Origin of the sequence: Hymenobacter humi, assembly GCF_042665855.1 — a bacterium.
In the GTDB taxonomy this organism is placed as follows: Bacteria; Bacteroidota; Bacteroidia; order Cytophagales; family Hymenobacteraceae; genus Hymenobacter; species Hymenobacter humi.
Genome location: NZ_JBHTEK010000001.1, coordinates 399,041 through 620,070, shown reverse-complemented (window position 1 = coordinate 620,070; position 221,030 = coordinate 399,041). Strand labels below are relative to the sequence as shown.

Sequence of the window (221,030 nt, the reverse complement as noted above, 5' to 3'; positions counted from 1 at the left end):
CCGGTTGATAGTCAGGCCCGGCGTCTTGGTCAACTCTTCCAGTCCTTTGAACTTGATGCGCGTGCCCAGACCGGTGCCTTCCTGCACATAGCTGGTTTCGCCAGACGCATTGCGGGCAATGGCTTGTTTGGTATCAGCTAGCGCGCTCAGTGGCGTGCCTGCCAGGTCGTTGGTGATTTGGGTGTAGTAGCGTGGGTCACGGGCCGGGGGCAGGCCTTGGCTACCGCTAAACACGGGCCCAAAGAACAAGGAGTACGTACGACGCAGGGTGTCGGCGGCGTGGAAGTACACTATCATGCGCTGGGCGTTGGACCGGGCAAAGCTCACAATGCTGCTGTTGTGGCCGGCACTGGGCGCAACCACTAGCCCTTTCAAGGCCGCATCCAACTGGGTCTGACCAAAATTGGGCAGGGAGAGTTTGTCAAATAAGTCGGTAGCAAACGGCAACGGAATGGCCGTAATTGCCGGCCGTCCGGCCGCAGCCGGGAAAGCCCGGCGCTGCAGCAGCAAGCGCACGGTTTGGTCCGGTACGATGGTCGTGGAGGCCGGCGTCGTTCCGCTGGCGGCCGTGGTTACCTTCCGGGTACGGTCGAGGCGGCTCGTCAGGTTTTGGCCCAGCAGGTCGCCGGTTGCCGTCGTGGTTCCGCTGTCGTAGGCCTGCCGTTCGTCGAGTGGGGCAGCCAGCTTGTAAACGTCGAATTTCACCGGCGTGGTGGAACTGCCATACACTTTGTCGAACCCCATGACGAGCACAACCGAGTCCAGAACGGGCCGGGTCAGTTTAGAGGGCAGGGAGTCGAGGGCGCCCCGGTGGGCACATCGTTGCCATTCACGACGTTGAAATACGCGCGTGCTTCGGTGGAGCCCGCCACGTTGTCAACGAGGCGGCCTACTAAAAAACGGTCGGTTTTAAGGGTTTGGACCGGCGCAAGCCGCACCACGTCCACGTCGACGTCCAAGTCTTTGTACTCGGTGCTGATGGCCGCGGTGTCGGGCAGGTCTACGTTTAAGTCGGTGCCTTCATCGCAGCCGGCCAGGGCCAGGGCGGCCAGGGCCACTAAGGGAGCACAGCGGCTAGTTAGCCAATTCATTGTAGAGCGCTAGGTATGAAGAGTGCAGGTTTTCGTCGGTGGCTACCTGGCTGAGCCGGTTGTGGAGGGCGTATTCGGTGAACATGCCGTTCATGTTGTCGCTGAAGTCCTCATCGGAGCGCACCACGGTGTCCGCATATTCCATGCCCATCTTGATGAAGCCACTGAAGTCCGCCGTTTTCAGCGAGGCCAGCATGGAATCGTCAATGTCCAGCATTTTGGCTTTCTCGAGGATGTTGCCCTCAAATTTGTCGGCAAACTCGTTGTTGTAAATCGAAAACACCGACTTGGCGTCCTTGAACACCGGGTCTTTTTTGTAGGTGGTTTTCAGGTACAGCGGAATCAGGCCCGTCATCCAGTCGCTACAATGCACAATGTTGGGCGACCAGCCGAGCTTTTTCACCGTCTCGAGCACACCTTTGCAGAAGAAAATGGCGCGCTCGTCGTTGTCGGCGTAGAACTTGTCGTTTTTGTCGACCAGGGCCGACTTGCGATGGAAATAATCTTCGTTATCGATAAAATAAACTTGCAGCTTGGCCGTCGGAATAGAAGCCACCTTGATAACCAAAGGCTTCTCGTCGTCTCCCACGGCGATGTTGATGCCCGAAAGGCGCACTACTTCATGCAGCCGATTCTTGCGCTCGTTGATAATGCCAAAACGAGGCACGAAAATGCGAATCTCGCACCCCATCTCCTGCATGCTGGCGGGCAGCCGACGCAGCATTTCAGCCACTTTCGTGGTCTGCAGAAACGGGTCAATTTCGGTGGCCGCGTAAAGGATTCGTAGCTTCGACATAAGGGATTATTGAAGAGAATGGGACAAGGCCATGCTATGGGTGCACAAAATTAAACAATTTTGAGCGGAAAATCAATAAAACCTACTTCGGAGGCCCTGCCAATTGCCTCCTTCCTCTATGCAGATACTTACTACCGCCGCCGGGTTGCAAGCCTACACCGAGCAGGCTCGTCAAACCGGCAAACGGGTGGGCCTGGTTCCCACGATGGGGGCCTTGCACGACGGCCACCTCCAACTCGTGCAAGCCGCCGCTACTGATTGTGACGAAGTGATTGTCAGTCTTTTTGTCAATCCCACGCAGTTCAACAATGCCGAAGATTTCCGGCTCTATCCCCGCGTGCCCGAGGCTGATGCGGCCCTGCTGGCCCTGCGGGCTGCACGGTTTTGTTTGCGCCTACGGTCGAGGAAATGTACCCCCGGCCGACGGTGCTGCGCTTCGATTTCGGAGACCTGGAACGGGTGATGGAAGGGGCGCACCGGCCCGGTCATTTCAACGGCGTGGCCACCGTGGTGAGCAAGCTTTTTCACATGGCGCGCCCGCACCGGGCTTACTTCGGCCAGAAAGACTGGCAGCAAGTGGCCGTGATTCGCCACTCGTGGCCGATTTATCGTTCGACGTGGAAATCGTGACCTGCCCGACCATCCGCGAAGCCGACGGGCTGGCCATGTCGTCGCGCAACCGCCGACTGGACTCTGTCGCTCGCGCAGCGGCGCCGGTCCTGTACCGGGTGCTGGCCGCTGCCGCGGCTCAGGTGCGCCAGGAGTGCTGCCGGCGCACGTACAGGGGGCGCAACGGCTGCATTAGCTCAAGAACCGCTCGTTGCCCTCGAATACATTGAAGTGTCCGACGCACAGACATTGCAGCCGCTAGCGGAGTATGTGGACGGTCGGGACGTAGTGCTGTGCCTGGCCGCGCACCTGGGCGGCGTCCGGCTGATTGATAATGTAGTGGTGGAGCGCTGACCCGGTACCGGGGCCGCTTTACCTTTGCTTAATTATCACTATCCACTCATAGCTAGTTGAAGCAACTCCTCACCATTCTCAAATATGGGCTGTTATTGGCTCTGTCGGGGGCACTAATGGTGTACGCCGTGCGCGGACAGGACCTGTCGCGCATTGGCTACTACATTCGCTCGGCCAACTATTTCTGGCTCGGCGTTACGATGACGCTGTCGATATTGGGCTACTTAAGCCGGGCCTACCGCTGGCAGATGCAGCTCACCGCTTCGCGCCATAAGGTGCCGTTCTGGAACGTGTACCACGCCATGATGGTGGGTTACCTGGCCAACATCGTGCTGCCGCGCATGGGCGAAGTCATCCGCTGCTCGGTGCTGCGGCGCACGAGTGGGGTGCCGGTAGAAGTGTCCTTGGGGACGGTGATAACCGAGCGGGTGATTGACGTGCTGGTGCTGGCCCTGCTGCTTGGTTCGGTGCTGTTGCTGGAATTCAACAAGTTCTGGGCCTTTATCCAAAGCCTGTTTGTGGACAAGTACGACTCGCTGGAGGCCAACCGTGGGGTGCTGCTAGCAGTGGTGGGCATTGCCGGGCTGCTGGTGCTGCTGTTCGGCTATTTGCTGTTTCGCAACCTTGACAAGCTGCGTAACAACGCTTTGTTTATGAAGATAGTGGCCTTTGCAAAAGGCTTGTTGGCGGGTGTGTTTAGCGTAATGAAGCTGGAGAACAAAGGCCTGTTTCTGCTGCACACCGTATTCACCTGGCTGGTGTATTACCTGATGGATTATCTGGCCTTTAAGTGTTTCCCGGAAACGTACACTCTGGACATGAAAGCCGGCCTGGCAGTCCTCACCTTCGGGGCTTTCGGGATGGCCGCGCCGGTTTCCGGGGGCATCGGCGTGTTTCACGTGATGGTGCAGAGCACGCTGCTGGTGTATGGCATTAGCAAAGAAGCCGGCATTGCCTACGCGCTGGTGGTGCACGGCGCCCAGACCATTCTGGTGGTGTTTATGGGCGGCATTAGTTTTATCGCCAGCGCCATTCAGTCCAGCAAAGTGCCCCGGCCGCTGGCAGTTGAGCCGGTGGCTTCTAATTCATAATTCCTGGGCCTCTATGTGGACGAAAGATAAGATTCTAACCCGGGAGCAGGTGCCCGCCACGCTTGCCAACTGGCGGGCTCAGGGCCGCAAGGTGGTGTTCACTAACGGTTGCTTCGACTTGCTACACCTGGGCCACGTGGACTACCTAGAGCACGCCCGGCACCTGGGCGATGCCTTGGTTGTGGGCCTCAATACCGATGCATCGGTGGGCGCCCTCAAGCCCGGCCGGCCCATTCAGGACGAGGTAGCCCGCGCCCGCATTCTGGCCTCGCTGGAGTTTGTCGATGCGGTGGTGCTCTTTGGCGAACCCACGCCGCTGGCGCTAATTGAGCCTGGTGCAGCCCGATGTGCTGGTGAAGGGCGACGACTACACCATTGACGGAATTGTGGGGCATGAATTGGTGTTGAATCGGGGTGGGCAAGTGCTCACGGTGCCCCTGGTGCCGGGCTACAGCACCTCGCGTATTGTCGAGCGTATAATGGGCTCGTAGCAAGAGTTACTGCGCCTTGGTTACCAGTTGCCTATTCATAATAACTTCCTGCTGAAATGTAGAACCCTGGCCTTAAGTACCGAGCCCTGTTTCATTTCACTTTTTTACCCAAACTCATTTCCATGTACCTGATTCTCATTGTACTCATGATGGTTAGCTGGGGCATCCAGTGGCGCCTTCGCAGCAAGTTCAAGCAGTACGCGCAAGTGGGCCTGCACGCCAACCTCACGGGTGCCCAAGTGGCTGAGCTGATGCTGGCCGACCACGGCATCACCGACGTGCGTATCATCAGCACCGAAGGCCGCCTTACCGACCACTATAACCCCACCGATAAAACCGTGAACCTGAGCGAAAGCGTGTACGCCGAGCGTAGCGCCGCTGCCGCGGCCATCGCCTCGCACGAATGCGGCCACGCCGTGCAGCACGCCACGGCCTATTCCATGCTGCAGTTCCGCTCGGCTATGGTGCCGGCCCTGAGTGCGGTATCTACCTGGATGCCGTGGATTCTGCTCGCGGGCGTGTTCATGATTAACCGCAGCCTGATTCCGCTGGGCGTGGGCATCGCCTTGTTTTCGCTCACCACGCTGTTTGCCTTCGTTACGCTGCCGGTGGAGTTCGACGCTTCGCGCCGGGCCCTGGCCTGGATGGACAAGCGCGGCGTTGTGACTACCCAGGAGCACGCCATGGCCAAAGATGCCCTGTGGTGGGCCGCCATGACCTACGTGGTAGCGGCCATTAGCTCGCTGGCTACGTTGCTGTACTACGTGAGCATCTTTATGAGTGGCAACCGCCGCAACTAAGCTCAGCCAGAAATTGAGCTAAGCCATGAAAAAAGCCGCCCATTTCGGAGCGGCTTTTTTTATGGTGCATGGCGTTTATCGAGTTAGCTCAACTTCTTGTAGCGCACGCGCTTGGGCTCTACATCGCCGAGGCGCTTGCGCTTGGCCTCCTCGTAGTCGGTAAAGTTGCCCTCGAACCACACTACCTCGGAGTCGCCTTCGAAGGCCAGGATGTGCGTGGCCAGGCGGTCGAGGAACCACCGGTCGTGGCTGATGATGACGGCGCAGCCGGCAAAGTTTTCCAGGGCATCTTCCAGGGCCCGGATGGCATTCACGTCCAGGTCGTTGGTGGGTTCGTCGAGCAGGAGCAGGTTAGCGCCCTGCTTCAGGGTCATGGCCAGGTGCACGCGGTTTTTTCGCCGCCCGAGAGCATGCCGACTTTCTTCTCCTGGTCGCCGCCGCCGAAGTTGAACTTGCTTACGTAAGCGCGGGAGTTCACCGGCCGGCCGGCCAGCAGCATGGTTTCGGTGCCGCCCGTGATGGTATCGAATACCGACTTGCTGGGGTCGAGCGTGTCGTGCTGCTGGTCGATGTACGCCGTCTGCACCGTGGGGCCGACTTCGAACGTGCCCGCGTCGGGCTCCAGGCCTGGTGGGTGATGAGGCGGAACAGCGTGGTTTTACCGGCGCCGTTGGGCCCGATGATGCCCACGATGCCGCCTTGGGGCAGCGAGAAGCTCAGGTTCTCAAACAGCAGCTTGTCGCCGAACGACTTGGTCAGCCCTTCGGCCTCGATAACCTGGGCACCCAGGCGCGGGCCGTCGGGGATGAAGAGTTCCAGCTTCTGCTCCTTGTCCTTGGCTTCCTCGCTGGCCAGCTTGTCGTAGTTGGCCAGGCGGGCCTTGCCTTTCGATTGCCGCGCTTTGGGCGACATCCGCACCCAGTCCAGCTCGCGCTGCAGGGTTTTCATGCGCTTGCTTTCGGTGTTCTCTTCCTGGGCCATGCGGGTAGTCTTCTGCTCCAGCCAGCTGCTGTAGTTGCCCTTCCACGGAATTCCTGAGCCGCGGTCGAGCTCCAGAATCCAGCCGGCCACGTTGTCGAGGAAGTACCGGTCGTGGGTCACGGCGATGACGGTGCCCTTGTATTGCTGCAGGTGCTGCTCGAGCCAGAGCACGCTTTCGGCGTCGAGGTGGTTGGTGGGCTCGTCGAGCAGCAGCACGTCGGGCTCCTGCAGCAGCAGGCGGCACAAAGCCACGCGGCGCTTCTCACCGCCCGAGAGGTTGCCAATAATGGCTTCCTGCGCCGGGGTGCGCAGGGCATCCATGGCCCGCTCGAGCTTCGAGTCCAGGTTCCAGGCATCGAGCTGGTCCAGCCGCTCCTGCACCTTGCCCTGGCGGTCGAGCAGCTTGTCGAAGTCGGCGTCTTCGGCCCCGAAGGCTTCGTTGATTTCGTCGAACTCCTTGAGCATGGCCACCGTCTCGGCCACGCCTTCTTCTACCACTTCGCGCACCGTTTTGGTGGGGTCGAGCCTGGGGCTCCTGCTCGAGGTAGCCCACCGAGTAGCCGGGCGAAAACACCACTTCGCCCTGAAACTGCTTGTCGACGCCGGCAATGATTTTCAGCAGGCTCGACTTGCCTGAGCCGTTGAGGCCGAGCACACCGATTTTGGCGCCGTAGAAAAAAGATAGATAAATATTCTTGAGAACTTGCTTCTGGGGCGGGTAAATCTTACTCACGCCGGCCATGCTGAAAATGATGGTCTGGTCGCTCATGGGCTTGGGGAAATGAAGGAGTGAACAAAGCGGCCGAAACCGCGAAAGGGGCCAATTCAAAGGCAATGAAGGGCCGTTGAGCTGCAAAGAACGGGAGGGACGCTCTTGTAAACGATGTCTTTTCTTATGATTGGGCCAGCTCGGTGGCCGTCAATTGCCGCGTTGCGGCTCAACCCCCGAGCTCCACCGCCGCAAAACACATCAATTCATCACGTTTTTACCGTAAACTTGTAGTCCCTTCCCACTTCACGTTTCAACATCTCCCGTATTCAACACTCCTACCCACGAGCTCAATTTTTAGTATGGAACCTACCGACCCCCTGCTGGCCGAAGCCAAGCGCTACGGCTACGTGGAAGCCGGCGGTGTTTGGCTGCGCCCGGTGCTGGGCCAGCCCGCCCGCCAGATAGGCTTGGTCAAAGAATCAGACGAGGCGGCCCTGCTCTACTTTGCGCAGCGCTTCGAAGCCCTGCGGGCCAAAGTCGACGCGCTGCTGGCCAAGATGGAAGCGAGCGAAAACAAAGGCTCGTTTTTGATGAAGGCGCTGCATCTCAAGGAACAGTTGCTGACCTACGACGGCCTCGGCGATTTCGTGGCCCTGCACCGCCGCCTCACCGATGCCGAGGAGTCCATTGCCGTCACGGTCGCCCACAACCGCGAGAAAAACCTAGCCACCAAAATCGGCTTCATTCACGAAGCCGAAGCCCTGCGCGACAGCGTGGAGTGGATATCGGCCAGCGAAAAGGTGAAGGACCTGCGCCAGGGCTGGCTCAAGACCGGCCCCGTGAACAAGGAAAGGGCCGACGAGCTGGAATCCCGTTTCCAGACGGCCATTCAGGCGTTTTTCGACCGCCGCAAGGCCTTTCAGTCCGATAAAAAGGCAATGACCAACCGGGTGCAAACCCGCTACCGTGACCTGATTCAGCAAGCCGAAAACCTCAAAAACTCCGACCAGTTCGAAACCACCTCGCGCCACTCAAGCAGCTGCAGCAGGCCTGGCGCGAAGTGAACGGCACCTTGCCCAAGAAGCAGGCCTCGGAACTGTGGACCCGTTTCCGGGCGGCCAACAACCATTTCTTCGAGCGGCTCAAGGTGCACATTGCCACCCAGCAGGCCACCGCCGGCAGCCCCGGCACGCCGGCCTCGCCCGAGGATTTGCTGGCCCGCAAGCGCGCCCTGGCCGAGCGCGCCGAGGCCCTGATGAGCGTGCCCCCGCAGGAAGCCATTCATCAGGCCAAGGCCCTGCAGGCGGAGTGGAAGCAGGTAGGCACCGTGCGCGGAGAGGAGTCGGACCGCATCTGGCAGCGCTTCATGGTGGCCTGCGACAAGATTTTTGAGTTGAGCGCCCTCGAGTACCACTTGCGCAAGCGCGTGGGCGGTGAGGCAGCGACCTCGCCCGCCGAGCGCGCCCGCTTCCGGGCCAGCACCCTGCGCGAGCTGCTCAAGGACGACCAGCAGGAGCTCGAAGTCCTGCGCGACAACCTCGACAAGCTCAGCCCCAGCGCCGCCAACGACGCCTTCCGGCAGATGCTGCAAACCAAAATCCGCTCGTTCGAGCGTAAGATTCGGACGAAAAACGACTTAATTGCTTTATTTAGCCAGCAGGCCCAGGCCGCCAGCTAACCTTGTCGGCCCTTTTTCGTTGTCGATTTCAACGCAATTAGCGGCTTGCATTTTCGCAGGAAACTGTTACCTTCGCCAACCTTTTTTTATCCTCCTCACTATGTATTGGACACTCGAACTGGCTTCCTACCTGGAAGATGCTCCCTGGCCTGCCACCAAAGACGAACTGATTGACTTTTCTATCCGCTCGGGTGCGCCGATGGAAGTGGTTGAGAACCTGCAAGCCCTGGAGGACGACGGCCAACCCTACGAAAACATCGAGGAAGTATGGCCCGACTACCCGACCAAGGAGGACTTCATGTTCAACGAGGACGAGTACTAGCGTGAATGAAGAATTAAGAATGAAGAATGAAGAATCGGGGACATCCCCAAATTCCTCCTTCCTCCTTCCTCATTCTTCATTAAATATAGAAAATCTGGTTGCGGGCTACCCCGGAAGGGTGCTGGTCCGCAACCTTTTTTGTGCCTGCCCGAGCCGGCTTTTGTGGCCGTGGTGGGCCACAACGGCAGCGGCAAAACCACGCTGTTTCGGGTACTCACGGGCCAGCTGCCCTACGAGGGCAGCGCGCGGCTGCTGGGGCAGGAAGTGCGCGACCTGCGGCGGGCCGCGGCCGCGGGCCTGTTGGGCTATTTGCCTCAGCGCGGCAGCATCGGGTTTTCCATCGCCGTGCGGGAGCTGGTAGTAATGGGCCGCTACCGTCACCACGGCCTGCTCAGCGCCTATGCCCCCGCCGACTATGCCCTAGCCGATGCCGCGCTGGAGCGCGTGGGCGTGGCCCACTTAGCCCAGCGCGACTTCACGGAGCTCTCTGGCGGCGAGCAGCAGATGGTGTGGCTGGCTCAACTCAGCCTGCAGGATGCCCAGGTGTACCTGCTCGACGAGCCCACCCAGCAGGCTCGACGTGTACTACCGCCGCCAGGTATTCGAGCTCGTGCACGGCTGGGTCACCGAGCAGGGCAAAACCGTGCTCTGCAGCACCCACGACTTGGATAACCTGCCCGAGCTAACGGGATCTCTGCTCAACTTGTCAGAGCCGGAGCCGCAGTTGCGCGTCATTTCTGCGGCCACCGTGCAGGCCGCCCGCAAATGGCTGGAGCAAGCGCCGCAGGTACGAGTTGCTGAATGAGGAATTGGGGCCGAGAAGGGCGGACAACTCCCCTCCTTTTTTAGGGAGGGGATGCTCAACTGCCAAGTTGAGTGGTTGCCCTCGTTGAATGACACCCGAACGATTCCAGCCCAAGTTGTTCTGCCATCGTTCAAAGACTTCAACCACCCCCGTTCGAGCCCTTGGCTCGAACATCCCCTCCTTAACTAAGGAGGGGAGTTGTCGTTCGCCCATTTCTCATTCAGCGCAGCGTCAAGAAGCGTCGCGCTTGCCCGGCCGGCCGCGCAGCACCTGCGCAATAGAGCGCATAAAGGGACCGGGCGTCACGGAATTCATCACCCGCAAGTTATCAGCCCAGGAGGTGGTTTCGTCCAGAAAGCGGAAGATGCGCTCCACAGGGTTGCGCTCGAAAAGCTGCCGGAAGATGTCCCTGGTGGTTTCCCCCGCCGCTGCATTATATCCAGCAACAGCGTGTCAAACAGGCGGAACTGCCACTTGTCGCCGGTCGGGTCGGCGGGCGGGCGGCCGGTGCTCGCTAGCGCTTCCACCAGCCTCGCAGACTGCTGCTGAATGCGCTTGAACGCATAGCCCGTGCTGGGCTTGGCGCGCCCGCCGCGGGTGCCCAGGTTGATGATGTGCTTGCCTGCCTGGGCGGGCAGCGGGTGGTCCGTCATCGGAATAGCCCCAACTTCCTCGGCCACAATGCGGTAGTTGTTTATGCCCAATGCGGTGGCTAAATATTCGCGGATAGCGGCTTCGTACTCGGCTTTAGCCAATGGTACTTCCGAGAACAATGTGTACTCCACCAGTGCTTTGCGAGCAGAGAAAGGCAGCACGTACATGAACCGCGCCTCGTGGTGCTGCTCGCCGCGGAAGTCCATGAATTCCACCACTTCCGGATTAAAGGCATTGGCCTCGGTTTCTACTTCCCAGCCCACGAAGTGCTGCAGCAGGTAGCGATGCTTCTGCGGCTGCTTCAGCTGCGCTAGGTTCGGGGGCGGCTGTCGAAGGCATATTGGGCCGTGAAAGCGCCCGCGCTGCTCTGCACGCGTACGCCGGAAGCCGTATCCTCCAGGATTTCCACAGCCCCGCGCACGAACGTCACCTGCGGGTTGTCGGCCAGGGCCCGGCGAATGAATTGGTAGTAGTCGAGCCCGCGAATCATGCGGTAGCGGTAGTTGCCCAAGTCAATCACCTTTTCGAAACCCGGGCTTCGGAAGGCGATGTGGCGCCATTCGTGGGCCGCAATACCATCAAATACCATCGGCGTGTCCGACCAGTAGGACCAGGTACGGTCGTTCTGGTCTTTAGCTTCGGGCTCGATAATCAGCACCCGCTTGCCCGCCAGGCGGGGCTCCTGCGCAATATGATAGGCCAGACTCAGGCCCGCCGCCCCGCCGCCCGCTAGGAGGTAGTCGTACTCGGGCAGGGCATTCGAAGGTGGCATGGCGGCAATAACAGGGAGCAAAAATGGCACATCCGCGCGCAAAAAAGCCGGGCCCTAGGGCCCGGCTTTTTCTGTTGCTCGTAAACCAGCGGTTGCCTTAGAAGTTCGGCGACAGCAGGTACTTGTGGTAGAAATCGTCGATGATTTTAACCGCCTCGCTGGCGTCGTCCACGATTTGCACCAGGTTCATGTCTTCGGCCGAGATGTTTTTCTCCTCAAGCAGCATCACGTCGTTCACCCACTTAAACAGGCCGTTCCAGTAGGCCGAGCCCACCAGCACGATAGGGAAGCGGCTGATTTTCTTGGTTTGAATCAGCGTCATGGCCTCAAACAGCTCGTCGAGGGTGCCAAAGCCGCCGGGCATGCCCACGAAAGCCTGGGCATACTTTACAAACATCACCTTCCGCACGAAGAAGTAATCGAAGTCGATGCACTTGTCCTGGTCGATGTAGATGTTGTGGGTTTGCTCGAAGGGCAGCTCAATGTTGAGGCCCACCGACTTGCCGCCTTCCGAGCGGGCGCCTTTGTTGCCGGCCTCCATGATGCCGGGGCCGCCGCCCGTGATAACACCGTAGCCGTGGCGCACCAGCTTGGCCGCGATTTCCTCGGCCATCTGGTAGTACGGGTTGTCGGGCTTGGTGCGGGCCGAACCGAAGATGCTGACGCAGGGGCCGATTTTGGACATCTTTTCGAAGCCCTCCACGAACTCAGCCATTACCTTGAAAATCTGCCAGCTGTCGGCGATTTTGATTTCGTTCCAGTCCTTGTCGACGAAGGCTTTGCGCAGGCGCTGCTCGTCTTCGATGGCCAGGGCGGGCTCGCCGTTGGCCTGCTGGCGCATCTCGGTAATGGTGGTCAGCTTATCGTCGTTGACGTTGGGCTGCTTAATGGTCTTGCCGCTGCCGGCGTTCAGCAAGTCGTCGGAGACCTTGGTCTTGCTGGTTTTTGCTTTCTTGAGAGTAGACATAAATTCAGTGGGAATTCCCTCCAAAACAAAATCGCCCCGCGAAAGGGGCGATGAAAAGTAGGGCGTCAAAGATAACCAATTGTTACCAAATAAAAATGCGGGCAGGTAAAAGCATTTTGACCTGGTAAGCCAAGGCACTTATCGCCTCCTGTTGAGCTAATTGACCTGTCACGACTCCCCAGGCAGAGGAAGCAGAACAGTCAATTTAAAGAGTCAGCTCAACAGGAGGCGCTTTTCTTAATAGAAGGATGGTTATACCAGCTGCCGCAGCGCCATCTCAAACGAGCGCTGGGCAATGCCGGTGGGCTGACTGTTTTCCTGGTGCGTGCGCTCCAGGGCGGCGCCGATGATGCGCGACGTGTCGGCAAAAATGGCCTGGTCGGTGATTTCAGCGCCCGTCTCCATGAGGTAGGCAAACACGCGGGCCATGCCGCAGTTGGCAATAAAGTCTGGAATGACGGCCGTATGCTGGTCGGCAAACTCGCCGGTGGGCCCGAAGAAAATTTCCGGGTCGGCAAACGGCACGTTGGCCCCGCACTGATGACCTTGAGGCCGCCGGCCAGCAGCTGCTCAATTTGCTCGCGGGCCACGAGGCGCGACGACGCGGCTGGAATAAAAATATCGGCCCCGATGGACCAAATCTGCTCGTTAACCTCCGCGAACGAAAGCAGGTTGTCGCCAGTCAGGGAGTTACCCTGGCGGGCCAGCAGCAGCGCCCGGATTTCTTCCAGGCCGAAGCCCTCGGGGTTGAGCAGTCCCCCGACCCGGTCGATGATGCCCACGATGCGCACGCCCTGGCCCGCCAGGTAGTAGGCCGCGGCGGCGCCGACGTTGCCCCAGCCCTGAATGATGGCGCGCTGCCCGCGCACGTCGGTGCCGGGCCAGAGCCGGTAGTAGTGCCGCACCGCTTCGGCCACGCCGTAGCCGGTGATGAGGTCGGCCACGGTGTATTTACGAGCGAGGTTGGGCGAAAAAGTAGCGTCTTCCACCACTTTTACCACGCCCTGCCGGAGCTGGCCCAGTTTCTGGATTTTTTGAGGTTCGGTGGCGTGGTAGTGCCCAGTCACCACGCCTTCCTGCGGGTGCCAGAGGCCATATTCTTCAGTTATAGGGATAACTTCATGTATCTCATCTACGTTAAGGTCTCCACCGGTGCCGTAGTAGTTCTTTAGCAGAGGAAATACCGCGCGGTACCACCGCTCCAACACCCCGCGCTTGCGCGGGTCCTGCGGGTCGAAGTTGATGCCGGACTTCGCCCCACCAATCGCAGGCCCCGACACTGTAAACTTGACCTCCATCGTTTTCGCCAAGCTTTCGACCTCGCGTTTATCCAAGCCCTTCCGCATGCGCGTGCCGCCTCCCGCGGCGCCCCCTCGCAACGAATTGATGACGACCCAACCCTCGGCATCGGTTTCAGAATCTTTCCACTCAAAAACGATTTCGGGTCGTTTGTTTTCGAATTTGGTCAGCAAGTCAAGCATCAGGCAGCAGGAATAGAACGCCTGCCAATAAAAGCAGGACAGTAAAGATAGCAAGTAACCGCCGAGCACCCGGGCCCGCCAATTGCATTACGGCTAGAACTGCGGGTTGTAAATACTTAAGTATTACGGGGATAATCGGGTTGCTTCCCGCTATTTTACAACATGCTTAGGAACTACCTAAGTAGCACCAATGTATTGCAGTTATTATACGCTTCCATTCTCTACCCTTAACATCACGACTCTTACTTTCTCTCTTACAGTTATCAATCATGAAACCATTGCATTCGCGTGTAGAAGCGCAACAGTTGGACCGTGCCGCGGCTATGCTCAAGGTTCTCTCTCATCCCAAACGGCTTGCTATTGTTGATTTGCTGGGTAAAACCAAAGGCAAAGACAGCCAGATGTCCGTTACTGACATTTACCAAGCTCTTGACCTTCCTCAGGCCATTGCTTCGCAGCACCTCATCACCCTCAAAGACCGGGGCGTATTGAAATCGAGCAAAGTCGGCACCAAAATTTACTACTCGTTGGCAGTTCCCCAGTTGCTCAAGGTGATTGACACCCTGGAAGACTACTCCGGCCGGCTGTAAGTTGACACGATAAGCGGGCCGCAAGGCCCGCTACCCTACCGAAGAAGGCTGTTTCAGTAGAGACAGCCTTTTTTATGCCCCTTGCGGCCTGCTGAATATGGCGTGCAGGGCCAGCACCTGGGGCAGCAGCGGGTGCACGTTGTCGTTGGTGAGCACGTAATCGGCGCGCTCTATCTTCTCCTCCTCGCTCAGTTGCTTGCCCATAATGGCCAGGACGTCGGCAAGGGAGCGGTGCGAGTCGCGCTGCAGTACTCTGGCCTGGCGCACCGCTAGTGGCGCAAACACGGTAACGATGCGGTCGAGCCTGCTTGTAAGACCCCGCCTCGAACAGCAGGGCCGCTTCCTTGAGCACGTACGGGTGGCCCGCCTGTTCCTGGGCCGTGGCCCACTGCTCAAAGTCGGTGCCCACGTGCGGGTGCACCAGTGCGTTGAGCTGGGAGAGCAGCGCAGGGTTGTTGAACACCGTGCCGGCCAGCAAGGGGCGGTTGAGCCGGCCCGCCGCGTCGTAAGTCTCGGGCCCGAAGGCAGCGCTGAGCTGTTGGCGTAGCTGGGCATCGTTTTCCATCAGCCACCGGGCCCGCGAGTCGGCATCGTAAACGGGCACCCCAAGCGCGTGAAACAAGCGGCTGGCAATGCTCTTTCCGGAGCCGATGCCACCGGTGATGCCGATGCGTAACATGCGTTTAACGGTTGCGGGAAGAAGGGCGGGGCCGCCCCGGAAGGGCCTTGCTGGGGCGGGGGTGAGCTGCATGCGCACGGTGCTTACCGAAGGGCGTACCCTCGACGGTGTTTTTAGCCCAACTTCTACCTCGTCGTCCTCGATGCTGGCCAGAGCTTGAGTCAACGCAACCGGGTAGGGGTCGGGCAGGGCATTAATGAGGCTGGCGGGCCCGCGGAAGGTGACGGTGGCCGGCGTGAAGCGCGCTGTGTAGTACCGGGCCGAGTCGCGGGGCAGCGCGAGCGCGAGCAGGCGGGTGGCGTAGCGGTCAAACGTAAGCCGGAGGGTATCGCCGGCCCACTCGTTTACCTGCATGCCGTGCAGTGCGTTTTGCAGGCCGCGGCGCCAGGCATTGGCCGGCAGGTACCGGGTGCCCGGGAGGGGCACCGGGCGCAAGTCGGCAGGCTGGGTGCCCCAGCCCAGGTTGGCCCGCAGCAACTGCCAGCCCGGCCCCGTTACGGTAACCGGCAGCGCCTCCGGCAGCGTGCGCAGCGGGACGTAGTGCGCCGAGTCGTAGTGCCAGGCAATGGGCAGGTTGAGCCGGGTAGTATAGGTCTTGTTCAGGGCATTCATCTGCCAGAACAGACCGGCCGCGAGCAGGCACGCCGTCACGGCCCGGTAGAAGCTGGGCTCCTGGCCGGCAAACGGGCGCACGAACCAGCGAAGCAGCCGCCCAGCTCGGTTCAGTGGCCCGTCCATGGCTTAGGTAGTAGCCACGCCGTCGGTGCCCGAGCCAGACTTGCTGCCTACTTCGCGGGCAATGGCCGAGCGGTCGAAGCGCAGCTTGGTGCCGCGGTCCACTTCCACCACCACCGTGTCTTCGGTCAGGTCCACCACCAGGCCGTGCAGGCCGCCGATGGTGACAATGCGCGAGCCTTTGGCCAGCGACTGCCGGAAAGACTTGGCATCGGCTGCCCGCTTTTGCTGGGGCCGAATCATGAAGAAGTACACCACCAAGCCAATGGCTATCGGGAAGAGGAGTTGCGTGTAGTCCATTCCTCCGGCAGCTTGCAGCAGTAACGTTAAAAACATGACGTGTGGGGTTATTGGCTTAAAGAGCAGGAGCGCCGGCGGCAGGGGCAGGGGCCCCGGCCGTGAGCACGTTGCCTTTGATGAGAATGGTGGTGATGTTGGGCTGGGTGTTGGCCCGCACCGCTACCTGCTTGCTGATGATGCCCTGCTTGCCGCGGCTGTCAAACTGCACTTCCATGGTGCCTTGGCCACCGGGCGCCACGGGCGCTTTGGTCCAGCTCGGAGTGGTGCAGCCGCAGGAAGCCGTGGCGTCCTCAATCAGCAGCGGCGACTTGCCGGTGTTGGTGAAAGTGAAGGTATGGCGCACCGTGCTATTGGGCTTGATGTCGCCGAAGTCGAACTCGGCTTCGGTGAACTTCATCACCGGGGCATTGGGGTTGGGCGCTTCGTTTTCGCTCACCACGTTGGGGTTGTCAATCGTGGGGTTGGCCGCCGCATCGGAGGCCGCGTTGGCCGCGGCGTTCATGCCTTCGACGCCTACTTCAGGGGTTTTGTCGCGGCTGCAGGCGGTGAACAGGAGGGAAGCCGCCAGGAGAATTTGATATTTCATACAAGGAAAAACGCGCCAGGGCACGTTTAATTAAAAAAGCAATAAGAACCGGACACCTTAGCCAACAAGTAGTTGGGATGGAGAGTGCCCGTAGCAGAACCATTTCAGGCGCCTGCCACGGGCATTCAACAGGAGTGCTAGAGCTTGGCCATGATGTTTTGGGCGAACTGGCTGGTGCTGGCTTTGCCGCCGAGGTCGCCGGTGCATTCTTCCTGGTTGAGCAAGGTGCTTTCCAGCGCCTTCTCAATCTGGTCAGCCTTGGCGTGCTCGCCCAGGTAGTGCAGCATCATCAGGGCCGAGCGGAGCAGGGCGGTGGGATTGGCTTTGCCCTGGCCGGCAATGTCGGGAGCCGAGCCGTGCACGGCCTCAAACACCGCCATGTGGTCGCCGATGTTGGCGCCGGCCACTACGCCCAGGCCGCCCACGAGGCCGGCGCACAGGTCGGAGAGAATGTCGCCAAACAGGTTGGTGGTCACCACCACGTCAAACTGCTCGGGCTTATTCACGAGCTGCATGCACATGTTGTCGATGATTTTATCCTCGAACACAATCTGCGGAAACTCGGTGGCGGCTTCCTTGCAGGCGTTGAGCATCAGCGTGCCCGCCATTTTCAGGATGTTGGCTTTGTGGGCCAGCGTCACTTTTTTGCGGCCGTGCTTGGCGGCGTAGGCGAAGGCGGCGCGGCAGATTTTGCGCGAGCCTTCCACCGTGATGCGGTTGAAGGAATCGGCAATGCCCAGGCGCTCGTCGTACACCTCCAGACCCGAATACAACCCTTCGGTGTTTTCGCGGAACAGTACTAGGTCGATGCCTTCGTAGCGGGTCTTGATGCCCGCCGTGGTTTTGCTGGGCCGCACGTTCTGGTAGAGGTCGTACTTCTGGCGCAGCGTCACGTTGATGCTGCGGAAGCCCTTGCCTACCGGCGTGGTAATCGGGCCTTTCAAGGCCACCTTATTCTTTTCCAGAGACTTGAGCAAGGCGGTCGGAATCAACTCGCCTGATTGGTCGAACGTGGTCTGGCCGGCGTTCTGCTCTTCCCACTGCACGGGCACCTGCGCCGCCGCAAAAATGTCGGTGACAGCTTTGGTGATTTCGGGGCCAATGCCGTCGCCAGGAATAAGGGTTACTAAGTGCATTTGATTGGTACTGAATGAATGGGCAAATGAGCGAATGAGCGAACGGACCCGTGAGCACCGCGAAAACGGAGGACTCAGGTGCCCATTCGCCCATTTACTTATTCACGCATTGCAAAGCTAAATAGCCTTGCGGGAATTGATTTGGTTGATGAGTTGGTCCACATCGCCCAGCAGCCTGCTCGGCTTTGGATTTGGCGTCGGAAATCACACGCTGGCCTTCGCTTTTGGCCGACGAAGGGCCGGCGGCGGCCTCGCGGCTAGTCACTAGGCTGTCGGTGAGGTCGGCCAGCACCGAGCGGTACTTCTCCCTGGTAGCTGAGCCAGGAGCGGGTTTCGGTGCCGGGTTCGGGGGCATAGAGCAAGCCAAGGGCCGCGCCGGTGAGGGCGCCGCCCGCGAAGCACAGGATGCCGGTAGTGGTTTTGCTGGCCATGGTCGTCGGGATAAAAGAGAGAAAGGTGGGAAAAGATTCGTACGTGTAGGTACGGAGAAACGCGGCAGTAGGTACAAAGGTGGCCCACGCGGCCCAATGTGTACCCACGCTCCGCGGGGCTATCCGCCGGAGCGCCGGCCGTGGGCTACTGGTTGTCGAGCAGCCCGCGCCCAGATTTGCGAATGTCGCCACTGGCTGCCAAATCCGTCGCCAGCTTATCCAGAATACCGTTCACAAACTGCTTACTCTTCGGCGTGCTGTAAAGTTTGCTAATCTCAATGTATTCATTGATAGTAACCTTTACCGGGATGCCGCGGAACAGCTGCATTTCGGTAAGGGCCATTTTCAGGATGATTTTATCAAGCAGCGCCACCCGTTCTACGTCCCAGTTTTGCACCGAGCCCGCGATGAGCTTCTCCATCTTGTCGTCTTCCACCAAGGTCTGCTTGTAGAGCGTCTCGGCAAATTCGCGGTCGTCGGCCCAGTTGGCCGAGAGATTCATCAACTCCTGCTTCTCGTCGGCGGCAAAGGACAGCATCTTGAGGGTCTTGAGCACCAGGTTGCGCACGATGGGCCGGTTTTCTTCCCAGTTCAGGTCATCGGCTTCCAGCTGGCGCGGCAAGGCCTCGCCCTTGAAAACGTAATCCTTGTAGATAAGCCGCAGGATTTCCATGTCGGCGTCATAATCCGTCTCGGGAATGCCGGTAGGCTGGCCGGCCAGGTACTCGCGGAGCGGGCCGTCGGCCTTCATTTCCTGCCAGGCGGCGCGCAGGGCTTCCGTCTCTTCGGCGCCGTCCCAGGCCAGCTTGCGCCGGATTGTCAGGTCCTGGAGCTGCTCGTTGGCCATAAGCTTGGCGATGGCCGCGCTCTGGTGCAGGCGGTTGGCGTCGAGTGCGTTCTCGCTTGGGCCCAGGCGGCGGCGCTCTTCGCGGCTTTGCTCCTCCTCGATGACGCCCAGCAGGGCCGCCGGCAGGTTGAGCAAGTGCAGGTACTGGTCGTGAATGCTTTCGGCGCCGGCCAGCAACTGCCCGCCGAAGAACGTGCCGTCCTTCTTCACCTGGGCCTGGAAAAAGCCGATGGCATCGGCCAGGGCCGCATCCACCGCTTTGTCGTCGGTCTTTTCGGGCTGGATTCCCGTTTTGTACCACTCGCGCAGTTGGGCTTCGCCCAGCTTGCGCTGGCCTTCCAGCATGCGCCGGTCGGGGGCCTCTTTGGCCGTCAGGTCGGGCTCAAAAGCAGCCGCGATGCGGTCCTGTGCCAGCAGCAAATCGGCTCCCACCGCCTGGTGGTAGGAGTAGAGCGACTGCATGACTTTGATACGAAGGAGGCGGCGATTTAACATAAAGGAGTTTCTGGTTGCTTGTTTCTGGTTGCTGGCTGCTCGTTTCTGGTAACTGGGCCAGTAACAACCAGCAACCAGAAACGAGCAACCAGAAACCTAATAGGTTGACTTCACCTTGCCCACACTGGCGATGCGCTCCTTGGCCTGTTTGATAGCGGCGGCCTGGGGGTGCGTGCCTTCTTCTTCGGCTTTCGCCAAAACCTGGAGGGTGAAATCGTAAATTTTTTCGGTTTGGGTGAGGGCGCCCTGACGGCTGGTGCCCACTACTTCGGAGTACACATTGATGAGGCCGCCGGCGTTGATGAGGAAGTCGGGGGCGTACACGATGCCGCGGCGCACCAGTTCGGGGCCGTGCTGGTTTTCGTTCTTGAGTGGTTGTTGGCGCAGCCCGCCACTACACGGCACTTCAGGCGGGGAATGGTCTCATCATTCAGCGTGGCACCCAGGGCGCACGGCGAATAGATGTCCATTTCCTTGTCGTAGATGTCCTCCAGGCCCACGGCGGTGGCGCCAAAGCGGGCGGCAGCTTCCATGGCCCGGTCCTCGTAGTAGTCGGTCACGATGAGCTTGGCGCCCTCTTTCTGCAGGTGCTCGAGCAGGTAGGTGCCCACGTGGCCCACGCCCTGCACGCCGATGCGCTTGCCGGCCAGGCTCTCCGAGCCAAAAGCTTTCTTGGCGGCGGCTTTCATGCCCATGTAGGTGCCGTAGGCCGTCACCGGCGAGGGGTCGCCGGAGCCGCCCATGCTCTCGGGCAGGCCGGCCACGTGCTTGGTTTCCATGCGGATGTACTCCATGTCCTTGGTGGTCATGTTCACGTCCTCGGCCGTGATGTACTTGCCGTTCAGGTTCTTCACAAAGCGGCCGAACTTGCGCAGCAGGGCTTCGGTCTTCAGTGTCTTGGCATCGCCAATGATGACGGCCTTGCCGCCGCCCAGGTTCAGGCCGGAGATGGCCGCCTTGTAGGTCATGCCGCGCGAGAGGCGCAGCACGTCGTTCAGGGCTTCCATGTCGCTGGCGTAGTGCCACATGCGGGTGCCGCCCAGGGCCGGCCCGAGCACGGTGTTGTGAATGCCGATAATGGCTTTGAGGCCCGTCTCGTGGTCGTGGCAAAACACGACTTGCTCGTGCTGGTGCTCGGCAATCTGGCCGAAAATAACCTCGGGGGCTACGGTTTGGGCTTCAATCATGGGGATGAGTTGAAAGTGGTGGGAATTTAGGGTTGGGAAGAGTGTGGCGTAACTTTGTTGGGTCTTATACGGAGAAGTCCGAACGCGATGCGTCGCAGCGCGAAGCAAGAGATTCTACGATTCCTTTCCGGCCGCAAAAGTACCCCTATTTTCCCATACCGGCCCCTTTCCCACCCAGCCTGTGCGCGCTCTCAACGCCGTTAACCCCTTCATCTTCCGCTACAAATGGCATTTCCTGGCGGGTGTGCTATTCGTGGCGCTTAGCACCTTGCTGGCCATTTTTCCGGCTCAACTCGTGCGCTACGCTTTCGATTTGGTCAACGAAGGCATCGACCTCTACCACCTCTACGCCGGCACCCAGGCCCAGAGCAGCGTGTACCAGTTGTTCGGCCGCAACGTGCTGTTCTACGGCGTGCTCATCATCGTGCTGGCCTTGCTGCGCGGCATCTTTCTGTTCTTCATGCGCCAGACGCTCATCGTGATGTCGCGGCACATCGAAAATGACCAGAAGAACCAGATTTACCAGCACTACCAGTCACTGCCGCTCAGCTTCTACCGCCGCCACAGCACCGGCGATTTGATGTCGCGCATTTCGGAAGACGTAAGCCGCGTGCGCATGTACCTGGGGCCGGCCATCATGTATTTTCTGCACTGGTGCTGCTGTTTCTGCTCATCGTGCCGCTCATGCTCATGGTAAACGTGAAGCTGACGCTCTACACGCTGCTGCCGTTGCCCATTCTGTCGGTCAGTATCTTCTACGTCAACAACTTGATTGAGCGGAAGTCCGACGAAATTCAAAAGGCGCTTTCGGGCATGACAACCTTTGTGCAGGAAGCCTTCTCGGGCATCCGGGTGCTCAAGTCCTTTGTGCGCGAGGCCGATTCGCACGAGCAATTCTCGAAGGCCAGCAACGAGTACAAGGAAAAGTCGCTGAGTTTGAACTTCGTCAACTCCCTGTTCTTCCCGCTCATCCTGTTCCTGATTGGCCTGAGCACGCTCATCACGGTGTGGGTGGGTGGGCAGGAAGTCATCCGGGGCACCATCACCACGGGTACCATCGCCGAGTTTCTTATTTACGTGAACCTGCTGACCTGGCCCGTGACGGCCCTGGGCTGGACGTCATCGTTGGTACAGCGGGCCGAGGCCTCCCAGGCGCGCATCAACGAGTTTCTGGACCAGAAAACCGACATTATTTCGCGCCAGAACGTGCAAAAGGAACTGGTGGGCGACATCGTGTTTGAGCATGTGTCCTTTACCTATCCCGATACTGGCATTCAGGCGCTGCGCGACGTGAGCTTCCGGGTGCGGCCGGGCCAGACCCTGGCGGTCATCGGCAACACGGGCTCGGGCAAAAGCACTATTGCCGCCTTGCTCTGCCGCCTGTACGATGTCACAGACGGCGCCATCAAGGTAGATGGCACCGACGTGCGCGACTATTCCCTGCGCGCCCTGCGCGGCCAGATTGGCTACGTGCCGCAGGACGTCTTCCTCTTCTCCGATTCCATCCGCAACAACATCAACTTCGGCCTCGACCAACCCGACGAAGCCCGGATGCTGCAAGCCGCCAAAGACGCCGACGTGTACCAGAACATCCTGGCTTTCCCCGAGGGCTTCGACACCAAAGTGGGCGAGCGGGGCATTACGCTTTCGGGCGGCCAGAAGCAGCGCGTGAGCATGGCCCGGGCCCTAGTGAAAGAACCCAAAATCCTGATTTTGGACGACTCGCTCTCGGCCGTGGACACCAAGACCGAGAATGCCATCTTGGGCAGTCTGCAGCGCATCATGGCCCAGCGCACCAGCCTCATCATCTCGCACCGCGTGAGCTCCGTGAAGCTGGCCGACGAAATCCTGGTGCTCGACGACGGCGTGATTGTGCAGCACGGCACCCACGAAGCCCTGATGGCTGATGCCACCGGATTGTACCGCGCGCTGTACGAGCGCCAACTCCAGACGGAAGAGGCATAGTCCCAAACGCAGAAAACCGGCCAGCGCCCTTCTCGATGCGAGGGGGTGCTGGCCGGTTTTCTTATGGATGCCTGCGGCTTATTGGCCTATCTTAACCCGGCGCATGCCGCTCTTTTCGTAAGCGGTGCAGTTCACGATGTAAGAGCCGGAAGGCAGCTGGCTCACGTTGAGCACGGCGGCGGTTTGGCCGTTCATCATGGTGTGGGTGAGTACGGGTCGGCCGCCTACGTCAGTCACTTCTACCCGGGTAGGGCCGGGGTTATCAGTTTTCACGGTGAGGCGGCCCGCGGCGGACTCGGCCTTCACTTTGATGGCGTGGGGGTTGGCAGCGGGCGTTTCGGGGGCAGGAGCAATGCGGGATGCACTGGCAGCCGTAGCCGGGGCCGCTGCTGTCTTAGGCGGAGCAGCCACTACGCCGCTGGGCAGAATGGCCTCCTGAGCAGACTCAGGAACGGAGGCGGTAGGGGTGGCAGCAGGCGCCGGCGTTCCTTGGGCACGAGCGGCAGCGGGCAGCAGCGCGCCGGCGAGTAGAAGAAGTAATAGCTGTTTCATAAATCTGTATACGAATGGACGAGCTTAAAAATTGTTAGCGTAAAGCTAATAAATTCTGGCGCTCGCTACTGCCTACGGTTCTGCAAGTCGCGTGCCAGGGAAAGGCGCCCTCGGGCATTTGCAAAACTTTATTTGCGCTTCGGTTGCACCAAATTCAAAAAAGCCCTTACCTTTGTCACTCCAATACCAATCGGGGTGTAGCGTAGCCTGGTATCGCGCCAGCATGGGGTGCTGGAGGTCGTAGGTTCGAATCCTGCCACTCCGACGGAAGAGCAGCCGCTCTCAAAAGCCTCCGAACTTCCGGGTTCGGAGGCTTTTTTCGGCCGCAATATTGGAAATAGAAACAGGCCGCCCCATCGGCCTGCTTTCGGGGTGTAGCGCAGCCCGGTAGCGCGCGTCGTTCGGGACGACGAGGCCGTAGGTTCGAATCCTGCCACCCCGACATCAACATTTGCACGCAGAAAAGCCCGCTGAACCTTCGTTCAGCGGGCTTTTTCGTTTTAGCTCAATAAGTTTAATCGGGGAAGGCAGTCAGCCCAACAACGGCTAAGCCGCCCCGTGGGCTAGCTCGCGGTGCTGCGATACCGGCCCCGGGCGGCCCGGGGCTTGCTGTTGCCCTTTCGGCTCAACAGGGCCACGGTGCCGCCCACGACCAGCGCCGCCGTAGCCAGCTTTAGCACCAGGGTTTTCGGGCTGTGCTTCCACTCGGCCTTGTAGCCTTTTTCGGCAAAGATGTTGGGCACGGTGCCGTGGGCCAGGTCGTCGATTATGCCTTCTACGACGTTAATCTTGTCGGCCATTATCAGCGGCAGCCAGTGCAGGTACTCATTTTCGCTGTACTTGAACGCGAACCGGCGAATCATGCCGCTCAGGCCGGAAGGAGGCACCGAGTTGCCAACCACTGCCGTGTAATCGGGGCGCTCGATGGAGTGTAGTACTTCCCGGTCTAAGACCTGTTGGGTGGGGCGTACCCAGGAGCGGCCGTCGTGCTCCTCGCCGGTCCGGTGCCGGTTGGGGTAGGTGGGTTCGTTTTTGGGGTCGGCATCGATGCCCCAGCCGGGGATGTGGGCAAAATCTTGGGCGGTCTTTTTCATGAGGCGCGACTTAGCTGTTAGCAGTTGGGGGGATGAGCACGGGCTTGATGCAATTGTCAAGCTTAGCCGAAAAATGCGGTAGCCATCGGCTACTTCCTCTAACGGAATGCGGTGCGTTATCAGCTCGCTGGGCTTAAGAATGCCGTTCATGACATGGTCGATGAGGCGGGGCAGGTGGCGCTTCACCGAGGCCTGGTTGGCCCGAATGGTGAGGCCCTTGTTGAGCACGTTGCCAATGGGCACGAGGTTATCGGTGGGGCCATACACGCCCACAATGGAAACCACGCCGCCTTTGCGCACCGAGTTGATGGCCCAATGCACCGCCGTGGCCGAGCCGGCCTGCAGCAGCAGCTTGCGCCCGGTAATGGTTTGCATGGCGTTGCCGGCAGCCTCGGCGCCCACGGCGTCGATGCAGGCGTCGGCGCCAATCCAGTCGGTTTGTTTTTTAATAAACATAACCGGGTCGTCCATGTCGCTTTCGAAGTTGTAGGCTTCGCACTTGGCAAAATTCTTGGCAAATTCCAGGCGGTAGTCTTCTTTGTCGAGGATGATGACGCGGCCCGCGCCAAACAGCCAGCAGCAGCGCGCGGCCATGATGCCCACCGGGCCCGCTCCGAACACCACCACCGTGTCGCCGGGCTGAATGCCCGCCATTTCGGCGGCCTGGTAGCCGGTTGGCGTTACGTCGGTGAGCATCACGGCGTCGTCGAGGCTCATGCCTTCCGGAATCAGTGTTGGGCCCACGTTGGCGTAGGGCACGCGCACGTATTCGGCCTGGCCGCCGTTGTGACCACCGGCCGTGTGCGAGTAGCCATAAATGGCGCCCACCGCCGTGGCTTCGGAGTTGGATTCGTGGCAGTTGCCGAACATGCCCTGTTTGCAGAAGATGCAGCGGCCGCAGGCAATGTTGAACGGCACCAGCACCCGGTCGCCCACTTTTACATTGGTCACTTCCGAACCGGTTTCCACGATTTCGCCGACAAATTCGTGTCCGAACGTCATCCCGACGCGCGTATCCGGCACGTTGCCATTATATAAGTGCAGGTCAGACCCACAAATACAGGTGCGCAGGACCCGGACAATCGCATCCTCGGGATGCTTGATTTCGGGCATGGGCTTTTGAACCGCGCGGACCCTTTTCGGGCCTCTGAAATCCATTGCTAGCATAGAATTATTCTTTAAGATGAGCGAGGGATGACTGTTGTGCGCCGGCGCTTTTGCGGGACTAATAGCCGTTGCTTTTATTCCCGAGCGTTTGCCGTATCACCTCTAGCTGTACTTGACTCATCCTTTTAGGTTGGCAATAAGAAGTTTTTGAAGAAGCATTTAAGTAGTTACCCATTTTATTTACTTAGCTACCTCAGTATAATTACTTATAAACTGTTGGGATGGTAGGGCAATAAAAAACGCTCAGCGGTTGGGCTGAGCGTCTGTTGAGCTAAATTCCGGACCTTGCCCTGGCGCGGCGAAGGTTATTTCACGCCCACCCACACCTCTGAGGCATCGTTGGCGCCAAAGCGTTCCAGGTAAAATCGCCGCGCTGCGTGAGTTTCTGCTTTTTCACGGCCTCAAGGGCGGCGGGGTACAGCTTGTTGGGCGCCAGCAGGTAGCTGACGCCGGTGAGGCGGGCGGCCACCACACGCTGGCCGGCCGGCACTTGGCGGTAGCGAAAGCCCGCGGGCAGCGGTTGCGTAGTGTCGGCCACGGCCACGCCGATGAAGGCCGTGATGGTATCGTGCGCTGTTTCGGGGTCGTTGAGGTAAAGGTTGGCCAGGTCGCCGCGGAGCTGGGTCTGGGCTTCTTTGGCCCGACGGAATAACTGCCCAAACTCGTCGCCCCGCACGGAACCGCGGTAGGGCTGGCCGGCCAGATACAGCGGAGCCGCGGTGGTTTCGAGGGCTACGGTAGGCTCGCGGGCACCACCCAGGTACACGTAGACGCCCGCCGCAAGCAGGGTGAGCGCAATGATGGCAAGAAACAGGTAACGAGTCATTCTGGAGCTTCGCTTAGTGATGAATGAAGGGGTAGGAAGGAGTTAGGACGAGGGCAATTCCTCATTCCTCACTCCCAACTCTTCATTAAGCGGAGCGTCCGCAACGATGTACTGCATGCGGTAGAGCTGGGCATAGTAGCCGCCTTCGATGCGCAGCAGCTCCTCGTGGGTGCCGGTTTCTTTGATTTCGCCTTTGTCGAGGACAATGATTTTGTCGGCTTTCTGGATGGTGCTCAGGCGGTGGGCAATGACGAGTGAAGTACGGCCCTGCATGAGCTTTTCGATGGCGGCCTGAATGAGCTCCTCGGTTTCGGAGTCAACAGAGGAAGTGGCCTCGTCGAGCACAATCACGCGGGGCTGGTACACCATAGCCCGCACGAAGCTGATGAGCTGGCGTTGGCCGACCGAGAGCGTGGCGCCGCGCTCCATCACCGGGTAGTTGAGGGCCCCGGGCAGGCGCTCGATGAAGCGGCGGGCGCCTACGAGGTCGGCTGCTTCCCAGATTTGGGCGTCGCTGATGGTTTTATTGCCCAGCGTGATGTTGTCGCGAATTGAGCCGGCGAAGAGGAACACATCCTGCAGCACCACCCCGATTTGGCGGCGCAGTAGGCTCAGGTCGTAGTCGCGCAGGTCGCGGCCATCGATGCAGATGCTGCCTTCCTGAATGTCGTAGAAGCGGCTCAGCAGGTTGATGATGCTGGTCTTGCCGGCACCGGTGGCGCCCACAAACGCAATGGTTTGGCCGGGCTGCACGTGGAAGCTAATGTCTTTGAGGACCCACTCGGGCTCGTTGTAGGCGAACTTGACGTGCTTGAACTCTACGTTGCCGCGCAGCTCGGTGGGCGCGTAGGTGCCGGAGGTGGCCACCAGGTCTTTGTTGTCAAGGAGCTTGAGCAGGCGCTCGGTACTCACCAGGCCCAACTGAAGGGTGTTGAACCGGTCGGCAATCTGGCGGATGGGGCGGAAAAACAGCGCGTTGTACATGATAAACGCGATGAGGGCGCCCTTGGAGATGGTGCCTTCAATCTGGCCCTGGGCCGCGTACCATACCAGCAGGCCCACCCCGATGGCGCCCAAAACCTCGGCCACTGGAAAGTAGATGCTATAGTAAAGCACCGAGCGGATGTTGGCGTCGGTGTGCTCCTTGTTGATGGCTTCGAACTTGCGAAACTCCCGCTCTTCGTTGTTGAAAATCTGCACCACGTTCATGCCCGTGAGGTGCTCCTGCACGAAGGAGTTGAGCTTGGCCACGGCGTTGCGCACGTCCTGAAACGAGCCCTTGATTTTCTCCTTGAACACGTAAGTCGAGAAAAGCAGCGGCGGAATCACCGACAGGCTTATCAGGGTGAGCCGCCAGTCGATGTAGAACATGAAGCCCATGATGAAGAGCAGCTGCAGGATGTCGCCGGCCATGGCCGCGAGCCCTTCGCTGAAGACGTCGGACAGCGTCTCCACATCGGAAATATTCCGGGTGGTGAGTACGCCGATGGGCGTGCGGTCGAAGAAGCTCAGCTTGAGGTTGAGCAGGTGGCGGTAGAGGTCGGTGCGGATGTCGCGCACGATGTACTGACCCAGCCAGCCACCGTAATACGTTTGCAAATAGCTCACGCCCGCGTGGGCCACCAGCAGCACCAGCAGCAGCAGAAACATGGCGTTGAGACTCTTCATGTCGCCCTGCTCGATGCTCACGTCCACCATCCGCTGGATGAGGAAGGGCCGCAGCGTGCCCAGCACGGCCGTGGCTACCGTCAGGAAAATCAGCCCAATAAATACGCGCCGGTAGGGCCGGACGTAGGCCAGCAGGCGGCGCAGCACCGTCCAATCGAATACCTGGCCGGTTTTGGTAGCAGAAGTGGTTGGGTCCATAAGTCAGGCAAAGGTCGGGAGTAAACCGCACCGAGACGAAAAAGTCTGCACGAACCCTTAGAACGTTCTGCTAAGCACCGCCGATGCAAAGCCTTCTGGGAAACCTATGCCTCCTTAGCTCTCTGCGTCTGGTACCACGCCCGGCCCATATTCCACCTTGCTCAGAAACAGGCCGCGCGCCGGCGCAGCCCCACCGGCATCTACCCGCCGCTGCGACCAGAGCAGCTCCTGAAACTGGCGCGGCGTCATCTTGCCGCGGCCCACTTCCAGCAGCGTGCCCACCACCAGCCGCACCATGCCGCGCACAAAGCGGTTGGCCCGAATGCGGAATACCAGCCCGCCCGGCGCCGGGTGCCAGCCGGCCTCGTAGAGGTAGCACACGTAGTGGTCGACCCCGCCTTTCACTTTGGAAAACGAGGTGAAGTCGAACTGCCCCACGAGGTAGCCGGCCGCTTCGTTCATGGCCACTACATCGGGCGTGCGGTCCAGGTGCAGGGCGTGGTCACGCCGAAATGGGTCGGGGTGGGGCGTGAGCACGAAGTACTCGTAGCTGCGCTCCTCGGCCGAGAACCGGGCGTGCGCATCGTCGGCTACGGGGTGCAGGCGCAGGGGGCAATGTCGGTGGGCAGGGCGCGGCGCAGGCGGTAGAGCAGCAGCTCTAGCGTCATGCCGTCGGGCAGGTCGGCATCGAAGTGCGCTACCTGGTGGCTGGCGTGCACGCCCGTATCGGTGCGGCCGCTCCCCAGGCTGTGGATGGGCTGCCGGAGCACCTGCGAGAGGCAGCGGTCTACCTCGGCTTGTACGGTGAGGGTGTTGGGCTGCACCTGCCAGCCGTGGTAGCGGGTGCCGTCGTAGGCGAAGTGAAGGAAGTAGCGCATGGGTTTAATAAAAAATGAGGAATGAAGAATGAGGAATGAGAAAGAGCCGGAAGGCCAATTCTTCATTCCTCATTCTTCATTCCTCATTAAGCGCGGCGCTACAGCTTCTCGTAAATGACCGCGGCGCCCTGGCCCACGCCCACGCACATGGTGGCCAGGCCGTAGCGCACGCCCTCGCGGCGCTGCATCTCGTGCAGCAGCGTGGCCGTGATGCGGGCGCCGGAGCTGCCCAGCGGGTGGCCAATGGCAATGGAACCACCATTGACGTTGATTTTGGCAGGGTCCATCTGTAGCTCCCGGATGCAGGCAATGCTCTGAGCGGCAAAGGCTTCGTTCAGCTCAATCAGGTCCATGTCGGCCAGGGTGAGACCGGCGCGCTCCAGCACCTTGCGGGTAGCCGGAATGGGGCCCAGGCCCATCACCGAGGGTCGACGCCGGCCACGGCCGAGGCCACCACCCGCGCAATGGGCTTCAGGTTGTAGCGGCTCAGGGCCTCTTCGCTCACCAGCAGCACGGCAGCCGCGCCGTCGTTGATGCCGGCGGAGTTGCCCGCCGTCACGGTGCCGCCATCGGGCTGGAAGGCAGGCTTTAAGGAAGCCAGCTTTTCCAGGGACGAGAAGCGGGGCTGCTCGTCGGCGTCGAACAGGGCCGTGTCGCCTTTGGGCTGCGGAATGAACACGGGCACGATTTCCTTGCGGAAACGGCCTTTTTCGAGGGCCCGGGCGTATTTGCGCTGGCTTTCAAAAGCAAAGGCATCCTGCTCTTCGCGGGCGACGCCAAATTGCTTGGCCACGTTCTCGGCGGTCTGGCCCATTGAGAAGGGGTGGTGCAGCTTGCTCAGGCGGGGGTTGATGAAGCGCCAGCCCAGGGTGGTGTCGTGGGCCGTCAGCTCCCGGCCAAAGGCCGATTCCGACTTGGCCATCACAAACGGCGCGCGGGTCATGCTTTCGGTGCCGCCGGCCAGGTACACGTCGCCCTCGCCGGCCTTGATGGCCCGGGCGGCGTCCATGATGCTTTGCAGGCCCGAGGCGCACAGGCGGTTTACCGTGCTGCCGGGCACCGTGATGGGCAGGCCCGCCAGCAGCGCCGCCATGCGGGCCACGTTGCGGTTGTCTTCGCCGGCCTGGTTGGCGGCGCCCATGATGACGTCTTCAATGGCGTTTTTATCAACGGAGGGATTGCGGCGCATGAGCTCGCGGAGTACATGCGCGGCCAAATCATCGGGGCGGACGCTGCTGAGCGCGCCGCCAAATTTTCCAATCGGGGTACGCACCGCGTCCACGACATAAGCAGTTGGCATTCGAAGTATCAATAGCGGCGCAAGCGCCGGATGGGACTAAATTTGTGGCCCCGGCACAAGCGCGGGGCATTTTTAACTAACAGCAAAGATGATACAAAGAATCCAAAGCGTGTTTTTACTGTTGCTGGCTTTGGCCATGCTCAGCGTGTTAGCCTTGCCGCTCTGGCACAAAGTTGACGGCCTCACCAGCCAGGAACTGACCCTCTCCGCGTTCGGCTTCGCGGCCAAAGGCTTGACGCTGCCGGCCTCCACCGGCCCGGTTTGGGTGATTGGGCTGCTGGCGGGCGCCTCGGCGGCCGTGGCCTTCTATGAGATATTTCAGTTCCGCAGCCGCGGCAAGCGCCTGCTGCTGGGCTCCATCAACCTGCTGCTCATCACCGCCACGTTGGGCGCGGCCTTTTACTTCTCCAACCAAGGCGAGCAGCTGCTCAACCTGAAGCTGGAAGGCCAGTTTCTGGCCGGTTTCTACCTGCCCACCCTGGCCTTGCTGCTCAACCTGCTGGCCAACCGCTTCATCCGCCGCGACGAGCAGCTGGTGCGCAGCGCCGACCGCCTCCGCTAAATTGAGCTAATCTAAAGCAAGAAAGGCCGCTGTAATTGCTACAGCGGCCTTTCTTGCTTTAGATTATCATCCACTACTCAGCGATGCGGATTCGCGCCGATGGCTTGCTGCACTTCGCGCGCACTGGCGTCGAAGTCAAACGCGCCGTATACGCGGTAGAAGTTCTGTGGGTCGGCTACGCGGGAATGGGCGAATTTGGCCAGCTCAACCCGCGACGCCTCGAAGTCCAGAGTACGCAGCAGGCGCTTCAGGTCGTCAGCGAGGATGCTGTTCTGGCTCAACGCCTCCTTGGCCATAGCCAGCTTGCTGGCTTCGAAAGGCCGTTGCTGCACGGCCTGCAGCAGGGCATCCACGTCTTGCGGGGCCATCACGCGGTAGTTGTTACCGGTTGAGCCGGGGTAGTAGTAGCCGCCGTTGGAGTCGCTGAGGTTGCGGTCGTAGCCGTCGTTCTGGTTGGCGCCCGGGTACGGGTAACCGGTGCTGCCATTGCCCTGGCCATAGGGCACGGGACTGTTGTAAGTGCCGCCGTAGCCATTGCTCCGGCCCCGGCCGTAGAGGGCCACGGCATTTACCTGCCGCAAATCGAGCGGGCGCCCGGGTCGGGCTATCAGGACGAAGGAAGTTTCGAGGCCGGGCTCCAGCCACACCCGGCTACGGAACCGCACGGCCCGGCCGTACGCCGTGGGCACCGTGAAATCGGCCCAGTGGGCACCGGGCGCCAGCTGGTCGACGTGCACCTGCTGGGCCATGCCCCGCGTGAGGGGGCGCCCATCGAGCACCAGCCCAAACGGCACGCCGCGCTCCGACGAGAAGTTAACATTAGCCGGTGGCGGATAGGCCAAAGCGGGGGCCACGGCAGCAAACAAGCCAGCCAGGGCGAGGAGTAGGGCTTTTTTCATGATGCAGAAAGTGAAGGGACCCCGGTGAATCCGTGGGTATATCACTATTTTCAAAACTTATGCCACAATTGGAGGCTTCGAGTAGCTAGATCTATTCACGCCCTTCTACGAGGGGGATGGGCACAAAAAGCCCCGGCAACTGGTGTTGCCGAGGCTTTCGGGGAAGGAGATTGAGCTGGATTACTTGGCTACCCGCGTCACCTTGAATTCGGTGCGGCGGTTGCGCTGATATTCCTCCTCCGATTTGGGTTTGGCGATAATGGGGCGGGTTTCGCCATAGCCCTTGGCCGTGATGCGGGACTTGTCGATGCCTTTGCTCACGATGTAGTCGACGGCGGCCTGGGCGCGCTGCTGCGAGAGCTTCTGGTTGTAGGCGTCCTTGCCGCGCTGGTCGGTGTGCGAGCTCAGCTCAATCGAGATTTTGGGGTTGTCGGCCAAGGTCTGCACCAGCGTGTCAAGGCGGATGGCCGCATCCGGGCGGATGTTGAACTTGTTGTAGTCATAGAGAATGTCTTTGACCTCGATGGCTTTGGCCAGAATGATTTTGTTCAAGGTCAGCGTCACCGGCAGGCGGATGTCGTTGGTCAGGTTGGGCAGCTGGTCCTGGCTGGGCTTACGGCCCACGGTGCTTACGGTGCCGCGGGCTGCGAAATCACCGGGGCGCTCGGCCACCAGCGTGTAGCTGCTCACCGAATCCAACTTGACGCTAAACTTGCCGTCGGGGCCGCTGGTCACGGTCTGGCGCTGGCCTTTGGGCCCCGCAATGCTGACCTGAGCCCCGGCAATGGGCAGGGTGGTTTTGGCTTTGTCGTCGCGCTCGAGCACGGTGCCATCGACGTAGAAGGTTACCAGCTTGGGCGCCTTCTTCTTGAACGTGTACAGGTCGTCGGAGCCTTGCCGCCGGCCCGGTTGGAGCTGAACAGGCCCATGTCGGGGCCCATCGGAACGGGGGCAAAGTCGTCGGCCACGCTGTTCACATCGGCCCCCAGGTTCACGGCCTGGCCGCCTTTCACCATAAAGATGTCGAGCTTGCCCACGCCGGGCCGGCCGTCGGAGGCGAAGTACAGGGTGCCGTCGGGCGCCACGCCGGGGAAGTTGTCGTTGCCGGCCGTGTTGATGGTTTCGCCCAGGTTTTCGGCCGGCGAGAAGCGGCCGTTCGGGCCCAGGGTGGCCTTGTACAGGTCGTTGCCCCCTTGCCCGCCCTTGCGACTCGAGGCGAAGTACAGCGTGGTGCCATCGGGCGCAAAAGCCGGCGAAAAGTCGTCGGCGGTGCGGTCGTTGATGTTGGCCAAGATGGGCTCGCTCCAGGCGCCGCCCTTGAGGTAGGAAATCCAGAGGTCGACGCTCAGGTAGCCTTTCTTGCTGCCGTCGTTCGAGCGGGCAAACACCATGGTTTTGCCGTCGGGGGTGTAGGTGGCGCTGGCCTCGTGCTTGTTTTCGGAGTTGAAGGGGCCTTCCAGCTTGCGGGCGGTGCCGCCGGTCATGGTCGCCGCGTTGTCAAACTTGATGGCGTAGAGGTCGTTGAAGTTCTCGCCGTTGCCGAGGTACTTCTTGCCTTCGCGGCCGGAGGTAAACACCAGGTCGCCGGTGCCGGCCACCATCGTGCCGCCAAAGTCAGACGCAGGTGAGTTCAGGGCGTCCACCGGCATCACGTCGTATTTGTTCTTGATGGCCGCTACCTCCTTGCTGGCCAGCGCATTTTTGGCCTCGGTTTCGGCGCGGCCGCCCAAGTTGCGGTTGCCGCCGCTGGTGGCGTAGCTGGTGAACTGGGCCGCGGCCTCGTCGTATTTGCCGTTGGCCCGCAGGGCCTCGGCGTAGCGGAAGCCAGCGTCGGGGTTCTTCACCTTGCCGTCCAGCGCCTCCTTGTAGAAAGGTTCGGCCAGTTCCACACGGTTGGAAAGGCGGTAGGACTCGCCAATCCGGAAGTTGGCCAAGGCCGCGTTTTTGCCCTTCGCGGCCTCGGCCTTGTACAGCGGGATGGCTAGCTCGTACTGGCCGCGGGCAAATTGCTTGTCGCCCTTACTCGCGCCGCCCGAAGTGGCACAGCCGCTTAGCAGCGCGGCAGAGCCAGCGGCAGCGCAAACGAACAATAGGTTCCTCATGGATGAAGCGGTACTAGGGAAAGCAGCCCGGGAGAGTATTTCCACTGGCTTTTGAGTTAGCAATAATACTATGTTTAGGTAGGACTTACGCGGGCTGCTGGTTTTTTCCCTCCGGCGCGAAGTAGCGCGCCAGCCAGGTGTCGCCCGCGGGGCGGGGCCATTTAGTATCCAGTTCAGCCTTAGTGGCTAAGGTGTTATCGAAGTAAAAGGTGTTGGGCCCGACGGTGCCGGCGGCCACGGCGTCCTTCAGCTCGCTGCGCTTGAGCAGGTGCACTGTGCCGTCCTGAAAAAAGCCAGCAGCGACTTGTCCAGCAATTCCACGTTGAGCTGTTTTTCCAGCTGCGCCACAAACCGCACCGACGCATCGATGGAACAGCCGCTCGCCCCGGCCAGGTTTTCATCCAGCCCAATCACCAGAAACTGCTGGTGCAGGAACTCGGCGGAGGCGTGCAGGGTACTGCCGTGGCTGGTCCAGTCTTCGGCGAAGCGGGCCAGGCGCGGCATCACGCCCACGATTTCCAGGCCCGTGAGCCTGGCGGCTGGCCTGGTAAATCCATACCCGGGCCTGGGCGGGCAGATGGTCAAAAGCAACGTACATAAATCACTGATTTTTCGGATTTGAGCGGATTTCACGGATTTTGTGGACGGCAAAACTGTGGAAGCGCTAAGAAAAGGCAAGTACCAAACGCTGTTTAGCTCATTATTGGAAACGCTCTTGCCGTCCAATAATTACGCCGAACGAAATATCGTCCACAAAATCCGCGAAATCCGCTCAAATCCGAAAAATCAGTGATTTTAGGCGTTGATGCCCTCGGCGGAAGCTACCAACTCGGCTAAGTCGAACACCTGCACGCGGCTTTCCTGTTCCTTGTTTTTCACGCCGTCACTCATCATGGTCATGCAGAACGGGCAGCTCACGGCAATGATGCTGCCTTGCAGGTCGTGCGGGCCGGGGGCGTTGGTTTCGGTTTCCACGCCGCCCAGGTTGGCCAGGGCTTCGGCGGCGCCGCTCAGCGTGGCCAGGGCTTCCTCGGTGCGCTCGATGTTGATGTCTTTTTTGCCGGGCTCGGGCTCTTTCCACATCTGAGCGCCGCCGGCGCCGCAGCACAGGCCGTTGGCGCGGCTGCGCTTCATCTCCACCAGGTCGGCGTCGAGGGCGGCCAGCACGTCGCGCGGGGCTTCGTAGATGTTGTTGGCGCGGCCCAGGTAGCAGGAGTCGTGGAAGGTGATGCGGCGGCCCTTGAAGCTCTCGCCCCCGGTCACGCCCACTTTGCCCTCGTTGATGAGCTGCTGCAGGTAGGTGCTGTGGTGAATTACCTCATAATCACCGCCCAGCGCCGGGTACTCGTTCTTGATGGTGTTGAAGCAGTGCGGACAGGCCGTCACGATTTTCTTGATGCCGTAGCCGTTCATCGTCGTGATGTTCGTCATGGCCTGCATCTGAAACAGAAACTCGTTGCCGGCGCGCTTGGCGGGGTCGCCGGTGCAGCTTTCTTCCAGGCCCAGCACGGCGTATTTGGTGCCCACGTGCTCCAAAATGCGCACGAAGGCGCGGGTCACGCGCTTGTACCGGTCATCAAAAGCGCCGGCGCAGCCCACCCAAAACAGGATTTCGGGCGACTCGTTGCGGGCCGCCAAATCGGCCATGACGGGAACGTTAATCTGGCGCTTTTCGCCAGCGGCGGGAGTGGTTGGGGACATGGGAGCTTAAGAATATAGGAAGGCGCTCACGCAGAGTAGAACGTCATGCAGAGCGCAGCGAAGCATCTCTACCGCGTAACTAATCCAATCAGCTCAACGAAGCGGTAAAGATGCTTCGCTGCGCTCTGCATGACGCGCTTATGATTATGGCGTTATGCTTTTAAAGACTATACGACTGTCGCGGCTGCCGGCTTCTCGGCCGCAAACAGGTCATCGGCCCAGTTAAACCGGTCCGACGGCGAGAAGGCCCATGGAGCGCCGTTGTTCTCGATATTGGAGAACATGACGTTGAGCGAGTTGGGCGCGGCCGACTCTTCCAGCACCAGGAAGCGGCGCATCTCGATGATGCTTTCCAGCGGGTTGATGTTTACGGGGCAGCTTTCCACGCAGGCGTTGCAGGTGGTGCAGGCCCAGAGCTCCTCGGGCGTCACTTTGCCGCGCAGCAGGGTGGCGTTGGCCAGGTCCGTGATGGGCTCGTGTTTGGCTTCGGCGCCGTACACGTTGGGCCGGAAAATGAGGGGCGAGTTGTACTTCTCCTCCATCCGGTCGCGCGTGTCCATGATGATTTTGCGCGGCGAGAGCAGCTTGCCCGTGAGGTTGGCGGGGCACACCGAGGTGCAGCGGCCGCACTCGGTGCAGGAGTAGGCGTTGAGCAGGCTGGTCCAGGGCAGGTCTTCCACATCTTTGGCGCCGAAGGAAGTAGGCGCCAGGGCCGAGCCATCGGGCGCGGTAGGGGCGGGCGGCACCACGTAGCTCGGGTCCATCATGGCCTTCACCTCGTGGGTGATGCTCTCCACGTTCGAGAACTGGCCCTGGGGCACCAGCCGCGAAAACCACACGTTCGGGAACGTGATAATGATGTGAAAGTGCTTGGAGCTGGGCAGGTAGTTCAGGAACAATAGGATGCCGACAATGTGGGCCCACCAGCCCACCCGCTCCAGCAGGTGCAGGGCGCTTTCGTTAGCCGGAAACAAGTCCGTGAGCAGGCTGCTGATGGGGAAGGTGCCGGGCAGGTCTTCGCCGCGCAGCCTGGTGCAGCTTGAGGTCGGCGGTGTTCATCGTGAACAGGGCAGCCATCAAAATCACCTCCACATAGAGAATGATATTGGCGTCGAGCTTGGGCCAGGCGCGTAGCTCCACGCCGGTGAGGCGGCGCACGGGCTGGGTGCGGTTGCGGCGCCACCAGAAGGCGATGACGGCCAGAATCACGAGCGCGCCCAGGATTTCATTGGTAGCCATCAGCACGTCGTACAGCGGCCCGAGGAAACTCAGCGACCGATGGAAACCGAAGTAGCTGCCGAAAAGGCCGTCAACCACAATCTCGATTACCTCGATGTTAATCACCAGAAAGCCCACGTACACAATGAGGTGGAGGAGGGCCGGGGTGAGGCGCTTGAACATCTTTTGCTGACCGAAGGCCACCAGCAGAGTCTTCTTGAAGCGTTCAGCTGCATTGCCGCTCATGTCGCGGTCGCGGCCCACTAAGATGTTGGCGCGAATTTTCCGGACTTGCCACGCGAAGAAGCCAAACGCAGCTACCAGGAGCAGCAGAAAAAGGATTGATTGCAACATGCGGGTAAAGGTAAGGAAGTGGGAACGTTTGCGGCTGCAATATACTCGGCATGCCGAACACTTTTCCGGGAAAACCCCGGGCCTCAATACTTTTTTTACAGTAATTCTTGCGTCATTGTTTTGGTTTCGTACCTTTGCGGTCCCCAAAGCGCAGTTCTGCCGCGGGGAAACGGCAACATAGCTCAGTTGGTAGAGCACAGCACTGAAAATGCTGGTGTCGTTGGTTCGATTCCAACTGTTGCCACAGAAAACCCCGTTTGCAAGCTGCAGACGGGGTTTTTGCTTTTAGCTCAATTTGCTTGGAAGCATATTGAGCTGATTCCGCTGGCTGCTGCATTTGTACGGGTAGTTACTGTTCGGATTAAGCCAGGAGCCCGGAACGTTAGCCCCACAAACCTTTGACGGTCACATCTGGCAAAAGTGGATGCAACACGCTGGCGGGCCGCATAAATGCTCGCAACACCGGCATGACACGTCTGGGCTCTAGCTTAATCAGTACGGATAGCAGTAAACGCTTCTGCTTAAAACTCCACGATAAACCCGATGGTGGGCACTATCAGCGCGTCTTCATCGAGCAGGAGGATGGGCACAGCGTTGCGGCCGTCGGGGCGCAGGGGCTGGCCGTCGGTGGTGGTGTAGCCGGTGTTGTCGGGGGTGCGCTCGAAGGTGTAGGTGGGCGGCGAGGCCGGCTTGGTAAGCAGGGCGTTTTGCACGTCGATGTAGAAGTCGAAGCTCAGGCGGCGCAGGCTGATTTTCTTATCGAGGCGCAGGTCGAGCCTGCTGGAAACCGCCGAGGCGGCGCGTGTTGAGCTGGCTGTAGTCGAGGATGCCCGTGCCCACGGCCTGATAGCTGGCGCGGCTGGCCTCCTCGTCGTAGGGCGTGTAGGGCGAGCCGCCGCCCACCCGGTACTTGGCGCCCAGCTCCCAGCCGCGGCCCGCCTGGTAGCCCAGCAGGGCCGAGCCCAGAAAGCGTGTATCCCAGGCCGAAGGCTTGTACACACCGTCCTGCCCGTTGAACTCCGACCGGAAGCCTGTGAGCGAGACGATGGCAAACAGCTTGCCGCTGAGCTTCTGCTGGAAGAAAGCTTCGACCCCGTAGGTGCGGCCCCGGCCGGTGCTGGTCACGGCCTCGTTGCCGATGGCGTTAAAGTCGCCGCCCAGGTTGGCCAGGCTGATGCCGTCGCGCACCGACACTGGGTAGTAGGCGTACTTCTTGTAAAAGCCCTCCAGCGTGAAGCGCGTGGCGGCGCCCGGCAGCCACTCCAACCCGCCTACCACGTGGTCGGAGCGGATGTAGCGGCTGGCGGAGTTCACCCGAATTCCGGCTTCGTCGCGGTAGCCCAGAATGGTGCTGGGCGGAATTTTGAAGTAGCGGCCCAGCGAGGCGTTCAGGTTCAGGGTGGGCAGCAGGGCGTAGGATACCGAGGCCCGCGGCGAGAGCGTGCGGTCGAGCCGGTAGCCCTCGCGTAGGGCCGTGGTGCCATCGGCCCGCATGCCCGCCGATACGGTGAGGCGGCTGTCGGCGCCGTAAGTGCGCGTGGCCTGGGCAAACGCGCCGTAGCGCAGAAAGTCCAGGTCCGTTTTGAAGCGGACCGTGACGCCGGGGCTGATGAGCGTGCCGCGGGCGTCGCGCACTTCCGACCGGATGCGGTTAATCAGGTTGTTGTCGTAGTGCTGCAGCTGGCCCACCACGCCGTAGCTGTACTGCCAGCGGCCCACGCGCTTGTTTACGTCGGCGCGCAGCTTGTTTTCGGTTTCGTGGGTGCGGGCGCCCAGCTTGCGGCGGCTCTCGTCGCCGAGGTAGCCGTACTCAAACGCGTCGGCGGTGCTGCTCTGCTGGGTGCGGCTCAGGGCCACGTTCACGAAGCCGTTGTCGACGAGGTGGCGCAGGTTTAGCCCAACCGTGTAGTTCCACTGGTCGATGGTGGGGTTGGAGCGCAGCACGTATTCTTTGGAGGGCGAGCTCTTCTTCGGCGGCACAATTTCGAAGTGGTCGATGGCGCCCAGGCCCAGGCTGGTGAGCGTGGTTTTCTCCGACAGCTTGGTGGTGGTCTTGAACTGAAAGTCGTAGAAATCGGGCCGGATGGGCAAGTCAATCAGCTTGAACAGCACCTGCAGGTAGCTGCGCCGGGCCGAGGCCAGAAAGGTGGTGTTGGAGGTCAGCGGCCCCTCCAGCGTGGCTGCCACCTCGGTGCCGGAGGTGCGCAGGTTGCCCTGAATGCGCTCGGAGTTGCCGTCGCGCTGCCGGAACTGCAGCACCGAGCTCAGGGCGTTGTCGTAGCGAGCCTGAAAGGCCGCCTGCTCAGCGTCACGTCTTCGATAAAGCTGACGTTGAGAATGCCCGCGGGCCCGCCCGCGCTACCCTGCGTGGGAAAGTGGTTGATGACGGGCACCTCGATGCCGTCCAAATAGTACACGTTTTCATTGGGTGCCCCGCCCCGGATGATGATGTCGTTGCGGAAGCCGGCCGTGCCGCCGCTGCCCCCGCCGCCCACGCCGGGCAGGCTCTGGACCACCCGGGAGATGTCGAAGTTGCCGCCGGGGTTGCTCTTGATTTCCTCGGTGGTGAGGCGCTGCACGCTCAGGGGCGTTTCGGCCGTGGCCACCCGAATGGCGCGGTTGGCGGTCACCGTCACTTCGCCCAGGGCCTGGGGCACGGCGTTGAGCTCCAGGTTCAGGGTGTTCACGTTGCCGCTGCTCAGGCTGATGTTGGCCCGGATGAGCGGGTCGTAGCCCACGAAGGTGGCGCGCAGGTTGTAGGCCCCGGCCGGCACACCCGGCAGGCGGTAGCGCCCTTCGGCATCGGTGGCCGTGCCAAACGCCGTGCCCTCCAGCGTAATGCTGACGCCGGGCAGCACTTCCTGCGTGGCCCGGTCGCGCACGGTACCGGCCACGGTGCCCACGTTCTGGGCATGGGTGTAAAAGCAGGAAAGCAGAAGGAAGGCGAGCAGGGTATAAAGGCGCATACAGCAGCAAGTAGCTGACGGTGCAAATGTTTTGGGCAGTGGTAGAAAGCAGAGGGCGATGATTATGCTGAGCCGAGCCTGGCGGCACAGCACCCCTACCGGGCACGGCCCCGGCCTCGGTTCGCTTGATGCGCGAAGCCCGCGGAGAGGAGTGCCAACCGAGTGTAGCGCGGACTTTGTAGTCCGCGTCCCCGCGTCCGTTTGATTAAGGCCGTTCCGGACGCGGACTACAAAGTCCGCGCTACGTTCGCGCATAGCTGGTTCCCCCTCTTTTTAAGAAATGTGCTTCAAGCATTTTTTGGGGAGCAGGAGGGCGGTTCCACCCGTTGAGCCAGCTCAACTGCCAGAAATATTCCACGCCATGAAATCCAATGGCCGAACCAGCCGCGTAGGTGGGTCATCATTCAAAACATCCAACCAATTATCTATTCAGATGAAAAAGACCTTTTTCTCCCTCGCCGTTGCAGTCCTGTTGAGCGCCGCTGCCACCACGTCGGTTTCGGCTCAGGCCATGATGACCCCCGGCACCGTGATGGTGGGTGGCATGGCGATGTATCCTTCTAAGGACATCGTAACCAACGCTGTTAATTCAAAGGACCACACCACCCTGGTGGCCGCCGTGAAAGCCGCCGGCCTGGTGGAAACGCTGCAAGGCAAAGGTCCCTTCACGGTGTTCGCTCCCGTGAACGACGCCTTCGAAAACCTGCCCGCCGGCACGGTAGAAACCCTGCTCAAGCCCGAAAACAAAGCCACCCTGACCAAGGTGCTGACTTACCACGTGGTAGCCGGCAACATGACGGCCGACAAAATCATGTCGGCCATCAAGGCCGGCAAGGGCAAGGCGTCGTTGAAAACCGTAAGCGGTGGCACCCTAACGGCCATGATGAACGGCGCCCACAACGTGGTGCTTACCGACGAGTCGGGCAACACGGCCAGCATCTCCACGTACGATGTGAAGCAGAGCAACGGCGTGATTCACGTAATCGACAAAGTGCTGCTGCCCAAGTAGTCCTTTCTGAGCTAGCGATAACAACTTCAAACAACCGCCGTGGGCTTTGGGCCCGCGGCGGTTGTTTGCGTTTTGGGCTATCTCGATTTGTCCCGCTTTTTCAGTGGCTTTGTTGTGGACTTTTTCTCCGCAGACACCTTCTCTGCCGCTTGCCCGGCTTCCGGTGCCGGGGGCTTGCAAGTGGCCTCGGCCTTGCGGGCATATTCGTAGCCCAGTACCAGGGCGCGGCGGTAAAATTCGCAGGCTGCGGCGGTGTCGCGGGTGTGCGCGGCCAGGCGGCCGAGCAGGAAGTGCGTGCGGCCGTCGTTGGGGTTGGCCTGCAGCACCTGGAAGTAGTCGGCGCGGGCTTCGGGGTAGCGGCCCAGGGCCGTGAGGGCCAGGCCGCGTACCTGCAGGTAGCGCCACGGCACCGCAGCGCCGGCGCGCTGGCGTTGGGCCAGGCCCTGGGTGAGGTCGGCCAGGGCCGGCTCGGGCTCGTTGCGGTCGAGCAGGCGGGCCTGCCCCCGGGCCAGGTAGGCCCCGCTCAGGGTGCTATCGAGAATCAGGGCGCGGTTGAAGCTGAACTCGGCGGCGGTGTGCAGCCCTAAATCGGTTTCGCAGCGGCCCAGGCGGTAGAGCATGTCGGCGGCTACCCGGCGGGAGTTGGGCTGGAGCAGGGCCTCCTGAAAGTCGGCCCGGGCTGCGGCAGGGTTGTGGTTCACCAGCAGTTCCAGCTCGGCCCGGCGGCGCAGGGCTGGCGCGTAGTCGGGCCGGAAGTGCAGGGTCTCGTCCATGAAGCTGTAGGCCGCCGCCAGCTGCCCGCTGGCGTAGGCGCGCAGGCCGTCCCTGTAGTTGCTGTTGGCAGTTACGCGGTCCATGGTCACCTTCACGAACAGCGTAAAAACCACAATACCGAGCAGAAACAGGATGGTCAGCGTCCAGTCGCGGCGGGTGAAGCCGGCCCGCTGGCGCGGAATGCGCTGGTAGTGCCGCTCCTGGCTGCCCGCGGGCGGGCGGGTGCGCAGCGGGGCGGGCGGCGGCATGGGCACGCCGTACACGTGCTGGGACGCGGGGCGGTATTGCTGCCGGCGCTGGGCTTCCTCGGCCCTGCGGGCGGCCTGGGCCAGCTGGAAGTCGTAGGTGGCGCGGCGGCCGGGGTCGCCGAGCACACGGTATGCCAGGGCCACCGCCTTGAACTGGTCCTCGTAGCGCACGTCGCCGCCGTGCTTGTCGGGGTGGTACTGCACCACCAGCTGCCGGTAGGCACGCTTTATTTCGGCGGCCGGGGCAGTAGGGGCTACTCCGAGGACTTGATAATGATTCTCACTCACGCTGGGCACCAAACACAAAGGACCTTACAAAAGTCAGCCATGTAACGATATTTTCCGTAGAACCGGCTCAGTCCGTTGCCATTTTTGTTTCTGGCCCCCGGGCTCGGCCTTCATCCTGTTCTTTCCTGACACCCCTATTTCGCGCCGTATGGTCCTCGACGACGACACCTCCAAAACGCCCCGTAACGACAGCCTGATTGGCAATCTGACCGGCTACCTCGACACCCGCATCGACTTGGTGCGGCTGGAAATTCAGCAAAAGGTAACGACGACTTTTGTCAGCACCATTCACGGCGTGACCCTGGCCATCCTGGGCCTGATGTTCGTGGTTTTCCTTAGCGTATTCGCTGGTTTGGCCCTTAATTCGGCCCTGGATAGCTCCTATTGGGGCTTCGGCATCGTGGCCGGGTTCTACCTGGTGCTGTTGGTGCTCGTGCTGGTGGGCGTAGACAAAGCCGCCTTCCAAGGCATGGCCAACAAGATGCTCAAAGACACCATTTATAAATCTGACAAACGCCAAGCCTAGCCTGCTATGAGTGACCTGCAAAATCCCCTGTTCGACGAGGAAAAAGAATTTCTGGAACACAAGAAGCTGGAATATGAGCGCGCCCTGCGCGGCGACGTAGACCACATCAAGGAGCAGTCGGCGAAAGTAGGCAAAGTGGCACTAGTTGGCGCTGGTCTGGCCGGGGGCATCTGGCTTATCACCAAGGCGTTCGGCGGGAAGAAAAAGAAGCGCAACCGCTACGCGAAACCCGAAGACGACTTCGCCGAAAACGGTTACAACGGTGACGAGTTCGAGAACGAGGACTTCGAGGGTGAAGACGAGTTTGGCGCCGAGTACTACACGGCCGGCAACGGCAAGCGCTACCGTAGCGTCCGGTACCAGAAATCAGCGGCTGATTCGGCCCGGGCGTTCATGGAGCAAGACCAGCCCGAGCACGGCCGCGAAGCCGACGACCTTGGCTTGGGCTCGAAAGCCGCCCCGCGCCCCGAAGAGGTAGAAGAAAGCAAAGCCGGAGCTTCCTCCTACGAGCAGGCCTATGATTCGTCCTTTGACCCGGAAGAGTTTGAGGACGACCCTTTCAAGGACCTGCCTTACGACGACAGCCGCCGCCTGCCCGCGTCGCACGCCTTCGACGAGGCCAGCGACCGGCCAAGCCAATACACCAATGCCCGTCCGAAGAACAACATGGTTGCGTCGGTGCTGCAGGCCTTCCTGAAGTCGGACACCGGCAAGGTACTGGTGGCCCAGGCCGCCGCCGTGGTGCTGGCCATGGTGACAAAAAAGTGAGCGAGTTTTTCCCGGCCGACAAAAATCCCGACCTTGCGACCTCCCCGGCCTACGCGCCCGCTCCAACCGGGGCCGCTCCTGCCGTTTCGCTCGCTTCTCCTGCTTCCCCGGATGCGTCCACCCACACCTCTTCTATATGACGCGCTCCGGACTCGGCAGCAACAGGGCCGCAAGGCGCTGGCTGTGCTGCTCGACCCGGATAATCTAAACGAAACCAGTCTGTTGCACCTGTTGCGCCTGAGCCAGGCGCATCCTGTAGATTACTTTTTCGTAGGGGGCAGCCTGGTGCTTAGTGCGCACCAGGCTGCCCTTATTGCGTTGATAAAGGAGCATTCCAGCGTGCCGGTGTTGCTGTTTCCCAGCCACAGCCTGCACCTCGACGGCCCCGCCGATGGCGTGCTGCTGCTCTCGCTCATCTCCGGCCGCAACCCCGATTTTCTGATTGGCCAGCACGTGGTGGCCGCGCCCCGCCTGCGGGCCAGCGGCCTGCGCCTGCTGCCCACCGGCTACATGCTCGTGGACTCCGGCCGTCCCACCACCGCTTCGTACATGAGTGGCACCGCGCCCTTGCCCCACGACAAGCCTGGCATTGCGGCCTGCACTGCCCTGGCCGGCGAGCAGTTGGGTTTGAAGCTGATGTACCTCGATGGTGGCAGCGGCGCCCAGAATCCCGTGTCGGCAGCTATGATTACGGCCGTGCGCGACGCCGTGACTACCCCTATCATCGTGGGCGGTGGGCTAAATACCGGCGAGAAAGTGTACGCTGCCCTGGCCGCCGGCGCCGATGTAGTAGTGGTGGGCAACCACATCGAGGCCGAGCCGGAGTTTCTGGCCGAGGTGGTCGGCGTGGTAGCTTCATTCAACGCCGTCACAGCATCTGTTGGCACCGAGGCTTAGGCAGCAGAGTTGCGCCCTTCTTCCTAACTAATAGCAACGCTCTGAGCTACGGCGCCACATGCTACTGGAGGGAATAGTCGGAATTTGTTAAGCACTTGCCCCACTAAGCCGCTCGTCACCGGCCGGCGTAAAAACAGAAAGCCGCTTTTGCTCAAGCAAAGGCGGCTTTCTGTTTTTCTCAGTAAAGATTACTGAGCCTCTTATTGGACTCGAACCAACGACCTGCTCATTACGAATGAGCTGCTCTACCAACTGAGCTAAAGAGGCTTGTTCCCCGGCCAACGTTTTTGGAAGGGACTGCAAAGATAGGCACCGTGTCGGACGCCGCGCAACCGTCGCCGTGGAAAAGTTTAGTAACCCCGCGGCCGGACCAGCGTTTTATCAACAACCTACCTTTTGCGATGCCTATGAAACTGCTGCCTTCCCTGACCGCTGGCCTGGCCGGAGCCGTGGCCCTCACCGCTCTCCACGAAACCGTGCGCCGCCTGCGCCCCACCGATGCCCCTCGCATGGACGTGACGGGCATGCGCGGCCTGCGCAAACTGCTGCGCAAAACCGAGGTCCCGCAGCCCGACAACGCCACGCTGTACGGCCTGACCATGGCCGGCGACCTGCTCAGCAACGGCATCTACTACAGCCTGGTGGGCAGCGGGCGCCACACGGTGCGCCGGGGCCTGCTGCTGGGCGTAGCTGCGGGGGTAGGGGGCGTGCTGCTCCCGGGCCCGCTGGGGCTCGACGAAGCCCCCAGCAACCGCACTCCCCAAACCCGCTCATGACCGTGGCGTGGTACACCCTGGGCGGACTGGTGGCCGGAGCCGTGGCCCGGCAGCTGAAGCGGAGGAATAAAAGGCGGCGCAGGTAGCGCAGGCAACCGGACATTTGCGGCTGGCTGCGCCGGCACCAAACGCCGGGCAAAGTATGTTGCTGGCTCAACCGTCAGCAAGGGCCGGTTGTACCTTGCGGCAGCATTTACGTTTCTTTCTCTATGCGTTTCTGGCTCATCTTAATTCTGGTCTTTTTTGCCCTGCGCTACGTGCTGCCCATCGTGTTGCGGCTGGTGCTGAGCAGCTTTGTGCGCAAGCAAATGCGCAACGGCGGCTTTGTGGTGCCTCCGCAGTCGCAGCCTGGCCCGCCGACCACTCCGGGCCAGGTACGCGTGGAATACACCCCGCCCGTCGCGGCCGAGAATGAAAAGCCCCAGGGATTTAAAGGGGGAGAATACGTTGACTTCGAGGAGGTAAAGTAGAGCGAGGCGGAGGGAGGCAGCGCACCGGGCAGGCGGCCGGGAAAAGCAGAACGGCAAAATTGAGCTGAAAGCAGAATGACGGCCCGGTAAGTTGAGCCTTCGCACGGTTCTACTGTACCTTCGGGCACGTTTTTGTGTTTTCTAAAATTGCCCTGATGGCTGCTGTTGCTTCTGCTTCTTCTGTTTCGTCCGCGCCGTGGTGGCGCCGGGCCTTGCCCCACGTGCTGGCGGTGCTATTTTTTGTGGTGCTGGCGTGCGTGTATTTCTCACCCATCATGTTCGAGGGCAAGACCTTAGCCCAGCACGACATCACCCAGTTCCAAGGCGGCGCCCACGAGGCGCAGGAATACGCCAAGGCCATGGGTAAAGAAGCCCTGTGGACGAACTCCATGTTTTCGGGCATGCCTACCTACCTCATCAGCCTGCACTTTCCGGGCGACTGGTCGGGGTACCTGCAGAAAATAATGACCCTGGGCTTGCCTGCCGTGGTAGCCAACCTGTTCCTGGCCCTGCTCTGCGGCTACATCCTGCTGGTATCGTTGGGCGTGCGGTCGCTGGTGGCCGTGGCCGGGGCGGTGGCCTTGGGCTTTTCGAGCTACAACCTCGCCATTCTGGCTGCCGGCCACAACACCAAGAGCATTGCCCTGGCCTATGCGCCGTTGGTGCTGGGCGGCGTGCTCGTGGCCTACCGGCGCGATAAGTGGCTGGGTGCCGCCCTCTTCGCCGTAGGCCTCACGCTGAACGTGCGCGCCAACCACCTGCAGATTACTTATTACCTGCTGCTGCTGGTGGCCATTTTTGGCATCATTGAGCCTGGTGGCCGCCTACCGGGCCGGCCGCCTGCCCGAGTTCTTCAAGCGCACGGCGCTGCTGGGCCTCGGCGCGGCGCTGGCCGTGGGGGTGAGCTTCGGCCGTCTCTATACCACACTCGAATACAGCAAATACAGCAACCGCGGCCGCACCGAACTGAAAACGCCCCTGCCCACCGCGCCTGGCCAGGCGCCGGCCGCTGAGGGCGAAGAAACCACTCGGGCGTCGACCGCGACTACGCGTTCCAGTATAGCTACGGCGTGGGCGAAACCATTACGTTGCTGATTCCCAACTTCTACGGCGGTGCCAGCTCCATGCCGCTCGGCTCCAATTCCAATCTCGCCAAAGCCGGCCTGCCCCCGGAGTACCTGGCGGGCATGCCCACCTACTGGGGGCAGCAGAGCTACACGGCCGGCCCGGTGTACATGGGCGCGGTGGTTTGCTTCCTGTTTATCCTCGGCTTGTTTGTGGTGGAAAAGCGCACGCGCTACTGGCTGCTGGCCGGCACCGTCCTGTCGATTCTGCTGGCCTGGGGCAAGAACTTTGAGTCGTTCAACTACCTGATTTTTGACCTGCTGCCGGGCTACAACAAGTTCCGGGCGGTGAGCATGGCGCTGGTTATCGCGCAGCTGGCCATGCCCATCCTGGGCGCGCTGGCCTTGAGCCGTGTGCTGCGGCCCCGGACACCTCAGCCCCTCACCCCAACCGACCCGCAGCAGCACCCCGCGCTGGCCAAAGCCGCCGGAACCGCTGCGCCCCAGCTCACCGCCGAAGCTGCGGCTTTGCTGCCCAAGGTGCTCTATGCCGGCGCCATCACGGCGGGCATTTGCGTGCTGGCGTACCTGGCCAGCTTCACGTTCGACTTTGCCGCGCCCATCGACAACGAGCTGACCAAGCAGGGCTTCACGCCGGAGCTGCTCAGCGGCCTGCGTGCCGACCGGGCCGACTTGCTGCGCAGCGACGTGTGGCGCGGGCTGCTGTTCATCGGCGCGGCCTTGGGCGTGCTGTACTTCCACCTCAAGGGCCGCCTGAATGTCATGACGGCCAGCGGCCTGATGGTGGTGCTGGTACTGGTGGACTTGTGGGGCGTGGACAAGCGCTACCTCGGCAACGATAAATTCCAGCGCGAAACCATTGCCGAAGCCATTCAGCCCACCCCGGCCAACCAGATGATAATGCGCGACACGGCCCTGAGCTACCGCGTGTTCAACCTGCAAAATCCCTTCAACGAAGCCCAGACTTCGTACTTCCACAAGAGCATCGGCGGCTACCACGGTGCCAAGCTGCGCCGCTACCAGGACCTAATCGAGCGCCAGATTTCCAATAACAACCAGCAGGTGCTCAACATGCTGAACATGCGCTACCTCATCACCGGCGACCCCAAGCAGCCGGTGCAGCGCAACCCCGGCGCCCTGGGCAATGCCTGGTTTGTGAGCGAGGTGAAACTCGTGAACAGCCCCGACGAGGAAATGGCGGCGCTCAGCTCCTTCAACCCCGCCACCGAGGCGGTGGTCGACGTGAGCAAATTCCCGCAGCAAAAAGCCGCTACCTACAACGCGGCCGGCTCCACCGTCACCCTCACCAACTACAGCCCCGACGAGCTCAAGTATAGTGTCAACGCCAAGCAGCCGGGCCTAGTGGTGTTCTCGGAAATCTACTACGCCGATGGCTGGCAGGCCTTCCTCGACGGCAAGCCCGTGCCCCACATACGGGCCAACTACGTGCTGCGGGCCATGCAGGTGCCGGCCGGCCAGCACACCATCGAGTTCAAGTTTGAGCCCAAGTCCTACGCTGTGGGCAATGCCGTTTCGCTGGCCTCCAGCATCGCCTTGCTGCTGATGATAGTGGGAGCGGGCGTGTACGCCGCCCGGCGCAAGCAAACGAAGGACGAACTGGTGCCAGCTGAAGTAGTGGCCTAGCGCCAACTCAACGGATAGGTTCAGGCCTTCTAAGCAGTGAGGGAATGAACGAGCTTTTGCAGGAAATCAACGAGCCGGCAGCAAGCGCCCAAGGGGTGCGCTTGCTGCTGTGGCGCGACGATTTGGCGAACCATGACCTGCCCGGCAACAAGGCCCGCAAGCTCAAGTACAACCTCGCGGCGGCCCAGCAGCAGGGGCACCATACGCTGCTCACCTTCGGCGGGGCCTACTCCAACCACATTGCGGCCGTGGCCACTGCCGGCCGCCTGTTCGGCTTCCACACCATCGGCCTGATTCGGGGCGACGCACCGGCCAGCGGAACTGACCCGGCCTTGCTCAACCCCACGCTAGCCCAGGCTACGGCCGAGGGTATGGCCCTGCACTACCTCGGCCGCAGCGCCTACCGCCACCGCGCCGAACTCGATTTTCTGGCTGAGCAGCTTGCTCGTTTTGGCCCGGCCTACGTGCTGCCCGAAGGCGGCACCAATGCCCTGGCCTTGCCCGGCTGCGCCGAACTGGTGGCCGAGCTTCGCCAGCTCACCGACTTCGATGCGTTGGCCGTGGCCGTAGGCACGGGCGGCACCCTGGCGGGGCTGCTTACGGGCCTCGCGGGCCAGCAGCAGGCCGTGGGCGTGGCCGCCCTAAAAAATGGCAGCTTCCTGAGTGCCGAAGTAGACGCACTTACCCAGCAAACAGTGGGACAAACTTTCGCCAACTACTCGCTGCAAACCGACTATCATTTTGGGGGCTACGCTAAGTACTCAGTCGAGCTACTAAGTTTTATTGAGCTGTTTCGGGCGCAGCACGGGGTGTTACTGGACCCGGTGTACACGGGCAAGATGCTCTTTGCGGTACTAGACTTGATTAAAAAAGGCTATTTTCCGCGGGGCAGCACCGTGGTGGCTATTCACACGGGAGGCCTACAGGCGTGGGCGGGCTGGCGGCAGCGCTTCGGCTAGTTCCTCTTCCCGTTGGGCTGGCTGGAAGAAGGCCGCCGCGCGGGGTGCCAATCGCGCCGTAAGCTCTAAAGCGGCCAATACGAAGACCGCCGGCAGCACCGGGGCCAGAAAGCGTACGTCCCAGTCGTCCACGGTGAGCATGACGATGGCGGTTTGAAGCAGGAACATCGCGGCCAGGAATATCCGCGCCGGTCGCCAGATAGTTGCTCGTCGCGCGGCCAGCACGGCCAGGCAGTAGGCCGGCCACAGCACCAGCACGCCCACCACGCGGTGCGCCAGGGAGTAGTGCGGCTTTAGGTAGCTGATGAAAACGAACAGTTTGCCCAGCATGAGGCGCCCCAGGTACGTGGGGTTATGCACGGCGAAATACAGCACCCGCGCCGCGGGCCCGGTGCCCGCGGGCGGCATGTCGAGTGGCTGGGCTTGGTGCACGGCCCACGCCGGTAGCGGAAAATGAGCTCGCCCCGTTGGTAAGTGTCCATCAGGTAGTAGGTGGCGAGCCTGGTGGTTGAGGGCCCGCCACAGCAGGGGCGAGAGCAGCGCCAGCAAGAGCAAAGCGGCGTGCCAGGGCCGGCGGTTGGAACTGCGCCGCAGTAAGTCCAGCCCCGCCAAGCCCGCCGCCAGGGCCACCATAAAGCCGTTGGGCCGGGCCAGGGCGGTGAGCAACAGCACCACAAGGAGCCAGGCCCAATCGCGGCGCCGGCCATGCTGCACGCGGGTGAAGGCGCCGAAAGACAAGGCGACCAGGCTGATAAACAGGGATTCCGTGAGCAGAAATACATTGAAGGGCTGGATATCGGGCCAGCCGATGAAGAGCAGCGTGGCCAGGGCCGCCGCTTCGCGGCGGCCACCGGCGAGGCGGCGGGTGCCCCGGTAGATGGCCTGGGTGGCCAGGGCCGAAACCGCCATCTGCCCCGCCACTATCCCCCACCAGCCCCAGCCCAGCCCCAGCCAGATGCTTTGAAACAGCGGATAAAGCACGTAGCGCAGGTTGTGGCCCGGCTCGAAGTAGCCGCGCTCGGCGATGTTGGTGGCGTATTCGAGGTAGCGGGCGCTGTCGTTGGCGAAGTGGGGGCCGTGGAACTGGCGCAGGTACACCGCCTGCACCAGCACCCACAGCCCCGCCAGCAGGGCCGGGTGGTGCGGCCACAGGCGCAAAACCAGCGTACGAAAGAAGAAAAGCAAGCGCATCAATTGCAAAGCTAGGCGCCCGCCCGGCCCAACGCGCCACCGCCGCCTGCGTACTGTAGCGCATATGAACCTCTTCCGCCTTCTTTTTCGCCTGCTGCCGCTGCTGTTCCTGGTGGGGTTGGGCTGGTTGCTGTGGCGCAAGCTGGGCCCGGTACTCGGCGAGTTGGGCCCGTTAGAGGATGCTGGCCCCAAAATCACTGTAACCCACAACACGGTACTAACGCAGGTGGAAGCCCTGGGCCGGCTGGAGCTGGTGCGCTACCGCTTCAAGGACGTGGTGGAGTACAAGCGCCGCACCTACCGATTTTTGCCGGAGTCGAAAGTGGCGCTGATAGTCGGCGGGGAGGCCGTGGGCTGCATCGATTTGCGCAAGCTCAGGCCCCAGGACGTGGTGCTGGAAGGTGACTCGGTGGTGCGCGTGGCTCTGCCGGCCCCCGAGCTGTGCAACTTCCAAATCAACCACCAGCAGAGCCGGGTGTTCAGCACCGAAAACGCCTTTTTCAGGACGCTGAGCTGGTGGACGAAGGCTACAAATATGCCGAGGCCCAGGTGCGCAACGCCGCCCTGCAATCCGGCATCTTGGCTGAAACCCAGCGCAACGCCGAGCAGATTCTAGTGCCCATGCTGCGCACCCTCACCGGCCGCCGCGTGATATTGGGCCAGCAGCCTGCAGCTGCCCAAAACCGGTCCCAAGCTGTAACCATGGCCGGCGGCTACGCCGCAGCTTGCATCTTCTCGTTTTGACGGCGCAGGCGTTGGCACAGCACCCGCAAGACGTTGCGCAGCACCTCCGGCCGGTCTCCCATCACGTCGTAGAAATCATCCTGGTCGAGGCGGAAAGCCAGCACCGGCTCCAGGGCGCGCGCCGTGGCCGAGCGGGGCTCGGCATCGAGCAGCGCCAGCTCGCCAAAAATCGCCGGCCCGAAAAGTGATGAGCCGGTGCTCGCCGTTGTAGATGCCAACCGCGCCCTCGTGCACGATGAACAGCGACGCGCCCAGGTCGCCTTTGGCAAAAATCTGCTGGTCCGTGGCGTATTCCACCTCGTTCATAATGGGCACGATGGCGCTGAGCACATGCTCGGGCGTTTCGGCAAACAAGGCGGTGTTTTGGAGGATGCGAACCCGCTCGGCGGCGGAAACGCGGACGGAGTCGGAGAGCATGGCAAAGGAGGCGCCGCATGAGGCCAGTGGTGGAGCAAGGCTTGGTGAACAACGGGCTGGGTTTCGGCCAGGCGGCGCAGTGCGGCGATGGCGCTTTCGCGCACGAGCCGGTTTTGCGCGCGCAAATGGGGAAGGAGGGCTTTCACCGTGTCGGCCGTGGGTTTCCAGGATTCCAGGGCCTGGGCCAGGGTCCAGTCGGCAAACGCGGCCAGCCCCTGCACGGCCACTAGCTCGGCCACTGGCGGCAGGGCGGCGGGCGGCGGGCCCAGCAATTGGTCGAAAGCCTGCGCCTTGGCCAGGGGCGAGGCCGTGCCGAGCAGCGTTTGCAGGCCCTGGTACACCGGCTGGGGAATCAGGTGGCTGAGCAGTTCCAGTGCGGTAGCCTGGCGCTCGGGAGCGGCGTGGGCCATCACGTTGCGCTGCGCTTCGGCAATGAGCTGCGGCGAATAAAGGCGGACGAGCAGTCCAAACAGGCGGCTTTGCACGCCTTGCAGCTCGTAGGCCAGGGCCTTGGCCAAGGCCACTGGGGCCGTCGCCTGGCCGTGCAGCAGCTGCCGGGCCAGCGCAGCTCGCGCTGCACTACGGCTTCAAACACGGCGGCTTCGGCCGGCTCGGGCCTGGGGGTGGAGGCACGCAGGGCCGCGGCCCGGGCAAACAAGTTTTCGTTCCGAATCAGCTCCACCATCGCCTGGCGGCTGGCGGGGGTGTTGAAGAGGCCGGCCACCTGGGCCAGGCGGCGCAGCAGGGCCGCGTCGTTTGTGGCCAGCGCGCCGGGCAGGGCCGCGGCCAGGGCCGGTATTGCGCCGGGCCCCAGCCTGCTCCAGGCTCTCGGCAGCGGCGTGGTGCTGGTGCGGGTCGCCGAGGGCGGCCACCAAAGCGGGCGCGTCTTGGGCTGGCTGTTCGTCTGGGGCAGCTTCTTCGCCCGGCGGGATGCCCAGCAATTGCTGCAAGCTTTGTCGGAAACTCATTGACGGAAAAGGATATGACGCGAAGGACTCCGCTACGCAAGGTAAGGCGCGGGCTGCCGGCTATGTTTAAATGTGCGCGTGGGCTGCCGCCAAAGTGCGTTTATTCGTCGTCTTCCGGCGCTTTGCCCAGGTCATCGAGCGCGATTTTAATCAGGTCCTGCTCGTAGCCTTTGCCGGTGAGGTACTGCGAGATTTTCATGCGGCGCACGCGCGGGTTTTTCTCCTTTTCCTGGCGGTCTTTCTTTTCCAGCACCTCCACCAGGTTCTGGTAGTACTCCTCGCCGTCAATCTCCTTCATGCCCGACTTGATGCAGAACTCGCTGATGCCTTTCTGCTTGAGCTCCTGCAGAATGCGGCGCCGGCCCCACTTCTTCTGGCGGTAGTGCCCGCGCACGAAGGCCTGGGCAAACCGCTCCTCGTCCAGCAGCTTTTCCCGGCTCAGGCGAATGATGATTTCGCCGGCTTCGTCCTCGTCCAGGCCGTAGGAGCGCAGCTTTTGCTCCACTTCTTTCTGGGTGCGCTCCTGGTAAGCGCAGAAGGCGGCAATCTTTTGCAGGGCTTCGCCGGGCGTGTACTGCTTGGGGGTTTTGTCGGTTTTAAACATAGGAGTCGGTTAGCGGGAGCGGGTAATCCTGAACAATGCGCCCGGCACTTCGTTACCCAAGCCCGTGCTTTACGGCACAATATATTCTTCCGGCACTTTCCCACCCTGCTGCTTGAAACTGGAATTGACCCCCGGCATCCGGCTGATGCTGCTGAGTACCTTGCTGTTTGCGGGCATGAACGCCTGCGTGAAACAGCTCCACCACCTGCCCGCGCTGGAAATTATTTTCTTCCGGTCCATCTTCTCCATCGTGGCCAGCTACGCGGCCTTGCGGCGGCTGGGCGTAGCGCCGTTCGGCAACAACTACCGCTTGCTCATCAGCCGGGGCAGCACCGGGGCGGTGGCGCTGGTGTGCTATTTCCTCGCCATTCAGCACCTGCCGCTGGCTACGGCCGTCACGGCGCAGTACCTGGCCCCCATTTTCACGGCCGTGATGGGCATCTGGCTGGTGCGCGAGCCGGTGCGCAGCTGGCAATGGGTGTTTTTTGCGTTGAGCTTTGCTGGGGTGGTGCTGGTGCAGCAAGGCGGGCCCGCGACGCCCGCAGCCAGCGCCGCCGGACCCGCCGACCTGGGCCTGCTGTACCTGGGCATCGGTGTATTGGGCGCGTTGCTTTCGGGGTTGAGCTATAACGCCATCCGCAAGCTGCGCGGGCGCGAGCATCCGCTGGTTATCGTCTTCTACTTCCCGTTGATTTCGCTGCCGCTGGCCGCCGTGGCTTGCCTTTTCAACTGGCAAACGCCGCAGGGCACGGACTGGCTGTGGCTGCTGGCGTGCGGCGCCTTCACCCAAGGCGCCCAGGTGGCCATGACGCGGGCTTACCAGATGGAGCGCCTCAGCCGCGTGGCCCCGCTCAACTACCTGGGCATGTTCTACGCCCTCGGGTTGGGCTACCTGTTTTTTCACGAAGCCTTTGGGCCGTTGGCATATGCCGGCATGGCGCTGGTGCTGCTGGGCGTGGGCCTGAACGCCTGGTACACCACCCGCTTCGATGCCCGCGCAGCTGCCCTGGCCCCGGCCGAGGAAGTAGTGGCGTAATGGCGGGCGGGGGTGGTGCAGGAATAATACACCCGCAGGCAACGCTTTGGTCCCAACAAGCATCAGTTGTGCGCCGGGCGTAACTTGCTGATGCCTCTTCTTCTGCCTTTGCTCTTATGCCTTTGCCCTTGTTTCGCCTCGCTGCCCTTGCCTTCCTGTTGAGCTGGCTGCCTATTCTGAGTTACGCGGGAATTATCAAGGGAAAAGTGAGCGGGGCCAATAAGGAAGGGCTGGCCTTTGCCAACGTGGCGGTGCGCGGGGCCGCCACCAGCACCGGCGCCAACGAGCAAGGCGAGTTTCACTGCGGCTGCCGGCCGGGCAATACGAGTTGGTGTTTCAGTACGTGGGCTACCGGCCGCAGATTCAGCCGGTGCGCGTACTAGGCGGCGATACCGTGCTGACGCTCAATGTTGTGCTGCAGCCCGAGGCCTACAACCTGGGCGAAGTGCTGGTGAAGTCCACCGACCGCGACCCGGCGTATGCCATCATTCAGCAGGCGCAGCAGTGGCGCGCCTACCACCGGCGCGAAGTAGCCGCTTACCGCGCCCGTATCTACATCAAAAGCCTGGGCCGCATCAACGACACGCCGGCCAAAATCATGGGCTTATTCAAGCTGGGGCCCGATATCAAAAAGGGGATTTTCTACCTCTCCGAAAGTTTGTCCGACATCAGCTTCACCCAGCCCAACGTGGTGAAGGAGCGCATGATTTCGAGCCGGGTCAGCGGCGACTCGCGCGGCCTGAGCTTCAACCGGGCCAGCGCTGGCCGCAACCTCGGGTTCTACGAAAACCTGATAAAAATCCCCTTTTCGGAGCGCGGCTTCGTGTCGCCCATCGCGGCCAACGCCATGCTGTTTTACCGCTACGAGCTGGTGGGCAGCACCCCGCAGGGCGGCGTGACGGTGCACAAAATCCGGGTGATTCCGCGCCGCCGCACCGACCCCGTTTTCTCGGGCTTTATCTACATCGTCGACAATTCCTGGCGCATTCACTCCGTCGACCTGAGCCTGGACAAAGAGGCCCACATCGACTACGTCGACGACTTGCATTTAGCTCAACAATACACGCCGGCCCCCGGCAATGCCAACGTCTGGCTCATCCAGTCGCAGCAGATTCGGGCCAACTTGTCGGGCCTGGGTTTCAAGGGCTCCGGCTACATCACGGCCGTGCTTTCCAACTACGCCAATGTGGTGCCCACGTACCCTACGCCGCCCGTCGCCAAAGCCCCGCCCGTGGTAGTCGAAGCCAAAGAAGCGCCCGTGGGCCAGGAAACCGCCGCCCAAATCCGCAAGCGCAAGCCCGACCTGCGCGGCCTCAGTGCCCAGGTACGCAAGCAGGTGAAGCAGGCCCGGCGCGACTCCCTTAAAAACGACCCGTTTGCCCGCATGCCCCGCGGCGAAGTGCAGCTCATCGAAAAAGGCGTGAACGAGCGCGACTCGGCCTATTGGGACCAGGTGCGCCCGGTGCCGCTCACGGCCGAAGAGTTGAAGGATTACCACGTGAAAGACAGCACCGAAGTCATTCGCAAATCGCGCCCCTATCAGGATTCGCTCGATAAAAAACGCAATAAGTTCGAGCCCATCAACCTGGCCATCGGCGGCTATACGCACCAGAATACTTTTAAGAAACAGTCGGTAACGGTGCTGCCGCTGGCCCAGATTTTCCAGTACAACACCGTGGAAGGCGTGGTGCTCAACGGCCAGGCCATCTTCAGCCAGCGTACCGACGACCGTCGCTACTTCACCCTCACGCCCACGCTCCGCTACGGCTTCAGCAGCCGGGAGCTCAACCCCAGCCTGGCCGCCACCTGGCAGCTGCACCCGGCCAAGCTCCAGCAAATTGGGCTAGCGGCGGGCCGTACCATCGAGAACTTCGACCGCAACTCGCAGCTCACGCCGGCCATCAACACCCTGTACACGCTGTACGCCAACCGCAACTACGCCAAGCTTTACCGCCGCGACGGGGCCGAGTTCACCTACCTCACTGAGCCCCTAAACGGCCTCAACCTGCGCGCCACCGCCGGCTATTTCGACCGCCACGAGCTATCCAATACCACCGACCGCCTGCTCAACGACGTGCGCGGCCGCGCCTTCACCCCGAACCTGCCTGTGAGCGAGGAGCTGCCCAACACCAGCTTCGGCCGCAGCCAGGTACTCGCCCTGGGCCTGTCGCTCGACTACAAGCCCGGCCAGCGCTACATCAACCGGCCCGATGGCAAGTTCAACCTCGGCTCCAAGTGGCCCACCTTCAACGTGCAGGGCCGCTGGGCCGTGCCGCAGGTGCTGGGCGCCGACGTGCGCTACCTGCTGCTGCAAGCCGGCGTGCGCGACAACCTATCGCTGGGCCTGCTGGGCACCAGCAGCTTCCGCGTGAACGTGGGCAGCTTCGTGGGCCGCCAAGTGGGGCTGACTTTCGCTGACTACCGCCACTTCTCCGGCAACCAGACCATCCTGGCCGGCAACTTCAGCAACTTCCGCCTGCTGGACTACTACCGCTTCAGCACCAACAATTCCTACCTCGAAGCACATTACGACCACCACTTCAATGGCTTCATCCTCAACAAAGTCCCGCTATTGCGTCAGCTCAAGTGGCAGGAAGTTGCTTCGCTCAACTACCTCACCACGGCCCAGGCCGGCCACTACGTTGAGCTGGGCGTAGGCATCGAGCACATCCTAAAAGTGCTGCGGGTTGATTTCTACACCGCTCTGCAAAGCGGCCAGAAGCTGGGTACGGGGCTGCGGGTAGGGATAGGGTTTTAACCCGTGACGTTGTAAAGGCTTCCCGTATTCAGCGCGGTATTTTCATTAGGTAGTAAGCAAAAAGCCCCGGCCTGTCCCAGCCTCCTTGCAGACCACCCTACCTCACGGGTTTTTAATGGCCCGCATCATGTTGCTAAGGGCGGCGGTGGGATAGGCCTTGCCCCGTGAAATCACCGCATCGATTCGTTTGATGTTGGCGATGTTCTCCAGCGGGTTGGCGGTGAGCAGCAGCAGGTCGGCATCCTTGCCGGGTGCGATGGTGCCGGTGCGGTTGGCCACGCCCATGAACTTGGCGCCGTTGATGGTGGCGGCCTGCAGGGCCTGGGCGGGCGTGAGGCCGGCCTGCACCAGCATCAGCAGCTCGTCTTGCAAGGAGGCGCCGGGGTAGATGAATGAGTTGAACGGCCCACTGTCGGAGCCGGCCAGGATGGGCACGCCGGCCGCCTGCATCTCCGGCACAAGGCTGAAAAACTTGGCTTCGAGCTTTCTGCTAAATGCCTGAGCCGCGGGCGACTGCTGGCGGGCGCTGGCCAGCCGGCGGACGTAGGTGGCCTGAATCCTGGGGTCGATGTAAGCCCGCAGGGTATCCTGGGAATGGTTGTTTTCCGACAGCTCGCTCAGGGTTTTGCCGATGTGGAGCGTGGGCACGGCGGCCGTGTGGTGCTTGGCCATTAGCTTGAAAATGCGGGCGGCCGCGGCCGGGCTGTAGGTGTCGTACACGGCGGGCAGCACCGCAAACAGGCCCAGCGGCTTGGGCGTCTTCAAGCTGTTGCGCACCAGGGCTGTGAGGCTGTCTTCTTTACTGGAGCAGGCCTTGAACACGTAGTACAGGTGCTCGGTGGCGTCTAGGCCCCGTTTCACAGCCTCGGCCAGGGTCACGGAATAAGGCATATGGCCGGTGGTCTTCAGGCCCCGCTTCTGGGCCTGCGAAATGGTGTTCAGGTAGGCCGCGCCAGAGATTTTGCTGTCGTAAATCTTCACGTAGTCCACCCGCAGGCGCTTGAGCGAGTCGAGGGCTTTGCGGATTTGGGGCAGGGTTTCCACTTCCAGCGAGCCAGGCCAGTAGGCCTGCGGGCCGTCTATCTTGGGCCCGGAGGTGAAGATGTGCGGCCCGGCAAATTTGCCCGCCTCCATTTCATCCCGCCACTGCATCACGCTGGGCGTGAGGTCGCCGCCGGCGTCGCGCACCGTGGTTACGCCGTGGGCCAGGAAGAGCGTCAGGCTTTTTTGTTGGCCGCAATCAGGCTGTCGCCGCCCCGGAAGTGCACGTGCATGTCCCACAGGCCGGGAATGAGGTAGCGGCCGTTGCCATTCACGTACTGCTTGGCGGCGTAGCTGTCCTTATCGGCTGGGTCCACGCCCACAATTTTGCCTTTCGATACTGTGACCACCTGGTTGGGCTTGAGCTGGCCCGTCACCACGTCCACCACGGTTACGTGATTGATTACCACGTCGAAAATCTCCAGCTTGGTGGGCCGGCGGGCGCAGTCGGCCAGCAGCGCGGCCACAGTCAGGCCGAAGAATAATCGGAGAAATTTCATGCGGTCAAGAAGTGGCGGCGGACCGTAAAGTTAGGCGGGTATTCGGACCGTGAACTCCGGGAAGTCGCCTCCCTGGGTTTCCAGGGCTAGGGTGCCGTGGCGGACGTGGGTAATGAAGCCGTGGGTCAGCGACAGGTGCAGCCTCAGGCAGTTGAGCCGGCAAACCGGCCGCAATCAAGTTGAGCTAAGCGCCGAGCAGTGTGGGCTGCTCAAACCCGTGGCAGACCCGGCCCCTCGACAAAAAAGAGGGGAGCCTATCGAAACCAAACTACTATCTGAAGCAAAAGAGGTCCACAATTGCGGACCTCTTTTGGCTGGCGCCACCGTGGCTTCCCTCCTTTTTTATAGAGGGGCCGGCAGGGGCGAGGTTCCGCTACATCGGCTTCTTGCGCTCGGCCTGAAACTTCTTGAGCTGCTGCTCAATCACCTTTTTATCGCCCACTACCACCACGGTCATGGCCTCGGGGCGGATGTACTTGCGGGCGATTTGGCTCACTTGCTGGGGCGTCACGGCGTTGATGTTTTTGACCTGCTCGGTGAGGTAGGTCTCAGGCAATCCGTGCAGGTCCAGGGTATTTAGCTGGCCGATGATGCCGCCCGGGTTGGAGTTGCGCAGCACAAACATGCCGCCCTCATAGTTCTGAATGCCCTTCAGGCTCGTCGGCCGACGGTGGGGTCTTTTGCAGCCGCTCCACTTCGTTCATGATTTCACGCAGCGAGTTGTAAGTATCGGCCGTGGTCACGTCGGCGTTCTGGGTCCAATTGCCGGTGCGGTAGTGCGTTTCAAGGTAGCTGTAGGGCGAGTAGGTGTAGCCCTTGTCTTCCCGGATGTTGCGCGTAATGCGCGAGCCAAACGAGCCGCCGAGCAGCGAGTTCATCACCCGCAAACGGATGTAGTCGGGGTTGGTGGGGTCAATGACGGGCAGCCCAACCACGATGGTCGACTGTGGTGCGTTAGGCCGGTCTTGGCTCAGCATGTCGGCTTTGGCTACCGGCTTCACGATTTCGATGTGGGGCGCCGGGCCCTGCGGGAAGCTGGCCCACGCCGCCGTAATGGCCTGGCGCAGTGCGGGCGCCTCAAACCGGCCGGCCACGTACAGGCTGGTGCGCTGGGCGCCGTACTGCGTCTTGTAGAAATTCTGTGCCCGCTCCAGGGTCAGGGCATCAAGCTGGGCATCGGTGGGCAGGGGCCGGCCGTAGGGGTGGCTGCCGTAGATGGCACCCGTAAATTTCTGGCGGGCCTGCACGCCGGGCTGGGCGCGGGCCAGGGCCATCTGGCGCTTGAGGTCGGTTTTCAGGCGCGGCACTTCGGAGGCCGGCAGGGCCGGGCGCTGCACCACTTCGGCCAGCAGCGCCGCCATCTCCGGGGCGTATTCCGAGAGGCACGATGCCCACAGGCTGGTTTGGTCGGCGCCCACCGAAATGTTGAGCGTGCCGCCCATTCGGGCCACGCGCTCAGCCAGCTGCGTGGCCGACATCGTGGCCGTGCCTTCCTGCAGCAGCTTGCCCAGCAAGTCTGCCACGGCCACTTCGTCGGCCGCCTCGTGTACGTTGCCGGCCTGAATGGCGACCATCATCGTCACCTTGGGCACCTGGCCATAGGGTACGAGCCGGGCCTTCAGGCCGTTATCTAAAGTGAATTCTTCTTTGGCGGGCAGGGTAAAGTCGCGGGGCTTACCGCCCGGGGCGGGGCCTGCTTGGGTGTGGCCGGAGATTTGGCGGCCGCCACGGCTTTGGCGACACCGGTGGCTCGGGTGGGAGCCGGCTTAGCGGTGGTTTTGGCTTTTGCTTTGACAGGGGCTTTCTGGGCCTGCGCTCCCGGTGCGGCCGTGGCCACAAGGGCGGCGCTGAGCAGCCCAATAAATAGCTTGTTCATGGCGAAGAGGTTGAGCTAGCTTTTGGCCAGCGGATTGACGGTGATGATGGTGCGGTTGGTGGGCCGCAGGTATTCGCTGATGGTTTTCTTCATGAGCTCGGGCGTCACCTTGCGAAACTCGCTCTCGATGCGGTTGATGCGCGAAGGGTCGTTGTCGAACAAGGCAAAGGCGGCCAGCAAATCGGCCCGGCCGAAGTTGTCGGACCCGCTCACCTGGTCGTAGAATGCCGAGCGAATTTTTACCATCGCCAGGTCCATGGTGGCTTGGTCGATGCCGGTGCGGGCCAGGCGGTTGATTTCCTGGTCGAGCACCTGCACCACCGAGTCGGCCTGCACGGTGGGGTCGTACACAAGGCTGCCCATCCACAGCATGGGGCCGTTGTAGTTGAACTGGTTGCCCAGGTCGGAGTTGATGCCGCCGCTCACGTTGTCGGTGTAGCCGCGCTTCTGCACCAGGGCCTGGTAGAGGCGGCTGTCGTTGCCTTGCAGCAGTATCTGGTCGAGCATTACCAGGGCGTAATATTCGGGGGTGTTGCGCTCGGGCATGTGGTAGGCAAAGGCCAGCGCGGGCTTGGTGGCTAGCTTGTCGTCCTGCACGAAGCGCTGTTCCTGCTCCTGGCGCGGCTCCGTCAGGTCGGGCTTGGGCGGCTGCGGGGCGCTGGGGATGCTGCCGTAGTACTTCTGCACCCAGGCCTTGGCCTCGGCGGGCTCGAAGTCGCCTACCACGGCCAGCACGGCGTTGTTAGGCGCGTAGTAGGTCTTGAAGAAAGCCTTGGTGTCTTCCAGCGTGGCCGCATCGAGGTCTTTCAGGTCGCCGTAGAAATTGTGGGCGTTGTTCCAGTTTTTGTTGGCCTTCTGGGGCATCGAGAGCCACGGGAAGCCGCCGTAGGGCTGGTTGAGCACGTTCACGCGCACCTCGCTTTTCACCACGCCCTGCTGGTTGGTCAGGTTGGTTTTGGTGATGGCCAGGCCGCGCATCCTATCAGCTTCGGCCCACAGAATGGTTTCCAGCTTGTGGGCCGGCACCACCTCGTAGTAGTTGGTGAAGTCGAAGCGGGTTGAGCCATTCAGGGCCCCGCCGTTCTTCTGAATCAGCCCAATAAATTCATTCTTGCCCAGGTTCTGCGAGCCCTGAAACATCAGGTGCTCAAACAAGTGCGCAAAGCCGGTGCGGTTGCGCGGCTCAGTGCGGAAGCCCACCGCGTAGTACGCCGCCACGGTAGCCGTGGGCGCGGTGTGGTCGGGTGAGAGCACCACCCGCAGCCCGTTGGGCAAGGTGTAATACTCGACCGGAATCTGAAAAGCCGGCCCGGCCGGTGCGGGTTTCGCAGCCGCCGCGGCGGGGGCTTCGGTTGCGGGGGGCGGGCGCCGTCACTACGGAGGTGGCGCTGGGGCTGCAGGCCCCCAGAGCCAGCGCTGCCGCCGGTGCCCACAGTAGGCCCCGGCTAATTACCTTAAAACGTCTCATAGGGAAAATGGTAAGAGTGTGAGCAGAAAGTAAATTCGATTTACACAATATTCAGCAAAACAGCTAAGGATGAGCTATTTTGAGGTTGGGTTTCCTGGCTGAGAGCCGAGGCCGCGCAAAGCGGGGGCAAAACGAAGCTGCTGCGTGGCTGGGAACACCGGAGTCGCATTTCTGGAATGGCCACACCCGCCTATTCCCGACGGCTTCCATGGCTCTTTCGATGGCTCTTTCGGAGTTGCACTCCGAAAGCTGCCTGCTGCGGGGTTGTACTCCGCGACATTAGAAAGGCCGTTGTTCAACGATTGGGGACTGCAAGTCCCCGGCAGCCCCGCTTTCGGAGTGCGACTCCGAAAGAGCCATCCGGCCCAGGAAGCGAAGGGCTTCAGCCGACCTCGCCGCAAGCACCGCACTTCCGGAGCCGCCGCCGACCTTTGCCCCGTGTTCGACTTCGCTACTCTCCCGGCCCTGCTGGCCGGCCACCTGCTCCAGGCCCCCGCCGACCCTGCCGCCGAGGTGCGCCACCTGGTGCTCGACAGCCGCCGGGTGGGCGTGCCCGCCGGCGCCCTGTTTTTCGCCCTGCGCGGCCCCAGCCACAACGGCCACCGCTACCTGCCCGAGCTCTATGCCCAAGGCGTGCGGCTGTTTGTAGTAGAAAAGCAGGTTGAGCTACCCGGCGGCCTCGGCGCGTATCCCGGCGCCGGCATTATTGCCGTGAAAAGCCCGCTCGCGGCCCTGCAAACCCTGGGTGCTGCCCACCGCGCCAAGTTTGCAGGCCCAGTGCTCGCCATCACTGGTTCTAATGGCAAGACCATAGTAAAGGAGTGGCTGGCTCAACTCCTGAGCCCCGACGAGGACATTTGCCGCTCGCCGCGCTCCTACAACTCGCAGGTGGGCGTGCCCCTGAGCGTGTGGGAGCTGAACCCGGAACGCCACACGCTGGGCATTTTCGAAGCCGGCATTTCCGAAGTAGGGGAGATGGCGCGGCTGGCGGCCATCATTCAGCCCACCGAAGGCATTTTCACCAACCTGGGTACGGCCCACGACGCCGGCTTTGCCTCCAGCGAGCAGAAGCTGGCCGAGAAGCTGCAGCTGTTCCAGGGGCCCCAGTTTCGGAGGCTGTTCTACTGCTACGACCAGCCGCCGGTGCGCGCCGCCGTGGCCAGTCGGCACTTGCCCGGCCTGAGCTGGACGCGCTACCCGGGCCAGCCGGCCGACATCCAGTTCACCCTCGACCAAAGCACGAGCGGCACTACCAGCCTGCATGCCCACTATGCCAGTGCCGGACTGGAAGCTGCATTTACCCTGCCTTTTTCCGACGAGCCGTCCATCGAAAACGCGCTGCACTGCCTCGCTGTGCTGCTGCACCGGCAAGTCGAGCCGGCCGAGATTCAGCGCCGCCTCGCCCGCCTGCATCCCGTGGCTATGCGTCTGGAAATGAAGCTGGGCCGCCACGATTCCTACCTGCTCGACGATACTTATAACAACGACCTCGCCGGCCTGGCCCTGGCCCTGAATGCACTGGGGCGACAGTCGCGCCCCGGCCGCCGCACCCTGATTTTGAGCGACGTGCTCGAATCGGGCCTGAGCGGGGAAGAGCTCTATGCCCGCGTGGCCGCCCTGCTCGCCCCGGCGGGCGTTACGCGCCTCGTCGGCATTGGCCCCGAAATCAACCGGCATCGCCGCTTCTTCACCCAAACGCAGCTCTCCGGCAATCAGTCGTTAACAACTGATTTCTACTCCGATACTGAAGCCTTCCTGGCCTCGCTCGACCCCAATGCCTTTGCCCGCGAAGTCATTTTGGTTAAGGGTGCCCGGCGCTTTGGGTTTGAGCGCATCGTAGCGGCCTTGCAGGCCCAGCAGCACGGCACCGTGCTGGAAGTCAACCTCGACGCCCTCAGCCACAACCTGCAACACTACCGCCGCCAGCTGCAGCCCGGCACCAGGCTCATGGTGATGGTGAAGGCCTTTGCTTACGGTGCCGGCTCCTACGAAGTGGCCAGCCTGCTCGAATTTCAACGGGCCGACTACCTCGCCGTGGCCTACGCCGACGAAGGCGTGGCCCTGCGCGAAGCCGGCATCAGCCTACCCATTATGGTGATGAACCCGGCGCCGGATTCGTTCGGCACGCTGCAGCACTACCGCCTGGAGCCAGAAATCTATTCCTTCGACATGCTGAAGGAGTACCTGGCCGCTTTCCCGGCCGAAGCGCAGGCATCAGCTACTCAGCCACTCAGCCACTCAGTCGCTCCCCCGCCCATCCACCTTAAGTTGGACACCGGCATGCGCCGCCTGGGCTTTGACGAAGCCGACCTGCCCGCGCTGGCCACCCTGCTGCAGCAACACGCCGCCCGCCTGCCCGTGGCCAGCCTGATGACCCACCTCGCCGCCGCCGACGAAGCCGAGCACGACGACTTCACCCGCGAGCAATTGGCCGCCTTCCGGCGCATGGCCGCTGTGCTCGAAACCGCGCTGGGCCACGCCGTGCTCAAGCACGCCCTGAATTCGGCTGGCATCCTGCGCTTCCCCGAAGCCCATTTCGACATGGTGCGCCTCGGCATCGGCCTCTATGGCGTCGATGCCAGCGGCCGCGACACCGCGGCCCTGCGCCCGGTGAGCCAGCTGCGCACCACCATTTCCCAGATTAAAACCCTGCCCGGTGGCCACACCGTGGGCTACGGCCGGCGCGGTACGGCTACGGAAGCCGAGCGCCGCATTGCCACGCTGGCCATCGGCTACGCCGACGGCTACGACCGCCGCTTCGGCAACGGCGCGGGCACGGTGCTCATCCATGGGCAGCGGGCGCCGCTGGTGGGCTCCGTGTGCATGGACATGTGCATGGCCGACGTGACCCACATTCCGCAGGTCCGGGCCGGCGACGTGGCCCTGATTTTTGGCGAGGGCCTGCCGCTGCCGGAGCTGGCTGCCCGCATCGGCACCATTGCCTACGAGCCTGCTCACCAACGTGAGCGAGCGGGTGAAGCGGGTGTTCGTCAGCGAGTAATTTTTGGGCGGGATAATACCGACCATTCGGCGTGGAAATGCAATTTTTTGATTTCCGTCGCGTGTTTAAATAAGGTTGGCAAGATATTTATTTTGCTACTTTACAGTCGGCTTGACCCGTCCTGAATAACTTTGGGTGAGATTTAGCCTTTCGACGCTTCTTTTTATTATGACAATCAATACTCTCCGCTTATTCCGCCTTTTTGGTACTCTCCTTATTTGTTTAACTCTGATGACCTCTGCGCAGGCCAGCACCCGGCAGGGTTCGGCAGTTGCGGCCGCGCCGGCTGAAGTCCCGGCCCTCGACGGGTTGTGGAAGGGCCAGCTGAAAGTGCCCGGTGGCCAGCTGGAAGTCATCTTTCGTTTTGTGAAGCTCAGCGGCGGCGAATATTTCTGCTCGCTTGACGTGCCGCTGCAGAAAGTGAGCCGCATGGCCGTGAAAACGGAAATCAAAAGCGATACCGTGCGCCTGTTTGCCGAGGAAGCCAACAGCCGCTTTGTGGGCACCGTGTCGAAAGACGCCAAGCAAATGACCGGCGTCTGGCAGCAGCCCGGCTTCAAGGTGCCCATGGTACTCACCTTCAGTGCCCTGCCCGATATGGCGGCCAAGAACGTGCGCCTCACCCCGCCGTACCGCGAGGAAGAAGCCACCTTCAGCAACCTTACCGTGAATGCGCGGCTCAGCGGCATGCTCACCATTCCGGCGGGCCCGGGCCCGTTTCCGGCCGTGGTGCTGCTCAGCGACGCCGGCCCTCATGACCGCAACGGCACCGTGGGCGATTTCGGCCCGCTGGGCCTGCTGGCCGATTACCTCACCCGCCGCGGCGTGGCCGTACTGCGCTTCGACGACCGCGGCGTGGGCAAGTCGGCCGGCACGCCGGCCGCTACCACCGCCGATTTGGTGAGCGACGCCCAGGCCGGCCTGAACTACCTGCGCACCCGCCCCGAAATCGACCTGGCGCACCTCGGACTGGTGGGCCACGGCGAAGGTGGAAACGTCGCGCTGCTGGCCGCCGCGCAGCCCTTGCCGCCGGCTTTTGTAGTCGCCATGGCGGCCTATGGCCTGCCCGGCCGCGACATTGTGGTGCAGCAGCAGGCCACCACCCTGCGCACCCTGGGCACGGAGAATGCCCAGATTGAAGCCGCTACCAAGCGCCAGCCTGGCCATGCTCGAAATCATCCGCCAGACCACCGACAACTCGCAGGCCCAGGCCATTGTGGCCAACATGCTGAAGCAGAACAACGCGGCCATCGACAACGCGACGGCCCAGTCAAGCGCGGCCGAGATGACATCGACCCGCTACCGCTATTTCCTGGCCTTCAATCCCATCGAGAAACTGGTGCTGGTACGCTGCCCCGTGCTGCTGCTCAACGGCACGGCCGACCTCACCATCAACGCCGAAGCCAACCAGAAAGCCCTGCAAAAGGGCCTGGCCCTGAACAAGAGCGTAACCGCCAAAAAGCTGGCCGGCGTGAACCACCTCTTCCAGCCCGAGCAAGGCAAGTGGCCCATCGTGAACGGCCAGCCCCAGCCCAACTTCTCGCCCGAAGCCGAGGACACCATCCGTGAATGGATTGTGGCGCAGAGCAAGAAGTAAATCTATTTCGCAGTGTGGCCGCTACCAAGCTGCCGCACTGCGGAATAATGTTACCGCGTTAGGGCGATTTCGGGGGCATTATACGTGGGCCCCACCCCCGACTCCTCGGTGGGGGTATGTGGCCAAGGCCAGCCTGTATACCGGCCCCGAAACCGCCTCAAGGAAACGGTGGCTGCCCTAAGAAACTGTCCCGAGAAGCTCTAAAACAGAAACGGCCCTGCTGGTGAGCAGGGCCGTTTCTGTTACTATTATATCTGATAATGGCGTCTGGCCCAGGCAAGCAACTTGTGCTAGCCTGGGCTGCTCGGCTTACTTAATCATGTCGACCTCGGCCTTAATCATGGCGTTGTAGCGGCGGCCCTGGCCGTTGGCCAGGGTGAGCAGGTTCCAGCCCTTGCCGATGGTGTAGCTCCAGGTGCGGCTTTCCTTGAACTCGAAGGTGGGGCGCATAATCTGGCCGTAGGGCGTGTAGTTGTCCATGAAGTTGGTGGTGTAGAACTTGTCGCCGCCCACAATCCACTCCATGGCCACGAAGAAGCCTTCTTCGGGGGCGGGGATGTTGTAGGTGCTCAGGTCGATGGTGTACCACTCGCCGCCGCGTGAGGCTGAAACCACGACGTTTTCGGTGAGCAGGTCGGTGTTGGGGGCGTTGTAGTTGCCGTCGGCCTTGTAGATGCGCACGCGGAAGGGCTCGCGGGGAAAGCCGTTTTCGCCGATGTAAAACGACACCGTCCGCACGTTGCCCAGCTTTTTCTGTTTATCATTTTTCACGAAAAAAGCATATTGGCTGCCGGGCAGGCCCTGAATCATGCCTTCGCCGGGGTTATTCGAGTTGGAACCCAGCTCCAGGTTCTTCACCTTGCCGCCTTTTACCACCACGTTGCCCAGCTCAATCACGCGCTTTTTCAGCTCAATGATGAGGTCTTCGGTACTGCCGCGCTTGATGAAAACGGCACTGCGCTCGTAGCCCAACGTCATCACAATCAGGGAGTCTTGGCTGGTCTTTTCGAGGCCGGCCAGCTGGAAGTATCCGTATTCGTTGGTGAGGGCGCCGGTGCCTTCCTCCCGCAGACCGATGGATGCGAAGGGCACCGGGTCCTTGGTTTTAGCATCCACGACGCGACCCGTGATGCGGTTTTCCTGCGCCCAGCCCAGCGCTGGGATTAGCAATAGAACCCATAATGCAAGAAAAGGTAAGCGTTTCATCATCGCCAGGAATAATATAATGGATGTAGACTGGCAAATTTACAAATTCTCATTCATTATATCGCCATCTCTATCCATTGGGAGCAGTAATTGATTTATTGAATGCAAATCAAATATGGCAATGCAACGTTTTTGGGGCTGTTTTATTACTATGCAAATAGGTTTCAAGTTGTTAGATTATTCCTTTATGGAGGCCTGAACGATGAAAAAAGTGGGCCGTACCCAGCTTTGCGCTCAAGCCAACCCGCTTTATGTATTTAATCCAACTCCCTCTTTCAAATCACTGGCGCTTGGGCCGGGCCAGGGCCCACAACGAAGTAGCCTATCGGTGCAGGTAGCGGTCCAGATGGATTGTGTTTGCAACGGTTAGCTCAATGCGAACTTAATATTAAGAAAAATGAATATTATTTAATATGCTTAATAAACAGGTTATTAGCTGAATTGCTGTGGGCGGCGCTGCCCAGTGCCGGGTCCTGCTGATTATCTTTCCAGGGCCATAGGTTTATTTATAGTAATCACGAAATGAGAAGGGGTTTGATTTGGATTGCCGTGCTGCTGTGCATGTCGAGCGGGGGAACCGTTTGGGGGCGCGCCGGCGCCCCGGCAGTCAGCGCGTTGCACCTGGGAGGATTGTGGAAGGGGAAGCTGGCCCTGGCGGGAGGCGAGGTCGACCTGACCATTAGCATGGTGCCCCTGGCGGGCGGCAAGTACTTCGCGGCGCTCGACGTGCCGACTCAGAAAGTGACCCGCTTGGCCGCGGAGGTAATCATCCGCGGCGACTCGGTGCTGCTGCGGATGCCGGCGGCCGGCCGGAGCTATGCCGCCCGCTACGACAGCGTGAAGCGGGAACTGAACGGCTTGTGGACTCATGCCGGGGTGAAGACGCCGCTGCGGCTGCGCCACTCGCCCATGCCCACCGTGAGCGGGCCGGGCACGCGGCTGCCTCCGCCGTACCGTGAAGAAGAAGTGGTATTTAATAACCCGGTGGCGCGGCTCAACTTTGGTGGTACGCTCACGGTACCGGCGGGCCCCGGCCCCTTCCCCGCGGTGGTGCTGGTGAGCGACATGGGCCCTCATGACCGCGACGGAACCGTGGGCGACTACCATTTGATGGGCTCCCTGGCCGACTACCTCACCCGCCGCGGCGTAGCCGTGCTGCGCTACGACGACCGGGGCGTGGGCCAGTCGGGCGGCAATACGGCCACGGCCACCACCGAAATGCTGGTGAGCGACGTGCAGGCCGCCATCAACTTTCTGCGGTCGCGGCTGGAAGTCAACGTTTCCCGCATCGGGGTGGTGGGGCACGGCGAAGGCGCCAACGTGGCCTTGCTGGCCGCCGCGCAGCCGCTGCCGCCCGCTTTTGTGGTATCCCTGGCCGGCTACGGCCTGACCGGCGAGCAAACGCTGCTGCAGCAGCAAGTGACGCAGCAGGTTGTCAAAAAGGTAGACCCCGCCCAAGTGCAGGCCGCCTACGAGCGCCAGCGCACCATGTACGACATCATCCGGCTGACCAATCCGCCTCAGGCGCAGTCCATTGTGAGCAACATGCTGCGCCAGGACCAGCCCAAGCTCGACCCTCAGGCTGCCCAGGCCGCGGCTGCCAAGCTGCTCACGCCCTGGCAGCGGTACTTTCTCTCCTTCGACCCCGTGGCTCAACTAGCCGAAGTGACCTGCCCGGTGCTGCTCCTCAACGGCACCGCCGACCTGGAGGCCCCGGCCGAACTGCACCTGGAAGCCCTGGAAAAGGAGCTGAAAAGCATTGGCCGCAACACCACTTCCAAACGCCTGCCGGGCGTCAACCACCTGTTTCAGCCGCCCAAAACGGAATGGACGCTGATGAACGGCGAGATGAAGCCCTTGTTCTCGCCCGTAGCCAAGGAAACCATGCGCGCCTGGATAGCCGGCCTTGGTCAGCCCGCAAAGAAGAAGCTTTTCTAAGGCATTACTGCACAGCATTCAGTACATGTTACCAATAAAAAAGCCCCGCTTGAGAGCGGGGCTTTTTTGATGTTCTCAGGTTTGAAATCTACTGCCGGCCTCAACGCCTTCTACTTAATCATGTCGACCTCGGCCTTAATCATGGCGTTGTAGCGCAGGCCCTGGCCGTTGGAGGCGGTGATAAGGCTCCAGCCCTTGCCCATGGAGTAGTTCCAAGTGCGGCTTTCCTTGAACTCGAAGGTGGGGCGCATAATCTGGCCGTAGGGTGTGTAGTCGTCCATGAAGTTGGTGGCGAAGAACTTGTCGCCGCTCACCACCCATTCCATGGCCACGAAGAAGCCTTCTTCCGGCGCCGTGATGTTGTAGGGCGTCAGGTCGACGGTGTACCACTGCCCGCCCTGGGGCGCCGAGACCACCACGTTTTCAGTGAGCAGGTCGGTGTTGGGAGCGTTGTAGTTGCCGTCGGCCTTGTAGATGCGCACGCGGAAGGGCTCGCGGGGAAAGCCGTTTTCGCCGATGTAGAACGACACCGTCCGCACGTTGCCGAGGCGCTTCTTTTTATCATTCTTCACAAAGAAGGCGTACTGGCTGCCGGGCAGGCCCTGAATCATGCCTTCGCCAGGGTTGTCGGTGCGGGAGCCCAGGCCCAGGTTCTTGATTTTGCCGGCTTTCACCACCACGTTGCCCAGGGCCACAGCCCGCTTGGGTACTTCGATGGTGAGGTTGGGCACGGCCACGCCCCGTTTCACCAGCACGGCCCGGCGCGCGTAGCCCAAGGCGATGACGACGAGGGAGTCGTCGGCATTTTTGCTGGGCGCGGGCACAATGAATTGGCCGTGCTCGTTGCTGAGAGCACCTATCTGCTCGCTTTTTAGCCCAATGGAAGTGAAAGGGAGCGGCTCTTTGGTGTCTTTATCAACAATTACTCCTTTGATTTGAGCTTGCTGAGCCCAACCGGAGGTTGCAGCGCCGACTATAAATAATGCTATGAGATGTAGGCGTGTTAGCATAGGAGGTGAGGTAGAAAGAACAAAATTACAAATGCCAGGGCTGAAAGTTATTGTAAAATATCAGTAGATACAACCTCTATTAGATGAGATGCCCCCGCAAAGCGACGCACGGGCTTACTGCGGGGCTTATCCTCCATAGCAAAAAACTCTTCGCGGAGCGAAAGCGTTTGGTAGCGTACCTTTGTTTGTATTCTTTCTAAATAAGCTTTCCCCTCCGGTTTCACTCGTGGCTTTATTCCGTCGTTCGCCCAAACTCGTCGCTGCCAGTGCTGCTGCTCGCCGCACTGCCAAAGACCTGCGCGTGGGCGAAACCGGCACCATATGCTGCCTCGAAGACCCCGAAATGGCCCTGAAGCTGTTGGAAATGGGTTGCGTACCCGGCGTGCAGGTGCGCCTGAGCGGCCGCGCCCCCTGGGCGACCCGCTGATGCTGGTGCTGGGCGACCAGGAGTACACCCTCTCGGTGCGGGCCAGCGAGGCCGCCACCATTTTGCTGAAAGAATAGGACGCAGCTATGGCGGCGATAGTGAGTGATACGGCGACGGCAGAGCCCATCGCAATGCCAACCGGCCCGGCGGCCAGCCCCGGCCCCTGCGCATTGCCCTCATTGGCAACCCCAACAGCGGCAAGACTTCGTTATTCAACCAACTCACCGGGCTCAACCAAAAGGTGGGCAACTTCCCCGGGGTGACTGTGGACCGCAAGTCGGGCTTTTCGCAGCTCACGCCGGTGCAGCGGGCCGAAATCATCGATTTGCCGGGTACCTACTCGCTCTATCCCAAGAGCCTGGACGAGAAGGTAATCACCGACCTGCTCTACGACCGCACGGCCGCCAACTACCCCGACTTTGTGGTGGTGACAGTGGATGCCAACAACCTGCGCCGCAGCCTGTTGCTGTTCACCCAGCTAGGCGACCTGGGCCTGCCCGCGGTACTGGCCCTCAACATGATGGACGTGGCCGAGCGCCACGGCGTGAACATCGACCTGCCCGCGCTGGAGCGGGAGCTGGGCGTGCCCATCATTCCGATGAATGCCCGTAAAGGCATCGGCGTGGCCGCCCTCAAAATCGTGATGGCCCAGCGCTTGGACGCGCCGCCCGTGCGCTGCTGGGAGCCCGATGAGAAGCTGCTGCCGTTGGTGCGGCAAATCCGCTACTACTTCGATCTGCACAACGACTACCTGGCGCTGCACTACGCCCAGCAGTACCGCCACATCGGTTTTTTGAGCCACGACGACAAGGCCTACCTCCAGGAGCTGACGCACAAGTACGGCTTCGATGCCACGGCCCAACAAGCGGCCGAAACCATTGCCCGCTACGCCCGCATCAACGAAATCCTGCTCGAAACCGTGACCGTGACGCGCACCGAAACGCGCGAGCCGGTGAGCAACCGCATCGACAAGGTGCTCACGCACCGGGTGGGTGGCTACCTGATTTTCCTGGGCATTCTGTTCACGCTGTTTCAGGCCATTTTTGCCTGGGCCCAATACCCCATGGACTGGATAGACCAGGGGATTTCGTCCCTGAGCGCGGTCATTCAGAACAACTTTGACGGGCCCTGGTCCGGCTGCTCACCGAGGGCGTGCTGGCCGGTTTGGGCGGCGTCTTGATATTTATTCCGCAGATTGCCTTGCTCTTCGGCTTCCTGGCCGTGCTGGAGGAAACGGGCTACATGGCCCGCGTCACCTTCCTGATGGACAAGCTGATGCGGCCCTTCGGCCTGAGCGGCAAGAGCGTAGTACCATTGATTTCGGGCTTGGCCTGCGCGGTGCCGGCCATCATGGGCGCCCGCACCATCGAGAGCTGGAAGGACCGGATGATAACCATCTTCGTGACCCCGCTTATGTCGTGCTCGGCACGCATTCCGGTGTACACGGTACTGGTGGCGCTGGTGGTGCCCGACCAGGCCGCGTGGGGCATTTTCAACCTGCGCGGAGTGGCCCTGATGGGCCTATACCTGCTGGGTTTGTTCTCGGCCCTGGGCTCGGCCTGGGTGCTCAAGAAGGTGCTTAAGGCCCGGGAGCGCAGCTACTTCATCATGGAGTTTCCGGTGTACCAGTGGCCGCGCTGGAAGAACGTGGGCCTGACCATCTACCAGAAAGTGCAGGCTTTTGTGCTGCAGGCAGGCAAGGTGATTGTGGCCATTTCGGTGCTGCTGTGGGTGCTGGCCAGCTACGGCCCGGGCCAAAAGCAAGCCACCGCCGAAGCCCAGGTGCGCCAGCAAGTCGCCACCCAGGGCTGGGATGAGGCCGAGTTGAGCCGCCGAGTGGCTTCGGCCCGGCTCGAAAATTCCTACGCCGGTTCCTTTGGGCGGGCGCTGGAGCCGGCCATTCGCCCCTTGGGCTACGATTGGAAAATTGGCATTGCGCTGCTGACCTCGTTTGCCGCGCGGGAGGTGTTTGTGGGCACCATCTCCACCATTTACAGCGTGGGCCAGGATGCCGACATGGGTACGCTACAACAAAAGCTGCAGGCCGAAAAAGACGCCAACGGGCAGCCGTTTTTCACGCCGGCGCGGGCGTTTTCGCTGCTCGTATTCTATGTGTTTGCCATGCAGTGCATGAGTACGCTGGCCGTAACCTACCGCGAAACCAAAAGCTGGAAGTGGCCTTTAGCCCAACTACTCTACATGACGGGCCTGGCTTACGTGGCGGCTTTTATGGTGTACCAGGTGCTGGCTTAAACCGGTGCGCTGCAAGCAAAACGTAGTGCAGCTTGTAAGGAAGCAGAGGAAGAAGAGGTAACAGAGCATCTCGCGGAGCTTATAACTCAACCGTCTGTCATGCTGAGCCGGCGAAGCATCTTCTCACGGCTCAACGATTAGTTCGTCGGTGAGAAGATGCTTCGCCGGCTCAGCATGACAGACGGTTGGGGTCAGGCTATTGGATTACTTGCGCGGTAAAGATGCTTCGCTGCGCTCTGCATGACGGTCTGATTATCAGCGAAAATCTGGAATGGTTTGGGTGTCCGGTTAAGGCTGACATGTCCATAAATGGACATATTTTTTAAATAGCGTAACGGATATAAATGTCATTATAATCTGAAAATCAGGATATTGTAAAAATGGCACACGGCTTGGCATTAGGTGTAGAAACCTCCCTTATTTCTGCACGAAAATGGACAGAGCTATTGCCCCTGCTATTCAAAGTCAACGACGGCGGCGGCGCTGGCTGTTCGTGGCCGGCGTAGTAGTTGCGCTGCTGATGGCGGTGCTGGCCTTCCGCACCGTGCTGAAGCCCAGCATCAGCCGCACCGACATCCTGACTGCCACGGTGGAAACCGGCGACGTGGAGGCTTCGCTCACGGCGGCGGGCACCATCATTCCGGGCCGGGAAGTGGTGATAACCAGCCCAATTCAAAGCACAATTAGCCGCGTAGCAGTGGCGGTAGGCGCACGCGTGAAGCCCGGCGAGGCTATTCTGGAACTGGACAAGGAGCTGACCAACTCTACGCTAGCCAAACTCAGCGACGAGCAGCTGCGCAACCAGAACAAAAACTCCCAATTGCAGCTCACCCTGGAGCGCAGCCTCAACGACCTGCGCGCCCAAGCACAGGTGCAGGCCGTGAAAGTGCGCAGCCTCCAATCGGCCCTCCGCGACGAGCAGCAGCTTCTAAAATTGGTGGCGGCACCGCCGAAAATGTGCGCCAGGCCGAGCTCAACCTGACGGTGGCTCAACTGGAAGCCCAGCGCTTGGCTCGCCAGATTCAGACCCAGCAGCGCTCCAACGCGGCCGATGTGCGCGAATTGGGCTATACCGTCTCGATGCAGCAGCGCAGCATTTCGGAGCTGGCCACCAAGCTGCGGCAGGCCAACATCAGCAGCCAGCAGCCCGGCGTGCTCACCTGGGTGAACGAGAACATCGGCACCACGGTACAGGCCGGCGACCCGCTGGCCCGGGTGGCCGACCTGAGCAGCTTCCGGGTGCGGGCCACCATTTCAGACACTTACGCCGATGCCCTGCACCAAAGCGACCCCGTGGTGGTGCGCATCAATGGCCTCGACTTGCGCGGCACTGTGACCACCATCAGCCCCAGCGTGGAAAAAGGCGTGGTCACCTTTTATGCCCAACTCGACAACCCCCACCACCCCGCGCTGCGGGCCAACCTGCGGGCCGACGTGTTTGTGGTGACCCGGGCCCACCACGGCGTGCTGCGCCTGAAAAACGGGCCTTACTACCAGGGCGGCAAAGAGCAGCCGGTGTTTGTGATAAAGGATGGCCGGGCCGTGCGGCGCACCGTCCAGTTTGGCGACAGCAACTTCGACTTCGTGCAGATAACCGGGGGCCTGCGGGCAGGGGAGGAGGTCGTGGTGTCCGACATGAAGGACCACGTGGATACGCCCGAACTCATTGTCAAAGACTAAGGCGGCCCGACCATGAAAACTCTTATACTTTTCGTGCTGCTGGCGCTGGGGCTTTTCAGCCGGCCCGTTGCGGCTCAGGCTCAGCCCACTGGCCTCACCCTGGATGAGGTGATTGCCCAGGCGCTCAACCGCTCGGCAGTGGGGCAGCAGGCCGTGACTACGCGCGAAACCAGCTACTGGAACTGGCGCGGCTACCAGGCCAACTACCGGCCGCAGCCTGGGCCTGCAGGGGACCTTGCCCAATTTCAGCCGGGTGATTACGCCCGTGGTGCAGCCTGATGGCAACACCGATTTCCGGGCCGTGCGCATCAACAATTCCGACCTGAGCTTGACCATGTCCCAGAATATTGGGCTAACCGGCGGGCAGATTTTTGTGGGCTCGGTGATGCAGCGATTCGATGACTTTAACGGCCAGTTGCGGCGCTACAACAACCAGCCCGTGATGGTGGGCCTCACCCAGCCGCTGGGGCAGTTCAATGCCCTGCGCTGGGCCCGGCGCATCGAGCCGCTGCGCTACCAGGAAAGCCAGCGCCAGTACGTGGAAGAGCGCGAAACCATTGCCCAGCGCGTCACAGAGCTGTATTTCGACGTTCTGCTGCAGCAAGTAAACGCCGAAGTAGCCCGCCAGAACGCCGAGGCCACGGCCGAATTGCTGCGCATCGGGCAGGAGCGGTTCAAGTTGGGCCGCCTGTCGCAGAGCGACTTGTTGCAACTTGAGCTGAACTTGCTCGACGCCCGCCAGGCCCAGAATCAGGCCCAGGCTCAGCGCCCAGAACGCTACCGTGGACTTGCAGGCCTACACCGGCCTGGCCGACGCGCCGGCGCTGGTAGTGCCCGCCTCGGCGCCCCGGCCGGCCGTGCTGCCCGCCCGCGCCCTGGAGCAGGCCCGCCAAAACCGCAGCGCCACGCTGGCCTTCCGCCGCCGGCTGCTGCTGGCCGAGCGCGACGTGGCCCAGGCCCGCGGTACCACCGGCTTCCAGGCCACGCTCCTGGCCAACATGGGCTACGTGAACCAGGCCGCCAACCTCGTCGACACTTACCAGAACCTGCAAAACCAGCAGCGGGTGAGTTTGGCCTTCAGCCTGCCGCTGGTGGACTGGGGCCGCCAGAAGTCCATCATCAAAACCGCCGAGCTCGCCCGCGATCAGGTGCAGCACAACGTGGCCCAGGAAGAGCGCAGCTTCGAGCAAACCGTGCTCAGCCAGTCCGGCCAGCTCCCCGCCCTGGGCGAGCAGGCGCGCCTCGCGGGCCGGGCCGACTCGCTGGCCCAGCGCCGCTACGACATAGCCCGCGCCACCTACGTGCTGGGCCGCATCAGCCTCACCGATTTGACCCTGGCCTCGGTGGCCAAGGACAGCGCCCGGCGCGGCTACATCGCCGCCCTGCGTGCGGGCTGGGTGGCCTACTACCGCCTGCGGGCCCTCACCCTGTATGACTTTGAGCGCCAGCAGCCGCTGGTGGCCAACCAATAACTTTTTCTGCAACTTTCTTCCTCTCTTTTTCACTCCCATGGCAAACCCGCTCACTTCCTCCGCCCCTGATGTCCGCCCGCTGCCCGCCAGTGGCCCGGCACCGGCCGACGCCACCCCGTGCTGCGGCTGGTCGATGTCGAAAAAGTTTACCAGACCGACACCATTGAGACCGTGGCCCTGAACCGCGTGAACCTGGTCATCAACCGCGGCGAGTTTGTGTCGGTGATGGGGCCCAGCGGCTGCGGCAAGTCCACGCTACTCAGCCTCATGGGCTTGCTCGACGAGCCCACCAGCGGCACGATTGAGGTGGACGGCCGCCCCGTGCGCTCCTACACCGACAAGGAACTGGCAGGATTGCGCAACCTGAAAATCGGCTTCGTCTTCCAGAGCTACCACCTGATAAACGACCTCGCCGTGCTCGACAACGTGGAGCTGCCCCTGCTCTACCGCCCGGGCCTGAGCGGCAAGGAGCGCCGCCAGCGCGCCCTCAATGCCCTCGACAAAGTGGGCCTGAGCGCCCGCACCACGCACTTTCCCAGCCAGCTCTCGGGCGGGCAGCGCCAGCGCGTGGCCATTGCCCGGGCCCTGGCCGGCAACCCCGAAATCATCCTGGCCGACGAACCCACCGGCAACCTCGACTCGGTGATGGGCGAGGAAATCATGGACCTGCTGCTGGGCCTGAACGAGCGCGAGGGCGTGACCATCGTGATGGTGACCCACGACGAGCGCCAGGCCCTGAAGACCGAGCGGGTCATCCGGTTTTTCGACGGCAGCCAAGTGGGTTAATTAAGAATGAAGAATGAGGAATAAAGAATGGGTGGCTGGGCTACCCGCTTTGCTCAATAATTCCTCATCCGTCATTCCTCATTCTTTATTGAAAAAGTCATGCTTACCAATTACTTAAAAATTGCCTGGAAGGTGCTCTTGCGGCGCAAGTTCTTCACCTTTATTTCTCTTTTCGGCATCAGTTTTACGCTGATGATTATGCTGGTGGTGATGGCCATGGTGAACCACGTGAGCGGGGCCCAGGCGCCGGAAAAGCGCATCGACCGAATGCTTTTCGTGAGCTCACTCAACCAGCAGCCTGCGCGACGGCGGGAACATGAATTCGCCCATGAGTGCTCACTTCATCGACCGGTACGTGCGGACCCTGAAGACGCCCGCCACAGTGGCGCTGACGTCGATGACCTCGACGGCTACCTCTTTCGCCAACAACGAGAGCCTAAGCCTGGATGTGCGCTACACCGACGGGAATTTCTGGAAGGTAACCGATTTCGAATTTCTCGACGGCCGCCCGTTCACGGGCCAGGAGGTGAGCCGTGCCGACCGGGTGTGTGTCATCAGCGAACATACAGCGCGGGCTTTTTTGGTACGACCAAAGGCGTGGCCGGGCGCGTGGTGGAGCTGGGCATATACCGCTACCGCATCGCGGGGGTGGTGCCCAACGTGCCGGTTATCCGCCTCTACAGCAGCGCCGACGTGTGGGTGCCCTACACCTTGAGTACCAGCTTCCGCAACGATAGCCGCCTGGACGGCGAATTCATTCCCATTCTGCTGGCGGGCCCCGGCGCCGATGCGCTGCCGGCCATCCGTGCCGAGTTTGAGCAGATGATGCGCCGGGTCGAAGTACCCGACCCCAAGGCCGTGAAGAAACTATCGGCTCACGCCGACCCGGCGCTGGCCAGCATTACGCGGCAACTTACCAACCATGTCACCACCGAAGACGACGGCATGGGTGTTTTTCTGCTGGGCTGCACGGTTCTCGGGCTGCTGTTTATGCTGCTGCCGGCGCTGAATCTGGTGAACCTGAATGTGACGCGCATCCTGGAGCGCTCCAGCGAAATCGGCGTACGTAAAGCATTTGGGGCCTCGGGCGGGGCGCTGGTGGGCCAGTTTCTGGTCGAAAACCTGGTGCTCGCCGGGGTAGGCGGCTTGCTGGGGCTAGGGCTGGCAGCCGGGGCGCTGTACCTGCTCAACGGTAGCCACTTCATTGCCTATTCGCATTTTGGGCTCAATTGGTGGGCTTTTGGCTGGGGCATGGGGCTGGCCGTGGTGTTTGGTCTGATGAGTGGTGTGTACCCCGCTTGGAAAATGTCGCGCCTCCACCCCATGGACGCGCTGCGCGGCAGCAGCGGCGGACCCCAATAGGGCACCGCCGGCCGCGCCTATTACCCCTCACTCTTTTACTTTCCTCCCATGGTACGCCACCTTTTTCGCTTAATCTGGAACCGTAAACGGTCCAACGTTCTCCTGCTTTCCGAGATATTCTTCTCCTTCGTTGTCTTGTTTGGCGTGGCCACGCTGCTATTCAACTTTGGCCGTAACTACGTGCAGCCGTTCGGCTTTAACCACGACAACGTATGGCGGCTGACCATCGCAGCCGGCCAGGGCGAAAAATGCCGCGCGCACAGGCTCGACGATGTGCTGCGCCAGGTGCGCGCGTTGCCGGGTGTGCAGGAAATAGCCCTCACCAGCTTCAACACGCCCTTCCGCTTCAGCACCATGAACGACGACTTTGCCCGCGGCACCAAGAAGCTGAGCCGGGTAGACCGCTACGATGCCGACGACCAGTATGGCCCCCTTTTTGGCCTGAAGCTGCGGGAAGGCCGGTGGTTTAACGCCAGCGACGATGCCGCCACCCGCCCGCTGGCGGTCATCAGCCAGGATACCCGTGAGGCGCTGTTTGGGCCCGGTGAACCCGCCGTGGGTAAGCTTTTTCGGACCAACCACCAGTTCGGCGGCGACGCTCCCAAAGAATACCAGGTGGTGGGCGTGGTAGACAAGGTGCGCATGGGCGGCGACTTTGCGGCCCCCACGCCCTCGGTGTGGGTGCGCCTTACTGCGCACGACACCACCAGTTGGGAGAGTGCCACCGTACTGGTGCGCGTGGCCCCGGGGCAGGGCGCGCGCCTGCAGCAGCGCATCGTGCACACTGTGGCCGGCCTCACCCGCCAGTGGAGCACGCAGGTATACGCGCTGGAAAACGACCGGCTCGACAAACTGAAGCCCACCCTGGCGCCGCTGATAGCCCTAGCGGTGGTGGGTATTTTTCTGGTGGTGAATGTGGCATTGGGTCTGTTTGGGGTGCTGTGGTACAACATCAGCCAGCGCCGCGCCGAAATTGGGCTGCGTCGTGCCCTGGGCGCTACCGGCCCGGGCATCGGCCGACAGTTTCTGGGTGAGGTGCTGGTGCTGACCACGCTGGGCGTGCTGGCGGGTAGCCTGCTAGCGGTGCAGTTTCCGCTGCTAGGCGCTTTTGAAATAGAGCCGTCGGTCTACCTCATGGCCATGCTCCTGGCCACCGGGATAATCTATGTGCTGGCGGCCGGGTGTGCCTGGCAGCCGAGCCGGCTGGCGGCCGCCATTCAGCCAGCCGTGGCCTTACGGGAGGAGTAAGCTCAAGCTGGCTACCGCCCGCCTCAACAGCCTCCCGACGCTCAGTAGCTGACTAACCCCGGAGAACTTTAATTTGCGCTTTATTTATATAGTATTGCCATGTTTCTCATCGTCGATGATGACCTCGCTATCCGCACCTCGCTGAAGCTCCTGCTGAAGCAAGGCGGCTACGCGGCCGAGGCGGTAGCAACGCCCGAAGAAGCCCTGCGCGTGGTGCGCGAAACGCAGCCCCGCCTGGTGCTGATGGACATGAACTTCTCACTCGATACCAGCGGCCACGACGGCCTCGAGCCTGCTTGCTCAGGTGAAGCACATTGCCCCGCAAGTGCCGGTTATCCTCATCACGGGCTGGGGCTCCATCGGCCTGGCCGTGGCGGGCATGAAAGCCGGCGCGGCCGAGTTTGTGACCAAGCCCTGGCACAACGACGCCCTGCTGCAAACCATCCGCACGGTGCTGCGCCTGCACGAAAACCAGGGCGACCACGCTGCCACCGAGGCCGACGCACCTGCCGCCCAGCGCCGCGCGCTCGACAAGCAGTACCGCTTCGGCGACATCATCGGGCAGGATGCGCAGCTGCTCCACGTGCTGCGCCAAGTGGGCCAGGTAGCCGCCACCGATGCCTCCGTGCTCATCGAAGGCGAAAGCGGTACCGGCAAGGAGCTGATTGCCGAGGCCATTCACCGCAATAGCGAGCGACGCCACGGGCCCTTCGTGAAGGTAAATCTGGGCGGTATCTCGGCCTCGCTGTTTGAAAGCGAAATGTTCGGCCACCGCCGCGGCGCCTTCACCGATGCCAAAGCCGACCGCCTGGGCCGCTTCGAGATGGCCAACGGCGGCACCATTTTCCTCGACGAAATCGGGGAGCTGGAAATGGCCAGCCAGGTGAAGCTGCTGCGCGTGCTGCAAGACCGCACCTACGAAGTGCTCGGCGACAGCAAGCCCCGCCGCCTCGACATTCGCGTCATCGCCGCCACCAACCGCAACCTGGCCGAGATGGTGCAGCAGGGCCGCTTTCGCGAAGACCTGTTCTACCGCATCAACCTGATTACGGTGCGCCTGCCCGCCCTGCGCGAGCGCGCCCAGGACATTCCCCTGCTCACCCAGCACTTCGTCGACCAGCTGCGCGCCACCTACCACCGGCCCGCGCTCAAGGTGGGCGCCCGCGCCCTGCACTGGCTGCGCGAGCAGTCTTTGCCCGGCAACATCCGCGAGCTCAAGAACCTGGTGGAGCGCGCCGTGCTCGTGAGCGGCAAAGACGAGCCTGGGCCCCGAGGATTTCCAGGCCAATGCCCAGCGCCTGCCCGTGCGGCCCCCGCCCCCGGCGAGCTGCCCACCCCCGGCACCATGACACTCGACGAGCTGGAAGCCCAAATGATTCGGCAAGCCCTCACGCACTACGAGGGCAATATCAGCCGCGTAGCAAAAGCGTTGGGCCTGAGCCGTGGGGCGCTATACAGGAGGCTAGAGAAGCACGCCATTCCTTATGATACGGTGGAGTAGCGGCATGCAAAGAGAAGCCAAGAAAAAGAACGTCATGCAGAGCGCAGCGAAGCATCTTTACCGCGTAACTAACCCAATCAGCTCAACGAAGCGGTAAAGATGCTTCGCTGCGCTCTGCATGACAAACGGCTTTAGTATAATGCCTTAGGGCCATTCCGGAGTCAGTGTATAGACCACTGCTTGTAGCGCGGACTTTGCAGTCCGCGTCCCCGGCGGACACCCGAACGGCGCGGGGACGCGGACTACAGAGTCCGCGCTACGGTACACCAAGCCCTTAAACTGTTTTAGCAAGGCGCTTTCATCCATGACGCTCCGCACCAAGTTTCTACTGTTCGTCGTCATCATCCACGCCGTGCTTATTGCGCTGGCGGCGCAGCTGCGCACCACCAACCCGGTGCTGTTTGTGGCTTCGGAGGTGCTCCTGCTGGTGAGCATCTACCTCACTGTGCAGCTCTACCAGGGCTTTGTGCGGCCGTTCCAGCTCATTGCGGCGGGCACCACGGCCATTCAGGCCAAGGACTTCTCGATGAAGTTTGTGCCCGTGGGCCAGCAGGAGATGGACCAGCTCATCAACGTCTACAACCAGATGATTGACGCGCTCCGGCACGAGCGGGTGAGCCAGCACGAAAAAGCTTTCTGCTTGAGCGCCTTATCCAGGCTTCCCCGGCGGGCATTATGCTGCTGGATTTTGACGGCCGCATTGAGGAAGTGAACGCCGCCGCCGAACGGTTCCTAGGCCAATCGACAGCCGCGCTGCACGGCAAGCTGCCGGCCCATTTGCCCGGGGCCTGGGGCCCAGCCCTGGCGGCGCTCGCCGAGAGCAAGCCGCAGTCGCTGCGCCTCTCCGGCCTGCAAACCTACCGAACCCACACGGCCCACTTTCTGGACCGGGGCTTCACGCGCCGCTTTATTGTGCTGGAAGAGCTAACCCAGGAGCTGATTCAGCAGGAAAAGCAGGCGTATGGCAAGCTGATTCGGATGATGTCGCACGAAATCAACAACTCCATCGGCGCCATCAATTCCATTCTGCACAGCTTCTACCACTACGCGCCCCAGCCGGGCCCCGACGACCGGCCCGATTACACCCAAGCCCTCGACGTCAGCATTGCCCGCAACACCCAGCTGGCCAACTTCATTGGCAACTTTGCCCGCCTGGTCCGGCTGCCTCCTCCTTCGCCCCAGCCCACCGACCTGCACGCCTTGCTGCGCAGCATCTGCCGGCTGCTGCAGCCCCAGAGCGAGGAACGCCACATCAAGTGGCACATGGATTTTCCCAGCACGCCGCTGTTCCTCAACCTCGACGCCCAGCAAATGGAGCAGGCCCTTCTCAACATTGCCAAAAATGCCCTCGAAGCCATCGGGCGCAACGGCAACATCTGGGTGCGCACCACCGCCCAGCCGCCTTCGGTAGTCATCGAAAACGACGGCCCCCGCTAACGCCTGAGGTGAGCCAGCGCTTGTTCACGCCGTTCTTCAGCACCAAGCGCGACGGGCAGGGCATTGGGCTAACGCTGGTTCGGGACATTCTGCTGGCCCACGGCTTCACGTTTCAGCTGCAAACCGAGGCAACCGGACATACCGCTTTCCGCATCAACCTGCTTTAGTCGTAATTGTGCATATTGGTGGAAATATCCTTTAAAAAGAGGGTGGTTTTGCTTTAAATCGTGTGAAAATTTATTCAAGTACCCTAAATATTTAAGGTCAATTAAGAAATGTGTGTAATTTAGGGGTGATATGACCTCTAAAATTATACCGGTGATGACTCGCAAACAGTACTTGGCTTCGGCCTGCTTGGGCATTCTTCTAACGCTGGCGCTGGTAGCCGCCCTGCTGCCCCAGGACCACCCCGACGCGCAACCCAATGCCTTTGTGCCGGCCGACCTAGCCTGGATGCTCACGGCCTCGGGCCTCGTGCTGTTTATGGTGCCGGGCCTGGCGTTTTTCTACGGCGGCATGGTGAGCAAGCGCAGTGTCATCTCCACCATGCTGCAGAGCTTTATTGCGCTGGGCGTCATATCGGTGCTGTGGTACGTGGTGGGCTTTTCGCTGGCATTTGGCGACAGTCTTGGCGGGGTCATTGGCAATCCGCTGACGTTTTTGCTCTTCAACCACGTGGGCACGGCGCCGCACGCACGGCTGGCGCCCAACCTGCCGCTGGTGCTATATGCGGCATTTCAGCTCAAGTTTGCCATTATCACGCCGGCGCTCATCAGCGGCGCCTTTGCCGAGCGGATTCGGTTTTGGGGCTACCTGCTGTTCATGTGCCTGTTTAGCCTGTGCATCTACTGCCCGCTGGCCCACTGGACCTGGCACCCCGATGGCTTCCTGTTTAAATGGGGCGTGCTCGACTTTGCAGGTGGCACGGTGGTACACATTTCGGCCGGCTTTGCCGCCCTGGCCGGCGCCCTGGCCTTGGGCCGACGCGAGGCCCACAAGGCTGGCCACCAGCACATTCCGGTGAACATCCCGTTTGTGCTGCTGGGTACGGGCCTGCTGTGGTTTGGCTGGTTTGGCTTCAACTCCGGCTCGGCCCTGGCAGCCAATACCGTAGCGGTGCAGGCCTTTTTCACCACGCACATGGCCTCGGCGGCCGCCATGCTCACCTGGATGCTGATTGAAGCCGTACGCGGGCAGCGCCCCTCGGCCGTGGGCGCGGCAATAGGCGCAGTGGTGGGCCTGGTGGCCATTACGCCCGCGGCGGGCTACGTAAGCTACGGGCCGGCCCTGTTCATTGGTGCGAGCGCCGCGGCCATCAGCGCCTGGGCTGTGGCCATGAAAAACCGCACGACGCTCGACGACACCCTCGACGTATTTCCCTGCCACGGTGTGGGCGGCATCGTGGGAATGATTATGACGGCTGTTTTTGCCAAGGAAGGTGGCCTGATTACCGGCTCACCCACCTTGCTTCTGCATCATCTGGGTGCGCTGGCCTTTATTTCGGCCTTCACCTTCGGCGGCTCGTTTCTACTCTATAAGTTCACCAACCTGCTGATTCCGATTCGGGTGAACGCCCGCCACGAAGCCGACGGCCTCGATGTCAGCCAGCACGGCGAAACAATTTTGGCCATGGCCAGCTAGCCTGTTGGGCTACGTGCCGATGACGAACACCGTCGGAATCTTGTGCAGCTCTGGTGCCGGCAGCCGGCGCCAGTCCGAGACCGGCAGGGTCTTAATGAACTCGCCGGCGCCCGTGACATCGGCGGCCACACAGAGGCGGGTGCCGGGCTGCAGGTGCGCCAGCAAGTCGCTGAATAGTGACCCGTTGCGATAAGGGGTCTCGATAAACAGCTGCGACTGCTGCCGCTGCTGGGCCTCGCGCTCCAGCGTTTTGATGGCAGCTGCGCGCGGCGCTTTCTCAATGGGCAGGTAGCCATGGAAAGCAAACTGCTGTCCGTTCAGGCCCGAGGCCATCAGGGCCAGTAACAGCGAAGACGGCCCCACCAACGGCACCACTTTCAGGCCCTGCCGGTGGGCTTCGCGCACCAGCGCGGCGCCGGGGTCGGCAATGCCCGGGCAGCCGGCTTCGCTCAGAATGCCGCCGTCGAGGCCTTCTTTCACCAGCGGTACCAGGGCCGCACGCACCTCCGCGTCGGTGCTGTCTTTGTCGATGACGGTGAAGCGAATGTCCTCGATGACGCGGTGGGGGCCACGCTTTTCACAAAGCGCCGGGCCGTGCGGGCATTCTCCACCAGGAAATAGGGGAGGGTGCCCACGGCCGTTACCACCTGCGGCGGCAGCACTTGCGGGGCCGTGTCGTCGGCCAGAGGGGTAGGGATGAGGTAAAGGGTGGCGGGCATGGGCAGCGGATGTGAAGGCGCAAAGGAACGGCGCGGCCGGTTGCCGGGCCAGCCACCAGTATTTCCTCGGCTGTCTTCTGCACGTCAATACAACCCCGGGGCGTAGCGGCTGACGGGATTCGCCAGTCGCTACGCCCCGGGGTTGTATTGAGAATTCTTCCCCAGATTTAGGGACGACCGTCGTCTTTCGAACGCACAATCATCATGTAGCTGGGGGATTCCGGCAGCTCATCCATCAGGCGGTTGTCGTTGAGGCCCCAGGGCTCTACGCCTCTCGAGGAGCTCATGTCGCCGCTGCTGCCCGCTGTTTGCTGCGAAGTAAGGGCGGGGTCCTGGGGCAGGGGGCGGCTTTGGTTCTGGGTGGTGCCGTTGCCCAATTGTCCGTGTACGTTGGCACCCCAGGTGCAGAGCTGGCCATCGGCGGTGTAAGCCAAGCTATGGAAGCCCCCACTGGCTATGCCCGCCCAGGTGGCGGCCGGCGCGTTTTCGGGCTTTGCTACTGGTGCCGGGCTTAGCTGCCACGTGGTGGTGCCATCGCCCGCCTGGCCCGCGCAGTTGTTGCCCCATGCCACCAAGCGGCCGTCGGCGCTCAGGGCCAGCGAGTGCGCATCGCCGGCGGCTACCCGCGTCCACACCGTGCGGGCCAGGCGGGGAGCCAGGGAAATGGGCTCGGGTAGAGCATTCAGGGCGTACTCCTGGTTGGCGAGCTGGCCAAAACGGTTGGAGCCCCAGCCGTACAGGCGGCCGTCTTTGGTCACGGCCAAGGTGTGGAACCGGCCCGTGGCCACGTGGGCCCAGCGCAGGCCGGCCAGCTTCTTGGTCATCCCGACTGCTACGGGCACCAGCGAACGGGTGGTGGAGCCATCTCCCAGGCTGGCCGTAGTCGTTGCTGCCCCAGGCATACAGCCGGCCATCGGCCGTGAGGCCGAGCGTGTGGCCGTTGCCGGCTGCCACCTCGGCCCAGGTGGTGTTGGCTGCGCTCAGTGGGAGCGGCACTTCGGCGGGGGTGGTGCGGGCGTTGGTGAAACCAGTGCCGAGCCTGGCCGCTGGTGTTGTAGCCCCAGGCATACAGCCGGCCGTCGGTGGTGAGGGCCAGGGAGTGCGAGGTGCCCGCGGCCAGCTGCTTCCAGGTGGCATTGGCCGCCGAGGCGGGTAGCTCAACGGCTACGGGGGTGAGGTGCGAGGTGTTGGTGCCGTCGCCGAGCCTGGCCGTGCTGGTTGCTGCCCCAGGCGAAGATGCGGCCGTCGGTGGTCAGGGCAAGGGTGTGCGAGGTGCCGGTGGCTACCGTGGTCCACCGGGTGGTGGGGTCTTGGGGCATCACCTGCACCGGCGTGGCGCTGGCAGTGGCGGTGCCATTGCCCAACTGGCCTTCCAGGTTGAGGCCCCACGTCCAGAGGGTGCCATCGGGGCGGATGCTCGCGGAGTGGTGGGTGCTGGCGGCGATGGTGGGCGCCGGAACCTGGGCAGTGGCCGCTCCGGCACTGAAGAGCAGGCACAGCCCACCCCACAGCGGGATTGATTTGAGTTGCATGATGGATTGCAGAAAAGAGGTGAGAAAGTTTTTTTGTCTCCTAGGTCAGACAACGCTATAGATGGCGCCTGGAAATAACGGTTGTCTCAAGCCATGAAAAATTTTCACAAAACCGTGTTTTCGCAGCGTTTTGGCCGAAAAAATTAGCGGCCCCGCCATCGTGCGGAGCCGCTAATTGCGACATGGTTGGGCTTATAGAAACTGCGATTCGGGGTCACAGCCCAGGTTGGGCTGGAAGTTGAGCCAAAACGCTATTGCTTCACAAAGGCCTGCACCAGGCGGAACACTTCTTCCGGCTTTTCGGCGTGCAGCCAGTGGCCGGCATCGACCACGGTTTCTACCTGCGAGTTGGGGAAGAGCGCCGGGATGCCGTACAGCTTATCCTCGGCCGTTATGTAGTTCGACTTCCCGCCCCGGACAAACAAAGTGGGCTTCAGAAACGGATGCGCGGCCGTGGTTTCCTCGCCCACCGCGGGCATCGAGTCCACCAGCGTATCCAGATTGATGCGCCAGGCAAAGGAGTTGTCTTCGCGGCGGTACAGGTTCTTGAGCAGGAACTGCCGCACGCCCACCTGCGGAATGTGCCGGGCCATGGCCTCATCGGCTTGCTGCCGGCTTTCCAGGGTGGCGAGTGGCACGGCGCGCAAGCCCTCCAGAATGTCGTCCTGGTGCTGCATGTCGGAGAAGCGCGGGGCAATGTCGAGCACCAGCAGGCGGGCCAGGCGGTCGGGGTAGTCCAGGGCGAAGCGCATGGCCACTTTGCCGCCCATGCTGTGGCCCATCAGCGAGGCATCGGGGCCCAGGCCCAGGTGGTCGAATAGCGCCAGCACGTCCTGGGCCATGAGGGCGTAGGTGTGCTCCTTGCTTTGGAAGGAACGGCCGTGGTTGCGCAAATCCACGCTGATGACGCGCAGCCCGGCTTCGGTGGCCCAGCGGCGGGCCAGCGTTTGCCAGTTATCGAGGGTGCCAAACAGGCCGTGGAGGATAACCAGGGGCCGGCCCTGGCCTTGGTCGAGGTAATGAAGCAAAGGCATGGGGCAAAAATAGCGAAGACCCGGCCCCCGGTCAGGCCTTTACTAGGCTTGTGCCGCACGGCCCGCTTCGGGTTCAATCACAAGAGCATAGCACGTTGGTTTAGTTAGCCGGGGCCTTCTGTTGTTAACTGTTATGGCGCCAGAGTGTATAAAATTCGGGCATATCGGGGGCAGTCCGGCTGCCGCGGGCCCGGCGCCGTACCTTTGTTTGGCCGCACGGCGCGCAAGAATATCCCACCCAACACCACTCTGTGTACCTTCATCATGTGGCTGCCTACCTTCCGGAGGCAGTCGTAACCAATGCTCACTTCACTCGCCTGAATGGCCTAGCCGACGAGTGGATAATTGAGCGAACCGGTATTCGGGAGCGTCGCAAAGCGGGCCCCGGCGAAAATGCCAACACCATGGCCATCGCGGCTACCCGCGCCGTATTGGCCGCTGCGCCGGCTTTTGCCCAGGATTCGATAGACCTGGTAGTGGCGGGCACCTACACGCCGCACGATACCATCTTCACGGCCGCCCACGCCGTGCAGCGCTACCTCGATATCAACGAGATTCCGACGGTGAGCATCTCCTCGGCCTGCTCTTCCCTGCTTAATGCCGTGGAGATAGTGGAGGGCTACTTTGCCATGGGCAAGGCCACCCGCGCCATTGTGGTGGTCACCGAGCACAACACGGCCTACAACAACGAGGAAGACACCATGGCCGGCCACTTGTGGGGCGATGGCGCCGCGGCCCTGCTCATTTCCAAGGAGCGCATCAGCCCCGACGACCTGAGCATTGCCGAGGTCATCACCGGTGGGGCCGCGCCCGTGAGCAAAGCCGACGAATCGGTGACGCTCAAGCCGGTAGACAAAGGCATTGTGATGCCGTTTGGCCGCGACGTATTTCAGCAGGCCTGCCTCTACATGGCCAAGGTGACGCAAATCCTGCTCGACAAGCACCACATTGCCACGCCGGACCTGACCTACCTCATCCCGCACCAGGCCAACCTGCGCATCTCGAAAAATGTGGTGAAGCAGCTCGGCATCGACCCGGCCCGGGCAGTGAATAACATCGACCGCCTCGGCAACACCGGCTGTGCCGGCGCCGCCATCGGCCTGGCCGAGGTCTGGGACACGCTCAAGGGCGGCGACAAGGTGATAATCACGGTTTTTGGCGGTGGGTATTCCTACGGCGCCATGCTGCTGAATAAATAGTTGTGAGTTTTTAGTGATGAATTATGAATTGTCAGCCTAAAGACGTCTGATGCTTAACTCATAATTTATCACTCAAAACTCATAACTAAAACCAGTGCTAGCTCCCGCCGACGCCTTTCTGCCCGAAATAATCTTCCAGACCAGCCGCTCCAGCGGCCCCGGCGGGCAGAACGTCAACAAGGTGGAATCACGGGTTGAGCCTGCGCTTTCATGTGCAAAACTCGCAGGTGCTCAGCGACAGCCAGAAAGTATTGATTCTGGAGAAGTTGAGCCAGCAGCTTACGGCCGAAGGCTTGCTCCTCATCACGGCCCAGGACGACCGCAGCCAGCTGCGCAACAAGGAAATTGCCCTGGTCCGCTTTCACGAGCCTGCTGCAAAAAGCCTGCGCCGGCCCAAGCCCCGCAAGGCCACCAAGCCCAGCAAAAGCGCCGTCCGCAAGCGCCTTGAAGGCAAGAAGCTGCAGGGCGAGAAAAAGGCCAATCGCCGACGGCTGGACTAGGGTGTGTGGACAATTAGAGCAACCAGACGAGAGTAGCGGCGCAATGCGCGAAAGCGAGAAAGGAGGCGCCCGTTTTTTCATAGCGCGTGGCCAGGCGTCGGTACTGCTTGAGGCGGTTGAAGAAGCGCTCGACTTTGTTGCGGTCAGCGTAGAGGTTGCGGTCCAGCACCCGCGCCACGCGCCGGCTGCGCTTGCTGGGCACGACGAGGGCCGCGCCGGTTTGGGCGCAGCCGGCCACGAGGGCATCGGTGTCGTAGGCCTTGTCGGCCAGCACGGCCCCCACCGCCAATCCGGCCAGCAAGTCCGCGGCCACGGTGCAATCGGCCTGCTGTCCAGGCGTCAACCGCAAGCGCAGCGGGTTGCCCAGCGCGTCTACGACGACGTGGAGCTTGCTGGTGAACCCGCCGCGCGAACGGCCCAGCGCTTCGGCTAGGGCACTGCTTTTTTGCCCCGCGGCGTGCTGGTGGGCCCGCACGCTGGTGGAATCGAGCATGGCCCAGTCCAGGTCCGGGTCTTGTACGGCCTCGAATACGCGTTGCCAGACGCCTTTCTGCGCCCAGCGGCGGAAGCGGCGGTACGTGGAGTTCCACGGCCCGAACCGCTCGGGCAAATCGCGCCACGGCGCGCCGCTGCGGGCAATCCAGAGCACGGCGTTTAAAAACAAGCGGTTGTCTGCCGCCGAGCGGCCGGCATCGCCGGCTTTGCCCGGCAACAGGGGCGCTAATCGCGCCCAATCGGCATCTTTGAGTTCATAGCGTCGCACCACCCAAAGGTCGGCGATTGTCCACACACCCTAGCAACTGAGCTCAGCTCAGCTTTTCCAGCACTGGACCAGGCAGGACGCAGTTCCCTGGCAGAGGCTGTGCTTACAGCAGCGTGCCTTGCAGCATGGCTGTAGCCACTGAGAAGTAAATGATGAGGCCCGTCACGTCTACCAGCGTGGCTACGAAGGGCGCCGAAGCAGTGGCGGGGTCAAGTCCCAGGCGCTTGAGCAGCATGGGCAGCATAGCGCCCGCCAAAGCTCCCCACAACACAATGCCCAGCAGCGAGATGCCTACCGTAACGGCAATCAACTGCCAATACGGGCCGAAGTAGCCGGGGTCTATAACCGTGGCCCAGAGCACGATACGAAACGAGCCCACTACGCCCAGGATAAGGCCCAGCAGCAAGCCCGACTGCAGCTCGCGCCGCATTACCAGCCACCAGTCGCTCAGCCTGAACTCACCCAGGCTCATGGCCCGGATAATAAGCGAGGTAGCCTGCGAACCGGCATTGCCCCCAGCCGAGATAATAAGCGGAATGAACAAGCCCAGCACGGCGGCTTTCTGCAGGTCGTCTTCGAAGTGGTGCATGGCCGAGGTGGTCAGCATCTCGCCGATGAGCAGGATTACCAGCCAGCCGGCCCGCTTTTTCACCATGCCCCATATTGAGGTAGCCAGGTACGGCTCGTCGAGGGCTTCGGAGCCGCCGAGCTTCTGCATGTCCTCGGTGTCTTCCTGCTCCCGAATGCTCAGGATGTCGTCGATGGTGACGATGCCCAGCAAAATGCCCTGGTCCGAAACCACGGGCAGGGCGTTGCGGTCGTTACGGCGGAACACGTCGATGGCTTCTTCCTGGTCCTGGTTGGCGTGCAGCTGCACAAAGCGGCGGTCCATGAGGTCGCGCACCCGGGCTGTGGGTGCGGCCAGCAGAAACTCGCGGATGCGGATGTCGTCGAGCAACACGCCCTGGGCATCGGTCACGTAAAGCATGCTCAGCGTTTCGGACTGCCCGCCGTGCTGGCGGATGTAGTCGAGCACCTGCTGCACCGTCCACGTCTCGCGAATGGCGATGTAGTCGGGCGTCATCAGGCGGCCCACCGACTCTTCGGGGTAGCCCAGCAGCTGCAGGGTCACCTTGCGCTCCTCTTCCGAAAGGCTCTGCACCAGGCTCGGCCACGAAGTTGGCGGGCAGGAACTCGAGCAGGGTGGTGCGGTCGTCCGGCGACATCTCGTTGAGGATGTCGGCCATCTTGTCCTGGGCCAGGTTGTCGAGAAAGTGCCGCTGGATTTCCAGGTCGAGGTACTCGAACACCTCCGTGGCCAGCTTCAGCGGCAGCAGCCGGAAGATGATGAGCCTGCTCGCGTTCCTCTTCCTCCTCAATAAGGGTAACCAGGCTCCGAGGGCTGAAACTCGCGGAGCACCTCCTTCAGCTTGAAAAATTCGCCCTCCTGAATCAGGGACGTGATGGTTTCCACGGACTGCGGCTGCATGAAAAGAGGGCGGAGAGTGCTTCGCTAGGCAAGCGGACTAGATAGGAGAGGAGGCGTGGCCCCACAAAAGTAGGGCTAAAGCACAGCTTCGGGCCAAAAATAACCGTTAGGCAACGGGGCGGGCGCCGCTTCAACCCAAAACCGCCATCTTGCCGCCTCTAAACCCGTGCCAATGCCTCTTACCTCTTCCGTTGCCGCGCCGCGCGGTACCCTTGTTATGCTGGGCGGTGGCGACGACGACCCCATGCTGGCCCTGCTGGCCGGCCTGCTGCCCGGCCCGTCGGCCATTATCGAGGTGCTCACCACGGCCACCCGCCGGCAGCCCGCCCGCACCGCCGCCGCCTACGCCCACTCCTGGCACCACTGGACTGCCCCCACGTCCGGCATTTATGGGTCGACGAAACCCACCCGGCCGACGACCCCAGCACGCTGGAGCGCCTGCGCAAGGCCACGCTCCTGTTCATGAGCGGGGGCGACCAGGAGCGCCTCACCGACTTTCTGCTGGGCACCGAGTTCCTGACTGTACTAAAGGACAAGTACCAGCACGAACCCGGCTTTATTGTGGCCGGCACCAGCGCCGGGGCGTCGGCCATGGCCGAGGTTATGCTGGTGTACGGCCATGGCTGGCGCAGCCTTAAGAAGGGCCGCATCGAGGTGAAGCCCGGTCTGGGCCTGCTGCCTGGCGTGCTGCTCGACCAGCACTTTGCCGAGCGCGGCCGCTATCCCCGCCTGATGCACGCCGTACTGGACCAGCCGACGCTGCTGGGCATTGGGCTGAGCGAGGAAACCGGCCTCATCGTGCGCCCCGACCAGCCGGTGGAGGTATTCGGCGACGAAGTGGTGGTGGTGGTCGACGCTTCCGAAACCACGCACAACAACCTGGCCGACTTGGCGCACGACCAGATTATCAGCGGCCACCGGCTGCACGTGCACCTGCTGGTGGCCGGCCAGCGCCTGGACTTGAATACGAGGGAGGTAATGCAGTGACGGAGGAGTTGGCTCAGGGGTGAGCCACTGCCCAAAACCGCTTTCCCCAACCTTGCCCAACCGCCTTCCCTAGCCTCAACCCTATCTCGGCCCGTCCGGAGCGAGGGCACCAAACCGACCTACATTTGCGTTGATGCCGCGATATTATTCCGTGCTGTTCATGCGTATTTTCAGTTTGTGGCTGCGGCCGCTGCGTTCCCTGAGTTTGGCAATGGTGCTGTGCACCCTGCTGCCGTGGGCGTGTACCCGCAAAAGTGTATCCTTCAACAGCAACCCCGAGCAGCCCATCGTGGCCGCGCTTGGGGCGGATACACTCACCCGCACCGCCGATTCGCTCAACGGCAAGCCTTCGCTTAGCACCGCTCGCAAGGTGGTGATTACCAAGGAGCAGGAGCGCGCCGCCAAGGAGGCTGAGAAAGAAGCTCAACGCAAGCCCAAGAAGAAAAAGAAGGTTTTTCTGGGCGAGAAAATCAAGCGGGGATTTGCCAAGAGCGGGCCAAAGGGACGCAACCAGGTGGTGGAGGTGTTCTACTTCCTCAAAACCCCCATGCCGCTCAATGCCTACGCCCCGGCCCACTATTACTTCGACACCAAGAAGCACAAAATCCTGAAGCTGGCGGCGATAGAAGAGGACGAACCCTCGCTCAAAATCCTGCACGGCCCCTACAAAAAGCTGCAAAACAACAAGGTAATTGAAACCGGCTACTACGCCCTGGGTACCCGGCATCTGCGTTGGGAAAGGTTCGATAAAAATGGCGTGCTGCTGAGCAAAGTCCACTACGAAATGGGCTTCCCGCGCGATGCCAACGTGAGCTACTACGGCGAAGACCGCAGCCTCATCAACGAAGTGGTGCCGTACGTGAACGGCAAGCTGGAAGGCGACTACGCCAAGTTCCTCATCAACGGACAGGCCGACTGGCGCGGCCAGTTCGAGAACGGCAAGCGAGTGGGCGTCTGGAGCAAGTACTGGGGCTTTCGCAACCGCCGGCGCTACGAGTACAAGTACGGCGAGTCCGGCTACGACCCGGAAGTAACCGAGCCCGAGCTCATTCGGGAGTTCAACCGCAACGCCACCGTCATCTACGACAAGGAGAAGAACATCGACAAGCGCGGCCAGCCCGAGGCCGAAGACCGGCCCGGAATGCGCCGGTCCGTGCCCCGCGCCGCGCCCAAGGTGTCGCCAAAGCGGTCGAAGTAAGCCAGCTCAATTTAGTTGGCTCAACAATCTGGCTCAATAAAAGGCATCCTCGAAGTGCTCGAGGCGGAAGCCCTGGCTGAGCAGCGTCAGCGCGACGATGTCGAAGCGAATGTCGCCGCGCCAGTCAAGCTCTTCCTGCAAGTGCGTGGCGGCCAAGCGGAACAACTCCTTTTTGCGGGTCGAGACAAACGTTTCGGGCGGGCCGTACTGGCCGGAGGACCGGGTTTTGACTTCCACAAAAACGAGCAGCGTGGCGCCCTGGCGCATCACCAGGTCCACCTCGGCCCGGCCGTGCCGGTAGCCTCGGGCCACTACCTCGTAGCCCAGCGCCTGGAAATGGCCGGCGGCCGCGTCTTCGCCGGCCTGGCCGAGTGCATGGGGAGAGTGCGCCATAAGGCAAGCGACGGGTTGAGCTAAAGGATTTGCCGGCAAGCCAGCATACGTCGGCCGGGGCTAAAGTGGTTGGTCCAAGCAGGGTGTCGCCTAAAGCTTACGGCGCTTAGTACCTTTGCGTCCCGTTTCATCAACCCACGCACATGGCCTCATCCGTAGAACAGTTCCCGTCCCAACTGCTCGACGCCTCCCGCCCCGACGACGCCAGCGCGTCTTCTAATCGGGTGCTTCGCGTGCAGCGTTTGGGATTGGTAGACTACGTGCCCACCTGGCATCTGCAGGAGGAGCTGATGGAGGCCACAATGGCCATCAAGGTCCAGAACCGCCAGGCCGAAGCTGCCGGCATCGCGCCGGCGCCCACGCCCAACCACCTGCTGCTCTGCGAGCATCCGCACACGTATACCTTAGGAAAGAGCGGCAAGCCCGAGCACCTGCTACTCGATGAGGAAGCTTTGGTCACGCACGGCGCCAGCTTTCACCGCATCAACCGGGGAGGGGACATCACCTACCACGGCCCCGGCCGCCTGGTGGGCTACCCCATCCTCGACCTCGACAATTTCCGGCCCGATATCCACTGGTACCTGCGCACGCTGGAGGAAGCCGTCATCCGCACGCTGGCCGGGTACGGCCTGAACGCCGGGCGCATCGCCGGCCTCACCGGCGTGTGGCTGGACTGGGAAGCCGGCGCGCCCAACCCCGCAAAATCTGCGCCCTCGGCGTGAAGTGCAGCCGTTGGGTCACGCTCCACGGCTTCGCCCTGAACGTAAACCCCGACCTTTCTTATTTCGGCCACATCGTGCCCTGCGGCATCACCGACAAGGCCGTGACCTCTCTGGCACAAGAGTTGGGGAATGCCCGGGCCGTTTCCGTGGCCGACGTGCAGGAGCGGCTGCTGCCCCATCTGCTCGAACTATTCGATGCCGCTGGCTCGTCGGGTTCCTCGGCTTGGCCTACCAAATAATGCATAAGCTGTGAAACAAGACATCTCTTTCGACCCGGTAGAAGGCGTTTCGGTGGCCATCATGCCTTCCGACAATGGCTCAATGCCCGCCGACGAAACCACCTGGCAAGTGTTCTTACTCAACCACAATGCCTTCCCGCTCGAGAACGTCATTGTAAATGCTTACGGCTACGGCCTCAAGCAGGACGGAGAAAGCGTGCGCACCTCCACTCTGCGCTACTTATTCGAGGAGGTGCCGCCCCGCACGGCCGTGCCCATCGAACCCATCGACCCGGCCCTGTTTCACCTCAACAACCAGTACTGGGTGAGCTACTACCGGGGCGCTAAGATTTTTGATAAGAAATTCATTTTCGTGCCCGATTCCATCGTGCCTGACAACTTTACCCACATTGCCCTGCTCGAGGGGGTCGGCGTACTGCACAGCTAATGGCTCAACCAGTTGCTTCTCCCGCAACGTGGCTCTCCCCGTGGCTCTACCCTGCTTAATTTCGTAACGTATTATTTATGAGTCATTTCGATATTCCTTTAGGCTTGTCCTGGATGTGGGCCTTTTTGGTGTCGCTGTTCGCCGTCCCGTCCATTATCTACATCGCGCACCTCAAAAACATGCTCGATACGCCCAACGGGCGCACCGTGCACCAGTCGCTCACGCCCCGCCTGGGGGCGTAGCGGTGTTTGCCGGCTTCATGTCGGCCCTCACCATTTTTGGCCCGCTCGAGAACGGGGCCAAAGAGCTGCTGGCCGGCTGCATCATCCTGTTCTTCGTGGGGCTGAAAGACGACCTGGTGGGCATGTCGGTATCCAAGAAGTTTGTGGGCCGCCTGCTGGCCACGGGCATTGTGATGGTAATGGCCGACGTGCGCATCACCAGCTTTCAGGGCATTCTGGGCATCGGCACGCTGCCGGTGGGCGTTAGCTACGCGTTTACGCTGGGCGTCATCGTGGGTATCACCAATGCCATCAACCTCATCGACGGCCTCGACGGCCTGGCCGGCACCATCGTGCTGATTATCTGCAGCACTTTTGGGTACTACTTCTACGCGTACGGGGGCGCCAGCTTCGGCAACTACGCATTCGTGGCCGTTTGCCTTATCGGTGGGCTGCTGGGTTTCCTGCGCTATAACTTCCACCGGGCACCCATCTTCATGGGCGACACCGGCTCGCTGGTGTGCGGCTTTATTGTCTCGGTGCTGGCAATTCAGTTCATTGAGATGGGACTGCGCGTGGGCCAGCCGTTCGGTTCATCTTCGCCATCGGTGGCAGTAGGCATTTTGTTTGTGCCTCTGTTCGACACGCTGCGCGTGTTCTCGCTGCGGATGCTGGCCGGCCGCTCGCCCTTTTCGCCCGACAAAAACCACATTCACCACCGCATCCTGGCCATGGGCTTCCAGCAAATCAGCACGGTTTTGCTGCTGGGCTTGCTCAATATCATCGTCATTCTGTTCGTTATTCGGTTTGCCGCCATTGGCAATACCTTGCTCATCGCGGCGCTGGCCGGCTTCTCGGCCTTGCTCAGTGTCTTCTTTGGGGTATACCAAAGCCGGATTTCCCGCCGCCAGCTCATGGCTGCCGAAAGCGCCAATTAACCAGCATGCTACCCAAGGCCCCGTTGCGTAAGTCGTGGTTGCTCCCCTGGAGCCTCGCGCTGGTAATGTGGGCCGTGTGGCACCCCGCCCGGGCCAGCGAGTACCGGCAGCTGCCGCCGGCTTCGCCCACGTCCCTGTCGGCCGATTGGCTTATCCACGACGCGGCCCGCAACCGCCTCATCTTCTACCTGCCCGGCTACCACCAGCCGAGTCACGTGTACTACCAATGGGTGCAGATACGCCGCAACGAGCCGTTCCCCCTGTCCTTCGCGGCGCAGCCCGGCCTTAGCCTGTTTCTGGACAATCAGCTCATTTTCACCGCTGAAAAAGCTACGGCTTATTCGTTGGACCTGGCGCACCTGCTGCCGGCTCAACTAGAGCCCGGCCGGCATCTGCTGGCCGTGTGGCAGCCCGACGGCTGGCCGGCGCTGGCTTCCTTCTCGGGCGCAGGCACCGGCAGTGCGGCTGTGCCGGGCCAGCCCACCGCCCAGGCCGGGCAAGCGCAGCCACGGCTGCCCGGCCCCCAGGGCCAGAACGTGTATCTGGGCTTTTTGCTGGTGCTGGGCCTTTCGTATGGCGCCGTGCGCTCCACGTACCAGCCGGGCCTGGCGCGCATTTTCCAGTTGGAGGAGCTGTTCGGCAATGGCAGCGACCAGCAGGCTTTTTGGTCAAGCCCGCGTTTTCGCTGCTCAACCTGCTGCTGGTGTTTCTTTTTGCCTTGTCGTTTTCGCTACTGCTCACGGCCATTCACACCGATTTGCAGAACCTGCCGCTGCTGCGCCGTTTCTTCAACGTACCCGAAACCGCCATCGTGGCGCGCGTGCTTTTGTACACGGCCATCATCACCACCTTCGTCTTCAGCAAGTACTTATATGTAAACCTGCTGGCCTACATCTTCGGTCTGCAGCCGATGGTGGACCTGCAGTACCGCGAGTTCTTGCGCACTACGCTCCTCGCGGGTTTGTTCCTGCCGCTGGTTTTGTTGCTTTATCTTAGCCTCAACAGTAGTTACCCGCTTACTGTGGCGTGGGCAGCGAGTTCGGTTATCGGCATTGTGCTTATCGGCACCGTCCTGCGGGTAGCCCACACCTTGCACCGGCATACTTCCCTGCTTAATCTACATTTGTTTGCATACCTTTGCGCCACTGAAGTACTGCCTTTACTGGTTTTACTTAAACTAATCGTTTTTACGTACTGATTGGCTTTCGCCGTTTCGTCTGTAATAGCCCCTTTTTCCTCCTCTTATTGTCCTAGCATTACCCTTTTATTTCCTGTATGGCCGAGAGTGCAGAGAAGCCGGGCACAGGCCGGCATGCCAAGCGCATCAGTAGTATCCTGGTTACCCAGCCCAAGCCCACCAACGACGTATCCCCCTACTTCGCCATTGCCGAGAAATACGGCATTCAGGTCGATTTCCGGGAATTCATCGACGTGCAGCCCGTATCCTATAAGGATTTTAGGCGCGAAAAAATCAATATAACGGAGTTCACAGCTGTGATTTTCACCAGCCGGAACGCCGTGGACCACTTTTTTCGCATTTGCCAGGAAGCCAAGCTGGAGATGCCGGCGGAGATGAAGTACTTCTGCATTTCCGAGCAGACGGCTAACTACCTCCAGAAGTACATCGTGCTGCGCAAGCGCAAGCTGTTTGTGGGCCAGCGCACGGCGGCCGACTTGTTTGAAGTCATCAAAAAGCACAAAGGCGAGAATTTCTTGTACCCGTGCTCGGATATTCGCAAGGACGACCTGCCGGTATTCATGCGGGCCAACAACCTTAAGTTTTCGGAGGCGGTGATTTACCGCACCGTGGCCAGCGACCTGTCTGACCTGTCGGATGTGAAGTACGACTGCATTGCGTTTTTCAGCCCCTCGGGCATCACTCGCTTTTCATCAACTTTCCGGACTTTGTGCAGGACGGCACGCGCATCGCTGCTTTTGGGCCCACCACGGCCAAGGCGGTTATTGACGCCGGGCTCATCCTCGACATCGAGGCGCCCCACCCCAACGCGCCTTCCATGACGGGGGCCATCGAGGCCTACATTCGGCGGCACTCGCTGACGGAAGTAGGGAAGGCCGGTTCCAGGAACGCGAACCCAAGCTCCTAAGCAACTTAAACAACTGGGAACCGGCGTAACCTACCGTTGCGCCGGTTTTTTTGGTGGAATTTTTCGGAGACTGTTTTTGACTTACATTTGGAAGCTATTCCTACCGTAGCCTCTTGGTCCCCCTTCCGCTTCCACTCCCGGCCGCTCTGCTTCAAATGAAAGTAACGTTACTCGCGACTCTGCTGCTCACTGCTGCAGCTAGTACTGTGCTTGCTCAGCAGCAGCCCCAGTTTACTCATTACGGGCTCAACGGGATGTACTTAAACCCCGCATACGCCGGCATCAAGGGCCAGGGCGAGGTGAGTCTGATTGGACGCTACCAGTACCTGAACTACAACGGCACCTTCGACGGCGGCGGCTCGCCGCGCACCGGCCTGATTACGGCTTCGCTGCCCGTGCTCGCCCTCAAGGGCGGCGTGGGCCTGGCCGTGTACTACGACCAGGTAGGCCAGTCGAAAATGACCAACGCCGCCCTTTCCTATTCGCAGCACATCAAACTCGGTTCGGGCACGCTGGGCCTGGGGGTTCAGGGCATCTACACCTACCTGAGCAAAGGCACTTACAATGCCATCGACCCGGAAGACGTGAACGTGCCCAAAGACGCCTCCGACAGCAAATTTGATGCGGGCGCCGGGGTATGGTACGAATCACCAAAATTCTATGCCGGCCTGAGCCTAAACAACCTGGCGCGCTCCGAGTACTCGTTCAAGAGCGCGGGTACCAAGGGCACGGTGAGCAAGTACCTGGCCGAGAACCACGCCTATTTTACCGCGGGCTACAATATTGAAGCGACTTCTTCCGTTGTCGTAACGCCCATGGCATTGATTAAAGCGGTTTTACCTGGCGATTTTTCGAGCAGCAGCAAATTTGATAGCAAAAACTACTCTTTTGAAGGCGGTGTTCGGGCCACTATCGACGATAAGTATTGGATAGGAGCGAACTACCGTCACGAAGAATCTGTTTCGGGCCTTCTTGGCTTGAGCTTTGCTAAGGACAACGCCATGCGCGTTGGGTATGCGTTCGACTTCATTGCCTTCAATCAAGATGCCCGAGCACTGAGCTCACACGAAATTATGCTTTCCTACCGTTTGCCCAAGCCCGGGCTGATTACCCGCCCGGCCATCCGCACACCTCGCTACAGCTTCTAATCTTCCTATTTTATCAGCATTTCTGCAAAGCTCGATTATTATTATAAGTTAGGATAAATTCTAGTCGGCCATATTGAGCCACAAAACGGATTAACCGAGTTATTTGCGCCATTCAGCGTGTTTCCCCCTGATTTGAGCGCGTGCAGAAATTGTAAAGTATTGCACAGCATCCGAAAAAAGTGTAGATTTGCCAGCCCATCCAAATGTACTTTAGCGGTATTGGCAATTAAAACAGAATTTTAAACTCTCATGAACAAGCTTCTAGCAGTATCCCTTTTCGCTATCTCCGGAGCATTACTGGGTGGGTGTGGCTTTGGAAAAGGTCCTCAGGGTGAACTGATTGGTTCGGATGACCGTCCTATCTTCAACCCTCAGGAAGTGCCCTTCGGCATGGTGCCGTGCCCCGGTGGCACTTTTCACATGGGCCAGACGGACCAGGATATCTCGGCTTCTATGGTGAACATGAACAAGCAGGTGACTATCGCCGGCTTCTACATGGACGAGACGGAGATTACCAACAACGAATACCGCCAGTTCATGGATGCTATCAAGCAGGACTCGCTGGACGTCTTGGGCGAAGAGTACGTGATGACGGAGCTCTACCCCGACACGACGGTTTGGGTACGCGACTTCACCTATCACATGGGCGACCCGCTGCTGGAGTATTACTATACGCACCCCGCCTTCGACGAATACCCTGTAGTGGGCGTAGATTGGTTTGCTGCTAAATATTTCTGCAACTGGCGCACTAAGTTCCGGAACGCCGCGCGTGAGGAAACTGGTTATGCCAACGACCCCAACTTCCGTCTTCCTTCCGAAGCGGAGTGGGAATACGCCGCTCGCGGTGGCCGCGATTTGGCTACCTACCCTTGGGGTGGTCCTTACCTGCGCAATAGCAAGGGCTGCATGCTAGCCAACTTTAAGCCGGGCCGTGGCGACTATGCTTCCGATGGCTTTGCTTACACCTCGGAGGTAGGCTCGTTCTTCCCCAACGATTTTGGCCTTTATGATATGGCCGGCAACGTGTCGGAGTGGTGTGATGATGCTTACATGGAGGCTTCGGTGCCGGTGGTATGGGACTTGAACCCCACCAACCCGGACGACAACGAGCCCCGCAAAGTAGTACGTGGCGGCTCGTGGAAAGACATTGCTTACTTCCTCGAAACGGGTACCCGCAACTTCGAATACCAGGACTCGGCTCGCTCTTACATCGGCTTCCGCTGCTCTATGATTCAGATTGGCATGGGCTCCAACAACTCCCTCAACTAAGACTCAAAAAGGCTGACGCCATATTTAACACCCTACCCGTTTCAACACCTTCTTCAATCCCCTTTCAAAGTTAAATTCTCATGGCAGCTAAAGGAAGTTTTCTCTACGATACATTGATGCCCAAAATCTACGGCCTGGGCGCGGCTGTTGTAATTATCGGTGCATTGTTTAAGATTGAGCACTGGGACGGTGCTGACACCATGCTGATTGTGGGTCTGGGCACCGAAGCCCTGATTTTCGCCCTCAGCGCCTTCCAGCCCCAGCACAAAGAGCACGACTGGTCGCTTGTTTACCCGGAGCTAAGCGAAGGCTATGACCCTTCGACGGGCAACAGCAGCTTCGCAACTGACAACTCTGCTAAAGGGTTGACCATGAAGCTGGACGACATGCTGAAGAACGCCAACGTTACCCCCGAGGCGCTCACCAGCCTGGGCCAGGGCCTGAACCGCCTCAGCACCACCACGTCGCAGCTGTCGCAGCTGGGCGAGGCTACCAACGTGACCGACGAGTACACCAAGAAGGTGCGTTCGGCTGCCGATTCGCTGGACAAAATCAACGTCGCTTACGGCAACACAGTAGAAGCTATTTCGGCCATGTCGAATGCTACTTCCGATGCCAAAGAATACCACATGCAGGTTCAGAATGTGACCAAGAACTTGGGCGCTTTGAATGCTGTTTATGAAATGGAGCTGCAGGATGCCAACACGCACCTCAAGTCCATGAACCAGTTCTACGGTACGCTCAGCAAGGCCATGGACAACATGACCCAGGCCGGCAAAGACACCGAGCAGTTCCAGAAGCAGGTAGCCGACCTCACGGGCAACCTGACCTCGCTGAACCGTGTGTACGGCAACATGCTGAATGCCATGCGGGCTCCGGCCCAAGCCTAAGTCTTAGGCGGCAAACTAGTTCTTCATCTACTTATAGAGGAAACATATAATGGCAGGCGGAAAAGAAACCCCGCGGCAGAAGATGATTGGCATGATGTACCTCGTGCTAACGGCTCTTCTGGCGCTCCAAGTAAACTCAGCGATTCTGCTGAAGTTCAAGTTCATCGACGACAGCTTGCTGAGCGTCAATGACAAGACTTCGGTGGCTGCCGACGGTACCGTAAAAGGCATTCAGGCGGCCGTGGTGAAAAACCAGAACCAAGCCCGTGACCAGGCCGTGTTGAAGCAAAGCGAAGAAATTCGCCAGAAAACCAAAGACATGGTCGCCTACCTACGCGACGTTCGTGAGCAGCTGTTGAAAGCTACTGAGAACACCGGTGGCGAAGTGAAGAACATGAGCGGCGAAGACAAAGTCGCCATGACCATGCTCGGCGGCAAAAAGAACGGCATCGCGTACACGTCCATGAAGCCCAAGCTGAATGAGTACGCCGAGTACATGAAGCAGTTTGTACCTTCGGCCTCTCCGCTGGCGCTTGATGCCAAAGAAGATACCCGCGTTACCGAAAAGGGCCAGAAGACGAAAAACTTCGCAGAGCTCAACTTTGAGAACACTCCGGTGGTAGCCGCCCTGGCGACCATCTCGCAAAAGGAAACCGAGATTCTGAAGCTGGAAGCTGAAGCCCTTCAAAAGCAGGCCGAGAAAGTAGGTGCCAAAACCATCGTATTTGACAAAATTGGCGCTTTCGCCAGCGCAGAGTCGAACACGGTAGCCGCCGGTACCAAGTACAAAGCCGAATTGTTCCTGACGGCTTCGGCCTCGAGCATCAGCCCCCGCATGACTCTGAACGGTAGCCCGCTGCCCGTAGGTCCCGATGGCAAAGGCAAGGTGGAGTTCACGGCTCGTCCCGGCAACTTCGATGCTTCCGGCAGCGCCAAAGCATCCTGGACCGGTACCATCCGCTTCAATCAGAACGGCCGCGATACCACGTTCACCGTGAAGGTGCCTTACACCATCACCAAGCCGGTGATGCAAATCCAGTCGGCTTCGGTACAGGCCCTGTACTTGAAGTGCGGCAACAAGCTGAACGTATCGGTGCCCGCTTTGGGTGCTCAGTACAAGCCGAGCTTCTCGGCATCGGGCGCTGCTGTATTGGCAGGTGCTAAGACCGGCGATGTAACGCTGGTGCCCAACTCGAAAGAGGTGACCTTGAACGTGAGCAGCGGTGGCAATGCCATCGGCTCGCAGACGTTCCAGGTACGCCCGATTCCCAAGCCCACGATTGAGTGCTTCGTTGGTGGCCGTCAGGTAAACGAAAAGCAGGGTACCCCCGGTACGGCTGTGCGTTCGATGACGCTGCGTGCTATCCCGGATGCCGGCTTTGCTACCTTCCTGCCCGACGACGCTCGTTACCGCGTGTCGAGCTACGAGGTGACGCTGGTTCGTGGCCGTCGCCCTGCCATGCAGACGCGCACCATCAACGGCCCCGAGGCTAACCTGAGCGATGTGGTGAACTCGTACCGCGAAGGCGACCGCCTCTACATTGAGGTAAAAGGCGTTCAGCGTCTGAACTTCCAGGGCAACGTGGAGTCCGTCAACGTGTCCAAGCAGTTCAACGTGCCCCTGTTGTAATAATTACGGCCCTGGCCACGTTAGCGAACTATCTTAAAGTCAATTTGCTTTTGCCCGATATGAAATCCATTCACACTTTGGCCGCTATTGCGGCGGGCCTGACGCTCTCGTTGACGGCTGCAGCCCAGGAGCAGGCCACTACGGCGACCAGCACGGGTTCGCACCGGCCGATTCCGCCTTCCGACCAAATGTTCCGCAAGAGCATCTGGCGCCAGGTGGACCTGCGCGAGAAGCAGAACAAACCCATGTTCTCTGAAGGCAAGGAAATCAGCCGCATCATCCTCGAAGCTGTGAAGCGCGGCGAACTGCAGGCTTATAAATCTGACTCGCTGACTTCTACCTTTAACCCCCAGGAAGTAACCGGCAACATGTCGTTTGTTGACGAGGGCTTTAAGCTGAGCGACGAAGAAAAAGCCGCTGGTTTCAGCGAGAAAGACCTGGCTGGTGGCGGCGACGACTGGGGCGCCCCGGCTAAGAAAACCACTGCTCCTGTTAAGAAGGTGGCAAAGCTGGACGCTGCCGGCAAGCCGATGAAGGACAAGAAAGGCAAGACCATTATGGTCGCTGCTGCTCCCACTCCTGCAGCTGCTCCCTCGGCAACGAGTACCGCTACAAGGACCTGTATGAGATGGAGATTAAAGAGGATATGATTTTCGACAAGAAGCGGTCGAGAATGTATCACGACATTAAGTCCATCACTTTGTTCGTTCCGTCTACTTTGCCTTCGAACACTTCGGGCATCGAGAAGCCCATTGGCACGTTCAAGTACAGCGACCTGGTAAAGGTGTTTCGCGCCAATCCTGAGAACGCCATCTGGTTCAACGCCGAGAACGATGCTCAGCACAAGAACCTGGCCGACGCATTTGAGCTGTGGTTGTTTAACTCCTACATCACTAAGGTGTCGAACGCTGGCGACAGCCGCTTGGACGACATCTACGGTGGCGCGCAACAAGGCATCCTGGCTGCTGCACAGACCTCTGCTGACCTGATTGAGTACGAGTACAACCTGTGGAGCTTCTAGACCACGGATTGGCTCGGATTTAAGCGGATTTCACGGATTTTGTAGACGATTTTTAAAGTTGAGCTAAAAGGCCCCTGCAGTGATGCAGGGGCCTTTTTCTTTTTGGGGTGGTTGTTGCTGACTCCTTAATTACTGGCGGGGCGGGGGAGGGGCGGGCGCGTCATTTTCGGCGAAATAGCTTTGCAGGACTTTGGTCTTGGCCTTGCCTACTTCCGCAATCAGCTCCGCCTCGGTCAGCTCGCGAATTTTCTTCACCGACTTGAATTTATTGAGCAGCTTATCGGCCGTGATGGGGCCGAGTCCCTTCACATCAGTCAGCTCAGTTTTGAGTGTGGCGGCGTCGCGCCGGGAGCGGTGGAAGGTGATGCCGAAGCGGTGTACTTCGTCGCGCATGCGCTGGAAAAGGCGCAGGGACTCGCTCTTCTTGTCGATGTAGAGGGGCAGTGGGTCGTTGGGCACGTAGATTTCCTCCAGCCGCTTGGCGATGCCGATGACGGCCATCTGCCCCCAGAGGTTGAGGTCCTTCAGGGCCTTGACGGCCATGCTGGCTGGCCTTTGCCACCGTCGACGATGACGAGCCTGCGGCAGGCTGGCGCCTTCGTCTACCAGGCGGCGGTAGCGCCGCGACACCACTTCGTACATGGAGTCGAAGTCGTTGGGCCCGATTACGGTTTTGATGTGGTAGTGGCGGTAGTCTTTCTTGCTGGGCTTGGCGTTGCGGAAGCACACCATGGCCGCCACCGGGTTGTCGCCCTGGAAGTTGGAGTTGTCGAAACACTCGATGTGCTTAGGCAGCTCGGTGAGGCGCAGGTCCTTCTTGATGGTTTCCATGATGCGCACCTCGTTTACGTCCTTGCTGCGGTCGTTCATGCTCTCCTTCTCCTTGCGGGCGTAGAGCACGTTTTTTAGGGCCAGCTCAATTAGCTTGCGCTTGTCGCCGATTTGCGGAACCGAAACGGTTACGCCGGGCAGCGGTAGCTCAATTGCTACGTTGGTGAGGATTTCGCGCGATTCGCTTTCGAATTCCTGGCGCATCTGCATCACCAGCGGGGCCAGGATTTCGGCGTCTTCCTCGTCCAGCTTCTTCTGCACTTCCAGCGATTGGGTCAGGATGATGGACCCGTTCATCACCTTGAGATAAGTGATAAAGGCCGACTTCTCATTGCTGGCAATGGCAAAAACGTCGATGTTGGTGAGCGTGGCCGAGACAATGGTGCTCTTCACCTGGAAAGCCTCAATCTTGTCGAGCTTAACCTTGAACTGGTGCGCCAACTCGTACTGCATGTCCTGGGCCGCGGCCGTCATCTGCTCCCGGAAGTACTGCTTGGGCACGCGCAGGTCGCCGTTGAAGATGTTGCGGATTTGCTGGATGTAGCCGTTGTAACGGGCTTCGTCCTCGTGGTTTTCGCAGGGCCCTTTGCAGTTGCCGAGGTGATACTCCAGGCACACCTTAAACTTGCCGACAGCCACGTTTTGCGGGCTCAGGTTGAAGTTGCAGGTGCGCAACGGGTACAGGGCCCGGATGAGCTCCAGCAGCACGTTCAGGGCCGTGCCGTTGGCGTAGGGGCCGTAGTAGCGCGAGCCATCGTTAATCTTGTTGCGGGTAGGAATGAGGCGCGGAAACCGCTCGTTGGTTAGGCAGAGGTAGGGATAGGTTTTGCCGTCCTTGAGCAGGATGTTGTACTTGGGCTGGTGCTGCTTGATGAGGTTGTTCTCGAGCAGAAAGGCATCAGACTCCGAATCGACAATCGTGAATTCGATGCGTTTGATGTTCCTGACCAGCTGCTGGGTTTTCTTGTTGTGGTCCTGCTTGGTGAAGTAGCTGCTCACGCGCTTGCGCAGGTCGATGGCCTTGCCCACGTAGATGATGCCTTCATCGTCAAAGTACTTGTACACGCCGGGCTTGTGGGGCAAGGCGCTTATCTGGGCTTGTAGGTGCTCTTTGGCGGCCATAAATGACAGGTTTGGTCGCGGACTAGCTCCGCTGAACTGCGTTTGTACGGATTTCGCCGCCGAAAGAATGGCCGGGATTTCGCGTACCGGAATTAACAAAAAGTGGCCGGCGAAAGGTCGCCGGCCACGAAGTAAAAGGGCAATGTTGGTTTCTGAGGCTTAAATGTCCTCGTCGCTCAGGTCGACGGGGTCGCGGCGGTCGAGCTTCTGGGCATCGGGAATGGTGTCGCGCTGGCCGCCGTAGTATTTCGAGCAGTCGATTTCGATGCTGAGCGGCGCGGCGGGCTTGGGGAAGGGCGCCGTGCTGATGCCGATGCTCTTGTCCTTGTACACCTTCTGCATAAACAGACCGTAAAGCGGCAGTGCCAGCCGCGCGCCCTGCCCGTAGGTGCCGTTGCGGAAGTGAATACTGCGGTCTTCGCCGCCTATCCACATGCCGCACACCAAGTCGGGGGTGATGCCCATAAACCAGGCGTCGGAGTAGTTAGACGTGGTGCCGGTTTTGGCGCCGATTTCATAGGGGAATTTGAACCCTGAGTGCAGGATGGTGCTGGTACCGCCGGGCTCGGTGGTGCTGGCTTGCAGCATGTAGGTCATCAGGTAGGCCGTTTCCTCGCTGAGCACTTCCTTGGTCTGGGGCACAAATTCGCGCAGCACGTTACCGTTCTTGTCCTCAATGCGGGTAACCATGATGGGAGCCGTCCAGATGCCTTTGTTCACGAACGTGCCGTAGGCGCCGCACAGTTCGTAGATACTGCAGTCGGATGCCCCGAAGCCGATGGCCGGCACGGGGTCAATCTCAGATGTGATGCCTAGCCGCTTGGCATACGTGACGATGGTTTCGGGGTGAGCTTCATCACAAGCCAGGCGGTGATGGAGTTCATGGAGCGGGCCAGGGCCTGCCGCAGCGTGAACACGCGCCCCGAGAACCCGCCCTCGAAGTTCTTGGGCGTGTAGGGCTCGCGGCCGCGCACGGCGGGGAAGGTGGTGGCCACGTCGGGCCGCGGGAAGCACGGCGAGTAGCCCTGGTCGATGGCCGCGGCATACACGATTGGCTTGAAGGCTGAACCGGGCTGGCGCTTGCCCTGGCGCACGTGGTCAAACTTGAAGAACTTGTAATTGGCGCCGCCCACCCAGGCCTTAATCTGGCCGTTGAGCGGGTTCATGGCCATAAAGCCGGCCCGCAGGAAGCGCTTGTAGTACGCCAGCGAGTCGAGCGGCGACATCATCATTTCCTTTTCGCCCTGCCAGGTAAACACCGGCATCTTGTACTTCTTGCGCAGGTAGTAGTTCACCGAGTCGCGGTTGCCGTCGTAGATGTTCATCAGCGACTTGTAGCGCTGGGTGCGGCGCATCGAGATGTTCAGAAAGTCGGGAATGACCTTGCCGTTTTCGTCGCGCCAGGGCAGCTGGCCTTTCCAGTGCTGGGTAAACCACTTCTGCTGCAACGCCAGGTGCTCGGCCACCGACTTCTCGGCGTAGGTCTGCATGCGCGAATCGATGGTAGTATAAATTTTCAGGCCATCGGAATACAGGTCGTGGTCGGTTTCGCGGGCCCAGGCCAGCAGCGACTTGGCCACCTCGGCCCGGAAATAGGGCGCCAATCCCTTGCTGGGGTTCTCCACCGAATACTTCAGCACAATGGGCTTGGCCGTGTCGGCCGCCAGTTCGGCGTCGGTGATGTAATTGGACTTGGCCATCTGGCGCAGTACCCAGTTGCGCCGCTTGCGCGAGCGGTCGGGGTGCACCACGGGGCTGAAGCGGCCCGGGGCGTTCACAATGCCTACCAGCGTGGCTGCTTCGGGCGTGGTCAGGTCCTTGGGCTTCTTGTTGAAGAAGGTTTTGGCTGCGGTGTTGATGCCGAAGGAGTTCGAGCCGTATTCCACCGTGTTCAGGTACATCCGCAGAATTTCGCGCTTGGTGTAGTTGCGCTCCAGCCGAATGGCCAGAATCCATTCCTTAGCCTTGGTGATGAGCAGGCCCAGCTTGCCATTGCCGTTCAGCGCACCATCGTTGAGGTCGGCCCGGGTACGGAACAGCACTTTTGCCACCTGCTGGGTAAGGGTTGAGCCACCGCCGTTGCGGTTGAACGTGGCCACGCCGGCTACCGCCCGAAACACGCTTTTCATGTCGATGCCCGAGTGCTGCTCGAAACGCACGTCTTCGGTGGCAATGAGGGCGTCAATCAGGTTCTGTGGCAGGTCTTTGAACTCGACGGGCGTGCGGTTCTCGCGAAAGTATTTGCCGAGTAGCACCCCATCGGCCGAGTAAATTTCGGAGGCCAGGCTCCGAGCGCGGGTTTTCCAGCGTTTTCAGGTTGGGCATGCGCCCGAACAGGTTCAGGAAGTTGCCGCTCACGGCCGCCACAAACAGCCCCATGCCCACAATGCCTGCGCCAAAGAGCACCCACATGGTGCGCGTGAAGGCCGTAAACCGCCCCTTGCGCGCTGGTTTCAGAGGCAGGGGCTTGGGGCGGCGGGCCGGAGAGGAAGTAGGCATATCAGCAAAAACGGAATAATTCTGTAAAAATAAAGCCTCCGGCGTGGGCCGGAGGCTCTAGGCCTTTCCCGGCCCGCAAAAAAGTTATTTGTAAACGCGCTGGTAGAAGGTCAAATATCCGGCCAAATCGCCAGTGGCTTGCAGCAAGGCGAGGTTTTCCATACTGATGACCAGCGTCTGGTAGCCGGCCCCGCGCAGCCGCGCCAGCGGCGACTGCGGCCCCCGCAGCTTGGTGGCGTAGCTCTGGGCCACCTTAGCGCCCGGCAACGCCCGCACCACCACCAGGTTTTGGTCGGCGCCGAGCGATGGGGTTTCGATTTGTAGGTTGTTGGCCTTGAAGAACCGATTGTTGTACGTTCCCAACTGCGTAGGCAGGTCGGCGGCGGCGGGAGCTGCTTTGGGAAACACCAGCACCACGGCATGAGGGCTGCTTAGCAACGTGGTGTAGGCCGTGGCGGGCGCTTCTATGGGAGCAGGAGCAGTGCCAGGAGCCGCACCGCTAGGAGAAGTGGGGAGGGGAGTAGCCGGAGCCGTGGTGCCTGGCGCGGGAGCTGAGGCTGACGCGGCGCCGGTTGGTGCGGCTTTAGGTGGGGTAGCCGCCGTTGGGCTGGGAGCAGGCTGGAAAGGCGTTGCGGTAGTCGGCGCTGGTACCGCGGTGCCATTAGGCGCTAGTACTTCCGTTTTGGGAGCCGCCCCGGAAGGAAGTTTGGTCGCATCCTTGGGCACATCTTTAGCGGGAATAGGAGCGGGCTGATTCGGGTTTAGGGCCTTGGCTGGCGTTTCGTTTTCGCGGTACTGAATGCGCAACCGGTTGTCAACCTCGCCGGGGCGGAAAATGGAGATGACGGGCTTCTCGGTGGAAGCCAAGGCTCCGGCTATTTGCCCGCTGCCCTGCTTGCGGTAGGTTTCGGCCAGGGCCTGGGCTTGCGGCGCCAGTGGGCTATCGGGGTAGTTCTTGTAGAACCGCTCCACCGAAGTCCGCGCCGTTAGCGGCGGTTGCGTCCGGATAATCAGCAGCGTTTTCAGGTAAGCTACCCGGTCGGCCAGGTCACTTTTGGGGTACTGCTTTTCGGTGCGGGCCAGTACGGCCGCGGCTTTGGTAAAACGCTGGTTTTTGTAGTGAGTGAAGGCTGAGTCGACGCGGACGGCCACGGCATTGTGCAGGGCCGCCTGGTGCTCGCGGTAAAGCGGGTCGGCAATCAGCTTGGCGTAGATGGAGGTTGGGAACTCACGCTGCAGTGCGGCCGCATATTGAGCCATCTTGGCGGCGTCAGGCTTGTCCTTGTAGTGGAGGTACAGCAGGTAATAGGCATCCGGGGCGTGCTCGCCGCGGGGATAGCGGGTTATTTGCTTTTCGTAAGTTTCAAACCCTTTCTCCCGCTCCTTGAGCCTGCTCTTTGTAGATGCCGGCCAGGCTCGTACAGCGCCGCTTCCACTTGCATATCCGAGGCCTTGAGCTGTTCGGGAGAGAAAGGCAGGCTGCTCCGGTACTGCGCCATCAGAGCCTGCTTCTGTGCGGCCGGGTCGGCGGCGGCTTTGGCGGCGGCGGTGTCGAGCCGTCCGGCGTTCACGCCGGCGCGGGCATTGCCTGTGATGGCCATCGGCACGCCGCCATTGGCTGGCGCGTTGGGCGAGCGGCTGGCCTGGCTGCTGGTGCGCCAGTTGTCCTGCAGCTGCCGGTCGCCCCACTTCCGCACAAAGTCAGCGCGCGCCGTGCCCAGGGTGGCCGGGTTGTCGAAATACCATTTGCCCCCGCTGGCGGCCGCCGTGGGGTCAAAGGCCAGCGGGTCGTTGGTGGGGGCACCGCCGGGCAGCGAGGTGTTGCCGCTGCTGGTGGTGCGCGAGGCCAGCTCCGTGGCCCGGTCGCTGATTTTTGCAGGGCCGCTACCCGGTCGGCCTCCTTCTGGTTAGCAGCTATCTCGGCATCGGCGTACAGGTTGAGCCGTTGGTCGAGCTCGGCGGGGCTCAGCTTGGCCAGGGCCTGCAGGCTGTCCTGCGTTTCGATGATGGTGTACTGCTTGGCAAATTCCCGCAGGATGTCGCTGCGCTCCTTGATGGCGGCGTAGGTTTTGGCCTCCTTCGACAGGTTCTGCACCGTGCTGTCATAGTACGCGGCGGCCAGGCGGTACTTCTGCAGGTCTTCGTAGTAGATGCGGCCCGCCAGCAGGTAGGTGTAGCTTTTCTGCAGCGGGTTAGTCGTGGTGGCCTTGATGGACTTCTGCAGCAGCTTGAGGGCTTCGGCGTAGTTCTTCTCGCGGTAGTTCAGGCGCGCCATTTCGTAGTACACCTTGTCGCGGTAGTCCTTGTTCTTCGAGTCTTTCAGCAGGGCCGCGAAGTATTTGTCCAGCCGGGCGCGGTCTTTCTGGCTCAAGTCGGATACCTGAGCCAGCATTAGCTTGGAGAAGAAGTCGAGCCTCGTAGGGCGGGTTGCGCGCCAGAATCAGGTTGAGCTGGTCGTAAGCTTTTTATTCTCGCCGGCCTCCTGGTAGAGTTGAGCCAGAATGTAGCGCGTGCGCGACCGTTCATTCTTGGCCTCAATCAGCGGAATGGCCTTCTCTAGCTGCGGAATGGCCTTGGCCGGCTCGTCGGTTCGGATGTAGTAGTCGGCCCGGGTCAGGAACAGCTGGCGGGCGTCCTTGGGCAGGCCGGATTCTTTGTCGAGCAGGTCCGACACCGCCTTGGCGCTGTCGTATTCGCCTTCGGCCACAAACGTGCGCATCAGCCCAATCAGGGCTTCGTGCTTGGCGTTGGCGTCCTTGCTGGTCGAGTTCACGTACTTAAACGTCTGCGCGGCGTCGGTGAACTGCATCTGGTAAAACCGGGCCCAGCCTACCAGCACGTAGGCGTCGTCGGTCCAGTCGGACCCGGGCCGGTGCTGAATCGGCATCGACGCCTTCTTGATAATGTCGACCAGGTCGGCGCGGTTGGCCCGCACCGAGTTGCTGTCCAGGGCCGGAAACAGCGGCAGCGTCTGGTTGTAGTCGTTCACGCGGCCGGCGTAGAGCTTGTCTTCGGTGGCTTGCAGCTTCTCGCGGGCCAGGAAGTAGGCATTGTCCCGCGCCGCCACGTTGTTGAAGGCGTGGGCCACCAGGTTTTTGTCCGACGCGCAGCCCGCCACGCCCAGCCCCAAAAGGAAGACGAGGAGGGCAGCCCAGCGGTATATCTGCAGGTATCGTATCAAAGCCAAAGGAAGGAGTGAAGGCAACCAGCCGGGAAAGCAACGCGCGCGAGAACCCGAAATGTTCGTTCGGGCGTACACACGCCGGTCAGCTAACGCAGGCGAAGAGGTAAAATTACGTTTTTCCCGGAGCAAACTCCGCCTCGCCCGCACCGTACCTTTGTACGGCTGCCGCACTTCCTGGTCTCATGTCCCCACCGCCTGTACCTGAGCCCAATGGCTCCACCCGCTTTCGCACCTTCGCCAAGTACTCGGGCATCGCCTTTCAGATGCTCGCCATCATCGGCCTGAACACCTGGCTCGGCACCTGGCTCGACGACCATTACCAAACCGCCAATCCCTGGTTCACCATCGCACTGATGCTGCTGGGCTTGCTGCTGGCCCTTTACCAGGTTATCCGCTCGCTCACCAAAGAATCCTGAGCGGCGGGGCGCGACCTTTGTAGCTCAACGAGCCGGGCCCGGGCGGCGTCAGGTTCTTTTTACAAATTATTATTTCGAAGCCCGGTTTGCTTAAACCTGGCTGTTGCTTCGCCCAGTTCATGGCCCGTTTTCTATTTCAATTTGGGGCCTTTGTGCTGGTGCTGGCGGGCGCCATCTACGGGCTGCGGGCCGTATCGGGCACCCTGCTCATTCACCCGCTCACGCCCTACACATTGGGCTATATGGCCCTGCTTACCCTCATAACCTACTGGATTACGGCCCGGCTCGTGGCCGTCTCGCCCGACCATTTTATGGCGGCCTACTTCGGCGGCATGGTCATGCGGCTGCTGCTCTCGTTGGGCCTTGTCGTCATTTATCTTTTTCGGGGTGGCGCCCACGAAGGCCACGGCACGTATACCTTCCTCGGAGGCTTCTTTGTCTTGTACTTCTTGTGTGCTGGATTTGAAATATGGGCTATTTTGAGTAACTTGCGGCCGTTTTCGAAAAAGTAAGTCTCGGAAAAATAGGATGTTAGCCGGGAATCGGACTTTAATTAACTTTGAATGAAGCGTTTACTAGTAGTTCTTTTTTGTATTCTGTCCTTTCCCGTTTTTGCTAACGAACCCGGCGGAGCACCCGAAAAAGAGGAGGCGTTCAACCCCGGCGAAATGATTTTGCACCACATCGGCGATTCGCACGAGTGGCACTGGTTTTCGGCGGGCGACAGCCATTTCACCACCTACCTGCCCATTATCGCTTACCGGCCCGGCCGCGGCCTGTCGGTGTTCTCCTCGCATAATCTGGCTGCCGGGCATGAAGGCGGCGAAGGCCCCGTCTACGACGGCCTGAAGCTGGAGCACGAAAAACTCGTGTCGACCGATGGCAGCCCCGTCTACGATTTCTCCATCACCAAGAATGCGGCCTCGCTGCTGTTTAGCAGCCTGCTGCTGCTGCTGGTGTTCACGGCCGTAGCCCGTGGCTACAAAAAGAACCACGGCCGCGCCCCCAAAGGCATTCAGTCGTTCTTCGAGCCCATCATCCTCTTCATTCGCGACGAGGTAGCCAAGAAGTCCATCGGCCCCAAGTACGAGCGCTACATGCCGTACCTGCTCACGATATTCTTCTTTATCTGGTTCAATAACATGTTGGGCCTCATGCCCGGAGCCGCCAACCTCACCGGCAACATTGCCGTAACGATGACCCTTGCGCTGCTCACGCTGGTTATCACCCTGGCTAGCTCTAACAAGTACTACTGGTCACACATTTTCGCCACGCCCGGCGTGCCCAAGGCCCTGCTGCCCATCATGATTCCGGTGGAACTGATTGGCATCGTGGTAAAGCCTTTCTCGCTGATGGTGCGACTGTTCGCCAACATTACGGCCGGTCACATCGTAATTCTGAGCTTTATCAGCCTGATTTTCATCTTCAAAACGGCTGCCCTGGCGCCGGTGTCGCTGGCCTTCGGCCTCTTCATCAACGTGCTCGAGCCTGCTGGTGGCCATTCTGCAGGCCTACATCTTCACGCTGCTCACCGCCATGTACATCGGCGGCGCCGTGGAAGACCACCACGACGCGGATTACCAGATGGGCTACGACGACGGCTCGCCTACGACCCACGTCGCTCACTAAGTATTAGTCAGTAATAAGACCTCTGCCGGCTGGCTGCCGGCAGCGTGGTTTCCCTTTGTTGCGCCGGTCCGCTGCAATCCCCCCCGCGGCGGTCCCGGCAATTTTTTACCATTTTTTCTCTTTTCCCTTTTTTTATGTTGCTTTCTTTGTTGTTGCAGGCCGTGGCCGCTGTTTCTGATTCGGCTGGTCTGGCCGTAATGGGTGCTGGTATCGGCGCTGGTTTGGTAGCGCTGGGCGCTGGCCTGGGCATTGGCCGCATCGGCGGCAGCGCCATGGACGCCATCGGCCGTCAGCCCGACGCTTCGGGTAAAATCCAAACCGCTATGCTGATTGTAGCCGCCCTTATCGAAGGTCTGGCGCTGTTCGCAGTGGTAGTTTGCTTGCTGATTTCTTTCAAGCTTCGCTAGAAAGCCGCGGAATCAGGCAGCCCGTCGCGCGTCGCTTCGGCGCAGGCGCGGCGGGCTGCTTTTCGTTTCATTGCTTAATTGTTGAGTGTTAACCTATTGATGGCTGGCGAATTGAGCTGACTTTCGACTGAATCACTGGCCAACAAGTTAATAATCAACAGTTTTACCAATATAGAACCATGGAAATTGTAACCCCCAATTTCGGCCTGATTTTCTGGCAGTTGGTTATCTTCCTGCTGGTGTTGTTTCTGCTGGCAAAGTTTGCCTGGAAGCCCATCCTGCTGTCGCTCAAAGAGCGGGAAGATTCCATCGACAATGCGCTGCGCATGGCTGACCAGGCCAAGATTGAAATGCAGCAGCTGAAAGCTGGCAACGAAAAGCTGCTGGCCGATGCCCGCCACGAGCGTGACCGCATGATGCAGGAAGCCACCGTGATGGCCAACCAGCACCGCGATGCCGAAAAAGCCCGCGCCACGGAAGAAGCCAACCGCATCATCCAGCACGCCCGCGAAGCCATCCAGCAGGAGAAAAACGCCGCGCTAGCGGAAGTGAAAAACACCGCGGCCCAGCTGTCGGTCGACATCGCCGAGCGCATCCTGCGCCGCGAGCCTGGCCGAGCCGGCCGCTCAGACGCAACTCGTGGATTCGTATTTGAAAGACGTAAAACTTAATTAGGTGATGAGGTAATAAGTTATGAGGTGATGAAGTGCTGGCAAGCCCGCGCATTCCTTTCACTACCTCATCACTTCATTACTGTATCTCCTCATTACCAAAAAATAATATGGCTGACCAACGAGTAGCGGCCCGCTACGCCAAGTCCCTCCTCGACTTGAGCAAAGAAATGGGCACGCTGGAAACGGTGAAGCAGGACATGGACCTGCTGAGCAAGACCATGGCCGAAAGCCGGGACCTGCGCCTGCTGCTGCGCAACCCGATTGTGAAGCACGACAAGAAGCTGGCCATCCTCACCGCCATTTTCCTGGGCAAGGTGTCGGACATGACCATGCGGTTCTTTACCATCCTCACCCAGAAAAACCGGGAGTCGGCGCTGGAAAGCATGGGCACCGAGTTTCAGGTGCAGTACAACGCCATGCAGGGCATCCAGATGGCGGAGGTGACTTCGGCCACCCCGCTGACCGCTGCCTCGCGGGCCGAGCTGGAAAAGCTGGTAACCCAGCAGACCGGCCTGACCAATGTGCTCCTCTCCGAGAAGGTGAACCCGGACCTCATCGGCGGCTTTGTGCTGCGGGTGGGCGACCAGCAAATCGACGACTCGGTGCGCACCAGCCTCCGGAAGATGCGCATCTCCTTGCAAGAAACTACTTATCAACAAAAATTGTGATGAGGTGAGGTAGTGACGAGGCAATGAGGCGATTTTATCCCTCTTCCTTATTCACCGCTTCATAACTCCATCACCTCATTACCTCATCACTCCAAAAACATGGCAGAAGTACGTCCGGACGAAGTATCCGCAATCCTGCGGCAGCAGCTGTCCAATTTTAAGTCCGAAGCCGAGCTGGAAGAAGTCGGCACCGTATTGCAAGTTGGCGACGGTGTGGCCCGCATCTACGGCCTGAGCAAAGCCCAAGCGGGTGAGCTGATTGAGTTCGAGACCGGCCTGCAGGGCCTCGTGCTCAACCTCGAAGAAGACAACGTAGGTGCCGTACTGCTCGGTGACTACTCGGGCATTCAGGAAGGCGCCACCGTGCGTCGTACCAACAAAATTGCCTCCATCAAAGTAGGCGAAGGCATCGTGGGCCGCGTGGTAAACACGCTGGGCCTGCCCATCGACGGCCGTGGCCCCATCACCGGTGAGCTGTACGAAATGCCCCTTGAGCGCAAAGCTCCCGGTGTAATCTACCGTCAGCCGGTAACCGAGCCGATGCAAACCGGCATCAAGTCGATTGACGCCATGATTCCGATTGGCCGTGGTCAGCGCGAGCTGATTATCGGTGACCGTCAGACCGGTAAGTCGGCCGTGGCCATCGATACCATCCTGAACCAGCGCGAATTCTTCGAAGCCGGTCAGCCCGTGTTCTGCATTTACGTGGCCATCGGCCAGAAGGCTTCGACCATCGCTCAGGTGGTGCAGTCGCTGACCAAAGGCGGTGCCATGGACTACACGGTGGTAGTAGCTGCTCCGGCCGCTGACCCGGCGCCGCTGCAGTTCTACGCTCCCTTCACCGGTGCTGCCATCGGCGAGTTCTTCCGCGACACGGGTCGTCCCGCTCTCGTGGTTTATGACGACTTGTCGAAGCAGGCCGTGGCTTACCGCGAGGTGTCGCTGCTGCTCCGTCGTCCTCCCGGACGTGAGGCTTACCCCGGCGACGTATTCTACCTGCACAGCCGCTTGCTCGAGCGGGCCGCTAAAATCAACTCGTCGGACGAAATTGCCCGCGACATGAACGACCTGCCCGAGAGCATCAAGCACTTGGTGAAAGGCGGCGGTTCGCTCACGGCATTGCCCCTGATTGAGACGCAGGCGGGTGACGTATCGGCTTACATCCCGACCAACGTGATTTCCATCACCGACGGCCAGATTTTCCTCGAGACGAACTTGTTCAACTCCGGTGTGCGTCCGGCCATCAACGTGGGTATCTCGGTGTCGCGCGTGGGTGGTAACGCCCAGATTAAGTCGATGAAGAAAGTGGCCGGTACCTTGAAGCTGGACCAGGCTCAGTTCCGCGAACTGGAAGCCTTCGCCAAATTCGGTTCCGACCTCGACGCCTCGACCAAGCTCACCATTGAGCGTGGCCGTCGCAACCTCGAAATCCTGAAGCAGCCCCAGTTCTCGCCCGTGAAGGTGGAAGACCAGGTGGCCATCATCTACGCCGCCACCAACGGCCTCCTCGACAGCGTTCCGGTGAACCGGGTGCGTGAGTTCGAGAAGGAGTTTGGCCAGGTGATGAACTCGCGCTACCCCGACGTACTGAAGGCCCTGAAGGCCGGCAAGCTGGAGGACGCTGGCACCAAGGCCATCCGCGAGGTAGCCAAGGACGTGTCGGCGAGCTACGCAACTAAATAGCTATTAGCCATTAGCTGCTAGCTGTTAGCTTTTTCGTTGAGATAAGCCCGCAGCTAGCAGCTAACGACTGGTGGTTTGAATCAAAAGGCTAACAGCTCGCAGCTGTCAGCTAAAAGCTAACAAAGAATGGCAAGCTTAAAAGAAGTCCGCAGCCGCATTCAGTCGGTGAGCAGTACGCAGCAGATTACCAAAGCCATGAAAATGGTGGCGGCGGCCAAGCTACGCCGTGCTCAGGACAACATCGTCCGGATGCGGCCCTACGCCCAGCGCCTGAACACCATTCTGGCGAACCTGACGCGCACGGCCGATAACGACATCGTGAGCGACTACGGCGTGGCCCGCGAGGTCCGCCGGGTACTGGTTATTGCCGTCACTTCCGACCGTGGCCTGGCGGGTGCGTTCAACTCGAACGTATTTAAGGGCGTGAATGCGGCGATTGCCGAGCGGTACTCGCACATTCCCATGGCCAACATTTCGTTCCTGGCCATTGGCAAGAAGGCCCACGATTACTACGGCCGCCGCGGAAACCTGGTGGGCAACTTCACCCACGTCTTTGCCAAGCTGTCGTTTGAGACGGTGCGGGAAGCCGCTGAGCTAGCCATGGACGGCTTCCGCAACGGTACCTACGACGAAGTGGTAGTGGTGTACAACGAGTTCAAGAACGTGGCCACGCAGCTCATCCGCGCCGAGCAGCTCCTGCCGCTGGTGCCCTCTGCGGCGCCCGTTGCGGCAGCCCCGACGGCCAACGTCGACTACCTGTTTGAGCCTTCGAAGGAAGAAATCGTGCAGACGCTCATTCCGCAGTCCATCAAAATTCAGCTCTACAAAGCCGTATTGGAAAGCAACGCTTCGGAGCACGGCGCCCGCATGACGGCCATGGACAAAGCCACCGACAACGCCGGTGAGCTGCTCAAGGCCCTCAAGCTGACCTACAACCGGACGCGTCAGGCAGCCATCACGACCGAGATTCTCGAAATCGTGGGCGGTGCCGAAGCACTGGCCGCTGGCTAAGATTCAAGCTGAACTATATATAAAGGCCCGTTTCCAGTGGAAACGGGCCTTTTTTTGTGTGCTGGAAGCAAGTGCAGAGAGGGGACTTTAGGGGCTGTCAAAACGCAACGGACGGGGTTCGTCGTGAATGTTCAGGAGTTGGACGTGAATGCGGGCCAACTGGACAATGCAAGCATATCGTCCCGCTCGAGGCTGCGTTGAACGGGCATCGCCGCGCTGCTGGCGAAGCTGCTATTCTATTCTCTCCTTCTTTCCACACCTTAGCTATGTTTACCATCACTTCGTCCGCTCTGCTTTCCAGTAGCCGGCAGCTGGCTATGCCACTGCCTTTATTTATGTTATTGGCGGGGCCGGCAGCCCGGGCCCAGACGGCCGCTCCGCTGGCGGATTTAACCGTGTATCCCAACCCGGCGCATATCCGGGCCACGGTGCAGGTGCCGGCGGTGCCGGGCGCCACCCGCGCCACCGTAACGGTAACCGATGCCCAAGGCGCAGTGGTGTTCGAGCAGCCGGTGAGCATTCTGGAAACCGGCGGCACCACCGAAGTGCCGCTGCTAGGACGGGCGCCGGGGCTGTACCACATACAGGTGAAAGTAGGTGACCAGCGCACGGCCCGGACGCTGAAGGTGGAGTAGCCAACCGTAGCGCTTCACGCAGCGTGAGCTAGTGTTAGCAGGCTTACGAGACGCTACAAGTGCATGTACTGCCGCTGGGCTCGCTGCTTGTCGGGCTTGGGAGCTTGGGCCTGCTGCTCGAGTAGCTCCAGCAGCCGCTCGGGGGTGAAGCCCGTGAAGTCTTTGATGACGGCGAGCGGGGCCTGGAAATCCTTTTCCTTGAGCGAAGAGGCCACCGCCACCACGCGCATGCCGGCTTTGTAGGCGGCCTGCTCGCCCAACACGGCGTCTTCGAACACAATGCAGTTTTCAGGTTTTGCGCGCAGCTTGGCGGCCACTGCCGAGAAGGTATCGGCATGGGGCTTGCCGCGCTGCACGTCTTCTTTGCCAATGATGACATCGAAGTGGCGGCGCAGGTCGAGGTGGTCGACGATGTAGGCAATGGTTTCGGGCGGCGAGCCGGTGCCCAGCCCAATTTTGAATCCTGCCGCGCGGGCCGCTTCCAGAAACGCGACGAGGCCGGGCATGGCGCGGCGCTTGTTCCAGTACAGCACCCGGTACAGCAGGCTCGCGCTGGCCGGCGTATTCCTTGAGCTGTTTCTCGGGCACAGGGTCGCGAAACACCGTCTTCAGGATGTTGGTAGCCGGCATGCCATTGAGCCGGCGCAACAGTTGGCGGGCGTTGGTGGTCAGGCCCAGGTCGCGGAACAGCAGCTGGAAAGCGCGCGCCTGGTAGGGCGTGTTGTCGACGAGCACGCCGTCCATGTCGAAGATGAGGGTGGGTTTCAAGGGAATGAAGAGTGAAGAATGAGGAATGAGGAATGAGCGAACGACAACTCCCCTCCTCAGTTGAGGAGGGGATGTTCGAACCGAAGGTTCGGACGGGGGTGGTTGAGCCGTTGAACGAAACCCGGACGATGCCAGCTCAACTTGAGGGCATTCGGGAGGAGATAACCAAACGCAGCTGAACGAAACACGGACGATTCCAGCTCAACTCGTTCGGGTATCGTTGGCTACGCCGACCTTCGGTTCAACGAGGGCAACCACCCCGCCTGGCGCTTCGCGCCAGCATCCCCTCCTAAAAAAGGAGGGGAGTTGTCCGCCAAACTCCTCACTTTTCACTTTTCATTCCTCATTCTTGATTGGGGGTATCTTTGCATCCGCTTACCTGTTTTCCTTTGAAAAAGATACTTCCCTTTGCCCTGGCGGCCCTACTGGCCGGGCCGGCCTTCGCCCAGAAACCCAGCAAACCCCTGCCCCGGCCCAAGCTCGTGGTGGGCATTGTGGTCGACCAGATGCGCTACGACTACCTCTACCGCTACTGGGCCAAGCTCGGCTCGGGCGGCTTCAAGCGCCTGCTGGGGGAGGGCTTTAGCTTCGAGAGCTGCCACTACAACTACGTACCCACCTACACCGGCCCGGGCCACGCCAGCATCTACACCGGGGCCACGCCCTCGGCCAACGGCATCGTGGGCAACAACTGGTATGAGCGCGAAACCGGCCGGAGTACTTACGTGACCGAAGACAAGACCGTGCAGAGCGTGGGCGGCACCGGTGCGGCCGGTGAGCAAAGCCCCCGCCACATGATGACCACCACCATCACCGACGAGCTGCGACTGGCCACCAATTTCCAGAGCAAGGTCATCGGCGTGGCCATGAAGGACCGGGGCAGCATCCTGCCCGCCGGCCACTCGGCCAACGCCGCCTATTGGTACGACGGCGGCAACGGCAGCTTCATCTCCAGCACCTTCTACCAGAAGGCTTTGCCCGAGTGGGTGGTGAAGTTCAACCAGCGCGGGCTGGCTACCAAATATCTGGGCCAGACCTGGAACACGCTCCGCCCCATTGCCGAGTACACCGAAAGCTCGCCCGATAACGTGAGCTGGGAGTCGGCCTTCAAGGGCGAAGCCGCGCCGGTGTTCCCGCACGACCTGCCCGCCATCAGCGGGGTGCCGGCCGCGGCCCGCAAAGACAACCTGCCCGGCCCCGCCACCCAAACCGCGGCCGACGGCAAAAACACTTCGGCCACGCCGCAGGCCGGCGCCACGGCGGCCAATGCCGCCACCCCAACCTGGGCCTGCTGCCCAGCACGCCATTCGGCAACAGCATCACCACCGACATGGGCCTCGAAGCCATCCGGGCTGAGCAGGCTGGGCCAGCGCGGCATCGTCGATTTTCTGGCTCTGAGCTACAGCAGCACCGACTACGTGGGCCACCAGTTCGGGCCCAATTCCATCGAAGCAGAGGACACCTACCTGCGCCTCGACCAGGAGCTGACCCGCTTGCTCAACTACCTCGACAAAACCGTGGGCAAGGGCCAGACGCTGGTGTTTCTGTCGGCTGACCACGGCTCGGCGCATTCGCCCGAGTTCCTGAAGGCCCACAGCCTGCCGGCCGGCGTGAGCGGCGCCAGCGTGGTGCGCGACACCCTGCAAAAGCGCCTCGTGCGCCGCCACGGGGCCGGCAACTGGGTGTTGAGCTACGAAAACCAGCAGGTCTACCTCAACCGGCAGCTGGCCGCCGATAAGAAGCTCAAGCTCGCCGACCTGGCCGAGGAAGTGGTGCAGGTGATGGTGCAGCAGCCCGGCGTGAGCCGCGCCCTCACCGCCGAAGACATCCAGAAATCGCACTGGGACAACGGCATGCTGATGTTCCTCGAAAACGGCTACTACCCCAAGCGCTGCGGCGATGTGATGGTGGTGCTGGAGCCGGGCTGGTACGAATCGTACACCTACCCCGGCAGCAAGGGCACCACCCACGGGGCGTCGTGGTCGTATGACACCCACGTGCCGCTACTTTTTTGGGGCTGGCACGTAAAGCACGGCGAATCGGCTACTCCCGTGAAGGTGGTGGACATTGCTCCCACCATGGCGCGCTTCCTGCACATTCAGGAACCAAGCGGCAGTTCGGGGGGCCGTTAAATGAAATGATGAAGTAAAAGGCCGTTGACCGGCAACTCCCCTCCTCAGTTGAGGAGGGGATGTTCGAGCTTTAGCTCGGACGGGGTGGTTGCCCTCGTTGAACGACACCCGAACGATTCCAGCCCAACTCGTTCGGGTGTCGTTCAACGAGGGTAACCACCCCAGTGTCCGCTTCGCGGCCACATCCCCTCCTTAGAAAAGGAGGGGAGTTTTTGTTCTGTCTTATTCCAATCCATTGACGTTAAATGACTAACCATTTCAATCCCTGGCACGACGTGTCGCGCGGCGACAACAACCCGCAGGTTGTGCAATCCATCATCGAAATTCCCAAAGGCAGCAAAGGCAAATACGAGCCTGGACAAAGAAAGCGGCCTGCTGAAGCTCGACCGTGTGTTGTTTTCGGCCGTGCACTATCCCGCCGCCTACGGCTTTATCCCGCAGACCTATTGCGACGACAAGGACCCCCTGGACATCCTGGTGCTCTGCTCCGTCGACATCGTGCCCATGTGCCTCGTGGAGGCCAAAGTAATTGGCGTGATGCAGATGGTGGACCAGGACGAAGAAGACGATAAAATCATCGCAGTGGCCGCTCACGACATTTCCGTGAACCACTACAACGACATCAGCGACCTGCCCCCGCACACGCTGCTGGAAATGCGCCGCTTCTTCGAAGACTACAAAGCCCTGGAGCACAACAAGCACGTCACCGTAGAGCGCTTCATGGGCAAGGAAGACGCCTACCGCATCATCAACGACAGCATCAAGCTGTACGAGGAGACGTTTGGCGAAAAAGTGCTGGCGAAATAGCGCCAGACTATTTGTTGGGCTGTTGAGCTTAGCGGGAATTTATCCGCGCATCAGCCTTTGAATACATCAATATTTTACTTTCTCCGTAAAGGCGAAGCATGACCATGAAACGTCCTGCTTCGCCTTTTTGGCGTTTTTTATACGAGAACAGTCTGCTGCTGGTGGTTACGGTAATGATACTGCTGACCTTGGGGGGCAGTTCGTCACCGGCTTGCTCGAGTACAACGACGAGCTTAAGGAAATGGGGCTCGCCGAGCTCACGGCCCGGCAGTACCTAACCTCGGGCCACTTCCTGGAAGCCACGTTTGAAAATTGGGAAAGCGAGTTCCTGCAGATGGCCCTCTACGTGATGCTCACGGTGTGGCTTCGCCAGAAAGGGTCGTCGGAATCGAAAAAGCTCTACGAAGAGGAAGACGTGGACGCCGAGCCCGACCCCACCAAGAAAGACGCCCCCTGGCCCGTGAAGCGCGGCGGCTGGGTGCTCACCCTGTACAAGGCCTCGCTCAGCATCGCTTTTACGCTGATGTTTTTCGCGTCGGTGTGGCTGCACGCCAAGGGCGGGGCCGAAGTTTACAGCATCGAGCAGATACACCAGGGAAAATCGGCGGTAACCACCTGGGGGTACCTGGGTACCTCCCGCTTCTGGTTCGAGTCGCTGCAGAACTGGCAGAGCGAGTTCCTGAGCATCGTGAGCATTGTGGGGCTCAGTATTTTCCTGCGGCAGCAGGGCTCGCCCGAGAGCAAGCCCGTGGATGCGGCTAATTCCGAAACGGGCAAGTAGCGCGTAGCCCACCGTGGGGCCGGCGGCGCTAATTTTGCCTGTGGCCAATTCGCTTTCTCCTGCTTCTGCTGCTCCGGCGTCCCGCCACCCGCTGGGCCGCCTGCTCGACGCCGTGCTTTACAGCAGCGCGTGGCTGGCCGTAGCGGCAGCAGCCCAGACGGCGGCCACGCTCCACCAGTGGCCGCCCCTCGCTGCGGGTGGCTACCACCTGCTGGCGCTGGTGTTTGCGGCCACCATGCTGGTGTACAACCTCGACGCCGCCTTGCCCTTCAAGCACCGAGAGCCGGCGGGTACCTCGGCGCGCAAGGCCTGGCAGCAGCGCCACCGCCTGCTGCTGCTGGGGCTGGCCACCGGGGCGGCTGCCGTGGCTGGCTTCTTTTTCGCCGATGGCTGGTGGCGCTATTTCCCGCTGCTTACGCCGCTGGTGGGGCTGGCGCTGCTGTACTCGTGGCCTGTGTGGCGCTGGCGGGGCCGGCCCCACGCCCTGCGCGAAGTGCCGCTGCTAAAAGGCTTCGTGATTGCCGCCGTATGGACGGCCGTGACCGTGGGCCTGCCCGCGCTGCTGCTGGGCCGGCCGGTGCAGGCCGTAGCCGGGCTGCTGGGCCAGCGGTTTTGCTTGATAATGGTCATCACCATCGTGTTCGACATCCGCGACTACGGGCGCGACCGGCGGGCGGGCACCCGCACGTTTCCGGGCGTGCTGGGAATTGCCTGGGCCAAGCGGCTGGCGCTGGCGTTTCTGGTGGCCTCAGTGGCGCTGGGCCTGGCGCGGGGCGCTGCGCCGCTGGCCGTGGTGCTGCCCGCGCTGCTCTCGGCGGCCGTGGTATACGCAGCTGAGGAAACCCGCGGCGACTATTTCTACGCCCTGCTCACCGATGGGCTGCTCGTGGTGCAGGCAGTGGCGTATTTCGTGTTCTAGAGTGGTTTCGGGGTCAGGTATAGGGATGGCCGCACGGGGTAGAGACGCAACATCTTGCGTCTCGTCGTTGAACGACGATGGCTCAACGATTTGCAAGCGGCGCGGCCGACGAGACGCAAGTATGCGTCTCTACAACCTTTTGAATACCAGTTGAAAAATCTGCCTGTGTTATGCCTCCGCCTCGCGCAGCGCCGGGCCGATGTAATCCACGATGTCGCCGGCTATTAAACCCGCGTGGCCGGTTTTTCTGCCGCGAGGTCGCCGGCGCGGCCGTGGGCATACACGCCCAGCCGCGCGGCCTCAAAGGGCCGGAGCCGGGCATCGGCGCGCAAAGCCAGGAGCAGGCCGGTGAGCACGTCGCCGCTGCCGCCGGTGGCCATGCCGGGGTTGCCGGTGCTGTTGAAGTGCAGCTCCCCAGCGGGCGTGGCCAGGCAGGAATAGGCGCCCTTGAGCAGCACCAGGCAGCGGTAGCGTTGGGCAAAGGCGCGCAGTAGCTCCAGCCGGTGGTAGTCGTCGCGGGCGGGTTCGGTGAGGCGCTCAAATTCCTTGGGGTGGGGGTGAGCACCGTGTTTTCGGGCAGTAGCTCCAGCAGGCTCGCGGTGCCGGCCGAGCAGGTTGAGCGCGTCGGCGTCGATGACGAGCGGGAGGGGCCGTTGTTGGGCTGCAGCGGGTGCCGTCGCGGCTTCCAGCAGCTGCCGCAGCACGGCGAGGCTGGCGTCTTCCTGCCCCAGCCCCGGGCCGATGCCAACTGCCTGATACGGTTTTAGCTCCGGCAGTTCGCTGAGGTAATCCGCCGCCGGGTCGGCCAGGCACATGGCTTCGGGCACGCTGGTTTGGAAGATGTCGTAGCCGCAGCCGGGCACCCGGGCCGTGAGCAGACCCACGCCGCCGCGCAGGCAGGCATTTGCAGCCAGCACCGCCGCGCCAATCTTGCCCCGGCTGCCGGCCAGCAGCAGCGCATGCCCGAAGGTGCCTTTGTGGCTGAACCGGGGCCGGGCCGGCAGCGTGCCGGCCACGGCAGCGGCGTCGGTATAGTGCCAGGGCGAAGTTGAGCAGGCGATGAACGGCTCACTCAGCCCAATATCCTTTACGTGCCATTCGCCCACCAATTCGGCGTTCTGCGGCAGCAGGAAAGCCAGCTTGGGCGTGCCGAAGCTAACCGTGTGCCGGGCGCGCACCGCTACGTTCTCCCTGGGCTGGGATGCTTCGGCGTAGAGCCCGCTTGGGATATCCACGGAGACCACGCGGGCCCGGGCGGCATTCAGGTGCCTGACCAGGGCGGCCGCCAGCCCACCCAGCGGCCGGGCCAGGCCAGTGCCAAACAGGGCATCAATAACCACGGTGTTGGGCTGGATTTCGGGCAGCTGACCTTCGTTGATTTCGGCCACGGCAATGGCTTCGGGCAGGTGCAGGCGGTTGTGCTGCCAGTCGGCCGCCTGGGTAGCGGCCGGCAGCAGGGCCACGCGCATCTGGTAGCCGGACTGGTGCAGCAGGCGGGCGGCAGCCAGGCCGTCGCCGCCGTTGTTGCCGGGCCCGCACAGTACCAGCACCTCGCCGGCCTGCTCCTGGTCGAGCCACTGGCAAAACCATTCCACGAGGGCTTCGGCGGCGCGCTCCATCAGCTCAACCGAGGTCAGGTGCTGCTCCTGCATGGTGGCCTGGTCGAGCTGGCGGGTTTGGGCGGCGGTAAGAATTTTCATCAGAGCAAAGTAGGCTTGAAAACGAGGGAGGCCGTGCGGGTGTTGAGCCATACGGTGCGGCCGCCCGCCGGCCCGGGTGCTACGGCAAACATCCCGGCCACGGCTGCGTTTACCTTATTCCTACCCGATTCCTTCATCCAATCCCTACGATATGCAAACCTGGAACGACGTTATCCGCCTTGCCAACCACCCCGTGCCGTCGCCCCGCCGCGTGGAGAAAACCCCGCCGAGTGGCGCCAGCAGCTTACCTCCGAGCAGTTCCACGTTACCCGCGAGCACGGCACCGAGCGCGCCTTCACCGGCGAGTACTGCGAGGCCCACGAGGCCGGCCTCTACGCCTGCGTGTGCTGCGGCACGCCGCTCTACGACTCGCGCACCAAGTTTGAGTCGGGCACGGGCTGGCCCAGCTTCACCCAGCCCGTCGACGAAAGCGCGATTCGCTACAAGAAAGACACCAGCTACGGCATGACCCGCGTGGAAGTGCTCTGCAACGTGTGCGACGCCCACCAGGGCCACGTATTTCCCGACGGCCCGCCGCCCGGCGGCCTGCGCCTGTGCATCAACTCGGCCAGCATCAAGCTGGTGACGGAACCAGAAAAACAGCCGGCCGCCTAGCCTGGCCCTGGCGCCAATCCTGTAGCTTTAAGCCCCGGTTGAAGACACCTTCGGCCGGGGCTTTGCGTTATCTTCCTTTCTCCTTCTCATCCCACCCGCGCCATGTCTCTTCTCTTCAACGACTTTGCCTCCTGGGGCGAGCACTGCGCCGCTACCGGCGAGCCCCTGTACCAGCCGGTCCTGGCTTACGAAATTGAGCAGAAAGGCCGCACCGAGGACGAAATCTGGACGGGCCTGCAGCGCGCCTACGACGTGATGCGCGACGCCGTGCACGAGGGCCTGACCGGCGACATGACCTCGCGCTCGGGCATGATAAACAACGGCGCCAAGAAGATTGCCGCCTCGCCCGTAACGGTGCTCTCGCCCGAATTCAAGCAGCTCATCACCCGCGCCCTGGGCGCCAAGGAAGTGAATTCCTGCATGGGCCGCGTGGTGGCCGCGCCCACGGCCGGGGCCTCGGGCATCCTGCCCGGCGTGCTCGTTACCATTCAGGAGCTGCATAAACTCTCCGACCGCCAAATTCTGGAAGGCCTGCTCGTAGCGGCCGGCATCGCCCTCATTATTGAGCAAAACGCCTCGCTGGCCGGGGCCGTGGGCGGCTGCCAGGCTGAGACCGGCTCGGCCGCGGCCATGGGCAGCGGGGCCATTGTGTACTGCCTCGGCGGGCCGGTGGAACAAGTGTTTGCCGCCGTGGCCGTCACCATTCAGTGCATGCTGGGTTTGGTGTGCGACCCGGTGGCGGGGCTGGTGGAAGTGCCCTGCGTGGTGCGCAACGCCTCAGCGGCAGCCATTGCGTTCAGCTCAGCTCAAATTGCCATTGCCGGCATCGACCCCGTTATTCCCGTCGACCAGTGCGTGGCGGCGCTCGGCGAGGTGGGGCAGGCCATGGAAACGCGCTACAAGGAAACGGCCCTCGGCGGCCTGGCCAACACCAAGCGCGGCCGCGAAATTGAGCAGCGCGTGCTGGTGCAGGATATCAATATCCTGCCCGACGACGGCGAGTAGCGCTGCACTGCTGCTGGCCCAAGGCGCAAGGGCTAAACCGCCGTTTTGATGCCCGGGGCCATGGTGAGGCGGGAGAGAAACATCAGGGCCGGCGCGTAGCGCGTGCGCAGCTCGCGGTAGCGCGCCCAGGCAGCGTCGCGGTCCTGGTTCAGCTCGAGCCCGCGGCCGCATAAGTCCTGGTAAGCCGCTTCAAAATCCGCCCGGCCGGGTTCGGCCTCGGCCTCGGCGGGGAGTAGGCTCGCGGACTCGGTGCCGGCTTTGTCGTCAAAGAAGCGGTACACCCGGTTGAGGGCCAGGCAGCCGGCCTTGAAGGTGAGCTCTATCTGGCGGGAGCGCGGCCCTTCTACGGCGGCAAAGAGCAGGGCGGCGGTGTCCAGAATCAAGCCGCCGCTTACTACCCAGGACCGGCCGGGCTGCGGCGAGCGAAAAACGTGAGGATGGGCAGCGAGGTGTGGCTTTCTTCAATCTCCACAAACCACCGCTCCCAGTCGGCCCACTGCTGGTCGTCGTTCTGCACCGAGCCGTCGTGGTTGAGCCAGTTGAGCAGGCAGGACGCGGTAGGGGGCGTGCCGGCCCGCAGGCTCGAGCAGCGCCACTGTCACCTCGCGCCGCGAAAAGGCCTGGTAGATGGTGGGCAGGTACGAAAGCAGCAGCGTGAGCAGCAGCAGGCCCAGCGCGGCTTCCGAATAAGTGAGGGCCCCGACCATGGTGTGGCGGGTGTCGGTGGTGCCCAGCGTCATTAGCGAACTGCTACTCAACTCGTAGCACCGCGCCCAGCTGCCTTCGCCCAGCGCCCAGTAGATGCTGGTGTAGCCCAGCCCCACCAGCGCCTCCCACACCACGGGCAAGGCCACCAGGGCCACCGGCGCGTAGTGGGCCATAATCCGGTCGCGCCGCTCGTAGGAGTTGGCCATCTTGGCGGCCAGGTCGAAGATGCTGCGAATGGATACGAACACCATCACGTTCAGGCGCACCACCTCGTTGCGCGGCAACACAAACGAGCGAATGGCGGCCGACAAAGTGGTAACAACCAGCACCACGCCGCCCAGGCCGGTAACGATGCGCAGGGCCAACAGCAGGGTAGGGTGCATGAAAAACAGAAATGCCTGATACGGACAAACCCACCGAAACGCCGAACGGTCAGCGCCTTGACCGGCCTACCGCGCGATGGGCCGCTGCTTCCACAGCTCCCGGAATGACTGCGGCGCCACGGCCAGGGCCTCGCGCCGCTTGCTCCAGCCCACCTGGCCCAGCAGGCTGGCCCAGGCTCCAGTCTTTGATTCTGGCCGGCAGCACGTCCAGGGCCCAGCGGTGCTGCATGCTCCACTTCCAGAGGCCGATGGCGGCGCGCTCTTCCAGCGGGGCATGGCCTTCTTCCACGCTTTGTTTTCGGTTGAGCAGCAGCAGGTTGTGCAACGGGATGCGCACCGGGCACACGCTGGTGCAGGCGCCGCACAAGGTGCTGGCGTAGCTCAGGTGCTTGTGCTCGGGCAGGCCCGACAGGTGCGGACTGATAACCGAGCCGATGGGGCCGGAGTACGTGGTTTCGTAGGTGTGGCCGCCGATGTTCTTGTACACCGGGCACACGTTCAGGCAGGCCCCGCAGCGAATGCAGCGCAGGGCGGCTCGCTTGTCGGGTTGGGCCAGCAGATTGGTGCGGCCATTGTCGAGCAGCACGACCACCATTTCCTCGGGCCCATCAACCTCGCCGGGCTGGCGCGGGCCGAAGTACACCGTATTGTACACCGTGACCTGCTGCCCGGTGCCGCTGGTGCTGAGCAGGGGCCAGAACAAGTCCAGGTCTGTCAGCTGCGGAATTACCTTCTCAATGCCGACTATAGCAATGTGCAGCTTCGGAAACGTGGCCGACAGGCGGGCGTTGCCTTCGTTCTCGGTCACGGCCACGCCGCCTTCTTTGGCGATGAGGAAGTTGCCGCCGGTCACGCCCACTTCGGCCGTGGTGTACTTGTTGCGCAGCAGGTGGCGGGCCGTGAGCACGAGCCTGCTGGGCATCGTCGGTGCTTTCGGTACCCAGGTGCTTCACGAAGATGTTGTTGATGTCAGCCTTGCTCAGGTGCATAGCCGGCGTCACAATGTGGTAGGGCCGCTCGCCGTTGAGCTGCACGATGTACTCGCCCAGGTCGGTTTCGACCGATTCCACGCCTTGGGTAGCCAGGTACTTGTTGAGGTGAATTTCCTCGGTGGTCATGCTCTTGGCCTTCACCACCGTTTTGGTGTTGCGGGCCGCCGTCAGCTTACCGATTTCGGCCAGCGCCTCGGCCGCGTCGCGCGCCCAGATAACCCGGCCGCCCCGCGCCTTAAAAGCCGCCTCGAACTGCAGCAGGTACTCGTCGAGCTTCTCGAGCACCGTGGCTTTGAGGTAGGCGCCGCGGTCGCGGGCCGGCTCGTGGTTGTGGTAAAGCTTCATACCGGCGCTCACTGCCGCGTCGTACTTGCCGATGTTGAACCGGATTTTGCGGCGGTGCTCGCGGTCGAAGGCTTTGGCTTCGGCGTCCTTTTGAAATTGTTCTGCCTTCACTTTTGCACAGAGTTAAAAAGAGGAGAAAGGAGTTTCACCGAGTTAATTGGCAAGGCGAACAATCTGGTCTTTGAGGGAGACGGTATTGAAGTTAATCAGTAAGCCGGTTTTTAATCCCGAGAGCCGCAGGTAGTTCAGCAGTTGCTTGGAGTGGACGGGCGCCAATGCTTCAACTGACTTTAGCTCCAGAATGACCTGGCTTTCTACAATCATGTCGGCCCGGAAAGCTAAGTCCAGCCGAATGCCGTCGTACACCACCGGCATCTCTACCTGCGTTGCCACCAGCAGGCCCGCCTTGCGAAGCTCATGAGCCAGTGCCACTTCATACACCGATTCCAATAGTCCCGGCCCAAGCACAGTATGAACCCGGAATGCCACGCCCAAAATCCGCCCCGTCAATTCATCTCTTTCCATTGAAGTATACTCAGTGAAACTCCTTTTTCCTCATTTAAACTCTGTGCGAAAATCCACTATGGCCTATTAGAATCCACCCTAATCCGCCGCTCCCGATTAACCAATTCCCAGGCCGTGTGAAACACCAGCCGGGCTCGCTCCGTGAGCCGGTCAAACTCTATTTTCTCCACGTCGTCGGTGGCCTTATGGTAATCCGCGTGCTCGCCGGTGGTGTAGAAAATAACCGGGATTTTGCGGCGCGCGAAGTTGTAATGGTCCGAGCGGTAGTAGATGTGCTCGGGCTCGTTGGGCACGTTGTAGCGGTAGTCCAGCTCAAGTTTGGTGTAGGTGCGGTTGGCCGTTTCGTTGATGCGGTGCAGCTCCGACGAGAGCTTATCGGAACCCACGATATTCACAAAATGCTTTCGGGGGCTGTGCTTGCGGTCGGTGCGGCCCACCATGTCGATGTTTAAGTCGGCAATGGTGTTAGCCAGCGGCACCACGGGGTTGGCCGTGTAATATTCGGAGCCAAACAGGCCTTCCTCCTCGGCCGTCATGGCCACAAACAGGATGCTGCGGCGCGGGCCGTGCCCTTCCTTCTTGGCCTGGGCAAAGGCGCGGGCCAGGGCCAGCACCGCCACCGTGCCCGAGCCGTCGTCGTCGGCCCCGTTGTAGATGGTGTCGTTCCTCACGCCCAGGTGGTCGTAGTGCGCCGAAATGACCAACACCTCGTCCTTTTTGTCGCTGCCTTCCAGAAAGCCCAGCACGTTTTCGGTGATGAGCTGCTCCTGGGGCTGGGGCTGGCTGATGATGACCACCGGCGGCGCGAAGGAAGGCGCTACCGGCCGCCCGGCCCGGCCCAGGGCCCGCGTGTACTCCAGCAGTCCCGGAAGGGTGGTGCCCGCCAACTGCAGCCCCAACTCCTGCGAAGTCAGGTACACGCCAATGCCCGGCGGCACATCCTCCCGCACCGTGTCGATGATTTCCGGCCCGGGGTTGGGCAGGGCAAAGGCGGGCTCGCGCAGGGCCGTGGCGTAGTTGCCGGCTTCTTTGGCAAACTCCTCTTTGGGCGCAAACGTCATCAGGAAAATGCTGCGCGCCCCTTTGGCTTTGGCAATGGCCGCCTTGCGCAGGCCCGAATCCCAGTAGTCGGCCGGGTGGCCGCTAGTGGCCTTGAGCAGCTTGCGGCCCCGCTCGTCCTGCGGCGCACCCATGATGGCCACCACGTCGCGGCCCTTCACGTCGAGCCCCGCGTAGTCAGAGTACGCGCCCTGCTCCACCCCAAACCCCACAAAAACCGGCTGCGAAACCGTTTCGGTGCGGAAGGGCGAAACCAGCGGGCCGTAGCTAAAAAAGTCGTTGAGCCAGTCGAAGCGCTGGCCGTTTATCCGGATGAAGCCGTCCGCGGAATACGCGCCGCGGATGAGCGGAAAGTGCTGCAGGTACGGGCTGTCGCTGCCCGCCACCGGGCCTTGCAGGCCCAGCGCCGCAAATTCCTTCACCAGGTAGGCGGCCGCCAGCTTCTGGCCCGGCTGGCCGGTTTCGCGCCCCCGGAAAGAATCCGAGGCCACCACGGTCAGGTGCCGGCGCAGCTCTTCGGGCCGGATGGTGGCCGCGTACGTGCGCGACCAGTCCGGCGCCGTCTTGCCCTTGCTCCTGGCCTTGACTTTGGTCTTCGCTTTTACCTTGGCAGGCTGCTGGGCTTGGGCCAGGGCCGGAAGCCCCAAGGCCAGCGCCAGCAGCCCGCACCACACAAGTTTCATCATCACAAAACGGCTAAAAGCCAGAACGTCATGCTGCGCTGTGCCCGAGGTTGTTCGGCCAGCGCAGCATGACGTTCTTAATGGAATTGCCTTCTTAGGGCTTGTTCGAATCTACGGCGATGCGACCGTCGCGGTTTGCCAGCTCCCAGGCCAGGTGAAACACCAGCCTGGGCCCGCTTCTCCATCTTAGGAAACTCGATTTTGCTGATTTCGTCGCTCTCCTTGTGGTAGTCGGCATGCACGCCGTTGAAGAAGAACGACACCGGTACCTTGTTCACCGCGAAGTTGTAGTGGTCGGAGCGGTAGTAGAAGCGGTTCGGGTCGGCGGGGTCGTCGAAGCGGTAGTCCAGGTCGAGCTTGGTGTACTTCTGGTTCTGGGCTTCCTGAATCACCTTCAGCTCCGACGCCAGCTTGTCGGACCCAATAACGTACACGTAGTCGGGCTTGCCTTCGTGCTCCACGTCGGTGCGGCCTATCATGTCCACGTTCAGGTCGACCATGGTCTGGGCCAGCGGAAACACCGGGTTTTTGGAGTAGTACTCCGAGCCAAACAGGCCCTTCTCCTCACCCGTCACGCTCAGGAACAGCAGGCTGCGGCGCGGGCCGTGGCCTTCCTTCTTGGCCTGGGCAAATGCCTCGGCCATGGTGATGATGGCCGACGTGCCCGAGCCGTCGTCGTCGGCGCCGTTGAACACCACGCCGTTCTGGATGCCCAGGTGGTCGTGGTGGGCCGAAATCACGATGATTTCATCCTTCTTATCGGTGCCTTCGATGAAGCCCAGCGCGTTCTCGGTCTCCAGCGGCGTGCGCTTGCGGGCCGCCTTCAGCTGCAGGGGCTTCACCTTGAAGGTGGAGGCCACCGGCTTCTTGGTGCTGTTGATTTTGGCCAGGTACTTCTGCATGTTGGCATCCGACGTGCCCAGTACCTGCAGCGCCACGGCGGGCGAGATGAAGAACAACGCCGCGCGGCTGGGCCGGTCGGCATTAGCCATCACGGTCGACGGCCGGCTGATGGCGGGCGCCAGGCGGGCGGCCTGCTTGCCGAAGTTGCTGGTGGGGTTAAAGCTCACGAAGAACACCGAGCGGGCGCCTTTCTGCGAAGCCAGTTGGGCTTTGGCGCGGTAGTCGTTGCCCCACTTGGTGGGCGAGCCGTCGGCGCTGAGCAGGGCTTTGCCATCGGCTGCGGTGGGCTCGCCGAGGGCGATGAGGAGGTCTTTGCCCTTCACGTCCACATTCTGGTAGTCCGAATATCCTTCCTGCTCGATGCCGTAGCCCACAAATACGGGCTTGATGGTGGTGACTTCCGCGAAAGGCGAATCGCCGAGGGCGTAGAAATCAACCAGCCACTTGTAGCTGGTCTTCCCCACCTTCAGGCTGGCGTCGTCGGCCCAGGTCACTTGCTCCAGGTTGAAGCGCTGCTGGTAGGGCTCGGTGCCGGTGGTCACAGGGCCGGTCAGGCCCGCGTTTTTGAACTGCTCGGCGACGTAGGCAGCGGCCATGTGCTGGCCTTTCATGCCGGTTTCGCGGCCTTCGTATTCATCGGAGGCCAGGACGGACAGGTGGGCGCGCAGGCGCTCAGCCGTTACCAAGTCGGCGTACTTCACGCTCCAGTCGGTTTCGGTGGCCGGGGCGGGGGCCGGGGCTGCGACCTCCGTCTGCTTGCCGGACCGGTTTTTGGTTTTGATTTTTACTTTGCCCTGGGCGTGGGCAGGAGCCGCGCTGGCCAGGGCCAGGAAGGCCAGCAGCAAGGAGGTTTTGTTCATGCTTAAGAGTAGGATGGGAGTAACAAGGTTGAGCCGTAAAGGCAAAAATTGAGCCGTTGAAGGCCGAGCTTAGCCAGGGGCGCCGCGGCTCAGCCGGCTAGGCTTTTTGAATGAGCACCACGGCATAGGCCGCCACGCCTTCCTGCCGGCCCACAAAACCCAGTTTTTCGGTGGTGGTTGCTTTGATGGAGATATCTTCTTCGGCAATGCCCATTACGGCGGCCAGCACGCGCTGCATTTCGGCAATGTGGGGGTTCACCTTGGGCCGCTCCAGGCAGATGGTCGAGTCGATGTTGCCCACTTCGTAGCCCTTAGCGCGCAGCAGGCGCATTACCTCGCTCAGCAGGCGCTTCGAGTCGATGCCCTTGTACTGCGGGTCGGTGTCGGGGAAATGAAAGCCGATGTCGCGCAGGTTGGCCGCGCCCAATAAGGCGTCGCAGATAACGTGGATGAGCACATCGGCGTCGGAGTGGCCCAGGGCCCCGTGCGTGTGCGGCACCTGAATGCCGCCGAGCCAAAACGGCAGCCCCTCTTGCAGTTGGTGTACGTCGTAGCCGAAGCCGGTGCGGATTTTCATGAATTCGAAGTATGGTTCGCCGGTTGGGCTACTGCAAAAGTACCCCTGGCGGGCGCATCAGCGTGTTTAACAGCTCAACTTAACCTCGACAGCCATTGGGAATAGCATTGTCGACTTTTGTACTAACTATTTTAGTGTTATATTGCCAGTGTAATTAGTTTTTGCGTCGGGTCGGGCCGGCTCAATTTTTTTGGATATGGCTAAAATATCTCTGCGGGCAATCCGTCAAATCCCTGGCAGAAGATGTAGAAGCAGGTAGCAAAAATATTAATGGAAACTTCAGACACATTAAAAGTTTCCGTGGTATCTTTGCACCCGCAAACATGGAAATCAAAGAACGAATCCTCAACCACTCGGCCACGCTGTTTCTGCGCAACGGCATCAAGAGCGTGAGCATGGATGACATCGCCACCAGCATGGCCATGTCGAAAAAGACCCTCTACAAATGGTTCGAAAACAAGGACCAGATTGTCCTCGCCACTATGGAACTGCATCTGGACAAGGTGCAGGGCGAGTGTGCCTCGATGGCGGGCCACGCGGCCACCGCCGTGGAAGAGATGATGCGCATCACGGCCTGGGCCGAGCAGCAGTTCAGCGGCATGCACCCCGGCATTTTCTACGACCTGCAGAAGTACTACCCCGCGGCCTGGAACCTGTTTGCGGCGCATAAAAACAATTTTATCCTCGCCCAAATCAGCAAAAACCTCGAGCGCGGCATGGCTGAAGGCCTGTACCGGTCCGACCTCGACGTGGACGTGCTGGCCCGAATGCACCTGGCTCAGATTGACCTCATGTTCAACGCCGAGCTGTACCCGCCTGGCCAGTTTGTACCCCAGCGCGTGAGCCGGGTTTTCGATGAACATTTTCTCCTTGGTGTGGCTTCGCTAAAAGGCCACAAGCTCATCAACGAGTTCCGCCACGTGACCGAAGAAGAATAACAACGCTTTTCTGCCCGCATACCCGCATACCCATTCCCCTTTTGTTGTCGATGAAAAAATTGTTGTCACCCAAGCTGCTGTTTTTGGCCGCTTTGGCCGGCGTGGCACCCACCGCGCTGCTGGCCCAGACGGCCCCGGCCGCGCTGCCCGCCGCCCTGCCCAACGGCGGGGTTATGGCCCTGAGCCTGCCCCAGGCCGTGAGCTTTGCCATCCAGAATAAATCGACCCTGCAGGCCACCCGCCTGGCCGAGCAGACTGCCCGCGCCCGGGTCGGCGAAATCAAGAGCGCCGGCCTGCCGCAGGTGAACGTGGGCGCCAACGTCGCCGACAACTTCAAGCTCCAAAAGTCCCTGGTCGACTTTTCACGCTTCGGTGGCGCCCCGCTGGAGGGCACCAAGCTCACGGCCCAGGACATTGCCGCCGCCCAGGCGGGCACGGCCGTAACCCTGAGCCCGGCTTACGGTGAGGCACCACAGACCGGCCCCACCCCGCTGGCCTTTGGCCTGCGCTACGCCGGCTCCACCAGCGCCAGCGTGTCGCGCTGCTCTTCGACGGCTCCTACCTGATTGGGCTGAAAGCCGCCAAAGTGTACGAGCAGCTGGCTCAGAAACAGACCCAGCAGGCCGAGATTGACGTGGTGGAGCAGGTGAGCAAGGCTTACTACAGCACCCTGGTGGCGCGCTCGCGCCTAAGCTTGCTCGGCCGCAACGTACAGCGCCTCGACACGGTGCTTAACCAGACGCGCAAAATCTTCAAGGCCGGTTTCGCTGAGAAGCTCGACGTGGACCGCCTGCAGGTGCAGCGCAACAACTTGGTGGTAGAGCAGCAGAAAGCCCAGCGCCTCACCGAGCCTGAGCCTGGCCTTGCTCAAGTTTCAGATGGGCCTGCCCCAGCAGCAGCCCGTGCAGCTCACCGACTCGCTGAGCGCGGCCGTGGTGGACGCCGGGGCCCTGCGCCAGCGCCTCGGCGCCGCCAACTTCGCCACGGGCGGCGGTGCCGCGGGCACTTCGGCTTTGCCCGGCCAGCCCGCCGCTGCGCCCGGCCAGGCAAACCCAGACCAGAACCGCGCCGACCAGCAGGCTGCCCTTAGCGGTGGCCGGCCGGCCCAGGTGGCCGCGGCCGCCAATTACAACAACCGCGTGGAGTTCTCGCTGCTCGAAACCCAGCAAGCGCTGGCCGGCCTGGACATCCGCAACCGCCGGGCCAGCGCTTACCCGCGCCTGCTGCTTACGGGCGCATACGGCTTCACCGGTTCCGACCCCACGCTGGGCGGGCTGCTGGAGTTCCGCGGCCCCAACTCGCGCAACGGCGCCGGCTTCATCAACCAGAACTGGTTTGGCTTCGGCAACGTGGGCCTGACGCTGCAGGTGCCGGTATTCGATGGCTTCCGCCGCAAGTACCAGGTGCAGCAGGGCCGCATCGCCCAGCAAGCCATTGAGCAGGGCTTCAACACCTTGCGCCAGAGCATCGACCTGCAGGATGCCCAGAGCCGCACCTCGCTGGTGAACGCCCTCGACGTGCTCGACAACCAGAAGGCCAACCTCGACCTGGCCGCCGACGTGGCCCGCGTCACCCGCATCAAGTTCAACGCCGGCGTGGGCTCCAACCTGGAGGTTATCACCGCCGAAACCGAGTTGCGCGCGGCCCAGACCAACTACTACGGCGCCGTGTACGACGTGCTGGTGGCCAAAGTGGACCGCGACAAAGCCACCGGCGAACTCTACAGCCAAGTTAAAAAGTAAGTCGTGCGAAAGCACTTGCCCCTTTTCATTACCCCTCGAAACACCCGCTTTCTCATGCGTTTCTTTAAATCACAACCTGCTGCTCTGTTTCTCGCCGGCACCTTGCTGCTGGCCTCCTGCGGCGGCTCGAAAGACCCCAAGGCCGAACTGGCCAAGCTCAAGCAAGAACAAGCTGCCAACCAGGCCAAAATAGCCGAGCTGGAAGCCAAAGCCGGCGGCACCGACAAGCCGGCCATCACGGCCACGCCCGTGTCGGTGATGAAAGTGCAGCCCGAAAGCTTTAAAAGCTACCTTGAAGTGCAGGGCCGCGTCGATTTTGACCAGAACGCCGTGGTGAGCGCCCGCGCCGCTGGTACCCTCACCAACCTGCGCGTGCAGCGCGGCGACCGGGTGAGCAAAGGCCAGGTGCTAGCCACCATCGACGCCTCTATCCTCGACGCCAGCATTGCCGAACTGCGCACCCGCATGGAACTGGCCAAAACGGTGTACCAAAAGCAGAAGGGCCTGTGGGACCAGCAAATCGGCACCGAAATCCAGTACCTGCAAGCCAAGAACAACTACGATGCTCTGCGCCGCAACCTGGCCACGCTCAACCAGCAGCGTGCCCTCTACAATGTGGTGGCGCCCTTCAGCGGCACCGCCGATGAGGTGATTCCCAAGCTGGGCGAAGTGGTAGCGCCCGGCTCGCCGGTGGTGCGCCTCACCAGCGGCTCGGGTGGCAAAATCCTGGCCGATGTGTCGGAAGCCTACGGCAACAGCATCAAGGCCGGCGACAAAGCCCTGGTGACCATCCCGGACCTCGGCGGCGAGGAGATTCCGGCCACGGTGCGCGTGGTAAGCCGCGCCATCAACGCCACCAGCCGCACCTTCACCGTGGAGCTGCGCCTGAACGGTGGCAAGGCCGCCGACCTGCGCCCCAACATGGTGGCCACGGTGCGCATTCTGAACTACAACCGGCCCAACGCCACCGTTATCCCCGTGGACCTGGTGCAGAAAGACGAGCAGAACAGCTACGTGTTTGTGGTGGGCCAGCAGGGCGGCAAGCCCGTGGCGCAGAAGCGCATCATCAAGACCGGCAACACCTACAACGGCAAAGTGGAAGTGACCACCGGCCTAGCGGCCAACGACCAAGTGATTTCGGCCGGCTACCAGAACCTGAATGAGGGCCAGTCTTTAGCTGTTAGCCTTTAGCTGATAGCTGTTAGCTTTTTTGATTGACGATATAACGGAAAGCTAACGGCGAAGGGAAAATGAAGAATTACAAAGAGTTGAAGGTCTGGCAGCGTGGGCTGGAAGTAGTGGCTGCTACCTACGCGGTGGTTCACCAACTACCACGCGAAGAAACGTACGGGCTGCGAAGCCAGATGACGCGCGCCGCGGTTTCCATTCCCTCCAACATAGCGGAAGGCAGCAGTCGCGCCAGCGAAAAAGAGTACAAGCACTTTTTGGAAATAGCACTTGGCTCGTGCTTCGAACTGGATACGCAGCTCATCGTGGCCATTAATGCCGGCCTTATCACCCTCGAGCCAGACAGCGACTTGCCCGGTCTTCTGGAGGAAGAAATAAAAATGCTTCACGGCTTCATCAACCGCTTATCAGCTGTTAACCAATAGCCTCAAAAAAACTGTCCAAAACACAGCTAGTAGCTAACAGCTATCAGCTAAAAGCTAAAAACAATGCAGGACATCGAAAAAGAATTTGGCCCAACCAGTTGGTCCATCAACAACAAGACCAGCATCTACATCATCACGGTGCTGCTGTGCATCGCGGGCATTTTTGCCTACGTGAAGCTGGGCAAGGAGAAGTTTCCGGACATCGTGATTCCGCGCATCATCGTGGCCACGGTGTACCCCGGCACCTCGCCGGCCGACATCGAAAACCTGGTGACGCGCCAGCTTGAGAAGGAAATCAAGAGCGTGAACGGGGTGAAGAAAATCAGCTCCACTTCCAACCAGGACTACTGCATCGTGGATGTCGAGTTCAACTCCGGCGTGGACGTGCAGTACGCCAAGCAGCTTATCAAAGACGCTGTGGATAAGGCCTCTAACGACCTGCCCAACAACCTGCCCACCCCGCCCACGGTGCAGGAAGTGAACCTGTCGGAGCTGCCCATCATGAACATCAACCTGGCCGGAAACCTGCCCGTGAGCCAGCTCAAGAAGTTTGCCGACGACTTCCAGGACAAGATTGAGGCCCTGCCCGAAATCACCCGCGTCGACATCATCGGCGCCCTCGAGCAGCAGGTGAACGTGGACGTAGACCTGAACAAGCTGCGCGCTTCGCGGCTGGGCTTCGGCGACATTCAGGCCGCCATTGCCCGCGAAAACATCACCATCTCGGGCGGGTCCATCGACGTGGGCAACCAGAAGCGCGCCGTGCGCGTGGCCGGCCAGTACGCCCGCGCCGCCGACATCGCCGACATCCAGGTGAAAAATCTGAACGGCGCCGCCGTGCGCCTCGGCGACATCGCCACCGTGGAAGACGCCTTCAAGGACCGCGAAAGCTACGCCCGCCTCGACGGCAAGCCCGCCATCACCCTGAACGTGGTGAAGCGCCAGGGCGAAAACCTGATTGACGCCTCCGACAACATCAAGAAAATCATCGAAGAGTCGAAGGCCAGCCTGCCCAAGAACCTGACCATCACCGTGACCGGCGACACCTCGAACGACACCCGCGTCACGCTGCACGACCTCATCAACACCATCATCATCGGCTTCCTGCTCGTGACGCTGATTCTGATGTTCTTCATGGGCACCACCAACGCGCTGTTTGTGGGCCTGTCGGTGCCGATTTCGATGTTCCTGGCGTTCCTGCTGATTCCCATCTTTGGCTTCTCGCTGAACATGATTGTGCTGTTCGCCTTCCTGCTGGCCCTGGGCATTGTGGTCGACGACGCCATTGTGGTGATTGAAAACACCCACCGCCTGCTGCACGAGCACCCCAATCTCGACACGCCCCGCGCGGCCAAGTTTGCGGCCGGCGAGGTATTCGTGCCGGTTTTGGCCGGTACGCTCACCACGGTGGCGCCCTTCGTGCCGCTGCTGTTCTGGCCCGGCATTGTGGGCTCGTTCATGTACTACCTGCCCGTGACGCTGATTCTCACGCTGATGTCGTCGCTGGTGGTGGCCTTTATCATGAACCCGGTGTTTGCCGTGAGCTTCATGGAGCGCGAAGACCACCACGCCGAAGACAACCAGCCCAAGATGACCCGGGGCTTCCTCATTGCCATGGGCGTAATGGCCCTGATTGCGGTGATTGGCTACGTAGCTGGCTCAACCTTCGTCGGCAACCTGATGCTGACCGTCATTTTGTTCTGCTTCCTCAACAAGTTCGTGTTTGCGAAGATGATTGCCTGGTTCCAGACCCGGGCGTTGCCGCGCTTCCAGAACGCCTACGCCAACCTGGTGCGGACGGTGATTGGCGGCACGCTGTGGCGCCAGGGCGCCATCATGCTGGGCATGGTGGTGCTGTTCTTCCTCTCGATTTTCGCCGTGGGCGTGCGCAAGCCCAAGGTGGCCTTCTTCCCCAAGGGCGACCCCAAGTTTGTGTACACCTACCTGAAGATGCCGGTGGGCACCAAAGTGGCCGTGACCGACTCCATCACGAAAATCCTCGAGAACCGCATCTACGGCGTTATCGGCCGCAACAACCCCGACGTGGAATCGGTGATTACCAACGTGGCCATCGGCGCCGGCGACCCCGGCGAAGCGTCGGCTACCGGCGTGTCGCAGTCGCACCTGGGCAAGGTAGGCGTGGCCTTTAAGGAGCTGAGCGAGCGCAAAGGGCCGGCCACGAGCACCTACATGAACAAAATCCGGGAAGTGGTGAAAGGCATTCCCGGCGCCGAAGTAGCCGTCGACCAGGAGGCCAGCGGCCCGCCCACGGGCAAGGAAATCGCCATTGAAGTAGCCGGCGACGACTACGTGGCCCTGGCCCGCCTCTCGAAGAAGGTGACCCGCTACATCGACTCGCTGAAAATCGGCGGCGTGGAGCAGCCTGCGCTCCAACCTCGAAGACCGCAACCCCGAAATCGCGGTGAACATCGACCGCGTCCGGGCCAACCGCGAAGGCATCAGCACGGCCCAGATTGGGTCGGAAGTACGCACGGCCATCTACGGTGCCGAAGCCAGCAAATTCAAGACAGCCGACGACGAATACCCCATTCAAGTGCGCTACGCCGAGCCCTACCGCTCCGACATCGATGCCATCGTGAATGCCCCGCTGACTTTCCGCGACGCCACCGGCGCCGTCCGTCAGATTCCCATCGGCTCGGTGGCCGACGTAACCTACGGCACCACCTACGGCGGCATCAAGCGCAAGGACGTGAAGCGCGTGATTACCATTTCCTCGAACGTGCTCAACGGCTTCACCGGCCCCGACGTCGTGGCCAACATTCAGCAGGCCCTTAAAGCCTTCCCCACGCCGGCCGGCTACACCATCAAGATGGGCGGTGCCCAGGAAAACCAGAAGGAAACCAGCGACTTCCTGCCGCTGGCCGGCCTGGGCGCCTTGGCCCTCATCTTCCTGATTCTCGTCACGCAGTTCAACTCGTTCAGCAAGCCGGTCATCATCCTCACCGAGGTAATCTTCTCCGTGATTGGGGTAATGCTGGGCCTGGCCATCACGGGCATGAACATCAGCATTGTGATGACGGGCGTGGGCATCATCGCCCTGGCGGGCATCGTGGTGAAAAACGGCATCCTGCTGGTGGAATTTACCGATATGCTGCGCGCCCAGGGCATGCCCCTGCGTGAGGCCATCATCCTGGCCGGCCGCACCCGCCTGAACCCGGTTATTCTCACGGCCACGGCCGCCATTCTGGGCCTCATCCCGCTGGCCATTGGCCTGAACATCGACTTCTACGAGCTGTTCAACTCCGGCAATCCGCACTTCTTCATCGGCGGCGAGTCCGTCGTGTTCTGGGGGCCCCTGGCCTGGACCATCATTTTCGGCCTGAGCTTTGCCACCATCATCACGCTGGTCGTGGTGCCCGTGATGTATCTGCTGAGCGAAACGCTCAAAGGAAAAATAACCGGAAAAAACCCCGACCACGTTGCAACCCTTTCCGAAGAGGTGGACTCTGAAGAAATACACGCGGCTTCGCCGCGGGTACTAGTTTAACTTTTTATGCGTTGTTGGAGCTCGTCGGTAGTTTTTGTTGCAGCATTAACCACCGATGGGCACCTTCGCCGCCCCTATTTACGCTACCTCTACGACACCTCTTTTCACCTACTATAATGTACGTATCCACTACTAGCCCGGCTCACACTCCCTCTATCGAGCAGCAGGTATTTCGAATTATCAGCAAGCGCAAGGCCATCCGGGCCAGCCGCGTGCGCAAAACCGCCAGCCTGGCCCGCGACCTCCGCTTCGACACCGTCGACGTGGTTGACATCATCCTCGAGCCTGGAGCGCAGCTTCAGCATTGTGATTCCCGATGAAGTACCGCTCTATACCGTGGGCGACTTTGTGCGCTACGTGCGCGACCACGCCGCAGCGGCCTAAAGTTTCTCAAGTAGGTGTCATATAAAAAATCCCCGGCTCAACATTGAGCCGGGGATTTTATTTTTTAATTGGGCTAACGCTTAGCGCACGTTGCCGCCGGTGTCGAGACTGCCGGCATCGGAAGCGTTGCGGCTGCCTTCCCAGGTGCGAACGGTGGGGCCGCTGGTGGTGCCGGTGGGCTGCACATCGGGGCCGGCTTCGTGCACCGGGCGCGGGCTGCTGCTTTCGGGCGAGCCCAGGCCCGAGTCGGTGTTAGAATGAGTGGAAGTAGAGGGCAGGTTCACGGTGCCGGCATGTTTGGCCGACTCGCGGGCTGGCTGCGGGTGCTCGGGGGCGTTGGCCGAAGCAGGGCCGGCCGCCATAGCCGAAGCAGAACGCTCCGCGGCGGCTTTGTGCTCGTGGGTATCGCCCACCACCGTGGCCAAAGCCGTGCTGGTGGTTTCCCATTCCGAGAACTTGTCCATCTCAGCCTTCAGCGTGGTCGAGAACCACGCCACTAGGGCCACGTCGTCGAGCAGGCCGAGCACCGGGATAAAGTCCGGAATCAAGTCAATGGGGCTCAGGAAGTAAATGAGCACGGCCACGGCCGCGGCAATGGTGGTGCCGGGCACGCCCGTGTACTCGCCCGACATCGACGCCTTGATGAGCCGGAACATGGTCTGCAGCGTTTCCCAGGCCTCGTGGGCCAGGGTGCCGACCTCGTTTTTCTCGCTGGCCTTTTTGTAGGCGTCGGTCAGCAGCTGCTTCATGCGGGTGGGCTGGCGTACGTAGCCTTCCGCCGTGTTCAGGAACTTCTTGAAAATGGCAGAGCCGGCAACGTCGTTGCTAGAGGGAGGAGTTTGTTGATTTTGAGCCACGGAGTGGGGAGTTAAAAGGTGCAAAAGGAAGAGATTAGCGGCCGCAGAGGCCTCGGCTTAAATACTCATTTATGGCACGCAGGGTTTTTGAATAAGCGGCAATTCATCGCACAAAACGGCGAATTAATGAGTCCTTTAACCTCAGCAGTAGAAGTTGAGCAACGGCTCGCGGGCCCGGCCAGAAAAAGGCCTGCCTCAACGAAGAAACAGGCCTTTACTTAGGTTATAGCGGCAGCTTGAGCTACCTGGCTGCCAAGGCGGGGCCTATTCGAAGACCTTCACGATGAATACGTAGTCCTGCAGCTTTTTTACCTGGTAGGGGCGCCCGGTGCCGGCCAGTTGGCCGTAGCGGGGCAGGTGGTAGGGCGCGGCGGGCTTGGCCGCGGCCAAGGAATCAACTAGGCGCACCAGATACGACGACTTGGTGGCAAAGGCCGCACTCTGGGCGTCGTTCTGGCGGCCGCTCACTACCCCAATCAGGTTGCCGCGCTCGTCGAGCAGCGGGCCACCCGAGTTGCCGGGGTTCACCGGGATGCTCACCTGGTAGAAGGCCGTATCGCCCTTGAAGCCGGAGCGGGCGCTCAGGGCGCCTTCGCCGTACACCACGTCTTCGCGCGGGTAGCCCAAGGTAAACACCCGCTCGCCCAAATCGGCCTGGCTGGCCTTGATGGCGTAGGGCAGGCGGCCAAAGCCGTTGAATTTCTTGTCGGTAATGCGCAGAATGGCCAGGTCGTGCTTCACGTCGGAATACACGGGCTCGGCGTGGTAGCGCTGCTGGTCGCGGCCTTCAATCAGCAGCGAGTCAGCGCCTTGGATAACGTGGAAGCTGGTCACAAGGTAGCCGTCCGAGGTGAGGGCGAAGCCGGTGCCGCTGAACTTGCTTTCCTTGGGCGCCGGAGCCGTAATGCCGGGGCGGCCGAACTGATTCAGGGTCAGGGTGAGGTCTTTCTGGCTCTTCTTGATGCGCTCCACTTCGCGGCGCAGCACCGTGTAGCCGTACAGCGACGGCTGCGCCTTGGCGGCCCGGTACATCTCCAGGCCCAGCAGCGTGGCAAACACCGCCAGCACCGCTACCGAAGCGGCCACGCCCATGGTGGCCCGGTGGCCGTTCCAGAAGTCGCGCAACCGGCGCTCGGTGCGCGAAATGCGCAGCATGGGGTTCACCGAGTGCGTGAGCTTGCCGGCTTCAGTGGGTTCTTCGGCGGTGGCAGGGCGGGTGGTTTCTTCGGGCGTTTCGGCGGCCAGCATGGCCGCGTGAATGTTGCTCAGCTGCCGGCGCACGGTCTGGCGCTGGCCGTAGGCCCGCAGCGTGCCGGTCATTTCGGTGAAATCGGCGTAGCGCAGGGCCAGGGCTGGGTCGGCTGCCAGGCGCGCTTCGAGGTTGGCCCGGGCAGGCCCCGCCAGCTCGCCGTGGGCGTAAGCTTCAAATAAGGCGTAATAATCTGCTTCGGTCATCATGGGCAAAGACTGCGGGCGCGGGGCCGGCAGCGGTAAGCAAGCGGGGTGTTCTGCAGGTTTGGGTCCCGCAGCTAAAAATTATCAGATAGACTCTTCTTTATAGTGGGCAAAGAATAACTTTTTCAAACGCACGAGGCACTTATACTTTTGATTTTTCGCATTGTCGGCGTTGGTGTAGCCAAATTCTGCGGTTAAGTCCTGCATCGACTTGTCGAGCAGGTAAAAGCCTTCCAAAAGCGAGCGACAGGGCTCCCCTAGGTGGTCCAGCGCTTCGCTCATGGTGTCGAAGCGGCGGTCCTGTTCCTCGGCAGCGAGCAAGTCTTCCTCGGCACCGGTGTTCAGGTACGGGCCGTGCTCCTCGTCGTCGAGCAAGCGCACGCCGAAGCGGCTTTTGCTGGTCAGGCGCTTGAGCCACAGGCGGCGGCACACGGCGTAGAGGTAGGTCTTAATCTGGCAGCTAAGCTCGAGGGAGCCGTCGCGTACTTTTTCATAAAACACCACCACGCCTTCCTGGTACACGTCCTGGGCGTCGTCCTCCGAGCCGCTGTTCTGCAGCACGAAGTGCGACACCATGGGCCAGTGCAACCGATAAAGGTGGGCCAGGGCTCGCTCATCGCCGCCACGAATGGCCGCAATCAGCGTGTCGTCGGTAGGAGTTAAAGAAGAGGAAGTTGAATTGCCCCTGCTCATTCACTTTGATGTTTAATACACATACAGGCCACAAGTAACCCGATAAAATAATTTTTTCTGCCGCGGGTTACCTTTCTCCTAAGCGGGGATAAAGGGCGGTTTTTAAGTTAACTCATTTTCAAAATTACCCCCAAAATGAACAACCTGTTCAAAATTGCTGCCCTGGGCCTGGCCCTGACTGCTGGTCTGACGTCGTGCGAGTCGAAGACGACCGAAACCACCACCGTTGAAGCTCCTGCTGCTGGCACCGAGTCGTCGACCACCACCACGACCACCGATTCGACCGTTGTAGCTGCTCCTGCTACCACCGACGCTGCTGCTCCCGCCACCACGGAGGCTACCACCACCGGTACCAGCACCACCACGACCACCGAAGAAGTTAAGAAGTAATTGGCCGCTGGCCTCGGCCAGCAGTTGATACCCTTGGGCAGCCCGGATTTCCTTTTTAGGGAGTCCGGGCTGTTTTCTTTTACGTGGGTTTAGCTCAACTGGCCGCGAAGCTCAACCCTCAGGCCACGAGGCCGAGCAAATCGGCGGCGATGCCCGGCCACGGCTGGTGCAGGTTGAGGGTGACTACTCGCACCGGGTGCCCGCCCAGGGTGTAGCGCACGTCTACCTGCTGGGTAGCGGCGGGGTACAGCAGAATGCCTTCCAACGCCTGGCCGGGTGCAGGGCGCTGGTTTTGGAGGTAGGCGTAGAGCTGGTAGAGGTGGGGCGCAATGAGGCGCTGCCGGTCGTAGCGCTGGCGCAGGGCCGCGGCGTAGTACTTGGTGTCGAGAATGATTTTGCGGTCGGGGGCTTCCAGGGTGGTGTCCGTGAGCATGGTGGGCAGCAGGGCCAAATCGTCGGTTTGCCCATCGGCTTGCCAGGCAATGGTTTCGGCGTACACGCGGTAGCGGCGCTGCTCGCGGCGGAAAAAATTGCGGGTAAACTGCTCAAACAGCCGCGCCATCAGCACTTCGTCGCGCCGGAAGTCGCTGAAGCGGCTTCGGCCCTGGGCCGTGGGTTCGGGCAGCGCGGACTGCCACACCAGGCTCGCACACATGCAGTAGAAAGGCCGCCTGGCTGCTGGGGCGCTGTCGGCGCAGCTCCCGGAAGGTGGCGGCCGTGGGCACCGGCACGAGCGAGGCAGTGAGGGCAGCCGGAAACCGCTGGCGCACCTGGCTCAACTCCCGGCGTAGGGGCAGGGGCAAGTCGGCAGCACTGGCCAGAGCGCCCAGCGTTTGGGCCAGCAGGTGGTGCAGGGGCGAGTTCGGGCTCAGGCTCGTCGAAGGAGCAGATGGCGCGGCCCCGCTCCAGCAAGCCGCGGCCCAGGGTGGGGGCCACTCAATTCGGCCGCGTAGGCTGGTTAGTTCGGCTTCCTGGGCTTCGAAGGTGCGCGGCAGACCGGTTTTCAGTAGCCGGCGGGTGCCGTGCAGCAGCACCTGGGCCAGCAGGCCCAGCGGCCGGTGAAAAGGCGCGGCTTCGCTGGCCTGGAGCACGGCCGGTTCGGGCAGCCGGTTCCAGGCGTAGCACAGGAAATAGTAGAGCGTGGGAAGCGGAATCAAACTGGGGTAAGGGAACGGGACTGCAAAATGGTTCGGCTAGCACAGGCTTGCGGTGGATAACATTCCGGAACGGTCCGGCTTAGGTTAACCAGCGGGAAGAGTTGAGCCATTTCTTTGCCAATTTCACAATTGACAGAAATTGCAAATCGCCAGCTAAACAAGAGCAGAATCAAGAGCAGAATATGGAGTGCTTCTGTTAAATTTTTACTTTATTCTTCTCGCAAATCGAGGGTTTTTTTACCCTCGCCTTAACAGAAATGGTGTTGATAAGAAGTACAGGCCTTGCTCATGTGGTATTGTATTGCTGCTCACGGAGCAAGCTTGTGAATTAAGCGCGGCTTTGGCTCAATTATGTGTTTGAATAAAAGCCAAATTGAATGACATGTTAGTTTGGCATAGCGAGGTTTTTTTGACTGGATGTACCAGAATTAGCTCAATTTTTTGTCAGCAGTGGTTGAGTGCTTCTTGTAACTATTCCTTTGATAATTATAAACCTAGAACTTTAAATTAGTTCAGGGAATGCATAAGTATTTTGAATATATTTCAACATTTTTGAAAAATATACCTCTCTATCGCAAACTAGAGGGATAGTGGGTTCGTATGGTTGGGACGCTCTCTAACTCATACGAAACAAATGAACAAAATAATACTATTCGCAACCCGGATGGCGCTGGTCATGGGGTTGCTAGTCGGGAACATGGCCGCTTACGGCCAAAGCAGTGGCAACCCGGATAAAAAGCCGGTTCCCCAGGTGGCCGTAGACCATATCAAAAAGCACCAAAGGGAACTGCAGCTGGCCAACGAAGACGTGGCCGACCTGGTGCTCAGCAGCCAATCCGTAAGCAAGCACAACGGGGTGAAGCACCTCTACATTCAGCAGCGGTACCAGGGCATCGAAATCTACGGGGCCCTCACCAACGTCAACCTCTCCAAAAACGACCAGGTCATCAACCTGGGCGACCGTTTTCAGAAGGGGCTTGTTAAGAAAATCAAGGGTAATCAGGCCAAGCTCGATGCCGCTGCTGCGGTAGCCGCCGCCGCGCGGCACCTGAAGCTCACGCCGAAAGCCTCGCTCACGGCCAAGGAAGTAAGCCGAAGCGCCAACCGCGCTTCCGTATTTACCCCGGGCGGCATCTCCCTGCGTTCCATCCCCGTGAAGCTGGTGTACCAGCCCATGGCCGATGGACAGCTGGTGTTGGCCTGGGAGGTTTCCATCTATGAGCTTGATGCCCGCAACTGGTGGAATGTGCGCGTGGACGCCAACACGGGGGCTTTCCTCGACAAAGACAACCTGGTGGTGGAGTGCAACTTCGAGAACGATGGCCCCGCCGGCCACCCGCTGCAGGCCAGCACGGCCGAGGTGGTGCCGTTCTCCTTCGCGTCGGTCGCGGCCGACCCCACCACCAATGCCTTCAACGTGTACGCCATCCCGACGGAAACCCCTCGCACGGCGCGCGCACCTTCGTTAGCTCGTCGGCCGCCGACGGCAAGGCCTCGCCCATGGGCTGGAACAGCATCCTGCCCGGCACCACGTATTCCATCACCCGCGGCAACAACGTGTACGCCTACGAAGACCCCGACAACCTGAATGCGCCCGGCCTGGACAGCAGCCCCGACGCCGGCCCGTCCATGCTGTTTGACTTTCCGGTGGACTTCACCAAGCAGCCGGTAACTTACCGCTACGCCGCCACCACCAACCTGTTTTACATGAGCAACATCATGCACGACATTTGGTACCAGTACGGTTTCGACGAAGCCAGCGGAAACTTCCAAGCGACCAACCCCAACGCGCTGGTGGGCCTCGGCGCCGACCAGGTGATGGCCGAGTCGCAGGACAGCCGCAACGTGGCGGCCACCCGCAACAACGCCAACTTCGCCACGCCCGTCGACGGGCAGGCGCCCCGCATGCAGATGTACCTCTGGAGCGGCGCCCCCGACCCGCAGATGTTCCAGGTAAGTGCGCCCGCTGGCATTGCCGGCACGTACCCCGCCCGCGAAGGCTCTTTCAGCAAGCCCCTCACCGCCACGCCCCTGACGGGCAAGCTGGTGCTGGCCCAGACCACGCCGCCCACCTCGACGGGCAAAAGCGAAGAAGGCTGTGCGGCCTTCACCAACGGCGCGGCGATTAGCGGCAACATTGCCGTGGTGTACCGCGGCAACTGCGGCTTTGCCGACAAGGTGCAGAATGCTCAGATTGCCGGCGCCGTGGCGGTGGTAGTGATTAACAACGTCAGCGGCGACCCCATTGCCATGGGCGGCACGCCCACCAATGCCACGCCGGCCATTACCATCCCGGCCGTGATGATTAGCCAGGAGGCCGGTCAGCTCATCCGCCAGCAAATCGATGCTGGCACGCCCGTAACGGTTATCCTCAAAAACAGCGGCGCCCAGCCCGAGCTGGACGGCGACTTCGACAACGGCATCATTGCCCACGAGTACGGCCACGGTATCTCCACCCGCCTCACCGGCGGCCCCAACAACTCGAGCCTGCCTGCGCAACGCCGAGCAGGGCGGCGAAGGCTGGAGCGACTGGTTCGGGCTGATGCTGACCATGAAAGCCGGCGACACCGGCCCCAAGCCGCGCGGCATTGGCACCTACGTGCAAAACCAGCCCACCACCGGCCGGGGTATTCGCCCCTCTCCGTACAGCACCGACTTCGGCGTAAACAGCTACACCTACGCGGCCACCAACAACGAAACGCTGACCGCCCCGCACGGCGTGGGCTTCGTGTGGGCCACCATGCTCTGGGACATGACCTGGTCCCTGGTTGACAAATACGGCTTCGACCCCAACCTCTACACGGGCAAGGGCGGCAACAACCTGGCCATGCAGCTGGTCATCGACGGCCTGAAGCTGCAGCCCTGTAACCCCGGCTTTGTGGATGCCCGCGACGCCATCCTAGCCGCCGACCGCGCCAACAACGCCGGTGCCAACCAGCAGCTCATCTGGGCGTCGTTTGCCAAGCGCGGCCTGGGCTACAGCGCCAAGCAAGGCCTGAGCACCAGCCGCACCGACCAGGTGGAGGCGTTTGACATGCCTCCCGCCTACACATGCGCCGCGCCCACCATCACGGTGCTGCGCACCTCGACCGTGAACACCAACGGCCCAGCTTCGACCATTTACCTCGGTTACGGCCCGCAGAACGTGCAGCTGCAAGCCAACAGCACCAACACCGGTTTGGTGAGCTACACCTGGGCTCCGGCCGCGGGCCTGAGCAACACCGCCATTGCCAATCCCGTGTTCACGCCCACCGCGGCTGGCAGCTACAATCTGACCGTGACTTCGTCTACTTCGGCTGGCTGCAGCGCTTCGGCTTCGGTTACCATCACGGTGATAGACGTGCGCTGCGGCGCATCCAACAACCAGGTGCTCGTGTGCAGCAACAAGAACACGCGCTGCGTCAACTCCAGCGACGTTCCGAACCTGCTGAAGCGTGGCGGCACGCTGGGCAACTGCGGCACGCCGACCAGTGCAGCTTCGCTCACGGCCCAGGAGCCCGAGATGGAGAATGACCTGGTGAGCGCACCGAACCCCGCCGTTTCGTCTACGTCCGTTTCGTTTACGCTCCGTAAAGCCGGTGCCTACCGCCTGGAGGTACTGAACATGCAGGGTACCGTAGTGGCCGTGCTGGGCGAAGGGACCGGCGAAGCCGGCCAGCGCATGACCTACGAATTCAAAAAGGGGCGCTTAGCCGGCAATTTGTTCATCGTGCACCTCATCACGGGCCAGGGCAACCGCTTTAGCCGCGTCGAGATGAGGAACTAGGCGCATTTCCAAAAATGTACCGCTAACCCGGGGTCGTGCAGCGCACGGTCCCGGGTTCTTATTTTAGCCCAAATTACTCAAGCGGGTCGGCCTTCTGCTTTTTGTGGCTTAGCGCCTTAGGACGCCAGCAGCTTGCGAAGCTGCGCGGCGGCTGTGGCCGGCTGCTCGCGCCAGTAGTCGGCCAGCAGTGGCCCAATTTCCTGCTCCATAATCAGGAGCAGCCACTTGGAGGCTTCCTCTGGCTGGGCCGGGGGCTGGCAGAAGTAGCTGTGGCCAATCACAAAATCGGGCCCCAGTTCGGGGTCGTCGGCAATGGTTTGGTTGAGGGCGGCCATACGGGTGCACAGCTGCTCAATCAGGCGTTCCGGAACTTGCTGGGCCGCCAGGAACTGCCGGAGCGCAGGGCCAAACTGCGGCGCCATTTCCACAAAGGCAAAGCGCCGGCGCAGGGCGTAGTCGAGCGGGCTGAGGGAGCGGTCGGCCAGGTTGAGCGTGCCGATGACGTAGAGGTTGTCGGGCACGAAGAAGCGCGGAGCATCGGGCGGGGCGTAGGGCAGGCGCAGCGCGTGGGCCGGGCCGCGCTTGTCGGCTTCGAGCAGCAACAGCAGGCTCGCCGAAAATCCGGGGCACGTTGCCGCGGTTCACCTCGTCGATAAGCAAAAATACGGCCGGGTAGGGTCAGCCGCGGCGCGCTGGCACAAAAGCGGGAGCACGCCGTGCACGAGGTGGAAGCACCCTTCGGCATCGGGCCGGAAGCCCAGCATAAAGTCCTCGTAGCCGTAGCTGGGATGAAACTGCACCAGGCTCAATCCGGCTTTCGTCTTTCGCTCCCAGCAGCAGCCACGCCAGGCGGCGGGCCAGAAAGGTTTTGCCGGTGCCGGGTGGACCCTGCAGCAGCAGGTTGCGCCGCCGGGCCAGGCCGGCCAGGGCCGCATCCAGCTCAATTTCGGTGATGAAGAGTTCGGCCAACGCATCAGGGCGCGAATAGGCGGGTGCGTCGTAGGCCGCGGCGGGCTCGGCGGCTTTGGTAGCGGGCGCTTCAGCTCGTTCGCGGGTCTGGCCGGTGTACAGGGCTTCGGCTTGCTGCCGGGCGGTTTCGTCGCCGTCGTGCGCCGAGCCCGACGTGAGCACCGGCCGCTTGGTGCTGATGGTGAAATCCAGCCCTTCGAGCAGTGTGTTGGTGGCGGCGCCGGCCGCGCGGGGCCAGTGGGCGGCCGGGTTGCCGGTGGCCAGGCGGTAAGCCAGGCTCGGCCACGGCCCGGGGCGGGTAGCGGCGGCCCCGGTACACCAGGCTCGTACACCGTGCCGGCGGGTAGCAGCCGGCCTTCGCGGGCTATCTGCCGCAGGGCGCGCAGCACCTGCTCGCGGGTGAGCAGCGGCGCGGGGTCCGGCAGGGCAGGGGAGGAGAATCGGGCATGCGGCGGGCAAGGTAGAACCAGAACAACAAACGGCTTCAACCAAAAAGTCCCTTGGCGCGGCCAAGAGACTTTTTACGGGGAGGCTATGGGGAAGTTGAGCCGGTTTTTAGCTCAACTTCAACAGAAACGTTGCTTTACGGGGTTACCGTGAAGGTGCGGGTTACCGAGTTGAAGGCGCCGGGAATCAGGCTGCCGCTGCTGTTCACGAGCCTCGAGCTTGATGGTGTTTTCGCCGGCGGGCAGGCCTTCCATCTGGTAGGGCAGCCAGCGGTCGAGCATGAACTCGGTGCCGTTGATGGTGGCGCGCACGCGGTTGCCGCCGGGCTCCAGGGTGGTGTTCACGAGGTAGAAGTCGAGCATGATGCGCTTGGCATCGGCGCCGGCGTAGGTGTCTTTCGGGCGGCTGTAGAACAGGTTGGGCGCCTTCACGTCGATGATGGGCGCGCCGGTGGGCGTGGTGCTGCCCACGTTGATGATGCGCAGGTCGTAGGCGCCGCGGTGCTTGAGGCTCTCGTGGTAGGAGCGCGACAAGAACGAGAGCACGGCGTGCTGCCCGTCGGGAATGGCCTTCTTGAACTTGGTCTCGTAGTGGGCCGTGTAGGGCTGGTTGTCCACGATGTTGTGGATGTGCTGGCCCTTGGCGGAGTTGGCCATGTGGGCCATGTGGGGCCCGCCGCTCATTTTGGTGAGCTGGAAGTTGGTGATGAGGTAATCAAACGAAACCTCGCCGCTGGGCACCGTAGAATTGGCGATGGGCGTGCGCATTTGCATCTGGGCCTCCGGGAAACGGGGCGAATCGCTGAAGGGCGTCAGGCGAATGCCGTTCGACTCCATGCTTTCGGCGCTGGTGCTGGCAGTGCTGGCGGTGGTTCCGCCGGCGGCGGCGCTCACCTCAGTCGTGGGCTTGCTGGTTTCGCAGGCGGCCAACAGCGCCAAGGTCAGGGTCGTGCTGCACAGCAGCCAAAAAGGTCGTTTCATGGAGGTAGGAATCAAAAAGGAGGTGAGCGGTTTTATTCGGAAATATCCTTCAGGCGAGCTGCCTATGGCTAGCAGCCGGTAAAGGGTTTTGCTTAACTTGCGTCGTTGCCCACCGTGGGGCTTCCTGCGCCTCAAAGTAAACCTAATTTTTCCATGCAAGACCAACTTCTTGACCAAATTCCCTCGCTCGACCTAGCCGACTTTCGTTCCGGCGACCCCGAGCGTAAAGCCCGTTTCGTGCAGCAGCTCGGCGAGGCTTACCAAAACATTGGCTTCGTAGCCCTGAAAAACCACGGCCTCAACGACGAGCAAACCAAGCAGCTGTACGCCGACGTGCAGGCCTTCTTCCAACTGCCCGACGCCGACAAGCAACGCTACGAAAACCCGGAGCTGGCCGGCCAGCGCGGCTACATCAGCAAGGGCAAGGAGCACGCCAAGGGCCGCAACACCGGCGACCTGAAGGAGTTCTACCACGTGGGCCAGGAGGTAGAGGACGAAACCGACCCCATCAAAAACGAATACCCCGAGAACATCTGGCCCAAGGAGGTACCCAGCTTCCAAAAGAGCACCTTCACGGCCTACCGCACCCTCGAGAGCGCCGGCCAGGACGTGCTGCGCGCCATCGCGCTGTACCTGCACCTGCCCGAAAACTACTTCGACGACAAGGTGAAGCACGGCAACAGCATCCTGCGCCCCATCCACTACTTCCCCATCGAAGACCCGGACGCAGTACCCGCCGACGCCGTGCGCGCCGCCGAACACGGCGACATCAACCTGATTACCTTGCTGATGGGTGCCAGCGCCGACGGCCTGCAGGTGAAGCGCCGCGACGGCAAGTGGATTCCCATCACGGCCCTGCCCGACCAGATTGTGGTGAACGTGGGCGACATGCTCCAGCGCCTGACCAACGGCGTGCTCAAGTCGACCATTCACCGCGTGGTGAACCCCGCCCGCGAAAAGATGAACACCTCGCGCTACAGTATTCCGTTCTTCATGCACCCGCGCTCCGAAATGAGCCTGGCTGCCCTCGAGCACTGCGTGACCCCAGACAACCCCAAGAAGGAAGCCGACATCACCGCCGGCGAGTTCCTCAATGAGCGCCTCATTGAGCTGGGCCTGAAGAAGAAGTAAGCCATCAGTTCTCTGTATTGTGAAAAGGCCCGTCTCCTGGAGATGGGCCTTTTTTTGTGCGTCAAGCCCACTTTTCAGCTCAATTTTTAGCTCAACTGCTGCCCATAGCGGGCAGCGTTCGTAGCCTTGGAGTGTGCTGCCCGGGCAGGTGTTGCCCCTGGCCGGGCAGCAGCGCAGGGGCGGCACAGCGCGATAAGCCGTAGCGGCTCGAACTTACTGGTTTGCCTTACCTTCGATTTTAGGTAGCTTCCTTCCCCGTGCAGCCCAATTCTGTCCCGTCTTCCACTCCGGTTTCCCTGGCGCCACCGCCGCGCCGTTCAGGGAAGCGCACGCGCCGGGTTCGGGGTATTATTTTTGAAGGACGTGGCCGGGTTGGCCTGCACGGCGTTCGGGGGCCCGCAGGCCCACCTGGCCATGATGTTTCGGCTGCTGGTCGACAAGCGACGCTACATCAGCACGGCCGAGCCTGCTCGAGCCTGCAGGCCCTGTGTGCGCTGCTGCCGGGGCCCACGTCCACCCAAACCATCACCGTCATTGGCTTCCGCCTGGGCGGGCCCAACCTGGCCTACCTCACCCTGCTGGTCTGGATGACGCCCGCCGTGGTGCTGATGACCCTGGCCGCCCTGACCCTGAGCCACCTGGACCCGGTCAGGGTCGCGGCCCTGGTGCAGTTTGTACAGCCGGTGGCGGTGGGCTTTGTGGCGTTTTCGGCGTACCGCATTGCCGAGAAGGTGATTCATACCAAGACCGCCGTGGGTTTGATGGTGGCCTCGGCCATGATGGCTTATTTCTTCCAACTGCCCTGGATGCTGCCGCTGCTGCTGCTGGCCGGCGGGGCCGTAACCACGGTGCGCTACCGCAAGCACGCCATCATTCAGGAAAAAGCCCCTTGCGCGTGGAGTGGGCCAACTTCCTGCTGTGGCTGGGCTTTTTGGTGGGAGCAGCTGTGTTGGGCCACTACACCCGCCTGCTGCCGGTGCGGCTGTTCGAAAACTTTTACCGCAACGGCTCGCTGGTGTTTGGGGGTGGGCAGGTGCTGGCCCCCTGCTCTACGCCGAGTTTGTGGAGTTTAAGCACTACCTCACGGGCCAGGAATTCCTGTCGGGGCTGGGGCTGGTGCAGGCCATGCCGGGGCCCAATTTCTCGATAGCCGCCTACATCGGGGCACTGGCCATGCGGCCGGCGGGCGGCACCGGCATGCAGGTAGTGGGCGCGCTGGTGGGCACCGCAGGCATCTTCCTGCCGGGCACCTTCCTGATATTCTTCGTGATACGCTTCTGGGACCGGCTGCGGCAGTACCGCGTGGTGCAGGCGTCGTTGGAGGGCATCAACGCCGTGAGCGCCGGGCTGGTGTGTGCGGCCACTTTCCTGCTCTACCACCCGCTGCCCGACAAATACTTAGCACTTCCGTTTCATCTCGGCCCCATCGATTCGCTGCCCGTAAACCCGCTGCTGGTGGGCACCACCTTCCTGCTGCTGCTCTGGGAGAAAGTGCCGAGCGTGGTCATCGTGGCCGCGGCGCTACTGGCCGGCGCGGTGCTAAAGTAGCCACTCAACTAACAGTTAATCTGGTTCTTGCTGTAAATCAGACCAGTCCCAAAGTGCTGGGGGTTTACTTGACCACCCGCGCCAGATAAGCGGTGCGGGCCTCTTCCAGCTGAGCTACCAGCGCCGCCCGCTGATGCAGCAAGTCTTGTCCCACAGCGGGCGAGCGCCGAAACAGCCGCAGCGCGCGCAGCCGGGTCAGGCGAGGGGCCAGGGTATCCCAATAGCTCAGGGCGTAGAACCCGGTGAGGGCAAGCTCAGCACGTAAAGCGCCGTCAGGCGCCAATCGTGCGTGAGCCAGTGCTGCACCGCGGCCGCCTGCAGGGCATACGCCAGCGGGAACGTAATCATGCCCACCACCAGCATGATGGGCGCCACGTACTCCACTTCCTTGGTGGCGCGCTTGGCTACCATCGAAGGCAGCGCGTAGGGCAAATAGTTGTTGAGCACTCCGTAGAGCCACACCGGCGCCCCCAAAACCAGGTTGAGCAGGCCGGCAACGGTGCCGCGCCGCTGGCCCTCGAGGGCGTCGTCGCTGAGGCGGTATCGGCGCAGGTTGTCCAGGTAGGTCTGGAACTGCTGCTGCATCGTATTGAGCCGGGACGGGGCGTTCCGGTCGAACCAGGCCAGCGCCTGCAGCAGGGTTTGGCTCAACTGGAAGTTGTCGTAGAGGGTCTCAGTGTCGTCGTCGGGGTTGAGGTGGTCGCCAAACGTCCGCTCAATCTGCTGCACAAAGGCGTCCTCGGCCGCGTCGCGCGAGATGACCAGGCGGCGCTCCAGCGCTTCGCGGATGGCATCGGTGAGTTGGTCGGCGGCGGCTTCGGGGTCTTGGGCGTAGAGCTCGGCGTAGTCGGCCACCACGATGGGCGGCGCCACGTTCAGCAGCACGTCGGACCGGAAGCGCGACGGGTCGAAATAGTTGATGGCGATGGGCACCACTTTTAGCCCCAGCTTGAAGTGGTAGCGGGCCTCGGCGCCGAGGGCAATGCGGGCCGCGCCGGTTTTCAGCGGCCGCAGCCGGCGCTCGCTCACGCTGCTGCCTTCCGGAAAAATCATGATGGTGCCCCCGCGCCCCAGGTAGTCGTAGCAGCGGCCAAAAATGGTTTCGTTTTGGGCGGTAATCTCGGCGGGCGTGGCGGGCAGCGCCCCGCTTTCGGCATCCTTGCGCCGGTAGATGGGAATGGAATTGCCCGACTCCAGAATGGCCCGGGCAATGGGGTTCTTAAACAAGGTGCTTTTGGCCAGGAAGGCCACCGGCTGCCGGTGGTTGATGCCCACGAGCATGGGGTCCATCAGCGTGTTGGGGTGGTTGCCGGCAAACAGCAGCGGCCCGGGCAGCGCCAGGCGCTCGCGGTGCCGCACTTCGATGCGCCGAAAAAATACCCGCAGGGCCACCTGCAAAATGGGCTTGATGAAGGTATAAAAAACCATGGGCCAAAAGGGGTTAGGCCAGCGAAGGTAGGCGTGCCGCCCCCACAGCCGGAAAAAACAATCGCCGCCAGCCCAAGGGCGTGGCGGCGACTATTACGCATTGACAGGGCGGGACAGGCTAGCGGCGGGCTTTGGCTTTGGCGCGCTTCTCGGCAGCTTTGGCTTTGTCTTCGGCGAGCTTGGCTTTGATTTTGGCTTTACGCTCGGCATCTTCTGCCATCTTCTTGCGCTTGCCGGGGTATTTCAGGTCGTACGTCTTGATTTTGAGCAAGCTGTCGGCTTCCACGATGGAGCGGCGGGTGGTTACCCGGCCGGTGAGCGACACCACGTCGCCCTCAGTCATTTGCGTGGTGGTGCCGTCGGGAGCCGTCACCAGGCCCGTGGTGCTGATGGTGGTGCCGTTCACCAGCTTCTTATCTGCCGTGAGGGGATTGGTAGTGCCCAGCTCGGTGAGCACCATGCGGCCTTGCTGCATGGTCAACCCGTCTTTCAGGCCGGCGCCTTTGTTCACCGCGCGGGGCCGGGGTGCTACGCCGCCGGGCTTGCGTGCGGGCACGGCGGTTTGGGCCTGGGCCACAGCGCTGCTCAGGAGCGAGACGGCAAGAACACAGCTGAAGAGGAATCGAAAGTTCATGGAAACAGGTAAAGTAGAGAGTAGAGAAATTGAGTGCAATAACTTAAAAAGCGAAATATACGCCCTTCTCAGGTATTGCGTAACACGAATATAATCGAGTGAATGCAAAACCAGGGCCAATCTTTCGGGACCTCATCAATTAACCTTCCCTGGTGGTTTCCGTTCATTAAAATTCCCCGGCCTTGGCGCTGCGAGCGGGGCTTGCAGCCTCGTAAGGAACGCTGCAAATTCCTTCTTATTCGAGGCCATTGCTCGCCGGGCAGCGGATAAAGGTTAGTATCGGGCGGTGCGTTTGCGTAGTATTACCTGGCAGAAGGACATCGCCGGGTAAATGTTTCCTAATTAGCCATTCGGCTTTATAAACTCGCAGGCAGTGGATTACAAGGATTATTACAAGGTGCTGGGCGTAGACAAAAACGCGACGCCCGAACAAATCAAGAAGGCGTACCGCAAGCTGGCCCGCCAGCACCACCCCGACGTGAACCCCAACGATAAGGATGCGGAGCGCAAATTCAAGGACCTGAACGAAGCCAACGAGGTGCTCAGCGACCCCGAAAAGCGGAAGAAATACGACCAGTTTGGTGCCGACTGGCAGCGCTACCAGCAGCAGCCGGCCGGCGCAGGCCGGGGCGGCCAGCCCGGTGGGGGCTTCGACTGGAGCCAGTACACGCAGGGAGGCGGCGGGGGCTACGGCCAGGGCGGCCAGTTTGGGGAAGAACAGGATTTCTCCGATTTCTTCGGCTCGCTGTTTGGCAACATGGGCGGCGGGCGTGCCGGCGGTGGCCGCACGCAGCGGCCCGGCGCCGGGGCCGACTACCAGGCCGAGCTGGAGATGAGCCTGGAAGAAGCATACCACGGCGGCCCGCGCACCATCACGGTGAACGGCAAAAACCTGCGGCTCAACATCCAGCCCGGCGTGGCCGATGGCCAAACCATCCGGCTGCGCGACCAGGGCGGCCCTGGCCGCAACGGCGGGCCCAACGGCTCGCTGCTCATCACCTTCCGCATCGCGCCGGATGCCCGCTACGCCCGCACCGGCGACGACCTGACCCAGGACGTGCCCGTGAGCATCTACAAGGCCCTGCTCGGGGGCGAGCAAACCGTGGAAACCCTCAGCGGCCCCGTCAAAATCAAGCTCAAGCCCGAAACGCAGAACGGCACCCGCCTGCGCCTGCGCGGCAAGGGCTTCCCCGTGTACAAGCACCCGGGCCAGTTCGGCGACCTTTACCTACGCCTGAACCTGACCTTGCCCCAGCACCTCACGCCCCAGGAGAAGGAGCCTGGTGCAGCAGCCTGGCCGCCCTCCGTCCCGAAGACTAACCCGTTGTTTCGTTGCCATGGAAACGCACTTCGTTACCCTCACTTTTCAGGAATGCTCGGCCCGCTACGGCCTGGGCCCGGCCGATTTGCAGGAGTTTCTGCAAGCTGGCTTGCTGCGTTCGGCCCCGGCCCCCGAAACCGTAATCGTGGACGAGCCCGACGACCTGCCGCGCCTGGCTCGCCTGCACCACGAATTGGGCCTGGCGCCGGAAGCCCTCGACGTGATTCTGGCCATGCGCCAGCGGCTGGTGCGGCTGCAGGCCCTGCTCGCCCACGAAAGAGCCCGGGCCCGGCAGGCTCGAAGACTTTCTGCGCGGCCGGGGCCCGCTGGAAGAGTTGAGCTAGCAGTGAACAGTTAGCAGTTATTGCCGATGCCGTCACTGCTTACTGCTCACTGTATTTAAGCTACGGCCAGCGCCAGCAGCAGCCCACCCATGGTGGCGCCCAGCTTGGGCCAGTTGAGCCGGTGCTCGGGGCTGGTTTCGAACAGGATGGTGGTGGACACGTGCAGGAAATTGCCTGCTACCAGGCCCAGCAGCGCCGCGTAAAACCCGCCGCGCAGCAGCTCGGACAGCACCACGTAGTTGCTAATCACAATGCCGACGGGCGAAGCCAGCGCAAACACCAGCAGCCAGGGCCACACCCGCCGGAACGTGCCCAAGCGCAGCCGCAGAAGTGTTGCCAGGGCGAAAGCAGCTGGCACGTGGTGCAGCGCCACCCCCACCACAATGGCGTAAAAATTCTGGCTCATTTGGCCCACTTCCGGGGTGTGCACCAGGATGCTGCCTTCCAGGAAGGAGTGCACCACCAGCGCGCCCAGCAGCAGAAACGGCACGCGCCCGGCCGCATCGTGCGGGCCGTGGGCAGCCTCGTGGTGCACGTGCCCGTGCTCCACGCCCTGCGAAAGGACTTCGAGCAGCAGCTGCCCAAAAACCGGCCAGTACCCAGTAGCCCACCCGCTCCGGATGCTCCGGCAGCAGCTGCAGCGCCTCGGGCAGAATGTGCGTGACCGTGAGGGTAAACAAGTACGCCCCGCTAAACGCCAGCAGCGGCTTCAGCCATTGGCTGCCCCGGGCTACCGGCACCCAGGCCGCCGCGGCGCCCGCGCCCAGCACCGTTAGCAGCAGCAGAAAAATAGCAAACCCCATGCATTACGGAATGAGGAATGAAGAATGAAGAGTGAGGAATTGAGAACGGCCAGGTTGAGCCAATTCTTCATTCCTCACTCCTTATTCTTCATTCAAAGAGAATAAGCCTGCCGCTGGCAGACGCAAAGCGGCAGCTCTGCTACCGCCAGCCGGCGGGCAAAGCTGCCACTCAAATGATTAGGGCAATAAAGCCGAAAGCTTAACGCTGCACCTGGTGACCACTCGCGGCCGTGTCGGCCTGAGTGGATTTGCCGGCGTCGTCCATTTTGCCGCGCTTGCGCATGCCTTCCTCGGCATTGGCCGACATGGCCGCCTTGGCCGACGGGGCCGGACGCTGGTCTAGGTCCGCCGACGAGCTGATGGGCTTGGTGATGGCGCCGCCTTTGGCTTGGTTGGGAGCGTAGTCCGTGTTCTGATCAAAGTTGTCGGAGGTGCGGGTGCCGGGCGCAATCATGTCGGACGATACTTTGTCGTCGGGCCGCCAGTCGGAGGGCTCGCTGCTGCAGGAAGACAGGGCCAGCGAAGCAGCGGCAACGGCCAGCAACAAGGTGTGGGTCAATTTCATCAGAGAAAAAATTAGCAGGGTAAGTAGTGCACAGAAACGCAGCCGCCTGGAACAACGGCGAGCGGCCTTAAACGGTTGTGGTGCCGGCGTCGGCCGGCAACAGGTTTTGCGGCGCAGCAGGGCCTCAAACAGCTTCACGTCGTTGGGCGAGTTGAAGATGCGCTGGGGCAAATGTAAAAACACCGGCACATCGAACGTACGCGCCAGCCACATGCGCCAGGGCGCCGTGCCCGTGGGCGGGGTGCCGGGCTTGAGGTAGAGCAGGTAGGCGTCGGCATCGCGGCGAACCCGGCCAATCATGTCCCAGGTCAGCTGCATGGCCTTGCCCTCTTTCTCGGGGCCCACGCGCAGGAGCAGCTGCTTCTGGTCCATCTCAAAGCTCATGCGCTCAAACAGGGGCTTGCTCTGCTCCATCTGGGTTACGCCGGTTACCTGAGCCGAGCGGAACAGTACAAACAGGATGGTGAGCACCACGGCCAGCGCCAGCCACCACCACGAGTGCACGAAAATGGCCGGCAGCAAGCCGAGGGCAAACGGAATCAGGGCATACACCCAATCCTTTTTCCACACCTCGGCCATGGCCAGGCGGGTGTAGGTATTGGTGTCGAACTGCGTCTTTTTGGTGCGAATGGCCAGCGGCGAGGCCTGCTGGGCCTGGCGGAAGCCGCCACCGCCACCACGTTGGTTGGGTTGGTTCATCTTGGGTTATATTTTCTGGTGGTTAGTTTCTGGTTTCTGGTTGTGGTGCGGCTGAACATCAACCAGCAACGAGCAACCAGCAACTGAAAACCATCAATATGCTTTCAGGCTCAAATCCAGGCTTTTTACGGAGTGCGTGAGGGCCCCGACGGAGATGTAGTCGACGCCGGTGCCGGCCACGTCGGCGATGGTGAGCTCCGTGATGCCGCCGCTGGCTTCGGTGGGGAAGCGGCCGTCGATGAGGGCCACGGCCTCGCGCAGCTGCTCGGGGTGCATGTTGTCGAGCATGATGCGGTCGATGCCGCCCGCGTTCAGGGCCTGCTGCACCTCGTCGAGGGAGCGGGTTTCAATTTCGATGGGCAGCTGCCGGCCGGTTTTGGCCAGGTAGGCATGGGTGGCGGCAATGGCCTGGGCAATGCCGCCGGCGTAGTCCACGTGGTTGTCCTTGAGAATAATCATGTCGAACAGCCCGTAGCGGTGGTTCACGCCGCCGCCGATGAGCACGGCCCACTTTTCGCAGATACGGAAATTGGGCGTGGTTTTGCGGGTGTCGAGCAGCTTGGCCTTGGTGCCAGCCAGCAGGGTGTTCAGGTGGGCCGTGTAGGTGGCAATGCCGCTCATGCGCTGCATGCAGTTGAGCACCAAGCGCTCGGCCGTGAGGATGCTGCGCGCGGGGCCTTCCACGGTAAAGGCGATGTCGCCGTGCTTGACCGGAGTGCCGTCGGCCAGCAGCATGTTCAAGGTCAGGGACGGGTCTACTTCCTCAAAAATCAGCGGAGCCAGCGCCATGCCGGCCAGAATGCCTTCGCCCTTCACCAGCAGGTGGGCCCGGTTGCGGGCATCGGCCGGAATGGAGGACAGGGCCGAATGGTCGCCGTCGCCCACGTCCTCGGCCAGCGCCGTGCGGATGAAGGTGGTCAGCGCTTCGGGCGTGAGATAGGAAGCAGTGGGGGTTTGCACAGCGCAAAGGTACGGCCCTGTTCTTTGCGAATAAAACCTTGCCGCCAGCCTTTCAATTTAGGATAGTTGAGCCAACTCCCGGGGTGCAGCTAAGCCATCTTATCCACTGTCAATTAATCGCCTGTCATGCTGAGCTGGCGAAGCATCTTCTCACCGCAGAACCAGTCGTTGAGCCGTGATAAGATGCTTCGCGCCTCAGCATGACAGGTGATTGGGTTGCTCAACTCGGCGGACCACAAAAAAGCCCCGACCGGTAAAGGTCAGGGCTAATTATAAATAGGGAAGAAGCGAAAAGTTATTCTTTCGTAAAGTCCAGTGTGTCAATCTGCGGGGCGCCTTTCGAGGGCTTCAGCTTCACAAACACGCGGTAGACGCCGCTGCGGCTCGTGTAGCGGCCAATGGCGTATTGAATCCCTTCTTTGCTTTCGCCCTGGTGAATAAATTCGAAGCCGCTGGGCGAGTTTTTAGCAAAAAGTCCTTGATGACAATCTCGGCCTGCGTGGCGTTGTAGCCTTGCTTGTCGCCGTCGAAGCCCACTTCCACGGTGGGAGCGAGGTACTGCGACAGCTCGCGGGACGAGCCGTTGCGCAGGGCCGTCCGCACGGCGCCAATGTCGGCCTGGGCGTAGGCCGCCAGCGTGCCGAACAGGAATAGCCATCCAAAAAATAGCGTCCTAAAAAAATAGCGTTTCATTAGTAGAGTAATAAGTGCGTCATCCGCGTCGGGCTAAAAGCTAAAATGGTGCCAGGAAGTAAAAAGCCGTTTTAAAGCTTCCGGTTTAGCTTATCAGTAAAAAGGAATAAAGTAAAGCGGCGGCGAAGGTAGATATTTCCAACCCGTGGGCAGGCCGGCCGTATCTTTGCAGCATGAGTAAACAGGTTTTGTTGGTGATTCTGGATGGATGGGGAATTCCTCTGAATACGACCGTTTCGGCGGTAGACGCGGCTAATACGCCGTTCTACCACGAGCTGTTGCAGCGTTTCCCGCACAGCAAATTGCAAGCCTCGGGCGAAGCCGTGGGCCTGCCCGAAGGCCAGATGGGCAACTCCGAAGTGGGCCACATGAACATCGGCGCCGGCCGCGTGGTCAACCAGGAGCCTGGTGCGCATCGGCAAGGCAATCCGCGAGCGCAAGCTGGGCCTGATGCCCGCGCTGGTGAAAGCTTTTGAGTACGCCATCATCAACGACAAGCCGCTGCACCTCATCGGCCTGCTTTCCAACGGCGGCGTGCACTCGCACATCGACCACGTGAAGGCCCTCTGCACCATTGCCCACGAAGCCGGCGTGCGCCGCGTGTACGTGCACGCCTTCACCGACGGCCGCGACACCGACCCCAAAAGCGGCGTGCGCTTCGTAAACGAGCTGGAAGAATCTCTGGAGCGCAGCGGCGCCAAAATCGCCTCGGTGGTGGGCCGCTACTATGCCATGGACCGCGACCGCCGCTGGGAGCGCATCAAGGTGGCCTACGACGTGCTTGTGCACGGCATCGGGACGCATTCGCAAAACCTGATTCAAACCATTCAGGAGCAGTACAAGGAAGGCGTGACGGATGAGTTCCTGAAGCCCATTGTGAAGGTGGGGGCTGACGGCCAGCCGCTGGCTACTATTCAGGAGGGAGACGTGGTGCTGTGCTTCAACTTCCGCACCGACCGCGGCCGCGAAATAACGGAGGCGCTCACGCAGCAGGATTTCCACGCCTTCCAGATGAAGCGCCTGAACCTGCACTACCTCACCCTTACCAACTACGACGACACGTTTGTGGGCGTGACGCCCGTTTTTGAAACCGACAACCTCAACAATACCTTGGGCGAGGTACTGGCCACGCACGGCAAAACCCAGATTCGCATTGCCGAAACCGAGAAGTACCCGCACGTGACGTTCTTCTTCTCCGGCGGCCGGGAAAATCCCTTTCAAGGCGAGACGCGCATCATGCGGCCGTCGCCCAAAGTGGCGACCTACGACCTGCAGCCCGAGATGAGTGCCCGCGATTTGGTAGAAGCGCTGGTGCCGGAGCTGCAAGCCAAAGCGGCTGATTTTGTGGTGCTCAACTTCGCTAACCCCGACATGGTGGGTCACACCGGTGTGTTTGAAGCCGTGGTGAAAGCTGTGGAAACCACCGACGCCTGCTGCCGCGCGGTGGTAGAAGCCGGCCTGGCCGCCGGGTACGCCTGCATCATCATCGCCGACCACGGCAACGCCGAGTACATGCGCAACGAGGACGGCACGCCCAACACCGCGCACACCACCAACCTGGTGCCCTGCATCCTGGCCGACAACGACTACGTGGGCTCCCTGGCCGATGGCAAGCTCGGCGACCTGGCCCCCACCATTCTTGAGTTGATGGGCCTGCCCCAGCCCCTCGAAATGACCGGCCAAAGCCTGTTGCGCCCGGCCGCGGTTACTGTCCCGAATGCGTAACTCCAGGCCTGAGCGCGGGGTGTTTTCGGCCGCCTGGTGCGGTCCACTCGTGGCCGCAGCCGTGCTACTGGCCGGCTGTGGCGACGCGGGCCCCGCTGCGCCCGCCGCCCGCAGCCCGCTGTACTTCGACGTGAAGGGGCTGCTGACCCAGCAAGTGGAGCAGGCTGGCCCGGCGTAAGGCTGCCGTGACCAAGCAGGTGAGTTTGCGCGGCCAAACGCCCGAAACCGTGCGCGTGCCCGCCGTGAAGTGGGCCGATGAGCTGCAGATTTTTTCAGGCCGACATCAACAAGGCCGCGCTGCGCGGCGCCTACGCCGTGGACTCTGCGGCCCTGCCCAACGGCGCGCTGCGCCGCACTTACACCCGCCTGCCGGGCCAGCCCAATGCACCGGTATCGCAGCTTACAGTGGTGCAGCAAGGCAATGTAGCTCAGGAAGTAGCCGCTACCATTGAGCAGAGCAACCCGTTGTTCTCGGCCGAAAAACAGCTGCGCTTTCAGCTGCAAAACGGCCAGTTGAGCCACTACGAAGTGATGGGCACCCAGAAACTGGTGCTCTTCGATACGCTGCACTACGCCGCGGCCGGGCAGGTAGAATAACGCACCGCCTGCTACTTGTGCTCGTAGGCGCCCAGGCTGGGCGTGCTCGGGTTGCGCGGCAGGTTCCGCAAATCGGTAGGCGGTACGCTGCCTGCGGCGGCCCGGCGGGGCGCGGTGGCCGGCGACGTATCCTGCAGGGTGAAATCGGGGTTGGTAGTGGAAGTGCGCTTGAAGAGCGGGTCGACGTTGATGAGGTTGACCCCCGTTGAGCCAATTACGGGCGCCGTGGTGGCGTACAGTTTGGTGCGCAGCAGCGAGTTGCGGATGCTGAGCGTGGCCGCGTAGTCCGGGTAGTTCTTTACAAACAGCTCGTCCTCAAACGAGCCCCACACGATGGAATTGCGCAGGTTCAGCGTGAGCGGCAGCTTGGCTTGCGCGTTATAAATGCTTTCGTTGGTGAACGTGAGCGAGGCCGTTTCGCGGCGGAAGGCCGGCGTGTAGTTGGCGAAGGTGCAGTGGTTGAAGTCGTACTCGCCCCCGCCCACGCCCAGCACGGCAAACTCGCCGCAGTTGGTAAACAGGCAGTTGGTGGCTGTCACGTCGCCCGAGTAGCTGATGATGCCGCCACCCGTGGAAGCTGTGGTATTGGCAAAGGACAGATTGGCCCCTGAAATATTGCGGATAACCGTGTTCTCCAACGTCAGATTGGGCCGTGGCTTGGCCGGGTCTTTGGCCGAAATCAACAGTGCCCCAAACGTCGAATTCTTGATTTCGGCGTAGCGAATGCGGTTGCCCCGGCTGGTTTCCATGAACACGATGCCGCCCCACTGGCCCGGGCCGTCGGCGTAGTACGGCTCCAGCCGGTCGCCCTGAAAGCGGACGATGTTGGCATTGCTGGCCTTCACCGTATCGGTCGGAACGAAGGCGTTGGGCTCCGATAAATCGTTCACCAGCAAGGTGCCGTCTACTTGCAGATAAGCGCCGGCGTGGGAGTAGACGCGGGCACCCTTGGGAATGCGAAGCGTGACGCCCTGGAGCACCACCACGCCCACGGGGTAGGGTTTGCCCCCAATGAGGTAGTTGGCGTTGATGATGACGTGGGGCTTGTCGGTGCGCCAGGTGGTGTTGGTTTTGATGACGTCGGCCCGGTGGAAGTACGCGTTCTGGCCGTAGGCCACCAGCTTTATTGTTTGCTCGTTGCCGTTGGTGCGGAAGCGCAGGTCGTCGGTTACCACAAACTGCTTGGCCAGCGTGGCCTGGCCGTTGTCGCCCAGCGTGGCGCGCACCAGCACCAGCAGGCTGTCGTTGCCGCGAATGGTAATGCCCTGCACCGAGGGGCTGGCATCGCCGTTGATAATCACCGAAAACGCCGGGCTTGCCGTGCCGGCCAGGCTCACGTCGGTTTTCACCGCGCCCTTGTTGCGGTTGTACACCCACACCCGCTTGGTTACGGTTTTGATGGTGGTGAACACCGTGTCGAACAGCACCGTGTCGGCCTCGAGCTCCAAGCTGCCGGACGTCTGCACCAGGTTTTCCTTGGGCTCGCAGCCGGGCAGGAACGAAAGCAGGCAGCTGAGAACGAGGAATACCGGGAAGAGGTGGCGCATAGAAGGAAACGCGGGCGAAGGGCGCTCGGCAGAAACGCGAAGGACAGGGAAGTATTGCGAAGCCGGGGTTGGGCCACCAAGCCAGCCCAACCCCGAATGGAAATTACTTCGTGACGCCTTCCTGCAGGCGCTCGGCGCTTTCGGCGATGCGGAGCTGCTCCACAAAGTCATCGATGTTGCCTTCCATCACGCTGGACAGGTTGTACACCGTGTAGCCGATGCGGTGGTCGGTCACGCGGCCCTGGGGGTTGTAAGTGCGGATTTTATCCGAGCGGTCGCCGCCGCCAATCATGCTTTTGCGCACGAGGCCGTCGGCTTCGTTCTTTTTGGCCAGCTCCATGTCGTACACGCGGGAGCGCAGCACGGCCAGAGCCTTGTCGAAATTCTTGAGCCTGCGACTTCTGGTCCTGGCACTGGGCCACGAGGCCGGAGGGCAAGTGGGTGAGGCGCACGGCCGAATACGTCGTGTTTACCGACTGGCCGCCGGGGCCGCTGGAGCAGAAATAGTCCTTGCGGATGTCGCTCATGTTCAGCTCCACGTCAAATTCTTCCACTTCCGGAATCACCACAATGGAGGCCACGCTGGTGTGGATGCGGCCCTGGGTTTCGGTTGCCGGCACGCGCTGCACGCGGTGCACGCCGCTCTCAAACTTGAGCTTGCCGTACACGTCCTCGCCGCGCACGGCCACGATGATTTCCTTGTAACCGCCGGCGGTGCCTTCCATGGCGTCAATCAGCTCCATTTTCCAGTTCTGCTTTTCGGCGAAGCGCATGTACATGCGCTGCAGGTCGCCGGCAAAAATGGCCGCTTCGTCGCCGCCCGCGCCGGCCCGGATTTCCATGATGACGTCTTTCGAGTCGTTGGGGTCCTTGGGCAGCAGCAGGTCTTTGATAACGTCTTCGAGGCGCTCCTGCTCGGGCAGCAGCTCGTCGAGCTCGTCCTTGGCCATCTGGCGGAAGTCCTCGTCTTTCTCGGTCGAAATCACCTGGCGGGCGTTTTCGATGTTGCTGAGCACGCCCTGGTAATTGCGGTACTCGGTCACGATTTTCCCGAGTTCTTTATATTCTTTATTGAGCGCTTTATAACGCTTCAGGTCCGACATAACGTCGGGCTGCATCAGTTCTTCGTTGACGTTATTGTAGCGCTGGCTGATGGCTTCTAATTTATCAAGCATCGGGTGTTCGGTATTTAGTCAGTAGTTTGCAAAGGTACTGAATCTTAACACCGCTATGTAGGCGGCTCGTTCCTTCGGTGCCTTTCCTCCTTATCTGACGAGTAGACTGTGCCATGCAAGTGCTAAAATTCGGGGGTACTTCGGTCGCCTCCGCCGCCAATATTGAGAAATCCATTGCCATCGTAGCTGCCGCGGCGGCGCAAAGTCCCGTTGTCATGGTGGTGTCGGCTTTGGGCGGCACCACCGATGCGCTCATCGGCACCGGCAGCGCCGCGGCCATGGCCGACGCCACCTATTGTCAAACCCTCGACCAGCTGGAACAGCGGCACTTAAGCGTGGTGCTCGAGCTGCTGCACGACGGGCAGCAGAGCGCGGAGAAAGCCGTAGTCGAAGCCCAGTTTGCCGAAGTGCGGCGGCTGTGCGACGGCATTTTTGCCCTGGGAGAGCTGTCGCCCCGCACCCTGGACAAGCTCATGAGCTACGGCGAGCCTGCTCTCGTCGCGCCTCATCGCCTCGGTGGCCCAAGCCCAGGGCCTGGATGCCGTGTGGGCCGATGCCCGGCAGCTGATTCGCACCAATTCTCGCTTCGGCACGGCCGAAGTAGACACCGCCGCTACCGAGCGCCAAGTCGGCAGCTTCAAGGCCCAGCACCGGGCGCAGGTGTGGGTGGTGCCCGGCTTCATTGCCGCCGACGGGCACGGCGCCACCACCACGCTCGGCCGGGGCGGCTCCGACTACACCGCCGCCCTGCTGGCCGCTGCCCTGCACGCCGAGAAGCTCGAAATCTGGACCGACGTGAGCGGCATGATGACCGCCGACCCGCGCCTGGTGCGCAGCGCCCGGCCCATTGCGCGCATTTCGTACCAGGAGGCCATGGAGCTCTCGCACTTCGGGGCCAAGGTGCTTTATCCGCCCACCATTCAGCCGGTGATGCGTAGCGGCATTCCGCTGTGGATTAAAAACACCTTCGCGCCGGCCGACTACGGCACGCTGGTGGAGGTGACGCCGCCCCACACGGCGGCCGTGGTGCAGGGCATTTCCAGCATCGGCAACCTGGCTTTGCTCAACCTAGAAGGCAGCGGCATGGTGGGCATCCCGGGCTTCTCGATGCGGCTGTTTGCGGCGCTGGCCCGCGAGCGCATCAATGTGGTGCTTATCACGCAGAGCTCGTCGGAGCACTCTATCTGCGTGGGCGTAAACGAAGCCGATACCGAATCAGCTCAAGTGGCAGTGGACGAGGAATTTGCCGTGGAAATTGCCGCCGGCCGCATCGAGCCCCTACGCCCTGAACGCGCCCTGGCCATCGTGGCGCTGGTGGGCGAAAACATGAAGGACCACCCCGGCATCAGCGGCAAGCTGTTTGGCGCCCTGGGCCAGAACGGCGTGAACATCCGGGCCATTGCGCAAGGCGCATCGGAGAAAAATATTTCCACGGTGATTCGGGCCGCCGACGTGCGCAAGGCCATCAACGTGCTGCACGAGGCGTTCTTCGAGGCGACGTACAAGCAGGTTAACCTGTTCATTCTGGGCCCCGGCAACGTGGGCAGCAAGCTGCTGGAGCAGCTGGCCAATCAGCAGCAGCACCTGCTCGACAACCTGGGCCTGCAGGTGCGCGTGGTGGCCATTGCCAGCAGCCGCCACTGCGTGGTAAACGAGCAGGGCCTGGACCTGACTGCCTGGCCCACCGAGCTGGCCGGCGCCCCGCCGCAGAGCCTGGAAGAGTTCACCCAGGCTCATCATCGGCCGCAACCTGCGCAACTCCATTTTTGTGGATGTGACGGCCAACCCCGCCGCGGCCAAGTGCTACGCCGACTTGCTGGAAAAAAGCGTGGCCGTGGTAGCCTGCAACAAAGTGGCCTGCTCTTCGGACTACGCCAGCTACGCCCGTCTGAAAAGCCTCTCCAAGGAGTTCAACGCCAGCTTCCTGTTCGAAACCAACGTGGGCGCGGGCCTGCCCGTCATCGGCACGCTCAACGACCTTACGCGCAGCGGCGACGTGGTGCGGCGGATGCAGGCCGTGCTCTCGGGCACACTCAATTTTGTGTTCAACAACTACGACGGCAGCCGGCCCTTTGCCGAAGTGGTGCGCCAGGCTCAGACCGAAGGCTACACCGAGCCCGACCCGCGCCTGGACCTGAGCGGCTCCGATGTGGCCCGCAAAATCCTGATTCTGGCCCGCGAAGCCGGCCAGGTGATGGAAATGAGCGACATCGACATCGAGACCTTCCTGCCGCCCGCCTGCCTGGAGGGCGACGTCGAAGCGTTCTACACCCAAATGGCAGCGCACGAAGCCCACTTCCGGGCCCTGTACGACGCGGCCACGGCCGCCGGCAAGCGCCTGAAATTCGTGGCCCGCTACGCCGATGGGCGCGCCGCCGTGGGGCTGCAGCAAGTGGCGCCGGGGCACGATTTATACGACCTGCGCGGCAAAGACAACGTGGTGCTGTTCTACACCGACCGCTACGTGGAGCAGCCGCTGGTGGTGAAGGGCGCCGGCGCCGGGGCCGAAGTCACGGCTTCGGGCGTGTTTGCAGACATTGTGCGCGCGGCGCGGTTGTAGCGTGGATTTCTAGTTCGCGAACACCCAAAACCCGCGTGCTAGCTAATGATTAAGTTTGTCAACTGTTCAAACGCGGACTGAAAGTCCGCGCTACTATGCCCGATTCCGTTCTCGTTCATTCTCCTGCTACTCTTTCCAACCTGGGCTGCGGCTTCGATGTGTTTGGCCTGGCCCTAGCCGCCCCCTACGATGCCGTCCGCATCCGCCGCACCGCCGAGCCGGGCGTGCGCATCCAGCACCTGGACCCCTACGGCCTGCCCACCGAGCCCACCCGCAACGTGGCCGGGGTAGCCCTGCTGGCGCTGTTGCGCGAAGTACCCGAAGAAATCGGCTTCGACGTGGAAATCACCAAAGGCATCATGCCCGGCAGCGGCGTGGGCAGCAGCGCGGCTAGCGCAGCCGGGGCCGTAGTAGGCGCCAATGCCCTGCTAGGCAACCGCTTCTCGAAAATGCAGCTGGTGGATTTTGCCATGGCCGGTGAGGTAGTGGCCTCCGGCGCCCGGCACGCCGACAACATTGCGCCCGCAATTTTTGGCGGGTTTACCATCGTGCGGGCCGTAGAGCCGGCCCTGGACATCCTGGCCCTGCCCGCGCCGCCCTTGTGGGTGGCCGTGGTGCACCCCCAGATTGAAGTGAAAACCAGCGACTCACGCAAGGTGCTGCCCGCCAACGTTCCACTGGGGCTGGCCGTGCGCCAGTGGGCCAATGTGGCGGGCCTGGTAGCCGGCTTTCTAACCGCCGACTACGAGCTGATTGGCCGCTCAATGGACGACTACATCGTAGAACCCGCGCGGCTGCCGCTCATCCCCGGCCTGGCCGAGGCACGCAAGCGAGCGTTGGCCGCCGGCGCCATTGGCGGCGGCATTTCGGGCTCCGGCCCGTCTATTTTTATGCTCAACCAAACCGAAGCCACCGCCCAGGCAGTAGGGGAGGCGCTGGGCAGCGTATTTGCCGAATTAGGAATAGCCTTCCACATTTACGTAGGGCCGGTGGCGACAGAAGGCGCGCGGGTTATTTGCGAGTCTTAGGCAGCTAAACTTGGAGTTCGGACCGTCATGCCGAGCGCAGCCGAGGCATCTTGCGTGCAGCAGTAAACCAATTGATGCAACGATGCGAGCGAGATGCCTCGGCTGCGCTCGGCATGACGACCGAAGTCAGAAATTGTTGAATAGCTAAAAATGAAATACTACAGCCTCCGCCATCAGTCGCCATTGGTGGATTTTCGCACGGCCACCGTCACCGGGCAAGCGCCGGATGGCGGCCTGTATTTCCCCGAAACCATTCCCCGGTTTCCGGCGGGCTTTCTGCGGGAGCTGCGCAACTTGAGCAAGGCCACAGTGGCGCTAAACGTGATGCGGCCCTACGTCGGGAATACCATACCCGAGAGCGACTTGCAGCGCATCTGCGCCGAGGCCGTTGATTTTGAGTTTCCACTGGTGCCAGTGGCGGCGGGCGTGGCGGCGCTGGAGCTGTTTCACGGGCCAACGCTGGCGTTTAAGGACGTGGGCGCGCGGTTTATGAGCCGCTGCCTGGGCTACTTTGCCCAGCGCGGCGACACGCCGCCCGTGACGGTGCTGGTGGCTACTTCCGGCGACACTGGCGGGGCTGTGGCCAGCGGCTTTCTGGGCGTGCCGGGGGTGGAAGTGGTGATTCTTTACCCCTCCGGCAAGGTGAGCCCGGTGCAGGAGCAGCAGCTCACCACCCTGGGCCAGAACATCACGGCGCTGGAAGTGAGCGGCACCTTCGACGACTGCCAGGCCCTGGTGAAGCAGGCGTTTCAGGACCCGGAGCTGGCCCAACGGCGCTTCCTCACCTCGGCCAATTCCATCAACGTGGCCCGCTGGCTGCCCCAGCAACTGTACTACTGCTTTGCCTGGCAGCAGTGGCCCGCCGATGCGCCCGCTCCGGTGATTTCGGTGCCGAGTGGCAACTTCGGCAACCTGTGCGCGGGCTTGCTGGCGCAGGCGTCGGGGCTGCCGCTGGGCCATTTCATTGCCGCCTGCAATGCCAACGACCCCGTGCCGGTATACCTGCGCACAGGCAACTACTCGGCCCGGGCCGCCGTGCCCACCTACTCCAACGCCATGGACGTGGGCAACCCCAGCAACTTCGTGCGCATTCTGGAGCTGTTTCACCACGACCTGGGCAAGCTGCGCGCCGCGCTCAGTGCCGATACCGTGACCGACGACGAAACCGTGGCCGCCATCCGGCAGGTGTGGGCCGAAAGCAACTACCTGCTCGACCCGCACGCGGCCGTGGCCTACACCGCCCTGCGGCGCTACCAGGCCCAGCACCCGGCCGCTCCGGGCATGGTGCTGGCCACGGCGCACCCCGTGAAATTTCCCGACGTAGTGGAGCCCATCCTCGGCCATTCCATTGGGCTGCCCGAGCCTGGTGCGTCACCTCCAAAACCGCCCCAAACGAAGCGTGCCGCTGGCGGTTGATTACGAACAGCTCAAAAGCTATTTGATGAGCTAGGAACGTGCCCCGCCACCTTTGGGGTTTGAAAGACGCATGCTACCAACGATGATAAATCGAGTTTTTTACCTGCTCACGGCCCGGCGCCCGGCCGTGCGGGCTGCCCTGGTCCTGGCTGGGACGCTGGCTGTAGGCGCCTGCCGCCCCGACCAGATTGAGCACCTGAAAGACACCAAGCGCATCGGCATCGAAACGGCCAACTGGGAGGTGAAGCGCATTATGCCCAAGGACTTGCTGCGGGCCACACGCTGGGCTGGCGATTCCCTCAGCGCTACGGCCGATACGCTCCTGCGCCGCACCCTGGCCCGGGAGCTAGCGGCGGGCGGCGTGGCCCAGGCCATGGCCTACTGCCGGCCCGAAACGTATCGGTTCGTCGATTCGCTGGCCGGGGTGCTCAAGGCCACGCCCCGGCGCGTGAGCGAGCGGCCGCGCAACCCGGCCCACCAGGCCTCCTTGCGCCCCGAGCAAATGCGCCCCGACACCACCCGCACCATCAGCCGGGAGTCGCAGGAAGTGTTTTTCTATCAGCGGCCCATTGTGCTCAACAACGCGCTGTGCCTGCGCTGCCACGGCGAAGTGGGCCAGGACATCGCCGCCGCGGATTATGCCTTGCTCAAAAGCAATTCCCGCAGGACCAGGCCACCGGCTACCGCCTGGGCCAGCCCATGGGCGCTTGGCAAATGAGCCTGCGCCGCGACGGCGTGGCCGAGTTCTGGACCATGAAGACGCGCAAGAAATGGAAGGAGCACAAGATGCCCAAGCTGTTTTGAGCTGACCTTTGCCTTCACCCCAGCCCTTGCGTAGCGCGGCCCCAGTGGCTTTTTTACGCCGGGCCACATCTCAGTTTTTGCTTGTGAAGCGTTAAATCCTCACCGGGCCGGGATTCATCCGCTTACCTTCTCTTCATGACGTCTTCCTCTAATTCCAAACCCACCATCATTGTCGGGGCGGGCATGGCCGGGCTGGCCTGCGCCACGTGGCTGCACCGCGCCGGCCGGCCCGTGCTGCTGCTCGACGCCGCCGATGCCGTGGGCGGGCGCGTACGCACCGACGTCACGCCCGAAGGCTTCCGGCTCGACCGGGGCTTTCAGGTGCTGCTCACCAACTACCCAGAGGCCCGCCGCATCTTCGATTATGGCGCCTTGCAGCTCAAAGCCTTCCGCTCCGGCGCCGTAATCCGCCTGGCCGATGGCCGCGAAACCGTGCTGCAAAATCCGCTGCAGCGCCCGCTGTCGGCCTTTTCGGCGCTCACGTCGCCCATTGGCACCCTGGCCGATAAGCTGCGCGTCGTGAGCCTGGTGCGCCACGTGCTCAAGTACACGCCCGAAGAGCTGCTGGCCCGCCCGGCCACCGAGACGCTCACCTTTCTGCAGCGCTACGGCTGGAGCGAGCAGATGATAAACACCTTCTTCAAGCCCTTTTTCGGCGGGGTTTTTCTGGACCGCGAGCTCAGCACGGCCAGCAACTTCTTCGAGTTTGTCTTTCAGCAGTTCGTGACCGGCGAGGCGGCCGTGCCCGCGCTGGGCATGCAGCAGCTGCCCGAGCAACTGGCCACGCGCCTGCCGGCGGGCTCCATCCGGCTAAAGTGCCCTGTGGCGGCCGTGGAGGGCACGCAGGTGCGGCTCAACTCCGGACAAATGCTGGAGGGCGCGGCCGTGGTCGTGGCCACCGACGGGCTCACGGCCCTGCGCCTGCTGGCCGGCCGCAGCGGCAACGCCGACGATGGTTTCAGCGCCCAGGCCGCCAGCTTTCCCACGGCGGCGCGCATCACCACCTGCACCTATTTCGCGGCCGAGGGCTACTCGCCGGGTCGCGGCGATAAGCTGTTGCGGCTCAACGCCGCTCCCGGCGCCCTGGCCCACAACGTGAGCTTTCCGGCCGATGTGAGCGCCGCCTACGCCCCCGCCGGTAGGTCGCTGGTATCGGTGAGCACCCACGGCGAGCGCAGCCTGACGGAAGCCGAGCTGACGGCGGGCCTGCGCACGGAGCTGGCCACTTGGTTTGGGCCCGCGGCGCGGCAGTGGCAGCACCTGCGCAGCTACCGCATCGCGGCCGCCCTGCCGGTGTACCTGCCCGGCCAGCCCACGCGGCAGCCCCTCCGGCTGGCCGACGGCCTCTACCGCTGCGGCGACTGGGCCGCGTATCCCTCGCTGAACGCGGCCCTGGCCACGGGCCGCGAAGTGGCCGAAATGCTGCTGGCTCAATAATATTGAGCTGAAAAATATTGAGTTGAAAAGTTGAGCCGGGGAATGGAGTTGAGCTGGCTGCTCAGGCCTCGGCCCAGGTGTAGCGGCGCTGCTTCCACTGCACGTACCCGGGCCAAATCGTGTAGGCCAGCACCGCCAGCGACATGGCGCACAGGTAGAACTCGTAGAGCAGCAGCACCGCCAGGTTTTCGCGCCGGCCTACCTGCCGCAGCGTAGACGTCAGAAACAAGGTCTGAAGCAGGATTTTGCCGCCGTACAGCAGCGCCACGGTGCCCAGCGGCAGCAGGCCGGGCCAGAACAAGACCGTGTAAAACCCCGCGTACATGCCAAACAGCCCGGTGAGGTACCAGGGCAGGGCGGCGGTGCCCTTCATCCAGCGCTTGCGCTGCTGCAGCAGCGACTGCAGCGTGGGCTGGGGCTCCGATACGCCCAGTACACCCGGCGAGCAGAGGTTGCGGAAGCCCCAGCCCCGCGCCGTGACGTGCCGAAAAAGCTGCAGGTCTTCGCTGGTGCTGAAAACCATGTTCTCGTAGCCGCCGCTGTCGTGGTAGGCGGCGCGGGTCACGAGCATGTTGTTGCCGATGCTGGTGCTGGGCAGGCCCTGGTCGGCCAGCAAGCGAATGAGGTTGAGACCAAAAGCCAGTCCAGTCCCTGCAGGCGGCCAAACAGGTTGCCCCGCGCCGTAGTAATGCCCGTGACCACGCCCACGTCGGGCGTGGCGGCCGCCAGCATGCCCGTCACCCAATCGGGCCCCACCGCCATGTCGGCATCGGTAAACAGGAAAAAGTCGGTGGTGGCGGCGCGGCACAGGTGCGCCAGAGCATTGCTTTTGCCTTTGGTGGTGCCCAGGCGGTGCTGCACCGACAGCAGCCGGAACTGCGGCTTGTCGGCAATGAAGGCCCGGACCACTGCGGCCGTGTTATCGGTAGAGCCGTCGTCGGCGATGAGAATTTCCAGGCGGCCGGCCGGGTAGCGTTGGGCGGCCAGGGCGCGCAGGCAGCGCTCAATCGTGGCCTCCTCGTTGCGGGCCGCCACCAGGATGCTCACCCGCGGCCGGCCCTTGCGAAGCGGGCCCCGCCCCCGAAACTTTCGCCGGGGCCACACCAGAATGGCTACGCAAACGCTGAAAAACAACGCGAAAAACAAAGCCGCTGGCAGCATACGAAACCCAAAAGAGGAACCTTTGGGATACGCAGGCAGGGCCAGCGGCTGTTGCCGGATTTATGCGGGTATTTGAGGAGAAACCCGTGGAAGTACGCAGCGAAAACTACTCAATTATACTTCCGGGTTGGGCTGGGCCAGGGCGTCGTAGCCCAGGCTTTCGGCCGGCTCTTCGGCTGTGGGCAGGCGCACGTCGTCGGTGTCGTCGACGCGCAGGGTGAGCAGGCCCGAGATTATCATCGACACGCCGCCCAGCACCAGGGTCAGGACCGAGGCGCCGTGAAACACGTTCTTCGTGAAAAAGCCGAGCGTGACGCCGGCCACCATCTGCGGGATGACGATGAAGAAGTTGAACACGCCCATGTAGTAGCCCATCTTGTTCCAGGGCAGCGCCCCGGCCAGCATGGCGTAGGGAACCGACAGGATACTGGCCCAGGCAATGCCCACGCCCACCATCGAGAGCAGCAGCATTTTGGGGTCCTGCACGAAGTAGATGGAAATCAAACCCAGGCCGCCCGCCGTGAGGCAAAGCATGTGGGTAAGCCGGCGGCTGGTGGCCCGGGCAATGACGGGCAGCAGCAGCGCAAACACGGCCGAAACCCCGTTGTAGACCGAAAAGCAGACGCCCACCCAGTCGGCGCCCTCGTTGTAGAGCTTCGAGGTGGTGTCGGTGGTGTGGTAGATGTGGCTGGTGATGGCCGGGGTCATGTAAATCCACATCGCAAACAAAGCCAGCCAGGAGAAAAACTGCACCAGGGCCAGCTGCTTCATGGTTTTGGGCATGTTGAACACGCCCATGAACGACTCGCGCACGCCGTTCCAGAAGCCGGCCGTGCGCTTGTTTTCCTCCTCAAAGGCCTGCATGTCTTCGGGCGGGTACTCCTTGGTGCGAATCACCGTCCAGAGCACCGCCAGCAGAAACACGACGCCGCCGATGTAGAAGGCGTACTTCACCGACAGCGGAATCTGGCCCGGCCCGGCCGTGTTGCTCACGCCGAACCAGTTAGTGAACATCCAGGGCAGCGAGGAGGCCACGATGGCGCCCACGCCAATGAAGAAGGTCTGGGCCGCAAAGCCCGTGGTGCGCTGCTCCGAGGGCAGCACGTCGCCCACCAGCGCCCGGAAGGGCTCCATGGAAATGTTGATGCTCGAATCCATAATCCAGAGCATGCCGGCTGCCATCCACAGGGCCGTCACGTTGGGCATCACCAGCAGGGCCAGCGACGCCAGAATGGCGCCTACCAGGAAGAAAGGACGCCGCCGCCCCCAGCGCGGGCTCCAGGTGCGGTCCGACATGTAGCCCACGATGGGCTGCACCAGCAGGCCCGTGGTGGGGGCCGCCAGCCACAGAAAGGCAATGTCGTCGGTGTTGGCCCCCATGGTTTCGAAGATTCGGCTCACGTTGGCATTCTGCAGGGCAAAGCCGAACTGAATGCCGAGGAAGCCGAAACTCATGTTCCAGATTTGCCAGAAGCTGAGGCGGGGTTTTTCGCGGGTGTTGGCCGACGAAACGGCGGTGGGAGCAGCCATTGGGAAAGGGCAAAAGTGAAGGCCGCGCGGCCCCTTGCTGAACAGGGCGGCGCGGCCTTCAAACTTACTAATTCCGAAGCGTACTCCGGCAACGTTACCGGGACTTCAGCTCGAATACGTGGGCCGAAAGCGGGGCCAGCGTCAGGTTGAGGGCGTTGCGGGGCTCGCCGGGCGCGAGCAGGTCGGTGTAGGTGTAAAATTTCTTGGTGGTGAGCCCCATGGCCGTCATGGCGGCGGCCGGAATGGTAATGGTCGGCCGGTAGGTTTTGTCGGCGCTGAAGTTGACCACCACGAGCGCCTGCTGCTTGTCGGTGTAGCGCAGGTAGGTGTAGAGGTGGCGCTGGTTGTACTCCTTGCCCAGGTTGTTGGCGTCCTGCAGCTCGTAGAAGCGGCCCTTGCGGATGGCGTCGCTGCTGCTGGTCAGGTTGAGCAGGCGGGCGTAGAAGTCGCGCAGCTTCTTCTGCTCCGGGCCGAGCCGGGCCCCATCGAACTTGCCCTGGTTGAGCCATTTCTGGTGCTCGGGCACGCCCCAGTAGTCGAAGATGGAGGTGCGGCCGTCTTCGCCGCTGAAGCCTTCGGCGCCGTGGGCGGCTCGCCCACGTCCTGCCCGAAGTAGAGCATCACCGGGCCCGAGGCCAGCGTGGCCGTCACGGTCATGGCCGGAATGGCGCGGCGCGGGTCGGTGGCAAAGTCCTTGGAGGCAATGCGCTGCTCGTCGTGGTTTTCCAGAAAGCGCAGCATGCGCGACGAGAAGCCGTTGCTTTCCTCCTTCCACACCTTGGTGATGTCCTCGGTGGTGCCTTCCTGGCGCATCAGCTTGCGCAGGCCGTCGTAGAGGCCCACCTTGTCGTAGAGGTAGTCGAATTTCCCTTTGTCCAGGTAGGTTTTGTACACCTTCGGGTCGTAGGCTTCGGCGATGAAGACGATGTTGGGCTTCACCTTTTTTACTTCCGGAATAACGTAGGCCCAGAACTCCACGGGCACCATTTCGGCCATGTCGCAGCGGAAGCCGTCCACGTTTTTGCCCGCCCAATACACCAGGATGTCGCGCATCTTTTTCCAGGTGTCGGGCACCGGGGCGAAGTAGGGCTTGCGGCCGTTCTGGTAGTTCACGCCGTAGTTCAGCTTCACGGTTTCAAACCAGTCGTTGATGGAAGGGGCTTCCGAAAAAACGTCGTTGCCGGTGGCTTTGGCAGGGGTCTCGGTGTACTTGTGGTCTTCGGCGGGGGCCTTCAGCGGGCCCAGCGGGTTGTAGCCGGCGGGCACCACAAAGCTTTTGCCGGGCAGGTAGTAGAAGTTGTTGTTGGGCGCAAAGGCTTTGGTTTTGTCATCCATGGCGCCCAAATCCACCACGCCCTGGGGCTTGGCGTCCGACTTGTAGGAGCGGGCTACGTGGTTCGGGATGAAGTCCATGAGCACCTTCAGCCCCTGGTCGTGGGTGCGCTTGATGAGGGCCTCGTACTCGGGCATGCGGTTTTTCACCACCACGGCCAGGTCGGGGGCCACGTCGTAGTAGTCCTTGATGGCGTAGGGCGAGCCCGCGCGGCCCTTCACCACGTCGGCGTCGTCGGCCGGGATGCCCTGCGAGTTGTAGTCCGTCATGGTGGCGTGCTCGAGCACGCCGGTGTACCACACGTGCGAGGCGCCCATTTTCTTGATTTCGGCCAGGGCCTTGTCGGTAATGTCGTTGAACTTGCCGCAGCCGTTCTCCGTGATGGTGCCGTAGGGCTTGTTCAGGGCCACTTTGTTGCCGAACAGGCGGGGCACCATCTGGTAAATCACCAGCTTGTGGTCCTGGGGTACTTCCGCGGTGGTGTTGGGGTCGTTGTCGGTGGTGGGTTTATCGGCCACAGGGGGAGAGGCAAAGAGAAAGCAGCCAAGGTGAGGAGGCTGCCGGCCAGCAACAATTTTTTCATGGTGCGGCAAGATAACGCTTCGCTTAATGAGGAATGAAGAATGAAGAATTAAGAATGAGCAGATAAGGCCAAAATTCCTCATTCCTCATTCCTCATTCTTCATTAAGCGAAGCGTCTTACCATTCCTGCGTGAGCGGGTGCAGCATCACTCGTCGACCACCACGTGGGCCGGGGCTTCGAGCACGTAGCGCACGGCCTGGGCAATGTCGGCGGGCTTGAGGTGGGTTTTCTCGGCCTCCGGGCTGCCGGGCGTGGTGTCGTTGAAGTAGGTATCGACCAGCCCCGGGTAAATGGAGCTGACCTTGACGCCGTGCGGGCGCACTTCCTTGCGCAGGCTGGCCAGCACGGCGTCCTGGGCAAACTTGCTGGCGCCGTAGGCCGTGCCGTGGGCAAAGGTGCGCTTGGCCACGTCGGAGGTGACGCCCACGATGTGGCCTTTTTCTGGGCTTTGAAATGGGGCACCGCGGCCTTGCACATCAGGAACGTGCCCTTCACGTTGGTGTCGAACATGCGGTCCCACTCGCTGCTGGTGAAGTTCTCCAGCTCGTTGAAGGAGCCCACTCCGGCGTTGCACACCAGGATGTCGAGCCGGCCGTAGTGCAGCAGCGTGCCCTCCACCACCTGCTGGGCGTCGGACTCCATCGAGACGTCGGCCACAATGCTCAGGCCCTGGGTTTTGTGCGTGAGCTCGGTCAGCTCTTCTTCGGTGCGGGCTACGGCCACCACTTTGGCGCCTTGCAGCGAGAGCAGCAGGGCAATGGCTTTGCCGATGCCGCGGCTGGCGCCGGTCACGATGGCTACTTGGTCGGTGAGGTCGGTCATGGGGTTGAGCACGGTTTATCCTGAAGTTACCGCTTTAATTCCACTACCCAGGCCGTGCGGCCGGGGATTTTCAGGGTTTTCAGGTCCGCAATGGCCGCGCCGCTGGTCACCTCCGTGCCCGACGTAAAGCCGGCGAGGCGCTCGGCAAAGCGGGCCGTGTCCACGGTTTTCTCGTCCTTGTTGGCGTTCATCAGCACCATCACGGTTTCGCCCTGGTCGTTGTAGCGGAAGTAGGTGTACACCCCCGCGTCGGGGATAAACTGCATCAGCTTGCCGCTGTGCAGGGCAGGGTGGGTCTTGCGGTAGTTGGCCAGGGTACTCACGTAGCGGAAGGCTTCCTGCTCCTGGGCGTTGCGGCCCGCGGCCACAAACAGGTTCTTCTTGTCGCCGGGCCAGCCGCCGGGGAAGTCCTCGCGCACCTTGCCATCGGGGTTGCTGAAGTTCTTCATCAGCACCTCGGTGCCGTAGTACAGCTGCGGAATGCCGCGGCAGGTGAGCAGCCAGGCCAGGCCCATCTTGTACTTCTGAAAATCTTCGCCGATGACCGAGTAATAACGGCTCAGGTCGTGGTTGTCGAGAAACAGCACGTTGCGCATGGGGTCCTGGTACATCCAGTCGGCCTGCAGCGTGTAGTAGAGCCGGCTCACGCCCTCGGTCCAGCCGGCGTCCTTGGTCAGGGCTTCGTTGATGGCGTACTGCATCTGGAAGTCCGTCACGCCGGGCAGGTTGGACTTGAAGCCCTGCACCGCCGGGAAAATGTTCTGGGCGAAGTAAGCCTGTTGGGCCGTGCCCTGCACCCAGGTTTCGCCAAACATGCCGATTTTGGGGTATTCCTCCAGAATAGCGGCGCCCCACTGCATCAGAAAGTTGCGGTCGGAATAGCTGTAGGTATCGATGCGGTAGCCGTCGAGGCCCGTATTCTCCACCCACCACAGAAAGTTCTGAATGAGGTACGTAACCACCAGCGGGTTGGTCTGGTTGAGGTCGGGCATGTGCTTGTCAAACCAGCCCTCGCCAAACAGCTTGCGGTCGAGAGTTGAGCCATACGGGTCGTTGAAGGCCGCGTCGCGGAAGTTGCTGCGCGTGTACCCGGGCCACTGATGAAACCAGTCCTTGGCCGGCTGGTCAAGAAACAGGTAGTTCTGGCTGCCCATGTGGTTGAGCACCACGTCGTGAATGACCTTCAGGCCCTTGGCGTGGGCATTCTTCACGAAGCCCACGTACTCCGCGTTGGTACCGTAGCGCGGGTCCACGGCGTAGTAGTCGGTGAGGGCGTAGCCGTGGTAGCTGGCCTTGGGCTGGTTGTTTTCCACCACCGGCGTGGGCCAGATGGCCGTCACGCCCAGCTCCTTCAGGTAGTCGAAGTGCTGCTCAATTCCTTGAGGTCGCCGCCGTGGCGGGCGTACATCGAGTCCCGGGCCACGCGCGAAACGTTGGTGCTCTTAATGACGTCGTTCTTGGGGTTGCCGTTGGCAAACCGGTCCGGCATGAGCAGGTACACGAAGTCGGCGCTGGTCACGCCCTGCGTGCGGTTGGGGTCGGTATTGCGGGCACGCAGGCTCGTATTCGTACTTCACCTTCTTGGCGCCCTGGAACTGCAGCGCCAGCTTGCCCGGCCGGGCCGCGGGGCCGATGGTCAGGTTCACCAGCAGGTAGTTGGGGTTTTCCAGCTTCTGCACGCCGTCCAGGGTCACACCGGCGTAGTTCAACGTCACGGTGCTGCTCCCGATGCCGGGGCCGTGCACCAGCAGGCTGGAGCTTGGGGTTTTTCATGCCCACCCACCAAAACGTGGGGTCGATGCGGCTGATGGCCGCGGTTTTGGCCGGCGCGGCGGCCGGGGTGGCTGCGACCGGAGCCGCATTTGCAGGAGATAATGGAGCTACCAGCAGGGCCCCGGCAAGCAGGGGCAAAAAGCGGGAGAAAGTCATGAGCGAAAGCAGAACGGCGTGGCTGAGAGCCGGCAAAGTAACCTAAGCAATGGGCGCATCCAATAAACGGGTAGGCGGCCGGGGCCCCCAGCACGCGCAAAAAGCCCCGCTACTGGCTTGAGTAGCGGGGCTTTGCAAGGCTAGGAAAGTGGCGGAGACTTTACTGCAGCTTAGCCAACCAGAGCGAGGCATTCAGGTGCAGGCGCGGGGTGCTCACGTTCTCGTTCCAGCCGTCGTACACGGTGTTGCCGGGCGAGCCGGTGCCGTCGTCGGCCGGCGAAGAGTCGCCGATAATCACCACCCGGCCGGTGCCATAGGTGCTGCTGGCGGCCATCGCCAGGTTGTTGCCCTGGGTGGCCGAGGTGCGCCACACCAGGCCCTGCACCGTGCTGTTGGCCGCGGGGTTCAGGGTCATGGTGGCGCCGTTGTGGAAGGAGAGCTGCGACACCACACCCTGCGAGCCGTTCATGATGGGGTTGGTGCCGGTGCGCACGTTGAAGCTGTTTTCCACGATGTTGTCGAGGTTCACCGTGAAGCCAAAGGGGTTGGCCTGCACCGAATTGTTGGCCATCAGGTCGTTCCAGATGTCGGGCGAGTCGTAGCCGTCGTTGTTGCGGTCCGAGATGTCGTGGTCGGAAATCATGAACAGGCCGCCGCCGTTTTTCACGAAGTTCACGATGGCCGTCTTCTCACTGGCCGAAAACAGCGTGTTGGGCTCGTCGACCACAAACACGCTGTAGTTGGCCAGGTCCTGGGGGTTAGAAGTGTTGCCGTAGGTGATGGCCGTGCCCGTTGGCAACTGCTCTACCGAGTGGCCCAATTTTACGAGGGCCACGCCCCAGGCCGAGATGGCGGCCGACCAGTACGTTTCCGGCGTGGTGCTGGTGATGCCCGAGGCGGCCGGGGTGGGGTAGCGCGGCACTACGCCGGCGTCCACGTCCAGCACCCAGTCGGCGTTGCCAGCGGTTTCGGTGTGCGAAGCGTCAAACAAAAACTTCTTGCCGCCCGTGGGCGGGGGAGTGGTGCCGTACTGCTCGATGCTGATGTTGTCGAGGTTGATGCGGTTGGTGCCGCCCGACACCTTGCGCAGCTGGAAGCGCAGGTTGCCGCTCTGGTTTACGGTGAAGGTGGCGGTGGCCAGCGCAGTGCTGCTGGTGGTGACGGTGCTGCCCACTTTGGCGAACGTGGCGCCGCTGTCGGCCGATTTCCACAGCTCCCAGGTGCTGGCGCCGTCGGTGCCGTACACGGCGTGGCTCACGCTCACGGTGCTGGCCCCGGTGGTGGTGTTAAAATTCATGCCCACGATGCCCAGGTTGCGCACCCGCACCGACTGCGCGCCGGTTTTGGGGTCGGCCGTAGTGTTGCCGATGAGGGCGTCGTTCAGGGTCCAGGAGCCTGAACCCAGGGTGACGCTGCCGGTGGTATAGGCCGTTTTGGTGCCCGTCTCAAATCCTTCGGGGAAGCCTGCGGCTGCCACGTGCTGCGTGGTGGTGGCCACGGCCACGGCCGGGGTTTCGGGCGTTAGCTCCGACTTGGAACAGCTAGCAAAAAGGACTGCACCAAGCAGGGGCGCCACTAAGTAGCGGGCGGAAAAAGAATGCGCATGCGTTCGAACCAGGGGTGTGAGTGTGAAATGACAGGGCAAAACTAGGCGCATTAATCAGTTGATTTGAAATGTTTAATGTTGTAAAATTATGTTCTTTTTATGCTGTAAAACTTCACAGGTGTACTATTAAATAGTACTTATTGGATAAGTTCGGATTTAGCTCAACCAGGCCTCTGCTTCCGTCGTTAGCTGCTGTTACCGCTGCGCCGGCAGGCCAGCTTATCCTTATCCCTTGTTATCCTTACCTACTGCCTAAACCCATGGCCGACCACTCCAAACTTGCCGATACGCTCAACGAGTGGCCCTATTTGTCAACGACCGAATTGAGGGGTACAAGACCGCCGCTCAGGAAACCAAGGACCCGCAAAACCAGGCGTACTACCAGGAGCCTGGTGCAGCAGAGCGAGCAGTTTGTGAAGGAGATAAACGGCTTTGCCCGGGCAGCCGGCGGCGATGCCGAAAGCAGCACCACGCTCAAGGGCAAGTTTTACCGCGGCTTCATGGATGCCAAGGCGGTAGTGACCGGCCGCGACGAGAAAAGCATCCTCGATTCCAACATCTACGGCGAGGAATGGGCCATCAAGGCCTACACCGAAGCCCTGGCCGACCCCGCCCTGACCGGCCCCGCCCGGCAGGCCGTGGAGCGCCAGCACCAGGCCTCGCAGCAGACCTTGCGGAAACTCGAGCAGCTGAAAGGCATAGCCGGCGTGCGCTAAAGTCCGTGCCCGGCCCGCGGCGAGGCGTTTTGGTAGAGCGCTACCCGCCGTTTCGTGCGTGCCGTATTCAGGGCCACTTGTATACTGTGCCAATTGCTTCAGACCTTGCGTCCTCTACGGGCCAAGGCTCAGGTTGTGGCACGCCCCATTTTCAAATTGATTTCCCCTCAGGCGCCGGCAGCAGCGGGCGCGCTAATTCTTTATGGCTTTTACGTTCAAACCTTACACGCCCGCGGCCAAGTACAAGACGGCCGCGGCGTACTTCTCGATGGAATTTGCCATCGACCAAGCCCTGAAAACCTATTCGGGCGGCCTGGGCTTTCTGGCCGGCTCGCACATGCGGTCGGGTTATGAGCTCAAGCAGAACCTCGTGGGCATCAGCATCCTGTGGAGCTTCGGCTACTACGACCAGGGCCGCAACGAGGACCAAACCATGCGGGCCGACTTCCGCCAGAAGCACTACTCGTTTCTCGAAGACACCGGCCTGGTGTTCCCCATCACCATTCACGGGGCCGACGTGCACGTGAAGGCCCTGTACCTCGCCCCCGAAGTATTCGGCACGGTGCCCATGTTCTTTCTCACCACCGACATTGCCGAGAACGACCACCTCTCGCGCACCATCTCGCACCACCTCTACGACCCGGACGCGGCGGCCCGCGTGGCCCAGAGCATCCTGCTGGGCGTGGGCGGCGGCAAGCTGCTCGACCTGCTCGGCCGCAAAACCGACGTGTACCACCTCAACGAGGGCCACGGCCTGCCGCTGGCGTTTTACCTCTACGAAAAGCACGGCCGCAACCTGGCCGAAGTCCAGAAGCGCCTGGTGTTCACCACCCACACGCCCGAGCTGGCCGGCAACGAGGAGCGTCCCATGAAGCTGCTCACCGATATGAGCTTCTTTGGCGACGTGCCGGAGGAGGAGGTGCGCCGGGTGGCCCGCATCGAGCACGATGCCCTGAACTACACCCTCACCGCCCTGCGCTTTGCCCGTAAGGCCAACGCCGTGAGCAAGGTACACGGCATCGTGAGCCTGGAAATGTGGGGCCACTACCCCGGCATTTGCCCCATCATTCCCATCACCAACAGCCAGAACGGCCTCTACTGGCGCGACCCGCAGCTCGCGGCCGCCCACAAAGCCAAGAACGACGCGGCCCTGCTGGCCCGCAAGCGCGAGCTCAAGCAGGACCTGTTCAAGATAGTGGCCGACCAGACCGGCAACCTCTTCGACCCCAGCGTGCTGACCATCGTGTGGGCCCGGCGCTTTGCCGGCTACAAGCGCGCCGACCTGATTCTGCGCCACTTCGACCGGTTTGTGGCGCTGGCCACCAACACCGAGCGCCCCATCCAAATGATTTGGGCCGGCAAGCCCTACCCCAAGGACTTCGGCGCCGTGGACCTGTTCAATGAAATCATCAAGCGTACGGCCCACCTGAAGAACTGCGCCGTGCTCACCGGCTACGAGTTGGGCCTGTCGGCCGCCCTCAAAAAGGGCTCCGATGTGTGGCTCAACACGCCGCGCTTCCCGCGCGAGGCCAGCGGCACCAGCGGCATGACCGCCGCCATGAACGCCAGCGTGAACCTGAGCATCGCCGACGGCTGGATTCCGGAGTTCTGCCGCGACGGCGAAAACGGCTTCCTCATCGCGCATGCCCCCGTGGAGCTGCCCGAGAACGTGAAAGACGACCAGGAAGCCACCTCCCTGCTCGACGTGCTCGAAAACCACGTGGTGCCCCTGTACTACGACCAGCCCAATAACTTCCTGAAAGTGGTGAAAACCGCTATGAAGGAAGTTGAGCCGGAGTTCGAGTCGGGCCGCATGGCCAAGGAGTACTACGAGCTGCTTTATAAATAAGAGCGACTGAGCGGCGGAGTGACTGAGTGAAAAAGGGGCGTTTCCTCAACCGATGACGGAACCAGTGCGGTGCGTTGTCGTTAATGTCTTGTATTCACTCAGTCACTCCTTTACTCAGTCACTCCCATGTGTGGCCGCTATACCTTCATCGCCCCCGCGCCCGTCGTTGAGCAGCGTTTCGACGCCAAGTTCACCGAGCCGGCTCCGACTACCTTCAACGCCGCGCCTTCGCAGCGCCTGCCCGTCATTACCAATGCCTCGCCCCACCAGATTCAATTGCTGAACTGGGGCCTGGTGCCCGCTGGACCCGCGACCCGGCCAGCGGGCCCAAGCCCATCAACGCCCGGGCCGAGACGCTGGCCGAAAAGCCCTCGTTTCGGCAGCTACTCGACCGCCGGCGCTGCCTGGTGCTGGCCGATAGTTTCTACGAGTGGGAAACCACGCCGGAGGGCAAGGTGCCGCACCGCATTCTGCTGCGCGACGAGCAGCCCTTCGCCTTCGCGGGCCTTTGGGACGAGTGGCTCGACCGCAGCACCGGCGAGCTGCACCCTACCTTCACCATCATCACCACCGAGCCCAACGCGCTGATGGCCAAGCTGCACAACCGCATGCCCGTCATCCTGCCCGACCGCAGCACCGAGCAAGCCTGGCTGGATGATAAGCTGGACCTGGAAACCCACCAGCACCTGCTGATGCCCTACGACGCGGCCAAGATGCAGGAATACGTCATCAGTAAACGGGTGAACTCCCCGGCCAACAACGACGCGGAGGTGCTGGCTGCGGCGTAGCCGAACCTCACCACTGGCAGAACCTCACCCCCGACCCCTCTCCAAAAGAGAGGGGAGCCACGGCACAAGACTTCAGCTCAATTTTAGACAAAAAGGCCCGGCTCAAGATTGAGCCGGGCCTTTTCTATTCTAACGTCCGGCTCCCCTCTCTTTTGGAGAGGGGTCGGGGGTGAGGTTCTCACGCTAGGGGCTGCGAGAGGAAGACACCGAATCAGAATTAATCCCCAATCTCTTATGCCAGTATCGAGGCAACAGGCGTTACTTTGCCCGCATGAATTGGCGTAACCCCTGGCTCTTGCTGCTACTCATTTTCGTGCTGGCTTCGGCCGTGCAGCTGGACCTGCCGTGGTGGAGCATGGCCGTGGTGGCCTTTGCCATCGGGTTTGTGATGGCACCATCGGGCGGGGCCGCGTTTGGCGCGGGCTTTGGCGGAGCCGGGTTGAGCTGGCTGGTGCCCGCGGCCTGGCAGGCGTACCAAAATGAAGGCCTACTGGCCCACCGCGTGGCAGAGCTGCTGCCGCTGGGAGGTTCAGTAGTGGCCTTGGTGCTGGCTACGGGCGTGGTGGCTGGCTTGGTCGGTGGCCTGGCCACCTTATCGGGAACATGGCTGCGCGCCGCCGTGCGGCCCGTGCCGCAACCCAGCCAAGAGTAGCGCTAACTATTTCGCGGTGTACCAGTCCAGGACCTCCAGGCCTTTGGCGTTGTCTTCGGCTTCCACTACCTCGTCGAGGACGTACTGAATTTCGTCGTCGTTCCAACCCTCATCTTCGGCAGCGCGCACCCATAGGTCGAGGGCGGCGTAGCGGTTGGTGCCGGGGGCAGGGTCCAGCGTACTTTTTTGCGGATATTCATAGCAAGGCAGATTTTAGGAGAAATTGAGCTGGCAGCAGGCTAACGGCCACTGACTGGTTTGATAACGGTGACCACGACGGGCACTACGCCCGCTTCGATGATGTCGAGCCTGCACGGCGGCCCGGCGCGAGACGTCCACGATGTAGCCCTTGGTGTGCGGGCCGCGGTCGGTTACGGTCACGTCCACGGCCTTGCCGTTGCGCATATTGGTCACCCGAATCACGGTGCCAAAGGGCAGGGTGTTGTGGGCCGCCGTCATTTCGCTGGGCCGGTATGTGGTACCGCTTGCCGTGGCCCGGCCCGCAAATTTGTTGGCGTAGTAGGAGCCCAGGCCTTTTTGGGTGTAGGTGCCGCGGGTGCTGCGCGGTGCGGCGGGGCCCTTGCTCACGCTGCGGCTGCTGTTGCAGGAGGCCAGCAACGCGAGTACCAGCAAAGGCAGCACGCGGGTGCTCCACCAGTGAATTCGCAATAGTTTGGGGTTCAGCACCATCTTCATCTGCGTCTAAAAGTAGCAATAATCTTTGGCCACCTCCCGGGCCGGCCCCGCGCGGGGGCAGCCGGGAAAGAGCCTTGCGGCCCCTCCGCAAAAGCCGTGCTACGCTAGCGCTTTGGTGCTTTCGCGGCGGGTTGCGGCTTGGCTGCCCGAGCGGACTTGGGCTGCGGCGGCTCAACGGCGCCCGGCACCCGGAGGGCCTGCAGCGCCGCGAAATTGCCCTGAAACACGTTGAAATCCACCACCCCGCGGATGCCCGGCACGTAGGCCTCGTCGGAGTGCTGCCAGATTATCCACTTGGTACGCTCCATGGCAGGGTGCTCTACCTCGTAGTGCGCCAGCCACAGGGGTAGTCGTCGAAATGGCCGGCCAGGTGCCGCTTGTAGAAGCTGTGGTTGGAATAGAGAATGGGGCGCACGCCGTAGTGGGCCTCGATGAGGCGCAGCCAGCGGGCCACCTCGCGGCGCATCACGGCCACGTCATGAAAATTGGCAGCCTCCACGTCGAGCACGGGCGGCAGGTCGCCGGGCTTGATGGGCACGGTGCGGGCAAAGAGCTCGGCCTGGATTTGGCCGCTGCGTCTGGGCTGGAAGTAGTGGTAGGCCCCGCACAGCACGCCGGCCTTGCGGGCCTCGCGCCAGTTGCGCGCAAAGCGGGCGTCGCGCAGGGTGCCGCCCTCGCTGGCTTTGATGAAGGCAAAGCGCACACCGTGGCGTGCCACCTCGGGCCAGTCGATGCGGCCCTGGTAGGCCGATACGTCGATGCCATGCACCGAGTAGCCGGCCAGCAGCGGGGTTTTTCGCGCCCGGTGAGGCCGCCTTTGGTCAGGGTGGCCCAGGTGCGGCGGGCGTAGCGGTTCACCTGCACGCGGTGGCGCAGGTAGTAGGTCAGGCCCAGGGCCAGCCCCACCAGCAGCAGCGCCAGCAGCCCGCGCCGCCACCACCGGCGCCGGGCGGGGCGGGGGGCATGCTTGGGTTTGCGGTGGGCGAGCGGAGGAGACGGCATAGGCGAGATTGGTCCAAAAATAACGCCCGGCCCGGGCCCAGCGTGTGCGGAGCCCCGGGATTTCGCGAACTTTACGTTTCCAGCTGCCTTTTTCTCTATGTCCTTCCTCCGCGCCGCCGACGCCCGCGACGAATCCGGCCACCTCATCCGCGAGATGCACGGGGTCACGCTCGCTCAGATTCTCGAGTACCTCGTGGCCGCCTACGGCTGGCCCGAGCTTGATGCCCGCCTGCGGATGAACTGCTTCGCCGAAAACCCCAGCATCAAGTCCAGCCTAAGCTTTTGCGCCGCACTCCCTGGGCCCGCACCAAGGTCGAGGAACTCTACATCAAGGCCCGCTCGGCGGAGGTGCAGGGCCGTCCGCGCCCGTAGACCCATGGCCGACGTAACCGAAAAATCATCGAAATCGGCGCTGCTGGCGGGCTTCCTGCTGTTTGTGGCCTTCGAAACCGTGGCCTTCTACGGCCTGCAATACCTCACGTCGGGGCTGGGCGAATCCAACCAGTACCAGGAGGAAAACACCATCGTCAGCAACTGGGTGAAGACCATGGTTTTTTTCGTGGCGCATCTGGTGCTGGTCATCGCGGCCATGCTGGTGCTCAGCAACCGAATGCCGCGCCGCTACCGCGGGCAGGTGATGGGCTGGTTTTACCTGGCCCTGGTCATGAGCTTCGTGCTGATAATTCCACTATTCACGACCACGGATTAGCACGGATTTTAGCGGATTTCACGGATTTTGTGGACGGCAGCGAATGGCGTGTTTAAAAAACGAAAAAGGCTTGCCACTTGGCAAGCCTTTTTCGTGCTGAATGTGAATCGACTACAAAATCCGTGAAATCCGCTTCAATCCGAGCTAATCCGTGGTCTAAAACAAAACCACCGCTGCGGGCGGTGGCTCAAGAGTGAAGCTCAAAACGAGGAAGCGGCCGGTCGGCCCCGGCGTTATCGGTGGACTGCGGTGCCGGTCGGTCCCGGCGTTATAGAGTTGATATAAAGACTGGTGCCAGCCGGCAGTAGCCGCGGCTTCCGCCGGCTTAGCTGTGGCGAATGTCGATTTCGCGCTGCTGGTCGCTGGCGTTCAGGAAGGGAATGCGCACGCGCAGGCTCGTCGTCTTCGTGCACGGCATCGATGCGGGCCAGGTCGAGGTTGGCGGGCAAGTCCAGGGTTTGCACGAAGAGCGGGGCGGCCAGGCTCGTCGTCGGGCTGGTGGCGGAACTCGCCAAATACGGTGAGCTTCTGCTGGTTGAGCACCACGCGGAAGCTCTCGGCGGCCACCGTGGGCATGGCCACGCGCATAAGCACGCCTTTGGGCTTCTGCTCGATGCGGAGCTTGGGCTGGGCTACCCCACCGCCGATGGTGTTGAGCAGGTCGAGCCTGCGGGGCAATGGAACGGATGAATTTCGGGCTGATAAGTTTCATGGCAAGGAGCCGGTTTTAGGAACGGCTTCGGGCTTGCTATGACAAATGATGTACCAATCTGAATCAGGGGTTACTGGGCCTGAATATCAGCCGTATTGGCATCCTACTGAGGGCGCATTGGCACCTTTCGGCCACTGTGTCGGAAAACGATTTTTCAGGCCCCGTTTTGTGGACGAAATGGCGGAAAGCCAAGGCTTTTGGCTCAATTTTGCCAAGGCTTTAAAACCGGCTGGTCAGGCCAAAGTGAATCTTCGAGGTTCGGAGCTCAAACGGCTGGCTGCGGGCGCGGCCCATGGAATACACGAACTGAAATAGCCCCGCGGGCGTGCGGAAACTCAGGCCCGTGCCCAGGCCGGTGGGCTGGTCGGGCCGGCGGTCGGGGCCTTCGTCGCGCCGGGTATAGGCCTGGTCGGCAAACAAAAACACGTAGGAATCCGGCCCAATAAACTGTCGGAATTCGGCCGTGCCCACGGCGTAAGAGCTGGTGTAAAACTGGTTTTCGCTGAAGCCGCGCAAGGAATTCAGGCCCCCAGCCGCAGCAGGTCGTTGGTGAACAGGCGCGGGTTCACCAGGCCTTCGCCGCGCAGGCGCAGCAGCACCACGCCGGCGCGTGTCACGGGCAGGTAGCGCTCGGCCCGCAGGCCAAAGGTGTACTGCGTAGAGCGCAAGACAACGTTGTTGTAGAGCTCGGGCAGCAGCTGCGAATTCTTGGTGATGCTCTTGGTGCCCACGGCGCCCTGGGCGTTGAGCAGGTACCCGCGGTGCGGAAAGAACAAGTCGTCGAGGCTGCTCCGGGCGTAGCCCAGGCCGTAGGAATTGTACTTTGAATCGAGGTTTTGGGGCAGCACCGTGGTGTCCTGCAGCACATCCAGGAACGAGGCGCGCTGCTCGGCAAAAAAGCTGATGCGGCCGGCCTGGGCCGTGGGGTACGTGACCTGCAGCCGGGGGCGGAGGGTGGTGAAGTCGTTGGTTTGCTTGTAGAGGTTGAAGTAGCCGGCCACTTCCAGCGGCGAGCCAAAGAAATTGGGGTGCACGTACTGGGCGTCGAGCAGCTGCGAGAGAGCGTCGGTTTTGCGCCATTGCAGCCCAATCTGCTTGCCGCCGCCCCGGATGTTGCGCAGGTTGATGGTGACGTCGCCGGTGAACTGCACGCCGGTCTTGGTGGCGTCGGCGTTGGGCAGGATGCCCACAATGGCGTCGAACTGGTTCGAGGGCCGGTCGTCGAGCAATAGGTACACACGCGCCTTGCCTTTGGCAAACCGCACTTCGGGTTCGGCTCGCAGGCGCAGGTAGGGCAGCTGGCGCAGCTGCTGGGCCGCAGCGCCACGCGCTGCTGACTGAAGGGTTGGTCGGGGAAAATCTGCAGGTACTTGGTCAGAAAGCGCTTCTTGGTTTTGGTGTTGCCCACAATCTGCAGCGAGTCAAATACCACCGCCTGGCCGCGCTTCAGCACCACGCGGCCGGCAATGGCGTGGTCGTTGAGCTGAATGGAATCGAGGCCCACCGTGGCGAAGGGGAAGCCCTGGTTTTCGGCTTCGATGAGAATCCGCTCCTGCAGCTTGGCCCAGTCGGCGGGCAAAAAGGGCGTCTGGCGAAAGAGCTTCTCGCGGTAGCCGGCGCGGGTGAGCAGGCCGTCGCCGAGGTTGCCGTTGCGCAGGTAGGCCCAGCGAAACTGCTGGCCCACGTACAGGCGTACCCGCACGGTGTCGCGGCTCCAGCGCAGTTCATCGGCCGAGGCGGTGAGGTAGGCGTCGCCCTGCAGGGCCAGCACCAGCTCCCGCACCTCGCGCAGGGCAGCGAGCGAGTCGGGCACGGTGGCGCGCACTTTGTAGCGGCGCAGCAGGGGCCGGTCCGCAGCTTCGGCGTCGAACACCAGCACCCGCGGCTGGGCCAGCGCCCGGCGTAGTGGCGGGGTGGGGGCAGGGGCGCGGCCGGCAGCACCGCGGGGAGCACTGGGAGGGGCGCCGCCGGCGGGGAGCAGCCTGCGAGGGTGGGATGGAGTCGTTTGGGGCCGGCGCAGGAATTTGAGCCTGGGCCGCGGGACTCGCCGCCAGCCAGCTCAGCCACAACCAGCCCAAGCAGCACAGTAGAAACCGGGTATACATTCGGGAATACAACGCGAAAGCCGGCGTTTAATTTCCCGAAGGTAAACCCGCCAGCAGGCAGGAGCCCGGGCTATTGGGGCAAGAATACGCGAAACGTAGTGCCTTCGCCCACCACACTGTCGACCTCCACGCGCCCGCCCACCTGCTTCACCAGGCGGTTGACGAGGTACAGGCCCACGCCCGAGCCGGCCACTTCGGGGTGAAAGCGCCGAAACAGCTGGAACAACTCCCCGCCGTAGCGCTTCAGGTCGATGCCCCGGCCGTTGTCCTGCACGCTGAGCACGGGCGTGCCTTCGACCAGCGCGGTGCGCACCGCAATGCGCGGCGCCCGGCCGGGCTCGGCGTACTTCAGGGCGTTGCTGAGCAGGTTGTAGAGCACGCTCTGCAAAGCAGTGCGGGGCAGGCGCAGAGAGGGCAGTGCGGCAAAATCCAGTGTAAACTCGGCCTCGGGCTGCCCGGGCAACTGCGGCAGGCCGCGGATAACTTCTTCGGTGAAGGGCTGCAGCGCCACGGCTTCCACGGGGGCCTCGTCCAGTTGCCGCTGCTGCTGCACTACCTCGGTAAGGCCGTCGATGGTGCCCAGCAGGCTGCTGCAGCGCCTCATGAAACATGTCCACCATGCCGGCCGCGGCCGGGTCGTGGAACGTGGCGCTGCGCTCAAACTCCTGGAAGAGGCCCGCTAGGTTGTGCACCGGCTGCTTGAGGTCGTGCGAGGCCGTGTACACGAAGTTGTCGAGGTCGGCGTTGATGCGGGTGAGCTGCTCGTTCTGGGTGCGCAGGCTGCTCGCGTTGCTCCTCGGCCTGGGCCTTGGTCCGCAGCAGCTCCTGCTCGTATTTGCGGCGGTCGGTGATGTCGAACAGGGTCACGCGCACGACCAGCGGCTCGTCGTTGGCCCCGCGCAGGAGCACGGCGTTGAGCAACACCGGGATGGTGCGGCCGTCTTTGCCGCGCAGCGAGTAGCTCATTTCGCGCACGTGGCCCTGCAGCAGCAGCAAAGGCACGCCGTGCATCTCGTAGTGCAGGCGCCCGCCAATGGTCAGCAGCTGCTGCAGGCTCTGGCGGGCCACGAGCTCCTCCCGGCGGTAGCCCAGCCAGCCCAGCAGCGTCTGGTTGAGCTTCACCAGCGTGCCGTCGGGCAGGCACGAGCAGTAGCCGCAGGGCGCGTGCTCGTAGAGGTCGTCCAGGTTTTCCTCCGTCAAGCGCAGGTCAAGTTCCGGCAGCGTCTTGTAGTCAGCCTCACTCATACCAACGCTATACGCGCCGGCTCCATAAATAGGTTGATGGCTGCAATGGTAGTCTGCGGCGCGCTCAGGTGCGGACAGTGGCCCGAGGTGTCGAGTACGTTGAGCTGGCTGTTGGCCAGGTGCTGGTGCAGGTAGTCGCCAACAGCCAGCGGCGCCAGGGCGTCCTGGGCGCACTGCAGAATCAGCGTCGGCGTGCGCAGCTTGGGCAGGTCGGCCCGGTTATCGGAAAGGAAGGTGACGCGGGCAAAGTGCCGGGCGATGGTGGGGTCGGTGTTGCAGAAGCTGTTGTTGAGCTCCGCGGTTAGCTCGGGCCGGTCGGGGTGGGCCATGATGACCGGCGTAATGGCCGCCGACCAGCCCAGGTAGTTGTTGTCCATGGTCTCGAGCAGCTCCTCAATGTCGGCCTGCTCAAAACCGCCGGTGTAGCCCACGTCGTTGAGGTAGCGCGGCGAGGGCGCTACCAGCACCAGCCGCGCTATCCGCGCGGGCTCGCGAATGGCGGCCAGCACCCCAATCATGGCGCTCACCGAATGGCCCACCACGGTGGCCTCGTGCAGGTCGAGGGCGCGCAGCACCTCGAGCACGTCGTCGGCGTGGGCCTGCAGGGTGCTGTAGCGCGCCGGGTCGTAGGCGGTCAGGTCCGACTTGCCGGCGCCTACCAGGTCGAGCAGCACCACACGGTAGCGGTCCTCAAACGCGGGCGCCACCAGCCGCCACATGTGCTGGTCGCAGCCAAAGCCGTGCACGAAGACCATGGCCTGAGAGCCCGTGCCGGACACGGTGACGTTGTTGCGCTTTAAAACATCCATCAGGGTAAGGAAGAAAAAGAAATCCGAATGGGCAGCTCGGCTGTGCTCCAGGGTGGCGTGGCGAAGGCCCTAAGGTACTGCGTTTAGATGCTTCCGATGGTTGCGCTCCGCCACGCGGCTACCTTTGCGGGGCGCGTCGATTGGCACGACTGGCGGGGCCGTGGTGTTCCGCAGCTGCCCGTTGCTCTTCGGGTAATCTCCCACGCGTTTGCACTTTCATGGCCGGCCTCTACCTCCACATTCCTTTCTGCAAGCAGGCCTGTCATTACTGTGACTTTCATTTCAGCACCTCGCTGGGCCTGAAAAGCAAGTTGGTAGAAGCCATAGTGCGGGAAATTGAGCTGCGGCGCGACTACCTGGGAGCGGGCACGGCACTGGAAACCATCTACTTCGGCGGCGGCACCCCGTCGCTGCTCACGGCCGGGGAGTTGAGCCAGATTTTCGAGGCCATCCACCGGCACTTCACGGTGCTGCCCGGAGCCGAAATCACCCTGGAAGCCAACCCCGACGACCTTAGCGCCGCCAAGCTGCAGGAACTCAAGGCCGCCACGGTAAACCGCCTCAGCATCGGTCTGCAAAGCTTCTACGAGCCGCACCTGCGGATGATGAACCGCGCCCATACCGCCGCCGAATCCACTACGGCCGTGCGCCGGGCCCAGGAGGCGGGCTTCGAGAACATTTCCATCGACTTGATTTACGGCGTGCCCGCGCCGGGCCACCACATCTGGGAGGCCGACCTGGCCAATGCGTTTGCGCTGGGCGTGCCCCACGTCTCGGCTTATGCCCTTACCATTGAGCCGGGTACGGCTTTCGGGCACCGCCTGCAGAAGGGCACGTTCCGGGCCGCGCCCGACGAATTTGTGGCCACGCAGTTTGAAATGCTGCTGGCCGCCATGCGCGCCCACGGCTACGAGCAGTATGAAATCAGCAACTTCTGCCAGCCCGGCCGCGAGTCGCGCCACAACGCCAACTACTGGCGCGGCGTGCCCTACCTCGGCCTGGGGCCCAGCGCCCACAGCTACGACGGCCGCAACCGCCAGTTTACCCTAGCCAATAACCCGCAGTACGTGGCCGCCGTGCTCGAGCGCGGCGAAGTGCCCGTGACCCTGGATGCCCTCTCGGCCACCGACCGCGCCAACGAGTACCTGCTTACCACGCTGCGCACCGCCCGGGGCTGCGACCTGGCTTACCTGCGCACCCACCTGGGTCTCGACCTGCCAGCCACCCGCCCCGCCTACCTGGCCGAGCTGCAGGCCAACGGCTGGGCCCGCCTCCACGGCGAAGTGCTTACCTTGACCGACGCGGGCAAGCTGCTGGCCGACCACATCACCCTGGAGCTGTTCGTCGCGGACTAAGCTGGATTAGCTCAATTTCGCGCCGGGGCGTAGGCTGCCTTGCCGTCTTTCGCCATCTTTGGCCTTTCTGCGCTTCGAGAGTTCGGGGAACGCAGCTCGGAAATCCGTCCAATTCGTTTGAATTCGTGATTCTATGAAGCTACTCAGCGACAGCATTGCCGACGATGCCGACTTCTTCGTGGAGCAAATACACGTGGTGGCCATTGTCTTCGACAACACCGACGACGTGACCGTGTGGGCCACCACCTTCTTCGACAGCGACACCCACTTTTTCCACCTCGCCCTGCCGTTCAAGTCCCTGGATACGCTGCTGAGCCTGGCCCACACCCGCGCCGCCGACCTGCAGGAAGAAGTGGCCGACGCGCTGGCCGCCCAGGAGTGGCCCGCCCTGCTCGAATACAATTCCGACGAACGCGCCCCGGTGCTGCTGCCCAGCGTGGCCCTGAAGCTGTCGGTGACCTACCCCGTGACGGAAGACGACGAAACCAGCGACGAAGAAGGTCCCGACGACCCCCAGCCCCACAACATCTTTTACTTGGAAGGCGTGTTTGTGCGGCTGGATACGTAGTAAGCGCGCCCAGGCAGCGCCCCAGTAGCTTCGGCCGCTCTTTGCTCACTATCAACCGCCTCTGTCGCGTGCTTCCTACTTACCCATACGCCGGCCGCACCTATTCATTCGACCCCGCTGCGCCCCTTGACATTTCCCTGCCCCTGGCTCCCGGCCCGGACCAGGTAAACTGTTTCTGGGCCGAGCCCGTGCAGTTCGACACCATTCGGGTGGGCAGCTTCGTGGGCAGCGTGGCGCAGGGCGGCAGCACCAACTACCAGCGCGTGCACCTCACGCCCCACGGCAACGGCACCCACACCGAGTGCTACGGCCACATCTCGCCCGACCCGGCCGCTACGCTCAACCAGTGCCTGCGCCGCTTCCTGTTTGTGGCCCGTCTGGTGAGCGTAGCCCCGCGCATGCAGCCCAACGGCGACCTAGTGGTGATGCTGGCCGATGTGCAAGCCGCACTGGCTACGCAAGCCGACCGGTCGATGCCCGAAGCCCTGGTGCTGCGTACCATGCCCAACGAACCGGCCAAGCGTCACCTCCAATACTCCGGCACCAACCCCACCTACGTCGAGCCCGCGATGGCCGAGTTTCTGGTGGAGTACGGCGTGCAGCACTTTCTGCTCGACCTGCCCAGCGTGGACCGCGAAGAAGACGCCGGCCAGCTCCTGGCCCACCACGCTTTCTGGCAATACCCCGCGCAGCCCCGCTGCGGCGCTACCATCACCGAGCTGATTTTTGTGCCTGACGCCGTAGCCGACGGGCTCTATCTGCTCAACCTCCAAATCACCAGTCTTGAGCTGGATGCCAGCCCCAGCAAGCCGGTGCTCTACCGCCTGAATCACTAGCCGGCACCGTGACCTCGCCAGCGCTTGCAACCGTGCCCGCATCAGGGGAATCTACTGGGTGAATTTCCACTTCATCTGTTTCACCCAATGCACATCATTCGCTACCTGTTACCTAGCCTGGTCTTGCTGGCCAGCACTTCCCTCAGTTCGGCCCAAACGGTGCCTGCTTCCGCGCCTGATGCTGCCACGACCCAGCCCGCTGTAACACCGGCTGTGCCAACAGAAGACAACCCTGACCGGCTGCTATTGAAAGTAGGCCTGAATGCAGGCCGTGCCTTTCAATGGGGAGGGTACCACGGTTTGCTTTCCCAAGTGCCCATAACCGTGGGAGCAGAGCACGCCATCAACGCCAAGTTTACCGTGTACGGGCAGGTTGATACTGATTTTGGCGTTCCTCGCCGCGAATCTTTTTCCGGCGAACGTAGCAACCGGGTTCCATCGGGCGCCGTCGGAATTGGTGGGCGCTACTACTACAACCAAGCCGGGCGGGCACTGCACAACCGGGCCCACGGGCGCTTCATCGGCAACTACGTAGGCATGGAGCTGCACACCGAAATGCGGCGCATGTATGGCCAGGAAGTTGAGCTGGCACCTGCTCTAAATGTGGTTTGGGGCATGCAACGCCGCTTAAACCGCAACTTTTTGCTTGATTTCAACGCCGGGGTTGGCTTAGGGCCTAACCGCAACTATACCACCCTGGCCCGGGTGCCCGGGCCGCTTACCCTCACCACGCAGTTCAACCTGGGCCTGTACTTCGGCCGATAAGCTGCCCGGTATATAATCCGCAACGCGAAAAAGGCTGCCTCTTGCGGGGCAGCCTTTTCTGATTTATCGGGGCAGCAATTAAGCCGGTACCGAGAATACTTCGCGGGGGATAACCGTTACGAAAGACCGGTCTTTGCGGCCTTTGCGGAACTGAACCTCGCCGTCAACGAGAGCGAACAGCGTGTGGTCCTTACCCATGCCTACGTTCTCGCCGGCGTGGTGCTTGGTGCCGCGCTGACGCACGATGATGTTGCCGGCTACGAGGGCCTGGCCTCCGAAGATTTTTACGCCGAGACGTTTGGAATGCGATTCGCGGCCGTTGTTGGACGAGCCGACACCTTTCTTGTGAGCCATATTAGTAGGTTGCTAGTTGCTGGTTAGTTGTTTCTGGTTGCGTTCTGGAAACTAGAAACTAGCAACCAAAAACCAGAAACGCTTTAGCCGATGCTGTTAATCATTACTTTGGTGAACGACTGGCGGTGGCCGTTCATCTTCTGGTAGCCCTTGCGGCGCTTCTTTTTGAAGACGAGGACTTTGTCACCCTTCACGTGAGCGAGGATGGTGCCGGTTACGGCGATGTCCAGGGTAGGCGCACCGATGGTGATGGTGCCGTTGTCATCGGTCAGCAGGGCGTTGCCCAGCGTTACGGTGTCACCGACGTTGCCGGCCAGTTTGTGAGCGTAAACGAATTTGTTGGCCTCAACCTTGGTCTGCTGGCCAGCTATGTTGACAATTGCGTACATCAGCTTTCGCGGGTTTTTCTGAAATGGGAAGGCAAAAGTACGGCTTTGCTTTTGCAAATCCAAACCTAAGTTCTTAATCGTCATTGGATGGCCCGGGCCGTGGCGGCGCAAAACCGCCCGTGGGCCGGTGAAGCCTTGATTACGGTCACGTTAAAAATATCGGGGAGTACGCAGAGAGTACGTACGTACACCCCTTCTTTTTGGGGACAAGCCCCCTTATCCACAAGTAAAATGTGGAAAAGTGGACTAAAAGATGCTGATTTTGAGTGTTTTTTAGGTGGGAAAGCTACGGTTGAGCTGCGTAAAAAACGGAGTTTGCACCCCGGGAAAATTCCGGACTTAACGAAAAATTAGGGAATAAAAAACCCGAAAACGGTGGCAATCGGCCTCGCGGTTGAGCCTATATTTGAAGCTGGAAGGCGGGTTGCTTTTCTGAGCTGCCCGCCAAACATCTGCCCGTTATCGGCAGTTGACAGCCCACCTTCCTCGACGAAACCTGCCACTAAGTCCACAAAAGTTTATGGAGCCGCTCCTCGCCGAAAACCCCAACCGCTTCGTCCTGTTCCCCATCCAAAACGATGAGGTGTGGCAGTACTACAAGAAGTCGCAGGCCTCGTTCTGGACGGCCGAAGAAATTGACCTCTCGCAGGACCAAAAGGACTGGAACGGCCTGAACGACAACGAGCGCCACTTCATCAAGCACGTGCTGGCCTTCTTCGCGGCCTCCGACGGCATTGTGAACGAAAACCTGGCCGTGAACTTCATGCAGGAGGTGCAGATGCCCGAGGCGCGCTGCTTCTACGGCTTCCAGATTATGATGGAAAACATTCACAGCGAGACCTATTCGCTGCTGATTGACACCTACATCAAAGACCCCAAGGAGAAGGATTACCTCTTCAATGCCCTCGAAACCGTGCCCGCCGTGCAGAAGAAAGGCGAGTGGGCCCTGAAGTGGATAAACTCCGACAATTTTGCCGAGCGCCTCATCGCCTTCGCCGCCGTGGAAGGTATCTTCTTCTCCGGCTCGTTCTGCTCTATTTTCTGGCTCAAGAAGCGGGGGCTGATGCCCGGCCTCACGTTCTCCAACGAGCTGATTTCGCGCGACGAGGGCCTGCACTGCGACTTCGCCTGCCTGCTCTACAGCTACCTCGTGAATAAGCTGCCCGAAGCCCGTGTGCAGGGCATCATCGCCGATGCCGTGCGCATCGAGCAGGAGTTTGTGACCGACGCCCTGCCGGTGAGCCTCATCGGCATGAATGCCAAGACGATGGCGCAGTACATCGAGTTTGTGGCCGACCGCCTGCTGGTGTCCCTTGGCTGCGCCAAAATCTACAACGCCACCAACCCCTTCGACTTCATGGAAATGATTTCGGTGCAGGGCAAAACCAACTTCTTCGAGAAGCGCGTGGCCGAGTACCAGAAAGCCGGCGTGATGAGCGAGCGCAACGACAACGTGTTCTCGCTCGACGAGGATTTCTAGGCCCTTAATTAGCAAGTGAAAAAGCCCGCCCTGCTCCAGCAGCAGCGGGCTTTTTTGTGGTCAATTACTTCAGTCGCGAATCAAACGGATGCGGTTCTACTGAGACCAAGCGCAATTGGGCATGGTCGGGGTGGAGCGGGTTGAGCAGATAGTTATATTCTGTAGGGGAGTGAACCGAGGGCACCCGCATGAGCCAGAATTTGCCTTCCCGAATCCATTGCTCAGTGATGGCGGCTAGTTCAGGAGGGTAAGGGAGACCAAACCAGTCGGCTGGCAACTCATCAGGTTGAATGATTTTGACCGGCGTGCCGTCCGGCACTTCCAGCGTTAGCACGAAGTAGTTGACAGGTAAGATGGACGAATTGGCCAGCATCTCCAGCTTCGCCAGCGACAGGTGCTCGGCGGTGTAGAGAATGGGGGTGCCCTGTTGGTGCCAGCGGCCACTGTGGTACAGGCCTCCCTGGCCCGTCAGGTCATTGATGTACGGCTGCTTGCCGAAGCGGTAGAGGTGCATGCCCAGCTTAGAACAGTAGACGGGAAGCCTGGGTTAGGAGAAAATGCCCCACTGAATCCGTCCCAGAATCTCGCGCACCTGCTCACGGCCCAGTGCCGACGATAAAAGCGCTTGGGGACGCTCGCCGCCCAGCGCCGGATTCTCCATTTGCAGCCAGCGGTGAAAGTCGGGTTCGTTTTCGAAGACCTCCAATCCTTTGGCTACCACGGCTGAAAGCTGTATGGCTTTCTCTGATTCATCCCGGGTGAGGTTGCTTTTGGTTTGCTCGCGGCGGGTAAGGGTACTTTCTGATATGGACAGCACTTCGCTCATTTCGCGGTTGGTCAAACGCATGTGTTGCTGCAAGTTCCTTACTGCTTTAACAGAAACTCCAGCAGCTGCCGCACGGATTAAATCCATGCTGGTCCGAACTGGTTGCGCCATGACCGACGGGCCGCCGAGCAACGCAACCATCGCATCTACTGTAGTTTGAAAAGGGACTGTTGTCATTTGAAGATAAGGGTGCCGTCAATTGAAGACAATGTACGCTGTAAATGCGCAGTCGCTGTTAATAATTCCTAAAACAGGCTTTTATGCTACGCCAGGGCAGTGTGTGGAAAACTTCTATATTTTTTGCTTGCCCTCCCAAAACGGATGAGGTAATTTCCGGAATTGAATGAACCGAGGCCTCTGATTTCCGCAGAATTCTACGCTACTCTTTCACATCTGACTTAGCTACTTGGCGTCGCGCACCCCCAGCTCCGACTGCTTTTTATACAGAAAAACCCACACCAAAACACTACCGGTATGCTAGTAATTAAACGCGACGGTCGCCGCGAATCCGTGAAGTTTGACAAGGTCACGGCGCGGATTGAAAAGCTCTGCTACGGCCTGAATCAGGACTTTATCTCGCCGATTGAGGTGGCGAAGAAGGTGATTGACGGCATCTACGACGGCGTGACCACCGTTGAGCTGGACAACCTGGCTGCCGAAACCGCTGCCTCGCTCACCACCAAGCACCCGGACTACGCCATCCTGGCGGCCCGCATTGCGGTGAGCAACCTGCACAAGGTGACCTCGAAGTCGTTTTCGAGCACCATGAAGCGGCTCTATACCTACGAAGACCCCAAGAACGGCGACAACGCCTCGCTGCTGGCTACCGACGTGTGGGAGGTGATTCATAAGAATGCCGCCACCCTGGACTCGGCCATTATCTACGACCGCGACTATAACTACGACTTCTTCGGCTTTAAGACGCTGGAGCGGAGCTACCTGCTGCGCCTGGAAGGCAAGGTGGTGGAGCGGCCCCAGCACATGCTGATGCGCGTGTCGGTGGGCATCCACAAGAGCGACATCGACTCGGTTATTAAGACCTATAACCTGCTGAGCGAGCGGTGGTTTACGCACGCCACGCCCACGCTGTTCAATGCCGGCACGCCGAAGCCGCAGATGTCGAGCCTGCTTCCTGCTCACGATGAAGGACGACTCCATCGACGGCATTTACGACACGCTGAAGAACTGCGCGCTGATTTCGCAATCGGCCGGCGGCATTGGCCTGTCGGTGAGCAACGTGCGGGCCACGGGCTCCTACATCAAAGGCACCAACGGCAACTCCAACGGCCTGGTGCCCATGCTGAAGGTGTTCAACGACACGGCCCGCTACGTGGACCAGGGCGGCGGCAAGCGCAAGGGCGCCTTCGCCATCTACCTGGAGCCCTGGCACGCCGACGTGTTCGAGTTCCTGGACCTGAAGAAGAACCACGGCAAGGAGGAAATGCGCGCCCGCGACCTGTTTTACGCCCTCTGGACGCCCGACCTGTTCATGAAGCGCGTGGAGGAAAACGGCGACTGGACCCTGATGTGCCCGCACGAGTGCCCCGGCCTCGACACGAGCCTGGGGCCCGGAATTCGAGAAGCTGTACCTGAAGTACGAGCGCGAAGGCCGCGGCCGCAAAACCATCAAGGCGCAGGAGCTGTGGTTTGCCATCCTGGAAAGCCAGACCGAGACGGGCACGCCCTACATGCTGTTTAAGGACGCCGCCAACGGCAAATCGAACCAGCAGAACCTGGGCACGATTAAGTCGAGCAACCTGTGCACCGAGATTATTGAGTACACCGACGCCGACGAAATTGCGGTGTGCAACCTGGCCTCGCTGGCGCTGCCCCGCTACCTCGTGACCGACAAGGCCGGCAACACCACCTTCGACCACCAGAAGCTGTACGAGGTGACCTACCAGGCCACGCTGAACCTGAACAAGGTGATTGACGTGAACTACTACCCGGTGCCCGAAACGCAGAAGTCGAACTTCCGCCACCGCCCCATTGGGCTGGGCGTGCAGGGCCTGGCCGATACATTTATTGCCCTGCGCATGCCCTTCGAGAGCGACGAAGCCTCGGGCCTGAACAAGGACATTTTCGAAACCATCTACTTCGCGGCCATGACGGCTTCGAAGGACCTCGCCATCAAGGACGGGCCGTACGAGACCTTCCCGGGCTCGCCCCTGAGCCAGGGCAAGTTCCAGTTTGACCTCTGGGGCGTGACGCCCGACTCGGGCCGCTGGGACTGGGAAAGCCTGCGCGCCGAGGTGGTGAAGCACGGTGCCCGCAACTCCCTGCTGGTGGCCCCCATGCCCACGGCCAGCACTGCCCAGATTCTGGGCAACAACGAGTCGTTTGAGCCCTACACGAGCAACATTTATGTGCGGCGCGTGCTCTCCGGCGAGTTTATGGTGGTGAACAAGCACCTGCTGAAGGACCTGGTGGCCCTGGGCCTGTGGAACGACGCCATGAAGCAGGAAATCATCGCGGCCAACGGCTCGGTGCAGGGCATTGCTCGCATTCCGCAGCACATCAAGGACCTGTACAAGACGGTGTGGGAGATTTCGCAGCGCCGCATCATCGACCAGGCCGCCGACCGCGGCGCCTACATCTGCCAGAGCCAGAGCCTGAACCTGCACGTGCAAAACGTGAACTTCGGCAAGCTCACCAGCATGCACTTCCACTCCTGGAAGCGCGGCCTGAAAACGGGCATGTACTACCTGCGCACCAAAGCCGCCGCCGACGCCATCAAGTTCACGGTGGAAAAGCAAGCCGCCGAAACCCTGGAGCCAATGGCCCTAGTCGAGCAGAACCAAAGCGACATGAGCTGCTCGTTGGATAACCCAGAGGGCTGCGAGGCATGCGGGTCGTAAGGAGCCTTCGTTTTTACATCAATAAAAAAGGCCACTCAAACTGAGTGGCCTTTTTTATTGGCTTTTGCTTCATGTTTATAAAGCCTGATTTTGTTTCAGAATAATAGCTGAAAAGCAGGCGCTTAACTTATTGTGGTAAGCGTATGTTGGGAAAAGCAAAGTCCTAAAGGCAGAACATTTGATTTCGGGGCTGTCGTGTAAAAGAGTAGGTTTGATAATGAGCAAATTCAGCATTCCGTCTAAAGCCGTGCGTTGTTCTTATCCTTTGCTATTAGGCGTTCTGTTACTTTCCGCTGCTTGCAAGAAGGAAGACCCAGAAGCCACTCTGCCTCGCATCAGCCAAGAAGGTTTGAATACAGGTGGCTTCCTAGTTGATGGAGTAGCCTATCCAGCTACCGGTTGGTCGGCCCCACTTCTTAGCACTTTTAATAACGGTGCAGCAGCACTTGAAGGAGGATATTACATTCCCTGGCCTGGTCTGCAAGCCAGAAATGAATACGAATTGCGCATCAATAGTGAGCAGGCAAAGAAATATGTTACGGTCACATTGTATTTGCGAAATCCTGGGGTTGGAGATTTTGTGCTTAATCGTGACACCGGATTACCACCATCAGCAGTGGATAGCACAATTTTTGACCACGCGATAATAAGCTTTCGCACTAGTAACGGGGAGATTTACACGACCAGCGCCATTCACACTGGCCGTATAACAATGAGTAGAGCTAACCGGCCAAGTTTTTCACTGGTACCTTCGAGTTCACGGCGGTAAGCAACCTGGACCCCAATAAAACGGTGAGGGTAACTGCTGGACGCTTTGACCGCAAACAGTAAACTGTCTAGAAACTCAAGCTTCACCAGCCGCCCCCGCCCCGGGAGCGGCTGGTTTGTTTTTGGGGTAGCCAAGTCCGCGGCAGTGGTTAAATTCATTGCATGAAACCTGCTGCTTTCAGCCCAACCCCGAGCGACCCGGCGGCCGCCGTATTGGCCACCATCGAGCAACTGGAGACGCGCTTGCGCCTAGCCCAACTGGCCGCCGATGTCCCGGCGCTGGACGAGCCTGCTGGCCGACGACCTGCTGTTTGCCGACATGCAGGGGCGGCTGGTCAGCAAAGCCGAAGACCTGGAGGCGCATCGGTCGGGGCTGCTGCGGATAACGGCGGCGCGGCCCCTGCAGCAAATCGTGCGGGTGCTGAACGAGACGACCGCCGTGGCCTCCGTGCTGGCGGATATGGAAGGCACCGCGGCCGGGCAGCCCTTCCACCAGCAGGTGCGCTACCTGCGGGTGTGGGCCCGGCAGGCCGGGCACTGGCAGGTGGTGGCCGGCCACGTGACCACCGTGGTGGTGCCCGAAAGCTAGCACTGGCTCAACCAGCAGTGGCGGCGGCTGCCGGACGGGTTGGTCGCTTTCGTATCACTCAGCCGCTGCTGCTCCGGGCGCAGGCTGGTTTGGTTTTGGGGCTTTGGAATGACATAATCACCTTGCCTACTTTCGGCCTCGCTACTGACCGTTAAGTCAGCAAGTAAAATCGATGCGCTACCAGACAACCTTGCGGCACAAAGCGGCATCAGAGGCGTGAGCAGCCAACCAAGGCTTTACTCTCATGAGCCGCATGTTATCCGGCGCCCCTGCAAATGACTTCTCGCACGATTGACAATTCGCCGCTGACTTATGCCCGCATCGGGGGCGCCCTCTACCTGGTTATCATCCTGTTTGGTCTGTTTGCCGAAGGGTTTGTGACCAGCAAGCTGCTGGTGTCGGGCGATGCGGCCGCCACGGCGCGCAACATTCTGGCCTCGCCGGGGCTGTGGCGCCTTTCCGTGGCCGGCAATCTGCTGGTAGTGCTGTGTGCCGTGCCCCTGCTGTGGATTGAATACCTGCTGCTGCGGCCCGTGAGCAAAAGCCTGGTGCTGCTGGCGTTGTTTTTCAACCTGGTCTCCCTGGCAGTGGAGGCCATCAGCAAGGTGTTTCTGCTGCTGGTGATGCCCACCTTGGAAAGTGCCCAGTATGCCCAGGCCTTAGGGTCCCGGCAGGTGCCCATGCTGGCCGACTTCTCCCTGAAGGCCCATGAAATCTCCTTCAATATTGCCCTCGTATTCTTTGGCTTCACCTGCCTGGTGAATGGCTACCTGATTTTTAAGTCGGGCTACTTGCCCAAAGTGGTAGGCATCCTGATGCAGGTAGCGGGCGGGTGCTACGTGGTGGCTTGTTTGGCGGCTCTGCTTGCCCCGGCCCTCGCCGCAATGCTGCTTCCTACTATTCTGCTGCCCTGCTTTATTGGCGAATTGTCGTTGTGCCTGTGGCTGCTGGTGAAGGGCGTGGATACCGTGAAATGGCACGCGCAAACGAGCCGGAGTGCGCCTCATTTAGCTGCGGCCGGGTAAGCTGCACGCTTCAGCGCAGTACCGTAGCCAGGTTCAAATCGATACTTGGTGGGGGCCCTGGAGTATTGCCCAGCCGCTGCCGCCCCGGGAGCGGCTGGTTTGTTTTTGGCGTAGCTGTTTGGAACCGTGTTGGGTCAGAATCATAAGCCGAAGCGCCGCAGCACGGCAATACACTCCTGCACTATCAACATTTCCACGGGTGTAAGCGTAAACGCGCTACCATTCCCCAATTGCGCCCCAGGCGCCCCAACGCCATGAATAACCGCTTGATGTATATACTCGCTGCAGGCCTGCTCCTGGGCGGTTGTAGCCAGGAAGAGCAAAAGCAGCGCGAGGCCGACAATGCCCGCGTAGAAGCGCAAGAAGCGCAAGCCGAAGCCGACGCCGAGCGCGCCCGCGCCGATGCCAAACAAGTGCGGGCCGATGCCGAAGCCAAAGCCCACGAGCTCGAAAAGCACGCCGATGCCGTGGAAGATGCGGGCGGGAAAGGTTCTACCGTAGTAACCGAAGAGCGCAAGACCACCCGCTACGAAACTGAGCCCAAGCGTCGCTAGAGTGGCTCCCGGCCACTAGCCGTTTCTGCCGAGTGGGCCGCACCTGCAAGGCCCGCGTACTATCTCCAGCCGCTGCCGCCCCGGGAGCGGCTGGTTTGTTTCTGGGGCCGGGGCTGGGCACCCACAGAGTAGTTTTGCCGGATGACGCTTCACGACAAGCCATTGATTGTGGCGGCCAATAAGGTACAGGACTACCTGCTCAATCCCGAGCATCCCATTGGCGGGGCCAAGGCCCGGTTTTTCTCAGCATGGGGTATTCACGGGAGCACTACGAGCAGTTGATAGCTGATTTGATTCTGCACGGTCACTCTGGCGCCGTAACGGAAGAGAAAAAGTCTCCCTACGGCGTTAAATTTGTGGTGGATGGCCCGCTGCTGGCGCCCAACGGGCGGGAATACCCGCTCCGCACGGTGTGGATGGAACAATCGCCCGGCACGTTCGTTTTGTTAATCACAGCCCAGTTACTTGACCGCTGATGAAACCCTTCGCTGAATTAGACATCGTGCAGTTGAAGCAAGCGCATCCCGAATGTGGTTTGCCCATTGGAGCTGTAGGTGCCGTTGTATTGGTGTACCGGCAGGGCGAAGCCTACGAAGTAGAATTTGTACGCCCCGACGGTTCTACTCAAGCTGTACTCACCTTGCCTGCTGCCGAAGTGGCTGCGCCCTGCTCCCGGGGTGCGGCAGGCGGCTTAACTGCTTTGTAGCATTTGTATCAGCAGCCGCTTCCGCTCCAGGAGCGGCTGAGTTGTTTTGGGGTAGCCCAACGGCCGCGTTAGCCGTACGCTAGCCATGATTATTCGCGAGAAAGACAATTGGCTGCGGCTGCTCTTCGTGTGGCGCGGCTCGGTGCTGCCCCAGATACTGCCGCGCCTGCTGGTGCTCCTGCTGCTGTCGGTGGCCGTGGTGGTGGCCCACGGCCGGCTGCTGCAGTATAAGATTCCGCTCAATGCCTCGGCCTTCACCTTGTTTGGCATCACGCTGGCCATCTTCCTGGGCTTTTATAACAACGCCAGCTACGACCGATTCTGGGAAGGCCGCAAGCAGTGGGGCGCCCTCCTGAACACCACCCGCTCCCTCGCCCGGCAGGCCCTCACCATGAGCGGGCAGCCCGGCGGGGCCCCGGCCACCACGGAGTTTGTCCGGCTGCTGGTGGCCTTCACCTACGCCCTCAGCACCGCCTGCGCCACACCGATGCCGCGCCCGACCTGGCCCGGCTGCTGCCCGCGCCGCTGGCCCGGGCTGTGCAGCAGGCCACGTTCAAGCCCATGGTGCTGCTGTTGGAAATGGGCCGCTGGGTGCAGCAGGGCACAGCCGCCGGCCAGGCTCGACACGAGCACGCGGCTTTCGACCACAACTTCAACCAGCTGTCCGACATCGTGGGCGGCTGCGAGCGCCTGGCCGGCACGCCCATTCCCTACACCTACAGCGTGATGCTGCACCGCACCACCTACCTCTACTGCTTCCTGCTGCCGTTTGGCCTCGTGGACAGCATCGGCTGGATGACGCCGCTGGTGGTGGTGTTCGTCGGCTACACGTTTATGGCCCTCGATGCCATCGTGCGGGAGATTGAGGAGCCCTTCGGCACCGGCCCCAACGATTTGGCCCTGAACACCATGAGCCACATGATTGAAACCACCCTGCTGGAAATGATTGGTGAGCCCGCGCCCCCGCGCCCAAACGCCAGCATGCGTATTTCTACGATTAATAACCGGCGGCAGGCTCCGGGGCAATAGCTTCACTCAGCTGCCTCCGCCCCGGGAGCGGCTGGGTTGTTTTTGAAGGTAGCTGGCGGAAGGGGCTTCGGCTGTAGTGGCGACTACTCCGCTACTATATTTGATTGTATCCCACTTTCCACGCCCCACCCATGCTGAAGCTCCTGTTAAGTGTCGTTTTTACGGTGATGGTTTCCCTGGCCGCACTGGGCAGCCCGCCCAGTGTGGTGCTGGTGCAGTATCGGGGGTACCAGGAGGATATTACCGTTACGCGGGGCGCACAACAAACTGAAAGAATCAAGCCTCCCACGGCTTTAGGTAAAAACAAAAACGCCAAGGTTGAGCAGCTGCACGCGCTATTCACCAAGCTCTACGAAGAAGGCTACACCCTGCAAAACAGCTCAATGTTTAAGTCTGCCAACACCAGTGAGGAATTGGTGACCTACGTTTTCGTGAAGCCCTAGCGGCCGCAGTTGCTTAAGCAGAAGTAGGAGCGGGCGGCACGGGAACCTGCCCCGGCGGCCCCAGCGCTCAGGGAGCAACAATGGGCACGTTCACGCTGCTCAGCCAGGCGTAGGCCGCGGCCACTTCATCAAAGATTGCGACCTGGGGCCGCTGCACGCTGAGGCTCGACATCATGTCCAGGTTGCCGCGGCAGCTGAGCAAGGGGCTGCTTACCCACGCCACGTAGTCGAGGCCGGTTTCGGCCACCTGCGGAAGAAAATCATAGGCCACCCACCGGGCCAGCTCCCAGCTGGTTTCGGTGATGTGCGTATTGTCGTTCAGGGCTTTGCGAGCGCCGGTTTGTTCGATAAGCTCAAATAGCTGCTGGCCGGCGGCTTGCACCAGCTCAATTCCTGCGGACCCTTCCAGTCGAGGTAGAGCCAGGCGTTGTCGTCGTCGTAATGTACGTCGAGGACTTCCGAGGTTAATAAGAGGGCTATCGGCATTAAGCAGGGCTATGGGTGCAAACGAGCAAATAAAGATACGCCACGCTCAATAAAGTCTCATGAGTTGCTGAAATTATTATATTACCTAATCAATGCCGGCCCGTAAGAGAAAGCATCTGCCCGATGCGCACCAAAGTGGCTCAACTTCCGGCCATATAGCTCAACTTCTCGCCGGCCGCCCACCGCCCGATGCCGAAGCTTGTTATATCCTTGGGCGCCCTGTGCCCAAAGCCTTGGCAAGGCGCTACCCTTCTACTTTTGCCCGCTTATGATTCCGCTGATTTTCCATACACCCCGCCTGATGCTGCTGGCCGCCAGCCGCGCCCTGCTCACGGCCGAGCTGCATAAGCCCCAGTACTTCCCCGTGCTACTGGGCGCGGCCATGCCCGCCGACTGGCCCCCGGCGAGTACGACCGCGCAGCCATGCACTACTTCCTGGAGCAGCTCACGGCCGGCGGCCGCACTGCCGCCGGCTGGTACGGCTGGTATGCCCTGCACAAAGCCACGGCCGAGGCGCCGCGCACCCTCATCGGCGCCGGAGGCTTCACCGGCCCGCCCAACGAGGAGGGAATGGCAGAAATTGGGTATTCCATCGCGGCCGACTGGCGCCGGATGGGCCTGGCCACCGAGCCTGGTGGCCGGCCTCGTGCAGCACGCCGCCGCCACGGGCATGGTGCGCCGGCTGGTGGCTCACACCGACCCCGACAACGTGGGCTCGCAGGAAGTGCTGCTCCGCAACGGCTTTGTGCCCGTGGGCGTGGCCCCCGACGGCCGCACCCGCTTCGAGCGGGCCGTGGAGCCGGCCGCCGATGCTTCGGCGGAACTTCCCGGCGGAGCGTAGGACCGCCAGGGGGAGTCCTGCCGAGGGATTTGGGGAGCCAATTATAGAATTGACACCCGAAAAGGTGCGCCAAAACAGCTAACTGAACGCATGAGCCGTAAAAGGCACGGAATTACCCTTGGTTTCACCTTAGCCCTTTCGTCATGCATCGTCTTCTGTTTCTTTTTCTGCTCTTTGTATCGGCTGGGCTGAGTGGGCCCGCCGCTGCCCAAACGGGCTCGGCCGAAGGGCTGCCGCCCCGGCCTTCGCCCTTCCAGTTCGTGAACGACCGGGGCCGCCTGATGGCCCCGGGCGATGTGAAAAAGCTGGAAAGCGGCCTGCGCCGCTACGCCGAAAACACGGGCACGCAGGTGGTCGTGGTGACGGTGCCCTCCCTGGGCGGCCGCGACGTGGCCGACTACGGCCGGGCCCTGGGCACGGCCTGGGGCGTAGGCCAGCGCGACAAAAACAACGGTGTGGTGGTACTGGTGAGCGCCCAGGACCGCAAGGTGACCATTCAGCCCGGTAGCGGCCTGCGCGACCAGATTACCCCGGCCGTTACCAACCGGGCCATTGCGCAGATGTCGCCCAGCTTCAAGCAGGGCAACTACTTCGCGGGCCTGCGGGCCGGCCTCAACACCATCATGCTGGCCGCCAACCCCGGTTCGGCGCCGGAGTCGGCCACCGGGGCTTCGCCCGCCACGGCCGGCACGGCGGCCGGCGTAGACGCCGGCGGCGCTCCGCTGGACGACCAAGGGCGCACGCCCGTGGCCACCGCCCCCAACGACCCCATGCTGACGCCTCCCACCTCGGAGCCTGACTCGGGCCCCGGCATGGGCACGATACTGCTCATTGCGCTGGTAGTCGGTGGCATCATCTACTTTTGGTGCGCATGCTGCGCAGCCGCAAAGCAGCCGCAGTGGCCAACAACATGCCCCAGGGCAACCCCAACGGCACGCCCAATTTCTTGCCGAATAACCCCAACAACCCCAACAACCCCAACAACCCAAATAACCCCGGCGGAGCGCCCAATTTCCTGCCCAACCGGCCTAACGGCCCGGCCGGCCCCGGCGGCTACGGGCCCGGCCAGGGCCCCGGCAACTACGGCGCTCCCAACCAGAGCGGCATGGGCGGCGGTATGGGCATGGGCGGCATGCTGGCCACGGGAGCCGCGGCCGCGGCGGGTGCCTACCTCGGCAATCGCATGGCGTCAGGCCACGAAACGTCGGGTAGCCACCTGGCCGGCGATGGCACGGGCACCGGCAGCAACTACGGCATGGGTCCCGGCATGACCCCGGGCGCCGCCGGTGCCGCCGATACCGGCGCGGCCGGCGACTATTTCTCCACGCGGGATGGCGGCGCGGCCGACACCCCGGCCCCGGACTATTTTGCGGACGATACCACGAATAACTCCGGCGATTTTTCTCCTCCGACGATAATTCGTCCTACGACGACCCCAACTCCGGGGACATGGGCGGCGGGGGCTTCGACAGCACCGACGACAACAGCGGCTCCTGGTAGCGGGAAGTTGAGCTGAAAAAGAAACGGGCCCCGTTGCGAAAAGCGGCGGGGCCCGTTTCTTTGCCCGGCCGTCGCTTTCGCGGCGGCGGCTTCCCGCTTCAGGCCGCAGGGCCGCTCTTCCCCATGCTCAACAACAGTAGCCCCGTGCCGTCCGCCGTTCCGGTGCTGGAAACTGCCCGTTTGATTATGCGCGGCTACCGCGTCGATGACTACCCCGCGTTCCTGGCCATGCACCAAGAACCGGCCTTCTACCGCTACCTCAGCCCCGCGCCCATGCCCCAGGAAGAGGTGTGGAAAAACATGCTGCGCAGCGCCGGGCACTGGGCCCTGCTGGGCTACGGCTTCTGGGCGCTCGAGGAAAAAGCCACGGGCCAGTTCATTGGCGGGGTCGGGTACCTGCATCTCAAGCGCGACCTTGACCCGCCGCTGGGCGACGCCCCGGAAATGGGCTGGGTGCTGGCGGCCGGCGCGCACGGCAAAGGCTACGCCAGCGAGGCCGTGGCCGCCGCCATTGCCTGGGGCGATGCCTACTTCGACCACGCCCGCACCGTGTGCATCATCGACCCCGAAAACGTCGCCTCGCTGCGGGTGGCCGAGAAGTTTGGCTTCCGCGAATACGCCCGCGTGCCCTACCACGGCGAACCCATTGTCCTGCTCGAACGCCCCGGCAAGCAGTAAGCAAGCAGGCCGGCCAGGTCTGAAAAACAGCATCATCCTTTCCCTTTAGCCATGGCTCCACGCCCCTACATCCTCGCCGAAACCACCTGGGAAACCGTTCGGGAAACCAACTACGAAGTCGTGGTGCTGCCCTGGGGCGCCACCGAGGCGCACAACTACCACCTGCCCTACGCCACCGACAACTACCAGTCCGACTACGTAGCCGCCGAGGCCGCGCGCAAGGCCTGGGAGCAGGGCGCCAAAGTGGTGGTCTTGCCCAATATCCCGTTTGGCGTGAACACGGGCCAGCTCGACATCACGCTGGATATGAACCTGAACCCCAGCACGCAGCTGGCCATTCTGCGCGACCTGGTGCAGGTGCTGGCCCGGCAGGGCATTCCCAAGCTGGTGGTGCTGAACGGGCACGGCGGCAACGACTTCCGCCAGATTCTGCGCGAGCTGCAGGCCGAATTCCCCACGGTGTTTCTCAGCACGCTCAACTGGTTTAAGGCCGCCGACCGCAGCCAGTACTTCACCGCGCCCGGCGACCACGCCGATGCCCTGGAAACCAGTGTGATGATGCACATTGCGCCGGAGCTGGTGCGCCCCCTGTCCGAGGCCGGCGACGGGGCGGCCAAGCAGTTCCGCATCGCGGCGCTGCGGCAGGGCTGGGCCTGGGCCCAGCGCGAGTGGAGCAAGGTATCGGCCGATACCGGCGTGGGCAACCCCGCTGAGGCCACGGCTGAAAAAGGAGAGGCCTTTCTGGAGGCTGTGACCACCAACATCGGGCAGTTTTTGGTGGAGCTGGCCGCAGCCGACCCGCAGGATTTGTACGAGTAAACAGCAGGGTAGGGAAGGGCGTGCTTGGCCCGTAGCGGCCATCTTTGCCTTTCCAACCCTTGATGCCTGCCCATGCCCACTCGTTTCGATAGTGTGATTTTTGACCTCGACGGCACGCTCTGGGACGCATCGGCTGCCATCACCCGCGCCTTCCAGGCCGCCAGAAACAGCGTCGACTACATCGACAACGACGTGACGCTGGCCCAGGTGCAGGCCGTGACGGGCCAGCCCTACGAGGTGGTGTACGAGCGGCTGTTCCCCAACCTGCCGGCCGACAAATTCGACGAGTACCGGGCCCTGTGCGCCCGCCAGGAGCTGGCCGCGGCTCAGCAGCACGGCGGCACGCTCTACCCGGGCCTGGAAGCGGCGCTGGCCTACCTGCGCGGCCGCGGCTACCGGCTGTTCATCGTCAGCAATTGCCAGTTGGGCTACGTGGAGGCGTTTTTGAACGCAGCCGCCTGGGCCATTACTTTGAAGGGCACCAGTGCTTCGGTACCAAAAAGCTGCCTAAGTCCGAGAACATTCGGGAAGTAGTAACGCAGTATAATTTGCAAGCGCCCGTGTACGTGGGCGATACCCCCGGCGACCTGGCAGCGAGCCGCGCGGCCGAGGTGCCGTTCATCTTCGCCACCTACGGTTTTGGCCGCGTCGAGGCCGCCGAAACGCCGCTGCGCATCGACCAATTAGCTGAATTGCAGCAGCTATTGTAGCCGCAGGCGGCCACAAGTTTTGGCGCTCTCGTTGAGCTTTGTACATTAGTCTCATGAAGCTTTCGGCATCTCCGCGCATCACCGTACACCCCGAAATTTGCCAGGGCCAGCCCACCGTGCGGGGCCTGCGCTACCCCGTGTGGCAAGTACTGGAGTGGCTGGCGTTGGGCATGACGGAAGCCGCCATAATAACCGAATACCCGGAGCTCGAACCCGAGGATTTCCGGGCCTGCCTGGCCTTTGCCGCCGCACGCCTCAAGCCCCTGGGCCAAACGGCGCCTTGCCACGCCGAGGAAGACTCCGAAGAGTGGGTGCGCACCCGCCAAAGCCAGTGGCTGGCCGAGCAAAGCTTCCTGAAGCAACTCTGGGAGCGCGGCCAGCCGCTGCCGGAAGGCTGAGCGCGCTGTTTGCCCACCAGAACGTCATGCAGAGCGCAGCGAAGCATCTTTACTGCGACGGTAATCCTGGTCGTCTGTCAATAATCGACTGTCATGCTGAGCGGAGCGAAGCATCTTCTCACATTCGGACGACACGTTCAGAGGTGATAAGAGGCTTCCTTCGGGACGCCAGATAAGCATGACAGACGATTGATTGAATACTGCTGCAGGCGAGATGCTTCGGCTGCGCGGACGCCAGATGAGCATGATGGATATTTCCCTCAGCGCTGGCTTTCCTGCGTTTGCATGGGCGTGGCCATTTCCACGTTCGATGTATTGGGGAAGGCCAGGAAGTGCGTGACGCGTGGCGCGTTGGGCCCGCTGTGAAACTGCTGCACCTGGGCCTCCACGGCCAGGTCTTCCTTGGTGAAGCGGTGGTGCTGGCGCTGGTGCTCGCCCCAGGTGGCCACGTAAAAACTCGGTGATGAGCGTGGGGTTGGCGATGTCGGAAAACACGCCCGCGCGCAGGGCACCGTCGCGCAGCCGCAGGCGCTTGAGCCGCTCGCTTGCTTCCTTGAAGGCGGGCCAGTTGGCGGGCTCCACCAGGTATTCTATCATCACCACCACGGGGCCGTCGTCGGGGTCGATGTTACCATTGGCGTCGGGGTCGGGCCAGTGCTCAGCGGGCGCCAGGTTCAGGCCTTCGGCCGGCAGCATGGGGAAGGGAATGGCCAGCAGGGCGCTGACCAGCATCCAGCCCGCAGCGGCTAGCAGCGCAATGGTGAGGGTGGTGTGGTCGGCCAGCTCGCCCCACACCAGGCTGCCCACCGACAAACCCGCCTGAAACACCAGCATGTACACGCTAATCACGCGGGCCTGCACCCACTTGGGCACGCTCAGCTGCACGGTGGTGCTGAAACTAGTCATCACCATCAGCCAGGCAATGCCGGAAAGAAACATCACGGCGTAGAGCACATAAATCTGCGTGACGAGGGCCAGCGCCAGGTTGGTGCCGGCAAAGGCCAGCACGCCCAGCAGCACGCGCTGGTTGAAGTTGAGCCGCGCCCCGGCTCGCCCCATCAGGAACGCGCCCGTAACGGCCCCGGCGCCCAGCCACGAGAGCATCACGCCGTAGTGCCCCGAGCTCAGGTGCAGCTTGCGCGCCACTACCACCGACACCAGCGCCCACATGGCCGCCGCCCCAAACGAAAAGGCGAACGTGCGCACCAGCACCCCATAAATCGACGGCGAGTACTGCACGTAGCGCAACCCCGCCCGCAAGGCGCCCATAAAGTTCTCGGCCGGCCCGCTCACGGTGGTGGCTTCGCGCTTCCAGAAATACACCACGGCCCAGGTGCCCAGAAACGACACGCCATTGAGGATAAAAACCCAGCCCGAGGAGTAGTAGGCAATAATGGCCCCGCCCACGGCCGGCCCAATGGCCCGCGCAATGTTGTTGCTGACCCCATTGAGGGTGATGGCCGAGGGCAGCGCGTGGCGCGGCACCAGGCTCGGTGGTCACGGTTTGCCAGATGGGGGCGTTCAAGGCCGCGCCCATGCCCAGCAGAAACGTGAAGCCCAGCACGCCCAGCGCCGAAATGCCGCCCGTGAGCGTGAGCACCCCCAGAATGGTGGCCACCACCGCCATAAAGCCCTGCGTGAAGAGCAGCAGCTTGCGCCGGTCTATCAGGTCGGCCATGGCCCCGGAGGGCATGCTCAGCAAAAAGGCCGGCAGGCTGGTGGCCGTTTGCATGAGCGCCACGAGCAGAGCCGAGGTCGTGAGGGTGGTGACTAGCCACACGCCGGCCACGTTCTGCATCCAGGTACCCACATTCGAGACCAGGCCCGCAATCCAGATGGCCCGGAAAAGGGCGAAGGTGAAGGGCGTCCACAAGGTGGTTTGAGGAGCCGCCGGTGGAGAAGGAGAAACAGAAGGCATGGCAGACAACCAGAAATTACCCTTTCTAAACAAGCAGAGGGGTAAAGCGATTTACGGCTGCCAGGCGCAAAGAGGTATTGTGCCGGCCAGTGAAATGGGTAGAGACGCAACATTTTGCGTCTCGTCGGCCGCGCCGTTTGGCCGTCATCGTTCAACGGCGAGACGCAAAATGTTGCGTCTCTACCTCGTTCTGACGGCCCGACTTTACCGGCGCTGCGAGGACTCGCGCACCAGCAGCTTGGGCTTGAGCACGATGGGTTTGGGCGGGCCCACGCGGTTGGGGCCACTTTTCAGCATCTTTTGCAGCAGCTGCACCGCCGTTTTGCCCATTTGCTCGCAGCGCTGGTCCACGCTGCTCAGCATGGGCTCGGTGAGGGTGGTGAACATCTCGTTGCTGAAGCCCACAATGGCCAGGTCCTGCGGCACGCGCAGCCGATGGGTCTTGGCCACTTGCAGGGCGCCCACGGCCGCGAGGTCGTTGGACGAAAACAGGGCGTCGGGGCGCTGGGGCAACTTCAGCAGGCTGGCGCATGGCCTGCATGCCGCCTTTCTGGTTCATCTCGCAGAACACAATCAGGTCCTCGTCTACGGTGAGGCCGTGCGACGTGAGGGCGTCGCGGTAGCCCTGGTGGCGGTTTTTGTGGATGTTCAGGTGCAGCGGCCCGCTGAAGTGGGCCACGCGCGTGCAGCCCTGCTCAATGAGGTGGGTTACCACCTGGTAGGCGCCCTGGTAGTCGTCGAGCACCACGGCGCTCACGTTGCTGCCTTCAAAGTCCTCCACCACCCGGTCGAAAAACACCAGCGGAATGTTCTGCTGGCGCACCGCCTCGAAGTGGCCGAAGTCGTGCGTGCTGTTGGCCAGCGACACCAGAATGCCTTCCACCTGCGAGTTCATCAGCAGGTCGATGTTCTTGTGCTCCTGGGTCGAGTCTTCGTTCGACTGGCATATCATCACGTTGAAGCCCAGCTTGGCGGCTTCGGTAGCGATGCCGTGCACCACCTGCGGAAAAAGTGCCCCGTGATGTGCGGCACGAGCACGCCCAGCGTGTTGCTGCGGCCGCGGCGCAGGGCGGCGGCCGCCTGGTTGGGCTGGTAGTGCAGCTCTTCGGCCAGCCTGGCGCACCCGGGCTTTGGTGGCTTCGCTCACGTCGTCGTGGTCGCTCAGGGCCCGCGAAATGGTGGAAGGCGAAAGGCCCAGCGTCTTGGCCAGGTCGGTAATGGAAGCGCGGCGATTGGCCATCTGGTGGTTGTAGCAAGGTGAATAAATACCCGCGCCGCGGGCTGGCACCAGCGGCGACAAGCCCTGACACTGCCGGAAAAGGCGGGTGAGCGCCCCAACGGGCTCCGGCACTGCGTGCTGACAATTGACCGGAAGCAGGCGAGCAGCTTAGTCGCAAAGCTGCTCCTTCCGGGTGTAGATGGGAATTCTATTGCAATCTACTTCCCGCAGCGGTATCGGACCGGCTGGAAAAGGAAAATTTTGTTTTGCCCGCTACGGAGGAGGTTATCCTCCGTCACTTGTGCCCTGATTTCGTGAGCCATGCGCGCGGCGGCTACTCCACCACCAGCCCAAATTTGGCCACCACGCCCAGCAGGCCCTGCAGCGTGAAGCGGGCGTTCAGCAGGCTGGTTGCTTTCCGGGTCGATGGTGAAGCCGGTGGCGGAAGTGAAGTCGGCGCCCACCAGCAGGGTTTTCTGGAAGACCGCGCCGGCCAGCGAACAGTCCTCGAACACGGCCGCCGACAAATCCGCATCGGCAAAATCGGCTTCGTCCAGCGAGCAGCGCACGAAGCGCGTGGCCGGCATCTTGCGGCCCGCAAACGAGGCGTAGCGCATCTGGCACTGGTCGAAGTGCACGCCAAACAGCATGTCGCGGCACGCCGTGAACTGCAGCCCCAGCAGCTTGCACTCCTCAAACGCCACGTTCTGCAAAGCCGTGCCCGCCAGCCCTGCCGACGACAAATTGCAGCGCTCAAACAAGCA

228 protein-coding genes, 4 tRNA genes and 34 pseudogenes (2 of these 266 running past the window's edge) are annotated in these 221,030 nt (G+C 61.5%); 140 read left to right on the top strand and 126 right to left on the bottom strand.

The genetic code is table 11. The features are described from left to right. The 3 genes in view from ACFQT0_RS03485 to ACFQT0_RS03475 are tightly spaced (at most 32 nt apart) and all read right to left on the bottom strand, a layout consistent with a single transcriptional unit that may run on beyond the window. Window positions 1-744 carry the 5' portion of a DUF4270 family protein gene (locus ACFQT0_RS03485; protein ID WP_380200416.1) on the bottom strand. Its footprint begins 429 nt before the window's first position, so only the first 744 of its 1,173 coding nucleotides appear in the window; its start codon is at window positions 742-744; its stop codon lies beyond the left edge, outside the window. 32 nt (window positions 745-776) lie between these two features. Then, the gene (locus ACFQT0_RS03480) at window positions 777-1,091 is read right to left on the bottom strand and encodes a hypothetical protein (RefSeq protein WP_380200414.1); all 315 of its coding nucleotides are present in this window, start codon (window positions 1,089-1,091) and stop codon (window positions 777-779) included. After that, the gene (locus ACFQT0_RS03475) at window positions 1,075-1,887 is read right to left on the bottom strand and encodes a glycogen/starch synthase (RefSeq protein ID WP_380200412.1); all 813 of its coding nucleotides are present in this window, start codon (window positions 1,885-1,887) and stop codon (window positions 1,075-1,077) included. The genes ACFQT0_RS03480 and ACFQT0_RS03475 overlap by 17 nt, the downstream gene beginning before the upstream one ends. 118 nt (window positions 1,888-2,005) lie before the next feature. Between ACFQT0_RS03475 and panC the strand changes: the two are divergent. From panC to ACFQT0_RS03450, 5 genes and pseudogenes are all read left to right on the top strand, one after another. Continuing rightward, a pseudogene (gene panC / locus ACFQT0_RS03470) lies at window positions 2,006-2,726 on the top strand (pantoate--beta-alanine ligase). 1 nt (window position 2,727) lies between these two features. Then, window positions 2,728-2,850, top strand: coding sequence for a hypothetical protein (locus ACFQT0_RS03465; RefSeq protein WP_380200410.1), 123 nt, complete (start codon window positions 2,728-2,730; stop codon window positions 2,848-2,850). 56 nt (window positions 2,851-2,906) lie between these two features. Next, window positions 2,907-3,941 carry a lysylphosphatidylglycerol synthase transmembrane domain-containing protein gene (locus ACFQT0_RS03460; RefSeq protein WP_380200408.1) on the top strand — a complete coding sequence of 345 codons (1,035 nt, stop codon included), beginning with the start codon at window positions 2,907-2,909 and terminating at the stop codon, window positions 3,939-3,941. Window positions 3,942-3,954: 13 nt separating this feature from the next. After that, a pseudogene (gene rfaE2, locus ACFQT0_RS03455) lies at window positions 3,955-4,432 on the top strand (D-glycero-beta-D-manno-heptose 1-phosphate adenylyltransferase). Window positions 4,433-4,554: 122 nt separating this feature from the next. Continuing rightward, window positions 4,555-5,232 (top strand): zinc metallopeptidase, encoded by a 678-nt coding sequence (locus ACFQT0_RS03450; RefSeq protein WP_380200406.1) that lies wholly within the window; start codon window positions 4,555-4,557, stop codon window positions 5,230-5,232. 83 nt (window positions 5,233-5,315) lie between these two features. Here the strand turns inward: ACFQT0_RS03450 and ettA are convergent. Continuing rightward, a pseudogene (ettA, locus tag ACFQT0_RS03445) lies at window positions 5,316-6,982 on the bottom strand (energy-dependent translational throttle protein EttA). 302 nt (window positions 6,983-7,284) lie between these two features. On the opposite strand from ettA, the gene ACFQT0_RS03440 reads away from it, so the two are divergent. From ACFQT0_RS03440 to ACFQT0_RS03420, 5 genes are all read left to right on the top strand, one after another. Continuing rightward, complete coding sequence (locus tag ACFQT0_RS03440; protein WP_380200404.1) at window positions 7,285-7,989, top strand: DUF349 domain-containing protein; 705 nt, start codon at window positions 7,285-7,287, stop codon at window positions 7,987-7,989. After that, a complete protein-coding gene (locus ACFQT0_RS03435) occupies window positions 7,986-8,603 on the top strand; it encodes a DUF349 domain-containing protein (protein WP_380200402.1) in 618 nt (205 codons plus the stop codon). Before ACFQT0_RS03440 ends, ACFQT0_RS03435 begins: the two co-directional genes overlap by 4 nt. Before the next feature lie 100 nt (window positions 8,604-8,703). Continuing rightward, window positions 8,704-8,925: a DUF2795 domain-containing protein gene (locus tag ACFQT0_RS03430; RefSeq protein ID WP_035561220.1), complete on the top strand. Its 222-nt coding sequence runs from the start codon at window positions 8,704-8,706 to the stop codon at window positions 8,923-8,925. 138 nt (window positions 8,926-9,063) lie between these two features. Then, the gene (locus ACFQT0_RS03425) at window positions 9,064-9,597 is read left to right on the top strand and encodes an ATP-binding cassette domain-containing protein (protein ID WP_380200399.1); all 534 of its coding nucleotides are present in this window, start codon (window positions 9,064-9,066) and stop codon (window positions 9,595-9,597) included. Then, window positions 9,590-9,730, top strand: coding sequence for a hypothetical protein (locus ACFQT0_RS03420; protein WP_380200397.1), 141 nt, complete (start codon window positions 9,590-9,592; stop codon window positions 9,728-9,730). The genes ACFQT0_RS03425 and ACFQT0_RS03420 overlap by 8 nt, the downstream gene beginning before the upstream one ends. A gap of 314 nt (window positions 9,731-10,044) precedes the next feature. Here ACFQT0_RS03420 and ACFQT0_RS03415 read toward each other — a convergent pair whose 3' ends face one another. From ACFQT0_RS03415 to ACFQT0_RS03400, 4 genes and pseudogenes are all read right to left on the bottom strand, one after another. Further along, window positions 10,045-10,689 carry a lycopene cyclase family protein gene (locus tag ACFQT0_RS03415; RefSeq protein ID WP_380205898.1) on the bottom strand — a complete coding sequence of 215 codons (645 nt, stop codon included), beginning with the start codon at window positions 10,687-10,689 and terminating at the stop codon, window positions 10,045-10,047. A 5-nt stretch (window positions 10,690-10,694) separates the two neighbouring features. Beyond that, the gene (locus tag ACFQT0_RS03410) at window positions 10,695-11,156 is read right to left on the bottom strand and encodes a lycopene cyclase family protein (protein WP_380200395.1); all 462 of its coding nucleotides are present in this window, start codon (window positions 11,154-11,156) and stop codon (window positions 10,695-10,697) included. A gap of 97 nt (window positions 11,157-11,253) precedes the next feature. After that, the gene (locus ACFQT0_RS03405; RefSeq protein WP_380205897.1) at window positions 11,254-11,997 is read right to left on the bottom strand and encodes an LOG family protein; all 744 of its coding nucleotides are present in this window, start codon (window positions 11,995-11,997) and stop codon (window positions 11,254-11,256) included. Between the two features lie 378 nt (window positions 11,998-12,375). Further along, window positions 12,376-13,604: pseudogene (locus ACFQT0_RS03400) on the bottom strand (Glu/Leu/Phe/Val dehydrogenase dimerization domain-containing protein). Window positions 13,605-13,873: 269 nt separating this feature from the next. Here ACFQT0_RS03400 and ACFQT0_RS03395 point away from each other — a divergent pair. After that, window positions 13,874-14,194, top strand: a complete 321-nt coding sequence (locus ACFQT0_RS03395; protein ID WP_190926467.1) for an ArsR/SmtB family transcription factor — start codon at window positions 13,874-13,876, stop codon at window positions 14,192-14,194. Window positions 14,195-14,266: 72 nt separating this feature from the next. Here ACFQT0_RS03395 and ACFQT0_RS03390 read toward each other — a convergent pair whose 3' ends face one another. From ACFQT0_RS03390 to ACFQT0_RS03350, 9 genes and pseudogenes are all read right to left on the bottom strand, one after another. Further along, window positions 14,267-14,461 (bottom strand): dephospho-CoA kinase, encoded by a 195-nt coding sequence (locus tag ACFQT0_RS03390; RefSeq protein ID WP_380205896.1) that lies wholly within the window; start codon window positions 14,459-14,461, stop codon window positions 14,267-14,269. 109 nt (window positions 14,462-14,570) lie between these two features. Continuing rightward, a pseudogene (gene coaE / locus ACFQT0_RS03385) lies at window positions 14,571-14,873 on the bottom strand (dephospho-CoA kinase); the annotation flags it as partial. Between the two features lie 741 nt (window positions 14,874-15,614). After that, window positions 15,615-15,944, bottom strand: a complete 330-nt coding sequence (gene yajC / locus ACFQT0_RS03380; RefSeq protein ID WP_380200393.1) for a preprotein translocase subunit YajC — start codon at window positions 15,942-15,944, stop codon at window positions 15,615-15,617. 19 nt (window positions 15,945-15,963) lie between these two features. Beyond that, a complete protein-coding gene (locus ACFQT0_RS03375; RefSeq protein WP_380200391.1) occupies window positions 15,964-16,494 on the bottom strand; it encodes a DUF1573 domain-containing protein in 531 nt (176 codons plus the stop codon). Window positions 16,495-16,631: 137 nt separating this feature from the next. Next, window positions 16,632-17,630 carry an isocitrate/isopropylmalate dehydrogenase family protein gene (locus tag ACFQT0_RS03370; RefSeq protein WP_380200389.1) on the bottom strand — a complete coding sequence of 333 codons (999 nt, stop codon included), beginning with the start codon at window positions 17,628-17,630 and terminating at the stop codon, window positions 16,632-16,634. Window positions 17,631-17,724: 94 nt separating this feature from the next. Beyond that, a complete protein-coding gene (locus ACFQT0_RS03365; protein WP_380200387.1) occupies window positions 17,725-17,895 on the bottom strand; it encodes a hypothetical protein in 171 nt (56 codons plus the stop codon). Further along, window positions 17,888-18,061 (bottom strand): hypothetical protein, encoded by a 174-nt coding sequence (locus ACFQT0_RS03360; protein WP_380200385.1) that lies wholly within the window; start codon window positions 18,059-18,061, stop codon window positions 17,888-17,890. The genes ACFQT0_RS03365 and ACFQT0_RS03360 overlap by 8 nt, the downstream gene beginning before the upstream one ends. Before the next feature lie 145 nt (window positions 18,062-18,206). Continuing rightward, window positions 18,207-19,370, bottom strand: a complete 1,164-nt coding sequence (gene nusB / locus ACFQT0_RS03355) for a transcription antitermination factor NusB (protein ID WP_380200383.1) — start codon at window positions 19,368-19,370, stop codon at window positions 18,207-18,209. A gap of 129 nt (window positions 19,371-19,499) precedes the next feature. Next, window positions 19,500-20,590 (bottom strand): annotated as a pseudogene (locus tag ACFQT0_RS03350) (Glu/Leu/Phe/Val dehydrogenase dimerization domain-containing protein). A gap of 181 nt (window positions 20,591-20,771) precedes the next feature. Between ACFQT0_RS03350 and ACFQT0_RS03345 the strand changes: the two are divergent. Beyond that, window positions 20,772-21,631 (top strand): annotated as a pseudogene (locus tag ACFQT0_RS03345) (ABC transporter transmembrane domain-containing protein); the annotation flags it as partial. Window positions 21,632-21,667: 36 nt separating this feature from the next. Next, the gene (locus ACFQT0_RS03340; protein ID WP_380205895.1) at window positions 21,668-22,555 is read left to right on the top strand and encodes an ABC transporter ATP-binding protein; all 888 of its coding nucleotides are present in this window, start codon (window positions 21,668-21,670) and stop codon (window positions 22,553-22,555) included. A 78-nt stretch (window positions 22,556-22,633) separates the two neighbouring features. Here the strand turns inward: ACFQT0_RS03340 and ACFQT0_RS03335 are convergent, their stop codons facing one another. Next, window positions 22,634-23,107 carry a T9SS type A sorting domain-containing protein gene (locus ACFQT0_RS03335; protein ID WP_380200381.1) on the bottom strand — a complete coding sequence of 158 codons (474 nt, stop codon included), beginning with the start codon at window positions 23,105-23,107 and terminating at the stop codon, window positions 22,634-22,636. A 191-nt stretch (window positions 23,108-23,298) separates the two neighbouring features. On the opposite strand from ACFQT0_RS03335, the gene ACFQT0_RS03330 reads away from it, so the two are divergent. After that, a tRNA-Pro gene (locus ACFQT0_RS03330) sits at window positions 23,299-23,372 on the top strand. Window positions 23,373-23,475: 103 nt separating this feature from the next. After that, window positions 23,476-23,549 (top strand) — tRNA-Pro (locus ACFQT0_RS03325). A 121-nt stretch (window positions 23,550-23,670) separates the two neighbouring features. Here the strand turns inward: ACFQT0_RS03325 and ACFQT0_RS03320 are convergent. The 7 genes and pseudogenes from ACFQT0_RS03320 to ACFQT0_RS03290 form a co-directional block, all read right to left on the bottom strand. Further along, on the bottom strand, window positions 23,671-24,201 hold the full coding sequence (locus ACFQT0_RS03320; RefSeq protein ID WP_380200379.1) for a hypothetical protein: 531 nt from the start codon (window positions 24,199-24,201) through the stop codon (window positions 23,671-23,673). 10 nt (window positions 24,202-24,211) lie between these two features. Continuing rightward, window positions 24,212-25,368: pseudogene (locus tag ACFQT0_RS03315) on the bottom strand (zinc-dependent alcohol dehydrogenase). Between the two features lie 310 nt (window positions 25,369-25,678). After that, the gene (locus tag ACFQT0_RS03310; protein WP_380200377.1) at window positions 25,679-26,194 is read right to left on the bottom strand and encodes a GyrI-like domain-containing protein; all 516 of its coding nucleotides are present in this window, start codon (window positions 26,192-26,194) and stop codon (window positions 25,679-25,681) included. 42 nt (window positions 26,195-26,236) lie between these two features. Then, window positions 26,237-28,060 carry an ABC transporter ATP-binding protein gene (locus ACFQT0_RS03305; protein ID WP_380200375.1) on the bottom strand — a complete coding sequence of 608 codons (1,824 nt, stop codon included), beginning with the start codon at window positions 28,058-28,060 and terminating at the stop codon, window positions 26,237-26,239. Between the two features lie 114 nt (window positions 28,061-28,174). Further along, on the bottom strand, window positions 28,175-28,597 hold the full coding sequence (locus ACFQT0_RS03300; protein ID WP_380200373.1) for a hypothetical protein: 423 nt from the start codon (window positions 28,595-28,597) through the stop codon (window positions 28,175-28,177). 53 nt (window positions 28,598-28,650) lie between these two features. Then, window positions 28,651-28,938: a hypothetical protein gene (locus tag ACFQT0_RS03295; RefSeq protein WP_380200371.1), complete on the bottom strand. Its 288-nt coding sequence runs from the start codon at window positions 28,936-28,938 to the stop codon at window positions 28,651-28,653. Between the two features lie 98 nt (window positions 28,939-29,036). Beyond that, window positions 29,037-30,238, bottom strand: a pseudogene (locus ACFQT0_RS03290) (thiolase family protein). A gap of 88 nt (window positions 30,239-30,326) precedes the next feature. On the opposite strand from ACFQT0_RS03290, the gene ACFQT0_RS03285 reads away from it, so the two are divergent. Continuing rightward, on the top strand, window positions 30,327-30,800 hold the full coding sequence (locus ACFQT0_RS03285; RefSeq protein WP_380200369.1) for a DUF4293 family protein: 474 nt from the start codon (window positions 30,327-30,329) through the stop codon (window positions 30,798-30,800). Between the two features lie 77 nt (window positions 30,801-30,877). On the opposite strand, the gene ACFQT0_RS03280 is transcribed toward ACFQT0_RS03285, so the two are convergent. From ACFQT0_RS03280 to ACFQT0_RS03245, 8 genes are all read right to left on the bottom strand, one after another. Then, window positions 30,878-31,699, bottom strand: coding sequence for a DUF4476 domain-containing protein (locus ACFQT0_RS03280; RefSeq protein ID WP_380200367.1), 822 nt, complete (start codon window positions 31,697-31,699; stop codon window positions 30,878-30,880). 180 nt (window positions 31,700-31,879) lie between these two features. After that, entirely contained in the window at window positions 31,880-32,524 is a 645-nt protein-coding gene (locus ACFQT0_RS03275; RefSeq protein ID WP_380200365.1) for an OmpA family protein, read from the bottom strand. Window positions 32,525-32,544: 20 nt separating this feature from the next. Beyond that, window positions 32,545-33,801 carry a hypothetical protein gene (locus ACFQT0_RS03270; protein ID WP_380200363.1) on the bottom strand — a complete coding sequence of 419 codons (1,257 nt, stop codon included), beginning with the start codon at window positions 33,799-33,801 and terminating at the stop codon, window positions 32,545-32,547. Window positions 33,802-33,886: 85 nt separating this feature from the next. Continuing rightward, a complete protein-coding gene (locus ACFQT0_RS03265) occupies window positions 33,887-34,075 on the bottom strand; it encodes a hypothetical protein (protein WP_380200361.1) in 189 nt (62 codons plus the stop codon). Beyond that, window positions 34,048-34,386: a hypothetical protein gene (locus ACFQT0_RS03260; protein WP_380200359.1), complete on the bottom strand. Its 339-nt coding sequence runs from the start codon at window positions 34,384-34,386 to the stop codon at window positions 34,048-34,050. Before ACFQT0_RS03260 ends, ACFQT0_RS03265 begins: the two co-directional genes overlap by 28 nt. A gap of 210 nt (window positions 34,387-34,596) precedes the next feature. Further along, complete coding sequence (locus tag ACFQT0_RS03255; protein ID WP_380205894.1) at window positions 34,597-35,448, bottom strand: (Fe-S)-binding protein; 852 nt, start codon at window positions 35,446-35,448, stop codon at window positions 34,597-34,599. A gap of 221 nt (window positions 35,449-35,669) precedes the next feature. Continuing rightward, entirely contained in the window at window positions 35,670-36,476 is an 807-nt protein-coding gene (locus tag ACFQT0_RS03250; protein WP_380200357.1) for a 4Fe-4S dicluster domain-containing protein, read from the bottom strand. Then, on the bottom strand, window positions 36,463-37,074 hold the full coding sequence (locus ACFQT0_RS03245) for a hypothetical protein (RefSeq protein ID WP_380200355.1): 612 nt from the start codon (window positions 37,072-37,074) through the stop codon (window positions 36,463-36,465). The genes ACFQT0_RS03250 and ACFQT0_RS03245 overlap by 14 nt, the downstream gene beginning before the upstream one ends. 171 nt (window positions 37,075-37,245) lie before the next feature. On the opposite strand from ACFQT0_RS03245, the gene ACFQT0_RS03240 reads away from it, so the two are divergent. After that, window positions 37,246-37,318: transfer RNA gene (locus ACFQT0_RS03240), tRNA-Phe, on the top strand. Between the two features lie 277 nt (window positions 37,319-37,595). On the opposite strand, the gene ACFQT0_RS03235 is transcribed toward ACFQT0_RS03240, so the two are convergent. Genes ACFQT0_RS03235 through ACFQT0_RS03225 form a run of 3 tightly spaced genes read right to left on the bottom strand, consistent with a single transcriptional unit; the run spans window position 37,596 to window position 40,040 of the window. After that, window positions 37,596-37,787 (bottom strand): hypothetical protein, encoded by a 192-nt coding sequence (locus tag ACFQT0_RS03235; RefSeq protein ID WP_380200353.1) that lies wholly within the window; start codon window positions 37,785-37,787, stop codon window positions 37,596-37,598. A 43-nt stretch (window positions 37,788-37,830) separates the two neighbouring features. Then, complete coding sequence (locus tag ACFQT0_RS03230) at window positions 37,831-39,333, bottom strand: TonB-dependent receptor plug domain-containing protein (RefSeq protein ID WP_380200351.1); 1,503 nt, start codon at window positions 39,331-39,333, stop codon at window positions 37,831-37,833. A gap of 5 nt (window positions 39,334-39,338) precedes the next feature. Continuing rightward, on the bottom strand, window positions 39,339-40,040 hold the full coding sequence (locus ACFQT0_RS03225) for a TonB-dependent receptor (protein ID WP_380200349.1): 702 nt from the start codon (window positions 40,038-40,040) through the stop codon (window positions 39,339-39,341). 433 nt (window positions 40,041-40,473) lie between these two features. On the opposite strand from ACFQT0_RS03225, the gene ACFQT0_RS03220 reads away from it, so the two are divergent. Then, entirely contained in the window at window positions 40,474-41,049 is a 576-nt protein-coding gene (locus tag ACFQT0_RS03220; protein WP_380200347.1) for a fasciclin domain-containing protein, read from the top strand. A gap of 77 nt (window positions 41,050-41,126) precedes the next feature. Here the strand turns inward: ACFQT0_RS03220 and ACFQT0_RS03215 are convergent, their stop codons facing one another. Then, window positions 41,127-42,359 (bottom strand): J domain-containing protein, encoded by a 1,233-nt coding sequence (locus tag ACFQT0_RS03215; protein ID WP_380200345.1) that lies wholly within the window; start codon window positions 42,357-42,359, stop codon window positions 41,127-41,129. Window positions 42,360-42,507: 148 nt separating this feature from the next. Here ACFQT0_RS03215 and ACFQT0_RS03210 point away from each other — a divergent pair, with 148 nt between their 5' ends. The 3 genes from ACFQT0_RS03210 (at window position 42,508) to ACFQT0_RS03200 (ending at window position 44,550) form a co-directional block, all read left to right on the top strand. After that, complete coding sequence (locus tag ACFQT0_RS03210) at window positions 42,508-42,885, top strand: phage holin family protein (protein WP_380200343.1); 378 nt, start codon at window positions 42,508-42,510, stop codon at window positions 42,883-42,885. 6 nt (window positions 42,886-42,891) lie between these two features. Continuing rightward, window positions 42,892-43,653, top strand: a complete 762-nt coding sequence (locus tag ACFQT0_RS03205; RefSeq protein WP_380200341.1) for a hypothetical protein — start codon at window positions 42,892-42,894, stop codon at window positions 43,651-43,653. A 111-nt stretch (window positions 43,654-43,764) separates the two neighbouring features. Continuing rightward, window positions 43,765-44,550: a geranylgeranylglyceryl/heptaprenylglyceryl phosphate synthase gene (locus ACFQT0_RS03200; protein WP_380200339.1), complete on the top strand. Its 786-nt coding sequence runs from the start codon at window positions 43,765-43,767 to the stop codon at window positions 44,548-44,550. A gap of 194 nt (window positions 44,551-44,744) precedes the next feature. Here ACFQT0_RS03200 and ACFQT0_RS03195 read toward each other — a convergent pair. Continuing rightward, a tRNA-Thr gene (locus ACFQT0_RS03195) sits at window positions 44,745-44,817 on the bottom strand. Window positions 44,818-44,957: 140 nt separating this feature from the next. On the opposite strand from ACFQT0_RS03195, the gene ACFQT0_RS03190 reads away from it, so the two are divergent. The 5 genes from ACFQT0_RS03190 (at window position 44,958) to ACFQT0_RS03170 (ending at window position 49,484) form a co-directional block, all read left to right on the top strand. Continuing rightward, complete coding sequence (locus ACFQT0_RS03190) at window positions 44,958-45,326, top strand: hypothetical protein (RefSeq protein WP_380200337.1); 369 nt, start codon at window positions 44,958-44,960, stop codon at window positions 45,324-45,326. 209 nt (window positions 45,327-45,535) lie between these two features. Continuing rightward, on the top strand, window positions 45,536-45,796 hold the full coding sequence (locus tag ACFQT0_RS03185; RefSeq protein WP_380200335.1) for a hypothetical protein: 261 nt from the start codon (window positions 45,536-45,538) through the stop codon (window positions 45,794-45,796). 155 nt (window positions 45,797-45,951) lie between these two features. Beyond that, window positions 45,952-46,809 carry a hypothetical protein gene (locus ACFQT0_RS03180; RefSeq protein ID WP_380200333.1) on the top strand — a complete coding sequence of 286 codons (858 nt, stop codon included), beginning with the start codon at window positions 45,952-45,954 and terminating at the stop codon, window positions 46,807-46,809. Window positions 46,810-46,866: 57 nt separating this feature from the next. Continuing rightward, complete coding sequence (locus ACFQT0_RS03175) at window positions 46,867-48,525, top strand: YfhO family protein (protein WP_380200331.1); 1,659 nt, start codon at window positions 46,867-46,869, stop codon at window positions 48,523-48,525. A 44-nt stretch (window positions 48,526-48,569) separates the two neighbouring features. Further along, complete coding sequence (locus tag ACFQT0_RS03170) at window positions 48,570-49,484, top strand: 1-aminocyclopropane-1-carboxylate deaminase/D-cysteine desulfhydrase (protein WP_380200329.1); 915 nt, start codon at window positions 48,570-48,572, stop codon at window positions 49,482-49,484. Here the strand turns inward: ACFQT0_RS03170 and ACFQT0_RS03165 are convergent. Further along, window positions 49,446-50,642 carry a hypothetical protein gene (locus ACFQT0_RS03165; protein WP_380200327.1) on the bottom strand — a complete coding sequence of 399 codons (1,197 nt, stop codon included), beginning with the start codon at window positions 50,640-50,642 and terminating at the stop codon, window positions 49,446-49,448. The genes ACFQT0_RS03170 and ACFQT0_RS03165 overlap by 39 nt on opposite strands. 97 nt (window positions 50,643-50,739) lie before the next feature. Here ACFQT0_RS03165 and ACFQT0_RS03160 point away from each other — a divergent pair, with 97 nt between their 5' ends. Then, window positions 50,740-51,291, top strand: a complete 552-nt coding sequence (locus ACFQT0_RS03160) for a DUF4230 domain-containing protein (protein WP_380200325.1) — start codon at window positions 50,740-50,742, stop codon at window positions 51,289-51,291. Continuing rightward, window positions 51,255-51,419: a hypothetical protein gene (locus ACFQT0_RS03155; protein ID WP_380200323.1), complete on the top strand. Its 165-nt coding sequence runs from the start codon at window positions 51,255-51,257 to the stop codon at window positions 51,417-51,419. Before ACFQT0_RS03160 ends, ACFQT0_RS03155 begins: the two co-directional genes overlap by 37 nt. Here the strand turns inward: ACFQT0_RS03155 and ACFQT0_RS03150 are convergent. The 3 genes from ACFQT0_RS03150 to ACFQT0_RS03140 are packed head-to-tail and all read right to left on the bottom strand — an operon-like array spanning window position 51,389 to window position 52,354. Next, a complete protein-coding gene (locus ACFQT0_RS03150; protein WP_380205893.1) occupies window positions 51,389-51,571 on the bottom strand; it encodes a hypothetical protein in 183 nt (60 codons plus the stop codon). The genes ACFQT0_RS03155 and ACFQT0_RS03150 overlap by 31 nt on opposite strands. Then, window positions 51,495-51,749, bottom strand: coding sequence for a hypothetical protein (locus ACFQT0_RS03145; protein ID WP_380206148.1), 255 nt, complete (start codon window positions 51,747-51,749; stop codon window positions 51,495-51,497). Before ACFQT0_RS03145 ends, ACFQT0_RS03150 begins: the two co-directional genes overlap by 77 nt. Continuing rightward, entirely contained in the window at window positions 51,722-52,354 is a 633-nt protein-coding gene (locus tag ACFQT0_RS03140) for a hypothetical protein (RefSeq protein WP_380200321.1), read from the bottom strand. Before ACFQT0_RS03140 ends, ACFQT0_RS03145 begins: the two co-directional genes overlap by 28 nt. Between ACFQT0_RS03140 and ACFQT0_RS03135 the strand changes: the two genes are divergently transcribed. Further along, window positions 52,325-52,807: a hypothetical protein gene (locus tag ACFQT0_RS03135; protein WP_380200319.1), complete on the top strand. Its 483-nt coding sequence runs from the start codon at window positions 52,325-52,327 to the stop codon at window positions 52,805-52,807. The genes ACFQT0_RS03140 and ACFQT0_RS03135 overlap by 30 nt on opposite strands. A gap of 97 nt (window positions 52,808-52,904) precedes the next feature. Here ACFQT0_RS03135 and ACFQT0_RS03130 read toward each other — a convergent pair whose 3' ends face one another. Beyond that, window positions 52,905-53,408, bottom strand: coding sequence for a regulatory protein RecX (locus tag ACFQT0_RS03130; RefSeq protein WP_380200317.1), 504 nt, complete (start codon window positions 53,406-53,408; stop codon window positions 52,905-52,907). 112 nt (window positions 53,409-53,520) lie between these two features. Between ACFQT0_RS03130 and ACFQT0_RS03125 the strand changes: the two genes are divergently transcribed. The 3 genes from ACFQT0_RS03125 (at window position 53,521) to ACFQT0_RS03115 (ending at window position 57,202) form a co-directional block, all read left to right on the top strand. After that, entirely contained in the window at window positions 53,521-54,444 is a 924-nt protein-coding gene (locus ACFQT0_RS03125) for a DMT family transporter (RefSeq protein ID WP_380200315.1), read from the top strand. Between the two features lie 128 nt (window positions 54,445-54,572). Beyond that, entirely contained in the window at window positions 54,573-54,827 is a 255-nt protein-coding gene (locus ACFQT0_RS03120; protein WP_380200313.1) for a hypothetical protein, read from the top strand. Then, on the top strand, window positions 54,776-57,202 hold the full coding sequence (locus ACFQT0_RS03115) for a DUF5686 family protein (RefSeq protein ID WP_380200311.1): 2,427 nt from the start codon (window positions 54,776-54,778) through the stop codon (window positions 57,200-57,202). The genes ACFQT0_RS03120 and ACFQT0_RS03115 overlap by 52 nt, the downstream gene beginning before the upstream one ends. 102 nt (window positions 57,203-57,304) lie before the next feature. Here ACFQT0_RS03115 and ACFQT0_RS03110 read toward each other — a convergent pair whose 3' ends face one another. The 6 genes from ACFQT0_RS03110 to ACFQT0_RS03085 all read right to left on the bottom strand — a co-directional run bounded on the left by ACFQT0_RS03110 (window position 57,305) and on the right by ACFQT0_RS03085 (window position 61,894). Then, on the bottom strand, window positions 57,305-58,390 hold the full coding sequence (locus ACFQT0_RS03110) for an amidohydrolase family protein (protein WP_380200309.1): 1,086 nt from the start codon (window positions 58,388-58,390) through the stop codon (window positions 57,305-57,307). A 29-nt stretch (window positions 58,391-58,419) separates the two neighbouring features. After that, window positions 58,420-58,743 carry a hypothetical protein gene (locus ACFQT0_RS03105; protein ID WP_380200307.1) on the bottom strand — a complete coding sequence of 108 codons (324 nt, stop codon included), beginning with the start codon at window positions 58,741-58,743 and terminating at the stop codon, window positions 58,420-58,422. 373 nt (window positions 58,744-59,116) lie between these two features. Continuing rightward, entirely contained in the window at window positions 59,117-59,368 is a 252-nt protein-coding gene (locus tag ACFQT0_RS03100; protein WP_380200305.1) for a hypothetical protein, read from the bottom strand. A gap of 7 nt (window positions 59,369-59,375) precedes the next feature. Continuing rightward, on the bottom strand, window positions 59,376-60,335 hold the full coding sequence (locus tag ACFQT0_RS03095) for a M16 family metallopeptidase (RefSeq protein ID WP_380200303.1): 960 nt from the start codon (window positions 60,333-60,335) through the stop codon (window positions 59,376-59,378). Between the two features lie 38 nt (window positions 60,336-60,373). Further along, window positions 60,374-60,619 (bottom strand): hypothetical protein, encoded by a 246-nt coding sequence (locus tag ACFQT0_RS03090; protein ID WP_380200301.1) that lies wholly within the window; start codon window positions 60,617-60,619, stop codon window positions 60,374-60,376. A 15-nt stretch (window positions 60,620-60,634) separates the two neighbouring features. After that, window positions 60,635-61,894, bottom strand: coding sequence for a M16 family metallopeptidase (locus tag ACFQT0_RS03085; RefSeq protein ID WP_380200299.1), 1,260 nt, complete (start codon window positions 61,892-61,894; stop codon window positions 60,635-60,637). Window positions 61,895-62,426: 532 nt separating this feature from the next. Here ACFQT0_RS03085 and ACFQT0_RS03080 point away from each other — a divergent pair. Further along, the gene (locus ACFQT0_RS03080; RefSeq protein ID WP_380200297.1) at window positions 62,427-65,213 is read left to right on the top strand and encodes a bifunctional UDP-N-acetylmuramoyl-tripeptide:D-alanyl-D-alanine ligase/alanine racemase; all 2,787 of its coding nucleotides are present in this window, start codon (window positions 62,427-62,429) and stop codon (window positions 65,211-65,213) included. 106 nt (window positions 65,214-65,319) lie between these two features. After that, the gene (locus tag ACFQT0_RS03075) at window positions 65,320-66,657 is read left to right on the top strand and encodes an alpha/beta hydrolase family protein (RefSeq protein ID WP_380200295.1); all 1,338 of its coding nucleotides are present in this window, start codon (window positions 65,320-65,322) and stop codon (window positions 66,655-66,657) included. A gap of 337 nt (window positions 66,658-66,994) precedes the next feature. Here the strand turns inward: ACFQT0_RS03075 and ACFQT0_RS03070 are convergent, their stop codons facing one another. After that, window positions 66,995-67,855, bottom strand: a complete 861-nt coding sequence (locus tag ACFQT0_RS03070; RefSeq protein ID WP_380200293.1) for a carboxypeptidase-like regulatory domain-containing protein — start codon at window positions 67,853-67,855, stop codon at window positions 66,995-66,997. Window positions 67,856-68,521: 666 nt separating this feature from the next. Here ACFQT0_RS03070 and ACFQT0_RS03065 point away from each other — a divergent pair. Further along, on the top strand, window positions 68,522-69,829 hold the full coding sequence (locus tag ACFQT0_RS03065) for an alpha/beta hydrolase family protein (protein ID WP_380200291.1): 1,308 nt from the start codon (window positions 68,522-68,524) through the stop codon (window positions 69,827-69,829). A gap of 110 nt (window positions 69,830-69,939) precedes the next feature. On the opposite strand, the gene ACFQT0_RS03060 is transcribed toward ACFQT0_RS03065, so the two are convergent. Continuing rightward, on the bottom strand, window positions 69,940-70,839 hold the full coding sequence (locus ACFQT0_RS03060; RefSeq protein ID WP_380200289.1) for a carboxypeptidase-like regulatory domain-containing protein: 900 nt from the start codon (window positions 70,837-70,839) through the stop codon (window positions 69,940-69,942). Window positions 70,840-71,065: 226 nt separating this feature from the next. Between ACFQT0_RS03060 and ACFQT0_RS03055 the strand changes: the two genes are divergently transcribed. From ACFQT0_RS03055 to ACFQT0_RS02965, 18 genes and pseudogenes are all read left to right on the top strand, one after another. Next, a complete protein-coding gene (locus tag ACFQT0_RS03055; RefSeq protein WP_380200287.1) occupies window positions 71,066-71,266 on the top strand; it encodes a FeoA family protein in 201 nt (66 codons plus the stop codon). After that, the gene (locus tag ACFQT0_RS03050) at window positions 71,209-71,343 is read left to right on the top strand and encodes a hypothetical protein (protein ID WP_380206147.1); all 135 of its coding nucleotides are present in this window, start codon (window positions 71,209-71,211) and stop codon (window positions 71,341-71,343) included. The genes ACFQT0_RS03055 and ACFQT0_RS03050 overlap by 58 nt, the downstream gene beginning before the upstream one ends. A gap of 86 nt (window positions 71,344-71,429) precedes the next feature. Next, entirely contained in the window at window positions 71,430-72,446 is a 1,017-nt protein-coding gene (locus tag ACFQT0_RS03045) for a FeoB small GTPase domain-containing protein (protein ID WP_380205892.1), read from the top strand. Continuing rightward, complete coding sequence (gene feoB, locus ACFQT0_RS03040) at window positions 72,419-73,519, top strand: ferrous iron transporter B (RefSeq protein WP_380200285.1); 1,101 nt, start codon at window positions 72,419-72,421, stop codon at window positions 73,517-73,519. Before ACFQT0_RS03045 ends, feoB begins: the two co-directional genes overlap by 28 nt. Window positions 73,520-73,952: 433 nt before the next feature. Next, window positions 73,953-74,501 (top strand): hypothetical protein, encoded by a 549-nt coding sequence (locus ACFQT0_RS03035; protein WP_380200283.1) that lies wholly within the window; start codon window positions 73,953-73,955, stop codon window positions 74,499-74,501. Then, window positions 74,477-75,199 carry an efflux RND transporter periplasmic adaptor subunit gene (locus tag ACFQT0_RS03030; protein ID WP_380200281.1) on the top strand — a complete coding sequence of 241 codons (723 nt, stop codon included), beginning with the start codon at window positions 74,477-74,479 and terminating at the stop codon, window positions 75,197-75,199. Before ACFQT0_RS03035 ends, ACFQT0_RS03030 begins: the two co-directional genes overlap by 25 nt. 12 nt (window positions 75,200-75,211) lie before the next feature. Continuing rightward, entirely contained in the window at window positions 75,212-75,478 is a 267-nt protein-coding gene (locus ACFQT0_RS03025; RefSeq protein WP_380200279.1) for a hypothetical protein, read from the top strand. Between the two features lie 55 nt (window positions 75,479-75,533). Then, a pseudogene (locus tag ACFQT0_RS03020) lies at window positions 75,534-75,908 on the top strand (TolC family protein); the annotation flags it as partial. A gap of 79 nt (window positions 75,909-75,987) precedes the next feature. After that, complete coding sequence (locus ACFQT0_RS03015) at window positions 75,988-76,671, top strand: TolC family protein (protein ID WP_380200277.1); 684 nt, start codon at window positions 75,988-75,990, stop codon at window positions 76,669-76,671. A 117-nt stretch (window positions 76,672-76,788) separates the two neighbouring features. Then, window positions 76,789-77,457: an ABC transporter ATP-binding protein gene (locus ACFQT0_RS03010; protein ID WP_380200275.1), complete on the top strand. Its 669-nt coding sequence runs from the start codon at window positions 76,789-76,791 to the stop codon at window positions 77,455-77,457. A 99-nt stretch (window positions 77,458-77,556) separates the two neighbouring features. Next, window positions 77,557-78,819, top strand: coding sequence for an ABC transporter permease (locus tag ACFQT0_RS31510; protein WP_449272036.1), 1,263 nt, complete (start codon window positions 77,557-77,559; stop codon window positions 78,817-78,819). Window positions 78,820-78,867: 48 nt separating this feature from the next. Continuing rightward, window positions 78,868-80,067: an ABC transporter permease gene (locus tag ACFQT0_RS02995; RefSeq protein ID WP_380200271.1), complete on the top strand. Its 1,200-nt coding sequence runs from the start codon at window positions 78,868-78,870 to the stop codon at window positions 80,065-80,067. 99 nt (window positions 80,068-80,166) lie between these two features. Further along, window positions 80,167-80,271, top strand: a pseudogene (locus ACFQT0_RS02990) (hypothetical protein); the annotation flags it as partial. 100 nt (window positions 80,272-80,371) lie between these two features. Further along, window positions 80,372-81,568, top strand: coding sequence for a sigma-54 dependent transcriptional regulator (locus tag ACFQT0_RS02985; protein ID WP_380200269.1), 1,197 nt, complete (start codon window positions 80,372-80,374; stop codon window positions 81,566-81,568). Between the two features lie 304 nt (window positions 81,569-81,872). After that, window positions 81,873-82,280, top strand: coding sequence for a HAMP domain-containing protein (locus ACFQT0_RS02980; RefSeq protein WP_380200267.1), 408 nt, complete (start codon window positions 81,873-81,875; stop codon window positions 82,278-82,280). Then, window positions 82,244-83,005, top strand: a complete 762-nt coding sequence (locus ACFQT0_RS02975; protein WP_380200265.1) for a sensor histidine kinase — start codon at window positions 82,244-82,246, stop codon at window positions 83,003-83,005. The genes ACFQT0_RS02980 and ACFQT0_RS02975 overlap by 37 nt, the downstream gene beginning before the upstream one ends. An 8-nt stretch (window positions 83,006-83,013) precedes the next feature. Next, window positions 83,014-83,172 carry an ATP-binding protein gene (locus tag ACFQT0_RS02970; protein WP_380200263.1) on the top strand — a complete coding sequence of 53 codons (159 nt, stop codon included), beginning with the start codon at window positions 83,014-83,016 and terminating at the stop codon, window positions 83,170-83,172. A 154-nt stretch (window positions 83,173-83,326) separates the two neighbouring features. Next, window positions 83,327-84,646, top strand: coding sequence for an ammonium transporter (locus ACFQT0_RS02965; RefSeq protein ID WP_380200261.1), 1,320 nt, complete (start codon window positions 83,327-83,329; stop codon window positions 84,644-84,646). Window positions 84,647-84,655: 9 nt separating this feature from the next. Here ACFQT0_RS02965 and ACFQT0_RS02960 read toward each other — a convergent pair whose 3' ends face one another. The 7 genes and pseudogenes from ACFQT0_RS02960 to ACFQT0_RS02930 all read right to left on the bottom strand — a co-directional run bounded on the left by ACFQT0_RS02960 (window position 84,656) and on the right by ACFQT0_RS02930 (window position 87,931). Then, window positions 84,656-85,150 carry an SAM-dependent methyltransferase gene (locus ACFQT0_RS02960; protein WP_380200259.1) on the bottom strand — a complete coding sequence of 165 codons (495 nt, stop codon included), beginning with the start codon at window positions 85,148-85,150 and terminating at the stop codon, window positions 84,656-84,658. Beyond that, entirely contained in the window at window positions 85,123-85,365 is a 243-nt protein-coding gene (locus tag ACFQT0_RS02955) for a hypothetical protein (RefSeq protein WP_380200257.1), read from the bottom strand. The genes ACFQT0_RS02960 and ACFQT0_RS02955 overlap by 28 nt, the downstream gene beginning before the upstream one ends. A gap of 167 nt (window positions 85,366-85,532) precedes the next feature. After that, entirely contained in the window at window positions 85,533-86,189 is a 657-nt protein-coding gene (locus ACFQT0_RS02950) for an RCC1 domain-containing protein (RefSeq protein WP_380200255.1), read from the bottom strand. 88 nt (window positions 86,190-86,277) lie between these two features. Beyond that, a pseudogene (locus tag ACFQT0_RS02945) lies at window positions 86,278-86,433 on the bottom strand (hypothetical protein); the annotation flags it as partial. After that, window positions 86,417-86,485: pseudogene (locus tag ACFQT0_RS02940) on the bottom strand (RCC1-like domain-containing protein); the annotation flags it as partial. The pseudogenes ACFQT0_RS02945 and ACFQT0_RS02940, both read right to left, overlap by 17 nt. Before the next feature lie 37 nt (window positions 86,486-86,522). Further along, the gene (locus ACFQT0_RS02935; protein WP_380200253.1) at window positions 86,523-86,897 is read right to left on the bottom strand and encodes a hypothetical protein; all 375 of its coding nucleotides are present in this window, start codon (window positions 86,895-86,897) and stop codon (window positions 86,523-86,525) included. A gap of 251 nt (window positions 86,898-87,148) precedes the next feature. Beyond that, window positions 87,149-87,931: an alpha/beta fold hydrolase gene (locus tag ACFQT0_RS02930; RefSeq protein ID WP_380200251.1), complete on the bottom strand. Its 783-nt coding sequence runs from the start codon at window positions 87,929-87,931 to the stop codon at window positions 87,149-87,151. A gap of 251 nt (window positions 87,932-88,182) precedes the next feature. Here ACFQT0_RS02930 and ACFQT0_RS02925 point away from each other — a divergent pair, with 251 nt between their 5' ends. Both ACFQT0_RS02925 and ACFQT0_RS02920 read left to right on the top strand, forming a co-directional pair. Next, complete coding sequence (locus ACFQT0_RS02925; RefSeq protein WP_380200249.1) at window positions 88,183-89,130, top strand: 3-oxoacyl-ACP synthase III family protein; 948 nt, start codon at window positions 88,183-88,185, stop codon at window positions 89,128-89,130. A 212-nt stretch (window positions 89,131-89,342) separates the two neighbouring features. Beyond that, window positions 89,343-89,630 carry an aminoacyl-tRNA hydrolase gene (locus tag ACFQT0_RS02920; protein WP_380200247.1) on the top strand — a complete coding sequence of 96 codons (288 nt, stop codon included), beginning with the start codon at window positions 89,343-89,345 and terminating at the stop codon, window positions 89,628-89,630. 13 nt (window positions 89,631-89,643) lie between these two features. Here the strand turns inward: ACFQT0_RS02920 and ACFQT0_RS02915 are convergent, their stop codons facing one another. The 3 genes and pseudogenes from ACFQT0_RS02915 to ACFQT0_RS02905 all read right to left on the bottom strand — a co-directional run. Further along, entirely contained in the window at window positions 89,644-90,393 is a 750-nt protein-coding gene (locus ACFQT0_RS02915) for an IS5 family transposase (RefSeq protein WP_380200245.1), read from the bottom strand. 103 nt (window positions 90,394-90,496) lie between these two features. After that, entirely contained in the window at window positions 90,497-91,555 is a 1,059-nt protein-coding gene (gene mgtE, locus ACFQT0_RS02910) for a magnesium transporter (protein WP_380200243.1), read from the bottom strand. 64 nt (window positions 91,556-91,619) lie between these two features. After that, window positions 91,620-91,772 (bottom strand): annotated as a pseudogene (locus ACFQT0_RS02905) (magnesium transporter MgtE N-terminal domain-containing protein); the annotation flags it as partial. A 282-nt stretch (window positions 91,773-92,054) separates the two neighbouring features. On the opposite strand from ACFQT0_RS02905, the gene ACFQT0_RS02900 reads away from it, so the two are divergent. From ACFQT0_RS02900 to ACFQT0_RS02890, 3 genes are all read left to right on the top strand, one after another. Further along, entirely contained in the window at window positions 92,055-92,348 is a 294-nt protein-coding gene (locus ACFQT0_RS02900; protein ID WP_380200241.1) for a hypothetical protein, read from the top strand. Then, a complete protein-coding gene (locus ACFQT0_RS02895; protein WP_380205890.1) occupies window positions 92,237-92,869 on the top strand; it encodes a cyanophycinase in 633 nt (210 codons plus the stop codon). Before ACFQT0_RS02900 ends, ACFQT0_RS02895 begins: the two co-directional genes overlap by 112 nt. A gap of 211 nt (window positions 92,870-93,080) precedes the next feature. Continuing rightward, complete coding sequence (locus ACFQT0_RS02890) at window positions 93,081-94,067, top strand: toxin-antitoxin system YwqK family antitoxin (protein WP_380200239.1); 987 nt, start codon at window positions 93,081-93,083, stop codon at window positions 94,065-94,067. Window positions 94,068-94,100: 33 nt separating this feature from the next. Here ACFQT0_RS02890 and ACFQT0_RS02885 read toward each other — a convergent pair whose 3' ends face one another. Further along, window positions 94,101-94,460, bottom strand: a complete 360-nt coding sequence (locus tag ACFQT0_RS02885; protein WP_380200237.1) for a YraN family protein — start codon at window positions 94,458-94,460, stop codon at window positions 94,101-94,103. 143 nt (window positions 94,461-94,603) lie between these two features. Between ACFQT0_RS02885 and lipB the strand changes: the two are divergent. The 12 genes and pseudogenes from lipB to porN all read left to right on the top strand — a co-directional run bounded on the left by lipB (window position 94,604) and on the right by porN (window position 105,070). Further along, window positions 94,604-95,421 (top strand): annotated as a pseudogene (gene lipB / locus ACFQT0_RS02880) (lipoyl(octanoyl) transferase LipB). A 10-nt stretch (window positions 95,422-95,431) separates the two neighbouring features. Beyond that, complete coding sequence (locus ACFQT0_RS02875) at window positions 95,432-95,848, top strand: hypothetical protein (protein ID WP_380200235.1); 417 nt, start codon at window positions 95,432-95,434, stop codon at window positions 95,846-95,848. Between the two features lie 113 nt (window positions 95,849-95,961). After that, on the top strand, window positions 95,962-96,090 hold the full coding sequence (locus tag ACFQT0_RS02870; protein ID WP_380200233.1) for a hypothetical protein: 129 nt from the start codon (window positions 95,962-95,964) through the stop codon (window positions 96,088-96,090). 2 nt (window positions 96,091-96,092) lie between these two features. After that, window positions 96,093-97,007: an MraY family glycosyltransferase gene (locus ACFQT0_RS02865; RefSeq protein WP_380200231.1), complete on the top strand. Its 915-nt coding sequence runs from the start codon at window positions 96,093-96,095 to the stop codon at window positions 97,005-97,007. 403 nt (window positions 97,008-97,410) lie between these two features. Next, the gene (locus ACFQT0_RS02860; RefSeq protein ID WP_380200229.1) at window positions 97,411-98,205 is read left to right on the top strand and encodes a DUF4271 domain-containing protein; all 795 of its coding nucleotides are present in this window, start codon (window positions 97,411-97,413) and stop codon (window positions 98,203-98,205) included. Between the two features lie 77 nt (window positions 98,206-98,282). Beyond that, a pseudogene (locus tag ACFQT0_RS02855) lies at window positions 98,283-99,112 on the top strand (uroporphyrinogen-III synthase). 155 nt (window positions 99,113-99,267) lie between these two features. Next, window positions 99,268-100,260: a PorP/SprF family type IX secretion system membrane protein gene (locus ACFQT0_RS02850; protein WP_380200227.1), complete on the top strand. Its 993-nt coding sequence runs from the start codon at window positions 99,268-99,270 to the stop codon at window positions 100,258-100,260. A 249-nt stretch (window positions 100,261-100,509) separates the two neighbouring features. Then, on the top strand, window positions 100,510-101,529 hold the full coding sequence (gene porK, locus ACFQT0_RS02845) for a T9SS ring complex lipoprotein PorK/GldK (RefSeq protein ID WP_380200225.1): 1,020 nt from the start codon (window positions 100,510-100,512) through the stop codon (window positions 101,527-101,529). 116 nt (window positions 101,530-101,645) lie between these two features. Then, window positions 101,646-102,419, top strand: coding sequence for a type IX secretion system motor protein PorL/GldL (porL, locus tag ACFQT0_RS02840; RefSeq protein ID WP_380200223.1), 774 nt, complete (start codon window positions 101,646-101,648; stop codon window positions 102,417-102,419). 49 nt (window positions 102,420-102,468) lie between these two features. Beyond that, the gene (gene porM, locus ACFQT0_RS02835; protein ID WP_380200221.1) at window positions 102,469-104,049 is read left to right on the top strand and encodes a type IX secretion system motor protein PorM/GldM; all 1,581 of its coding nucleotides are present in this window, start codon (window positions 102,469-102,471) and stop codon (window positions 104,047-104,049) included. Between the two features lie 59 nt (window positions 104,050-104,108). Continuing rightward, window positions 104,109-104,699 (top strand): hypothetical protein, encoded by a 591-nt coding sequence (locus tag ACFQT0_RS02830; protein WP_380200219.1) that lies wholly within the window; start codon window positions 104,109-104,111, stop codon window positions 104,697-104,699. Continuing rightward, window positions 104,678-105,070, top strand: coding sequence for a type IX secretion system ring subunit PorN/GldN (porN, locus tag ACFQT0_RS02825; RefSeq protein ID WP_380200217.1), 393 nt, complete (start codon window positions 104,678-104,680; stop codon window positions 105,068-105,070). The genes ACFQT0_RS02830 and porN overlap by 22 nt, the downstream gene beginning before the upstream one ends. 129 nt (window positions 105,071-105,199) lie before the next feature. Here porN and uvrC read toward each other — a convergent pair whose 3' ends face one another. The 8 genes from uvrC to ACFQT0_RS02785 all read right to left on the bottom strand — a co-directional run bounded on the left by uvrC (window position 105,200) and on the right by ACFQT0_RS02785 (window position 112,703). Next, window positions 105,200-107,023 (bottom strand): excinuclease ABC subunit UvrC, encoded by a 1,824-nt coding sequence (gene uvrC, locus ACFQT0_RS02820; RefSeq protein ID WP_380200215.1) that lies wholly within the window; start codon window positions 107,021-107,023, stop codon window positions 105,200-105,202. 159 nt (window positions 107,024-107,182) lie between these two features. Then, window positions 107,183-107,812 (bottom strand): penicillin-binding transpeptidase domain-containing protein, encoded by a 630-nt coding sequence (locus ACFQT0_RS02815; RefSeq protein ID WP_380200213.1) that lies wholly within the window; start codon window positions 107,810-107,812, stop codon window positions 107,183-107,185. Window positions 107,813-107,835: 23 nt separating this feature from the next. Then, on the bottom strand, window positions 107,836-109,278 hold the full coding sequence (locus tag ACFQT0_RS02810; protein WP_380200211.1) for a transglycosylase domain-containing protein: 1,443 nt from the start codon (window positions 109,276-109,278) through the stop codon (window positions 107,836-107,838). Next, the gene (locus ACFQT0_RS02805; RefSeq protein WP_380200209.1) at window positions 109,205-109,522 is read right to left on the bottom strand and encodes a hypothetical protein; all 318 of its coding nucleotides are present in this window, start codon (window positions 109,520-109,522) and stop codon (window positions 109,205-109,207) included. The genes ACFQT0_RS02810 and ACFQT0_RS02805 overlap by 74 nt, the downstream gene beginning before the upstream one ends. Before the next feature lie 84 nt (window positions 109,523-109,606). Then, window positions 109,607-110,782 (bottom strand): hypothetical protein, encoded by a 1,176-nt coding sequence (locus tag ACFQT0_RS02800; protein WP_380200207.1) that lies wholly within the window; start codon window positions 110,780-110,782, stop codon window positions 109,607-109,609. An 83-nt stretch (window positions 110,783-110,865) separates the two neighbouring features. Next, window positions 110,866-111,123, bottom strand: coding sequence for a hypothetical protein (locus ACFQT0_RS02795; protein ID WP_380200205.1), 258 nt, complete (start codon window positions 111,121-111,123; stop codon window positions 110,866-110,868). Beyond that, entirely contained in the window at window positions 111,090-111,914 is an 825-nt protein-coding gene (locus ACFQT0_RS02790) for a tetratricopeptide repeat protein (RefSeq protein WP_380200203.1), read from the bottom strand. The genes ACFQT0_RS02795 and ACFQT0_RS02790 overlap by 34 nt, the downstream gene beginning before the upstream one ends. A gap of 48 nt (window positions 111,915-111,962) precedes the next feature. After that, window positions 111,963-112,703 carry a tetratricopeptide repeat protein gene (locus tag ACFQT0_RS02785; protein WP_380200201.1) on the bottom strand — a complete coding sequence of 247 codons (741 nt, stop codon included), beginning with the start codon at window positions 112,701-112,703 and terminating at the stop codon, window positions 111,963-111,965. Window positions 112,704-112,888: 185 nt separating this feature from the next. Here ACFQT0_RS02785 and ACFQT0_RS02780 point away from each other — a divergent pair, with 185 nt between their 5' ends. The 9 genes and pseudogenes from ACFQT0_RS02780 to ACFQT0_RS02740 all read left to right on the top strand — a co-directional run bounded on the left by ACFQT0_RS02780 (window position 112,889) and on the right by ACFQT0_RS02740 (window position 119,829). Further along, window positions 112,889-113,122: an AtpZ/AtpI family protein gene (locus ACFQT0_RS02780; RefSeq protein WP_380200198.1), complete on the top strand. Its 234-nt coding sequence runs from the start codon at window positions 112,889-112,891 to the stop codon at window positions 113,120-113,122. Between the two features lie 119 nt (window positions 113,123-113,241). Further along, window positions 113,242-113,634 carry a hypothetical protein gene (locus tag ACFQT0_RS02775; RefSeq protein WP_380200196.1) on the top strand — a complete coding sequence of 131 codons (393 nt, stop codon included), beginning with the start codon at window positions 113,242-113,244 and terminating at the stop codon, window positions 113,632-113,634. A gap of 51 nt (window positions 113,635-113,685) precedes the next feature. Beyond that, window positions 113,686-114,751 (top strand): annotated as a pseudogene (gene atpB, locus ACFQT0_RS02770) (F0F1 ATP synthase subunit A). 134 nt (window positions 114,752-114,885) lie between these two features. Next, the gene (atpE, locus tag ACFQT0_RS02765; RefSeq protein WP_380200193.1) at window positions 114,886-115,158 is read left to right on the top strand and encodes an ATP synthase F0 subunit C; all 273 of its coding nucleotides are present in this window, start codon (window positions 114,886-114,888) and stop codon (window positions 115,156-115,158) included. A 179-nt stretch (window positions 115,159-115,337) separates the two neighbouring features. Then, entirely contained in the window at window positions 115,338-115,829 is a 492-nt protein-coding gene (gene atpF, locus ACFQT0_RS02760; protein ID WP_380200191.1) for a F0F1 ATP synthase subunit B, read from the top strand. Between the two features lie 110 nt (window positions 115,830-115,939). Then, on the top strand, window positions 115,940-116,500 hold the full coding sequence (gene atpH / locus ACFQT0_RS02755) for an ATP synthase F1 subunit delta (RefSeq protein WP_380200188.1): 561 nt from the start codon (window positions 115,940-115,942) through the stop codon (window positions 116,498-116,500). A 99-nt stretch (window positions 116,501-116,599) separates the two neighbouring features. Beyond that, window positions 116,600-118,183 (top strand): F0F1 ATP synthase subunit alpha, encoded by a 1,584-nt coding sequence (gene atpA / locus ACFQT0_RS02750; protein WP_380200186.1) that lies wholly within the window; start codon window positions 116,600-116,602, stop codon window positions 118,181-118,183. Window positions 118,184-118,309: 126 nt separating this feature from the next. After that, window positions 118,310-119,194 carry an ATP synthase F1 subunit gamma gene (atpG, locus tag ACFQT0_RS02745; RefSeq protein ID WP_380200184.1) on the top strand — a complete coding sequence of 295 codons (885 nt, stop codon included), beginning with the start codon at window positions 118,310-118,312 and terminating at the stop codon, window positions 119,192-119,194. 335 nt (window positions 119,195-119,529) lie between these two features. Continuing rightward, on the top strand, window positions 119,530-119,829 hold the full coding sequence (locus ACFQT0_RS02740) for a T9SS type A sorting domain-containing protein (protein ID WP_380200182.1): 300 nt from the start codon (window positions 119,530-119,532) through the stop codon (window positions 119,827-119,829). Between the two features lie 53 nt (window positions 119,830-119,882). On the opposite strand, the gene ACFQT0_RS02735 is transcribed toward ACFQT0_RS02740, so the two are convergent. Together ACFQT0_RS02735 and ACFQT0_RS02730 are read right to left on the bottom strand one after the other, a co-directional pair. Continuing rightward, window positions 119,883-120,362: an HAD family hydrolase gene (locus ACFQT0_RS02735; protein WP_380200180.1), complete on the bottom strand. Its 480-nt coding sequence runs from the start codon at window positions 120,360-120,362 to the stop codon at window positions 119,883-119,885. 88 nt (window positions 120,363-120,450) lie between these two features. Next, window positions 120,451-120,573, bottom strand: a pseudogene (locus ACFQT0_RS02730) (hypothetical protein); the annotation flags it as partial. A 413-nt stretch (window positions 120,574-120,986) separates the two neighbouring features. On the opposite strand from ACFQT0_RS02730, the gene ACFQT0_RS02725 reads away from it, so the two are divergent. From ACFQT0_RS02725 to ACFQT0_RS02710, 4 genes and pseudogenes are all read left to right on the top strand, one after another. Further along, complete coding sequence (locus tag ACFQT0_RS02725; protein WP_380200178.1) at window positions 120,987-122,729, top strand: alkaline phosphatase family protein; 1,743 nt, start codon at window positions 120,987-120,989, stop codon at window positions 122,727-122,729. 245 nt (window positions 122,730-122,974) lie between these two features. After that, window positions 122,975-123,536, top strand: a pseudogene (locus ACFQT0_RS02720) (inorganic diphosphatase). 211 nt (window positions 123,537-123,747) lie between these two features. Next, window positions 123,748-124,317, top strand: coding sequence for a DUF6766 family protein (locus tag ACFQT0_RS02715; protein ID WP_380200176.1), 570 nt, complete (start codon window positions 123,748-123,750; stop codon window positions 124,315-124,317). A gap of 40 nt (window positions 124,318-124,357) precedes the next feature. Continuing rightward, window positions 124,358-125,236, top strand: a complete 879-nt coding sequence (locus ACFQT0_RS02710) for a hypothetical protein (protein ID WP_380200174.1) — start codon at window positions 124,358-124,360, stop codon at window positions 125,234-125,236. Window positions 125,237-125,460: 224 nt separating this feature from the next. Here ACFQT0_RS02710 and ACFQT0_RS02705 read toward each other — a convergent pair whose 3' ends face one another. After that, a complete protein-coding gene (locus ACFQT0_RS02705; RefSeq protein ID WP_380200172.1) occupies window positions 125,461-126,936 on the bottom strand; it encodes an NAD(P)H-hydrate dehydratase in 1,476 nt (491 codons plus the stop codon). A gap of 15 nt (window positions 126,937-126,951) precedes the next feature. On the opposite strand from ACFQT0_RS02705, the gene msrB reads away from it, so the two are divergent. Continuing rightward, window positions 126,952-127,551 carry a peptide-methionine (R)-S-oxide reductase MsrB gene (gene msrB, locus ACFQT0_RS02700; protein ID WP_380200171.1) on the top strand — a complete coding sequence of 200 codons (600 nt, stop codon included), beginning with the start codon at window positions 126,952-126,954 and terminating at the stop codon, window positions 127,549-127,551. 102 nt (window positions 127,552-127,653) lie between these two features. Next, window positions 127,654-128,556 carry an L-serine ammonia-lyase, iron-sulfur-dependent, subunit alpha gene (sdaAA, locus tag ACFQT0_RS02695; RefSeq protein ID WP_380200169.1) on the top strand — a complete coding sequence of 301 codons (903 nt, stop codon included), beginning with the start codon at window positions 127,654-127,656 and terminating at the stop codon, window positions 128,554-128,556. A gap of 32 nt (window positions 128,557-128,588) precedes the next feature. On the opposite strand, the gene ACFQT0_RS02690 is transcribed toward sdaAA, so the two are convergent. The 8 genes from ACFQT0_RS02690 to ispF all read right to left on the bottom strand — a co-directional run bounded on the left by ACFQT0_RS02690 (window position 128,589) and on the right by ispF (window position 135,591). After that, window positions 128,589-128,939 carry a hypothetical protein gene (locus tag ACFQT0_RS02690; protein ID WP_380200167.1) on the bottom strand — a complete coding sequence of 117 codons (351 nt, stop codon included), beginning with the start codon at window positions 128,937-128,939 and terminating at the stop codon, window positions 128,589-128,591. 78 nt (window positions 128,940-129,017) lie between these two features. Beyond that, window positions 129,018-129,647, bottom strand: a complete 630-nt coding sequence (locus ACFQT0_RS02685) for a hypothetical protein (RefSeq protein WP_380200165.1) — start codon at window positions 129,645-129,647, stop codon at window positions 129,018-129,020. A gap of 49 nt (window positions 129,648-129,696) precedes the next feature. Beyond that, a complete protein-coding gene (locus ACFQT0_RS02680; protein WP_380205889.1) occupies window positions 129,697-130,500 on the bottom strand; it encodes an LUD domain-containing protein in 804 nt (267 codons plus the stop codon). Next, entirely contained in the window at window positions 130,382-131,095 is a 714-nt protein-coding gene (locus ACFQT0_RS02675) for an LUD domain-containing protein (protein ID WP_380200163.1), read from the bottom strand. Before ACFQT0_RS02675 ends, ACFQT0_RS02680 begins: the two co-directional genes overlap by 119 nt. Before the next feature lie 42 nt (window positions 131,096-131,137). Beyond that, entirely contained in the window at window positions 131,138-131,509 is a 372-nt protein-coding gene (locus ACFQT0_RS02670; protein WP_380200161.1) for a GxxExxY protein, read from the bottom strand. A gap of 56 nt (window positions 131,510-131,565) precedes the next feature. Continuing rightward, window positions 131,566-133,254, bottom strand: coding sequence for a M28 family peptidase (locus ACFQT0_RS02665; RefSeq protein ID WP_380205888.1), 1,689 nt, complete (start codon window positions 133,252-133,254; stop codon window positions 131,566-131,568). A gap of 74 nt (window positions 133,255-133,328) precedes the next feature. Continuing rightward, window positions 133,329-135,014, bottom strand: coding sequence for a M28 family peptidase (locus tag ACFQT0_RS02660; protein WP_380200159.1), 1,686 nt, complete (start codon window positions 135,012-135,014; stop codon window positions 133,329-133,331). Window positions 135,015-135,111: 97 nt separating this feature from the next. Further along, window positions 135,112-135,591, bottom strand: a complete 480-nt coding sequence (gene ispF / locus ACFQT0_RS02655) for a 2-C-methyl-D-erythritol 2,4-cyclodiphosphate synthase (RefSeq protein WP_380200157.1) — start codon at window positions 135,589-135,591, stop codon at window positions 135,112-135,114. Window positions 135,592-135,914: 323 nt separating this feature from the next. On the opposite strand from ispF, the gene ACFQT0_RS02650 reads away from it, so the two are divergent. From ACFQT0_RS02650 to ACFQT0_RS02610, 9 genes and pseudogenes are all read left to right on the top strand, one after another. Further along, entirely contained in the window at window positions 135,915-136,529 is a 615-nt protein-coding gene (locus ACFQT0_RS02650) for a TetR/AcrR family transcriptional regulator (protein WP_380200155.1), read from the top strand. Window positions 136,530-136,579: 50 nt separating this feature from the next. Continuing rightward, window positions 136,580-137,095, top strand: coding sequence for a hypothetical protein (locus tag ACFQT0_RS02645; RefSeq protein ID WP_380200153.1), 516 nt, complete (start codon window positions 136,580-136,582; stop codon window positions 137,093-137,095). Window positions 137,096-137,115: 20 nt separating this feature from the next. Next, complete coding sequence (locus ACFQT0_RS02640) at window positions 137,116-137,619, top strand: TolC family protein (protein WP_380200151.1); 504 nt, start codon at window positions 137,116-137,118, stop codon at window positions 137,617-137,619. Between the two features lie 19 nt (window positions 137,620-137,638). Next, on the top strand, window positions 137,639-138,271 hold the full coding sequence (locus ACFQT0_RS02635; RefSeq protein ID WP_380205887.1) for a TolC family protein: 633 nt from the start codon (window positions 137,639-137,641) through the stop codon (window positions 138,269-138,271). 54 nt (window positions 138,272-138,325) lie between these two features. Continuing rightward, complete coding sequence (locus ACFQT0_RS02630; protein ID WP_380200149.1) at window positions 138,326-139,462, top strand: efflux RND transporter periplasmic adaptor subunit; 1,137 nt, start codon at window positions 138,326-138,328, stop codon at window positions 139,460-139,462. 59 nt (window positions 139,463-139,521) lie between these two features. After that, window positions 139,522-139,884 (top strand): four helix bundle protein, encoded by a 363-nt coding sequence (locus ACFQT0_RS02625; RefSeq protein ID WP_380200147.1) that lies wholly within the window; start codon window positions 139,522-139,524, stop codon window positions 139,882-139,884. A gap of 63 nt (window positions 139,885-139,947) precedes the next feature. Next, window positions 139,948-142,170, top strand: a pseudogene (locus ACFQT0_RS02620) (efflux RND transporter permease subunit); the annotation flags it as partial. A 136-nt stretch (window positions 142,171-142,306) separates the two neighbouring features. Beyond that, window positions 142,307-143,392, top strand: coding sequence for an efflux RND transporter permease subunit (locus tag ACFQT0_RS02615; RefSeq protein WP_380200145.1), 1,086 nt, complete (start codon window positions 142,307-142,309; stop codon window positions 143,390-143,392). A 116-nt stretch (window positions 143,393-143,508) separates the two neighbouring features. Beyond that, window positions 143,509-143,712 carry a hypothetical protein gene (locus tag ACFQT0_RS02610; RefSeq protein WP_380200143.1) on the top strand — a complete coding sequence of 68 codons (204 nt, stop codon included), beginning with the start codon at window positions 143,509-143,511 and terminating at the stop codon, window positions 143,710-143,712. Window positions 143,713-144,270: 558 nt separating this feature from the next. Here ACFQT0_RS02610 and ACFQT0_RS02605 read toward each other — a convergent pair. The 3 genes and pseudogenes from ACFQT0_RS02605 to ACFQT0_RS02595 form a co-directional block, all read right to left on the bottom strand. Then, window positions 144,271-144,432: pseudogene (locus tag ACFQT0_RS02605) on the bottom strand (YkvA family protein); the annotation flags it as partial. A gap of 465 nt (window positions 144,433-144,897) precedes the next feature. Then, window positions 144,898-146,091, bottom strand: a complete 1,194-nt coding sequence (locus ACFQT0_RS02600; protein ID WP_380200141.1) for a trypsin-like peptidase domain-containing protein — start codon at window positions 146,089-146,091, stop codon at window positions 144,898-144,900. An 81-nt stretch (window positions 146,092-146,172) separates the two neighbouring features. After that, window positions 146,173-146,781: an RNA polymerase sigma factor gene (locus tag ACFQT0_RS02595; protein WP_380200139.1), complete on the bottom strand. Its 609-nt coding sequence runs from the start codon at window positions 146,779-146,781 to the stop codon at window positions 146,173-146,175. 135 nt (window positions 146,782-146,916) lie between these two features. Between ACFQT0_RS02595 and ACFQT0_RS02590 the strand changes: the two genes are divergently transcribed. After that, entirely contained in the window at window positions 146,917-147,171 is a 255-nt protein-coding gene (locus ACFQT0_RS02590; RefSeq protein ID WP_380200137.1) for a hypothetical protein, read from the top strand. A gap of 118 nt (window positions 147,172-147,289) precedes the next feature. Here the strand turns inward: ACFQT0_RS02590 and ACFQT0_RS02585 are convergent, their stop codons facing one another. Both ACFQT0_RS02585 and ACFQT0_RS02580 read right to left on the bottom strand, forming a co-directional pair. Beyond that, a complete protein-coding gene (locus tag ACFQT0_RS02585) occupies window positions 147,290-147,733 on the bottom strand; it encodes a 5-methylcytosine restriction system specificity protein McrC (protein ID WP_380200135.1) in 444 nt (147 codons plus the stop codon). Continuing rightward, the gene (locus ACFQT0_RS02580) at window positions 147,717-148,328 is read right to left on the bottom strand and encodes a hypothetical protein (RefSeq protein WP_380200133.1); all 612 of its coding nucleotides are present in this window, start codon (window positions 148,326-148,328) and stop codon (window positions 147,717-147,719) included. The genes ACFQT0_RS02585 and ACFQT0_RS02580 overlap by 17 nt, the downstream gene beginning before the upstream one ends. 634 nt (window positions 148,329-148,962) lie before the next feature. Between ACFQT0_RS02580 and ACFQT0_RS02575 the strand changes: the two genes are divergently transcribed. The 3 genes and pseudogenes from ACFQT0_RS02575 to ACFQT0_RS02565 all read left to right on the top strand — a co-directional run bounded on the left by ACFQT0_RS02575 (window position 148,963) and on the right by ACFQT0_RS02565 (window position 152,094). Next, window positions 148,963-149,916 carry a hypothetical protein gene (locus tag ACFQT0_RS02575; protein WP_380200131.1) on the top strand — a complete coding sequence of 318 codons (954 nt, stop codon included), beginning with the start codon at window positions 148,963-148,965 and terminating at the stop codon, window positions 149,914-149,916. Continuing rightward, a pseudogene (locus ACFQT0_RS02570) lies at window positions 149,820-150,755 on the top strand (M36 family metallopeptidase); the annotation flags it as partial. The gene ACFQT0_RS02575 and the pseudogene ACFQT0_RS02570, both read left to right, overlap by 97 nt. A 115-nt stretch (window positions 150,756-150,870) precedes the next feature. Beyond that, window positions 150,871-152,094 (top strand): M36 family metallopeptidase, encoded by a 1,224-nt coding sequence (locus tag ACFQT0_RS02565; RefSeq protein WP_380200129.1) that lies wholly within the window; start codon window positions 150,871-150,873, stop codon window positions 152,092-152,094. Between the two features lie 116 nt (window positions 152,095-152,210). On the opposite strand, the gene ACFQT0_RS02560 is transcribed toward ACFQT0_RS02565, so the two are convergent. From ACFQT0_RS02560 to ACFQT0_RS02550, 3 genes are all read right to left on the bottom strand, one after another. After that, window positions 152,211-152,696, bottom strand: coding sequence for a hypothetical protein (locus tag ACFQT0_RS02560; RefSeq protein WP_380200127.1), 486 nt, complete (start codon window positions 152,694-152,696; stop codon window positions 152,211-152,213). A gap of 76 nt (window positions 152,697-152,772) precedes the next feature. Continuing rightward, window positions 152,773-153,555, bottom strand: a complete 783-nt coding sequence (locus ACFQT0_RS02555) for an ATP-binding protein (protein WP_380200125.1) — start codon at window positions 153,553-153,555, stop codon at window positions 152,773-152,775. 74 nt (window positions 153,556-153,629) lie between these two features. Then, entirely contained in the window at window positions 153,630-154,490 is an 861-nt protein-coding gene (locus tag ACFQT0_RS02550; protein ID WP_380200123.1) for a hypothetical protein, read from the bottom strand. Between the two features lie 153 nt (window positions 154,491-154,643). On the opposite strand from ACFQT0_RS02550, the gene ACFQT0_RS02545 reads away from it, so the two are divergent. The 3 genes from ACFQT0_RS02545 (at window position 154,644) to ACFQT0_RS02535 (ending at window position 157,169) form a co-directional block, all read left to right on the top strand. Further along, complete coding sequence (locus tag ACFQT0_RS02545) at window positions 154,644-155,621, top strand: isopenicillin N synthase family dioxygenase (RefSeq protein ID WP_380200121.1); 978 nt, start codon at window positions 154,644-154,646, stop codon at window positions 155,619-155,621. Window positions 155,622-155,878: 257 nt separating this feature from the next. After that, entirely contained in the window at window positions 155,879-156,694 is an 816-nt protein-coding gene (locus tag ACFQT0_RS02540; protein WP_380200119.1) for a chromate transporter, read from the top strand. After that, window positions 156,684-157,169 (top strand): chromate transporter, encoded by a 486-nt coding sequence (locus ACFQT0_RS02535; protein ID WP_380200117.1) that lies wholly within the window; start codon window positions 156,684-156,686, stop codon window positions 157,167-157,169. The genes ACFQT0_RS02540 and ACFQT0_RS02535 overlap by 11 nt, the downstream gene beginning before the upstream one ends. A gap of 225 nt (window positions 157,170-157,394) precedes the next feature. Here the strand turns inward: ACFQT0_RS02535 and ACFQT0_RS02530 are convergent, their stop codons facing one another. Together ACFQT0_RS02530 and ACFQT0_RS02525 are read right to left on the bottom strand one after the other, a co-directional pair. Further along, entirely contained in the window at window positions 157,395-158,597 is a 1,203-nt protein-coding gene (locus tag ACFQT0_RS02530; protein WP_380200115.1) for a lysophospholipid acyltransferase family protein, read from the bottom strand. 118 nt (window positions 158,598-158,715) lie between these two features. Further along, a complete protein-coding gene (locus ACFQT0_RS02525; RefSeq protein WP_380200113.1) occupies window positions 158,716-159,231 on the bottom strand; it encodes a DUF6799 domain-containing protein in 516 nt (171 codons plus the stop codon). A 373-nt stretch (window positions 159,232-159,604) separates the two neighbouring features. Here ACFQT0_RS02525 and ACFQT0_RS02520 point away from each other — a divergent pair, with 373 nt between their 5' ends. After that, a complete protein-coding gene (locus ACFQT0_RS02520) occupies window positions 159,605-160,891 on the top strand; it encodes a DnaJ C-terminal domain-containing protein (protein ID WP_380200111.1) in 1,287 nt (428 codons plus the stop codon). 60 nt (window positions 160,892-160,951) lie between these two features. Here the strand turns inward: ACFQT0_RS02520 and ACFQT0_RS02515 are convergent, their stop codons facing one another. From ACFQT0_RS02515 to ACFQT0_RS02500, 4 genes and pseudogenes are all read right to left on the bottom strand, one after another. Then, window positions 160,952-161,446 (bottom strand): ZIP family metal transporter, encoded by a 495-nt coding sequence (locus ACFQT0_RS02515; protein ID WP_380200109.1) that lies wholly within the window; start codon window positions 161,444-161,446, stop codon window positions 160,952-160,954. 452 nt (window positions 161,447-161,898) lie between these two features. Next, on the bottom strand, window positions 161,899-162,963 hold the full coding sequence (locus tag ACFQT0_RS02510) for a hypothetical protein (protein WP_380200107.1): 1,065 nt from the start codon (window positions 162,961-162,963) through the stop codon (window positions 161,899-161,901). A gap of 93 nt (window positions 162,964-163,056) precedes the next feature. Beyond that, entirely contained in the window at window positions 163,057-163,923 is an 867-nt protein-coding gene (gene nadC / locus ACFQT0_RS02505) for a carboxylating nicotinate-nucleotide diphosphorylase (protein WP_380200105.1), read from the bottom strand. Between the two features lie 295 nt (window positions 163,924-164,218). Continuing rightward, a pseudogene (locus ACFQT0_RS02500) lies at window positions 164,219-164,616 on the bottom strand (DUF4783 domain-containing protein). Window positions 164,617-164,789: 173 nt separating this feature from the next. Here ACFQT0_RS02500 and gpmI point away from each other — a divergent pair. The 3 genes and pseudogenes from gpmI (at window position 164,790) to ACFQT0_RS02485 (ending at window position 166,938) form a co-directional block, all read left to right on the top strand. Further along, window positions 164,790-166,341: pseudogene (gene gpmI / locus ACFQT0_RS02495) on the top strand (2,3-bisphosphoglycerate-independent phosphoglycerate mutase). After that, window positions 166,334-166,519 carry a hypothetical protein gene (locus tag ACFQT0_RS02490; RefSeq protein ID WP_380200103.1) on the top strand — a complete coding sequence of 62 codons (186 nt, stop codon included), beginning with the start codon at window positions 166,334-166,336 and terminating at the stop codon, window positions 166,517-166,519. The pseudogene gpmI and the gene ACFQT0_RS02490 overlap by 8 nt, the downstream one beginning before the upstream one ends. Window positions 166,520-166,596: 77 nt before the next feature. Further along, window positions 166,597-166,938: a hypothetical protein gene (locus ACFQT0_RS02485; protein ID WP_380200101.1), complete on the top strand. Its 342-nt coding sequence runs from the start codon at window positions 166,597-166,599 to the stop codon at window positions 166,936-166,938. An 11-nt stretch (window positions 166,939-166,949) separates the two neighbouring features. On the opposite strand, the gene ACFQT0_RS02480 is transcribed toward ACFQT0_RS02485, so the two are convergent. Continuing rightward, window positions 166,950-168,485, bottom strand: a complete 1,536-nt coding sequence (locus ACFQT0_RS02480) for a hypothetical protein (protein ID WP_380200099.1) — start codon at window positions 168,483-168,485, stop codon at window positions 166,950-166,952. A 103-nt stretch (window positions 168,486-168,588) separates the two neighbouring features. Further along, window positions 168,589-169,660 (bottom strand): annotated as a pseudogene (prfA, locus tag ACFQT0_RS02475) (peptide chain release factor 1). A gap of 113 nt (window positions 169,661-169,773) precedes the next feature. Here prfA and ACFQT0_RS02470 point away from each other — a divergent pair. The 7 genes and pseudogenes from ACFQT0_RS02470 to ACFQT0_RS02440 all read left to right on the top strand — a co-directional run. After that, a pseudogene (locus ACFQT0_RS02470) lies at window positions 169,774-170,082 on the top strand (amino acid kinase family protein); the annotation flags it as partial. Between the two features lie 94 nt (window positions 170,083-170,176). Further along, window positions 170,177-171,094, top strand: a pseudogene (locus tag ACFQT0_RS02465) (aspartate kinase); the annotation flags it as partial. A gap of 334 nt (window positions 171,095-171,428) precedes the next feature. Continuing rightward, a complete protein-coding gene (locus ACFQT0_RS02460; protein WP_380200097.1) occupies window positions 171,429-172,220 on the top strand; it encodes a hypothetical protein in 792 nt (263 codons plus the stop codon). Between the two features lie 95 nt (window positions 172,221-172,315). Further along, window positions 172,316-173,248 carry a homoserine kinase gene (locus ACFQT0_RS02455; protein WP_380200095.1) on the top strand — a complete coding sequence of 311 codons (933 nt, stop codon included), beginning with the start codon at window positions 172,316-172,318 and terminating at the stop codon, window positions 173,246-173,248. Between the two features lie 150 nt (window positions 173,249-173,398). Continuing rightward, window positions 173,399-174,664, top strand: a complete 1,266-nt coding sequence (gene thrC, locus ACFQT0_RS02450) for a threonine synthase (RefSeq protein WP_380200093.1) — start codon at window positions 173,399-173,401, stop codon at window positions 174,662-174,664. Window positions 174,665-174,746: 82 nt separating this feature from the next. Continuing rightward, a complete protein-coding gene (locus ACFQT0_RS02445) occupies window positions 174,747-175,382 on the top strand; it encodes a c-type heme family protein (RefSeq protein WP_380200091.1) in 636 nt (211 codons plus the stop codon). Between the two features lie 221 nt (window positions 175,383-175,603). Further along, window positions 175,604-176,905 (top strand): protoporphyrinogen/coproporphyrinogen oxidase, encoded by a 1,302-nt coding sequence (locus ACFQT0_RS02440; RefSeq protein WP_380200089.1) that lies wholly within the window; start codon window positions 175,604-175,606, stop codon window positions 176,903-176,905. Between the two features lie 61 nt (window positions 176,906-176,966). Here the strand turns inward: ACFQT0_RS02440 and ACFQT0_RS02435 are convergent, their stop codons facing one another. The 10 genes and pseudogenes from ACFQT0_RS02435 to ACFQT0_RS02390 form a co-directional block, all read right to left on the bottom strand. Beyond that, entirely contained in the window at window positions 176,967-177,521 is a 555-nt protein-coding gene (locus ACFQT0_RS02435) for a glycosyltransferase family 2 protein (RefSeq protein ID WP_380200087.1), read from the bottom strand. Continuing rightward, window positions 177,467-178,066, bottom strand: a complete 600-nt coding sequence (locus tag ACFQT0_RS02430) for a glycosyltransferase (protein WP_380200085.1) — start codon at window positions 178,064-178,066, stop codon at window positions 177,467-177,469. Before ACFQT0_RS02430 ends, ACFQT0_RS02435 begins: the two co-directional genes overlap by 55 nt. Window positions 178,067-178,180: 114 nt before the next feature. Next, entirely contained in the window at window positions 178,181-179,596 is a 1,416-nt protein-coding gene (locus tag ACFQT0_RS02425; protein ID WP_380200083.1) for an MFS transporter, read from the bottom strand. Between the two features lie 94 nt (window positions 179,597-179,690). Then, window positions 179,691-180,122, bottom strand: coding sequence for a hypothetical protein (locus ACFQT0_RS02420; RefSeq protein WP_380200081.1), 432 nt, complete (start codon window positions 180,120-180,122; stop codon window positions 179,691-179,693). Next, window positions 180,017-181,447, bottom strand: coding sequence for an alpha-amylase family protein (locus ACFQT0_RS02415; protein WP_380200079.1), 1,431 nt, complete (start codon window positions 181,445-181,447; stop codon window positions 180,017-180,019). The genes ACFQT0_RS02420 and ACFQT0_RS02415 overlap by 106 nt, the downstream gene beginning before the upstream one ends. A gap of 210 nt (window positions 181,448-181,657) precedes the next feature. Then, window positions 181,658-182,334 (bottom strand): annotated as a pseudogene (locus tag ACFQT0_RS02410) (SDR family oxidoreductase). Window positions 182,335-182,360: 26 nt separating this feature from the next. Then, on the bottom strand, window positions 182,361-183,674 hold the full coding sequence (locus ACFQT0_RS02405; protein ID WP_380200077.1) for an alpha-amylase family glycosyl hydrolase: 1,314 nt from the start codon (window positions 183,672-183,674) through the stop codon (window positions 182,361-182,363). A gap of 11 nt (window positions 183,675-183,685) precedes the next feature. Continuing rightward, window positions 183,686-183,853, bottom strand: coding sequence for a hypothetical protein (locus ACFQT0_RS02400; protein WP_380206146.1), 168 nt, complete (start codon window positions 183,851-183,853; stop codon window positions 183,686-183,688). After that, window positions 183,777-184,049, bottom strand: coding sequence for a cyclomaltodextrinase N-terminal domain-containing protein (locus ACFQT0_RS02395; RefSeq protein WP_380205886.1), 273 nt, complete (start codon window positions 184,047-184,049; stop codon window positions 183,777-183,779). The genes ACFQT0_RS02400 and ACFQT0_RS02395 overlap by 77 nt, the downstream gene beginning before the upstream one ends. 374 nt (window positions 184,050-184,423) lie before the next feature. Then, window positions 184,424-185,839 (bottom strand): hydrolase, encoded by a 1,416-nt coding sequence (locus ACFQT0_RS02390; RefSeq protein ID WP_380200075.1) that lies wholly within the window; start codon window positions 185,837-185,839, stop codon window positions 184,424-184,426. Between the two features lie 290 nt (window positions 185,840-186,129). On the opposite strand from ACFQT0_RS02390, the gene ACFQT0_RS02385 reads away from it, so the two are divergent. The 4 genes and pseudogenes from ACFQT0_RS02385 (at window position 186,130) to ACFQT0_RS02370 (ending at window position 189,874) form a co-directional block, all read left to right on the top strand. Then, entirely contained in the window at window positions 186,130-186,585 is a 456-nt protein-coding gene (locus ACFQT0_RS02385; RefSeq protein ID WP_380200073.1) for a DUF2383 domain-containing protein, read from the top strand. A 202-nt stretch (window positions 186,586-186,787) separates the two neighbouring features. Beyond that, window positions 186,788-188,434, top strand: a complete 1,647-nt coding sequence (glgP, locus tag ACFQT0_RS02380) for an alpha-glucan family phosphorylase (protein WP_380200071.1) — start codon at window positions 186,788-186,790, stop codon at window positions 188,432-188,434. A 126-nt stretch (window positions 188,435-188,560) separates the two neighbouring features. After that, window positions 188,561-189,222: pseudogene (locus ACFQT0_RS02375) on the top strand (SOS response-associated peptidase). Window positions 189,223-189,517: 295 nt separating this feature from the next. Further along, window positions 189,518-189,874, top strand: a complete 357-nt coding sequence (locus tag ACFQT0_RS02370; protein WP_380200070.1) for a hypothetical protein — start codon at window positions 189,518-189,520, stop codon at window positions 189,872-189,874. Window positions 189,875-189,880: 6 nt separating this feature from the next. On the opposite strand, the gene ACFQT0_RS02365 is transcribed toward ACFQT0_RS02370, so the two are convergent. From ACFQT0_RS02365 to ACFQT0_RS02350, 4 genes and pseudogenes are all read right to left on the bottom strand, one after another. Then, entirely contained in the window at window positions 189,881-190,003 is a 123-nt protein-coding gene (locus tag ACFQT0_RS02365) for a hypothetical protein (protein WP_380200069.1), read from the bottom strand. A gap of 84 nt (window positions 190,004-190,087) precedes the next feature. Continuing rightward, window positions 190,088-190,570, bottom strand: a complete 483-nt coding sequence (locus ACFQT0_RS02360; protein ID WP_380200068.1) for a septal ring lytic transglycosylase RlpA family protein — start codon at window positions 190,568-190,570, stop codon at window positions 190,088-190,090. A gap of 104 nt (window positions 190,571-190,674) precedes the next feature. Further along, entirely contained in the window at window positions 190,675-190,878 is a 204-nt protein-coding gene (locus ACFQT0_RS02355) for a hypothetical protein (protein WP_380206145.1), read from the bottom strand. Beyond that, a pseudogene (locus ACFQT0_RS02350) lies at window positions 190,879-191,273 on the bottom strand (glycoside hydrolase family 25 protein); the annotation flags it as partial. It abuts the gene before it with no gap. A gap of 396 nt (window positions 191,274-191,669) precedes the next feature. Between ACFQT0_RS02350 and ACFQT0_RS31505 the strand changes: the two are divergent. Beyond that, the gene (locus ACFQT0_RS31505) at window positions 191,670-192,281 is read left to right on the top strand and encodes a VF530 family DNA-binding protein (RefSeq protein WP_449272035.1); all 612 of its coding nucleotides are present in this window, start codon (window positions 191,670-191,672) and stop codon (window positions 192,279-192,281) included. A 369-nt stretch (window positions 192,282-192,650) separates the two neighbouring features. On the opposite strand, the gene ACFQT0_RS02335 is transcribed toward ACFQT0_RS31505, so the two are convergent. The 3 genes from ACFQT0_RS02335 to ACFQT0_RS02325 form a co-directional block, all read right to left on the bottom strand. After that, window positions 192,651-192,959 (bottom strand): hypothetical protein, encoded by a 309-nt coding sequence (locus tag ACFQT0_RS02335; protein ID WP_380200065.1) that lies wholly within the window; start codon window positions 192,957-192,959, stop codon window positions 192,651-192,653. Window positions 192,960-193,212: 253 nt separating this feature from the next. Further along, window positions 193,213-193,509, bottom strand: a complete 297-nt coding sequence (locus tag ACFQT0_RS02330) for a hypothetical protein (RefSeq protein WP_380200063.1) — start codon at window positions 193,507-193,509, stop codon at window positions 193,213-193,215. A 5-nt stretch (window positions 193,510-193,514) separates the two neighbouring features. Then, on the bottom strand, window positions 193,515-194,258 hold the full coding sequence (locus ACFQT0_RS02325; protein WP_380200061.1) for a BamA/TamA family outer membrane protein: 744 nt from the start codon (window positions 194,256-194,258) through the stop codon (window positions 193,515-193,517). A gap of 80 nt (window positions 194,259-194,338) precedes the next feature. On the opposite strand from ACFQT0_RS02325, the gene ACFQT0_RS02320 reads away from it, so the two are divergent. Beyond that, a complete protein-coding gene (locus ACFQT0_RS02320; RefSeq protein WP_380200059.1) occupies window positions 194,339-194,899 on the top strand; it encodes a hypothetical protein in 561 nt (186 codons plus the stop codon). 269 nt (window positions 194,900-195,168) lie between these two features. On the opposite strand, the gene ACFQT0_RS02315 is transcribed toward ACFQT0_RS02320, so the two are convergent. From ACFQT0_RS02315 to ACFQT0_RS02305, 3 genes are read right to left on the bottom strand one after another with little or no spacing between them, the layout of a single operon-like run. Then, window positions 195,169-195,702: a sensor histidine kinase gene (locus ACFQT0_RS02315; protein ID WP_380200057.1), complete on the bottom strand. Its 534-nt coding sequence runs from the start codon at window positions 195,700-195,702 to the stop codon at window positions 195,169-195,171. Between the two features lie 53 nt (window positions 195,703-195,755). Continuing rightward, a complete protein-coding gene (locus ACFQT0_RS02310) occupies window positions 195,756-196,343 on the bottom strand; it encodes a PAS domain S-box protein (RefSeq protein WP_380200055.1) in 588 nt (195 codons plus the stop codon). Further along, window positions 196,340-197,152 (bottom strand): alpha/beta fold hydrolase, encoded by an 813-nt coding sequence (locus ACFQT0_RS02305; RefSeq protein WP_380200053.1) that lies wholly within the window; start codon window positions 197,150-197,152, stop codon window positions 196,340-196,342. The genes ACFQT0_RS02310 and ACFQT0_RS02305 overlap by 4 nt, the downstream gene beginning before the upstream one ends. A gap of 218 nt (window positions 197,153-197,370) precedes the next feature. Between ACFQT0_RS02305 and hemW the strand changes: the two genes are divergently transcribed. The 4 genes from hemW to ACFQT0_RS02285 all read left to right on the top strand — a co-directional run bounded on the left by hemW (window position 197,371) and on the right by ACFQT0_RS02285 (window position 200,676). Beyond that, the gene (hemW, locus tag ACFQT0_RS02300; protein ID WP_380200051.1) at window positions 197,371-198,507 is read left to right on the top strand and encodes a radical SAM family heme chaperone HemW; all 1,137 of its coding nucleotides are present in this window, start codon (window positions 197,371-197,373) and stop codon (window positions 198,505-198,507) included. 133 nt (window positions 198,508-198,640) lie between these two features. Then, window positions 198,641-199,075, top strand: a complete 435-nt coding sequence (locus ACFQT0_RS02295) for a hypothetical protein (protein ID WP_380200049.1) — start codon at window positions 198,641-198,643, stop codon at window positions 199,073-199,075. 68 nt (window positions 199,076-199,143) lie between these two features. Further along, the gene (locus ACFQT0_RS02290) at window positions 199,144-199,911 is read left to right on the top strand and encodes a cyclase family protein (RefSeq protein WP_380200047.1); all 768 of its coding nucleotides are present in this window, start codon (window positions 199,144-199,146) and stop codon (window positions 199,909-199,911) included. Window positions 199,912-200,223: 312 nt separating this feature from the next. Beyond that, window positions 200,224-200,676 carry a hypothetical protein gene (locus ACFQT0_RS02285; RefSeq protein WP_380200045.1) on the top strand — a complete coding sequence of 151 codons (453 nt, stop codon included), beginning with the start codon at window positions 200,224-200,226 and terminating at the stop codon, window positions 200,674-200,676. Window positions 200,677-200,754: 78 nt separating this feature from the next. On the opposite strand, the gene rpmA is transcribed toward ACFQT0_RS02285, so the two are convergent. Both rpmA and rplU read right to left on the bottom strand, forming a co-directional pair. Next, on the bottom strand, window positions 200,755-201,030 hold the full coding sequence (gene rpmA / locus ACFQT0_RS02280) for a 50S ribosomal protein L27 (protein ID WP_380200043.1): 276 nt from the start codon (window positions 201,028-201,030) through the stop codon (window positions 200,755-200,757). Window positions 201,031-201,113: 83 nt separating this feature from the next. After that, a complete protein-coding gene (rplU, locus tag ACFQT0_RS02275; RefSeq protein WP_068198144.1) occupies window positions 201,114-201,419 on the bottom strand; it encodes a 50S ribosomal protein L21 in 306 nt (101 codons plus the stop codon). Window positions 201,420-201,939: 520 nt separating this feature from the next. On the opposite strand from rplU, the gene ACFQT0_RS02270 reads away from it, so the two are divergent. Continuing rightward, window positions 201,940-202,899, top strand: a complete 960-nt coding sequence (locus tag ACFQT0_RS02270) for a ribonucleoside-diphosphate reductase small subunit (RefSeq protein WP_380200041.1) — start codon at window positions 201,940-201,942, stop codon at window positions 202,897-202,899. 64 nt (window positions 202,900-202,963) lie between these two features. Here the strand turns inward: ACFQT0_RS02270 and ACFQT0_RS02265 are convergent, their stop codons facing one another. Both ACFQT0_RS02265 and parS read right to left on the bottom strand, forming a co-directional pair. Further along, window positions 202,964-203,413: an RES family NAD+ phosphorylase gene (locus ACFQT0_RS02265; RefSeq protein WP_380200039.1), complete on the bottom strand. Its 450-nt coding sequence runs from the start codon at window positions 203,411-203,413 to the stop codon at window positions 202,964-202,966. 33 nt (window positions 203,414-203,446) lie between these two features. Then, entirely contained in the window at window positions 203,447-203,866 is a 420-nt protein-coding gene (gene parS / locus ACFQT0_RS02260; protein ID WP_380200037.1) for a type II RES/Xre toxin-antitoxin system antitoxin, read from the bottom strand. A 333-nt stretch (window positions 203,867-204,199) separates the two neighbouring features. Here parS and ACFQT0_RS02255 point away from each other — a divergent pair. The 9 genes and pseudogenes from ACFQT0_RS02255 (at window position 204,200) to ACFQT0_RS02215 (ending at window position 211,697) form a co-directional block, all read left to right on the top strand. Further along, window positions 204,200-206,583 (top strand): annotated as a pseudogene (locus ACFQT0_RS02255) (ribonucleoside-diphosphate reductase subunit alpha). Between the two features lie 217 nt (window positions 206,584-206,800). Further along, the gene (locus ACFQT0_RS02250) at window positions 206,801-207,352 is read left to right on the top strand and encodes a hypothetical protein (RefSeq protein ID WP_380200035.1); all 552 of its coding nucleotides are present in this window, start codon (window positions 206,801-206,803) and stop codon (window positions 207,350-207,352) included. A gap of 267 nt (window positions 207,353-207,619) precedes the next feature. After that, window positions 207,620-207,940, top strand: a complete 321-nt coding sequence (locus tag ACFQT0_RS02245; RefSeq protein WP_380200033.1) for a nuclear transport factor 2 family protein — start codon at window positions 207,620-207,622, stop codon at window positions 207,938-207,940. 275 nt (window positions 207,941-208,215) lie between these two features. Beyond that, complete coding sequence (locus ACFQT0_RS02240) at window positions 208,216-208,965, top strand: DUF4386 domain-containing protein (protein ID WP_380200031.1); 750 nt, start codon at window positions 208,216-208,218, stop codon at window positions 208,963-208,965. Window positions 208,966-209,219: 254 nt separating this feature from the next. After that, complete coding sequence (locus ACFQT0_RS02235; protein WP_380200028.1) at window positions 209,220-209,519, top strand: hypothetical protein; 300 nt, start codon at window positions 209,220-209,222, stop codon at window positions 209,517-209,519. 141 nt (window positions 209,520-209,660) lie between these two features. Further along, window positions 209,661-209,995, top strand: a pseudogene (locus ACFQT0_RS02230) (DUF6883 domain-containing protein). Further along, entirely contained in the window at window positions 209,995-210,225 is a 231-nt protein-coding gene (locus tag ACFQT0_RS02225) for a DUF4926 domain-containing protein (protein ID WP_380200026.1), read from the top strand. The pseudogene ACFQT0_RS02230 and the gene ACFQT0_RS02225 overlap by 1 nt, the downstream one beginning before the upstream one ends. An 85-nt stretch (window positions 210,226-210,310) precedes the next feature. Further along, window positions 210,311-211,254 (top strand): annotated as a pseudogene (locus ACFQT0_RS02220) (bestrophin family protein). A 131-nt stretch (window positions 211,255-211,385) separates the two neighbouring features. After that, window positions 211,386-211,697 carry a hypothetical protein gene (locus ACFQT0_RS02215; RefSeq protein WP_380200024.1) on the top strand — a complete coding sequence of 104 codons (312 nt, stop codon included), beginning with the start codon at window positions 211,386-211,388 and terminating at the stop codon, window positions 211,695-211,697. A 67-nt stretch (window positions 211,698-211,764) separates the two neighbouring features. Here ACFQT0_RS02215 and ACFQT0_RS02210 read toward each other — a convergent pair whose 3' ends face one another. Beyond that, window positions 211,765-212,079, bottom strand: coding sequence for a hypothetical protein (locus ACFQT0_RS02210; RefSeq protein WP_380200022.1), 315 nt, complete (start codon window positions 212,077-212,079; stop codon window positions 211,765-211,767). A gap of 527 nt (window positions 212,080-212,606) precedes the next feature. On the opposite strand from ACFQT0_RS02210, the gene ACFQT0_RS02205 reads away from it, so the two are divergent. The 8 genes from ACFQT0_RS02205 (at window position 212,607) to ACFQT0_RS02170 (ending at window position 217,129) form a co-directional block, all read left to right on the top strand. Continuing rightward, the gene (locus ACFQT0_RS02205) at window positions 212,607-213,071 is read left to right on the top strand and encodes a GNAT family N-acetyltransferase (RefSeq protein WP_380200020.1); all 465 of its coding nucleotides are present in this window, start codon (window positions 212,607-212,609) and stop codon (window positions 213,069-213,071) included. Window positions 213,072-213,167: 96 nt separating this feature from the next. Further along, complete coding sequence (locus ACFQT0_RS02200; protein ID WP_380200018.1) at window positions 213,168-214,295, top strand: TPM domain-containing protein; 1,128 nt, start codon at window positions 213,168-213,170, stop codon at window positions 214,293-214,295. Then, window positions 214,280-214,540: a hypothetical protein gene (locus ACFQT0_RS02195; protein WP_380200016.1), complete on the top strand. Its 261-nt coding sequence runs from the start codon at window positions 214,280-214,282 to the stop codon at window positions 214,538-214,540. Before ACFQT0_RS02200 ends, ACFQT0_RS02195 begins: the two co-directional genes overlap by 16 nt. A 128-nt stretch (window positions 214,541-214,668) precedes the next feature. After that, the gene (locus ACFQT0_RS02190; RefSeq protein ID WP_380200014.1) at window positions 214,669-215,202 is read left to right on the top strand and encodes a GNAT family N-acetyltransferase; all 534 of its coding nucleotides are present in this window, start codon (window positions 214,669-214,671) and stop codon (window positions 215,200-215,202) included. Between the two features lie 51 nt (window positions 215,203-215,253). Beyond that, on the top strand, window positions 215,254-216,021 hold the full coding sequence (locus ACFQT0_RS02185; RefSeq protein WP_380200011.1) for a creatininase family protein: 768 nt from the start codon (window positions 215,254-215,256) through the stop codon (window positions 216,019-216,021). Between the two features lie 72 nt (window positions 216,022-216,093). Continuing rightward, window positions 216,094-216,555: an HAD family hydrolase gene (locus ACFQT0_RS02180; RefSeq protein ID WP_380200010.1), complete on the top strand. Its 462-nt coding sequence runs from the start codon at window positions 216,094-216,096 to the stop codon at window positions 216,553-216,555. Between the two features lie 26 nt (window positions 216,556-216,581). Continuing rightward, on the top strand, window positions 216,582-216,731 hold the full coding sequence (locus tag ACFQT0_RS02175) for an HAD family hydrolase (RefSeq protein ID WP_380200008.1): 150 nt from the start codon (window positions 216,582-216,584) through the stop codon (window positions 216,729-216,731). 53 nt (window positions 216,732-216,784) lie between these two features. Then, window positions 216,785-217,129: a DUF433 domain-containing protein gene (locus ACFQT0_RS02170; RefSeq protein ID WP_380200006.1), complete on the top strand. Its 345-nt coding sequence runs from the start codon at window positions 216,785-216,787 to the stop codon at window positions 217,127-217,129. Between the two features lie 24 nt (window positions 217,130-217,153). Here ACFQT0_RS02170 and ACFQT0_RS02165 read toward each other — a convergent pair whose 3' ends face one another. From ACFQT0_RS02165 to ACFQT0_RS02145, 4 genes and pseudogenes are all read right to left on the bottom strand, one after another. Then, window positions 217,154-218,614, bottom strand: a complete 1,461-nt coding sequence (locus ACFQT0_RS02165; protein WP_449272034.1) for an MFS transporter — start codon at window positions 218,612-218,614, stop codon at window positions 217,154-217,156. Window positions 218,615-218,681: 67 nt separating this feature from the next. Beyond that, window positions 218,682-219,047: pseudogene (locus ACFQT0_RS02160) on the bottom strand (MFS transporter); the annotation flags it as partial. A gap of 151 nt (window positions 219,048-219,198) precedes the next feature. Next, window positions 219,199-220,287, bottom strand: a complete 1,089-nt coding sequence (locus ACFQT0_RS31500; protein ID WP_449272033.1) for a LacI family DNA-binding transcriptional regulator — start codon at window positions 220,285-220,287, stop codon at window positions 219,199-219,201. 197 nt (window positions 220,288-220,484) lie between these two features. Next, window positions 220,485-221,030 carry the 3' portion of a pentapeptide repeat-containing protein gene (locus tag ACFQT0_RS02145; protein WP_380200004.1) on the bottom strand. The gene runs 174 nt beyond the window's last position, so the window shows 546 of its 720 coding nt (coding positions 175-720); its start codon lies beyond the right edge, outside the window; its stop codon occupies window positions 220,485-220,487.

Bases quoted from the DNA above. Each gene is read 5' to 3' on its own strand.
- atpG (WP_380200184.1), top strand. From the start codon at position 118,310: ATGGCAAGCTTAAAAGAAGTCCGCAGCCGCATTCAGTCGGTGAGCAGT.
- ACFQT0_RS02240 (WP_380200031.1), top strand. From the start codon at position 208,216: ATGACTTCTCGCACGATTGACAATTCGCCGCTGACTTATGCCCGCATC.
- porM (WP_380200221.1), top strand. From the start codon at position 102,469: ATGGCAGGCGGAAAAGAAACCCCGCGGCAGAAGATGATTGGCATGATG.
- ACFQT0_RS02685 (WP_380200165.1), bottom strand. From the start codon at position 129,647: ATGCACCCTACCCTGCTGTTGGCCCTGCGCATCGTTACCGGCCTGGGC.
- ACFQT0_RS02665 (WP_380205888.1), bottom strand. From the start codon at position 133,254: ATGATGAAACTTGTGTGGTGCGGGCTGCTGGCGCTGGCCTTGGGGCTT.
- ACFQT0_RS02595 (WP_380200139.1), bottom strand. From the start codon at position 146,781: ATGAGCAGGGGCAATTCAACTTCCTCTTCTTTAACTCCTACCGACGAC.
- ACFQT0_RS03100 (WP_380200305.1), bottom strand. From the start codon at position 59,368: ATGTTTGTGCTGCGCAACTCCAACCCGGGCGGCATCATCGGCCAGCTA.
- ACFQT0_RS02455 (WP_380200095.1), top strand. From the start codon at position 172,316: ATGCCCGATTCCGTTCTCGTTCATTCTCCTGCTACTCTTTCCAACCTG.
- ACFQT0_RS02775 (WP_380200196.1), top strand. From the start codon at position 113,242: ATGGCCCGTTTTCTATTTCAATTTGGGGCCTTTGTGCTGGTGCTGGCG.
- ACFQT0_RS03480 (WP_380200414.1), bottom strand. From the start codon at position 1,091: ATGAATTGGCTAACTAGCCGCTGTGCTCCCTTAGTGGCCCTGGCCGCC.
- ACFQT0_RS02935 (WP_380200253.1), bottom strand. From the start codon at position 86,897: ATGCAACTCAAATCAATCCCGCTGTGGGGTGGGCTGTGCCTGCTCTTC.
- rplU (WP_068198144.1), bottom strand. From the start codon at position 201,419: ATGTACGCAATTGTCAACATAGCTGGCCAGCAGACCAAGGTTGAGGCC.
- ACFQT0_RS02575 (WP_380200131.1), top strand. From the start codon at position 148,963: ATGAACAAAATAATACTATTCGCAACCCGGATGGCGCTGGTCATGGGG.
- ACFQT0_RS02890 (WP_380200239.1), top strand. From the start codon at position 93,081: ATGGTGCTGTGCACCCTGCTGCCGTGGGCGTGTACCCGCAAAAGTGTA.
- ACFQT0_RS02670 (WP_380200161.1), bottom strand. From the start codon at position 131,509: ATGGAAAGAGATGAATTGACGGGGCGGATTTTGGGCGTGGCATTCCGG.
- ACFQT0_RS03170 (WP_380200329.1), top strand. From the start codon at position 48,570: ATGAACGAGCTTTTGCAGGAAATCAACGAGCCGGCAGCAAGCGCCCAA.
- ACFQT0_RS03190 (WP_380200337.1), top strand. From the start codon at position 44,958: ATGAAACTGCTGCCTTCCCTGACCGCTGGCCTGGCCGGAGCCGTGGCC.
- ACFQT0_RS02740 (WP_380200182.1), top strand. From the start codon at position 119,530: ATGTTATTGGCGGGGCCGGCAGCCCGGGCCCAGACGGCCGCTCCGCTG.
- ACFQT0_RS03105 (WP_380200307.1), bottom strand. From the start codon at position 58,743: ATGAAATTTCTCCGATTATTCTTCGGCCTGACTGTGGCCGCGCTGCTG.
- ACFQT0_RS03370 (WP_380200389.1), bottom strand. From the start codon at position 17,630: ATGCACTTAGTAACCCTTATTCCTGGCGACGGCATTGGCCCCGAAATC.
- ACFQT0_RS02235 (WP_380200028.1), top strand. From the start codon at position 209,220: ATGAATAACCGCTTGATGTATATACTCGCTGCAGGCCTGCTCCTGGGC.
- ACFQT0_RS02805 (WP_380200209.1), bottom strand. From the start codon at position 109,522: ATGCCTACTTCCTCTCCGGCCCGCCGCCCCAAGCCCCTGCCTCTGAAA.
- ACFQT0_RS03395 (WP_190926467.1), top strand. From the start codon at position 13,874: ATGAAACCATTGCATTCGCGTGTAGAAGCGCAACAGTTGGACCGTGCC.
- ACFQT0_RS03255 (WP_380205894.1), bottom strand. From the start codon at position 35,448: ATGGCCGATTTGGCGGCCCGCAACGAGTCGCCCGAAATCCTGTTTTGG.
- porN (WP_380200217.1), top strand. From the start codon at position 104,678: ATGGAGATTAAAGAGGATATGATTTTCGACAAGAAGCGGTCGAGAATG.
- hemW (WP_380200051.1), top strand. From the start codon at position 197,371: ATGGCCGGCCTCTACCTCCACATTCCTTTCTGCAAGCAGGCCTGTCAT.
- ACFQT0_RS03320 (WP_380200379.1), bottom strand. From the start codon at position 24,201: ATGAAAAAGACCGCCCAAGATTTTGCCCACATCCCCGGCTGGGGCATC.
- ACFQT0_RS02525 (WP_380200113.1), bottom strand. From the start codon at position 159,231: ATGAACTTTCGATTCCTCTTCAGCTGTGTTCTTGCCGTCTCGCTCCTG.
- ACFQT0_RS02965 (WP_380200261.1), top strand. From the start codon at position 83,327: ATGACTCGCAAACAGTACTTGGCTTCGGCCTGCTTGGGCATTCTTCTA.
- atpH (WP_380200188.1), top strand. From the start codon at position 115,940: ATGGCTGACCAACGAGTAGCGGCCCGCTACGCCAAGTCCCTCCTCGAC.
- ACFQT0_RS03295 (WP_380200371.1), bottom strand. From the start codon at position 28,938: ATGCGCTACTTCCTTCACTTCGCCTACGACGGCACCCGCTACCACGGC.
- ACFQT0_RS02440 (WP_380200089.1), top strand. From the start codon at position 175,604: ATGACGTCTTCCTCTAATTCCAAACCCACCATCATTGTCGGGGCGGGC.
- ACFQT0_RS02950 (WP_380200255.1), bottom strand. From the start codon at position 86,189: ATGACCAAGAAGCTGGCCGGCCTGCGCTGGGCCCACGTGGCCACGGGC.
- ACFQT0_RS02305 (WP_380200053.1), bottom strand. From the start codon at position 197,152: ATGGATGTTTTAAAGCGCAACAACGTCACCGTGTCCGGCACGGGCTCT.
- ACFQT0_RS02225 (WP_380200026.1), top strand. From the start codon at position 209,995: ATGAAACCCTTCGCTGAATTAGACATCGTGCAGTTGAAGCAAGCGCAT.
- ACFQT0_RS03075 (WP_380200295.1), top strand. From the start codon at position 65,320: ATGACCTCTGCGCAGGCCAGCACCCGGCAGGGTTCGGCAGTTGCGGCC.
- ACFQT0_RS02490 (WP_380200103.1), top strand. From the start codon at position 166,334: ATGCGTAACTCCAGGCCTGAGCGCGGGGTGTTTTCGGCCGCCTGGTGC.
- ACFQT0_RS03430 (WP_035561220.1), top strand. From the start codon at position 8,704: ATGTATTGGACACTCGAACTGGCTTCCTACCTGGAAGATGCTCCCTGG.
- ACFQT0_RS02545 (WP_380200121.1), top strand. From the start codon at position 154,644: ATGCAAGACCAACTTCTTGACCAAATTCCCTCGCTCGACCTAGCCGAC.
- ACFQT0_RS02510 (WP_380200107.1), bottom strand. From the start codon at position 162,963: ATGAACCAACCCAACCAACGTGGTGGCGGTGGCGGCTTCCGCCAGGCC.
- ACFQT0_RS02645 (WP_380200153.1), top strand. From the start codon at position 136,580: ATGAAAAAATTGTTGTCACCCAAGCTGCTGTTTTTGGCCGCTTTGGCC.
- ACFQT0_RS02315 (WP_380200057.1), bottom strand. From the start codon at position 195,702: ATGAGGCGCTGCAGCAGCCTGCTGGGCACCATCGACGGCCTTACCGAG.
- ACFQT0_RS02625 (WP_380200147.1), top strand. From the start codon at position 139,522: ATGAAGAATTACAAAGAGTTGAAGGTCTGGCAGCGTGGGCTGGAAGTA.
- ACFQT0_RS02600 (WP_380200141.1), bottom strand. From the start codon at position 146,091: ATGATGACCGAAGCAGATTATTACGCCTTATTTGAAGCTTACGCCCAC.
- porK (WP_380200225.1), top strand. From the start codon at position 100,510: ATGAACAAGCTTCTAGCAGTATCCCTTTTCGCTATCTCCGGAGCATTA.
- ACFQT0_RS02180 (WP_380200010.1), top strand. From the start codon at position 216,094: ATGCCCACTCGTTTCGATAGTGTGATTTTTGACCTCGACGGCACGCTC.
- ACFQT0_RS02590 (WP_380200137.1), top strand. From the start codon at position 146,917: ATGAACAACCTGTTCAAAATTGCTGCCCTGGGCCTGGCCCTGACTGCT.
- nusB (WP_380200383.1), bottom strand. From the start codon at position 19,370: ATGCAGTCGCTCTACTCCTACCACCAGGCGGTGGGAGCCGATTTGCTG.
- glgP (WP_380200071.1), top strand. From the start codon at position 186,788: ATGGCTTTTACGTTCAAACCTTACACGCCCGCGGCCAAGTACAAGACG.
- ACFQT0_RS02795 (WP_380200205.1), bottom strand. From the start codon at position 111,123: ATGGCCATCACAGGCAATGCCCGCGCCGGCGTGAACGCCGGACGGCTC.
- ACFQT0_RS02955 (WP_380200257.1), bottom strand. From the start codon at position 85,365: ATGCCCGCCACCCTTTACCTCATCCCTACCCCTCTGGCCGACGACACG.
- porL (WP_380200223.1), top strand. From the start codon at position 101,646: ATGCCCAAAATCTACGGCCTGGGCGCGGCTGTTGTAATTATCGGTGCA.
- ACFQT0_RS02295 (WP_380200049.1), top strand. From the start codon at position 198,641: ATGAAGCTACTCAGCGACAGCATTGCCGACGATGCCGACTTCTTCGTG.
- ACFQT0_RS02445 (WP_380200091.1), top strand. From the start codon at position 174,747: ATGATAAATCGAGTTTTTTACCTGCTCACGGCCCGGCGCCCGGCCGTG.
- ACFQT0_RS02980 (WP_380200267.1), top strand. From the start codon at position 81,873: ATGACGCTCCGCACCAAGTTTCTACTGTTCGTCGTCATCATCCACGCC.
- ACFQT0_RS03335 (WP_380200381.1), bottom strand. From the start codon at position 23,107: ATGAAACAGCTATTACTTCTTCTACTCGCCGGCGCGCTGCTGCCCGCT.
- ACFQT0_RS03220 (WP_380200347.1), top strand. From the start codon at position 40,474: ATGAAAAAGACCTTTTTCTCCCTCGCCGTTGCAGTCCTGTTGAGCGCC.
- ACFQT0_RS02205 (WP_380200020.1), top strand. From the start codon at position 212,607: ATGCACTACTTCCTGGAGCAGCTCACGGCCGGCGGCCGCACTGCCGCC.
- ACFQT0_RS02705 (WP_380200172.1), bottom strand. From the start codon at position 126,936: ATGAAAATTCTTACCGCCGCCCAAACCCGCCAGCTCGACCAGGCCACC.
- ACFQT0_RS02430 (WP_380200085.1), bottom strand. From the start codon at position 178,066: ATGCTGCCAGCGGCTTTGTTTTTCGCGTTGTTTTTCAGCGTTTGCGTA.
- ACFQT0_RS02660 (WP_380200159.1), bottom strand. From the start codon at position 135,014: ATGAACAAAACCTCCTTGCTGCTGGCCTTCCTGGCCCTGGCCAGCGCG.
- ACFQT0_RS03210 (WP_380200343.1), top strand. From the start codon at position 42,508: ATGGTCCTCGACGACGACACCTCCAAAACGCCCCGTAACGACAGCCTG.
- ACFQT0_RS03180 (WP_380200333.1), top strand. From the start codon at position 45,952: ATGGCTGCTGTTGCTTCTGCTTCTTCTGTTTCGTCCGCGCCGTGGTGG.
- sdaAA (WP_380200169.1), top strand. From the start codon at position 127,654: ATGTCTCTTCTCTTCAACGACTTTGCCTCCTGGGGCGAGCACTGCGCC.
- ACFQT0_RS03280 (WP_380200367.1), bottom strand. From the start codon at position 31,699: ATGAAAAAAGCCCTACTCCTCGCCCTGGCTGGCTTGTTTGCTGCCGTG.
- ACFQT0_RS03130 (WP_380200317.1), bottom strand. From the start codon at position 53,408: ATGTTTAAAACCGACAAAACCCCCAAGCAGTACACGCCCGGCGAAGCC.
- ACFQT0_RS02995 (WP_380200271.1), top strand. From the start codon at position 78,868: ATGGTACGCCACCTTTTTCGCTTAATCTGGAACCGTAAACGGTCCAAC.
- ACFQT0_RS03035 (WP_380200283.1), top strand. From the start codon at position 73,953: ATGGACAGAGCTATTGCCCCTGCTATTCAAAGTCAACGACGGCGGCGG.
- ACFQT0_RS02355 (WP_380206145.1), bottom strand. From the start codon at position 190,878: ATGGAGCGTACCAAGTGGATAATCTGGCAGCACTCCGACGAGGCCTAC.
- ACFQT0_RS02585 (WP_380200135.1), bottom strand. From the start codon at position 147,733: ATGGCGCGGCTGTTTGAGCAGTTTACCCGCAATTTTTTCCGCCGCGAG.
- ACFQT0_RS02885 (WP_380200237.1), bottom strand. From the start codon at position 94,460: ATGGCGCACTCTCCCCATGCACTCGGCCAGGCCGGCGAAGACGCGGCC.
- ACFQT0_RS02310 (WP_380200055.1), bottom strand. From the start codon at position 196,343: ATGAGTGAGGCTGACTACAAGACGCTGCCGGAACTTGACCTGCGCTTG.
- ACFQT0_RS02170 (WP_380200006.1), top strand. From the start codon at position 216,785: ATGAAGCTTTCGGCATCTCCGCGCATCACCGTACACCCCGAAATTTGC.
- ACFQT0_RS31510 (WP_449272036.1), top strand. From the start codon at position 77,557: ATGCTTACCAATTACTTAAAAATTGCCTGGAAGGTGCTCTTGCGGCGC.
- ACFQT0_RS02480 (WP_380200099.1), bottom strand. From the start codon at position 168,485: ATGCGCCACCTCTTCCCGGTATTCCTCGTTCTCAGCTGCCTGCTTTCG.
- ACFQT0_RS03440 (WP_380200404.1), top strand. From the start codon at position 7,285: ATGGAACCTACCGACCCCCTGCTGGCCGAAGCCAAGCGCTACGGCTAC.
- atpE (WP_380200193.1), top strand. From the start codon at position 114,886: ATGTTGCTTTCTTTGTTGTTGCAGGCCGTGGCCGCTGTTTCTGATTCG.
- ACFQT0_RS02530 (WP_380200115.1), bottom strand. From the start codon at position 158,597: ATGGTTTTTTATACCTTCATCAAGCCCATTTTGCAGGTGGCCCTGCGG.
- ACFQT0_RS03245 (WP_380200355.1), bottom strand. From the start codon at position 37,074: ATGTTGCAATCAATCCTTTTTCTGCTGCTCCTGGTAGCTGCGTTTGGC.
- ACFQT0_RS02185 (WP_380200011.1), top strand. From the start codon at position 215,254: ATGGCTCCACGCCCCTACATCCTCGCCGAAACCACCTGGGAAACCGTT.
- ACFQT0_RS02870 (WP_380200233.1), top strand. From the start codon at position 95,962: ATGTGGGCCTTTTTGGTGTCGCTGTTCGCCGTCCCGTCCATTATCTAC.
- ACFQT0_RS03285 (WP_380200369.1), top strand. From the start codon at position 30,327: ATGATACAAAGAATCCAAAGCGTGTTTTTACTGTTGCTGGCTTTGGCC.
- ACFQT0_RS03450 (WP_380200406.1), top strand. From the start codon at position 4,555: ATGTACCTGATTCTCATTGTACTCATGATGGTTAGCTGGGGCATCCAG.
- ACFQT0_RS02270 (WP_380200041.1), top strand. From the start codon at position 201,940: ATGGAGCCGCTCCTCGCCGAAAACCCCAACCGCTTCGTCCTGTTCCCC.
- ACFQT0_RS03310 (WP_380200377.1), bottom strand. From the start codon at position 26,194: ATGACTCGTTACCTGTTTCTTGCCATCATTGCGCTCACCCTGCTTGCG.
- ACFQT0_RS02900 (WP_380200241.1), top strand. From the start codon at position 92,055: ATGCCTCTTACCTCTTCCGTTGCCGCGCCGCGCGGTACCCTTGTTATG.
- ACFQT0_RS03410 (WP_380200395.1), bottom strand. From the start codon at position 11,156: ATGCCACCTTCGAATGCCCTGCCCGAGTACGACTACCTCCTAGCGGGC.
- ACFQT0_RS02790 (WP_380200203.1), bottom strand. From the start codon at position 111,914: ATGCTGGCTCAGGTATCCGACTTGAGCCAGAAAGACCGCGCCCGGCTG.
- ACFQT0_RS03200 (WP_380200339.1), top strand. From the start codon at position 43,765: ATGCGTCCACCCACACCTCTTCTATATGACGCGCTCCGGACTCGGCAG.
- thrC (WP_380200093.1), top strand. From the start codon at position 173,399: ATGAAATACTACAGCCTCCGCCATCAGTCGCCATTGGTGGATTTTCGC.
- ACFQT0_RS02215 (WP_380200024.1), top strand. From the start codon at position 211,386: ATGCTGAAGCTCCTGTTAAGTGTCGTTTTTACGGTGATGGTTTCCCTG.
- ACFQT0_RS02610 (WP_380200143.1), top strand. From the start codon at position 143,509: ATGTACGTATCCACTACTAGCCCGGCTCACACTCCCTCTATCGAGCAG.
- ACFQT0_RS02800 (WP_380200207.1), bottom strand. From the start codon at position 110,782: ATGGCTCAATATGCGGCCGCACTGCAGCGTGAGTTCCCAACCTCCATC.
- ACFQT0_RS31500 (WP_449272033.1), bottom strand. From the start codon at position 220,287: ATGGCCAATCGCCGCGCTTCCATTACCGACCTGGCCAAGACGCTGGGC.
- ACFQT0_RS02565 (WP_380200129.1), top strand. From the start codon at position 150,871: ATGCTGACCATGAAAGCCGGCGACACCGGCCCCAAGCCGCGCGGCATT.
- ACFQT0_RS02250 (WP_380200035.1), top strand. From the start codon at position 206,801: ATGAGCAAATTCAGCATTCCGTCTAAAGCCGTGCGTTGTTCTTATCCT.
- ACFQT0_RS02850 (WP_380200227.1), top strand. From the start codon at position 99,268: ATGAAAGTAACGTTACTCGCGACTCTGCTGCTCACTGCTGCAGCTAGT.
- ACFQT0_RS02830 (WP_380200219.1), top strand. From the start codon at position 104,109: ATGAAATCCATTCACACTTTGGCCGCTATTGCGGCGGGCCTGACGCTC.
- ACFQT0_RS02975 (WP_380200265.1), top strand. From the start codon at position 82,244: ATGCTGCTGGATTTTGACGGCCGCATTGAGGAAGTGAACGCCGCCGCC.
- ACFQT0_RS03475 (WP_380200412.1), bottom strand. From the start codon at position 1,887: ATGTCGAAGCTACGAATCCTTTACGCGGCCACCGAAATTGACCCGTTT.
- ACFQT0_RS31505 (WP_449272035.1), top strand. From the start codon at position 191,670: ATGTCCTTCCTCCGCGCCGCCGACGCCCGCGACGAATCCGGCCACCTC.
- ACFQT0_RS03375 (WP_380200391.1), bottom strand. From the start codon at position 16,494: ATGAAATATCAAATTCTCCTGGCGGCTTCCCTCCTGTTCACCGCCTGC.
- ACFQT0_RS02385 (WP_380200073.1), top strand. From the start codon at position 186,130: ATGGCCGACCACTCCAAACTTGCCGATACGCTCAACGAGTGGCCCTAT.
- ACFQT0_RS02195 (WP_380200016.1), top strand. From the start codon at position 214,280: ATGGGTCCCGGCATGACCCCGGGCGCCGCCGGTGCCGCCGATACCGGC.
- ACFQT0_RS02200 (WP_380200018.1), top strand. From the start codon at position 213,168: ATGCATCGTCTTCTGTTTCTTTTTCTGCTCTTTGTATCGGCTGGGCTG.
- ACFQT0_RS03225 (WP_380200349.1), bottom strand. From the start codon at position 40,040: ATGCGCCTTTATACCCTGCTCGCCTTCCTTCTGCTTTCCTGCTTTTAC.
- parS (WP_380200037.1), bottom strand. From the start codon at position 203,866: ATGGTTGCGTTGCTCGGCGGCCCGTCGGTCATGGCGCAACCAGTTCGG.
- atpA (WP_380200186.1), top strand. From the start codon at position 116,600: ATGGCAGAAGTACGTCCGGACGAAGTATCCGCAATCCTGCGGCAGCAG.
- ispF (WP_380200157.1), bottom strand. From the start codon at position 135,591: ATGAAAATCCGCACCGGCTTCGGCTACGACGTACACCAACTGCAAGAG.
- ACFQT0_RS02360 (WP_380200068.1), bottom strand. From the start codon at position 190,570: ATGAAGATGGTGCTGAACCCCAAACTATTGCGAATTCACTGGTGGAGC.
- ACFQT0_RS02930 (WP_380200251.1), bottom strand. From the start codon at position 87,931: ATGCCTTTGCTTCATTACCTCGACCAAGGCCAGGGCCGGCCCCTGGTT.
- ACFQT0_RS02650 (WP_380200155.1), top strand. From the start codon at position 135,915: ATGGAAATCAAAGAACGAATCCTCAACCACTCGGCCACGCTGTTTCTG.
- ACFQT0_RS02550 (WP_380200123.1), bottom strand. From the start codon at position 154,490: ATGAAACGACCTTTTTGGCTGCTGTGCAGCACGACCCTGACCTTGGCG.
- ACFQT0_RS03305 (WP_380200375.1), bottom strand. From the start codon at position 28,060: ATGGACCCAACCACTTCTGCTACCAAAACCGGCCAGGTATTCGATTGG.
- ACFQT0_RS02630 (WP_380200149.1), top strand. From the start codon at position 138,326: ATGCGTTTCTTTAAATCACAACCTGCTGCTCTGTTTCTCGCCGGCACC.
- ACFQT0_RS02780 (WP_380200198.1), top strand. From the start codon at position 112,889: ATGTCCCCACCGCCTGTACCTGAGCCCAATGGCTCCACCCGCTTTCGC.
- rpmA (WP_380200043.1), bottom strand. From the start codon at position 201,030: ATGGCTCACAAGAAAGGTGTCGGCTCGTCCAACAACGGCCGCGAATCG.
- ACFQT0_RS03090 (WP_380200301.1), bottom strand. From the start codon at position 60,619: ATGAACAAGCTATTTATTGGGCTGCTCAGCGCCGCCCTTGTGGCCACG.
- ACFQT0_RS03205 (WP_380200341.1), top strand. From the start codon at position 42,892: ATGAGTGACCTGCAAAATCCCCTGTTCGACGAGGAAAAAGAATTTCTG.
- ACFQT0_RS03160 (WP_380200325.1), top strand. From the start codon at position 50,740: ATGAACCTCTTCCGCCTTCTTTTTCGCCTGCTGCCGCTGCTGTTCCTG.
- atpF (WP_380200191.1), top strand. From the start codon at position 115,338: ATGGAAATTGTAACCCCCAATTTCGGCCTGATTTTCTGGCAGTTGGTT.
- uvrC (WP_380200215.1), bottom strand. From the start codon at position 107,023: ATGGCCGCCAAAGAGCACCTACAAGCCCAGATAAGCGCCTTGCCCCAC.
- ACFQT0_RS03360 (WP_380200385.1), bottom strand. From the start codon at position 18,061: ATGGCCAGCAAAACCACTACCGGCATCCTGTGCTTCGCGGGCGGCGCC.
- ACFQT0_RS02485 (WP_380200101.1), top strand. From the start codon at position 166,597: ATGAGCTGCAGATTTTTTCAGGCCGACATCAACAAGGCCGCGCTGCGC.
- ACFQT0_RS02245 (WP_380200033.1), top strand. From the start codon at position 207,620: ATGTCCCGGCGCTGGACGAGCCTGCTGGCCGACGACCTGCTGTTTGCC.
- ACFQT0_RS03405 (WP_380205897.1), bottom strand. From the start codon at position 11,997: ATGCGCCAGCAGGCCAACGGCGAGCCCGCCCTGGCCATCGAAGACGAG.
- ACFQT0_RS03060 (WP_380200289.1), bottom strand. From the start codon at position 70,839: ATGCTAACACGCCTACATCTCATAGCATTATTTATAGTCGGCGCTGCA.
- ACFQT0_RS03185 (WP_380200335.1), top strand. From the start codon at position 45,536: ATGCGTTTCTGGCTCATCTTAATTCTGGTCTTTTTTGCCCTGCGCTAC.
- ACFQT0_RS03025 (WP_380200279.1), top strand. From the start codon at position 75,212: ATGAAAACTCTTATACTTTTCGTGCTGCTGGCGCTGGGGCTTTTCAGC.
- ACFQT0_RS03270 (WP_380200363.1), bottom strand. From the start codon at position 33,801: ATGAGGAACCTATTGTTCGTTTGCGCTGCCGCTGGCTCTGCCGCGCTG.
- ACFQT0_RS02425 (WP_380200083.1), bottom strand. From the start codon at position 179,596: ATGGCTGCTCCCACCGCCGTTTCGTCGGCCAACACCCGCGAAAAACCC.
- ACFQT0_RS02265 (WP_380200039.1), bottom strand. From the start codon at position 203,413: ATGCACCTCTACCGCTTCGGCAAGCAGCCGTACATCAATGACCTGACG.
- yajC (WP_380200393.1), bottom strand. From the start codon at position 15,944: ATGTTTTTAACGTTACTGCTGCAAGCTGCCGGAGGAATGGACTACACG.